The organism is Paenibacillus sp. J22R56 (assembly GCF_056269375.1).
In genome coordinates, this window is record NZ_JBWDNV010000009.1 from 228,965 (window position 1) to 394,361 (window position 165,397).

Annotated in this window: 130 protein-coding genes, 2 tRNA genes, 1 rRNA gene, 1 pseudogene and 1 riboswitch (1 of these 135 only partly in view); of the genes and pseudogenes, 33 read left to right on the forward strand and 101 right to left on the reverse strand. The window is 46.3% G+C overall.

Annotation, left to right across the window (positions count from 1 at the left end; genetic code table 11):
* The 11 genes from smc to AC0YNT_RS22285 form a co-directional block, all read right to left on the reverse strand.
* On the reverse strand, positions 1-2,666 hold the 5' portion of the coding sequence (gene smc / locus AC0YNT_RS22235; RefSeq protein ID WP_475806571.1) for a chromosome segregation protein SMC. The gene continues 922 nt to the left of window position 1, outside the view; the window shows 2,666 of its 3,588 coding nt (coding positions 1-2,666); its start codon is at positions 2,664-2,666; the stop codon falls past the left edge of the window.
* A 145-nt stretch (positions 2,667-2,811) separates the two neighbouring features.
* A complete protein-coding gene (rnc, locus tag AC0YNT_RS22240) occupies positions 2,812-3,507 on the reverse strand; it encodes a ribonuclease III (protein ID WP_167280784.1) in 696 nt (231 codons plus the stop codon).
* Positions 3,497-4,738 (reverse strand): beta-ketoacyl-ACP synthase II, encoded by a 1,242-nt coding sequence (gene fabF / locus AC0YNT_RS22245; protein ID WP_167280785.1) that lies wholly within the window; start codon positions 4,736-4,738, stop codon positions 3,497-3,499. The genes rnc and fabF overlap by 11 nt, the downstream gene beginning before the upstream one ends.
* Positions 4,739-4,896: 158 nt before the next feature.
* Positions 4,897-5,130 carry an acyl carrier protein gene (locus tag AC0YNT_RS22250; RefSeq protein ID WP_015845065.1) on the reverse strand — a complete coding sequence of 78 codons (234 nt, stop codon included), beginning with the start codon at positions 5,128-5,130 and terminating at the stop codon, positions 4,897-4,899.
* Between the two features lie 95 nt (positions 5,131-5,225).
* Positions 5,226-5,975, reverse strand: coding sequence for a 3-oxoacyl-[acyl-carrier-protein] reductase (gene fabG / locus AC0YNT_RS22255; protein WP_475806572.1), 750 nt, complete (start codon positions 5,973-5,975; stop codon positions 5,226-5,228).
* Between the two features lie 36 nt (positions 5,976-6,011).
* Entirely contained in the window at positions 6,012-6,935 is a 924-nt protein-coding gene (gene fabD / locus AC0YNT_RS22260; protein WP_475806573.1) for an ACP S-malonyltransferase, read from the reverse strand.
* A 15-nt stretch (positions 6,936-6,950) separates the two neighbouring features.
* Positions 6,951-7,937, reverse strand: coding sequence for a beta-ketoacyl-ACP synthase III (locus AC0YNT_RS22265; RefSeq protein WP_167280897.1), 987 nt, complete (start codon positions 7,935-7,937; stop codon positions 6,951-6,953).
* The gene (gene plsX / locus AC0YNT_RS22270) at positions 7,937-8,929 is read right to left on the reverse strand and encodes a phosphate acyltransferase PlsX (protein WP_167280788.1); all 993 of its coding nucleotides are present in this window, start codon (positions 8,927-8,929) and stop codon (positions 7,937-7,939) included. Before plsX ends, AC0YNT_RS22265 begins: the two co-directional genes overlap by 1 nt.
* 161 nt (positions 8,930-9,090) lie before the next feature.
* Positions 9,091-9,663 carry a transcription factor FapR gene (gene fapR / locus AC0YNT_RS22275; RefSeq protein WP_167280789.1) on the reverse strand — a complete coding sequence of 191 codons (573 nt, stop codon included), beginning with the start codon at positions 9,661-9,663 and terminating at the stop codon, positions 9,091-9,093.
* 178 nt (positions 9,664-9,841) lie between these two features.
* On the reverse strand, positions 9,842-10,015 hold the full coding sequence (gene rpmF / locus AC0YNT_RS22280; RefSeq protein WP_167280790.1) for a 50S ribosomal protein L32: 174 nt from the start codon (positions 10,013-10,015) through the stop codon (positions 9,842-9,844).
* A gap of 39 nt (positions 10,016-10,054) precedes the next feature.
* Positions 10,055-10,579, reverse strand: coding sequence for a YceD family protein (locus AC0YNT_RS22285; protein WP_475806574.1), 525 nt, complete (start codon positions 10,577-10,579; stop codon positions 10,055-10,057).
* A gap of 162 nt (positions 10,580-10,741) precedes the next feature.
* On the opposite strand from AC0YNT_RS22285, the gene AC0YNT_RS22290 reads away from it, so the two are divergent.
* Positions 10,742-11,989 carry a nucleotidyltransferase gene (locus AC0YNT_RS22290; protein WP_475806575.1) on the forward strand — a complete coding sequence of 416 codons (1,248 nt, stop codon included), beginning with the start codon at positions 10,742-10,744 and terminating at the stop codon, positions 11,987-11,989.
* A gap of 6 nt (positions 11,990-11,995) precedes the next feature.
* Here AC0YNT_RS22290 and AC0YNT_RS22295 read toward each other — a convergent pair whose 3' ends face one another.
* Positions 11,996-12,769 carry a S16 family serine protease gene (locus tag AC0YNT_RS22295; RefSeq protein WP_475806576.1) on the reverse strand — a complete coding sequence of 258 codons (774 nt, stop codon included), beginning with the start codon at positions 12,767-12,769 and terminating at the stop codon, positions 11,996-11,998.
* A 144-nt stretch (positions 12,770-12,913) separates the two neighbouring features.
* Here AC0YNT_RS22295 and AC0YNT_RS22300 point away from each other — a divergent pair, with 144 nt between their 5' ends.
* Positions 12,914-14,116, forward strand: coding sequence for a nucleoside recognition domain-containing protein (locus tag AC0YNT_RS22300; RefSeq protein WP_475806577.1), 1,203 nt, complete (start codon positions 12,914-12,916; stop codon positions 14,114-14,116).
* Here AC0YNT_RS22300 and coaD read toward each other — a convergent pair.
* The 3 genes from coaD to AC0YNT_RS22315 form a co-directional block, all read right to left on the reverse strand.
* Positions 14,113-14,628, reverse strand: a complete 516-nt coding sequence (coaD, locus tag AC0YNT_RS22305) for a pantetheine-phosphate adenylyltransferase (RefSeq protein ID WP_441896080.1) — start codon at positions 14,626-14,628, stop codon at positions 14,113-14,115. The two genes, AC0YNT_RS22300 and coaD, sit on opposite strands and share 4 nt — an antisense overlap.
* Entirely contained in the window at positions 14,615-15,205 is a 591-nt protein-coding gene (rsmD, locus tag AC0YNT_RS22310; protein ID WP_475806578.1) for a 16S rRNA (guanine(966)-N(2))-methyltransferase RsmD, read from the reverse strand. The genes coaD and rsmD overlap by 14 nt, the downstream gene beginning before the upstream one ends.
* A gap of 280 nt (positions 15,206-15,485) precedes the next feature.
* Positions 15,486-17,192, reverse strand: a complete 1,707-nt coding sequence (locus tag AC0YNT_RS22315) for a hypothetical protein (RefSeq protein ID WP_475806579.1) — start codon at positions 17,190-17,192, stop codon at positions 15,486-15,488.
* 159 nt (positions 17,193-17,351) lie between these two features.
* Between AC0YNT_RS22315 and AC0YNT_RS22320 the strand changes: the two genes are divergently transcribed.
* Positions 17,352-17,879, forward strand: a complete 528-nt coding sequence (locus AC0YNT_RS22320) for a CcdC protein domain-containing protein (RefSeq protein ID WP_475806580.1) — start codon at positions 17,352-17,354, stop codon at positions 17,877-17,879.
* A gap of 94 nt (positions 17,880-17,973) precedes the next feature.
* Positions 17,974-18,312 carry a L,D-transpeptidase gene (locus AC0YNT_RS22325; protein WP_167280800.1) on the forward strand — a complete coding sequence of 113 codons (339 nt, stop codon included), beginning with the start codon at positions 17,974-17,976 and terminating at the stop codon, positions 18,310-18,312.
* A gap of 21 nt (positions 18,313-18,333) precedes the next feature.
* On the opposite strand, the gene AC0YNT_RS22330 is transcribed toward AC0YNT_RS22325, so the two are convergent.
* The 6 genes from AC0YNT_RS22330 to AC0YNT_RS22355 form a co-directional block, all read right to left on the reverse strand.
* Complete coding sequence (locus tag AC0YNT_RS22330) at positions 18,334-19,119, reverse strand: glucosaminidase domain-containing protein (RefSeq protein ID WP_475806581.1); 786 nt, start codon at positions 19,117-19,119, stop codon at positions 18,334-18,336.
* Positions 19,120-19,257: 138 nt separating this feature from the next.
* Positions 19,258-20,061, reverse strand: a complete 804-nt coding sequence (locus AC0YNT_RS22335; protein ID WP_475806582.1) for a TatD family hydrolase — start codon at positions 20,059-20,061, stop codon at positions 19,258-19,260.
* Positions 20,058-20,828 (reverse strand): ABC transporter ATP-binding protein, encoded by a 771-nt coding sequence (locus tag AC0YNT_RS22340; protein ID WP_475806583.1) that lies wholly within the window; start codon positions 20,826-20,828, stop codon positions 20,058-20,060. Before AC0YNT_RS22340 ends, AC0YNT_RS22335 begins: the two co-directional genes overlap by 4 nt.
* Entirely contained in the window at positions 20,825-21,607 is a 783-nt protein-coding gene (locus tag AC0YNT_RS22345; RefSeq protein ID WP_475806584.1) for an ABC transporter permease, read from the reverse strand. The genes AC0YNT_RS22340 and AC0YNT_RS22345 overlap by 4 nt, the downstream gene beginning before the upstream one ends.
* Positions 21,597-21,899, reverse strand: coding sequence for a thiamine-binding protein (locus AC0YNT_RS22350; protein ID WP_475806585.1), 303 nt, complete (start codon positions 21,897-21,899; stop codon positions 21,597-21,599). Before AC0YNT_RS22350 ends, AC0YNT_RS22345 begins: the two co-directional genes overlap by 11 nt.
* 50 nt (positions 21,900-21,949) lie before the next feature.
* A complete protein-coding gene (locus tag AC0YNT_RS22355; RefSeq protein WP_475806586.1) occupies positions 21,950-22,993 on the reverse strand; it encodes an ABC transporter substrate-binding protein in 1,044 nt (347 codons plus the stop codon).
* Between the two features lie 143 nt (positions 22,994-23,136).
* Positions 23,137-23,250, reverse strand: a riboswitch (TPP riboswitch).
* Positions 23,251-23,418: 168 nt separating this feature from the next.
* Between AC0YNT_RS22355 and AC0YNT_RS22360 the strand changes: the two genes are divergently transcribed.
* Positions 23,419-24,732, forward strand: a complete 1,314-nt coding sequence (locus tag AC0YNT_RS22360) for a glycosyltransferase (RefSeq protein WP_475806587.1) — start codon at positions 23,419-23,421, stop codon at positions 24,730-24,732.
* Positions 24,733-24,792: 60 nt separating this feature from the next.
* Here AC0YNT_RS22360 and AC0YNT_RS22365 read toward each other — a convergent pair whose 3' ends face one another.
* Together AC0YNT_RS22365 and AC0YNT_RS22370 are read right to left on the reverse strand one after the other, a co-directional pair.
* Positions 24,793-25,746, reverse strand: a complete 954-nt coding sequence (locus tag AC0YNT_RS22365) for a GDP-mannose 4,6-dehydratase (protein ID WP_475806588.1) — start codon at positions 25,744-25,746, stop codon at positions 24,793-24,795.
* Positions 25,743-26,795, reverse strand: a complete 1,053-nt coding sequence (locus tag AC0YNT_RS22370; RefSeq protein WP_475806589.1) for a mannose-1-phosphate guanylyltransferase — start codon at positions 26,793-26,795, stop codon at positions 25,743-25,745. Before AC0YNT_RS22370 ends, AC0YNT_RS22365 begins: the two co-directional genes overlap by 4 nt.
* Before the next feature lie 297 nt (positions 26,796-27,092).
* Between AC0YNT_RS22370 and AC0YNT_RS22375 the strand changes: the two genes are divergently transcribed.
* Positions 27,093-27,683 carry a hypothetical protein gene (locus AC0YNT_RS22375; RefSeq protein WP_475806590.1) on the forward strand — a complete coding sequence of 197 codons (591 nt, stop codon included), beginning with the start codon at positions 27,093-27,095 and terminating at the stop codon, positions 27,681-27,683.
* Positions 27,684-27,745: 62 nt separating this feature from the next.
* Here AC0YNT_RS22375 and AC0YNT_RS22380 read toward each other — a convergent pair whose 3' ends face one another.
* The 3 genes from AC0YNT_RS22380 to AC0YNT_RS22390 are packed head-to-tail and all read right to left on the reverse strand — an operon-like array spanning position 27,746 to position 30,486.
* On the reverse strand, positions 27,746-28,777 hold the full coding sequence (locus AC0YNT_RS22380; protein WP_475806591.1) for a GT-D fold domain-containing protein: 1,032 nt from the start codon (positions 28,775-28,777) through the stop codon (positions 27,746-27,748).
* Entirely contained in the window at positions 28,755-29,522 is a 768-nt protein-coding gene (locus AC0YNT_RS22385; protein ID WP_475806592.1) for a glycosyltransferase family 2 protein, read from the reverse strand. The genes AC0YNT_RS22380 and AC0YNT_RS22385 overlap by 23 nt, the downstream gene beginning before the upstream one ends.
* On the reverse strand, positions 29,491-30,486 hold the full coding sequence (locus AC0YNT_RS22390) for a glycosyltransferase family 2 protein (RefSeq protein WP_475806593.1): 996 nt from the start codon (positions 30,484-30,486) through the stop codon (positions 29,491-29,493). The genes AC0YNT_RS22385 and AC0YNT_RS22390 overlap by 32 nt, the downstream gene beginning before the upstream one ends.
* A gap of 353 nt (positions 30,487-30,839) precedes the next feature.
* Between AC0YNT_RS22390 and AC0YNT_RS22395 the strand changes: the two genes are divergently transcribed.
* The 3 genes from AC0YNT_RS22395 to AC0YNT_RS22405 are packed head-to-tail and all read left to right on the forward strand — an operon-like array spanning position 30,840 to position 33,858.
* Positions 30,840-31,514, forward strand: a complete 675-nt coding sequence (locus tag AC0YNT_RS22395; RefSeq protein WP_475806594.1) for a class I SAM-dependent methyltransferase — start codon at positions 30,840-30,842, stop codon at positions 31,512-31,514.
* Between the two features lie 48 nt (positions 31,515-31,562).
* On the forward strand, positions 31,563-32,651 hold the full coding sequence (locus AC0YNT_RS22400; protein ID WP_475806595.1) for a glycosyltransferase family 61 protein: 1,089 nt from the start codon (positions 31,563-31,565) through the stop codon (positions 32,649-32,651).
* Between the two features lie 34 nt (positions 32,652-32,685).
* The gene (locus AC0YNT_RS22405; RefSeq protein WP_475806596.1) at positions 32,686-33,858 is read left to right on the forward strand and encodes a glycosyltransferase family 4 protein; all 1,173 of its coding nucleotides are present in this window, start codon (positions 32,686-32,688) and stop codon (positions 33,856-33,858) included.
* Between the two features lie 2 nt (positions 33,859-33,860).
* On the opposite strand, the gene AC0YNT_RS22410 is transcribed toward AC0YNT_RS22405, so the two are convergent.
* Entirely contained in the window at positions 33,861-35,777 is a 1,917-nt protein-coding gene (locus AC0YNT_RS22410; RefSeq protein ID WP_475806597.1) for a DUF4214 domain-containing protein, read from the reverse strand.
* Between the two features lie 188 nt (positions 35,778-35,965).
* Here AC0YNT_RS22410 and AC0YNT_RS22415 point away from each other — a divergent pair, with 188 nt between their 5' ends.
* The 3 genes from AC0YNT_RS22415 (at position 35,966) to AC0YNT_RS22425 (ending at position 39,173) form a co-directional block, all read left to right on the forward strand.
* Entirely contained in the window at positions 35,966-36,631 is a 666-nt protein-coding gene (locus AC0YNT_RS22415) for an acetyltransferase (RefSeq protein WP_475806598.1), read from the forward strand.
* A gap of 20 nt (positions 36,632-36,651) precedes the next feature.
* Positions 36,652-37,767 (forward strand): DegT/DnrJ/EryC1/StrS family aminotransferase, encoded by a 1,116-nt coding sequence (locus AC0YNT_RS22420; RefSeq protein WP_475806599.1) that lies wholly within the window; start codon positions 36,652-36,654, stop codon positions 37,765-37,767.
* Between the two features lie 440 nt (positions 37,768-38,207).
* Positions 38,208-39,173 carry an ABC transporter substrate-binding protein gene (locus AC0YNT_RS22425; protein WP_475806600.1) on the forward strand — a complete coding sequence of 322 codons (966 nt, stop codon included), beginning with the start codon at positions 38,208-38,210 and terminating at the stop codon, positions 39,171-39,173.
* 104 nt (positions 39,174-39,277) lie between these two features.
* Here AC0YNT_RS22425 and gmd read toward each other — a convergent pair whose 3' ends face one another.
* On the reverse strand, positions 39,278-40,393 hold the full coding sequence (gene gmd, locus AC0YNT_RS22430) for a GDP-mannose 4,6-dehydratase (RefSeq protein WP_475806601.1): 1,116 nt from the start codon (positions 40,391-40,393) through the stop codon (positions 39,278-39,280).
* 386 nt (positions 40,394-40,779) lie between these two features.
* Between gmd and AC0YNT_RS22435 the strand changes: the two genes are divergently transcribed.
* The 4 genes from AC0YNT_RS22435 (at position 40,780) to kduD (ending at position 45,136) form a co-directional block, all read left to right on the forward strand.
* Positions 40,780-42,348, forward strand: coding sequence for a glutamate synthase-related protein (locus AC0YNT_RS22435; RefSeq protein ID WP_475806602.1), 1,569 nt, complete (start codon positions 40,780-40,782; stop codon positions 42,346-42,348).
* A 429-nt stretch (positions 42,349-42,777) separates the two neighbouring features.
* Positions 42,778-43,611, forward strand: a complete 834-nt coding sequence (gene kduI, locus AC0YNT_RS22440) for a 5-dehydro-4-deoxy-D-glucuronate isomerase (protein ID WP_475806603.1) — start codon at positions 42,778-42,780, stop codon at positions 43,609-43,611.
* A 4-nt stretch (positions 43,612-43,615) separates the two neighbouring features.
* On the forward strand, positions 43,616-44,383 hold the full coding sequence (locus AC0YNT_RS22445) for a DeoR/GlpR family DNA-binding transcription regulator (protein ID WP_475806604.1): 768 nt from the start codon (positions 43,616-43,618) through the stop codon (positions 44,381-44,383).
* A gap of 3 nt (positions 44,384-44,386) precedes the next feature.
* Entirely contained in the window at positions 44,387-45,136 is a 750-nt protein-coding gene (kduD, locus tag AC0YNT_RS22450; RefSeq protein WP_475806605.1) for a 2-dehydro-3-deoxy-D-gluconate 5-dehydrogenase KduD, read from the forward strand.
* A gap of 193 nt (positions 45,137-45,329) precedes the next feature.
* Here kduD and AC0YNT_RS22455 read toward each other — a convergent pair whose 3' ends face one another.
* A complete protein-coding gene (locus tag AC0YNT_RS22455) occupies positions 45,330-46,349 on the reverse strand; it encodes a YheC/YheD family endospore coat-associated protein (protein WP_475806606.1) in 1,020 nt (339 codons plus the stop codon).
* Between the two features lie 216 nt (positions 46,350-46,565).
* Here AC0YNT_RS22455 and AC0YNT_RS22460 point away from each other — a divergent pair, with 216 nt between their 5' ends.
* The gene (locus tag AC0YNT_RS22460) at positions 46,566-47,159 is read left to right on the forward strand and encodes a hypothetical protein (protein ID WP_475806607.1); all 594 of its coding nucleotides are present in this window, start codon (positions 46,566-46,568) and stop codon (positions 47,157-47,159) included.
* Positions 47,160-47,572: 413 nt separating this feature from the next.
* Here AC0YNT_RS22460 and AC0YNT_RS22465 read toward each other — a convergent pair.
* From AC0YNT_RS22465 to AC0YNT_RS22475, 3 genes and pseudogenes are all read right to left on the reverse strand, one after another.
* A pseudogene (locus AC0YNT_RS22465) lies at positions 47,573-48,092 on the reverse strand (transposase); the annotation flags it as partial.
* Positions 48,093-48,205: 113 nt separating this feature from the next.
* Positions 48,206-49,657, reverse strand: a complete 1,452-nt coding sequence (locus tag AC0YNT_RS22470) for a M56 family metallopeptidase (protein ID WP_475806608.1) — start codon at positions 49,655-49,657, stop codon at positions 48,206-48,208.
* Positions 49,654-50,013: a BlaI/MecI/CopY family transcriptional regulator gene (locus AC0YNT_RS22475; RefSeq protein ID WP_475806609.1), complete on the reverse strand. Its 360-nt coding sequence runs from the start codon at positions 50,011-50,013 to the stop codon at positions 49,654-49,656. Before AC0YNT_RS22475 ends, AC0YNT_RS22470 begins: the two co-directional genes overlap by 4 nt.
* Positions 50,014-50,199: 186 nt before the next feature.
* Here AC0YNT_RS22475 and AC0YNT_RS22480 point away from each other — a divergent pair, with 186 nt between their 5' ends.
* On the forward strand, positions 50,200-50,613 hold the full coding sequence (locus tag AC0YNT_RS22480; protein WP_475806610.1) for a VOC family protein: 414 nt from the start codon (positions 50,200-50,202) through the stop codon (positions 50,611-50,613).
* A 170-nt stretch (positions 50,614-50,783) separates the two neighbouring features.
* Here the strand turns inward: AC0YNT_RS22480 and AC0YNT_RS22485 are convergent, their stop codons facing one another.
* The 10 genes from AC0YNT_RS22485 to AC0YNT_RS22530 form a co-directional block, all read right to left on the reverse strand.
* On the reverse strand, positions 50,784-51,620 hold the full coding sequence (locus AC0YNT_RS22485; RefSeq protein WP_475806611.1) for a carbohydrate ABC transporter permease: 837 nt from the start codon (positions 51,618-51,620) through the stop codon (positions 50,784-50,786).
* A gap of 4 nt (positions 51,621-51,624) precedes the next feature.
* Positions 51,625-52,518: a carbohydrate ABC transporter permease gene (locus tag AC0YNT_RS22490; protein ID WP_415639836.1), complete on the reverse strand. Its 894-nt coding sequence runs from the start codon at positions 52,516-52,518 to the stop codon at positions 51,625-51,627.
* 142 nt (positions 52,519-52,660) lie between these two features.
* Positions 52,661-54,001 (reverse strand): ABC transporter substrate-binding protein, encoded by a 1,341-nt coding sequence (locus AC0YNT_RS22495; RefSeq protein ID WP_475806612.1) that lies wholly within the window; start codon positions 53,999-54,001, stop codon positions 52,661-52,663.
* Between the two features lie 117 nt (positions 54,002-54,118).
* Positions 54,119-55,678 (reverse strand): response regulator, encoded by a 1,560-nt coding sequence (locus tag AC0YNT_RS22500; RefSeq protein WP_475806613.1) that lies wholly within the window; start codon positions 55,676-55,678, stop codon positions 54,119-54,121.
* Positions 55,675-57,441: a cache domain-containing sensor histidine kinase gene (locus AC0YNT_RS22505; protein ID WP_475806614.1), complete on the reverse strand. Its 1,767-nt coding sequence runs from the start codon at positions 57,439-57,441 to the stop codon at positions 55,675-55,677. The genes AC0YNT_RS22500 and AC0YNT_RS22505 overlap by 4 nt, the downstream gene beginning before the upstream one ends.
* A 109-nt stretch (positions 57,442-57,550) precedes the next feature.
* A complete protein-coding gene (locus AC0YNT_RS22510; RefSeq protein WP_475806615.1) occupies positions 57,551-59,023 on the reverse strand; it encodes a rhamnulokinase in 1,473 nt (490 codons plus the stop codon).
* Between the two features lie 13 nt (positions 59,024-59,036).
* The gene (gene rhaA / locus AC0YNT_RS22515; protein WP_167280834.1) at positions 59,037-60,296 is read right to left on the reverse strand and encodes an L-rhamnose isomerase; all 1,260 of its coding nucleotides are present in this window, start codon (positions 60,294-60,296) and stop codon (positions 59,037-59,039) included.
* Between the two features lie 124 nt (positions 60,297-60,420).
* The gene (locus AC0YNT_RS22520; protein WP_475806616.1) at positions 60,421-62,490 is read right to left on the reverse strand and encodes a bifunctional aldolase/short-chain dehydrogenase; all 2,070 of its coding nucleotides are present in this window, start codon (positions 62,488-62,490) and stop codon (positions 60,421-60,423) included.
* A 205-nt stretch (positions 62,491-62,695) separates the two neighbouring features.
* A complete protein-coding gene (locus tag AC0YNT_RS22525) occupies positions 62,696-63,748 on the reverse strand; it encodes a Gfo/Idh/MocA family protein (protein WP_475806617.1) in 1,053 nt (350 codons plus the stop codon).
* A gap of 13 nt (positions 63,749-63,761) precedes the next feature.
* On the reverse strand, positions 63,762-64,649 hold the full coding sequence (locus AC0YNT_RS22530) for a sugar phosphate isomerase/epimerase family protein (protein WP_167280837.1): 888 nt from the start codon (positions 64,647-64,649) through the stop codon (positions 63,762-63,764).
* 123 nt (positions 64,650-64,772) lie between these two features.
* Between AC0YNT_RS22530 and AC0YNT_RS22535 the strand changes: the two genes are divergently transcribed.
* Complete coding sequence (locus tag AC0YNT_RS22535; RefSeq protein WP_475806618.1) at positions 64,773-65,702, forward strand: helix-turn-helix domain-containing protein; 930 nt, start codon at positions 64,773-64,775, stop codon at positions 65,700-65,702.
* Positions 65,703-65,729: 27 nt separating this feature from the next.
* Here the strand turns inward: AC0YNT_RS22535 and AC0YNT_RS22540 are convergent, their stop codons facing one another.
* Positions 65,730-66,503 carry an IclR family transcriptional regulator gene (locus tag AC0YNT_RS22540; protein ID WP_475806619.1) on the reverse strand — a complete coding sequence of 258 codons (774 nt, stop codon included), beginning with the start codon at positions 66,501-66,503 and terminating at the stop codon, positions 65,730-65,732.
* Positions 66,504-66,756: 253 nt separating this feature from the next.
* On the opposite strand from AC0YNT_RS22540, the gene AC0YNT_RS22545 reads away from it, so the two are divergent.
* On the forward strand, positions 66,757-66,939 hold the full coding sequence (locus tag AC0YNT_RS22545) for a hypothetical protein (RefSeq protein ID WP_475806620.1): 183 nt from the start codon (positions 66,757-66,759) through the stop codon (positions 66,937-66,939).
* Positions 66,940-66,982: 43 nt separating this feature from the next.
* Here the strand turns inward: AC0YNT_RS22545 and AC0YNT_RS22550 are convergent, their stop codons facing one another.
* The 17 genes from AC0YNT_RS22550 to AC0YNT_RS22630 form a co-directional block, all read right to left on the reverse strand.
* On the reverse strand, positions 66,983-67,678 hold the full coding sequence (locus tag AC0YNT_RS22550; protein WP_475806621.1) for a type 1 glutamine amidotransferase: 696 nt from the start codon (positions 67,676-67,678) through the stop codon (positions 66,983-66,985).
* A gap of 105 nt (positions 67,679-67,783) precedes the next feature.
* A complete protein-coding gene (locus AC0YNT_RS22555; RefSeq protein WP_475806622.1) occupies positions 67,784-68,158 on the reverse strand; it encodes a VOC family protein in 375 nt (124 codons plus the stop codon).
* Positions 68,159-68,220: 62 nt separating this feature from the next.
* Positions 68,221-68,871, reverse strand: coding sequence for an SGNH/GDSL hydrolase family protein (locus AC0YNT_RS22560; protein ID WP_475806623.1), 651 nt, complete (start codon positions 68,869-68,871; stop codon positions 68,221-68,223).
* A gap of 64 nt (positions 68,872-68,935) precedes the next feature.
* Positions 68,936-69,673, reverse strand: coding sequence for a DUF4184 family protein (locus AC0YNT_RS22565; protein WP_475806624.1), 738 nt, complete (start codon positions 69,671-69,673; stop codon positions 68,936-68,938).
* Between the two features lie 87 nt (positions 69,674-69,760).
* Entirely contained in the window at positions 69,761-70,090 is a 330-nt protein-coding gene (locus tag AC0YNT_RS22570) for a hypothetical protein (RefSeq protein ID WP_475806625.1), read from the reverse strand.
* Positions 70,091-70,278: 188 nt separating this feature from the next.
* Positions 70,279-75,240: an S-layer homology domain-containing protein gene (locus tag AC0YNT_RS22575; RefSeq protein ID WP_475806626.1), complete on the reverse strand. Its 4,962-nt coding sequence runs from the start codon at positions 75,238-75,240 to the stop codon at positions 70,279-70,281.
* A 288-nt stretch (positions 75,241-75,528) separates the two neighbouring features.
* Positions 75,529-77,949 (reverse strand): WD40/YVTN/BNR-like repeat-containing protein, encoded by a 2,421-nt coding sequence (locus AC0YNT_RS22580; protein ID WP_475806627.1) that lies wholly within the window; start codon positions 77,947-77,949, stop codon positions 75,529-75,531.
* A 209-nt stretch (positions 77,950-78,158) separates the two neighbouring features.
* Positions 78,159-80,039, reverse strand: a complete 1,881-nt coding sequence (locus tag AC0YNT_RS22585) for an ADP-ribosylglycohydrolase family protein (protein ID WP_475806628.1) — start codon at positions 80,037-80,039, stop codon at positions 78,159-78,161.
* Between the two features lie 55 nt (positions 80,040-80,094).
* Positions 80,095-80,529, reverse strand: coding sequence for a hypothetical protein (locus AC0YNT_RS22590; protein ID WP_475806629.1), 435 nt, complete (start codon positions 80,527-80,529; stop codon positions 80,095-80,097).
* A gap of 124 nt (positions 80,530-80,653) precedes the next feature.
* Entirely contained in the window at positions 80,654-81,145 is a 492-nt protein-coding gene (locus AC0YNT_RS22595; protein WP_475806630.1) for an LURP-one-related family protein, read from the reverse strand.
* A gap of 124 nt (positions 81,146-81,269) precedes the next feature.
* Positions 81,270-81,728, reverse strand: coding sequence for a GyrI-like domain-containing protein (locus tag AC0YNT_RS22600; RefSeq protein ID WP_475806631.1), 459 nt, complete (start codon positions 81,726-81,728; stop codon positions 81,270-81,272).
* Entirely contained in the window at positions 81,728-82,540 is an 813-nt protein-coding gene (locus tag AC0YNT_RS22605) for a class I SAM-dependent methyltransferase (RefSeq protein WP_475806632.1), read from the reverse strand. Before AC0YNT_RS22605 ends, AC0YNT_RS22600 begins: the two co-directional genes overlap by 1 nt.
* A gap of 112 nt (positions 82,541-82,652) precedes the next feature.
* Positions 82,653-83,702 (reverse strand): ABC transporter substrate-binding protein, encoded by a 1,050-nt coding sequence (locus AC0YNT_RS22610; RefSeq protein ID WP_475806633.1) that lies wholly within the window; start codon positions 83,700-83,702, stop codon positions 82,653-82,655.
* A 29-nt stretch (positions 83,703-83,731) separates the two neighbouring features.
* The gene (gene yjfF, locus AC0YNT_RS22615; RefSeq protein WP_475806634.1) at positions 83,732-84,697 is read right to left on the reverse strand and encodes a galactofuranose ABC transporter, permease protein YjfF; all 966 of its coding nucleotides are present in this window, start codon (positions 84,695-84,697) and stop codon (positions 83,732-83,734) included.
* On the reverse strand, positions 84,690-85,730 hold the full coding sequence (locus tag AC0YNT_RS22620; RefSeq protein WP_475806635.1) for an ABC transporter permease: 1,041 nt from the start codon (positions 85,728-85,730) through the stop codon (positions 84,690-84,692). The genes yjfF and AC0YNT_RS22620 overlap by 8 nt, the downstream gene beginning before the upstream one ends.
* A 4-nt stretch (positions 85,731-85,734) precedes the next feature.
* Positions 85,735-87,240, reverse strand: a complete 1,506-nt coding sequence (locus tag AC0YNT_RS22625) for a sugar ABC transporter ATP-binding protein (protein ID WP_475806636.1) — start codon at positions 87,238-87,240, stop codon at positions 85,735-85,737.
* 78 nt (positions 87,241-87,318) lie between these two features.
* Entirely contained in the window at positions 87,319-88,374 is a 1,056-nt protein-coding gene (locus AC0YNT_RS22630; protein ID WP_475806637.1) for an ABC transporter substrate-binding protein, read from the reverse strand.
* Positions 88,375-88,644: 270 nt separating this feature from the next.
* Between AC0YNT_RS22630 and AC0YNT_RS22635 the strand changes: the two genes are divergently transcribed.
* From AC0YNT_RS22635 to AC0YNT_RS22645, 3 genes are read left to right on the forward strand one after another with little or no spacing between them, the layout of a single operon-like run.
* Positions 88,645-90,438, forward strand: a complete 1,794-nt coding sequence (locus tag AC0YNT_RS22635) for a sensor histidine kinase (RefSeq protein ID WP_167280853.1) — start codon at positions 88,645-88,647, stop codon at positions 90,436-90,438.
* A gap of 14 nt (positions 90,439-90,452) precedes the next feature.
* On the forward strand, positions 90,453-92,036 hold the full coding sequence (locus AC0YNT_RS22640) for a response regulator (protein WP_475806638.1): 1,584 nt from the start codon (positions 90,453-90,455) through the stop codon (positions 92,034-92,036).
* Positions 92,033-93,004 carry a sugar ABC transporter substrate-binding protein gene (locus AC0YNT_RS22645; protein ID WP_475806639.1) on the forward strand — a complete coding sequence of 324 codons (972 nt, stop codon included), beginning with the start codon at positions 92,033-92,035 and terminating at the stop codon, positions 93,002-93,004. The genes AC0YNT_RS22640 and AC0YNT_RS22645 overlap by 4 nt, the downstream gene beginning before the upstream one ends.
* Before the next feature lie 40 nt (positions 93,005-93,044).
* Here AC0YNT_RS22645 and AC0YNT_RS22650 read toward each other — a convergent pair whose 3' ends face one another.
* The 6 genes from AC0YNT_RS22650 to AC0YNT_RS22675 form a co-directional block, all read right to left on the reverse strand.
* Entirely contained in the window at positions 93,045-94,325 is a 1,281-nt protein-coding gene (locus tag AC0YNT_RS22650) for a glycoside hydrolase family 27 protein (RefSeq protein ID WP_475806640.1), read from the reverse strand.
* A 137-nt stretch (positions 94,326-94,462) separates the two neighbouring features.
* On the reverse strand, positions 94,463-95,332 hold the full coding sequence (locus AC0YNT_RS22655) for an AraC family transcriptional regulator (protein WP_475806641.1): 870 nt from the start codon (positions 95,330-95,332) through the stop codon (positions 94,463-94,465).
* Between the two features lie 18 nt (positions 95,333-95,350).
* The gene (locus AC0YNT_RS22660; protein ID WP_475806642.1) at positions 95,351-97,942 is read right to left on the reverse strand and encodes a winged helix-turn-helix domain-containing protein; all 2,592 of its coding nucleotides are present in this window, start codon (positions 97,940-97,942) and stop codon (positions 95,351-95,353) included.
* Between the two features lie 283 nt (positions 97,943-98,225).
* Complete coding sequence (locus tag AC0YNT_RS22665) at positions 98,226-104,783, reverse strand: OmpL47-type beta-barrel domain-containing protein (RefSeq protein WP_475806643.1); 6,558 nt, start codon at positions 104,781-104,783, stop codon at positions 98,226-98,228.
* A 197-nt stretch (positions 104,784-104,980) separates the two neighbouring features.
* Complete coding sequence (locus AC0YNT_RS22670) at positions 104,981-106,156, reverse strand: serine hydrolase domain-containing protein (RefSeq protein WP_475806644.1); 1,176 nt, start codon at positions 106,154-106,156, stop codon at positions 104,981-104,983.
* A gap of 342 nt (positions 106,157-106,498) precedes the next feature.
* Positions 106,499-107,314: a helix-turn-helix transcriptional regulator gene (locus AC0YNT_RS22675; RefSeq protein WP_475806645.1), complete on the reverse strand. Its 816-nt coding sequence runs from the start codon at positions 107,312-107,314 to the stop codon at positions 106,499-106,501.
* Between the two features lie 116 nt (positions 107,315-107,430).
* Between AC0YNT_RS22675 and lacZ the strand changes: the two genes are divergently transcribed.
* Positions 107,431-110,550 (forward strand): beta-galactosidase, LacZ type, encoded by a 3,120-nt coding sequence (gene lacZ, locus AC0YNT_RS22680; protein ID WP_475806646.1) that lies wholly within the window; start codon positions 107,431-107,433, stop codon positions 110,548-110,550.
* Positions 110,551-110,601: 51 nt separating this feature from the next.
* On the opposite strand, the gene AC0YNT_RS22685 is transcribed toward lacZ, so the two are convergent.
* The 3 genes from AC0YNT_RS22685 to AC0YNT_RS22695 form a co-directional block, all read right to left on the reverse strand.
* Positions 110,602-111,387: a hypothetical protein gene (locus AC0YNT_RS22685; protein WP_475806647.1), complete on the reverse strand. Its 786-nt coding sequence runs from the start codon at positions 111,385-111,387 to the stop codon at positions 110,602-110,604.
* Positions 111,380-111,772: a VOC family protein gene (locus AC0YNT_RS22690; protein WP_475806694.1), complete on the reverse strand. Its 393-nt coding sequence runs from the start codon at positions 111,770-111,772 to the stop codon at positions 111,380-111,382. The genes AC0YNT_RS22685 and AC0YNT_RS22690 overlap by 8 nt, the downstream gene beginning before the upstream one ends.
* 69 nt (positions 111,773-111,841) lie before the next feature.
* Positions 111,842-112,687: an AraC family transcriptional regulator gene (locus AC0YNT_RS22695; RefSeq protein WP_475806648.1), complete on the reverse strand. Its 846-nt coding sequence runs from the start codon at positions 112,685-112,687 to the stop codon at positions 111,842-111,844.
* 168 nt (positions 112,688-112,855) lie between these two features.
* On the opposite strand from AC0YNT_RS22695, the gene AC0YNT_RS22700 reads away from it, so the two are divergent.
* From AC0YNT_RS22700 to AC0YNT_RS22710, 3 genes are all read left to right on the forward strand, one after another.
* The gene (locus AC0YNT_RS22700) at positions 112,856-115,132 is read left to right on the forward strand and encodes a glycoside hydrolase family 127 protein (RefSeq protein WP_475806649.1); all 2,277 of its coding nucleotides are present in this window, start codon (positions 112,856-112,858) and stop codon (positions 115,130-115,132) included.
* Positions 115,133-115,270: 138 nt separating this feature from the next.
* The gene (locus AC0YNT_RS22705; RefSeq protein ID WP_475806650.1) at positions 115,271-115,522 is read left to right on the forward strand and encodes a hypothetical protein; all 252 of its coding nucleotides are present in this window, start codon (positions 115,271-115,273) and stop codon (positions 115,520-115,522) included.
* Positions 115,507-116,058: a phytanoyl-CoA dioxygenase family protein gene (locus AC0YNT_RS22710; RefSeq protein WP_475806651.1), complete on the forward strand. Its 552-nt coding sequence runs from the start codon at positions 115,507-115,509 to the stop codon at positions 116,056-116,058. The genes AC0YNT_RS22705 and AC0YNT_RS22710 overlap by 16 nt, the downstream gene beginning before the upstream one ends.
* Before the next feature lie 8 nt (positions 116,059-116,066).
* On the opposite strand, the gene AC0YNT_RS22715 is transcribed toward AC0YNT_RS22710, so the two are convergent.
* On the reverse strand, positions 116,067-116,957 hold the full coding sequence (locus AC0YNT_RS22715) for a helix-turn-helix domain-containing protein (protein ID WP_475806652.1): 891 nt from the start codon (positions 116,955-116,957) through the stop codon (positions 116,067-116,069).
* Between the two features lie 165 nt (positions 116,958-117,122).
* Between AC0YNT_RS22715 and AC0YNT_RS22720 the strand changes: the two genes are divergently transcribed.
* Positions 117,123-117,992, forward strand: a complete 870-nt coding sequence (locus AC0YNT_RS22720; RefSeq protein ID WP_475806653.1) for a dihydrodipicolinate synthase family protein — start codon at positions 117,123-117,125, stop codon at positions 117,990-117,992.
* A gap of 74 nt (positions 117,993-118,066) precedes the next feature.
* Here AC0YNT_RS22720 and AC0YNT_RS22725 read toward each other — a convergent pair whose 3' ends face one another.
* On the reverse strand, positions 118,067-119,233 hold the full coding sequence (locus AC0YNT_RS22725) for a MalY/PatB family protein (RefSeq protein ID WP_475806654.1): 1,167 nt from the start codon (positions 119,231-119,233) through the stop codon (positions 118,067-118,069).
* A 24-nt stretch (positions 119,234-119,257) separates the two neighbouring features.
* Positions 119,258-120,088, reverse strand: a complete 831-nt coding sequence (locus AC0YNT_RS22730) for a helix-turn-helix transcriptional regulator (protein WP_475806655.1) — start codon at positions 120,086-120,088, stop codon at positions 119,258-119,260.
* Positions 120,089-120,262: 174 nt separating this feature from the next.
* Here AC0YNT_RS22730 and AC0YNT_RS22735 point away from each other — a divergent pair, with 174 nt between their 5' ends.
* A complete protein-coding gene (locus AC0YNT_RS22735; protein WP_475806656.1) occupies positions 120,263-121,360 on the forward strand; it encodes an FG-GAP repeat domain-containing protein in 1,098 nt (365 codons plus the stop codon).
* Entirely contained in the window at positions 121,357-122,427 is a 1,071-nt protein-coding gene (locus AC0YNT_RS22740) for a Gfo/Idh/MocA family protein (protein ID WP_475806657.1), read from the forward strand. Before AC0YNT_RS22735 ends, AC0YNT_RS22740 begins: the two co-directional genes overlap by 4 nt.
* A gap of 70 nt (positions 122,428-122,497) precedes the next feature.
* On the opposite strand, the gene AC0YNT_RS22745 is transcribed toward AC0YNT_RS22740, so the two are convergent.
* The 9 genes from AC0YNT_RS22745 to AC0YNT_RS22785 all read right to left on the reverse strand — a co-directional run bounded on the left by AC0YNT_RS22745 (position 122,498) and on the right by AC0YNT_RS22785 (position 132,957).
* Positions 122,498-124,465 carry a glycoside hydrolase family 127 protein gene (locus tag AC0YNT_RS22745; RefSeq protein ID WP_475806658.1) on the reverse strand — a complete coding sequence of 656 codons (1,968 nt, stop codon included), beginning with the start codon at positions 124,463-124,465 and terminating at the stop codon, positions 122,498-122,500.
* Positions 124,466-124,502: 37 nt separating this feature from the next.
* A complete protein-coding gene (locus AC0YNT_RS22750) occupies positions 124,503-125,282 on the reverse strand; it encodes an HAD family hydrolase (RefSeq protein WP_475806659.1) in 780 nt (259 codons plus the stop codon).
* 21 nt (positions 125,283-125,303) lie between these two features.
* Positions 125,304-126,347, reverse strand: a complete 1,044-nt coding sequence (locus AC0YNT_RS22755; RefSeq protein WP_475806660.1) for a Gfo/Idh/MocA family protein — start codon at positions 126,345-126,347, stop codon at positions 125,304-125,306.
* On the reverse strand, positions 126,344-127,381 hold the full coding sequence (locus tag AC0YNT_RS22760; protein WP_475806661.1) for a zinc-dependent alcohol dehydrogenase family protein: 1,038 nt from the start codon (positions 127,379-127,381) through the stop codon (positions 126,344-126,346). Before AC0YNT_RS22760 ends, AC0YNT_RS22755 begins: the two co-directional genes overlap by 4 nt.
* Positions 127,382-127,454: 73 nt before the next feature.
* Positions 127,455-128,465: a LacI family DNA-binding transcriptional regulator gene (locus tag AC0YNT_RS22765; RefSeq protein ID WP_475806662.1), complete on the reverse strand. Its 1,011-nt coding sequence runs from the start codon at positions 128,463-128,465 to the stop codon at positions 127,455-127,457.
* 105 nt (positions 128,466-128,570) lie between these two features.
* Positions 128,571-129,404, reverse strand: coding sequence for a carbohydrate ABC transporter permease (locus tag AC0YNT_RS22770; RefSeq protein ID WP_475806663.1), 834 nt, complete (start codon positions 129,402-129,404; stop codon positions 128,571-128,573).
* Positions 129,401-130,306 carry a carbohydrate ABC transporter permease gene (locus tag AC0YNT_RS22775; protein WP_475806664.1) on the reverse strand — a complete coding sequence of 302 codons (906 nt, stop codon included), beginning with the start codon at positions 130,304-130,306 and terminating at the stop codon, positions 129,401-129,403. Before AC0YNT_RS22775 ends, AC0YNT_RS22770 begins: the two co-directional genes overlap by 4 nt.
* Positions 130,303-131,739 carry an ABC transporter substrate-binding protein gene (locus AC0YNT_RS22780; protein WP_475806665.1) on the reverse strand — a complete coding sequence of 479 codons (1,437 nt, stop codon included), beginning with the start codon at positions 131,737-131,739 and terminating at the stop codon, positions 130,303-130,305. The genes AC0YNT_RS22775 and AC0YNT_RS22780 overlap by 4 nt, the downstream gene beginning before the upstream one ends.
* Before the next feature lie 318 nt (positions 131,740-132,057).
* On the reverse strand, positions 132,058-132,957 hold the full coding sequence (locus AC0YNT_RS22785) for an ArsR/SmtB family transcription factor (protein WP_475806666.1): 900 nt from the start codon (positions 132,955-132,957) through the stop codon (positions 132,058-132,060).
* A 141-nt stretch (positions 132,958-133,098) separates the two neighbouring features.
* On the opposite strand from AC0YNT_RS22785, the gene arfA reads away from it, so the two are divergent.
* Complete coding sequence (gene arfA / locus AC0YNT_RS22790) at positions 133,099-134,610, forward strand: arabinosylfuranosidase ArfA (RefSeq protein WP_475806667.1); 1,512 nt, start codon at positions 133,099-133,101, stop codon at positions 134,608-134,610.
* An 89-nt stretch (positions 134,611-134,699) separates the two neighbouring features.
* Here the strand turns inward: arfA and AC0YNT_RS22795 are convergent, their stop codons facing one another.
* The 10 genes from AC0YNT_RS22795 to AC0YNT_RS22840 form a co-directional block, all read right to left on the reverse strand.
* Positions 134,700-135,437 (reverse strand): multicopper oxidase domain-containing protein, encoded by a 738-nt coding sequence (locus AC0YNT_RS22795; RefSeq protein WP_475806668.1) that lies wholly within the window; start codon positions 135,435-135,437, stop codon positions 134,700-134,702.
* 1 nt (position 135,438) lies between these two features.
* Positions 135,439-136,146, reverse strand: coding sequence for a multicopper oxidase domain-containing protein (locus AC0YNT_RS22800; RefSeq protein ID WP_475806669.1), 708 nt, complete (start codon positions 136,144-136,146; stop codon positions 135,439-135,441).
* A 33-nt stretch (positions 136,147-136,179) separates the two neighbouring features.
* Positions 136,180-137,622 (reverse strand): DHA2 family efflux MFS transporter permease subunit, encoded by a 1,443-nt coding sequence (locus tag AC0YNT_RS22805; protein ID WP_475806670.1) that lies wholly within the window; start codon positions 137,620-137,622, stop codon positions 136,180-136,182.
* A 479-nt stretch (positions 137,623-138,101) separates the two neighbouring features.
* The gene (locus AC0YNT_RS22810) at positions 138,102-141,938 is read right to left on the reverse strand and encodes a discoidin domain-containing protein (RefSeq protein ID WP_475806671.1); all 3,837 of its coding nucleotides are present in this window, start codon (positions 141,936-141,938) and stop codon (positions 138,102-138,104) included.
* Positions 141,939-142,188: 250 nt separating this feature from the next.
* Positions 142,189-143,394 (reverse strand): amidohydrolase family protein, encoded by a 1,206-nt coding sequence (locus AC0YNT_RS22815; protein WP_475806672.1) that lies wholly within the window; start codon positions 143,392-143,394, stop codon positions 142,189-142,191.
* A 29-nt stretch (positions 143,395-143,423) separates the two neighbouring features.
* The gene (locus tag AC0YNT_RS22820; RefSeq protein WP_475806673.1) at positions 143,424-144,140 is read right to left on the reverse strand and encodes an ABC transporter ATP-binding protein; all 717 of its coding nucleotides are present in this window, start codon (positions 144,138-144,140) and stop codon (positions 143,424-143,426) included.
* Positions 144,127-145,956 carry a branched-chain amino acid ABC transporter ATP-binding protein/permease gene (locus tag AC0YNT_RS22825; RefSeq protein WP_475806674.1) on the reverse strand — a complete coding sequence of 610 codons (1,830 nt, stop codon included), beginning with the start codon at positions 145,954-145,956 and terminating at the stop codon, positions 144,127-144,129. The genes AC0YNT_RS22820 and AC0YNT_RS22825 overlap by 14 nt, the downstream gene beginning before the upstream one ends.
* A gap of 29 nt (positions 145,957-145,985) precedes the next feature.
* Entirely contained in the window at positions 145,986-146,867 is an 882-nt protein-coding gene (locus tag AC0YNT_RS22830; RefSeq protein WP_475806675.1) for a branched-chain amino acid ABC transporter permease, read from the reverse strand.
* An 18-nt stretch (positions 146,868-146,885) separates the two neighbouring features.
* Positions 146,886-148,097: an ABC transporter substrate-binding protein gene (locus AC0YNT_RS22835; RefSeq protein ID WP_475806676.1), complete on the reverse strand. Its 1,212-nt coding sequence runs from the start codon at positions 148,095-148,097 to the stop codon at positions 146,886-146,888.
* A 100-nt stretch (positions 148,098-148,197) separates the two neighbouring features.
* Entirely contained in the window at positions 148,198-149,457 is a 1,260-nt protein-coding gene (locus tag AC0YNT_RS22840) for an amidohydrolase family protein (RefSeq protein ID WP_475806677.1), read from the reverse strand.
* A gap of 193 nt (positions 149,458-149,650) precedes the next feature.
* Here AC0YNT_RS22840 and AC0YNT_RS22845 point away from each other — a divergent pair, with 193 nt between their 5' ends.
* Positions 149,651-151,333 (forward strand): PucR family transcriptional regulator, encoded by a 1,683-nt coding sequence (locus AC0YNT_RS22845; protein WP_475806678.1) that lies wholly within the window; start codon positions 149,651-149,653, stop codon positions 151,331-151,333.
* Between the two features lie 84 nt (positions 151,334-151,417).
* On the opposite strand, the gene AC0YNT_RS22850 is transcribed toward AC0YNT_RS22845, so the two are convergent.
* A complete protein-coding gene (locus AC0YNT_RS22850) occupies positions 151,418-153,436 on the reverse strand; it encodes a GxGYxYP domain-containing protein (RefSeq protein WP_475806679.1) in 2,019 nt (672 codons plus the stop codon).
* A 346-nt stretch (positions 153,437-153,782) separates the two neighbouring features.
* On the opposite strand from AC0YNT_RS22850, the gene AC0YNT_RS22855 reads away from it, so the two are divergent.
* A complete protein-coding gene (locus AC0YNT_RS22855; RefSeq protein WP_475806680.1) occupies positions 153,783-155,318 on the forward strand; it encodes a cobyric acid synthase in 1,536 nt (511 codons plus the stop codon).
* Positions 155,319-155,399: 81 nt separating this feature from the next.
* On the opposite strand, the gene gntK is transcribed toward AC0YNT_RS22855, so the two are convergent.
* The 9 genes from gntK to AC0YNT_RS22900 all read right to left on the reverse strand — a co-directional run.
* Positions 155,400-156,938 carry a gluconokinase gene (gene gntK, locus AC0YNT_RS22860; RefSeq protein WP_475806681.1) on the reverse strand — a complete coding sequence of 513 codons (1,539 nt, stop codon included), beginning with the start codon at positions 156,936-156,938 and terminating at the stop codon, positions 155,400-155,402.
* A 21-nt stretch (positions 156,939-156,959) separates the two neighbouring features.
* Positions 156,960-158,321, reverse strand: coding sequence for a GntP family permease (locus AC0YNT_RS22865; RefSeq protein ID WP_475806682.1), 1,362 nt, complete (start codon positions 158,319-158,321; stop codon positions 156,960-156,962).
* A gap of 28 nt (positions 158,322-158,349) precedes the next feature.
* The gene (locus AC0YNT_RS22870) at positions 158,350-159,972 is read right to left on the reverse strand and encodes a response regulator (RefSeq protein ID WP_475806683.1); all 1,623 of its coding nucleotides are present in this window, start codon (positions 159,970-159,972) and stop codon (positions 158,350-158,352) included.
* A complete protein-coding gene (locus AC0YNT_RS22875; protein ID WP_475806684.1) occupies positions 159,973-161,721 on the reverse strand; it encodes a sensor histidine kinase in 1,749 nt (582 codons plus the stop codon).
* 1 nt (position 161,722) lies between these two features.
* Positions 161,723-163,045, reverse strand: a complete 1,323-nt coding sequence (locus AC0YNT_RS22880; RefSeq protein ID WP_475806685.1) for an ABC transporter substrate-binding protein — start codon at positions 163,043-163,045, stop codon at positions 161,723-161,725.
* A gap of 270 nt (positions 163,046-163,315) precedes the next feature.
* Positions 163,316-164,260: an LLM class flavin-dependent oxidoreductase gene (locus AC0YNT_RS22885; protein WP_475806686.1), complete on the reverse strand. Its 945-nt coding sequence runs from the start codon at positions 164,258-164,260 to the stop codon at positions 163,316-163,318.
* Positions 164,261-165,035: 775 nt separating this feature from the next.
* Positions 165,036-165,111, reverse strand: a tRNA-Thr gene (locus AC0YNT_RS22890).
* A gap of 17 nt (positions 165,112-165,128) precedes the next feature.
* Positions 165,129-165,205, reverse strand: a tRNA-Asp gene (locus AC0YNT_RS22895).
* 89 nt (positions 165,206-165,294) lie between these two features.
* Positions 165,295-165,397: ribosomal RNA gene (locus AC0YNT_RS22900) — 23S ribosomal RNA — on the reverse strand; the annotation flags it as partial.

Genomic DNA, 165,397 nt, shown 5'->3' on the forward strand with positions numbered 1-165,397 from the left:
TTCTTCAGTCGCAAATGATTCAGCTGCTCGATTTGAGCTACGGTCTCTTCACTGTGACGTTCCAGCTCCGCATCCTGCTGGTTAAGCAGCGACCGGTAGCTGGAAAGCTCCTGCTTGGCGCGTTGAATATCTGCTCGAACACGCGCAGCCTGATCCTCGAAGGACTGCTTCTCTTGATCGGTCTTCGCAACGGAAATCTTCAAATCCGTCAGTTGGACTTGAAGCTCTTCCTTCGCCGTCTCACTTGCTTTCCGGCGCTCCTCAGCAAGCCTGATCGCCTCTTGCAGGCGAGCTTCATCCGCTGTCAATTGCTCAAGACGGACTTCTGCCGCTTCAGCCAAAGACACCATCGATTGCTGCTCGGCTGTGTGATTGCTGCGGTCTGCAGTGAACAATTGTTCTTGCTCGCTCAGATGCTTCGCTTCATTCGACAGCTGCTGCAGCTCTGCACGAACCTGCTGCTCATCGATCCGATACTGTTCGGATTGTGAACGGAGCTCCTCCATATTTTGCGAACGGATTGACTGCTCCTTACGAAGATCGCTAAGTTTATCCCGCAGCTCAGCGATTGTTTTCTCGCCTTCTACAATTTCCTGATCCAATGCTTCGATCTGGCGCTGGCGTCCTAACAGACTTGCTCCCTTCTTCTGAAGGCTGCCACCTGTCATGGAACCACCTGCGTTTACCACATCACCCTCAAGCGTAACGACCCGGTAACGATATTGGCATTTGGATGCAATACGGTTCGCCTGCTCCAACGTCTCAGCAAGAAGGACATTACCTAACAGGTTATTAATAATGGCTTGGTATTGCGGCTCGCAAGTAACAAGCTCTGCAGCTACTCCGACAAAGCCATCTACCGATTCGGCCATCCGCTTATCATGTTCAGGCACTTGTCTGCCACGGATAACATCAAGAGGCAGGAACGTTGCTCGTCCAAGTTGACGCTGTTTCAGGAATGTGATCGCGGCACGAGCCGACTTCTCATCTTCCATAACGATATGCTGCAACGCACCGCCCAATGCGGTCTCTACAGCAGTCTCGATTCTTTCTGGCACACGCACTAGCTCGGCAACTGCACCATGCACACCACTAATGCCGCCGGAACCAGAGGAACGGCGAGAGGATTTAAGCACCTCACGAACACCATGCATAAAGCCATCTAGTGCGTCTTGCATTTCTTTCATTGTATCGCGGCGCGAGGTTTGTGCATCCAGCTTTTGCTCCCATTTACGAAGCGCAGCCGTAGCTTCCTCCGAAATTTGACCAAACTCTTTAGCCTTTTCCGCTTCATCAATATACTTTGTACGCGCCTTAGCGATCGCATCCAGCGTAGCTTCCAGCTGCTTCTCCAGCTCTGCTTTGCGAGCCGTCAGCTTCCTGCGTTGATCCGACCACTTGGCTTCTTCATCGCTCAGACGTTCCATTCGGCGCTGAACAGCTTCCTGCTGCTGAGCGGCATAACGAATTTCGTTACGCAACTGTGCCATAGTGCTAAGCACCTCAAGCAGCTCGCCCTTCAGCATTTCTTCCGCATCTACCGCGGTCCCGCCAGCGACGCCAATGAGATTAGCCTCTTCAACGGAAAGCTTCTGCTTGAAATCCGCCAGTTGAAGCTCTAATACAGCAGCCCGATTACGGAATTCCGCTTCCTCGCTTGTTAATGCAGCTATACGCTCATCATGAGCAGCAATTGTCTCTTCCAACTGCTTTTTATTCTGCTCTAAGTTCTTCTTCCGTTCTTTAAGAACTTCCCCGAACCCTTCGCATTTCTCATACTCTTCACTATATTGCAGCATAGCCTCATGCAGCTGGTCCAGTGCTTCCTCCAGCTCGCGAAGCGCCTGGCGATCCTTTTCCAAATGAGCATCATGCTTGCTGACGACCGTGGAGAGTTCGAGCTGTTCGCGTTTTAAACGTTCAAGCTTGTTATTGGCTTCCGACCATGAACCGTACACATTCTCAATATTATGTACGTACATCGAAATCTCTTGCGTTTTGAGCTGTTCTCTTAACTGTTTGAAATGGATCGCTTTCTCTGATTGCACACGAAGAGGCTCGACCTGGTCTTCCAATTCGGTTACAAGGTCGTGAATACGAAGCAAATTATTCTCGGTGTCCTCCAGCTTGCGCTGTGCTTCACGCTTACGTGATTTATATTTCACAATGCCCGAAGCTTCTTCGAATATCCCGCGGCGATCTTCAGACCGGGTACTCAAAATTTCCTCGATCCTGCCTTGTCCGATAATCGAATAAGCTTCCTTACCGATACCCGTATCCATGAACAGCTCAGTAATATCTTTCAATCGGCACGACTGCTTGTTAATCATATATTCACTATCACCGCTTCGATGGACTCGGCGGGTTACCGTCACTTCGTTATATTCAAGTGGCAGCGCCCCATCACCATTATCGAGCGTCAGCGATACTTCACCATAGTTAACTGCCTTACGTGCATCACTTCCGGCAAAAATAATATCTTCCATCTTGCCGCCGCGAAGACTTTTTGCACTTTGTTCGCCCAGCACCCAGCGGATGCCGTCCGATATATTACTTTTACCGCTGCCATTAGGTCCAACAACAGCCGTAATGCCGGTAACGAACTCCATCTCCGTCTTGTCGGCAAATGATTTAAATCCTGCTAATTCTATTCGTTTCAGAAACATATACTGGCTTTCACCTCACCGCCTATTGTAACACAACTAGAGAGGGCTCGTAATCCCTTTACTCATGCGGAAATTCACCCTTTTAACAATCAAAAATGGCAATACAAGAGTAATCTTGTACTGCCATTCCTAAGGCCTTGCTATACTATTCCGTCAGCGACTGCCAGGCTACAGATGCAGCCCGCTGCTCCGCTTCCTTCTTCGTTCTGCCGCTTCCGTTTCCGTATGGAATTTCACCAATACATACTTCAACGACAAACTCACGGTCATGAGCTGGTCCACGCTCTTCCATAATCCGATATTCAACCGCCCCAAGCCCTTTGTGCTGAGCACGCTCCTGCAGCTTAGACTTGAAGTCTTTCACCAGCAGGCCGTAGTCATTAGACTCAATATACGGGAACATATGCGTCTCCAGAAAAGCTCTTGTCCGTTCAATACCGGCATCTAGGAAAATCGCACCAACAAACGCTTCGAACAAATCGGCGAGCAAGGCAGGACGTTGTCTTCCTCCGAGCTGCTCTTCGCCTCTTCCGAGCTGTATATGAGCACCAAGCTCCAGCCGTTCTGCGAACTGTGCAAGCGAAGGCTCACATACGACAGATGCACGCATACGCGTCAGTTCACCTTCCGGACGGTTCGGATAAGCAGAGAACAGATATTCTGATACGAGTAGCTGCAAAACAGCATCGCCTAGAAACTCTAGACGTTCATTATGCTCGATCGTACCATGCTTATGTTCATTCACATAGGAAGTATGAGTAAATGCCTGCTTCAGCAGCTTCAGCTGTTTGAAGCGAAGCTGCAGACGTGTCTGCAGCTCGTTAATGGAATCACGCTTCATAGACTTTCATCACAATCGTCGCGTTATGACCGCCGAAGCCAAACGAGTTGGACAGTGCCGTTTTGACATCTGCTTTACGAGGCTTGTTTGGCACATAATCGAGGTCAAGCTCAGGATCTTGATTCTCCAAGTTAATGGTTGGAGCAATAATGCCGTTCTGAAGCGTAAGGCCAAGGATGACCGCTTCCACACCGCCTGCAGCACCAAGCAAATGGCCTGTCATCGATTTCGTGGAGCTAACGGCTAGTTTATAAGCATGGTCACCGAATGCTTTCTTAATTGCAGTTGTTTCGGAACGGTCGCCCACTGGAGTCGAAGTGCCATGTGCATTGATGTAATCAATCGCTTCAGGCTCAATTCCAGCATCTTTTAATGCTTTAACCATACAACGAGCAGCACCGTCTGGATCCGGCTCTGTCATATGATGAGCATCGCCGCTCATGCCGTAGCCGATTACTTCGGCATAGATACGAGCACCACGCTGCTGAGCATGTTCAAGTGATTCCAGAATCATTACGCCTGCACCTTCGCCCATAATGAAACCATCACGGTCGATGTCGAACGGACGGCTTGCTTTCTCAGGCTCGTCATTGCGGACGGACATCGCACGCATCGAGCAGAAGCCTGCAAGACCTGTAGGCCGGATTGTTGCTTCTGCGCCACCACAGATCATCACGTCTGCATCGCCGCGTTGAATCATTTTGTAGGAATCACCGATCGAGTGAGTACCTGTTGCACAAGCGGTAACCGCTGTGCTGTTGGGACCCTTCGCACCAGTCAGCATCGATACTTGTCCGGAAGCCATATTCGCGATCATCATTGGAATGAAGAACGGACTTACGCGCTTAGGACCTTTCTCCAGCAAAATGTTATGCTGATCTTCCCATGTACCAAGTCCGCCGATACCAGAGCCGACGATAACGCCTACACGCTCCGGATCAACGTTAGTACCGATCTCTAGTCCAGCATCTTTTACTGCACTCATGCTTGCTACAGACGCGAATTGAACGAAACGGTCCATACGGCGAGCTTCTTTTCTATCAAGATTATAATCTTCGGGATTAAAGTTCTTCACTTCGGCTGCAATTTGGGTTGGATATTCGGAGACATCAAACGCTTCGATATGCGATACGCCTGATTTCCCTTCCATTAAATTCCCCCAGAACTGCTCCAGGTCTGCACCTAGCGAGGTAATGACCCCCATGCCGGTAACAACAACTCTTTGCTTCATTTAAGATTCACCTCGAGTGGACTGCTATTTAGATGCGTACATCACATCTTCTATATATAAAAAAGCGTACAAGCTCGTTCATTCATAAATATCATGATAATTTAAGTGCCTCAGAAGGAGAGAAGTCCCGTTTATTACAACGGGACCACTTCTTTTCCTTACGTATGAGATTGTATGTAATTTACTACTTCTCCCACCGTGGTGATCGTCTCTGCATCTTCATCAGAGATCTCCAGGTCAAACTCATCTTCCAATTCCATGACCAACTCAACGACATCAAGAGAGTCAGCGCCGAGGTCATCTTTGAAGGAAGCTTCCAGCGTGACTTCCGCTTCGTCTACGCCAAGTCTGTCGACGACGATACGTTTTACACGTTCTACTACTTCGGACATCCGATTCACCTCCTCCTAGGGTATTATACGAGAATTCAAGACAAAATGCCATACATAACCGCGCTAAATCCAGCGAGCATGCTTATTGACAATCCTTACATGTACATACCACCGTCTATATGAACGGTTTGTCCCGTCATATAAGACGCAGCATCAGATGCTAGGAAGCGTACTGCCGCAGCAATGTCTTCTGCCGAACCAAGACGAGCAAGCGGAATTTGCGCGGACAAGGAATCCTTCATTTCAGAAGAAAGCTTGTCTGTCATATCCGTTTGAATAAAGCCTGGTGCGATACAGTTAACAGTAATTCCACGGGAAGCAAGCTCACGTGCGCTTGATTTGGTCAAGCCAATGACGCCTGCTTTCGCCGCAACATAGTTTGCTTGACCCGGATTTCCGAGCACGCCAACAACAGAAGAGATGTTAATAATGCGTCCGGAACGCTGCTTCATCATAGGCCGCGTTGCCGCTTTGATCCCGTTAAAGACACCCTTCAAGTTCGTCTCAATAACTTGGTCAAATTCCTCTTCTTTCATACGCATAATTAAATTATCTCTTGTAATGCCAGCGTTATTCACCAAAATATCAATCGAGCCAAATTGATCAACAACTTCCTTGACCATAGCATCGAATTCGTCGGTTTTGCCGACGTTGGCTTTCAGTACAATCGCACGGCGTCCAAGCGCTTCAACAGCTTGAGCTGTCTCCGCAGCAGCAGCTTCGCTGCCGGAGTAGTTAATAGCTACATCCGCACCGGCTTCCGCAAGTGCAAGGGCAATCGCACGGCCAATGCCGCGGGATGCACCTGTTACAAGCGCTTTTTTGCCTTCAAGACTAGCAAACATGGTATACCTCCTCCAAGTTTTGCGTGAAACGGTGCCCTACAGTGCTTCTAAAGCTGCAAGGCTGTTAACCGAGATAACGCGAAGATTCTTGTCGATTTTCTTGATCAAGCCAGCCAGAACCGTACCCGATCCGATCTCAACAAAAGTATCAACGCCTTGTTCGACTAAATAACGGACGCTGTCTTCCCAAAGAACAGGGGAATAAACCTGTTCGACAAGGAGGTTACGAATCGAAGTTGCCTCTGTTACCGGAGCAGCCGTTACATTCGCAACGACAGGTACAGCCGCATCATTCATCGACACTTCCGAAAGAACGCCGGACAGTTTATCTGCCGCAGGCTTCATCAGTGACGAATGGAACGGGCCGCTTACTTCCAGCGGAATAACACGTTTCGCACCGGCCTCTTCTTTACCGCGCTCAACAACAGCTTGAACACCTGCTGCAGAACCAGAAACAACAATTTGACCCGGACAGTTTACATTCGCCAGTTCAACCGTATTTCCTTCTTCTGTAATCTTGGCACAAAGCTCAGCCAGAACGCCGCGCTCAGCACCAAGTACTGCAGCCATAGCACCTTGACCACCTGGAACGGCTTGTTCCATAAACTCGCCGCGTGCACGAACCGTACGAACTGCATCTGCAAATGACAGAACGCCAGCAGCTACCAGTGCGCTGTACTCCCCTAGACTGTGACCAGCTACGAAATCAGCTTTGAGGCCGCGGCCTTCCAACGCTTGCAGCAAAGCCACACTAACAGTGAGCAGTGCAGGCTGAGTGTTAGCCGTTTGCTTCAACTGATCATCTGGTCCGTCAAAAATAATCTCGCTAAGCTTGAAGCCAAGAGCTTCGTCTGCTTGATTAAAAATGGCACGCGAGCTTTCGAATGCCTCGTATACATCTTTACCCATGCCAACCGCCTGAGCGCCTTGGCCTGGGAATACAAATGCTATTTTACTCAACTTAAGTTCCCTCCGTTACCAGATCAATACGGATGCGCCCCAGGTAAGACCGCCTCCGAAGCCAACAAACACAAGACAGTCGCCTTCGTTGATTCGCCCTTGCTCAAAAGCCTCAGCAAGTGCAACCGGGATAGAAGCAGCCGACATGTTGCCGTATTTGTCCAGGTTAATCATACACTTCTCTTCAGGAAGATCGAGTCGGTTAAGTGCAGATTGAATAATGCGGACATTGGCTTGGTGCGGCACCAACAGATCGATATCCTCTTTGCTCATACCTGCTTTGCGAAGGGCTTCATCAGCTGCTCCGCCCATAATCCGTACTGCGAATTTAAATACATCATTGCCTGCCATGTGAATGTAATGCTGCTTTGAACTCACACTGTCTGCAGAAGCAGGCAAACGCGATCCGCCGCCGCTTACTTTCAACAGTTCGCCGCCGCCGCCATCAGCTCCAAGCTCGAACGACTTGAAGCCACGGCCTTCCGGCACTTGGCCAAGCACGACTGCTCCAGCACCGTCACCAAACAGGATGCATGTATTGCGGTCTGTGTAATCGGTAATACGGGATAAGGTTTCAGCACCAACGACAAGCACATGCTTATACATGCCAGTTGCAATCATATTCGAAGCGGTCGCAAGACCATAGATAAATCCAGAACATGCTGCGGACAGATCAAAGGCAGCCGCTTTCTTCGCTCCAAGCTTCTCCTGCAGGAGACATGCTGTGGATGGGAAGAACATATCCGGTGTAATTGTCGATACGATGATAAGGTCAATATCTTCAATCGTTATCCCTGCTGCTTCAATTGCTTTGAGCGATGCTTGGTAAGCCAGATCTGATGTTGCCTGCTCCGGAGCTGCCATACGGCGTTCACGAATACCTGTACGCGTCACGATCCACTCGTCGTTTGTTTCCACCATTTGTTCAAGTTCTTGATTCGATAAAATTCGGTCGGGAACGTATTTGCCCGTACCAATAATGCCTACAGGATGTAAATTCATCATGACCTCCCGCCTATTTCCACTGCAATCGATTCAGTCAGCTGTGCTTTTATAGCCACTCGCGCTTGTCGAATAGCACTTTTTACAGCTAATGCATCGGATGAACCATGACATTTCATCACTAGTCCATTCAATCCAAGCAGCGGAGCACTCCCATGTTCCTTGTAATCCATTTTTTTACGCAGACTCCGAAGCTTTGGCATCATAATGGCTGCCGCAATCTTCGTCATAAACGACTCGCCAAAGGCTTCTTTCAGGTAAGTCATCAGTGTACCTGCTGTACCTTCAATCGCCTTAAGCATAATATTCCCCGCAAAGCCGTCACAAATAAGAATGTCGCAGCTGCGATTAAGCAAGTCTCGTGCTTCCACATTGCCGATAAAGTTAATCGGTGCCTGTTCAAGCAGATCATAAGCAGCTTTGGTCAATTCATTACCTTTCCGTTCTTCGGTACCTACGTTCAGCAACCCTACACGCGGATTATCCAAACCATGTACCTTCGTACGGTAAATGCTGCCCATAATTGCATATTGCAGCAAATGCTCAGGCTTCGCATCCATGTTAGCCCCAAGATCAAGCGCAAGGACGCCGATATCATCCATTGTAGGCAGCATAGGTGCCAGCGCAGGACGTTCGATGCCTTCAAGCCGGCCTACTACGAGCAGCCCCGTTGTCATAAGGGCTCCTGTATTACCAGCAGAGATCATCGCGTCTGCATGCTTCTCACGTACAAGCTGCCCGGCAACAACCATCGACGAACCTTTTTTTCGACGAACCGCTTTGACCGGCTCTTCATCCGGACCGATCACCTCATCCGTATGGCATAACGTCACGTTGGCCGGTTTCTTTCCGTTGAGCAGCGGCTCAATAGCCGCCTTATCTCCAACAAGAACCAATTCCGTATCCGGCCACTCCGCCGCAGCATCCATCGCTCCCTGCACAATGAGGCTCGGAGCGTGGTCGCCTCCCATCGCATCTATGGCGATCCGCATGTCTTTTTCCTCCCAAAAACTCTACCCTCATAACAGGTAAAGCTTAACTTCAGCGTAAACGGCTGCGTCGTCCTTAGGAGGAGCAGCAGTCGTTTCGCGGGTGAAATATAAGCATAGTATAGAGAAAAACTTATACTACCTTCTTATATTTTCATAAAAGCCTATGCTTCGTTCTCTCCATCACCTGTGGAACGGTAAATGACGAAGTTCCCTTGGAACACCATTTCATCCCCTACATAAGTGAAGAGCTCCACCTTTGACTTGTGGCGCTCGCCGGATATTGAACGTACATAAGCTTTAGCAATACACTTCTCACCAAGCTTGACCGGTCTTATGAAGCGAATATCCGCTGTAACCGTCAAGGCGATTTTATCTTCAATAACAGCAACCGCCAGCGAGTTTGCTTGGGCAAACACATGATGGCCCCGGGCAATACCCGTACGTGAGAAGACATGCTCTTCACGAATTTCGAATATCGATATTCCGCTTTTGTCCAGCTGTAAATCTACAATGTCACCAATTACTTCATGCAACGGCAAAGACTGAACAGAATCATACGAACGCTCAGCCATCAGCTTCATTCGCTCACGCAGCTCTGGAATACCCAGTTCCATCCGGTCAAGCCGTATCGTTTGTATGCTGACTTTCAAATGTCTTGTTAGCTCACGATCCGTCATAAACGGGTTTTCATCTATCAATTGAGCGAGCAGCTGATGCCGCTGTCGCTTAGGCATTCGTTCGATCTCCGGCACCACCTTAACAGTATTGTAACCCATGTCTGATTTTACTCGAATGATGGCTGATATTATAACCTGGTACTAATTAAGTATATAAAAAAAAGCTTATACAGGCAACGGACATAAAAAAATAGCACCTCATCGTAATGAAGTGCTATTGTGGGAAAACCTGAGATTATTGGGAGATAACCTCTTTTGTTTTGTAATATCCGCACACTTTGCATACGTGGTGGCCCAGTTTAAGCTCTCCACATTGCTCGCATTTTACCATACCTGGTACTGCCAGTTTGAAATGCGTACGACGTTTGTCGCGGCGAGTTTTGGACGTTCTTCTTTGTGGTACTGCCATTGTTTCCCACCTCCTTCATAAAATCAATCGGACATTTCATTATTGTTCGTCTTTGAATAAATCCTTGAGCACCGCCATACGTGGATCAATTCGATCTGTATTGCAGCTGCATTTTTGTTCATTTAAGTTCTGTCCACAATTCTGGCACAGCCCTTTACAATCATTACTGCATAACGGAGCGAACGGCATGAACAACTGAAGCACTTCTTCCACATAAGGCTTCAAATCCAGCCTGTCCCCTGATACCGCAATAATGTCGTCATCCTCGTCCTGCTCAATTTCTTCCCCGTCCTCAACGGCCGCTGGCTTAAACTGATCATAGACAGGAATTTTCGAATGAAGCTTCACTGGGTCAAGACAACGTGAGCAAGCGAGCTCCCAATCAATGGTCAATTCGCCTTCGACAGTAATCGAGCCTTCATTGCCTGTCACCTGAAGCGACACATGAAGCGGACCGGTACTGACGACATCTAATCTGTCCTTAAATAAATCGGACACATCCAGATTCTCATCAATGTTTGCCTTGATACCTTTGGACATCGTTTCTTGTACATGAAACTGCATGAGATCACCCCAAACAAACAAAAATTATTATATCTATTAACGAGAGGTTTTGTCAACATTTTCACGCTGTTTTTCATCTTTTCTCCCGTATCGTCATGAATAAAACAGCGGCCCTGTGCTATGATGGGACATATATCCAACGAAAAGCAAGGAGATGTCTCAGTGCGCACAGTAGGACTAATTGTTGAGTATAACCCATTTCACAACGGTCATCAATATCATTTACGAGAATCGGTCAAAATAGCACAAGCCGACACCGTTGTCGCCGTCATGAGCGGACATTTTCTGCAGCGAGGCGAACCGGCCGTTATGGATAAATGGGCACGGACGGAAGCCGCACTACGCGGCGGCTGCGATCTTGTCATTGAACTGCCCACTGCCTATGCTACTCAAGCAGCAGAATGGTTCGCCTATGGCGCTGTCTCACTACTTGAAGCTACAGGCGTCGTGGACGCGTTCTGCTTCGGTACAGAGAGCGGCGAGATCGAAGCTCTGCAACAGGCTGCGCGGTTAATCGCCCAAGAGCCTCCTGAATTCCAACAACTGCTGCATGAGGCCTTGGAGGGAGGCATCAGCTATCCGAGCGCATACAGCTCTGCTGTTGCATCCTATCTAACTTCTATCGGCAATCATGAAGCAGCAGCCTTCCCGTATGCGCAGCCTAACCATACATTAGGACTCCATTACCTTATTGCACTGGAACGGATCAAAGGCAAGATGGAGCCGCATACCATTCGCCGAGAGAAGTCGGAATACGGCCAAACAACAGTCACAGATCATGCCATTGCCAGTGCAACGGCAATTCGTAAACTGCTGCTTGAAGGCGGCGAGCTTGGCGGCTGCCGCCCTCTTGTTCCAGCTACGACTTATGAAGTGATGAAACGGGAATGGGCAGCAGGAAGAAGTCCTGTAAGCTGGGCGAACTTTGTTCAGCCGCTCATTCATACTGCCGTTACGCAGACGCCTGAACAGCTCTCAGGTTATCGCGAGATCATGGAAGGGCTGGAGCATCGTGTTCTTAATACACTGCCAAAGCTCGATCAGATCGGCTTCGAACCTCTTCTAGAAGCTTTAAAGACCAAACGTTACACCAGAACCAAGCTGCAGAGAGCTCTTCTTTCTATTCTGCTCCATCATAAGAAAGAAGATTTTACAGCTGAGAAGCTGGCAGCCGGGGTTGAATATATTCGGGTGCTGGGCTTTACAGCGAAAGGACAACAGCTGCTGCGCCGGATGCGGTCTGAGGCCACACTGCCTGTCCTCTTAAGCGCTGCAAGATCTCCTGTGCAGTCTCGGTACCTCGAGCTTGATACACAGGCTACAGCAGCTTTTATGCTGGCACAGCCTGGTCACACATCCGCAGCTGCGATGTTTCGAGATTTTACGGACAAGCCGATAATAATTGAATAATTATAGCTAGTTTGCAGCAAATTCAATCGCTGCTATTGCGGTTTCCAGCGAGGTGACAGGTACAACCTTCATCTCGCTGTGAAGTTCTTTCGCTTTAGCCGCCGCTTCTGCGTAATTTGCTTCTGGTGCCAGGAACAGCTGCGCACCAGCTTCGTGAGCTGCTACAATTTTATATGTAATGCCCCCGATTCCCCCTACTCTACCCTCAGCAGAAATAGTACCAGTGCCTGCAATTCGAAGCCCTTCCGTCAAATCTTTATCTAATAATAGATTCAGAGATTGCAGCGTGAACATCAGACCGGCTGAAGGACCACCGATATCTTCGGCTTTTATTGTAATTTGATTGGATGGATTTGTTGGGTGAACTACCTCCGTACTAGTTGTATAAGGTATCCCTGCATAAATATAAGCCGCTTCGATCGCAGAGTTCTGTGAAGCAAGCATATCGAGGGCCATTAGATCAAGATAGTCTTTTTCCGACTTCCCCTTCATTACCGAATCTTTGCTGTAAACAACAAAATCCTTCTTCCATGCTGCTTCAATGACCTGCCAATACTTTGCATCCGTCAGCTTGATCGTGGTTAATAGAAAGGCTCCACGCTCCCCCGCTTCCGTCGAATGGGACGCTGATGCTTCACCCGTTCCAAGCTGCACAAGCGGCTCTGTCTCGAAAGCAAGGCCAGGTTCATAGATAACTAGTGGTGTTGGTGCATAAATAACAACCCATAACATCACTGCAATGAGAACAACACCAAGCGCTTGTCTTGTCCTTCCGCTCAATCGAAAACCCTTAATGGCATATCCCCTCCTTGATGGACAATGGTCTATCCCTTTCACTAGGCGCGTACAATGGAAAAGACCCCAGTTTGTCCGAATAATCCCCTCATTTAATGAAAAATCCGTCTTAATGGAGTTGATAAATATATGGCACGCACAATTCTATATGCGGCGATCTCCATTCTGCTAGTCGCTGCGATCATTCGTCAGCCAGATGAGGCATTTCAAGCTTCTCTGCAAGGGCTGACCATTTGGTGGAACATTGTTTTCCCTGGTCTCTTGCCGTTCCTAGTGCTATTCGAGCTTATCGTGGCCTTTGGCCTCATTCATGGCTTTGGTGTACTCCTTAAACCAATCATGCGAGGGCTGTTCAAACTGCCGGGAGAAGCCGCGCTGCCTCTTCTGCTAGGGTGGTTGTCCGGGCATCAAGCCGGTGCGGAAGCAACGGCAGCTTTGCGCCGCGATAATCTTATAACAAGAAGCGAAGGGCAAAGACTGCTTGCCCTTTCTCATATGCCGAACCCACTCTTTATGCTGGTTGTCATTGGAGCAGGCTTCCTGCATCGCCCCGAGCTTGGCCTGTTTATCGCCATTATCGTATGGTTGTCCGCCCTATGCACAGCATTATGGATTTCTCTATTTGGTGAACGCCGAGCTAAAAGCATGAGTAAGGATCAAAAGACAAGCATGCTCGACATTGCAGCTGACGCAATTGTGACAAGCCGTGACCGCGATGGACGCAGCTTCGGCAAGGCTCTTGGGGACGCAGTGTCATTTGGTGTACAGAAGCTTCTTATCGTTGGCGGCTTCATGATCTTCGCCGCCGTGGTAGCCAGATTGGCCCTGCCGCTTATCATTCATGCTTTGCCAAGCGGGATCGCTGAGCTGGTATTGCCTGCTTTGCTAGAGAGCCATATCGGTGCATACGCGGCTGCTGTATGGCAAGGTCCAGGCGTAAGCACCGCAGTAAGTGCCGCCGCCATTGCTGCCGTTCTTGCTTGGAGTGGTATAAGTGCTCTGCTTCAAGCTGGTTATGCCATTACAGGCACCGACTTAAAGCTGATGCCGCTTATTTGGGTCAAGCTCCTTCATGCCATACACGCTGCCGTATTAGCCCTCCTTTTGTGGAAACCAGTCCAGACTGTAATAACATTGCTGCCTAGTCGGTTAACGGATGCAACCGCAGCTATGCTTCAGGACGGTGTATCCTGGAATCGTCCGTCCAACGCATACGAGGCCGTCACCGCACTTGGCATCCCATCGATCTGGCCGTATACGCTGACGGCCGCGGCCGTTCTTGCTATTATGTTCGCAGCAATAAGAGTTATCTCTCCTCGAGCTAAACGCTAGCCCTTTGCTTGCTTCTCTTTATATTTTTCAACCAAACGATGCTCGATTGGAGGAGGAACAAGCACGGATATCGACCCTCCAAACATCGCGATTTCCTTCACGATACTAGAGCTAAGATATGAGAATTTCGGATTCGTCATCATGAAGATTGTTTCAATCTCGTCATCCAGCAATTGATTGGTTGATGCAAGCGTCAACTCATACTCGAAGTCCGTAACGGAGCGGATACCACGCACAATCGTATTCGCCTTGCGAGATTTCATAAATCGAACCAGCAGATCTCGGAAGCTGTCAATCGTCACATTAGGAATATCGCTTGTTATCTCCTGCAGCATCTCTTTGCGCTCATCTACAGTGAACATTGGACTTTTGCTCGTGTTGTTAAGCACCGCGACAATCAAGTGATCGAACTGCTTCGCTGAACGGCGGATGATATCAAGATGACCTAATGTTGGTGGATCAAAGCTCCCTGGATATACAGCTACACGGCTGCTATGCTCATTCATTTGCATCGGTATTTCCTCCATCTGTGCTGCCAGGCGAATAACGGTATAGAGTCACAGCCGTATCGCCATATTTTTGTTTTCTCAGTAATGTAAAATGTTCAATATGATCCGGATATTCATGACCAGCATCATGTTCTACAACAATCGTTGCCCCATCTTCCAGCAAAGATCGCTGCGCCATATCTACGATAAGCTCGTCCATATGTATTAAGCGGTAAGGCGGGTCGAGAAATACGATCGAAAAGGCAATGCCGCGCTTTTCCAGCAGCTTAACTGCCCGCTCCGCATCATTACGGTAAATCTCCGCATGTCTTCCCATTCCTGCCGCTTCGGTATTTAATTTGATAATATCGATACTTATTTTTTCTCGGTCGATAAAGATCGTCCGCTCGATGCCTCTGCTCCAAGCTTCTATACCGAGTCCGCCGGTGCCTGCGAATAAATCAAGCGCTAGTCCACCGTCGAAAAACGGTCCAATCATGCTGAATATCGCTTCCTTCACCTTATCGGTCGTAGGTCGCGTATTCATACCTGGTACCGCCTTTAGCGTGCGGCCTTTTGCCGCTCCCGCAATGACTCTCACTGCATATTGCTCCCTTCCTCTACTGTCGATGCCTATCGTACCACACTTTCCCTTGGATTATAAAGGCACCTGAAAGCTGCTTATGAAAGGGCAATAATTATTTTTTACCGCAAAATGTATAATCCCCCACAAAGCGGACAAAATAAAATCATCGGCGTCGGAAGATGCCGTAGACAACCGCGGAGAAGACTTACGTTTCCCCATAAGCTCTTCGTCCGGTTTCTCCTCTCCCATGAAAGGACGCTCAGAAATGAGCGTCCGATTTTTTTTGCTCTTCTACTCATTTATTAGCCGTAACTGGAATCGTATAAAAAGCCCTCAACCCATTTGCGTTCACATACCACACTACTTGATTGTTTATGACAATAGGCTGACTATCAGACAACAGAAAATGATCAAGACTCTGAATTCCCCCTAGCACATTGCCGTTCCCGTCTATATATACATATTTCAATCCGGATGGATTGCCTTCTTTAGTAAACTCCTGCCACATGACAATCAATTTGTCATCATTAATCTTAACCAGCTTTGGAATAGACGCGAACAACTCACTAGCTGTATAAGAGGCGAGCTTTACTATTTTTACTGCGCTGGCTTGCATATTGTTCCGGGGCAGAAGTGTCAGAATGATATCTCTGCGATCCACAGGTAAACCTTTCATTTCGTATGACGTGTATTCAGTCACCCTAGAATGATCGATCGTGTTCATAGCCGTAATATAATTGGAGGCAGACATCTCAAACCCGCCAATCGAAACTCCTGTCGTATTTGCACCTATGGCACCGGGGATTTTGAACAGATCCGTTTCTTCGTATGTTGTTCCGTCGCCTTTATGTAAAGCGATCGAGCGCGGATAGGCATCCCCATGATCCAGAAGAACTTGTTCATTACCATCAAAAAGTACATATTGATCAAATGAATGACTAACGTGATTACTTTGGAAACGTCCAAGATTATTGATTACTTTCATCTCTGATGTATCAACAATAATGGTCAGCTGGGATTGATGATTTAACCCATCCTCTGTCGTATACCTTTCACGGGAAGTGTGAAACACTAGCGTATCACCGTTTTCGGCCATTCTTCCAGCGGCAGCATTGAACGGAACCGTGGTAAAGCTCTCTTCACCTTTTACAGATACACTGTCTATCCGATTAAAGCTCTTATCATAACGAACGATACGGATAACTTCCTTATTATCGTTTTCTTCATGGTTTTCTTGACCATAGGCGACATAATAATTTTTTGCACCGCTATAAAATCCGCCGAATAACGGAAGCTCGTTATCAATACTTTTTTGAGCAACAAGACGATATTGACTGTCATACGTTTCAATGGTGACTTTATTTTCTTTCTCTTCAATAACGCTGACCATGCCGTCATCATTATGAGTAAGGTAAGATTTTATTGTTTCTTTCCATCGCGGATACCTAGACGAGACGGTATTGTCAGACGGAGCAAATGCCGTTGTTACTCGATAGGAGTTGTCTGCTAGATTCGAAAACAGCAGTATCTCGTTCTCCACTCCGTTGAAGCTGACTTCAAATGGGATTAACTTACCCAAATCTCTTAATTTGAAATAATTGCTTCCTTCCTTATTGTAAGCCTGAATAGGTACGGCTTTCCCGTCTACAAACAGCGTGGAATCTGTCGGCTTGACCATGTAGTTCATATTAGATTGGAAAACTGGATCGTCATCTTCTTTTGTAACGGAATATGGTTTGCCCGTATGTATTTCCACCGCATTGTGCTCACTGCTCCAGCTAACATTGAACTGACTAGGTGTACCTGAGAAAGCAGAAGCTAGATCACGAAGCTTGAAATAATTGCTCCCTTGAATCGTAAGGCCATCCAACTGGACAGGCTCTCCATTTAACTTGATCGAACTAATCAAACCCGTGGCTTTCATATAGCTATCAGCGGCATAAGTCGTTGTACCAGTAAAACCTAAACATAAAACAAGAAATAAACTAACTATCTTTCTCACCTTAATACCTCCGATTAGATAAGTCTTGTTTCCAAATTTAACTATTCTATTCTTGCTACTAAAATCCTGTAATGTGATTCTATTTCCCCACTGCAAATTACACTAGTTTTGGTATATAGTTACATTACCAATTATTAGTTAGGAGGTTCATATACGGTTATGAATAACATCGGAAGCTATTTAATCCCCCTGCTTATCATCCTGTTCGTGATGTACAGACGCTTCAGACGGACAATTGGCTTTCAGCCCTTCCAGCCTCGCAGGCTGAGATTTCGAATCGGTCTTTTTAGTGTAATTGGCATTCTTCTGCTTGCTACCGGGTATTCTCATCCAGCCATTTACCTATCCGATGCATTAGGTATCGCCTGTGGTGCTGTCATTGCCTACTTTGCCATTAAACACAGTCGATTCGAGCTTCGTGACAACTCGCTATTTTATCGGACACATATCGGCATTGAGACGTTTGTGGTCCTATTATTCATCGGACGGGTTGCATTCCGGATTGTCGACATGGTCGGAAATGGCGGTCCAGCTGCTGTCAATCCTGCCATGACCAGTGATACTGCCGAGCTTCAGCATTACACGAATGATCCACTGACAGCAATCACTTTCTTCCTCCTGGTTGCCTACTACATCGGGTATTATACGTTTATTATTCGTCGGAGCGATCAGCAAGTGATTGCTTGATTCCGTCAGTCAGCTATCAACCCACACATCACCTGTGCCGAGTGACATATGATACTCAGGGACGTACAAACCTCAGCAAGGGGTGAGCGTGGTCATGCCTGTCTATCGTATTATTGTCGATTTGTCGGACCGAATGCTTCATTTACTGGATGGAAATATCGTTGTACACTCCTATCCCGTTGGGATTGGACGAATGGTTACTCAAACACCAACCGGCGAATATAAGATCATTAATAAACAAGAGAATCCGGGCGGACCATTTGGCGTGTTATGGATGGGGCTATCCAAGCCTCATTACGGCATTCATGGAACCAATGATCCTTCCTCAATCGGAGGATACGTCTCCCATGGCTGTATAAGGATGTATAACGAAGATGTTCTCGCCTTATCCCCTCTAACGCCCGTCGGAACAAGAGTCACGATCCGGCCATGAAAAAACAGCGGCAATCTCCTCTTACGGGAGATCTGTCGCTTTTAACGTGACGGTCTGGGTCGCCTGCTCCCAAACGGCCTTTTTATTCAAAACGGCAGCAAGGTCCCTCACCGCTACATACCCTGTCGAGATATCCAATCGCGAATCCAGCTCCTGTCCGTTGACCGTTACCTTTCCTTTCTGCCAGTCAATTACTGCACCTAATGATTCACCTAACGCACGAGCAGCAACCCAGGTTGTCCCTGCATCATAATAACCAACAGCAACGACAAGTCCGTCCGCAAGAATAGGAATTGTTGTCGAGGCTTTAAACATCGTGGTAGAGGCAGCTGAGGCAAAAGCATTGTCGTATTGCTTCAGTGAATATTGGTTGATCAGAGCAATTAATTTATTCGGGTAAGATGGATCTGTCGCATACTGGCTTACATAAAGCATATTGGCTTGCTGCTCTGGGGTAACAGCTGCCCGGACACGGAGATAACGGGAGGTTGCGAAGAGCAGATCTTGATCTTTCATAAAATGATACACGCTGCTATAAGCTCGGAAAGCTGCATTCATGCTTACATTCCTGCCATCAACAACCTCCCAGGTTCCTCTCACCACCGCATCTCCATGCCAGTAAGCATTGGGTTTGCCACTGCCTACTTTAATTCCCCCTAGGTTATACCAAGGATGAATTACACCGCCTGTCTCCAGAATACATTGCGCAATCCGAAGAGATGGGAAGATCGTAGAGCCCTCGCGCCTTACCTGGCATACAGTCGGTACAAGTGCCGCTATAAATTGCGATCTTGTTAATGGTGTCATTCCTTTCTCCTCCTCTCCTAGCAAACAAAATACGAGATATACTAGTTTATGGAAGCACATTCCAGCGTGTAACGGCCTACCACCAATTTGATGCAAAAAAACTCCGTTAAGCCTAGGGTTGGCCTAACGGAGCGAATATTACAGCTTATAAAATTCTCGCGTATTATGTAACAGCTGCTCACGGACAATTTGTTCCTGAAGCTGTTTGATTGCTGCAATCTGAGCACATACATCATGAACAAATTCTGGCGCAGTAGCTCTTCCTTCATAAGGACCTTCGAACGGCCAAGGGCCATCCGTCTCCACCATCATTTGTTCTAACGGATAACGCTCTACCAGCTCTCTAATCTCATCCTCATACGCAACATCCGGTGTAATGGAGATATAATAGCCGGAACGAATCATCCGCTCAACCGTTGCCTTATCTCCCTTAAACCAATGAAAATGGACCCGCTTCACCTGATGGTGTTCCATGATGTCGCAAGCTTTTACTCCATCCCCATATACCGCATGCAAAACAATTGGCCGGTCCAGCTCTGCCGCAAGTGCCGCAAAGCGATCCAGCAATACCAGATAAGGCCCTTCGTCGAAAGCAACTCCATCCGCTTCAGCAGTAGTACGGGAATAATACGGCAGGCCTACTTCACCAATTGCAAAAGATTCTCCTTCAGCATGCTTCTCCCGAATCCAGGCATACAGCTCAAGCTCTTCCACTTCTGATAGAACAGGCTGCTCCGGGTGAAAACCATAAGCAGGGTGTACCTGACCCGGGAATTGTTTCGCAAGCCTTTCGTTCTCCTTACAGGAGGCCAAATGCATAGACACCGCAATGACAGCTTCAATTCCCGCTTCAAATGCCCGTTGCAGCATCGGAACCCTGTCCACTTCTTCGTAGTGATCAAGATGAATATGGGCATCTATTGCCCGATAATGATTCCTCATTTTACCGCCGCCTCCCCCTGATACAGCAGCTCCTGAATCCGCTCCTTCAGCTCATTAAACTGCGGCTCTTTCCATAGCTGCGCTGGTCGTGGTCTGGCAAAAGGAACTGATATTTCTTCTACAATCGATGCTGGCGCAGCAGACAGTACTAGAATGCGATCCGATAGTAACAGCGCTTCTTCAATGCTATGCGTCACGAATAGAACCGCTCTTCTATTCTCCTCCCACATCGCCATCAGCCACTGCTGCATCTGCTGTCTGGTCAGGGCATCCAGCGCGCCAAACGGTTCATCGAGCAGCATCAACGGCTGTGGAGAGAGCAGCGCCCGCAGAAAAGATACTCGCTGCTGCATGCCGCCTGACAATACATGCGGATAAGCATCTGCATACTCAAGCAGGCCAATCCGATCCAGCCATTCCCGTGCCATTTTGACTGATAGCTTCTTCTCTACACCAGCAATTTGAATAGCAAGCTCAATGTTGGCACTCACCGATCGCCAAGGCATTAAGGAAGCTTGCTGAGGCATATACGAGATATGCCCTCGGCTGCCTGTCGTCTCTTTTCCGCCGATCCATACTTCACCAGCTGTCGGCTTCTCAAGACCCCCAATCAATTGGAACAGTGTTGTCTTCCCACTGCCGGAAGGGCCAATAAGGGAGACGAACTCATTCTCTCCAACCGTTAAAGATATTCCATCCAATACGGTTTTCTTACCGGAATCAAATGCCTTTCGAATCCCCTTCAGCTCCAAAGCTGGAATTGTCATCCCTTCCTCTCTCCTTTCACCGGGCGCCACCTGATAACAAGCCTTTCCACTGCAGCCACAGCACCAAATAGAACAAGGCTGAGCAGCACGATCAGCAGCACAGCAGCAAATACTCTAGCCGGCTCATAGCCTTTTGAAGACAAGATCATATAATGACCGAGTCCTTTTTCTGCCCCAAGCCATTCCGCTACAATAGCACTAAGCACGGCATACGACGCAGCGATTTTGAGTCCGGAAAATAAATGAGTAACCGCATTTGGCAGCTCTAGCCTCAGGAATACTGTCCAATTGCCCGCTCCTATCATACGCATATAATTGCGCAGTCCAAGATCCGTATCCTTAAAACCGTTCAGCATAGCAAGTGAGACGGGGAAGAAACAGACAATCCAGACCAGAATAAGCTTTGGCAGCACACCGTAACCAAGCCAGATTGTAAGAATCGGACCAATCGCAATGACCGGTACATTCTGTGATACAACTAGCAGAGGATAAACGGCTCTTCGAACGAATGGAATGAGATGTAGTACAGCGGCAAGTATAAAACCGGCCAGCGCACCGCCGGCAAATCCAATCAAAGCAAGCTGTACGGTTGCCGAAGCGTTATCCATTAGACGCGGCCAGCTATCTATTATTTCTTTCCATATCGATAGTGGTGAAGGCAACTCCCATGCAGGCACGAGACCGTCATCCACCGATAATTGCCAAGCTGCAAGCAGGATGATGACTAATGCAGCAGAAGGCCAAATCGCTTTCAAGCTGCTCCAGCCTTTATTGCCCATCTGGATATTTCTCCAACAATCTTCCCATGGAAGCCCCATTGGCCGGGTTGAAATAAATTTTCACCTGCGAGATAACCGAAGGGCAACCCATCTCTGTCATTGCTTCGTTCATCTTCTCTACAACCTGAAGCAAATAAGACAGTTCCCCTTCCATCGTCGTCTCTAGTGGTGCAACGCGATAGGGAACGCCGGAAGCTTTAATAATTTCAATTGCACGATCAACAAATGGAATGACACTTTCCCCGTTAGGTGTAGTTGGTAAGATTTGAATGCTTACAAGCGCGTTAGCCATGAATAGCTCCCCTTTTCCTTATTATCGTCCTGATTTCTCCTGTACTAACCTTAAGCCTTCGGCAAAAAATCGTTCGTGAATGCTTTATCCGCATCAAGCTCTTTCTCGAGCAGCTTATGGTCGAACATCCACTGTGAGTAATTAACCCATACTTCCTTCTTCTGAATGCCCCATTGTGAAGCATCATCTGTATATTTCGGACTCAGCCACTTCTGGCTGGCTCGAACCAAGTCTGCGTTCAAGTCCGGCTCTGCTTTAATGAGAACTGCAGCAGCATCCTCAGGATGGTCAATGGCATACTGATAACCTTGAGCTGCACCTGCAACAAAAGCTTTTACAATCTCCGGTTTCTCCTCAATCATCTTCTCGTTTGTCTCAAGCAGTGGTGTATAGTAATCCAGCTTGTCACTGTAATCGGTCAAATAAACCATGTTCAGCTTCTCGCCGCGAAGTTCTGCCTCCACGCCTGTCCAAGCATAATAAATCCATGCGAAATCAATATCCCGCTTCACCGCTGTGAAGAAATCGGTATCGCCGATGCTTAACATCTTGACCTTGGACACATCCGCATTCTCTTCCTGCATAAGTGAACCAATAACGGCTTCTTCTACAGGTGCTCCCCAGCCGCCGTACGTTTTACCTTCGAACTTCTTCGGCGAGTCGATGCCCTTCGCTGCAGGCGAAGCAAAGCCGGATGTATTATGCTGGATAACAGCTGCAACCGATACAAGCGGCAGGCCAGCAATCCGTGCCATCGTTAACGATTCCTGATAACCGACGCCAAATTCCGCTCCACCTGCTGCGACCATTTTATCCGCACCATCTTGGCCGGGCTGAATAATCTCAACATCAAGACCCTGCTGCTTGAAATACCCCTTATCCCGTGCTACATAAAGGCCAGTATGATTCGTGTTAGGTGTCCAATCCAGAACGACCTTTACTTTCGTCAATGGCTGCTCACTTGCCGCCCCATTCTCCACCGTTTCATTATTATTCTTGTTGGATCCGCAGCCTGCCAGCATAATAACAACGGCCAGCATGGAAGATAGGGCAACGATCCCCTTTGACTTTTTACTCCGATTACTTGTTTCCATCTTGCTCTCCCTCTCTCTTGTTAGCTTTGACGTTTGCAATGGCCTTACCACCCTCTGAACAATAAAAAAAGTCCCCCGAATCCGGAGGACATACATTTCGTCAGCTTTATTACAGGTTTGCTCCATTCCACTTGCAATGGAAAACAGTCCTATATGACAAATTCCTACGCTGGCATTATCCAGATCAGGTATAAGGGTCGGAATTTTCGTCGGAATTCCCTCTCAGCTAGCCTCAACCAGCTCCCCGGAGCTATTCAATTACGTCAGTAAATCTCATTATACCCCTTCTTTCCGAAAAAGCCAGCTTCGATTTAGACAAAAGCCGCTTTTACAGCTAGTAGGTTGTTGTCCTTATAACCATTAGATTGGCATGAATAGAATATAGTCGAGTGCATATCCGCTATTAACGAGAGGATTGAACCGGGGTGAAAAGACGACATAAGTCTAATAAAAAGCTAAAACGCGCGAATAAAGCGAAGCCCAGGAAACGGAAAACAAATGGTCGGTCAAAAGCAGCCAGCCGACGTTCCACTAAGCGGCAAGCAAGCTGGAAATCTCGGCGTTCACGCCGCTCTTACCGCAAAGTCCCAGCTAACAACCTACCAATAACACCTGTTGTTGAACCTCCGTCCCGAGAACCTGGTGTAAATATCGTAGGGTTCATTCATGCTGAGATGGGAATAGGTGAATCCTCCCGGCTTGCAGCAAAAGCGGTGGACACAGCCTCCATTCCGTTTGGCGTCATTAATTTCCCACTAGCGGTTGCTTCAAGAATGTCCGACTACAGCTGGTCGCATAAGCTCCTGGAGAAAGCCCGCTATAATACGAATATATTCCATATGAATGCCGACTTCATGCGTCCAGCCTATGAGCATTTTGGCGACGAATTATTCGGAAATCGATATAACATCGGCTATTGGCACTGGGAGCTTCCAGAGTTTCCGGATGAACATATGGAAGGTTTCAATCATGTCAATGAGATATGGGTTTGCAGCAAGTTCGTTGCAACCTCAATCTCCAAACGGTCGAATGTACCCGTCATTACGATTCCTCACTGTATCCAGGTGCAAGTAGCGCCTCATGTTAACCGTTCCACCTTTGGTCTGCCGGAAAATCGTTTCCTGTTTCTCATGATGTACGATGTACAAAGCTCAACGCTCCGTAAAAATCCCGAGGCTGTAATTGAGGCTTTTAAGCTGGCCTTTGAGAAGAACGATCAACGGGTCGGACTCGTGCTAAAAGTAAATAATGCGGATTTCCGGCCGAATGAGCTTGTCGAGCTTAAGAAGTCACTTGCGGAAAGAAGCAATATGTATTTAATCGACAAAGGGTTGTCGAGGTATGAGGTCAATGCGTTGCTGCAATGCACCGACAGTTACGTCTCCTTACATCGAGCTGAAGGCTTTGGCCTTGGCCTCGCTGAAGCTATGTATTTAGGGAAACCGGTTATTGCAACAAACTGGTCAGGAAATACGGAATTTATGAACTCCAACAATTCCTGTCCTGTCTCCTTCCAGCTCACCAATATCGGTCAGGACTGGGGACCATACAAAAGCCATCAAATCTGGGCAGAGCCTAATATACGGCATGCAGCGGATTATATGCAGCGGCTTGTTACCGATACACGCTGGCGCGAAAGCATTGCGGCAAGCGGAATGCGGACGATCCATAATGAATTTTCGCCGGCGGTTATCGGACAAAGAATTAAAAACAGGCTCAAAGAGCTGCATTTAATCTGAAGCAAAACGAGGCTTAGGCCCGGTCGCGGCATTACGCCTTCTACTGGGTCTAAGCCTCTATTAAGCCAGTTCTGTCCGCCAATAACGCAATAAATCCTCCAGTGACTGCTCAAAAGAAATTTCAGGCTTCCATCCGGTTTGCTTATGAAACTTGGAGTAGTCGCCAACCAGCACCTTTACATCAGATGGCCTAAGTCTGGATTTGTCTTCTTCAATCGTAATTGTCGCCGTACTGTACCCAAGCAGCGTCTGCAGCACTTCACGAATCTCGTGACATTGACCAGATGCAATATTATAAATCTCTCCGGCCTCACAGTATTGAAGCGCCATGCGATAGGCTCTGACTACATCTCTGACATCTGTGAAATCCCGCTGAGCATCTAAATTACCCACATAGAGAACAGGTGGTTTCAAACCCATCTCGATTTCTACAATTTGCTTCGCAAAATTAGAAGTTACGAACTGCTCTCCTCTACGCGGCCCAGTATGGTTGAAGGTTCGGGTCCGGATAATATGCTGGCCGAAGGTTTTGTAATATTGATAGCCTAAATAGTTTTGCGCAATTTTGCTCACCGCATAAGGGCTTATCGGACGCAGTGGATTCGTCTCCTTAACCGGCACTTCATCCTCTTCTACTTGCCCGTACTCCTCACTCGAGCAGGCAATCAGTACTTTAGAGGTTAATCCTAGCTTTCTAACCGCTTCCAGCAGGTGGATCTGTCCTAATATATTATTGATCATCGTCTCTGCCGGAGAATCCCAGGATACAGGTACATAGCTTTGGGCGGCTAAATGATAGATAAAATCCGGCCGAACCTCTATCATCATCTGTTCTACCGCCTGCGGATCTCTTAACTCGCACTCATACAGGCGTATATCCGGCAGCAGATGGCGAATATGTTGCAGCGAACTATGATTCCGAATCGTACCCGCCACTTCAATCTGCTGCTCAAGCAGATGTTCTGCAAGATGACTGCCTACAAAGCCGTTTATTCCTGTGATAAGTGCTTTCATGTTTGCAGGCCTTCTTGATCCGTATCGAGGGCAGCAATGGCATTCTTAACACTTTGTTCATCTGATTTGCGGCAAATAAGCAAGCCTTCAGCAGTTGATACAATAATTAAATCTTCTATGCCAATTGTGACAATTCGCTGCTGCTCTGTATAGATAATACTGTTGCGGGTGGCGAATGGATAAATCTGACCAAGCATCAAATTTCCGTCTCCATCTGTGCTAAAGATTCGTTCCAATGAAGTCCATGTGCCAACATCATCCCAAATGAATTCAATCGGAATCGTATACAAACGATCCAACTTTTCTACCAAGGCATAATCAATTGAAAGCTTCGGCAGCTTAGCATAAGATAGTCGGAATTCCTCTTCCTTAAGCTCGAAGATAGACCATATCTGAGGTTGAAACTTCATCATATAGGAAGCAATTGTTGAAGGCTTCCATATAAATATACCGCTGTTCCAATATATATTTGGCAGCTCGATTAGTTTCTCCGCTTTTTCTTTCGTTGGTTTCTCGATAAAAGCTTTTACCGCTTTCACGCGTTCCCCGTATTGACTTGCATATTCATCGCTTTCTATCGTTTCAATATAGCCATACCCTGTTTCTGCGCGTGTCGGGACGATGCCAAGCGTAACCACGACTCCGTCCGTCTTGGCTGCATGTTCCGCTGCCCTCAGCGCTTCCATTAATTCCTCTGTCTCTGGAATATACTGATCCGATGGAGCTGTGACTAGTACTTCATCCCGCTCCAGCCGAAGGAAAAAGCTAGCTGTGAGTGCAATACACGGGGCCGTATCTCTTTGATCCGGTTCTATAATAATACGATTGTCTGCGAGCTCAGGCAGCTGTTCCTTTACGATCGGCAAATAATTCTCACTTACGGCAACATAAACATTCTCTTCAGGCAAGCAGGTACGGAATCGCGCGTAGGTCTGCTGAAGCATGGTCGCCTCTTCAGAGGCTAATGTTAAAAATTGCTTCGGCTTCGTTACTGTGCTTCTGGGCCAGAAGCGCGTCCCTTTTCCTCCCGCCATTATGACTGCAATCATCGTAGTTCACCTCGAAACGGTAAATCTCCTTCTATTGAATATTCTCGCGTATTCAAGCCGGAGCTCCTTTCATAACCGGTGCCGGATTGGTAAGTTACATATCTATAACTTATGCTTTAATAGAGTAATCCTAATGGACGAATAGCCAAACCCTACATAAATAAGGCATTTGACGTCGCCCAACTATAAATCATAAGCAAATCTCAGAAATAGGCGTTGGCTCACGGCATATACCGTCTTCTCTATGAATCTCTCATCATATGATGATGTATATCAAATGAAAGGAGATGATTAGATATGGGAGAAACAGGTTTGACTGGTCTTACTGGTCTTACTGGTCTTACTGGTCTTACTGGTCTTACTGGTGCTACTGGTGCTACTGGTCCTACGGGTCCTACGGGTCCTACAGGTCTTACAGGTGCTACTGGCCCTGCTGGTCCAGGAGCTGCAGTATATGGTGACAACGGAGGGATTGTCCCGCTTGGTGCTATCGGCTTACTTCCAGCAACCCCATTTGTGCCAGTGGAAGTTATTGATGTTCCGGTTTTGATCACTTCGGCAGCAGCCAACAAAGTAAAGGTTGACGGAGTCGTCGATGTATTGCTGACTGGCACGATTATTGGCGCATTGCTCAACCCTACTATTACAGTTGATCTGCTGCGTGATGGCGTCGTTGTAGCTACCGTTACGAGTGCGTCCTTCTTAAGCTTAGCTTTAGCTGCAGTTCTTACACTCGAAGTAACGATTCCAATCACCTATTTCGACGTGCTTACAGTAGGAGCTCATGATTACTCACTTGAAGTATCTGTTGACGCGACTGCTGTCGCAATCACAGGCGTTACCGCTTCTGCTCAATACTCTTCGCTTGCAATTTCTGTCGGCGTCTAACCAACCCAAACAGCCTTCCCGTTCATTCGGAGAGGCTGTTCCTCTTACATAACCACTATTCATTAAATCGGGGCTTCACCCTTTACGAACACATTCGCCATATGGCCGAAATCTATCGCAACCTTCCCTGTCACCCTTGCAAGTTCCTCTGTTATAAGCACTGCGGCAATTCCTGCAGAGACGAGGGCAATGTCAAATTCATAATTCCTCGCTAACTGGACGACCCTGGCTGCATCCCGTGCGCCATTCACTGGAGTAATCATTCCTGCTATAGCAATACTTTTCCCGGTAAGCACAGTAGACAGCCCTTCTGCCATATTACCAATGACCAGAACACGCCTGTTGCGTAAAATTCGCATTAAGTATCCGGCTTGGCATAAGCCATAGTTAACAAGCGAGTCAGTCCATTGCCGCTTCGTAAATGGAATGCCATAAGCCTGAAAGACAGGTGCAACAAGCGGCTGATAATTTGGCATTCGTGTTCTCGGGATACCTACAAGATCTGCCTTAATGACAGCCTCCGCCAGTCGGTCTCTAATATCAAGATCCGGCACTTTCACTCCGGCATATTCCAGAAATTTGCCTTCACGCCTTACTGTCTCTACCGGCATGACGATCTCTTGAGCCAATGTAAGCAGCTCTCCATCACCTAATCGGACAAGGGATAGAGGCTGCTGTTCATCAAGTGCTTGGATGATCCGATCTCCAACCTGCTCCACCGTCAACAATGGAATAGAATGTTCCCGGTACATGCTTACACCAGCGGCGATGATTTGTTCCACCGTAACTTCTGGAAGTATCTGATCCGGGGGAAGCATCTGATCAATAATTGCTTCCCCACCAGCATATTTCCCTTCTTGATAACCTTTTGCGAAGCCTGCCTGGAAACCCTTATCATGGCTGGTATCAAGCTGCGACTGATCTGTTTCGATTACCTTTACTATATCTGGAATAACTGGGGCTGTTTCAATTGGGATCACGGGTCCTGGTAACAGAGGTACGCTTTTTTTCATTCGGCGCTTTCTTGCACTCCGTTTTTTTGGCTTCCGAAGTCTGCCGGCTATTTGCCGCTTACGAGACGTCCGTATTCGCATGACGTTCCCCCTTGAAATCCTCTCCTGCTAATTCGACGGGGTCTACTCCCCATTTGTCTATGAACAACCGCCGGTTCCTGGCCAGCAGCGTCTCGAGCACTTCCTGATCATACTCCTTAAAGGATGCGCTCCCATGATGGTAGACGAATACATCCTTTGCCATTACAACCTGATATCCAGCACGCCGGATCCGCAGGCAATAATCATCATCTTCAAAATGTCCCGGGGAGAATCGTTCGTCGAGCATGCCGATCCGCCTTAACATCTCTCGAGAAAACAACATGCAAAAACCGATAATCCGGTTCAAAGGTTCCCATTTCTTATCCTGCTCTTTACGCAGCCCTGCAGCAAATTCGTCATATCGACCTTCCATCTTGATCTGTTGTTTGCCGCTTGCATAATTCGTCATAGGTCCGATAATCCCGATATAAGGATCAGCTTTATAAGTCCTATGCATTCTTGTCAGCCACTCTGGAGTAACAAGAACATCATTATTAAGCAGCAGCAACCATTCCCCTCGTGCCAGCCTTAACCCCCAATTACAAGCGGTTGGAAAACCCGTATTGAGTGGCAGGGAGATGGTTATAATGTGCTGCTGCTTTAAGAAATCGAGCGTCCCATCGGTTGAACCATTATCAATCACAATAAGCTCGTAATCTTCCTGCGTATGCTTCCGAATAGATTCCACTGTCCGACGGAGAAGAGAAAGTGAATTATAGGTGGGGATGATTATACTTGTCAGCACCTGTCACACGATCCCTTCTACGCAAATAATCGACATACTTCAGTCGAGGGTTCCCCTCCTGCATTGCCCAGCCAAGCGCTTCCAGATGATCGCCCATAATCAGCTTGGAGATGGGATTACTAATCCCAACATTCTCTCTCCTATGCCGATTTGCCCTGAATACATTAACACTGCCGCCGGTACCTACACGGAGTCCCTTCTTCAAGGCAATCGCTTGTGCTTTGGGCGGAACGGCCAGATTGACGGAGCCAATCGTCTCAATTGCTCTTCGGGTCAAGGCATGAGGAACAGCTGTCATTGAATTCATGAATAGATCCTGACGATGATTCGAACGATTCAGGAAATCCTTCAGAATCGTCACTTCATCCCAATCTGAGAACTTGCCTACATAACGAGAGAGATCATTCAAGGCAACATCGACACCACGGCTTGCTGCCATTACAAAGGAAACAAGCTGTTCCGCTGATACCGGTATATCCGCATCTACGAAGAGCACAATATCCGCGGTTGTTACCTTTGCTCCAATTGCTCTCCCAACATCATGACCAAGCGCTTCGTTGAAATGGAGAATAATCGCCCTTTCACTTGTTCTTGCCATCTTAAAGCTCGAATCCGTTGAGCCGTTTACAACAACAATAATTTCACTAAGCGGCATACGTTCCAGCTCCTTAATGGTCGAAGCAATGGACAGCTCCTCGTTCATTGCCATCACTACTGCGGCAACCTTCTTATTAGTAGGAAGCAGCACCCAATCAGGTTTCTGTTCATCTGGCTTTGTTGAGAAATAGCCGTCTAAGAAAGCTTTCATCACTGAAAGATACTTGCTCCCTGCAGATATCTCTCTTCTCAGATGACTCTCCTTCATCCACAGCTCTTGAACATGCTGTTGCTGATCTCCACCTTCGGCCAGCGGGAAGTCAAGCGCAGCTCTTCTCCCAAGCCGCCAAGCCATCATGGAAGACATCTTCGTGCCCTGCAGCAGCTGAGACTTTTTGGCAATGGACGAGCGATATCGCTCGTGCTTCGGCCTGGATACCCTTTTAGTTTTTGTCTTTTTCTTGTTCCTCGCGAGGCCTCTCACAGCTTACACCTCGTTATCCTTAATGTAGTCTTTCTATGTTCACATACCAATAGGAATACATCTGTCTACTTCTGACATTGTATGTACGGACAATAGGTTCGTAACGGCTTATGTACGCCAACCTGTTTCATAAATGTGTTTATCATCTTACACGTTTGTCCCTGACCTCTCTTAGCGAGTGGACATAAGATATTTCAATTCTTTGTGCATCAATAATAAAAAATGGGAGCTGACATATGGATTGGAAGTTTTATAGGCCAACATTCGCAGCGGACAGCGCACCAGAAATACCCCTTAGTATTATGGTTGGAGGGGCTTGGTCAGGACACAGGCGATTTGCTTACGATATTGTTCGCCGTGCTAGGCCAAGAACGATCGTTGAACTAGGTACGTATTACGGAACATCTTTTTTTAGCTTTTGCCAAGCGGTTCAAGATGCACGTTTACCAACAAAATGTTATGCAGTCGACACCTGGCAAGGCGATCAACACACAGGTCTATACGGGCAATTGAATATCTATCAAGACGTCCAATCCTTTAACAGTAGACAATTCTCTGCATTCAGCACTTTGGTCCGCAGTACTTTTGACGAGGCACTTACGTTATTTGGTGATCATTCAATAGATTTGCTTCATATTGATGGATACCATACCTATGAAGCGGTTCTTCACGACTTTAGCAGATGGCTGCCGAAGCTCGCTCCGAATGGCATTATATTATTTCATGATATTGTCGTTAAACTGCCGACTTTTGGCGTACATGTGCTTTGGGAGCAATTAAGCGCTATTTATCCTCATATACAGTTCACTCATTCAAACGGTCTAGGTGTTTTGTTTCCGAAAGGCTGCCCCGAGCCATTCAAGACTGTAATTGCAAACCAAAACCTGCTTGTCCAGCAATATTCAAGATAGGCGCTTTCGAAGTATGTTTGCTTCTGCAAACATTTTAGGAGGTAAAAAATGTATACCGTTCCGTTGGACTACTATCCGAAAACTATAGATTGGATAAAACAACTTGGCATCGATCCTCGTAATAACAATAGATATTATAAAGTTATCTACCCAAGACAAACGATCACTCTTCCTGCTCCAAAAGGTCTCGACCCTCCCCGTTGGAACCAAAAATGCAGCTTTGACGAGGCCTTTGTCGTTACGATTCCCAATGGACGTCTCGCGACCAGCAACTGCTATCCCGTCACACCGGATAATAAGCGACTGCTCGATGTTGAATTCAACTGTCCCTATGCTGAAAAGGAGCTTCCGTCATCGGTGTATTACGACAAGACGGTTGCTTCTCTGATTTGGGGCTGGAATATACCCCATCTGAATATTTATACGCAAAATATATACGGCCACTGGTTCTTTGATATCCTTCCACGCTTTCATCTGCTAGAGCAAAGTGGCATCCCGATTGATCACTATATCATCGGAAAGTTGAGTCGTCCTTTCCAATATGAATCCTTAAAAATGCTCGGCATCCCAATGGATAAATTGATTGAGGTTTCGAAACCGGATTTTCATATCGAAGCTAAAAAGTTAGTCATACCTGCCGTTCCTGTTCATCTGGGGAAATGTCCACCATGGACCTCTCAATATATTACAAAAGGCTTGAAACATAACCGGAAGGTCCATAAGAAAGCTGGTTATGAGCGAATCTACATCAGTCGAGAGGACGCGTCTGCGAGATTCGTTATTAATGAGGATGAAGTTATGCAGCTATTGACAAAAAAAGGATTCAAAAAATTAGTAACCACACCTATGACCATGGAAGAAAAAATCGACATTTTTTCTTCAGCTGATATCGTTATCGCTCCTTTCGGAAGCGCAAATATTAACGTTGCTTTCTGCGAGCCTGGAGCAACTTTTATCGAACTCGCTCCTAACACAATCATTGACAACTATTTTTGGAAAATCAGCTGCCATGCTAACGTGCATTATTACGAGCTCTTGTGCAACGTGGAGCAGCCCCCAAAAGCGCACCCCGGAACTGATAATATCATTGTCGATATCGCCAAGCTGGAACGTTGTTTACAAATGGCGGATATTTAAGATTTATTAGGCATGACTAACAGGAGGACAGATAATGAATATCCTTATTTGGTCACTTCATTTCTCTATTGGCGGCGGCATGAGACTATTGCATAATTTGACCGCAGCTTTTGCCCGGCAACCTGAAGTCAAGCGTATAAGGCTGGTTGTGTCCCCGGATTTTCAAATGAGAAATGCTGAAGAACTGCTGAAAACCGGAAAGATTGAGATTGTAAATACGGAGCGTACCATAAACGATCCGGCCTGCTTACATTTGCTTGCGAATATGGATATCGTATATTATTTTTGGCCACACACGCAGCAATTCCAACAGATTGACCGCCCGACGGTCTGCACGTTTCACGATACGACGATATTTGATTTTGTGCCTCCCTTTATTACCGGAAATGAATTATCGGCATATTGGAGAACATCCAAAATGTGGATCGACCATATTTCCTCAGTCGTTGTATCATCACAGCATGTGAAAAATCGCCTCATATTCCATTTCGGCAACCGTTCTGAGCGTGCATTCGTTATTCCGCATGCAATTACACCGATTAGTAGAGTGTATTCAAGAAAGGTATCACCGGAACTCGCAGTGAAACTTCCGCCGGAATATATCATCTATCCTTCGAATACATCCCCTCATAAAAATCACTACAATCTATTAATTGCCCTATCCCAATTTAAAGACAGAAAAAAATATCCGTTAGTATTAACCGGATATTCAACAGAATTACTACGGCGGCCTTTTCCTGATACCACACCGGAGCTTAGATGGAATCCGACACTTATTTCGATAATGAAACAAAAGCAGCTTGTAGTTGATAAGGATGTGTTCCCGCTTGGCTTTGTCAGCGATGGCGATATTCCTGCTCTTATTAGAAATGCTAAAGCACTCATCATGCCAAGTTTATCGGAAGGGGGCGGCAGCTATCCTGTTGAAGAAGCTTTACGCCTTGGAACACCGGTCTTATGTTCGGATATTCCCGTAATGCGGGAGCATTTGTCGAAGCATAGTGCCAAGATTGCATGGTTCGACCCACATAGCCCGGACTCTATTGCCAAAGCGCTTGATCAATTTTTTAGTGATTATGACACGTATAAGCACTCTGCCGCATTAGGAATTCATGACCCGTCTCAAACATGGGATGACATTGCGAAGCAATATCTCAATGTTTTCCGTCGAACATACTGGCGTTATTACGGCAGAGTCATTCCATAACATTAAGTCAATCGCTCGATAATCGAGGAATACTCCTCAGCTACATGCCGCCAACTTCTGTGCAGAAGACTGCCGAATGCATCCTTTTGCACAGAAGCAACGGATTTCCCGTTAGTGACCAGTCGATCTATTGCACTGGACATTTCCAGCGGATCAAGAGGATCGAAGGTAGCAAAATTACTCATATCTGCAACGACTTCCTGCACGACAGCAAGACGCCCAAAGGATACTGGCGTATCCATAATCAAAGACTCCAAAATAGGAAACGGACAACTGCCTTCGAATAAGGTAGGAACGACAACACCTTCAGCATATTTATACAACGACGGCAAATGAATGGATGGAATCCTGCCAAGAAATAGGACAGACGCCCGAATATGAGGATCAGCAATGGCGTTTAACGCAGCTTCAATTTCTGGTTGATTAGGGCGATATCCCAGTTCATCCGTAAATACAAGCTTAAGTCCGGATACCCTGCCTTGCTCAGTAAGACAGTAACGGTGGAAAGCATCGATTAGCCTATGATGGTTTTTATGCAGACGAGCAACTGAAGGAAATGCTATATACCGTCCATACAAATTATATTTGGAACGGAACTCATTTTCGGTAATTACACCGATAGACGTATATTCCTCATAAGGAGCAGCGAACCTGACCACCTCTGTTTTGTGTACCGGCAATTTCAAGAAGGTTAGGCCTTCATGATTCCGAATGAATTCGGAATTAAAAACAACAATGGCTGCATTCGCTGCTATTCTCTCAGCTACGGAGTGCACGTATTGGAAAAATTCCATATCTTTCGCATATAGTTCAGGAAAATGAAGATAGACAAGATCATGTAAACAGACGATATAAGGTTTTTGTAAATATTGAGCCAAGCCCATGCCTGCATATGGAACAATCCAGGTGTCCGCAGGAACTGTACGGTTGATGACCTCCATACTGTCTGAGTGGTGCAAGTGAATCTGTCCGGGATATTCCACTATAAATTTATCGAAGACCTGTTTCATTTCCCGATAGTTTACTTCCGTTGTCGCAATGTGAAGAATGTAACCCTTGTTTAGAGATAAGAGCCCTTCTGTCAACCGTACGATAAATCGCCCGATTCCTTCTCCGTCTAAAGCCACTTGTACAACAAAGTTTAAAAAGATACCGATATTCTGTTTACTGCGGCTCTCAGCTATGACTGATCTTACGACAGGCAATCCATTTATCAGCAATCCTTGCATTTCATCCGACAACACCAATTGAGCGATTACTACTTGCCGAGAGACACCCTGTCTTAAGGACCCGATATTACGGTTCATGCTTGCCGCATCCGGTAAGCGATACAATAATTGCATATAGATGCCATGTATAAATTCAAGCTCCTGAGTGGGGAGCAACGATTGCAGCACATACGCAGCTGTATTGCTGTCTCCAGAGGGTTTTCTTCTGAAAACATTTTCAGCTTCATTGCTTTGAATAAGAGTCGCCACTACAGCTGCTCTAGACATGCCCGCATCTACATTCTTTTTGTTCGTATAGAAACCAGCTGGATCAGGTTCCCTCTGCAATATCTGACGGTACATCTCCCATACAAAATCTTCGCTATTCAATTTGAAAATCGGATAAAACCACTCTATAATTCGGTTACCTTCCTTAAGACTTTCCCGGACTCTTGCATTATTCGAACGAAGTCGCAATAAATCTTCTTCGGCAATTTGAAGTGCGGCAGGTTCCTCAGCCTTGGTATCTGGTACATGTTCCTTTACTTTCTTCGCACTGCCCTTTTTCTTATTACGTTGCTTTTTCCTTCCTCTACCCAACTTCCTGGACAGTTTCTTCAGCTTTCCATGCTTACGTCGCTTGCCGCGAGACAGCCGGTTTCGCAAGCCGCGCTTGATCGAACCCTTTTTGCGTTTCATTTTACGCTTCATACTTGGCCTCCAATCCTTCATCTTCTTTAGATAGAGTATTGTCACGGTTTGAAAAAGCAACGGCATCAGCCCTAGCCCTCTAGGGATTTCAACCATATTTGCTGAATTAGACGCCTGTCTAGCCGGAATTGAGGCATTTTCATACAGAATGAATATGATGTGAGTAGTGCGTAAAGGAGTCGATTATTTTGTTTCACCATGCCTTGCCGAACAAAACTGTCATTATTGGTGCAGGCGGACACGCCAAAGTCATTGTTGATATCCTTCGCAGCGATCCTCATGTTGAATTGATAGGATGCATCGGCCGTGATCCTCATGCCAATGTCCTTGGCTTGCCTGTCATTGGTGGTGACGATATTCTCCCTGAACTGCTTGAACAAGGTATACACCATGCTTTTGTTGCGATTGGGGACAATGCCAAACGACATGCTCTTGCGCTGCATGTAGAGAACCTCGGATTTGAGCTTATTAACGCCATAAGCCCGCGTGCTTATTTGGCTTCCCATGTCACGCTTGGCAAAGGCGTCGCTGTCATGCCAGGCAGTATTATTGAACCGGATACTCGGATTGGCTCTTATACCATCATTAATACGGGAGCAACTGTCGATCATGACGGGAATATCGGCATAGCCTGCCATATCGCACCCGGCTGCCATTTGTCAGGAAACGTCACCGTCGGCGACAAGTCTTTCCTTGGCACAGGAGTATCAGTTATTGACGGCATACACATCGGAGAAGGCTGTATGATCGGGGCTGGAGCAACGGTCATTCGTCCGGTTCCATCCTATTCACTGGCCGTAGGAGTGCCGGCAACTGTCAAACGGACTTTACTTATTAATTTGGAACGAACGTAACTCGGAGGGAGGCATAATTGATGGACAACAAGTTTTATCCGGTTGCCGTTCCCGTGTTTAACGGAAATGAGAAAAAATATGTGATGGATTGTATCGATTCGACTTGGATCTCTTCAGCCGGAAAATATATTAATGCATTTGAAGAAAATTTCGCCGCCTATTGCGGCACCAAATATGCCATTTCCTGCAGTAACGGAACAACCGCTCTTCATCTTGCGCTGCTGGCGTTTGGTGTAGGACCAGGTGATGAAGTGATTGTTCCGACCGTCACCTTCATCGCTACCGCTAATGCGGTTGTATACTGCGGGGCAACACCTGTCTTCATCGATTGCGAGCCGGAGACCTGGAACCTGGATCCGGAGAAGCTGGAAGGTCTCATTACCCCACGCACGAAAGGTATAATCCCCGTTCATCTCTATGGTCACCCAGCCGATATGGATGTGGTCACAAGCATCGCTCGCAAGCATGGCTTGTTTATTCTGGAGGATGCCGCTGAGGCACTTGGTGCAGAGTATAAAGGGAAACGCACCGGCTCACTTGGAGATATCGCGACCTTCAGCCTCTTCGGCAACAAAATCATTACAACCGGAGAAGGCGGCATGATTACAACAGACGATGAACAACTGGCAAACAAGATGCGTACTCTACGCGGCCAAGGTATTGATCCAGTTCGTAAATATTGGTTCCCGGTGGTAGGTTACAACTACCGTCTGACGAATCTTCAGGCAGCTGTTGGCTGCGCTCAACTCGAGATGGTAGATTGGCATGTCGGCGAACGTAAGAGAGTCGCGGCACTCTACCACAAGTATCTGAAGGATGAAGCGTCCATCACATTGCCCGTTGAGAAGCTATGGGCGAAGAACGTTTATTGGATGTTCAGTGTTCTCCTCAATGATGCCGACGAAGAACGGCGTAATCAAGTAATGGCGCAGCTCAAGGACGACGGCATTGAGACCCGGCCATTCTTTTACCCGATGCATGTTCTTCCCCCTTATCTTGGCATGCAGCCGCATGAACAGTTCCCTGTCGCGAATCGTATCGCTGCACAAGGCTTTAACGTTCCAACCTACGGAGGACTGACAGAGCAGGATATCGAGCATATTTGTGATCGGATTAAAGCGCGGGTACGCGGATAGTTATAGATGAAAATGAAGAAAGCCCATTTCCTGTCCATGAGGTCAGGAAATGGGTTTTTTGGGGTTTAGAAAAATTAGTAGCTACACTTATCTTGTAATCGAGTTGGATAATTGATAGACTAGCATATTTGATAAAGTATCGGCGGGAAAGCTCACTATTAGTGAGGCTTTTCGCCGTGTAATTCGTTATTGGTGCTGCAAATTAATGATTAGTGAGCCTCACTATCCAGCTTACTCGCAAACCCTCCTCATCTAACTATCCACAATCCCCCTTCCTTGCCAGAATCCCACTCACCCTTCCCTTACAGTGAGCGCGTCGTTCGATACTACTATTTTTCAATTCCCTCTTGCCGAATAGATGAACTTTCTCTATAATCTGGTTTGTGATAATGATTATCATTATTAATATAAAATGCCATTCGGCGAACAGGAGTTTACTTATGAAAAAGCTTTTATTCAGTATTCTGTTTTTGACCTTATTTGTGACCGCTTGCGGGAACGCTAATTCTCCGGCTAACGAGAACTCATCAAGTCCATCCCCTTCACCAAGCAGCACAGCTGCTAATGAAGAGACAAGTACAACCAAAATTTACAAAGATTATAAGGGCAATAAAGTAGAGGTTCCAACCATTCCGCAAAAAATTGTCTATATCGGAAGCAACCCCGGCGATCTGCTGGCACTTGGAGTTAAGCCGGCTGGTGCTTCCCTTGCCGTAATCGCAAGCCAAGTCGCATACCCCGATTTAATCGATGGAATCACCGACGTTGGTTACCCGTATTCTTCCGAGAAGGTGCTGGAGCTGCAGCCGGACTTGATTATTTTTGATGACTGGGATGAAGAAGGACTGGCCGCTCTGAGCAAAATTGCTCCAACCGTTGTTGTTGGCCTAGATGGCACATTCCAGACTAAAGAACGCTTGAGTCACATTGCTGACCTGCTGGGTAAAACCAAAGAGTTCGATGAATGGTTCGCCAAGTATGATGAGAAGGTTGAATCTACAAAGTCCAAGCTGAACATTAAAGAAGGCGACACGGCAACCTCCTTGCTTCTGTTAGGATCAGACATGTACATTATGGGCAATAAAGGTCTCAACACGACCTTATTCGAAGAATTAGGCTTTACTCCTGCCAAAGGCGTAGACAAATTGGTTAGCGCCAATGAAAGGTTTATCGACGTTTCGGATGAAGTGCTGCCCGACTATATGGGATCCTATGTCTTCCTCCTTACTGACAGCGGTGATGAAACCACTGCTAGACAAGCGTCACTAACGAATAGTGGTCTTTGGAAATCGATTCCGGCTGTAAAAGAAAATCATGTATACACGCTGGACAGCAAATTCAACTATGATGATCCCATTACACTGGACCGTTTGCTTGATGAAATTGTCACCATAATGAAACGTTAATTAGTAAAGCCCAATTTTTCTCTCTTTAGGGGGAGAGGAAATGGGCTTTTCGGCGTAATTTCACATGAAAAAAGCTGCCTCTACGAGACAGCTTTATCCACCGATTACTCCATATCCAAGCTTACATCGTAACCCAGCTTGCGCAAGTCGACTACGCGGTGGGCTTCCGCAAGATCACCGGCAACCATCTCACCAACGAGATCCTGCAGACTGCTGACCGGCTGCCAACCCAGCTTGGTATTCGCTTTGGTTGGATCACCAATCAACAACTCAACCTCAGACGGCCTGTAAAAACGCGGGTCCACTTGTACAACCTTCGTTCCTTCAGCCAACTGAAATGCTGGATTGCTGCAGGATACAACGTAGCCGTATTCTTCCGCCCCTTGCCCGGCAAAAGCGACCTCTATTCCCGCTTCTGCAAAAGCAAGCCGTACGAACTCACGGACCTCCGTCGTTTGTCCGGTTGCAATCACATAATCCTCTGGCTCATCCTGCTGAAGAATCCGCCACATCGCGTCAACATAATCGCGTGCATGACCCCAGTCGCGTTTTGCCGACAGGTTGCCAAGTGCTAACGTTTCCTGTAAACCGTAAGCAATCCGGGCGACGGCACGGGTTATTTTCCGCGTCACGAAAGTCTCACCACGAACCGGGCTCTCATGATTAAACAGGATGCCGTTACAAGCATACATGCCGTATGCTTCCCGGTAGTTCACGGTGATCCAATAGCCGTACAGCTTAGCTACCGCATAAGGGCTGCGTGGGTAAAACGGTGTTGTCTCGCTTTGCGGCACGGCTTGCACCAAGCCGTAAAGTTCCGAAGTCGAAGCCTGATAAATCTTTGTTTTCTCAATTAGTCCAAGAATACGAATGGCTTCCAGCAGCCTCAGCGTCCCGATACCGTCAGCATTGGCCGTATATTCCGGCGAATCAAAGCTGACATGCACATGGCTCATAGCTGCCAGATTATAAATCTCGTCCGGCTTAATAAGCTGGACTAAACGCACCAAGTTTGTGGAATCCGTTAAGTCGCCGTAATGAAGTACAAGCTTTCGCCCCTTTTGATTCGCTTCATCGGCGATACGGTCGATCCGTCCCGTATTGGCAAGCGAGCTCCGACGTCTAAGTCCATGTACGGTGTATCCTTTTGCAAGCAGAAGCTCTGCGAGATACATGCCGTCCTGCCCGGTAATCCCTGTAATGAAGGCGACCTTATTCATGGTTCCCTCCGTCATCGTCATATTGAGCAGGTCAGTCCCCTGCTATCTCCAATATGTTATGACAGGACAAACATCCTCGGCATCGGACAAAGAACCATTTTCATCCAAAATGAAAGACCGCACTTAATATAAGTACTATTGCCAGCACCACATACAAGATCAGGGATATAAGCATAGTCGTCCGTCTATTCATAGCATCGTCCCCTTTAGCATCATCTACGCTTTCATTATATGCGGGCGGGACATTAGCTGAGATTGTACGGCTGTTATTTTTTGTACGTGTTTAAAAGGAGGAATAGCTGCCCGGAAGCATCCGCCTCCTCCGCTGTGATATAATGGTAAGCATTCACGTTTATTTTTCTCCAGATCGGGAGGGTTTACTGTTTATGGTTCTAACTATTCTGTTTGTACTGCTCGCCATTATCGTGCTGCCTCCGGTTATCTTCTTCAGCTACATGTATGCTTTATCGAAGAAACCGAAGCATTCCATCATCCGTTCGCACCCGTTCCTTGGCTGGCTTCGGTATTTACTTGAGAAGCTTGGACCCGAGTTCCGCCAATATTGGTTCGATAACGATACAGAAGGGAAACCGTTCTCGAGAGCGGATTTTGTTGGTGTTGTGTATGCGGCGAAATACCGGACAGATCTGATATCCTTTGGTGGCCGGCGAGATTATGAGAAGCCTGGTTTTTATCTATCCAATGCGATGTTTCCTAAATTAACGAGTGAGCTGAAGATCGATAATGAAACCCTTCGGCCGGGCAAAAAATATGTGATTACCGACGAAGGTTTATTTACGCGGCAAGAAAAATTTGTTAGTGAAGATGTGAAGCCTTGGCTTCTTCATGATGAGGATGCCCTCATTGTCGGAAATAATCGTGAGCAGCCTTGGAAGCTGAAAGGATTGTTTGGTGCTTCAGCAACCTCCTTCGGAGCCGTTGGCGAGAATTATATCCAATCGACCGGTAGTGGTGCTTTTATGGCAAGCGGCTCCTGGATTAATACGGGAGAAGGCGGCGTTGCGGATGTACATCTGTCTACAGGTGTTGATGTAGTATCACAGATTGGACCTGGCCTCTATGGCTTCCGTGACGAAGTTGGTAAGTTTTCGATTGAAGCATTTAAGCGGAAGGCTAGTCATTCGAACATTAAAGCGTTTGAGTTAAAATTCCATCAAGGTGCAAAAATACGCGGCGGTCATCTCGAAGGCTCCAAGGTGAATGAAAAAGTCGCTGCAGCCCGTCTCGTTCCCATCGGCAAAACGGTAAATTCTCCGAACCGCTTCGAATTCCTTACGCGGCCGGAGGAAGCTCTGGATTTCATCCATATGCTGCAGCAGGAAGGCGGCAAACCTATTGGTGTAAAGATCGTTGTTGGCGATCCGAAGCGGCTTGAGCCATTCTTCCAAGCGATGATTGACATGAACATCTATCCGGACTTCATTACCGTGGATGGCTCGGAAGGTGGATCGGGTGCAACTTTTAAAGCAATGGCAGATGGAATGGGTCTTCCGCTGTTCGCTGCCTTACTAATACTGGATGATACGGCACGTAAATTCGGTATCCGTGATCGGTTTAAAATCTTTGCTTCCGGTAAGCTCATTACGCCAGATAAAGTCGCAATTGCGTTAGCGCTTGGTGCTGATGCTGTTAACTCGGCCCGCGGCTTCATGATGGCGAACGGCTGTATTATGGCACTCCAATGCCACACTGGCAAATGTCCGGCAGGTGTTACGACGACCGACGACAAGTATCAGGAAGCACTTGCTCCAGAAGAAAAACAATGGCGCGTTATGAACTACATTCTTCAAATGAGGGAAGGCCTCTTCTCCCTCGCAGCAGCGTGTGGCCTGAACAGTCCGCGTGAATTCCAGCGGGAGCATGTTGTCTTTATGACCGACAACGGGCATACGGATCGCGTTATAGATATGTATCCTTATCCGGAAACGGTGTAAGAAGAAACCCGCTAGACACCATCAGGTGTTTAGCGGGTTTTGCTTTTCTAGTGCTTTTTCTGATAGCAACCTTAGGTATGCTCAAACCTTTCTAGAATACCTGAAATGGATATTTTAGGTATTCGAACAGGAGTCATTTCAAGGTGTCCAAGACAATCTCACTTTAAAGACCATGACTCCGAGTATAATTTGGAATGTACCAAGAAATACCCTTGTATTTGGTATCGTCATTCTTATCATTGGAATTCTCTTACTCGTTAATAAAAGCGGTGGCTTTATTCAAAAACAAATCGAAACGATAAAAACTAAAAATAAACTCTCCTTCTCTATTTAAGTCTTGCAAATAGGAGATCCCAGACTTAAAATGAACATATACGAACTCAAATAAACTCATTTAAACAAAACAAATGTACAATGGAGGTTTTCTTCATGGAAATCCGTTATGCTTCACATCCACAAGAGGTTAAAGCATTTGATACTTCCCGTCTTCGTCAAGAGTTCCTGCTTGAGTCGCTCTTTAATCCAGACGTTCTGACCCTTACTTATTCTCACGTGGACCGCTTTATCATTGGCGGCGCTGTACCCGTTAACCAGCCGGTTAAACTGGAAGCTGATACAAAAACAATGGGTGCTGCAACCTTCCTCGAACGCCGTGAGATCGGCATTATTAACGTAGGTGGCCGCGGTACAATCACTGTTGACGGCACGGCTTACGATATGGAAAACAAAGACTGCCTCTATATTGGTCTTGGCGCAGCTGAAGTTGTATTCACAAGTACTGATTCGGCTAATCCAGCTAAATTCTATTTGAACTCGTCTCCTGCGCATAAAAACTATCCAACCGTTAAAGCATCGATCAGCGAAGCTTCCCCTAACCATCTTGGTGCGCTGACGACAAACAACGAACGTACGATTTTCCGTTACATCCATACAGGCGGTATTCAAAGCTGTCAGCTGGTAATGGGTCTTACTATGCTCAAACCAGGCAGTAACTGGAACACTATGCCTTGTCATACACATAACCGCCGCTCGGAAGTATACCTGTACTTCGATATGCCAGAAGACGGTAATGTCTTCCACTTCATGGGCGAGCCGCAAGAAACACGCCATCTTGTCGTACGCAACGAGCAAGCTATCCTGTCCCCTAGCTGGTCAATTCACAGCGGTGTAGGCACTAGCGCATATACATTCATCTGGGGTATGGCTGGCGAGAACCAAATCTTCGAAGATATGGATCCTGTTGCGCCTCAAGATCTGAAATAATCCAATGAACGTTATTCGAAGGCATGAGCTTATTATGGAAGCTCTGCTGGCAAGCCGCGAAGTCACGGTTCAAGAGCTTAGTGAGCGTCTTAACGTGACAGGTAAGACCATTCGCGAGGATCTAGCAAGGCTTGAGGAAAAAGGACTGCTCCTCCGTATTCACGGGGGAGCAGTCCTTGCACAAAGCGATCAACTTGGCATCCTATCTCAGCAAGAGCCGCTTGTGCGGCATGCCCCAGAGAAGACAGAGATTGCTGAGCTGGCGCTTCAATACATCGAACCAGGCGATATTATTGCCTTAGATGGCGGCAGTACAACACTTGAAATCGCAAAAAAGCTTCCTAATCAGCCTCTTACCGTCATTACGAACGATGTGCATATTATTGCTGAGCTTTCCCGGAAGGATGCAATCCAGTTGGTTGTGCCCGGGGGCTACCGTGTTCGTAATATGCTGGCAGGTGCTGAAGCAGAAGCGTATATCCGCAAGCTGAATATCAAGAAAGCCTTCTTGTCTGCGACAGGCGTTCATCCCGAATTTGGTTTTACGATTTATACGGGGGATTTAACAGCGTTTAAACGAGCATTACTCGAAACGTCTCAATCCTCTTATGTTGTCGTTGATCATCATAAATTTGGGCAAGGTGCATTGTTCACTTTCGCTGGCTTTCAAGACATTACAACGATCATTACGGACGCCGGCATTGCCGCTGATACCGCAGAGCAGTATCGGCAAGCTGGTGCTAATCTAGCGATCTATGAAAGGATGAAATAATCGATGTTATTTGATCTTACAGGCAAAACAGCCGTTGTCACCGGAACTTCGGGCGGACTTGGACAAGCGATGGCCATTGGACTCGCAGAAGCAGGCGCGTCAATCGTAGCTATTTCGTCCTCTAACAGTAATGCCACTGTTGAAGCTATTCGTGCACTTGGCGGTCAGGCGGAAGAAATTTCTGCAGATCTGAGCAATGCGGATATTCTTGAGGATGTTTTTAATGAGGCACGTGGATTTTTTGGCAAAGTTGATATTCTCGTGAACAATGCGGGAATCATCCGCCGTACTCCTGCTGCTGATCATTCCGCTAAAGATTGGTATGATGTGATTGATCTTAACCTTAACTCGGTCTTCTTCTTATGCCAGTTAGCTGGTCGTCATATGCTGGAACGCGGCAGCGGTAAAATCATCAATGTCGCATCGATGCTCAGCTACCAAGGCGGCATTAATGTACCAGGCTATACAGCAAGTAAACATGCGGTTGCTGGCGTAACGAAAGCTTTGGCCAATGAATGGGCTGGCCGTGGTATTCAAGTCAATGCGATTGCACCAGGCTATATGACAACAAACAACACAGCTCCAATCCTGAAGGACGAAGCTCGTACGAATGCGATCACCGAGCGTATTCCAGCAGGACGCTGGGGTACACCGGAAGACCTGAAAGGTCCTGTTGTATTCCTCTCTTCCTCCGCATCCGACTACTTGAGTGGTCATGTTCTTAATGTAGACGGCGGCTGGATGGGTCGATAATAACATATATGAACTCCTAAATGCGAAACGAGCCTAAGATGCGATTCTAGAGGCTCGTTTTTCTTTAGTTTATTTCTCGTTCATTAGAAGTAGACTTTGCAGTGGTCTCATCTTGGAATCCTTTAATGTTCCGTCACTTAAAGGCGAGTAACCCTGCCAAGCCCCACCCCATATATTAAACCATCAGTCTAGATCAGTGCTTGCACAAATATTGGGCATATTGCATCGGTCGCATATAGACCGCACTTTGCTTGCCAATGCCATTATATAGTGTTTTTTGAGGCTTTCCGTTTAGCTCAATGATCCAAGCATGTTCATCGTTGTCCAACGCAAAATCTACGCTAAATTCTCCTAAATGATAGGCGGTATTTTCGTCCATTATTTCAGCGCTTCTTAAACTGATGTCATAAATTGAACGAATAATACGAGCAACTCTTTCAGCCGGATACAGACGATTGAGTATATCTTGCGATAAACAGGTTTTATCGTAGATGCTTGTATTAAAGCTGCCTTTAGATGCAATCCGGCTAACAAGATTCGTGACCGACCATAATCCATTCTCATTTTTTTGCACGAGTGCCCGGATATCGAAAACTCGGTCATCTACTTGTTGTATAGAGATACCTTTTTGCATGATATAGGGGGTGGAGCCGAGTATCTCTTGAATGCTCTCCTGAAATTGCTGCGTGTCTTGGAAAATGATTTCCGGCAAAAAATAGTGATGGCCCATGTGGATTTCACCTGAAGCTTGCATTTCTGCTCGAATTACACCTTTTCCTTGATGGCCAAAACAAGGTTTAAAGTATAGCTCTTTATGAACCTTTAGCAATAGAACGGCGTTCTCCTTGTCGAAGGGAACGGTTGCCGGCAAATAATCAGAAAGCCATCTGTTTAAATTCGTATAAATCTCTTGTTTATTGAAATGATTAATATGATTGAAGCATTTATTGATGCCGATTGCTGCCCCCAAACGTTCGAGGAGTTGTTGATCGGTATTATAACAACGGTTGTAGACTACTTTGGGTAATGGAAAATAACCTTGCACCCATCTGCCGTTGGACCGATGAAGCCCAAGGATACGTCTCCGCCTCCAGTTGATAGAGGATGGAGTAAAACAAAATAATTTCAGATTCATTGTATTGGTCATAAGATATTGCTTAAGAACGTTCTTCCGTTGATTAAGGTTTGCAACCAAAATGCCTACAAAACTCATTATTTTCCTCCACAATCTAATATAGAAAATCATATAAACAATGTATGTGACGAAGCAGATAATGAATGGACAACAATACAACCGAAGAGAAAAAATTTTTGGTGTACTTGCAATTAAAATTATCTTCGGGAATATCTTGTTTTGTAGCCGCAATGGAAAATTGGGCCTCATATCTTCATGCTTGCTAAATTATTAATAAGGAGTGTGCATACAAAGATGGGTAGATTACCAGGTCCTCCGGGACCCCCTGGGCCGCAAGGGCCAGCAGGACCACAAGGGCCAGCAGGACCACAAGGCCCTCAAGGTATTCCTGGTGCTCAAGGTGCTCAAGGCGCTCAAGGTGCTCAAGGCGCTCAAGGTGCTCAAGGTGCTCAAGGTGCTCAAGGGCCAGCAGGACCACCTGGAACACCAGGGCTTTTAACTGGATTTGATTGTGCACAGTATGCCGGCACACCGCCAATTATTTTGGACGCCACAACGCCAACTGCTACAGTTTTAACTGTTGCAGCAACTGTGGCTGCACCTAGTAACACAGTTTGGTTGACCGGTTACGTAACATGGACACCGAGTGCTAACAATGTAACTTTAATTGTAGATATCGTTCGTGATGATGGAGCTGTCATTGCTACTGCAATCGATACGGGATCAATGGCTAACAGTCCATTTACGCTTGCTCTCACGACATGTGATGAAGCGCCGTTGACCGGCACTCATACCTATTCTCTGCGAGCTACAGGGACAGGATTGATTGGTGGGCAAGACATCACGATAAACTTTGCTGGCCTTACCGCTGCAGTTTTAAGCACTTAAATAATCGAGAAGCGATTATTTTCCAGCGGCAGTACTTAATAACTACCGCTGGAAAAATCATACTAAATTTTGGGAAACGAATACCTAATTCACTTACATATAATGTAATATCAAATTGTTCAATGGCGCGAAGCTGAGGGATGATTTCATGGGGAGTAGCGTTCACGTTCTCCCCTCAGATGATCATTAACATTAATGAGACCAGGTGAGCGCGTCAATCGATATAGAAAAATTGGCTTAAGTGATAATATTCTTCTTATGGTTAGCTTGAACTGAAACCCAAAAGGTAGTAATTTTTGCAAAAAGCGTCTGTCTTATGAGAGCCTAGCAAAATGAATTCAGATCTGTAAAAAACAGGGGCTGTCTCAAAAGGAGCTCGCTCGCTGGAAAAACAGCTCGCATCAGTGTAATTTCTATAAAAATAGCAGTGCAAGGGCTATCCCTGCACTGCTATTTTTTATTTTTAGATCTCTTGCTGCTTTCTTCAGCAAATTGCGGGCAAGTGAAAGCCACCCGACCTCCAGGCTGACTTTCGGTAAGCCTCGTAGCAGGAACCGACGGAATTCCTCGGTTATTCTTTATTTGCCCAAACACACTCTCCGGTTCGTGCATGCGTCGAACCGATAAGGCATGTCCATCTTCACTCTTTAATTACTCCCGAGCTTGTCATTTAAGGCGAAGATATTCCATGCTGACCTTTATTTCACGATCTCCTTGTGCCTTCGTACATCGTTCTTTCAATGATGAAAAGCTACGATAGTGACGAGTTGTGATTTCATATCCGCTTTCCGTGGTACTTCTGCTTTCATAACGGAATAGGAGTTTCTGTCCTGCTGCACATGTCCACGTGTCTTCCTGCTCGTCGTACAACCAATTCTCGAATTTGCTAATGTCTTGTTGCCATGCTTTGGTGTTTTCTTTGTGGTAGGTATTGCGATCGGAAGAATATTTAAATGCGCAGTTTGCTGTTTAACTCAAATAAAAGAGGGTGCCCCATCGTAATAGTAATGACTTATGGGACACCCTCTTAATTTTGTAACATGTTCTTACGTTTGTGATTTATCTAGATCATTAATTGACATGCTTTCTACACGGTCGATCAACTCTCTGACGCTTTGCTCATCTGTGGCAAAATGACGGACATCTTCTCCGAGCAGTTGATTCGCTTCGGCCCGCGACATCTTAACTGACATAGAGCTCCTTGTCGTCCTGTTAATTGTATGATCTACCTTATAAGTAATAAGATCCACGTTATCAATTAGACTGAGAAGCATAATGGAATTCTTATAAAATATATCAAGGTCCGCAAAAGGTTTTTTTGCTTCATCATCTATTTTATATACAATTGTCACACCGTAAGGCTGCGTTTTGGTCTGAAGCTCCAGCCCTTTTCCTTCTAGACCTGTTGGTTTAGGCAATGCGCTGATCAGCCCTCCAACTTTGGAAGCATTGCCTACATACAGCGTTTTGTTATCCATTAACTTACCTAGATCATAGATTAGATCACTAACGTCTCCTGTAGATTGCGAAGGAAACAGCGATTGTTGCAGCGGCTTAGGATTAGCTGTAAACCCGGTAATCAAAGCAGCAAATACGAGCACAGATATAGCTATTACTCGGGACGAGGGCTTTCGGTAAGCAACGATGTTTTTAATTCTCGCCTTCACATCACTCTCTCCAAAAGCAAGTGGTCCTGCGACTTTTAGTCTCCCCCGATTTACCGCAAGGGACAGCAAGGTCGTTGCATAGCTTCCTTTTGTCCCCTCCCCCATCGAAAGCACAACACGCTCATCACAGGACATTTCCATGTCTTTGTTCATAAGCCAATACGACAGCCACATCACCGGATTAAACCAATGAATGATCAGCAGCAGATACGCAAAAGGCTTGATTAAGTGATCCCGTCGTCTAATATGGGTAAGCTCATGCTCTATAATAAAAGGCAGTTCCTGCTCGCTGATCCCGACGGGGATATAAATTCTTGGCTTTAGAAAACCAAACACAACAGGTGTGGAAATCTGGTCCGTTTCAAATATCTGATCCTTAACCAGAGTCGCCGTTCGCAGCTTAGCCCAACATTTCATATACATGATGATGCAATAAAGAAGCAGAACAGATGCACCTGTTATCCAGATCAAACACAGAATCGCCATGATGACCTGCATGGGATTAACACTTGACTCCGGAGTAGCAGACGGTAAGAATACAAACTGCTTTATCCCGATATCCAAAACGGGATTCTTCAACATCTCAATATCCGAAGGAACGTATTCCATAACATTTGCACCTGATTTACCCTGGGGTTGTACGAATGCCAATAAACTAAAACCAGATGTGAAGCTAATAGGGATAACCAATCTAAACGCGACAGCAAGCCATAGAATATACGAGAAGATTTTAGGAGCCCGCTTCAGCAATAATCTCATCAGCATAACCGCCAATGCCACATAGCTTGCTGTTATACTCATATTAACAATCGTAATGAACAAGCTCGTCATTGCGATGCCTCCTCTATAATCCGCTTCAGCTCCTCAGCCTCCTTCTCAGTCAATCTCTTGCCTCCCAGGAAAGCTGTTAGAAACTGCGGCAAGGACCCATCGAATGCTTTCTCAACAACGGTCTCACTTTCGTATTTCTGAGCATCCGACTTCTTCACAAGAGCAGTGACCATCGCTTCCTCATTCTGAAGAATCCCCCGCTCGCACAGCTTTCTAAGAACCGTATAGGTCGTTGACTTGCTCCAGCCAAGTTTTATTTTGCTCAGTTTTACAAGCTCTGTTGAATTGATCGGTTCGTTGTCCCAAATCAGACTAGCAAATTTATATTCAGCATCAAATAATTTGTAGGATTCCATTCCGTTCGCCCCCTTCGAAAGGTTTAACACAGTAAACCTAATACATACGAAGAGTTTATTGGAGTAAACCTCACTTGTCAAGTAAAACATCAAACTGGGAGTTATATACATTTTTTAGTACAGTTAGAAAATATATTGTGATACGATCTAAACATATAAAATAATTTGAATTGGATGTGTGATTAGATGAGACTTAGAGTTGGAGCTGTGTTCATACCGGTCTTGAATCTTGAAGAAAGTATTGATTGGTATACAGATAACTTAGACCTTCAATTAATTGATCATTGGGGAAATGGTGCGAGTCTCAGCTTTAAAACAGGTGAGGCATTATTAGCTCTTATTCATGTTCAACAATCTGCTCCATTACAATTTCAAGTTGATACGGACCAAACAAATGTCTACTTTCATTTTGAAACAGATAACCTCGATGCCCTAAGGAGCCATTTTCAAAACAAAGGTGTAGAAATTACTATTTCCTATCAACATCAACTCATGAATGAAATATTTATTAAAGACCCAAACGGAAATCAACTATCATTTTTTTGTGAAAAGAAAGAGTCTCCATTTTATAAACACGCGACTGGAAAAGTGAGTTGGTAAGTTCCACTATATAAAGACGTAAAAAAGCTGCCAATAAGATTTCACGGCAGCTTTTTTTATATTCCATTAACATGTGTCCATTGCTTCGTACGTAGAGAATCGCAAAGTTACATCACTAATTTCATCGTCTCATCGAAGTTTTAATATCAGATCGTTCTCTTTTATTTCAGTTATTTCAAACCACTTGTGCTAATCCCTTCAACGATATGCTTCTGGAAGAAGAAGAAGATTGCGAATACTGGAAGCAAACTTACAATCGACATCGCGAACATAGCGCCCCAGTTCGATAATGTCTCGGCATCGAGATACATCTTAAGTGCCATGGAAACCGTGTACATCGATGGCTTGTTCAGGTAAAGCAGTGGACCCATCAGGTCCTCCCAGCGCCAATAGAAGGAGAAGATCGCTGCGGTTGCCATTGCAGGAATGATCAGCGGCAGAATAATACGATAGAACAAACGGAATTTACCGCAGCCGTCAATCGTCGCCGCCTCGTCAAGCTCACCTGGAATCGTCCGAATGAATTGCACCATCAGGAAGATAAAGAACGGAGCACCGAAGTACGCTGGAATAACAATTGGTTTTATCGAGTTCAGCCAATGAATTTTAGAAAACAAAATGTACTGCGGAACAAGAGTTACGTCATGCGGCAGCATGAGAGTAACCATCATAATGGCGAACCAGAATGACTTCCCTCTGAAGTTCAGCCTGCCAAAACCAAAGGCGACAAGCGCTGAAGACAATACCGCCCCAATTGTAGCCAAGACGACAAGTACCAGTGTGTTATAAATGTAAGTGCCAAACGTATGTCCACCGATGCCCTGCCAGCCCTCCGAATAATTCGTCCAAATCCAATGAGCAGGAATTAGCTGGCTGGAAGTAGTAAAGATTGTCTCGCTTTTCTTGAATGAGCTCATCAGGAGCCAAATAACAGGATAAATCATCACGATAGCGCCGCCTGCTGCAACGATATGATAAATCGACCATCTCCATTTTTTTGCTATCATGTGCTTACCCCTCCTTTGACTCGTAGTGAACCCAGTATTTCGACGACAAGAATAAGACGGTTGTCAGAATAGCTACGATAATGAGCATGATCCATGCCATTGCCGACGCGGTTCCCATATCGAAGAACTGGAAGCCTTGACGGAATAAATAAAGCGAATAGAGCAAGGTGCCGTCCAGTGGACCACCTGTTCCCTTGGAAATAATATAAGCCGGAACAAACGTCATGAAAGCTCCGATTGTTTGCATAATCGCATTAAACAATATGATCGGTGTCAGCATTGGCACCGTTATTTTAAAGAATCGGTGAATCCCATTTGCGCCGTCTACACCTGCAGCCTCATATAGGCTGACCGGGATATTCTTAAGTCCGGCTAGGAAAATAAGCATGGATGAGCCAAATTGCCAAGCCGACAACGTAATGAGCATCCATAGCGCTGCAATTGGATCAGCGAACCATCTTACAGCGTCAAGGCCAACAGCTTCTAATAGGCCATTGATAATCCCTTTATCGCCATACAGGTTACGCCACATGATGGAGACAGCCACACTGCCGCCTATAATGGAAGGAAGGTAGAACAACGTACGATAAAGACCAACCGCCTTCGAAGCAGTATTCAGAAGCATCGCGACCATAAGCGCGAAAAACAGACGTAGTGGAACTCCGATAAATACATACAGGAACGTTACTTTTAAAGACTGCCAGAACTTCTTGTCATGCGTGAACAAGTCATTATAATTGTCGAAGCCAACCCAAGATGGTGTGGTGAACAGATCATAATCCGTAAATGATAAATAGAGAGAAGCTAGAATCGGAATAAAGGTAAATACAAGAAAACCAACAACAAATGGACTGATAAAAGCATAGCCTGCTAAATCTTTCTTAAAAACCGCTCTCATTCCTACCATCTCCTGCACAAGATTCTCTGCCGCAAGGCTGCGCCGTCCTAGAGTAGGAGCAGCATTCGTATCGCGGTGTAATATAAGCCTTGTATAAAGGATGGCTGGCCGTTATGGCCAGCCATCTCCTGCCTGTCATTCGTTATTTGTTCTTCGCTAATATCGCATTGGCTTCCTCACGGAATTGCTTAGCAGCATCCTCAGCCGATATTTGCTGGAAGTCCATTTGTTCGGCAATTGAAGCAAACAAGGTAATAATTTCTGCTGCACCGATTGGATCTGGCGGATCCATTTGGGAACTGTTCTCTTGTGCCCAAGCAACATAATCAAATACTTGCTGCTGAGCCGGTTCAAGAGTACCTTTAATCGCTTCAATTACTTTACTGCTGACAGGTACACCGCGGTCGCCTTTGATCAGCTTGTTCGCTTCAACATCATTTACGAAGAAGTTGATGAAGTCGGCAGCCGCTTCTTTATGCTTGGAGTTCTGTGCGACAGAGAAATACATACTAGGTTTGAGATATAGGCCTTTTTCACGATCTGGACCTGGCATATGAGCCATCTCCAGTGGACGATTCGCTACTTGCTGAATGCCTACGAATTGGTTAGTCCATTGGAAAATACCAACTTGTTGACCTTTAACGAGCAAGTCATCTTCCAGGCCTTTAATTTGCGCCTTCACATCTGGTGGAGGAGTATCTCCATCTTTCACAAGCTGCGACAGCGGCTTGAAGAAGTCAACGAACAGCTGGTCATCATCATAGCCAAGTGCCGTGCCTTCTGCATTGTAGAGATGCTGGCCTTTCGTACGCAGGTAGTAACCGAAGAATACTTCCGGACGGAAGCCGTTATCGAAGTACAATCCTGCTTCCTTCGCCTTCGATGCAAGTGCGAAGTAGTCATCCCAAGTCCAGTTGTCATCCGGTTTATCCACACCAAGCTTCTTCAGAAGCTCTGGATCATACTGGAAGTTAACTGCGTTTACACCAAGGTTAAAGCCGTACAGCTTATCGCCGATTTTACCGCCGGAGATCGCATTTTCTGAAATATCTGCAACATTAATCTGCTTGTTTAAGTAAGGTGTAAGATCTGCAAGCTGTCCTTTCGAACCGTATTGCGACAAGTAGGAAATATCCATTTGCACAATATCAGGAAGTTCACTTGCCGCTGCTTGAGGAGCGAGCTTCTTCCAGTAGTCATCAAAGTTTGCGTATTCTGCTTCAATCTTAACGTTTGGATGAGCAGCCTCATACATTTTGATTACTTCGAGGGTGTAATCGTGACGAGGCTGGGAGCCCCACCAAGCAATTCGGAGTGTAACATCTTCCCCTGTATCCGATTTCCCTGCATTTGCTGAAGTGCTTGCATTGGCATTAGTGTTGCCTGCTTGATTTGTGTTGTTATTGTTGTTGCCTCCACTGCCGCATGCTGTTAGAGTCGTAGCTAAGATGAGTGCAATTGCTGCTGATAGCTTCTTTCCCATGTTTCTAGCGCCCCTTCCTCAAACCATGTAAGTGTTTACATTTCCTATATTACATTCAATTAGGAGAGCCCGGAATCGAATAACCAGTGATTTTTCGTCAAAAAACAGACATCTTGTTTAGGATGTTTTCTTAAAATCTGACGGTGATTTGCCGGTATATTTCTTGAATACCTGGCTGAAATAGTGAGGATTATCGCCGAATCCAAGCTGCTCCGCAAGCTCAAACACCTTGACATCATTACTTTCTTCGATCAATTCCAGTGCTTTATCCATTCGCGTTTTCATGACATAATTCGAGAATTTATCGCCTGTCTCTTTCTTGAAGAGCTTGCCTAAATAATCCGCATTCATATATAAAATCTCACTTGCCGCCCATTGCAGAGAGAGCGCGGGATTACTCAAATGCTCCGTAACGATGTTCATCATTTTATGAATAATACTGGAATGCCTGCCGGCCTGTAATTCATAGTTCTCCTGACAGATCCGCTTGGCTGCCTCTTCAACAAAAGCTCTTAGAGCCTGAAGAGTACTTAACCCCTCAAACCTCGTGAGCAGCTGCAAATATTCGTTCATACGTCTTGGCTCAGCTTGCCGGAACAGTGCGACATACAAAGTAATGACATTGGATTTGGCAGTCAGATCGTCTAGTCGAAGCTCAGCTAGAATGCGGAAAGCTTCATCGAGCTCTCGGCTAGTCTCTTCCCAGTTGCCTGATTTGGCCGCCAGACAAAGCTGTGAATCATCAAATAGAAAGGCTTGCTCCTCTTGCTCGCTTTGCATCTGAATATCACGGACTGTAATCAAGCTGCCCCCTCCGAGATAAAAGCGATGGTTCAAGCAGCCTAACGTATCCATGTACATTTTACGAGCGTCGGCAAGCTCTCCAGCATCACTAATCGCAATTGTCGTGTCAATCCGGAAGTAACCAAAGAAGGTACGTCTCACTTCGGACAGGATGGTTAACAGCTCTGCCTCAGCATGCTGATCACGTACTAGGATAAGAAGCTGACTGCCGATTGTGGTGCTCAATAGAATAATTGGTTTGCCTAAAATATCCTCTGCAATGTTCTTGATGGCAAAAAGATGATCGAACTCGTATGGTCCTTCCAATTGGAACAACAGCAATCTAGCCTGCAGGTTCTCTAGCTGAATGCCAAATAGTCTGCCGTACTCGTCCCATTCCCGACGTCCATATCGCTTATTCGTCACGTACTCCTTCAGAAATTGCTCCTTCGCACTTGGAAGAACCTTCTTCAATTCTTCCTGCATGCGCTGCATAAAGGCATCCGTATGCCGCTCCTCATTCAACTGCTCTACAACTGAGACGAGCGCTTCAGCGATCGTATTCTCATTACATGGCTTCAGCAAATAATGCTTCACCCCGTGCTGCATCGCCTGGCGAGCATAATCGAAATCACCAAAGCCGCTCAGCATAATGCAGGCAATGTGTGGATACTTCTCCTTCACTTGCTTAACTAGACTTAGCCCATCCATCCCCGGCATACGAATATCGCTGATAATAATATCCGGTGGCTGTGATTCTATGAACTGAAGCGCTTCCAGTCCATTACGCGCCGTTCCCGCAAGCTGCGTACCATACTTGTCCCAATCCATCAGTGAAGCAATGCCCTCAAGAATAATCCGTTCATCATCAATTAGCAGCACTTTATACTTCATGCTCTCTCCCCCATTTCAATCGGTAAATACAAGGTTAAGCGTGTGTAAGCTAACGGTACACTTTCTACCCGGATCCCATACGCTTCTCCAAATAACATCTTGATGCGGTCTTCAATGTTTCGAAGTCCTATCCCGGTACCCCTTGGGGTAATCAAGCCATTCCGCAGTTGTTCAATCACATCGGGTGCCATACCGGGACCATTGTCTTCCACCGAAATCGTGATGCCACCTTCACATTCTTCAGCAGTAATTGAGATGATACATGGTTCAATCATTTGCTCTAATGCATGATTAATCGCGTTCTCAACAAGAGGCTGCAGACTAAGCTTAGGCACTTGAAAACCAAGCAGACGGTCTGGAACCCGATTTTCAAACACTAGACGTTCTTCGAACCGGATATGCTGGATAGCCACATAATGACCCACCAGCCTCATCTCATCTTCCAATGTGACCATCGGCTGCTTATGGCTGATGGTGCTGCGCAGCAAGTAACCAAGCGATTCCACCATGATCGAAATTTGCTTATGACCAGCGATTTTGGCAGACCAGTTGATCGATTCCAGCGTGTTGTACAGAAAATGCGGGTTGATCTGTGCTTGAAGCGCCTTAAATTCGGTATCCTTGATCGTAAGCTGCTTTACATAATTTTCGTTAATTAACTCGTCAATACGTCCTACCATCATCCTGAAGTTGCGCTGCAGTTGGCCTGCTTCATCCTTCGAAAGCATCCGCTCTTCCTGCTCTTCCACAAATTCGAAGTGGCCAAGCTGAATACGTTTCATCTTCTGGTTCAGGCGCTCAATTGGGCCGGTAATCGATCTTGAGAATCCGAGTGCAGCTGCAAGTATAAGAAGAAAGAGCAGAATATAGACGATAATGACGGTATTCTTTGCTTTCTCTGTTCTGTGAAAAATATCTTCATACGAAATCATGTTCACATACACCCAGTCCAGCGTGCTGGATGAGAAATACGTTATGAAATACTTTTTACCGGAGATGGTGACAATCTTAAAGCCTTGCTGGCCCGGCAGCTTTAAGGAAGCAAGATTGATCGCATTGGGATGGTCTAACGGATAGACAAGATTACCGTCCTTTTCCATAATCGCGAAATTCGCTTTCTTACTGTCTGTTGAGGTGACTAGATCACTGTAGAGACGATCGATATCGATTCGAACCGCCATATTGCCAAGATGATCAAGCTCCAGTCCATCCACCCGCCGGATCTCTCTGCCTGCAATCAACGCATTGTCACCATGATCCGGAGATACAAACTTGACGCCGCCAAACGTGGTATTCGATTCATAAATGACTTGGTCGGTTCTTTCTTTGGATAACGTAATCATTTTGTATCCGTTTCCATATTGCTTCGCAAAAACATCCATCACATGAAAGGAAAGGATATACTTCTCATTACTTGTAAACGTAAGTAGACGTGACCTTAGATTAACCGCCGTCAAATAATTGCTGTAATCCGAGCCCCCAGCCTTAATTTCACTTAAATATCCCTGGATGTAGCTGTCCGTTGCAATTTGGAATGAAATCTTCTCCATATTCCGCAGTTCTTTCTCAATTCCTAGGGAGGCACTGTTAAGCGCGCTGGCGGATTGCTTATAAATCTCTTTGTCATAAGCGCGGAACGCATAATGCATAACGACAAAGGTTGCGACGCCAATGACGGACATCATCAGAGCAAGAAGGACGATAATTTTATACTTGATCCGCAAATTATAGTAGAACGCCAACATTCCCTGCCTCAAGGTCATCCCCTTCTCTCTTTATAGTAGAAATAAAAAAACAGCGGTACGACGGGATTATCCCGCAGTACCGCTGCCCGTAAAAATGTTCATTTCATAAGGCATCTGATGGATAATCTCAATGGAGTCCTGTTACATGTAAGAATTGTCCATATCCATCATACCACGCTTCGCCTTGCTCAGGATCATAATTTGTCATTGGGAACGATTCCCGAATAACGCGGCGGGCTTCCCATATATCCGAGAACTCTCCTCTTGCGATCCATTGCACAGCTAAATTCCCAATTGCACTGCCTTCTGCCGGTCCAGCCCATACTGGCTTGCCAATAGCATTCGCGGTCCATTGGCAGAGCAGCGTATTATGGATACCACCGCCTACCATATGAAGTCCGTTAAACTGCTGGCCAGACAAACGTTCCGTCATTTCAAGCACATAGCGATACTTGAAGGCAAGGCTTTCAAAAATGCAGCGTACAAGCGCACCAACATCGTTCGGAATTGACTGATTCGTCTTCCGGCAATATTCCCTTACTCGGGCTGGCATATCGCCTGGCGCCATGAACATTGGATCATCAGGTTCAATAAAAGCAGAGAAGGCCGGCGCTTCACCAGCAAGCTTCACAAGCTCAGGGAAGCTATAGTTCTGACCAGCACGCTCCCATTCTCTCCGACATTCCTGTAGTATCCATAAACCCATAATGTTTTTAAGCAGACGATAAGTCCCGCCAAAGCCGCCTTCATTCGTAAAATTCAGCTGCTGTGCTTCTTCAGAAATAATCGGCTCCGAGATTTCAGTACCCAGCAGCGACCATGTACCGCAGCTTAAGTAAGCAAAGGAACGATCCAGTGCCGGAACAGCGACAACGGCAGATGCCGTATCATGTTCGGCTACTGCATGAACGGCAATTGATCCAAGCCCCAGCTCCTCTTGTACCGATTGCTGCAAATATCCAGCCGGTGAACCCGGCTTCAAGACTTGACTAAACAAGGATTGCGGCAGACCAAGATGCTTCAGCAAATCCTGATCCCACTCTTGAGTAATCGGGTTAAACAACTGTGTTGTTGTGGCATTTGAGAATTCATTATACTTCTCACCTGTCAGGAAATAACGCAGCAGATCAGGAATCATCAAGAAGTGCTCAGCGATATCCAGTAGTGGCGACTGACTGCTCTTAGCAGCATAAAGCTGGTAGATCGTATTAAACGGAAGAAATTGAATACCCGTCCGTTTGAAGATCTCGCCTGGCGTCAGTTCATCCTGCAGCTTTTCCATCATCCCTGCGCTGGACTGGTCCCGATAATGCAGTGGATTGCCAAGCAGGCTGCCATCTCTGCCAATAAAGCCATAATCAACAGCCCATGAATCGATACCAATACTGACTGGTTCTGCTCCAGTATGCTTAGCCTTGAGCAAACCTTGTTTGATCTCATGATACAGCCGGAGAATATCCCATTGCAGACGATCGCCCGTCTGTACCGGATCATTAGGGAACCGGTGCAGCTCTTCGGTTATGATACGGCCGTCAATCAGCTTGCCGAGAATAGCTCTTCCGCTGCTCGCACCGAGGTCAAATGCAAGTATGTTCGACAACTGGTTGTCCCCCTTAACCGCGCTGCAGTAATACGTTTTGTTCGTACTCTTTCACTTCAGCAATCCACTGCTCACGAACAGGTACACCCTTCGAAGCACAATAGTAATCCCAAATCGCGCCAAATGGATACGACTTGAACTCTTCTGTTAACGCAAGACGAGTTGTGTAATCGCCTTCCAGCTCAAATTTCTTAAGCGCATCAACGGGCTCAAGCATCGCACGAAGAAGTGCTTTAATTGTATTGCGGGTTCCAACTACCCATGCTGCAACACGGTTAATGCTAGCATCAAAGAAATCAAGACCGATATGAGTTATACCAAGTAAGTCATGGCGTACCAATTCTCTGCCGATCTCGAGCAGTTCATCGTCCATAATAACAACATGATCGCTGTCCCATCTCATTGGACGGCTGACATGAAGAAGAATGCCGCTTGTAAAGAGCGCGATGGAAGACAATTTATTCGAAATAACCTCCGTCGGGTGGAAATGACCGGCATCGAGGCAGATCAGTTTATCGTTTTGAATGCCATAACCCATATAGAATTCATGCGAACCTACTACATACGCTTCAGAACCAAGACCAAACAGCTTGCTCTCAACCGCATCCAGGTTGTACTTCGGATCAAGCGGCTCTGCAAAAACTTCATCGAGGGAAGCCTTCAGACGTTTGCGTGGTGTCATCCGGTCAACCGGATTATCCTTGAAGCCGTCCGGTACCCAGACGTTTGTTACGCAGGTTTGACCAAGCTGCTCGCCAAAGTACGCACCGATCCGGCGGGAAGCTTTACAGTGATCAATCCAGAATTGACGAATCTCAGCATCCGGATGGCTTAGTGTAAATCCGTCACTCGATTTCTCATGCGAGAAACAGGTCGGGTTGAAATCCAGTCCCAGACCCTGCTCCTTCGCCCAATCCACCCAACGCTCATAGTGACGTGGCTCCAGCTGATCCAGCTCTACCTTTTCGTCTGTATCGGTATAGATCGCATGAAGATTAACTTTATGTTTGCCCGGAATGAGGGCGAAAGCCTTCTCCAGATCAGAGCGGAGCTCCTCCGGATTTCTTGCCGCACCAGGATATTGACCGGTAACGGAAATACCACCGGTTAATTCCTGATCAGCGTTCAAGAAGCCTTTCACATCATCGCCTTGCCAGCAGTGCATGGAGATTTTAACTTCCTCCAGCTTTCTCAACACTTCATCTGTATCAATACCATGCTGGGCATATAAGGCTTTTGCCGCTTCATATGCTTGCTTCACATTAGATTCCATCTATGTCGACGCCTCCTAAAAAGAATAGTTGCTGCTCTTGGCGGCAATTCTTGCTTCGTAAGCATGTACCTAAAAAGAATAGTTGCTGCTCTTGGCGGCAATTCTTGCTTCGTAAGTAAATAACTTAGCGTGTGAATGCAGCCGGTACACCGCCGTCAATCGTCAGCATACAGCCTGTTGTTTTATCTGATTTCGAGGATGCGAAGAAGGCGATACCTTCTGCAATATCTCGTGGGTAAATATTTACGAGCAATGTTGTCCGTTTACGGTAATGCTCTTCCAGTTGATCCGGCTCGATGCCGTAAGCAGCCGCACGTTCATTACGCCATGCACCATTCCAAATCGCGGAGCCTTGAAGAATTGCATCCGGCAAAATCGTATTTACGCGAATACCGAACTCTCCACCCTCTGCAGCAATACAGCGTGCAAGGTGTGCTTCCAGCGCTTTAGCAGAGCTATAAGCTGTAACACTTTTACCTGCGAAGATCGAGTTCTTAGAGCCGATGAATACCATGTTGCCGCCGATGCCTTGTTGCTTCATCAGCTTGAACGCTTCACGAGCTACAAGGAAATAACCAGTGCCAAGCACGTTAATATTCAGGTTCCACTCTTTCAAAGAAGTTTCATCAAATGGGCTGGAAGTTGCAAGACCTGCATTGTTGACGATAATATCCACGCCGCCATACATGATGGCCACTTCAGCGTATGCAGCTTGAACTGCTTGCTCATCCGTAACGTCCATTTTCACGGCAAATGCACGGTTCTCGCCGAATTTATCATTAATTTCTTGAGCAACCTTTTGTGCACCTTCCAGGTTAAGGTCGGCAAGCACGACATGTGCACCTTCCGATACAAGACGGCGTGCTGTCTCGCTGCCGATACCACCTGCACCACCAGTAATAAATGCTACCTTACGGGAGAACTCAGCTTCAGCAGGAGCAAGTGACAGCTTGTAAAGCTCAAGCGGCCAATATTCCACGTTATACGATTCGTTCTCGCTAAGCGATACGAAGTTGCCAAGTGCTGTAGCGCCACGCATAACGGAGATTGCACGATGGTACAAAGCACCACTTACTTGCGACAACGCCCAGCTTTTTCCTGTGTTAATCATGCCAAGACCAGGAATTAAGATAACACGCGGAGCGGCTTCGAACATGACGTCGCCTTCGTTTTTGTTTTCTTCGAAATAAGCTTTGTATTGTTCTTTGTAGGCAGCTACGCCTTCAATTAATTTCGATTTCAGACCTTCAATATCCTCTACATTAGGTGTCCAGTCGATAAAGAGCGGAACAACCTTCGTGTGTACAAGATGGTCAGGGCATGCAGCGCCAACTTGTGACAATTGCGCAGCATCAACGCCGCCAACAAAAGCAAGTACATCGTCTTGATCATCGTAGGAAAGAATCGCTTTCTTCACATCAGATACTGCACCACGGATGGTTGGCATTACTTGCGATACGATTTGACGGCGAACGTCAGATGGAAGGGCTTCGTGCTTCACTCCGCCAAACAATTTTGCTTCATTCACACGAGCTTCAATAAATGCTTCTGCTTCATTAATAATCTTGATTGTTTGTGCATAACATTCTTCCGAAGTTTCACCCCAAGTTACAAGGCCGTGCTTCTCCATGAGGACAAGCTCTGCGTTCGGGTTAGCGAGTACACCTTCTGCGATCATTTTCGAAAGGGTAAAGCCAGGGCGTACATAAGGTACCCATACGAAGCGGTTGCCGAAAATCTCTTCTGCCAGATGACGGCCGTTATCTGCACAGCAAAGGCTGATAATCGCATCCGGATGTGTGTGGTCTACATGCTTGAATGGAAGGAATGCATGCAGCAGTGTTTCAATGGAAGCACGTGGATGCTTCGCATCAATCATACAATTGCCAAGGTAAGCAACCATCTCTTCATCCGACATTTCACCACGTTCGAACAGCGGGCGAATGTCTTCCATACGAAGACCAGTAAAGTTAGAAGCTTTCATTGAGCCAAGATCCGAACCGCTTCCTTTTACATACATCACTTCAATCTCACGGCCGCGGAAGTCTTTGACCGTTGTTTTCGTAGACGTATTGCCGCCGAAAATATTGCAGACTTGGCGGTCTGCACCAATCAGGTTAGAACGGTAGACCAGTTGATCCAGACCGTTTGTAAATTCAGATGCTAGAGATGATTGCCATAAGCTTTGTACCATTTTGTTTACCTCCGATTACTTTGTTTTATCTTTATGTCTAGATAATATCATGTTTGTTTTTGTTTGAAAACAAAAATATTTCGGGCATAAACAAATATATTCGGAATTGAAAACAGCAAAAAGGAGCAGGATAGCTCCCAATGTCATTAAGGTAAATTAACTTAATGACATTGGGATTACTCCCGCTCCTTCTTTAATCTCTCAACTATTGCCCGATAAAGCCGGCAATATCCACTTTCCGTCCTGTCTTCGCACTCTCGAGTGCTGCATTTACCATTGCCATACTATATTGATTGTCGCGGCTGTCTGTCTCCGCTCTGCGGTTCTCTTGTAAGGATAGGAACATTTCATCCAAGCAGCCCGGATGTCCGGTTCTTTCCGAGTGGGCATCAAGTACTTCTTGGTCCGCCTCAACTCGGATAAAGGATTTAATGAATTTCCCATCCTGCTCCCCTGGTGCTACGACTTCTGCATATGGCGCTTCATGACCATTCCAGATCGCAGTCCCCTTCTCACCGGTAATTCTCCAATCAGACTCCCATGAAGTGTGAGCACCCTCTGCACACCACGATCCACGGTAGTTAAACACTGAGCCATCTGACATTTCGAAGATACATATAGCTGCCGCACTTCCCGCATACCACGAACCAGCAGGATTAAATTCATGGCAATAGACCGATACCGGATCTGCTCCCAGAATAAGCCGTGCTTGGTCAAAGGTATGAATCGCCATATCCAGCAGAAGCGGACTCGCCATTGTATCGCGGAAACCGCCGAAATGAGGCCCTATAAAAAAGTCAGCATTTACGAATCCTGGCTTGCCTATCGTACCGGTATCAATGATCTTTCGCAGTGCACGGATACGAGGATCAAATCTGCGGTTTTGCATGACCGCATGAGACTGACCAGTCTCCTCTGTAATCTGAATAAGCGATTTACATTCCTCAGGCGTTTCCGCAAGCGGCTTCTCACCGAAAACATGACAGCCGTTCTTCATTGCTGTACTTGCGATGTTGAAGTGACTCGCCGGAATCGTTACATCAAAGACTAGATTAGCTCCCGTCTGTTCAATCGCTTCCGTAATATCTGTAAAGGTCCGGCAGTTTAGTCCCTTCCTCTCCCTCATGCTCTCGGCAAATTCCTGCTTGATATCGACTAGTGCTACGATCTCCGTATCTGCACGTTCAATTGCATAATCGATCCAAACATTAGACATGCCCCCGCAGCCTGCGACTACAACTTTATAGCTCTCACTCATCTGCATACTCTCCTTACTTCGGATTTGGTACGAATTGTCCGCCGCGGCATTGTTTCAAATAATTTAAGCCATGGACTTGGCCAGTCATCTCAAGCTCATCACGATAAACGGGATCATGCCAGCCTTCAATATCAATCGTTCCTTTATAACCGCCTTGTCTTAGTATCGTAATAATATCCGTCCAGTTCGTATCACCAAAACCTGGAGTGCGGTGCCAGACGAATTCTTTTGGTCCATGAATGCCGTATTCCTTCACAATATCCCAAGCGATTGTTGCATCTTTGCCATGAACATGGAACACTTTATCTATCCATTTGCGAAGCTGCGGAATCGGATCAATCAACGATACCATCTGGTGACATGGCTCCCATTGCAGCCCGATATTTTCAGATGGGATCGCATTAAACATCAATTCCCATGCTGTCGGATTATGAGCAATGTTCCAGTCGCCGGATTGCCAGGTGCCTCCCATATCACAGTTCTCGAAAGCGATACGAACCCCTTTATCTGCTGCTCTGCGGCCAAGCTCGCCAAATACTTCTGCGTATCGTGGAATCGAACTATCGATGGACTCTCCGGTTAACCGGCCAGTGAAGCCCGATACGATATCTGTGCCGAACAAATGGGCATGATCGATCAGTCTTTCCCAGCTTGCAAGGGTATCCGCATTATCGCCTGTGCCTGTCAGTGGATTGCCAAAGATGCCAACCGTCGATATAATGAAACCGAATTCATCAGAAAGCTCACGAACTCGTTTTGCCGTCTCAACCAAATCCGTAGTACCTGTCGTTTGCCAGAAAGTCAGACTATAAGATTCGAAACCATGTGGCGCAATTTGAGGAATGACACGAACAGCGTCTCCTCCGCCTACTAAGGTTCCAATACGAAGCAAATTTTCCATTATGAATACCACTCCTATTTTGGTTGACAAATTTGAATGCACCCTCAGTATAGCGCTTTCAAATGGTTGATTCTCTACCATTCTTGTGCATTACTAGTCCAATATTGTGGAGTTGAGAAAAGCATGAGCTATCCGAAGGAACTTCGCGAGAATACAAGAATAGATGAAAAGACGCATCCTGTGCAGATATTCTCTAACCACGCCCATCAAGTGAAACCCGGCGATATGATTATGTACCTTCATTGGCATGAGCATTTCGAGATTATCGTTATGCAGCAAGGCAGCGGTATCTTTCATATTGACAGTCAACCTTACGAGGCACTGCCCGGCGACGTCTTATTTGTTCCAGCAGGAGCGCTTCATGTTGGGTACAGCACTAGCGAAGGAGATATTTCCTATCTTGCGATCGTCTTTAACAGCTCCCTGTTTCAAAACTGGGTTCATGATACCCTTCATACTAAATACGTCCTGCCTTATTTGGAAGGGCGTGTACAGCTTCCGGTTAAACCCGCTCTTCTTGATCCAACCTGTGTGGACCATTATCACTTGCTGGAGCAGGCGTCAGCAGAATTTTCAGCCAAGCAGCCCGCCTATCAATTAATGGTGAAATCGCAACTCCATATGCTGCTCACCTTGTTGTCTCGGAAATTCCTGCCTCAGCAGCTTCCGGAGCAAGCCACGAATCAATATGTGCAGAATCGAGAACGGTTCAAGACGCTGATTGAATATATCGAAGTTAATTTCGCAGAAAAGCAAACGGTAGCTGATGCAGCGAAACAAATGAACCTTAACATTCATCATTTCTGTAAAATGTTTAAAAAGCTGACTGGACGCACTTTTATCGATTATGTGAATGTATGCCGGGTGAATGAAGCAGAGCGCTTGCTCCTGGAAGGCGATCTCTCCATTACGGAAATTGCTGGTCAAGTTGGCTGTGATAACTCCAATTATTTCACGAAGATGTACAAGAAATATAAAGGGACTGCCCCCTCACAGCTAAGGAAGAGCAGGATTACAACAACAAAAATCCCCTTAAGCGAATCCTTCGCTTAAGGAGATTTCTTTTTACGTTGCAAACAGCTACTCACTTACCCGGTACAAATGCCGATAACCAAGCTCTTGAGAGATCAGATCCGCATATTTTTTCACGTAATAGCTGTATTTCTCGATATTTTCCGCTGTAAAACGCAGGGTTGGCCCCGCACAATTAAGGGATCCAATCACGGTATTCTCATACGAGAAGATTGGTGCAGCAATACCGGTTGTCCCTTCTGTTGCTTCACCAGATGTGATTGCGTATCCTCGTTTACGGATTTGTTCTAGATCATTCCCGATATACTCCCTCGTTAAGGGTCGCAATGAGGGAAGATCATCCCATTCGATTTGATTCAGGATCGACTCCCTGGTACCAGGCACCATATAAGCCAAGATAACCCGATTAGAAGCGCCAATGACTAGAGGCAGCCTAAGACCAATCGGCTCAGAAATTTTGAGCAGCTGGGGCGAATCGATATTATCGATATAGACACCTTCGGTATTTTCACGGGTAGCCAGATAGACGGTTTCCTTTGTTTGCCGTGATAATTCCTCCATGAACGGACGGGCAATAGAGCGGAAACGCAGGCTGTCCCACATCAAGAAGCCGTATTTCATTATCGATAAACCTAACTTATACTTTTTTGTTTTATTATTTTGAGAGACAAACCCATGCTCGGATAACGAAGCTAGAATCCGATGAACACTTTGCACCGGCATATCCAGCTCACGGCTAATTTCCGTCACGCTTACTTCCTTCTCAATCCCTTGCGGCACAAGATAATCCAAAATATGTATCGCTTTCGAAATGACGGACATGAGCTTCGCCTCCATGTCATATTTTCGAACATTAATTTATTGTTTCTATTGTAAAATGAACATCTTTCGTTTGGCAATCTATGAATTGACTAAGAATCTCAATGATATATATATTAATCTACCTCATGAGAATGTGTCCTCTAATGATAAATAGAAATAGTCTATTGACTCCCGGCTATGAATCCATACCATCTACAACGTAGAATCATAGATTGTTAGTATATTCCAAACTACTAGGAGGTTTTCATTAATAATGATATCTTTCGGATTAGTACTCGTACTGTTCATCTTGCTGGTCATTATCGTTTTCGGTTGCGGATTATTTGGTGAAAGTAGCTCTAGCCCAACAGCTGGCGGTTATCGGGAAGAAACTAAATCAGGAGTAACTAAACCAGGAACAACTGAATCAGGAACAACCGAACCTACAATAACTTAATGAAAAAGGCCCCACAAGGGGCCTTTTCGAATGTCTACTTCCTTTAATCCACAAGAATCGCAAATGCTTGATCCAGCACTTGATGCAGGATTTGGAACGAAGCAGCAACACGATTCATGTTTTGACGTATATGGGCGGCAGATTGAATAGAGGGAGATTCGATCAGTTCACTCTCCCAACGCGTTAACATCTGCTCCATACAAGCTGGTGTCGTCTCCAAATGGAATTGAAGAGCGAGGACATGGCTGTCGTAGGCGAAAGCTTGATGCCCGCATGCTTCTGATCTCGCAAGCAGTCTTGCACCTGCTGGCAATTCAAACGTATCGCCATGCCATTGAAACGAATAGAACGAACTAGGCATCTGCTCGAGCCATGGATGTTGTTCCTCTGTCCGTTCGATGGAATGCCAGCCAATTTCTTTTACAGAATGACGATATACCTTAGCACCAAGCACTTCAGCAAGCATCTGAGCTCCAAGACAGATCCCTATCGTTTTGATCCTCTTATTCAAAGCTGCCTTCACAAAACGTTTCTCCTCGATCAGCCAAGGATAAGCTTCTTCTTCATATACACTCATTGGACCACCAAGGATGAGTAGCAGCTCCATCGTATCCAACCATTCTTCTTGTAATCCATCTGCTGGATTAACAATCATCAACCGATGTCCGCCTAATTCTGCCCACTCAGAAAATGCACTTATATCATCAAAATCGAAATGTCTAAAAGCAAGTATGTTCATCTCCCGTTTCCTCCAATACCAGCGTCATGTCTCTATGACAGTATTGTAAGGCAGGAATATGGTAGACTGCGATGATCATTTCTCACATAGTGGGAAATCGATGAATTATAACCACTCTAGAAACTCGATACGATTGCCAAAAGGATCATTTAAGTAGAAGCGTTTCACACCTTCTTCTGCTCTTGCTTCATCATCAATTACCTGGATTTTCTGCTCGAGGAGATAGCTCCGCAGTTCCTCCAGATTCCTTACTTGAAAGGCAGGATGAGCCTTTGTTGCAGGAACAAAATCTTTTTGAACCCCAATATGCACCTGATGTTTTCCGCATTCAAACCATACGCCGCCTCGCTGCCTTAAGTTCTCAGGCTTTGGAATTTCAGGCCAGCCTAGCAGGTGATTGTAGAAGCCGCGAGCTTTCTCCTCGCAGCCTTCTGGGGCAGCTAATTGAACATGATCAATTCCATCGTATTGGTAAGTCATAAACAAAACATCCTCCTTTATAAAAAAGACTCCTGACCACATCTGCCAGAAGTCTACTTATTTCAAACTATTGCAAGGCGACTGTTCTGTACAGCCTTCAGCCACTCTACTGCCATAAGGTGATGGCCTGCAGCTGTTGGATGAACACCGTCGAATAACCAATATTCAGGGGCAGCCTGTTCTGCAGCTTGATCAAAAGCCTGCTGGAAAGGTACAAATACAGCGCTAAATTCTTCCGCCAGCTGCTTTACAATTATGCTTTGTGCATCCACTTTACCGCGCCAGCCTTCCCATTCCGCTACCGTAACCCCAGTACGCAAAACAAAAGGTTCGCATAATACGAGCTTCGTACTCGGTAAAACTTCCTTCGTCTCTTCTAACAAAAGGCGGTAGGCACGTTCGAACCGATCCGTTACTCCGCTAGGAAGCTTGTTCATAATCCGCCACGTATCGTTTACGCCAATAAGAATACTTAGAATATTCGGCTTAAGCGCGATGGCATCTTCATTCCAACGTGCGAACAGATCAGAAACTCGATCCCCGCTAATTCCCCTATTAATAAATTGATGTCCCGCTTCAGGCAGTTGATAGCTCAGTTCTCCTGCTATTTTATTAACATAGCCCACTCCTAGAGCATGATTCGGATCTGCCCCTTCACGTCCACGCAAGCAATCGGTGATGGAATCACCTTGGAATAAAATGATTTTGCCCATTATAGATCTTCCTTTCACGCATGAAGGTATGATAACGCTTTCTGTCCCATTTTATAGAAAACTACTACCTCTTGTAAATGATAGATGATACAACAAGTCCAACACACACACCCGATATTGGCGCGACGGCTGCAACACTAATCAATGGATAGTTGCTGACATATAATTTCAGAACGGGCAAAAGAACAGCCCATAAGCCTACAACACTCCAGAACACCCATTTCTGATGGACGGGGATGACAGGCATAACGGATGATCTCGGCTGGCTTTTATATAATCGAATTATGATAGTTATAAATATGATGAACATACCTAGCAGCGAAAAGCTGTATTGCAATAGTTTATATACCGGCAAATGGAGAAGGTCCGTTTGGTGGCTCAAGACGTCTAAATGCTGAACAAAATAACCTCTCTCATGCGTAAAACCGTCAACCAGAATATGCGTATAAAATCCGATCATAACCGACAGTAAGTAGATGAGCCATGCTCGTAAGGTTGTCATATCCCATCTGTTTAATAGATTATAAGCTCGTTTATCCAATTGGAATAACGATGGCAGATGCATCGTTAAAGGCTTCTTCACAACATAATGAAATAATAGGCCCAGCAGGACACAAAGCGGAATCACTTGCATAAACAATCCCTGAATCGTATGACCAATCGTCTGATGAGGAGCCAAAAAAATAAAATATTCGATATCTGGCCCCATACTTCCCAGCACCAGGCCCGTCATGCTGAAGACCTTGCGATTAAGATATTTTATTGGAAAAGCGTACAGCGGATGAGCTAACGTATAGGGCATCGGGAAACTCCGTTCTAGGTATAATCTAATTCATCTAATTGTTATAGACGTCACAGAAGTAAGTAAAGTTACAAATCCTTACAAGTGTTACTTGTGAGGCTCATAGCCAACTGCTTTTCCCAGAATGTCATCACGACTATATGGACCGGCGGTTTGACTGTCATTAAAGTCATGTTGCTCGTAGTAATGGAAATCTACTAACACCTCCTGATTGAGTCCAAATGGATGAGGATAACCGTAGCCTACTTCGGAAAGCATGCCATCCGTATTCACTTTCACATGAGTTAATTCAGGACCAGGCTGATCAATAACTGGTATTTGCTTTTCCGTTACATCATCAGTCATCGAGCACCCAGACATCAACAACAAGACGGTCACAGCCGCAAACAGAAACTTAGTCACTCTCCTAATTCCCATCGAATTCCCCCTTGCACCTCTCACCAACTTATTCGCTTGCAATGCCTTAATTCCCTTTTGTTTACATTTGCAACTTAATCCTTTACCCCCATCACCTCCTGCAGTACGGTTTTTTCCTCTTATTCAATTCTTGCCAGCAGCAAAAAAACCGGCTATCACAAGGATAGCCGGTTTCGAAATAATGCTTATTAGACATGGATGCTGGTAATCAATCTGTACAAAATAGTCGCTGCTTCAGCGCGTGTTGCTGTCTTGTTCGGATAGAATTTGCCTTCCGGCGTTCCTTTAATCAATCCGGATTTCAATGACTGCGCGACGGCATCTGCTGCCCAAGCTGCAATCTCACTGCTGTCCTTCAAAGCTGCGAGCTGCTCAACGTCAGCTGATTGATTTCCACCCACAAAGGCAAGTACATTTGCAGCTGTTACTGCAAGCTGCTGCTTCGTGATTTTGTCACTTGGACGGAATGTTCCATCTGTAAAGCCTTGAATAATTCCTGCTTCAGTTGCTGCTGCTACTGCATCTGCATACCAAGCGTTGCTGGATACATCCTTAAAGTTACTTGCTGTGGAACCTGCTGTCAGACCAAGCGCTCTTGTCAGCATCGCTACCCACTCAGCGCGAGTCAACTGCTGCTCTGGAGCGAAAGTATCTGCGGTTTCACCATTCAGGATAAAACTTGATGCGAGTTCATTAATCTCTTTCTCCGCCCAATGGCCTTTTGTATCCGTGAACGTTTTGCTCGATGCCACTACAGCGTAGACACTGTTATGATTCGTACGAATAACTGCTGTTACATTACCGTTTGCATCCGTATTGAATGTAGTTGGTACTGGAACAATTGTCCCGTCCGATTCGATCACTATACCCGTAGTTGGCGGCATGGAAGTCTTGCCGAGTTGGATCGTACGAGTGACATAATGTTTGCCAAAGCCTTTAACCTCTGTCCAATTGTTCGCGCTGCCAGTCCATACGGTAAATTCAACTGGAGCACCAATCAATGTACCATTCTTTTTGTTTACTGCTTGGATAGCTGCGTTGTTCGCTGCTTCAGATACAATACTAACTCCAATACGAAGCTGCTGACCACTTGCTGTTGTACTGCTTAGAATTGCTTGCAGCGGAAGCTCGTAGCTGCCTTGATCCGTTATGACAAGAATGCTCATTTTGCTGTTTTTATTCAAAAGTTTTTGTAATGCTTCAACTGGGAACTGTGCTTGTACTTGACTTACATCGCTCAGATCACGCAAATCAACAGTGATTGAATCAACTTTAGCATCTTGAGCTGCTTGTGCAAGAAGCGCTGCGTTAACTTCAACTACCGAAGCTGCCTTGCCATTTGGATCCGTCTCTGTCTTGGCCGTTAAGCCGCTAATGATAGAAACATTACCGTTTGTTGTCACATGACCCGTTCCATCTGTTGGAGTTGTTGAGGGTGGTGCAACCACATTACCGCTTTTTACAACAACAGCAGCCTCAGCCGTGTAACCGCCGTCTTCTGTTGTTACCGTAATTTGCGCAGTACCAACTCCTTTGGCCGTTACAACACCGTCTACAACGGCAGCAACCGAAGTGTCACTGCTGCTCCAGTACAGATTATGGTTCTCCGCATTACTAGGATTAATCGTTGCTTTCAAATTGCCCGTATTCATACCGTTCAAAGTAAGCGACAACGCTGATTTATCCAAGGTTACGCCTTCTACCGCTACTGTCGCTTCTGGGTATTTATAGATCTCGAAGTCATCGATCGCCGCCCAGTTGCCGGCTTTCGCATCGGAGTATACTCCGACTTGCATGGTGCCTAGACCGGTACCAGCTTCCTTTTCGACCACTTCAATATTATCAATTGCAAATGGTGTATACGTACCACCGCTTGCGCTCTTCAAATCTTTAGTCAGCTTATCTCCGCCGTAATTGGACACCTCAAGCTGGAATGTATTTTGTCCGCCGCCTGTCCGAACCCATACCTGAACTTTGTACTTGCCGACTGGTACATTAATCGTCTGGAAGTTAGATTGCTTGTAAGCAGAGCCATTCCAATGAGTCAGCTTATACTTGCCGCTTCTTGGTGTATCATTGTCAATGGAGGAAGCTGCGGATTGCTCACCCGGATGCCATTCTTGCCAAGGCGAAAGCGTAGGCTTGTTAGCTTGGTCAAGTGTCTCAAAATCCAAATTGTTCGCAGCTGGAATTTCAACTCGCTCACTTGCTACTGTTGGAGCAGCTACTACTGCTTCACTTGCTGCCGATTCATTTCCCGCTTGGTCAACAGCCTTGACGGTAAATGTATATTGTGTGCCTGCTACCAGATTTGCTAGCGTATAGCGAGATTCTGTTGCTGGATCAACGGATGCCCGTTTGAAGCCATTCACATAAATGTTGTATTTAAAGAAATCGTTCTCCAAATTAGGCTCCCAAGTAAGCTTCACTTGTTGGATACCAGGTTCAGCTTTCAGACCAACTGGTGCTGCCGGAACCACAGGGTCCTTACCTGCAGCAGTTGTCGCAGTAACAGATCCACTAGCTGCCGATTCACCAGAAGCGTTGAAGGCAGATACACGGTACGAGTACGCAGTGCTGCCTAACAGCCCTTGATCCACATAGCTTGTTATGTCACCAGCTGATCCGATCAGACGATAATCCGGGTAAACTCCGTCTTTCTTTGTGTCGGAATTCACTGCCGAACGATAGATTTTGTAACCAATCGCATCAGCAGCTTTTGTCCATTGAAGCTGGATATTTTGACCGTTTTGAACGTCTGCGGTTACATCCTGAGGAGTTGCAGGTGCATAGTCACCTTGTTCTTCTACAGAAGCTTTCGTAATAACCGGGATCAATTCCACATCGTCAAAAGATGCCCATTCGCCGCCTTTATTAGCGGAGTGAATCCCGATTTCGACTTGTCCGTCTGTCACCTCAATGACTGGGATAACGATCTGTGTCCAGGATCCTACATATGCTGTTGTCCCTGCCGATACACTAAGATCAGGACCACCATATCTTTTCGCTTCCAGGCTAACGTTGGTATCCCCGCCCTTTTGATACCATACAGAAGCTTTATAGGTTCCGTTTGGCACCTTCACCGTACGATATGTCGTTTGCTGGTACGACTCAGTACCGCCAAGATAATGGGATAGCTTCATCGTACCTGTTCTTGGACTGTTGTTGTCTACGTTCTGAGCATATCCCTGTCCTTCCGGGTTCCAGCCATTCCAGCCTGTATTCCCTTCCTCGAAGCCGCCGCCTAGAGCTAAGTAGTTAAAGCTGCTCTGCACGGAATCAAAGGAGAATTGGAACCAGTTCAAGTTTACTTTACCGGAGAACACCACATACAGCTTATGCTTGCCGCTAACGGCTTCTGACTGTACAGCCTTAGTAATCCAAGACTGTGCACCACCCGTTGAGGTAAGATCCGCTGTTCCAAGCAAAGCGCCAGTTGGACTATCAAGACGGAATTGAATACTAGCATCACCCTCAGCTGCCGCTCTTACTTTGATGCTGGATGTTCCGCTTTGGAACTCCACATTATCGAAAGCAATATAGTTGCCGTTGGCAGCCGAGCCAACATATTTTCCGCCGCCAGTATCTCCAGCAATACCAGTTGTCACACCTATGTTGTCCACGAAATCTTCTGCTTGCATAACCGCATATGGACTAATTGATACCGTTCCAACCTGCGACCCGCTCCACACATAGGACGCTATAGCACCTGCTGGAAGTGTATAAGAAAAGCTCTTCGCACCCCATCTTACTTTGAAGGTTTTTGATTGTTTGGAGGAGTTTAGTGCCAGAAGCACCTTAGAACCATCCGGGTTCAAGAACGCTGCATCTTCAATGCTTCCTGCTCCAAACGTATTCGATTGAATCCGCTTCGCGCCAGGCAGAACGAATTTACTTGCTTGACCAAATGCGTAAAACTCTTCGTTGTAAGTTACATCTGAGCTGGTTACTAAGTTATTTTCTTCATGGTTAACAACTGTCACGATCCCTCGGCAATCCGAGCAGCCACCTACGAATGGACCGTTGTTTTCATCCAGTGCAATATTCCATTTGAGCGATGTCCGCGCCCAGTTGCGAGTTGCACCAATGATGAGATTCTGATAATCCCAAGCAATGTTGCCGCCGAAATCAGAAGCGAATTCGCCGCCCGAGCTTTCGGTGAAGTAAATGTCTTTGTCTGGGTGCTGATCATGCACAAGCGATTGTGCATCTACAGAACCGGCATATCCATGAAAGGCCGAACCTGCGATATATTTATTTGCATCTTCATCATTCAGCACGTCAATCGGGTATTGAGGAGTAGACCAGTTATGGTCAAACACAATGATTTTCGTATCGATGTCAGCTTCTTCAAAAGCAGGACCTAAATAATCTTTTACAAATAGAGCCTCATCTTCCGGTTCCATGCGCATACCGGAATAGTCGCTTGGCTCAAACTGCGGCTCATTTTGGATCGTCACAGCGTCGATTGGAATACCTGCTTTTTCATAATCCTCAATAAATTTAACGAAATATTGCGCGTATACGCCGTAATACTCTCGCAGCAGCTTGCCTTTTTCCATCGCATCTGTTGTTTTCATCCAACCCGGTGCGGTCCAAGGCGTACCCATGATTTTCAGACCCGGGTTAATCTCAAGCGCTTGCTGGAGAAGTGGAATGATATATTCCTCATCATGCTCGATGGAGAAATTATGAAGTTCAGGGTCAGTCTCGCCCTTAGGCATATCATCGTATGTATACTTGCTCGTTGCGAAATCGCTTGCACCCATTGGCAGACGCAAATAACTAAAACCTGCACCGTCACCTTCACGGCTGAAAAGCTTCTTCATCAATTGATCTTTAGCCGTTGGCTCCATCTTCGAAATCACATAGGCCGATGAATCTGTGAGAGCGCCTCCAAAACCATCAATCGTCTGGTAGGTCGTATTCTCATCTACATCAATCGTCAGCTCAGACGGTGCTCCATCCGTATCAAACGATACATCCGGCTTCTGACTAAGCAAATTGCTCTTATCCCCTGTCGTCATCCATACATTTACCGGATCTGTGGCTGCCGATACCTGTGGTACCGTTATGCCAGTGAAGCTAGATACGATAAGACCTGCAACCAATGTCTGCGCGGCCATCCGTTTCCACATGTTTTCCCCCATGCTTGTGCCCCCTCATTCATATAAGTTCCTTACCTGAAATGGATAATAACATCAAATGAAATCGATTTCAATAACTTTTAAAATAAAATTTAACCGTTTTCATAAGTTAAAGTGCTGTTTTACAGCATTAAATACTTCATCCCTGTCTATCACATCGCCTTCTATTAATGAAATCGATTTCACAAAATAGCCCAAAAATAAGCTTTTTCAAGCTATTTTAAGCTTTATTACACCAATTTAAGCAAAACACCTGATGCGCATCTGCACATCAGGTGTTACTAGAACCTATTAATTCCCTTTTGGATCTCCATGCTCAGGCTTATGTTTGCCATCTGCAATATCCCCACGTACAATGCCAAAGCCGTTTGTACCAATATACACACGACCGAATTCACGTGGATCACCTGTTATGGCTTGTGTAGCATTTGCATACTGATGCAGGTCGTCGTTAATCCGGATCCAGCTGCGGCCAGCATCATCGGAACGATAGAAGCCAAATTTTCCATTGATTCGGCCATTCATATAGATCGCCATGTATGATTTACCTGGAGCCGCTTTACCAAAGCCGATCATCGCGGCTTCCTGTACATTTTTCAGCTTCGTGAAGGTTGCACCCGAATCGGTAGAATGGAATACTCCATATGCGCTTTCTGTATTCGTGTTGTCTTTTGCGGCTACTAGCCAAATATCACCTTCAACACCTGGCACCGCTTTGAACTTACTATTCACTTTCGAAGGAAGTCCAGCTGCTTTAGCCGACTTCATGAATGTCGCGCCGCCATCCGTACTGACATAGAACGCGCTATTCGCATATGCATAGAACTTGGATGGATTCACCCGATCAGATGATACCATCGCACCTTCCGGAATACCTGCCGAAAAGGACCATGTTTGACCGTTATTCGTTGAATAACTTACTGGTCTGCTGATATCCGCAGAAGCACTCTTTGGTGCCCATACGATTGTACTTCCGTTTGCACCAACAGCAACTGTACCGCCTTGTGTCTTATCGCCGTCCGCATCCGTCCATGCATTTGCAGCAGGCGTCCACGTTACACCGTTATCCATAGAAACACCCATGCGGGCATCTTTATTTTCCGCGTTGCCTACCCGTACGATCAGCTTTGGATTAAGCTCTGCATAATCCAGATCCGTGCTGGTGCCAATATAAGGATTCGTAATCATCGTTGGTGCGGTATCCAGATCCTCATGCCGGAATCCGCCAATATCACCCATTGAGCTAATGAGATGAGCACCTTCTGGTGGACTAATAAGTCCAAGAACTGCGGTTTCCTCAATTCCTTGGGCGTTAACGGAGAGTTTAACCTTGTCACCGTTATCGCGATCCAATGCCGTCAGATTGTCAGAAGCAAACAGAGTAGCTCCTGTTCCATAGAGCAGGCGATCGGGGTTAAAAGGATCTATCTCCAGATCACCAATCATCCAGCCCATTTTGGGATTTTGCTCAACATCCGTAGGATTAAACGTTTTACCCCAATCCAGCCAGGGTGCTTTGGAATAATCCAGATCATATTTGTTAACTCTTGACCATCCTTCGCCCATCGTCCACAACGATGTCCATGTAGCACCGCCATCTGTGCTGCGGAAAATATGCTCATCCGGCCACCACATATTCATAGTCGCAACCATAATGGTGTTGGGGTTAGAAGGATCTACTGCTAGTCCACCAAATGGATAGGACGGAACCGCATTAGCATCTGCAGGAGCAATAACAGCTGGACTGATATTCGTCCATTCCCCGCTTATCGTATCGTACTTCCAGACCGAGCCTGCTTTTGTCCCATTCCCTGCTGCACCATCATAAGGACCAATCGCACTGTTGTATGTGATATACAGCTTCCCATCTGAAGCTAATACACCATGATGTGGGACGAAGCCTTCATTAGGCTGTCCTTCCACTGGCGCCCAGGTGACCCCGCCGTCCGTACTTTTATAGATGCTCTTCTCCGTATCCGCTACACCAACATAAATCGTTTGAGTCGTTTGCGCATTTTTCTTATTCTTTTTATCCGCCTTCTTCCCTGTACTTGGATCAAATGCAACCCATACAGGCCCTACTTGGCCGCCGTAATAATCTTTTACATTTTGCCCGGCTGTGAAGCTTGTCACCTTACGCCAGGTGGCGCCATAATCGGTGCTTCTCCATAACCCGTTACCGTTACGTGCTCCAAAGTACAGAACGCTATTATTGTTCGGATCAATCACAAGACGTTCGCCCATCGAGCGACCCGGCATGTTGCCGCCGAATTTAAATGGCAGTACGGTCTTTTTCCAAGTCTCTCCTTTATCTGTGGAGCGCAGCATGACGCCGTTCTGATCTGTAAAATCATTCGAGTATGTGCCTGCAGCGATGTAGACTCGGTTTGGATCTACCGGGTCAGTCGCGAGACTCTCTACACCAGCCATATTCCATTCATCAAATCCTACCCAATCGAGCAGCTGCTTCCAGGAGTTCGTCTGTTTGTTCCAGCGGTATGCGCCGCCCATGTCCGTTCTGACGTAGACGAGGTCTTTCTCGGATGGGTTGTAAATAATCCCGGGGATAAAGCCTCCTCCAACCGTTTCTACTCTGCCCCAATCATAGCTTTGCGTTTTTGTGCCTGACGAGGCCATAACCATAACCGCATTGCCACCAAGACTGATTACTAGCGCGATAATAGCGATAAACCCTACAACCTTTTTCCTCATTACACCTTCTCCTCTGTAATTGGATTCATTTAGCACATTAAATGAAAACGCTTTCTTAAAGTGCCGTTGTTATCGTACAATGGATTCCACCCCAATAATACCCTTGGATTTATATGTAAAATCAGATATTTATTTGACATTCATACCTAATCGGCAAAAAAAAGCTATTCCCGAGTGGTCAACCATTCGGGAAAGCTTTTCTCACCATGTTATTGATTAATTGATTTGAACAAAATATCCGTATGGTAATAATGCGAACCAGGTGTACTTGTTTCTTCGGAAGCAACTGGCAGCACATACAATTGCAGCTGATCATCCGTCTTCTCGATCTCGATAATGAGTGGATTATCGCCTTTTTTCAATTGAACGACTGCACCTTTCGACTTAGGAGCCCGGTGGTAGGCCGGCATAAATACCGTTGCTTCCTGTGCGTTGATAATTTGCTCGCCATTAAGCACAGCCCGAACAGGTGATGTGGTACTAGCCAGGAGTAGAATCTCGCGGTCATCCGGAGAATATAGCAGCGTTTCTGCACGATAGACTCCTTTAGCCTCCGTGTTTAACACCTTCTCAAAATCTACGAGATTGCCTGCTATATTCACATCAACACCATCATTGGACAAAGGTGAATAGAGCTTCCAAGAAGCCTTCGCCACCAGTGAGAAGATAACCTTGTCCGTATTCCAAATATGTCCGTCATGATCACGCTCAATCACAAGTGCAAGCTCATAGGATGGTCGCAACTCAGCATCTGAAGTAGCCTGCGTCTCCCATAGGAATGATTCTCCCGCAGGCAGCGTAAAAGCACTTTGTTCAGTCTTCGTCCAGCCTTCAGGTGTGCTCAGCGATAATCGGCCTGTCCATTTTTCACCCGTACGATTCGTTAATTGAAAACGAAGCTGGTGTTTATCATGAGGGCCCATTACAGGTAACTGGTCTTGGTATTGGATCTCTACTTCAATGCCATGCTCGGCCATCGTTCCCTGCGGCACGATACAACGATTCTTTTTAAAATCCTGACTCTGTACCTTCAAAGTCGAGGCTGTTGGCTTCAGCAAACTTGGTTCAATTGAAGTCGTCTGATCTCTACGGATATCAACTGGAGAATCCCATACAGCCAATACCTCTTTTGCTGCTCGAATTGTACGTCGAGTAAGCTCGTCAAGATCTGCTGGAACTGGAAAGCCTTTAATGGGTGGACTCACGACTACTTTATCTCCAATGGGCTCAATCCAATTGGCCGGAAGTGAATCAGCACCGCCGATGATGCCTAAGATCGCTCCCAGCGTAGCAGCTGTGCAATCCGTATCATAACCGCAGTTAACTGCTTTCAATATGGCGTCTCCAAAGTCCTCTCCATACAGCCAGCCTAGAATGGTGAATGCGATATTTTGCGGAGCATCTGTAAAGTTATCGCTGCCATGATGCTCTAGAACCAAGGCACGAGCTTCCAGCCAATCCTTGCCTTCCCGATGCCAATTGATTAAATCCTTCACAGCAAGTGCCGTACGGCAGTCAATAGGAATATAACTTAGTCCAATCTGAATCAGAGTATCACGGTCACTTTCAGCAAAGGCAGCGCTTTCAATTGCAGCGAAGAACATTTCACCATAAACGCCTTCTCCACCCGCGTGATCCAGAATCGCATCCTGGTAAGCATAATGGGCCGCAATATTAGGCGCACAAGGAGCAACCATCGCCCACAGCTCCGAACGGATTGGCGAGCCCATACAGTCTACAAACGGATTGTTGAACGAGCCTGCTACCGGAGGAATAAGTCCCCTGCGAAGATTGGTCAGCGCATACCCATATTCATCATACGGGAAAAACACATGCTCCAGCCATTCCTGACCTAGCTCTTTGGCCGTCATTCGAGCGCCATGTCGCTCAATGGCATGCAGCGCGACTAATTGCAGGTCGAGGTCATCATTTGCCAATGGCAGATTTTTAAGCTCCGGATAAAAATCAAGCTCCAAAATCTCCATTTTACCTTCAACAGGGCCGCCTAACGTCCCCCCGATATTTTTCCCCATCCAGCCGCCGTACACTTTCTGGTAAAACTCTTCCTCGTTTAATACATTTCTGCTCATTCTGGTCTAGCCCCTCTCGATTGGTAGGACTAAGGATATTACAAACGGTGGATAGCTAAGTACTTACAAGCCCGCGTGGATCAAGAAGCTTCGTCTGTTCATCCAACTGCGGGGAAGAATACCAATCATTCTGTTCAATATGGGAGCCATATTTGATTGTATGAATGACCGATTTAGAAGACAGATAAATGTTGTGATGAATGTACGGGGTGATCATTACGCTCTCGCCTTCTTTTAAAACGGTTATTTTCAATTGGCCATTATGTATTTCTGCATAAACCATCCAACCTGCTTGAACGACATAGAGCTCAGAGGAGGATTGATGATAATGACTATTTTGCCAGCCGCCTGCATCAGAAGCTTCGGTTCGACAATAGGAGCTGCCGTCTGTCGAACAATTCAGTCTGTACCTTCGCTCGCCATTATCCATCCTGTCATGTCTCGGTTCTATGCCTCTCGAAATGGCTTCCTCTTCTGAAATCCTCTGCAATCCACATCACTCCGTAAATGTAATCGCTAACACTTCTACTTCAATGTACCATAAATAAAGAGAAGGTAGTCATATCAAAATAGAATGACGCCTAGACAAATTGTCCAAGCGTCATTTTTTTGTTCTAATTCCCCGCATTATTAGCAGCCTTCTGTATGGCGTGCATCCCAATAATGACTGCTACAAGCTCATAAGAGTCGAGAAATTCACATTGATTATCCAATAGAAAAGCACCTGACGATAACCACCCGTTAATCTGTTTAAACTGGGCGACAACGTTTTCAGAATCATCTATAATCTCATATTCCTTCGAAAATGCAGGAGAGATAATCTCGTAGCTGCCCCGTCCAATCGTCTCATAGGTGTACTTCTTAGAGAAGAACGTAAGCCTGCTTCTCAGTATGCCTATTTGCTCCCCATCGGCTCCGTTCACTTCCCATTTGCCTGAAAAGAAAGGAAATCTCCCGTTATACAGCAGCTCGTCATTTGGCCCATAAATATCAATTGCAGATCCAAATGAACTTCTAAGATCAAGATGTCCAACTTTCCCTTCTTGTTCATCCAGAATCTCCGTTAAGCCGGCATTCCAAAAATTATCGCGAAAGTATAATTGCATGTTACTCGCCCCTTTGATGTATAGTCCCGAGCTGCTTATATTATTGATTACGGCTCTTGTAGGAGAAATGTTGCATACACTTTCGAAAATCCGCTAACTAATAACCTTCTTGAAATCTACCAACTTACAAAATAGGAATATAAATATCCGCGTTGTTCATATTCTGCTCTTCACCAAAGCGGTACACTTCGAGAGCTAGTGATCTAGTATTGTTAGTAAGATTCATAGATTCCAGAGATGACTGAATTAACTCATACGGATTTTGATCAGCAGATCGCACTTTCGCATAACGCTGGCTTGGCATTGAAAAACCGATCATTCCTTCCGGAACTTCGCCGATGCTGGTCACTTCCATGCAATAAATATAGGTAAACAGATAGTCATTGGCGAAATGAGGGCAAACATAGGCTTTTGAATCTACCATTCCCTCAATCTCATCTAGCCTGGACAGAAATACTTGAAAAGTTTTCTGAATAGCCTCAGGGTCTACTCGCTTGAAAGCATTTGTTACAGCTACTCCAATAAAATGCTTCTCACTTAGCGTAACAATCTCGACCTGTACAGCCTGCTGATCACTAGACATTAGACTCTCTCCTCCTCCCTTTTATTTGGATAAAGCGGCTCCAATGTCACATTCAGCTTATCCGCCACTAAGGTATAGAACTCAGGAAAACGTGGATCCGATGGGCTTGGAATCTCTTCAAAGGTTCGTATCATTAGCCCCGCGGAACCAATTGCGCTTAGAATGTCCCCCACCGTCCAACCACGGCCCAGCACCTTCCCGAGTCCAGACTGTTCTTCCTCAGGCAACAGCTTTGCGAACGCTACGTCACCTTCTCTAACGGAATGATCAAAATAATTCCCGGTTGGCTCATTCAAGTTATATGTACTAGCCCAAGCTCTGGCGAAGGGATGGAAGTCCGTCAGCAGCAATCGGCCATGAGGACGTAACCGACGGCGGACTACTTCAAAGATGTCCCCAAGATCCGTGAAATAATGCAATATCCCGAATTCCATCAGTACGTAATCATATTCGCCTAAAGTATCTTCATCGGGAATGCTCAGTACATCAGAACAAATATATTTCAGTTCCACCCCAACTGCTGCTGCAACATCAAGGGCATATCGCTGATTTTCTTCCGATAAATCAACAACGGTAACCTCTGCACCACGCATGGCTAGTGAGATTGCTTTCCTCCCATGCGAGCCTAACAGATTAAGAATCCGTTTCCCTTCTGGATCTCCGATATATTTCAGCCAATAACGCAAATGATGACTGCCGGTCTGTTTTAAGGTCTCTGCTAATTGTTCAGGAGTGCCATAATGCCGAACCCAAGCTTGATAGGCTTTCGTATCCCAAGCGATTTTATTTGCCTTAACCAGTTCTTCCTGCATTCTTTACACATCTCCTCAAATTCCATATGTTTACAATCTATTATAAACGACAATATTGCTATAAAAAAAGAAGAAATCCGCTTAGTATCACGGATTTCTTCACCATTTTATTTTAAAATTTACGCTGACTTACGACTTCCGCAGCTCTCTCCTGAGTAAAGATATCTTCCGGTGGAACCATACGTTTCGGAAGAGTCCGGCCAGCCATAATTTCCTTAGCAGCCTGCATAAGCTGAGGACCTAAGAGCGGATTACACTCTACAACAGCGTTTAATTTACCAGCTGCAAGCTCTTCAAGTGCTTTCCTGGAACCATCAACGGAGATGACAACAATATCGATGCCCGGCTTAAGACCTGCTTCCTCAATCGATTCAATTGCACCAAGAGCCATATCATCATTATGGGCGAATAACACCTGCGGCCTCTCATCTTGAGGAACGTTCAGGAAGCTGCGCATAACTTCCCTGCCCTTCTCTTCCGTAAAGTCTGCAGGGGCACTTTGCGTAATGACCATATCTTCTCTAGCCGCAATAATACTGCGAAACCCCTCTCCCCTCTGTATTGAAGGAGTTGAGCCTTTGGTTCCCTGCAGCTCGGCAATCCGGATTGGGCCAGTCTGGTTACGCATCCGGTCGATCAAATATTTCCCGGCTTTTACTCCCTCTTCATACAAGTTCGAACCGATCGTTGTCACAAAGAGAGAGGTATCCTTCACATTAACAGATCGGTCAAGGATAACTACAGGAATACCTGCTTGTTTGATTTCCTTCAGGATGTCTTCCCAGCCGGATTCAACAACCGGAGCGATTGCAATGACATCAACCTTCATCTGGATAAAAGAACGGATCGCTTCGAATTGCTTCGTTTGAGACTGATCTGCATTTTTTATAACCAATTGAATGCCAGATTCAGCTGCTGCATCCTGGACGGATGCAGTATTGGCCAGCCGCCATGCACTCTCGCTTCCTAGTTGAGAGAACCCCAGCGTAATAGGCTTTTCCTGCTTCACCTTAGAGGCGGATGTTTTGAGCCAATCACTGATGGCCGGAGGCTCCTCGCTGTCTATGGATTGTACGGGGGCTGGAGCTTCACCGCCGGAAGTGCAGCCTTGCAGCATGAATAGTAAGAATATGCCTAGCACTAGATAAACAAGCTGCTTCATGCTCCGCCCCCTTTATTTCTAATAGATTGTCACGATTTTAGCGTTACCCGTCGATCACTTAATAGTCTCTGGAAGAGTATAAATACAAACAATAATAAACCAATTACGATTTTGGTCCACCAAGAGCTTAGTGTTCCTTCAAAACTAATTATAGTTTGGATAACCCCTTGTATCAATACACCGATGAACGTACCTGCGACATATCCAACACCACCGGTCAGGAGTGTTCCACCAATAACAACGGCAGCGATTGTATCCAACTCAAGTCCCATAGCATGCAGGCCATAACCGGACAGCATATAGAAGGTGAAGACTACTCCAGCAAGTGCCGAACAGAAGCCGCTGAACGTGTACACTAGAATTTTAGTTCTAGCAACCGGCAAGCCCATAAGCAAAGCCGATTGTTCGCTTCCACCGATCGCATAGACGTTACGTCCAAATCTCGTATAATGCGCTAAGAAGATTGCTGTTAGAACAACTACAAGCGCGATAATAACATTAATGGAGATAAAACTGCCGCCAGGTAGCGAGATTTTCGTCTGAGCGACTTTCGTGAAGAAGGAATTCGTTACCGTAATCGTATTAATGCTGATGATATAACAGATCCCGCGTGCTAAGAACATCCCAGCTAGAGTAACAATAAACGGCTGAATCTTGAAATAATGAATGATAGCCCCCAGTACAGTGCCAAACAATGCTCCTATAATGAGTACCAGCGGAATAACAACACCCGGCGACCAGCCCTGCTGCTCGACCAAGCTTGCACTTAGCATCGTTGTCAGCGCAATAACGGAGCCTACCGACAAGTCTATGCCGCCGGAAATAATAACAAAGGTCATCCCTACAGCTGTAATAATAAGAAAGGAATTATCGATCAGCAGATTATACAGCACCTGCGCGGAGAAAAATCCAGTGTAACGGAAGGAACCTGCAGCGAACATGGCTGCGAGCAAACCAAATGTCACTAGTATGGGAACGAATTTTCGATTAAGCATGGCGGGTAACCTCCTGTTCAGCAGGGTAATTCCGTTTCTTCCAGCGAGTCATAAGCGTCTTACGGAACGATTCGGATTGAATAAGACAAACGGCAAGGACAACAAAGGCTTTTACAACAAGCGTAATTTCGGGTGGAACTCCAATCATATAGATGGTTGTCGTTAGTGTCTGAATGATTAGCGCTCCAACTACCGTTCCCATCAAATAGAATCGACCGCCATTAAGCGAAGTGCCGCCGATAACAACAGCCAGAATCGCATCAAGCTCATACCATAGACCGGCGTTATTACCATCTGCACTGGACACATTCGAGCTTAGAATTAATCCCGCAATCCCAGCACATAATCCGCAGAATATATAAACGGTCAGGATAACTGTCTTGGAACGCAGCCCTGCCAGACGGCTTGCATTGGAATTGCTGCCTACCGATTCGATAAATAATCCAAGAGCAGTTCGCCGCGTCAAGAGGGAAGCGATAAGTAATACAGCCGCAACGATAAAAATAGAAAACGGCAAGGCAGCAAGCGATCCTGCGCCGATATATTCATAATTAGAGTTGGACACCGTAATAATTTGTCCGCTAGTAATCAATTGTGCGATACCGCGTCCGGCAACCATGAGAATAAGAGTCGCAATAATCGGCTGAATTCGGGTAACCGTAACGAGTACACCATTCCATACTCCAAGGATGATCGAAAGAACAATTGACGCACCAACTGCACCAAGAACAAGAAGGAGCGAGTTTTGATCGGTCCCTTTACTAATGGATAGACACGCCATCGCACCTGAGATAGCGACAATGGATCCAACGGATAAATCGATACCGCCAGTTGCAATCACAAGGGTCATCCCAATAGAAACAAGGATAAGAGGAGCTCCAAAATTAAGAATATCGATGAGACTGCCATACAAGTTACCCTGACGGACAACAATCGAGAAGAAATCCGGAGAATAGATTAAATTAAATATTAGTAAGGTGCCCAGCACAACTAACGGCCAGAACAAATAATGTTGATACAGCTTGCCTCGCATAGTATTATCCTCCTGCCATCGCTTGCATGATTTGCTGTTGATTGATCTCGCCGCTGCCTAATTCTTTCACTTTCGTGCGGTCACGCAGGATGGCAACACGGTCGCTCACCCGGATTACCTCTTCCATCTCAGATGAAATAAACAAGACAGACATTCCCTGCTTCGCTAAGGAAAGGACCAGCTTCTGAATTTCGGCCTTTGCCCCGATATCAATACCTCTTGTAGGTTCATCAAGAATAAGCAAATCCGGTTCTGTTAAAAGCCAGCGGGCAAGTAATACCTTTTGCTGATTGCCTCCGCTTAAATTTTTGATTAAATGCTCAGGGTTAGGCGGATTAATATTCAGCATTTTAATATATTGATCAGCAATCTCATCCTGCTTCTTGCGGGATAAGGGTCTAGACCATCCTCGTGTCGCTTGAAGGGCTAGAATAATATTTTCGCGTACGGTCAGGTCATCAATGATACCTTCTGTCTTACGGTTCTCTGAGCAAAAGGCAATTCCTTGATCAATCGCTTGTCTTGGTGACTTCACCGTGCTTCCAGATTCGGCAACAACCAGCTTACCTTCATCAGGCCGATCAACACCAAAGAGCAATCTTGCGATCTCTGTTCGTCCGGATCCCAGAAGACCGGCTAACCCCACCACTTCACCTTTGCGAATCTCCAGATTAAATGGCTTAATTGCACCTTTTCGTCCAAGCTCAGAGGCGGTAATCATCGTGTTTCCAACGCTCGATTTAGATTCTTCAGACAGCTTCGGCAGTTCTTCCAGCAGCTTAAGCTCCTTGCCTATCATCTTCAGTACCAGCTCGATCTTCGGAAGCTCGGCAGCAAGATATTCCCCTTCCAATTCCCCATTACGAAGCACTGTAATTCGATCGGACATCTCATAGACTTGATCGAGGAAATGGGTAACGAACAAGATGGCGAGTCCTTCACTCTTTAACTTCCGCATAATACTAAAAAGCTGCTGGACTTCGTTCTGATCAAGACTGGAGGTTGGTTCGTCCAGAATAAGCACTTTCGCAGAGATACTTAATGCACGAGCAATTGCGATCAGCTGTTGGATCGCGACCGAATAAGCATGAAGCGGCAATGTCACGTCAATCGACAGATTCAATCGCTCTTTAAGCAGCTGATCTGCGTCTTTATTCATCTTCTTCCACTGAATTTTGCCAAATTTCAAAGGCTCTCTTCCGATGAAAATATTTTCTGCTACGGTCAAATTGGGGCACAGATTCACTTCCTGATAAACCGTACTAATCCCGGCCTTCTGCGCCTCAAGTGGACCCGAGATAGAAACTGACTGATCCTCGATCGTAACCGAGCCTTCATCAATGGAGTAAACACCAGTCAACACTTTTATCAGGGTTGATTTACCCGCTCCATTTTCGCCCATCAAGGCATGAACTTCGCCGGGAAACAACCGGAAATCAACGTTAGATAATGCCTTTACCCCTGGGAATCGCTTCGTGATTCCTGCCATTTCTAATATTGGTACAAGCATGGATTCCTCTCCTTCTCCAGAAGAAAAAGCCACCCAGCGACGAAACTGGCCGATAGGTGGCTTCTTTCTTTTACTCGATTAGTACTGACGTGATGGCAAAGCTTCTTTCGCCTGCTCTGATGTGAAAGTTGATTCTTTCGTAACAATACGAGCATCAATCTCTTTACCGTCTACTACCGCTTGAACCGCTTCCATCAGCTGTGGTCCGAGCAGCGGGTTACATTCTACGATAAAGTTGATTTTGCCGTCAGCAGCAGCTTGCATACCGTCTTTCACCGCATCAACCGAGATAATAATGATGTCTTTGCCTGGAACAAGACCAGCAGCTTCAATCGCTTGAATAGCACCAAGAGCCATATCATCGTTGTGAGCATAGAGCACATCGATATCTTTATGTGCTTTCAGAAACGCCTGCATAACTTCTTTCCCTTTTGCACGCGTGAAGTCGCCTGTTTGGGAAGCAATGACTTTCAGCTTCGGATTCGAAGCGATGATTTCCTGGAAGCCTGCTTTACGGTCATTCGCCGGAGCAGAACCCGTAGTACCTTGAAGCTCAACGATATTCACGTCTTCTTGTGTATCTTTATATTGATCAACCAGCCATTGGCCGGCTTTCTTGCCTTCTTCAATAAAGTCAGAACCGATAAACGTTTTGTACAGGGAAGTATCCGCCGAATCTACTGCACGGTCCGTCAGGATAACCGGGATTCCCGCATCCTTTGCTTCTTTCAATACCGTATCCCAGCCCGATTCAACAACCGGCGAGAATGCGATGGCATCCACTTTTTGCTGGATAAAGGAACGAATCGCTTTAATTTGATTCTCTTGCTTCTGCTGAGCATCAGAGAACTTCAGATCGAAGCCAACTTCTTTGGCGGAATCTTGGATCGAGATCGTGTTAGCAGTACGCCAGCCGCTCTCTGCACCAACTTGAGAGAAGCCAAGTGTAATCTTCTTAGTACTTGTTGTATCGCCGCTTGTCTCTTCTTTCACCGCTGTTGTCTCAGCCGGCTTATTCGTTGCATTGGCCGTGTTGTTCGCATTGTTACCGCCATTGTTCCCACCGCAAGCGGTTACAATAGATACCATTACAGCGAGTGTGATTGCAAGTCCCCATCTTTTCTTTACTTTCATCTGGTTAATCCTCCCTTTAGTTCACCATGTTTGGCGTGCCTTAAGTATAGACCGCCTCCTCACTCACCTAATATGGAGTCCGTTTCGAGTTTGGTTTAGAATTTTTGGCATCTGCTTGTACATCATGAGAGTAAAGTGTAATTTTTTTCGCGAAAGGTGTACTATTCCGTGAATCTCTTAAATTCGTACAGAAACATGCTATAATGAAAAAAATTTATAAATTGTTAAGTGGAGGAACAATCTCATCATCTATATGGAGAGGAACAACTCATGAAGCTCATCAAGTGGATCACTTCAAGCCTTAGGGCCAAATTGTTGAGCATGTTTATTATTCTTACCGCAGTCCCCTTACTTGTGGTTGGACTTATCTCCTATCAGAAATCCTACAACACCGTATCCGATCATAGTAAAGCATCAACCCAGTTGGTTGCTGACCAACTAGCCCGCAATATGGACAATTTATTTGGGGATACCGAGAGAATATTGGAAATGGGGAAAAACCCGCAGGTGCTCCAGTTTCTGTACTCCCAATCTGAAACGTATGAGGATGCCAAATCAATTCTTCAGACCTTCAAGTTCTACCGTGAAACCTACAAGTATGACAAGGTCCTCAATATATCGATGGTGAACTTCTATGGCAAAGGCATCAGTGAACGGAAAGGTGTATTTCAGCTTGACCGTAACCCGCTTCGGAATCCGTACTTTCAATATTTAACCCAATATCCCGATGCCATATTAAGAATTCCGGAATCTGCTTACTCCGACCTTAATCGATTGGACGGCTTTACTTATCCAGGTCAGAATGCTCTATCCATTATTGCTGCAGTCAAGCAGCGTATCACTCATGAAGTCATTGGCTTTATCATCATTGATCTGAATGAAGCCATGATTGATGATTTTCTAGCGAATACCGTTATTGGCAAAACAGGCTTCTTCTATATTAATGATCATTATGGCGAGACAGTCTTCCAACCCCAATCTTCCAGTGCTTCTCGCACTATCCTGGAACAAATTGCAGAGGAGCCCATGACCGCGCAGAATGACAGCTTTGTTCTGTCAACCAAATCAAAGCCTCAATTTATTGTCTACAGCACTTCTGAGATCACTGGATGGAAAATTGTTGGTGTCGTTCCGTTTCAGGAGATTATTGCGGAAGCCAATGGGATCCGCCAGCTTATTATCGTAAGTGTAGTGCTTAGTGCAATCTTTGCTCTGACACTTTACTTCTTCCTGACTAACCGACTTACCTTACCGATTCAGATTCTGATGAACAAGATGCGGAAGGCTGCTAATGGCTACCTCGATGCGAAGGTTACACCAACAGGGACCGATGAGATTGCCGATCTTGGTAACAGCTTTAATATTATGATTGAAGAGATTAAGAGCTTAATCGACAAAAACAGGCGTGAACAGGAACAAAAGCAGATGGCTGAGCTTCGAACCCTCCAAGCTCAAATTAACCCTCATTTTTTGTATAACACCTTAGATTCGATTATTTGGATGGCTGAAGCGGAGAAAAAAGAAAGCGTTATCAAGTTGGTTAAAGCTTTATCTCGGTTCTTCCGTCTTAGTTTGAACAAAGGCCGTGATTGGGTATCGATTAAGACGGAACTCGAGCATGCACATAATTATTTGGTCATTCAGCAAATGAGATATCATGATATTTTGCAATATGAGATGGACGTTGATCCTGAGCTGCAAGTTTATCCGATTATGAAAATGACCCTGCAGCCGTTGATTGAGAATGCGATCTACCACGGCATCAAAAACAAACGCGGCCAAGGCTTGATTCGGATTGTTGGTTACGCCCAGGATCGGGATATTATTCTGACCATTGAAGACAATGGGATCGGGATGACTCCAGAGAGGCTCGCACAGCTGCAGGAGGAACTGGAGATGCCGATTGATTCTCTTACTCCCAAGCAGGACGACGATGAAGGCGGATTTGGTCTGCTAAATGTCCATCATCGTATACGATTATATTTCGGCCTGCCTTACGGCATTGAAATGGAAAGTATTCATAAAGAAGGCAGTAAAATATCGATTCGCATTCCAAAAAAATAAGGATGGTCATAACGATGAAAAAAGTGATGATCGTTGATGATGAGATTTTGATCCGGGAAAATATCCGGAATTGTGTGGACTGGACGAAGGAAGGATTCATCTATTGCGGTGATGCCTCTGATGGAGAAGTTGCCCTGCCTCTGATTGAGGAATATCAACCGGATATTCTCATTACCGATATCAAGATGCCTTTTATGGACGGACTGGAATTAACCGCAATTGTTCGTAAACAGATGCCTAATATGAAAGTAATCATAATGAGCGGTCATGATGAATTTCGTTATGCGCAAGATGCGATTCGGCTTGGCGTTGAGGACTACTGCCTGAAACCAATCAGCGCATCAGAGCTCATTCAGATCCTTCAGAAGGTAAGCGCCAAAATTGACGAGGAGCAGAAACGGCAAAAGAGTCAGTCTATAACAAAGGAACGATTATTAGCCGACTTATGCGGAGGATTAATTGGCACTTTGGAGGCCATTGAATCTGCCAAGGAGCTGAACGTTTCATTGTCTTCCCGCTTCTATTCAGTGGCGATTCTGGATATTAGGTGTAAAGATTCGGCGGATTCCATGACGATTACAAGCATACGAAATGAACTTGAACGACAGTTGGCACCGCTGGTTGAATGTTTATCCTTCTTCCGCAGCCGAACGGAGCTCGTCTGTATCTTGAAGGGCAATACGGCAGATGACATTGCGAGCGAACTAAAAGCTGTCAGCGGCAAGATCCGTACAGAGCTCGAAAACCAATTTGGTGTTGAGATTTACACTGGTATCGGCAGCTTGCAGGAACGTATTCAAGGTATTCATTTCTCCTATCTAGAAGCTGAGGAGGATAAATATATTAACCGATTAACGGAGCTCAACAAAGCAACATTAAGCGAGTTCCATGTATCCGTCGATATTGTACTCGACCGCCATATGTTTCTTGAGTTTCTGAAGATTGGTGTTCCTGCCCAAAGAGATTCATTCGTCCGTGAATTCGCGGTGGAATTAAAGCAATTGAATTGGAAGGCCTCCCCTTACGGCTTCTACCTGTTAAATGATCTTACCTTAGAAGCGTATCGTGTTGCCAAGCAGTCATTCCGAACGGGAGTAGATCCTAGCGGCAGTATAGGCTGTCTGCAGCAGGAGATTAAGAAAATTGTTGCCTGGGAAGATTGCTGCGAATACCTTTGTAATCTGTATCAGGAGCTGTGGCAATGGCGGGCAGAATCATCCGATAAATATGGGGATGTCATCAATCAGGTTAAAGAGTACGTCATGAGTCATTATAACAATGAACAGTTATCCTTGAAGGTCATAGCCAATCATGTCCGGATCAGCCCTAGCCATCTAAGTAAAGTATTCAGTCAGGAAACTGGACAGACGCTTACCGAATATTTAACACAGATCAGAATTAGCAAAGCAATGGAGCTGCTCAAGACAACTCGCAGCAAATCTTTTGAGATTGCATTCGAAGTCGGCTACAATGATCCACATTATTTCTCCAATCTATTTAAAAAAATGACGGGCATGACCCCAAAAGAATACCGGAATCAAGGAGCCGATGATCGCAAAGGCAGGCTGCAGGAATTAGAAAAGGATGAAACGGCATGATTCGTAACCGCAAGCTGACTATGATTAGCCTCGCTGCTATCATGATCGCTGTATTAAGTGGTTGTTTCAGCGGCGGGAGTGATGATCGCCTGCAATCTCAAGCTGAGAACTCACCTTCTCCTTCTAATGCCAGCCATTCCAAAACAAAAACCTTTGGCATTATTTATCCCATGACCTATCCGACTTATGAAATGATTACCCTTACAGCAAGCGAGACAGCAGATAACAATAATGTGGCACTTATCGTAAATGCCCCGGATGAAGCAAATACGGAACAACAGATCCGCATTATGGAATCCATGATCAAACAGGAGATCGATGGGATCGCGATCTCGCCTGTAGATTCTGAAGCCTTAACTCCGGTTATTAATAAAGCATTGGCTGCAGGAATACCCGTTGTTACCTTTGAATCGGATGCTCCAGACAGTCATCGAACTGCTTATATTGGGGCGGATAACTTTCTGACAGGCAGGCAAAGTGCGATGACCATCAGTCACCTGCTTGGCAACAAAGGGATGATTATCGTAGAGAATGGCATGGAGGAAATGCTGGGGATGAAACAACGTCTACAAGGCTTCTTAGATTATCTGAACCATGAATCTTCCATTGATGTTCTTGAGGTCCATCATAACAAAGGCAGTGAAGATCAAGCGATGAATGATATCGAGAGTATGATTGACGCTCATCCTCAGTTCGATGCAATGGTGGGACTTGATTATATTTCTGCATCCGCTTCTACGCTTATTTGGAAAGCCAAAGGGTTAAATCGACTGGCTATATCGATGGGAGTCACCACAACCGCTAATGATGCTTTAATCAACGGCCAGCTTGCTGCTGTTATTTCGCAGAACGAAGCGGATTGGGGCAAAATGATTCTTGAAACCTTGCTCCAAGCGAGCAATGGGGAGCAGGTTGATTCGTTTATCGATACTGGTATAAAGGAAGTTAACAAAGCACATCTGGAATAATAAGAAAACGGCGGGTTCCCGAGGGATCCCGCCGTTTTACTTAATCTTTTGTAAGTCTATACAATGCCGCTCCATGGGCTGGAATGTTAGCCGATAAAGTACCGGATACGATTCCGATATTTTCACCACTCCACAAGTTTTTCACACTCGCTGCTTCATTAAGACCCAAGTCACTGAAGGCCACAGAAACTTCCGCCGCTTCTTCACCTGTATTGAACAAAGCCGCATATCGTTCGCCATCAATACCTTCAGCCGCCCAAACAACACGGTCTCCAGCCCGCATTACTTGATGTGCCCCAAAGCTGTTGCGATGCAGATGCAGAACATCTTTATTCGTTAACAGCGATAACGTCCACTCATCATTATCACGCATCTCGCCGCCCATCATAAGAGGAGAACGGAATATCGACCAAAGAGTCATCATGGTCAGCTGCTCATCACGCGTAAAGTTCGTCATCCGGTCAGGATGCGAGCATCGAACACCAATTCGTCCAAGCGGGAGCATATCGCAGTCCGGCCAATTGCCTGGCTTGGGACGGCCCTCCCACGTTTTGCAGCGATCGAACATGTCCAGAAGAAGCGGCCAACGATCCCAGAAATCATCAGTCATCCGCCATAAATTCGCATTGTCTTCCAGGAAATCAGCATGCTTCACTGGTGCTGGACCTGGCGAGAGGCTAAGGACAATAGGACGTCCAACATGATCAATTGCTTTACGAATCAGTTCGATTTCTCCAAGATGTGCCCCGCCATGCAGCCAGGAATCGGCAATGTCATCCACTTTGATATAGTCAACGCCCCACTCCGCGTACATCTCGAAGAGCGAATTATAATACTCTTGCGCGCCTTCTTTGGATGCATCTACACCATACATATCCGTATTCCATCCGCAGAAGGAGCAGGTATGGGCGATATCGCGAGCTGTCATATTTGTACCTTTAATTGGTGTATTATCATGAACAGCCTGTCGTGGGATACCACGCATAATATGAATGCCAAACTTTAATCCAAGGCTATGTACATAATCCGATAGGGGCTTGAAGCCTTGTCCACCTTCCGAAGACGGGAATCGATTTACAGCTGGAATAAGCCGTGAGTAATTATCCATTTCCAGTCTAACGAAAGGACGGTACAAATCCGATACTGCTCCTGGCTCATACCATTGGATATCAACAACAACATATTCCCATCCAAAGGCTTTAAGATTGTCCGCCATATAGTCAGCATTGCCGCGAACTTCCTCTTCCCTTACGGTTGCTCCGTAACAATCCCAACTATTCCAACCCATCGGTGGTGTCTGTGCAAAAGTATGATGATTCATATAGATGAAATCCTCCTGTATACGTAATAGAAATGAATTGCTCTTATACTTCTATATTACGTCCAAGAAGAATCAGGTTTCAACAGTAATCTAGCATCAATCATAGTAATATATTGCGGTTTATTAAGCTTAATTTTCTAATCTAAGTAGACATGATTATAATTGACGCCAATACGGAAATTCCCTGGAGTCTCCCCTGCGATCTTCCGAAACCATTTAATAAAATAACTCCCGCCGGAATAACCAACCTGTTCTGCAATCCGCTCTATACTCCATTCCGTCTCACGCAGTAAACGCATGGCTGCCTTAATCCGAACCTGATTCAAATAATGGTTAGGCGACATGCCAACGGTCTTCGAAAATACTCGCAGCAGATGATATTTGGACAGGTCCAGCTTATCGGCTAATTGATCGAGACTAATCATATTCTCGTAGTGAGTATCCATATATTCTACCGCTTCATTCACCTTCTGCGGCCATTCGTTACGGTCATCCTCTGATGTGAGCGCAAACCGGCAAAGCTCAGAGATGAATTGATAAACATAAGAAGATGCCGAATAAAGCTCTTTAATCCGCCCTGCCTGCGCTTCTTCCCACATTCTTTGCAGTAAGCGGATCGGTCTGCTCGAAGGCGGTAAAGTGGGTGTCTCCCCGAGATGCTTCTTCGCTTCCTCCCAGTTTGGCAGAATTAAGGACGGTCGAATAAGCACATACACAAAGGCCCAATGAGACCCGCCTTTCGGAAAATAATAACGGTGATTCCCTGGAATTTCGGTCATAAAGGCTTGTCCCGCCTTAATGCGATAAGTCTCTTTGTCCGTCTCAAAGATTCCTTCTCCATCCAATGTATATTGGAACAATAGCAGCGGACCATCTGTCCGGGTTAATCCGTCCCAACGGTATAGCGGATCGTTTATAATATCCCTGCCGAGCGCAAACAAATTGCAAAGTGCTAATTGGTCAGGTGTTGTGAAGCGAAATCCAAACGTTCCAGTCTCGTTGTTCATCGCCTAACCTCCACTCACTTAATCCATCCAATTTAGTTGACGCGCCGCAGCTAATGCCTGAGTCCTTGATGAAACCCCAAGCTTCGCGTAGACCCGGGATAAATACACTTTAACGGTACCCTCGGTCAAAGCCAGCTTAGCGGCAATTTGCCGATTAGGAGCACCTTGTGCAAGCAATTGTAAAATATAACTCTCCTGCTCGGTCAAGGTCTCAACCAAAGGGGTCATTGCTTGAGGAGCAGATATCTCTTGTTCAGGGAAGCAGTCTAGCAGCTTGGCTAAATAATCAAGCGTAACGCCTTGCAAGATGTCGTGTCCGGAATCGCGATGACGCTGCTCCACATAGGATAGCAGCAGTTTTTTCATCAGCGGCCCTTCATCAACAAAGCTTCGAATATAGCCGTTTGACTCGCCAATAACCAGCGCTTCATGTAATTGCTGAATCGCTGCCCCACGATTGCCTCGTTGAAATTCTGCAAGGGCTTGCACGATGCTGATCTCCGCCAGAACGAGAAAACAATGCTCCTGCTCAGTACCTGCCTTGATCCAGTCAAGCTGCCGCATGGCTTCCCCCATTTTACCTTGAGCGGTCAGAATCCGTGCATATACCGTATATTCGGACCAACGGTTTGAGGCCGGTTGGATCCTGTTGGATAGACGAAGCTGTGAAATCTCGGCTTTTGCTTCGGCCAAATTATCTTCTTTCAGATAGAGATGAGCACGATTCGCCCGAAGTGGATAGAGCCAATGGTATTCTCCTAGTTGCTCAGCCAACTGAACGGCCTCGTCGATTGCTTCATGAGCCTGCAGAAATTGTCCTGAAGCAGCATGTATGCGCGCAAGCGTAATCCGGTTTGGCACAAACAAGCCTGCTGTTTGTCTAGCACGATCGGACTGCTCTATTTTCCTAACTAATTGTAGACTATCACTTAGTCTGTTCCATTCGTAATAACCTTCGCATAACGCTTGTACAACGTACAGATTGATTAGGGAATGACCCCAGCCATGCCGTTCCAGCACGGATACAAAACGCTGCCCAATTCTCTCTGTGTCTGCAGATAGGACTCCTTTTAAACCAAAGGCGGTTCGTCTTACAAGTGGCTCAATCATATTGTAGTTAAAATTATAGAAGATGGGATCCTCCGGCAGCACTCCATGAAGACGATATCCAACAAACGAATCCCACTGCTCGTAACGGCCGGTATAAAAGAGCAGGTTCGATTGAAGGAACAGCATTCCACCTTTGAGCGGCTCAAGCTCTTCAGCGAGCTCTGATTGCTCATATTTCAGTTCCAGCTTCTCAACGGTTTCTGCGGAAAAATGCATTTGCCCCATCAACATAAACGCAAAAGCCTGATACATCAATAATCTCGCTGTTAACGGAACATGAGCGGCAACTAATTGAATACGTTCAAGCAAAGAAGCAAGCTCTCCTTGCTTAAGTGCATCCGAAATATACGCCTCCAGCCTCTCTGCTGCTAAGTTGTATCTTTCACTTGTGATGGCATGATCAATCGCTTTATCCAGCATTCCTCGTTCAACAAAAGCCAAGCTTGCCGCATGATGATAGTCCAGCCATAGCTTGCGGCTTCGTGAACGCAGACGGTTCCTAAGAAATTCGGCAAACAAAGAATGATATCGCACCCAACCATTACGGTCATCAAGCCGAATCACGAATAAATTCAAAGCACGCAGCCTCTCCAGCATGTCCCTGCTGTCAGAACGGCCAAAGGCTTGGTCGCAAACTTCTGCATCCATTCGATCAAATACACAGGTTTGCAGCAAAAAGTCCGTTAGCTCTGACGGCAGCTTATCGAGCACTTCCTGGAACAGATACGAGGAGACCTTATCATTGCTGCCATCAAAGCCTACGATTATGCGGTCTATATCCTGCTGTGCTTGAAGCGAGATCGAGGCCAGTTGAAGGCCAACTATCCATCCTTCTGTCTTTTCAAACAGCTTATTTGCATGCCTTTGCTCAAGTACAATTCCCGCTACTTTACAGAATTGATGTGTCTCTTCTTGCGTAAATTGCAGCTGCTGCATGCCGATATCAGTCCGCTCTCCTCTTGCCAGCCATTTGGCTGCGTCGAAGGAGATTTCTCCACGACTTGCAATAATAATCCGATGATGAACCGGCAAGTACTCGATAAAGTAAGTTAAGCTGCTATGTATATCTTCAAGCTGAAGATGATGATAGTCATCCAGCACAAGAGTAATCGGCTCTTGCACAGCTGTAAGCTCATTTAATAAAGTGTCAATAACCGCGTTAAGCGTTGTTCCTGCCACTAGAGCAGCAACAACGGAAAGCGATTCAACCAAGGATGGCGGCCCCGATTCGATGTAGGCATTTACAACATAACGCCAGAATCGGACGGGATCGTTATCTCTTTCGTCAAGCGATACCCACGCGGTTCGTATATTTGCAAGATGTGCCCACTGTGCAATTAACGTTGATTTGCCGGAACCTGCGGGAGCGCAAATCGTAATCAAACGTCCCTTCATGCCGTGCTCCAGCGACCCAAGCAGTCTCTCACGATGGACCAAATTTTCTTTTACAACAGGAAGCCTGATCTTTGTCTTTAATAGGATAGGTTCAGAGAATAACATACGATCTCCTTCAAGTCGGTTCTAGTACCTCTATTATACTGAAATTCAGACAGAAACTTCGACATTTTTTGCAGAGATTTAGGGAGGATATAAAACAAAAAAATGAAGATGTCTCCTTAGCCATTTTTGACTTTGGAAACATCCCCTGTTTTGTGCTGAGAACTATATACGTCAAGGTTAACGAATCTACATCACTCTATTTACTCAAAATCGATCGGTTTGAAATTCTAACTAATCAGCAAAAAAATAGTGGTGAAGGTTTAGCCCCTGCACCACTATTTCGTCAGTTCTGCCTGAATTCGATGATCCGCAGCAGCAACACGGCTGCTTCTGCTCTTGTTGCATGTCCTGTCGGCTCAAATTTGCCGTCGCCTCTTCCTTGCAGGAGACCTTTCTCTTGCAACGCCGCCACGTAGCCGGCAGCCCAAGCTGGAATAGCATCCGCATCAGCGAACATACCCGTGACTTGATCTGCCTCCAGCGGCTTAATCCCAGCTGCTTTGGCCAGCATCGTAACCAGTTCAGCACGAGTTACCTGCTCATTAGGCCGGAATGAGCCATCTGAGAAGCCGTTAACGAAGCCATATCCTTGGGCTTCTGCAACAGCATTTGCTGCCCAAGCTGGAATATTACCATTATCGGAGAAGCCTTCCCCGCTTCCAGCTGGCTCCGAGCTATCAAGCACTGTGTTCATGAGCATCGTAACAAATTCTGCGCGTGTTACTTGCGCGTCCGGATGGAACGTGCCGTCAATAAAGCCTTTCACTACACCACATCCGTATGCATTTTGCACAGCTTGATTGGCCCAATGCCCTGCCATATCCTTAAATTTAATATTGTTATCTCCATCTGGTTTACAGGAAATCAGTTTGACCGGCTCAGGAGTTTCCGGTATTTCCGGCTCTTCTGGCTTCGGCGCGACATACTGATTTCTTGAAATCGCCACTGTATAAGTCCGGATGGTAGTCCCATCCTGAGCAGTTACACAAATGGTTACCGTTTGTTCTCCAACCTTTAGCTTGACTGGCTTGACTGGCTTGTCAGTTGGTTGGCCCTCCTCAAGTAAAATTTCTACAGTTGCATTTGAATCACTTGGGACTGCCGTAATCTCGGTGCTCGATACCGAGTAATTCACTCTTGCCGTATAATCAAGCAGTGTACTTTGAAATAACTCGTTTAGTTTGACGCCACTTAGCGTAAGTTTACTGAGCTCAGCATTATTGGAGACAATCTCGAAATCATGTTCAGACGACAGACCGCTTTCATTGCCAGCGTTATCCTCAGATTGAACCTGTATGACATGTCTTCCAATTGCAAGATCTGCAATCGCTGTATATTGCCAGTCACCATCCTCATCAGCTTCTACTACAACAGCCTCACCATCCAGTACGATACTTACCTTAGACTGTTTTTCCGCTGTTCCAATAATTATTGGCTTTGTAACATTGGTTTGCGATCCGTCTGTTGGCAGAGTAATAACCGGGATTGCTGGTGCTGTCGTATCAATCACAAAACAGAGTTCCACAGCATCCTCTTTCACATTGCCAGCCTCATCTACAACTTTAATTTTGACTCGATGAATGCCTTCACTTAATCCTACAGATGGGGAGTAGGACCAAATGCCGCCATCTCCGACTTTGAAGGGATCAACTGTAGTACCATCGAGCGTCAGATGAATCCACGCACCAGCTTCAGCAGATCCGCTCAGCTGTGGTTTCGTTTTATTCAATTGCTCTCCCTCAGTTGGAGCTGAAATCATGGCCAGCTCTGGTGCTTCAGTATCGATCGTGATTTCAACCGTTTCAGAAGATGGACCGATATTACCGGCTGAGTCCGCGGCTTCCGCAGTAATAATATGCTTACCATCACCAAGTGCTTCAGTAAGTGTGAACGACCACGCACCCAGGTTGCTTGCTTTTTTCTCAGCCATTTTCTTGTTATCGATCTTAATAGTGACTACGGAACCGGCTTCGGCGGTCCCGGAAATGGTTAACTTATCCTCATTCGTAACATCCCCGTTAACCGGTACTATTACGATCGGCGCCGCAGGCGCTTTCGTATCTACCGTCCACGAGACAAGCCCGGATTCAGGACCCACATTACCGACCGCATCTGCAGCTCTAGCTTTTAACACATATACACCGTCTTCCAGTGGCGTTACTATCGTGTATGACCAGTTTCCATCCTCATCAGCTGTTAGTGACTTAAACTGTGAATCTCCCATAAATAGCGTGACCTTTGATCCCGCTTCAGCATGCCCTTTAAGCACAGGCTTTGAGATTCCCGAAATGGCATCATTTACCGGTTCTTTGATAACAGGTGCTTCTGGTGCCGTGGTATCAACCGTAAAAGTAAATATGCCCTCCTCTGCTGCACTATTGCCGACAGCATCCTTCACGGACACGCGAACCTGATGGTTGCCATCCTTCAATGGAGAAACCGGAGTATAAGACCAGCGGCCATTACTACCTGTTGTAACTGCCGGAAGTACCACTCCATCAATCGTAATTGTAATAATCGAATTTTCTTCTGCTGTACCTGCTATTGTTGGAAGGTTATCCCCCAGTACTTCACCATTCACTGGTGATTTCGTGACAGGCGATGAAGGTGGAGTACGATCGATTCTCACAATCACCTCAGCAGTGGGACCAACGTTGCCGGCTTGGTCAATGGATCTCGCGTAAATAGTCGACACGCCTTCTGCTGTAATGCTAATCTCACTGTTATTAGCGGTCCAATCTCTTGCGTCCGCTCCCGTGATTCGATATTCCGTACTCACGATGCCAGAATCACCAATGTCCTCGCCTGCTGTAATCGTCACTCTCACAGACTCAGCCGATGTCCAATCTGTTGTCTCAGGTTTAATAAATGGAATAGTAGGCGATGATCTATCGATACGGACGACAGCCTCTGTTACCGATCCAACATTGCCAGCCTTATCGATTGTTCTCGCGCTGATTGTCGTTACGCCTTCCGCTTCGATGTCAACTGCTCCAGCATAATTCGTCCAATCTTTCGATGTTGCACCAGACAACTTGTACTCTGTCCGTTCTACTGCTGAGCCGCCTTGATCTATACCTTCCGTAATGGAGAAGACAGTCTTAACAGCCGATATCCAGCTTTCCTTTTCTACCAATACTTGCGGCTCAGTTGGTGCTGTTTTATCAATGTACACTTTTAAGACAGATGTATCGCTAACATTGCCTGCCTGATCCATCGTTCGTACTAGAATCGATGTCTCTCCCGCTGCTGTTACAGTAATCGTTCCCGTATAAGTCGTCCAATCAAGCGTTGCTGCACCTGATAAACGATATTCTGTTCGGCTTGCTCCGGATAACTCGTCCATTCCAGGCGTCACTATAACCTTGATATCAGCTGACGTCCATCCCGTTGCATCAGCTTGGATATCCGGCTTGGATGGTGCCGTTTGATCGATTTTAACTGTCTTTTTAGATTCAGTACCCAAGTTACCAGCATTGTCTATCGTTCTAACAGATACTTCCGTTTGCCCCTCGGCTGTCACGAGAATCGGCCCTGTATAAGGCTTCCATGCTGAAATCACAGCACCAGACAAGCTGTATTCAATCCGATTGACACCTGATCCTCCACTATCCGTTCCTGCCTCAGCCGTTACGGTCACACTTTCTTCCGAAGTCCAATCCGGCGCGTCCGAGCTTAATATCGCTGCTCCCGGTGCTGATAGATCGAGAGACTGAGTTGTCTCGGACTCCGCACTAACATTTCCAGCCTTATCAATAGTCCGTGCAGATACTGTAGTTATTCCTTCTTTGGTGACGTTAATTGGTCCTGTGTAAGCCGTCCAATCAAGTGTCGTTGCACCGGACAGCTTATATTCAACGCGATCTACCGTCGAAGCGCTGTCTTCTCCCGCAGTCAGCGTCACGGAAATGGAAGCAGCCGACCATCCTCCATCATCCGGGCTTATTGCAGGAATAGTTGGAGCAGTCCGGTCAATTTTTATCACGCTCGTCGACACTGAACCTACATTACCGGCATTATCCACACTTCTTACGCTAACCGTTGTCTGCCCCTCGGCGCTGACAGATACTTGGCCCGAGTATGTCGTCCAACCAAGCGTTGTTGCTCCACTTAAGCTATATTCCGTTCTGCTGACACCTGAACTGTTATCCGTTCCTGCCGTAATCGTCGCTGTAACAGAAGAGGCTTTCGTCCAACCAGTTGCATCTTGTGTTATGGTTGGAGCAGTTGGTTTTGTTTTATCGAGCTTCACTGTAACTGTCGCAATAGTACTTATGTTGCCTGCTCTGTCGATAGTTCTTGCTTCCACCATTGTCTGACCCTCAGCGCTGATAGAAAGTGCTGCGGTATATGTTGTCCAATCCTTCGTTGTCGCACCAGACAATTTGTATTCGGTTTTACTCACACCAGAGCCGGTCTTGTCCGTTCCGGACACGATCGATACACTCACATCCGATACACTCCAACCCGTAGCAGAAGGTGTAATTACTGGTGTAGTTGGTTTCGTCTTGTCGATTAATATCGCGCCTAAGCGTGGACCACTTATGTTGCCCGCCTGATCAACGGTTCTGGCGTTAATGGTTGTCTGGCCTTCGGCCGTAATTGTCACAGCTCCCGTATAAGTAGTCCAGCTAAGCGTTGTTCCTCCGCTCAGCATGTACTCCGTACGGGCTGCTCCAGAACCAGTATCGGTCCCTGGTGCCAATGTGAATGTAGCATCAGCTGCCGTCCATGCTATGGTAGACTCCTTGATGTCTGGCACCCCAGGAGTAGTACGGTCGATTTTAACAATGCCAGTCGAGACTGCACTAATGTTACCTGCCGTGTCTACGGTTCTGGCGCTGAGCGTAGTCTGTCCTTCTGCGCTAACCGTCACTTGTCCTGTGTATGTCGTCCAGCTAAGTGTTGTTGCACCACTTAAACTATACTCGGTCCTACTGACTCCTGAACCGCCATCTGTCCCCGGAGTAACGGCTACTTTGACTGAAGCAGCATTCGTCCAGGCTGCCGTGGCAGGAGTAACAGTTGGTGCTGTTGGCACTGTTTTATCCAGCTTCACAGTAACTGTTTTGGTTGTACTAATATTACCTGCATTATCAATTGTTCTAGCCTCCACGGTCGTCTGACCGTCAACCCCAATAACGAACGAACTGGAATAGGTTGTCCAGTTCAAGGTCTTAGCGCCAGACAGCTTATATTCCGTCCTGCTTACGCCGGAGCCTCCTGTGTCCGTACCGGGAGCAATGGTGACCGTGACATCTGTTTGATTCCAAGCCGTTGATGATGGTGTAATACTAGGAGCGAGTGGCGGTGATTTGTCTATTTTAATGACCGCAGTTCCCTCAGCGCTGACGTTGCCCACTTCATCAATATCTCGTGCATGGAAAGTCGTTTCTCCTGTTGCTGCTAAAGTTACAGTACCAGAATAGGTAGTCCACCCTAGCGTAGTGGCGCCTGTTAGACTATACTCTCTGCGACTCACACCAGAGCCGCCAGGATCATTAGACGCTGACAGAGTAGCAGTCACATTATTCGCGGCCCATCCGCTCGTAGATAGATTGACTGATGGCGTAGACGGCGCTGTCTTATCAATCTTAATAGCAGCCGAAGCTGTAGTGCTGACGTTCCCTGCCTTATCTATTGTTCGGGCGGTTATGGTTGTCTGCCCCGATTGGGAGATAGGAATTGATTCCCCAACAGAATAGGTTGTCCACGGCAAGGTCGTCGCGCCAGTGAGACTGTACTCTGTTCGGTCCACTCCCGTTCCGGCATCTGTTCCCGGCGTAATCGTCACATCCACATCGGTTCCGCTCCATCCGCTGCCTACACCTGTAATCGTTGGCGCCGTTGGTGCATTAAAGTCAAAGGTCAGTTTATAAAGCTGAGTATTCGTTGAATAGTCCAAATAATTGTATCCGCCCGCGACATACACATCGGAACCAACTGAAATTAGGCTGGCATCAATTAAATGATCACTGTTTTCACTATCCTTCGTCCAGGTGTTCGTCACAGGATCATAAATATAAAAATTGTAATTGCCCATGACCAGCACTTTCCCGTTCTCAAGCGTTACTTGCGAATGTCTGAAAAATATATCCTCATAGGCATATGGCATTGAGGCTGTTTTCGTCCACGTGTTAGCTACGGGATCATATATATACGACGAAAAGGAATATACATAACTGCTTAAGCCACCGGTTAACAACACCCGGCCGTCCTTCAAGGTGCTTTGAGCCGCTTCATATACAACAATGGGCAAAGGAGCAACTTCGTCCCAATGATTTGTCGACGGATCGTATATATACGAATTGTTGTAAGAGGTGCTGCTCGAAGGAGAATAAATTTCATTTGATCCCCCCACAATCATAACCCGGCCATCCGCCAGTGTACTCTGCGCTTGCCCGAGCACAGTGTGAGGGACGTTCGCGGCGTTCGTCCATGCATTCGTCTGGGGATTGTAAATACGGGCCAGGTTGTTATAAACATACCCCGTTCTGCTCTCAAATGCATTTCCTCCGGTAACGAATACTCTACCGTCCTGCAGCATCGATTGTTTATGATATGCCGCTGGCAAAGAAGGAGCATTAGAACTCCAGGTTTGGGTAGTTGTGTCGAACACATACGATTTCTTGGACATAGCATTCGAACCGTTTTGACCCCCGGTCACTAGAATACTTTTCCCCGAGAGTACTGCGCTCGCCGAAGCCCCTGGAATCGGCTCGGGAAGGTTGGACCATGTTTCCATCGAAACAGCGGCAAAAGCCGTCTTTTCCCCTCCCGCAGGCCAGAATACAAAAGCGATTGCGGCCAATAATAGGCCGTAACTTATTTTATGAAGCAATATCTTCATCCTCCTCTAACTGAATGAGCAGGACAAGCTTAGCAAAGATGCAGTTAACCGCCAATTAACTTTAGTTAATTACTCATGAAAAAAATGCAGAAATTTGACGAAATAAAAAGAGCAGTGAAGGGAATGTCCCTCACTGCTCCATTCTCACCCCTATTTCATGCACAGCAGGGATAATCAATTAATAACTTTTACAATGAACTCAGTACAATATTACGAAGCTTCCGAGTAAGCGAGGTTGTACCCGCATCTTTTTTCTGAATCATAAACAGAATAGTCATTCCTTCTTGAGGGAAATTACCGAAGTAAGCGCCAAGCCAGCCATCCCAGCCATACTCTCCTTGACTTGATAGAATTCCTGTCGTCTTCGTATCCGTTACAATACGCATCAGATTGCCGTAGCTATGTCCTGCCATTGTATGCCACGATTCAAAAGCCGGCTGCTGACGGGCATTCAACGTCCCTGAAGTCAAATACTCGACCGTTCTTGGCCGCAGAATTTGAACACCATTCAGATTTCCTTTGTTTATAAGCATCGTTGTGAATTTGGCAGCATCATCAATCGTAGAGACGAGTCCCGCTCCTCCTGATTCGAACGCCGGATTACGGTCCATTTTATTAATAATGCCAAGGTGATTACCTGTATACAAACTTAAGCCGCCTTCGCCATTGTCTGCATAAGTATTAACGAGACGTTCACTTTTCTCCTCAGGCAGCCAGAAGCCAGTATCCTTCATACCAAGAGGTCCAAACAATTCTTGCTGCAAAAACTCGCCAAACCGTTTACCACTTACAACTTCTACTACCGCTCCTAGCACATCAGCTGAAGTTCCATATGCCCAGGAAGATCCCGGCTGGAACGCAAGCGGGCATTCACCCAGGCGGTTCATTGCTTCCACCGTACTTACAGGTGACTCGCCAAGCAAACGTTCATCAATTTCTCTGAACAATGCTTCTGTTGCTTGTCCAGCTGCATTTGCTCCACCGTAAACCAATCCACATGTCATATCAAGCAGGTCATGGATATTCACTTCCCGTTCTACAGGCACCAATTCGCCGTCTTTCTCCGCCAGCTGGTTCTTGAAACCGGGTAAATAACGGCTTACCGGATCAAATAGATCAATTTCCCCACGTTCTACAAGAATTATAACGGCAGTGGCCGTAACCGGCTTCGTCATGGAATATAGACGGAAAACGGAATCTCTTGTAATGGGACGTCCCGTTTCCAGATCGGATAATCCGTCTTCGTGATAGAAGATTTCTCTTCCGTCCTTGATCACCATGAAATTAGCGCCTGCTACTTCGTTGTTTTCGATACCTTTTCTAAGTGTTGCCTTTAGTTGACTGACTGCTGTTTGATCTAACATGTTCGATAGTCTCCTTCTCTGCAAATCACATCTTCGGACCAGGGTCGGTTGATATATTCGCTACATTAAAGGAAAACTCCTCTTACATCTGTTCCCAAATCAAAACGCCTGCAAATTTTTTTGCATCGCGTCTTCGATTCCAGTTCGTCGTCCATCTCTTCTTTCTCAAGGGTTGGTAATTAAACTACCCAAGAACCACAATATAGCTACGATAACTACTACTCCGGCGATTATTTTCTTGTCACTCATCAAATCCCTCCTGAACTCCAACTTCTAATTCAGGATTATACGCTTGTTCTCAGCTCCGCATTAGTTCTAACATTTGTAGTACCCCTATCTTCACTACAACAAACCATGCAGCTTCTTAAACGCTTCTGGGTTCATGCCATTTAGCTTGCGGAAGACATAGCCGTAGTAACTGGAGCTTTCAAATCCAACCTTCCCCGCTATCTCATACATTTTCATCTTCGGATATTGAAACATAAGCTGCTTGCTGCGCTGAATACGTTGTTGATTCATATATTCGATTGGTCTGATATTCATCGTTAGTTGGAAAATCCGGCATAAATATTGAGGAGTTACAGCTACGATATCCGCTAGCTCCGTTAATGTAATTGGTCTTTGTAAATTATTCTCGATATATTGCAAAACAGGCTTAATCCGATCAAATTCTTGATCCGTTGGTGTTATTAATTGATACTTCAAATCAATCAATAATGCATAGAGCAGCTTGGACCGCTCCAGACTGGCCTCCTGCTCATTGTCTATCGTTGTCGTTAGCATTTCCTCCAAAGGCTTGATCAGCTTATTCTCTCTTAATCTGCCGATTCCTGATTCACCAATTCCGGCAAACAGCATCATTTGCCCCGCTTCACGGCCATTAAAGGATACCCATGACAACTTCCATTGTTGACTAACCGGTCTGTAGGAATGCACCTTATTGGGAAACAGGAAGAAACAATCGCCCGGTCCTACTCGATGTACTTCCCCGTTTAATCTAAGCTCTCCCCATCCCTCTAACACTTGATGAAATTGATAATCTGGAAATCCGTTTGAGCGTTCCGTTTCCGGCTGATGCTCCCAGTAGCCGACTGTTGTTGCATATATCGGAAGACCCGAGGTCTCATCCAGCGAGCAAAAGATATAGGTACTCTTCATTTTATCGCCTTCGTTTCATATTTTGAGATAATAATGTAATATCCTTATATTTTATAAGTATACCTTCAATCCTATAATATGAATATACTCATACAGATTGATAGGAGATGACACTTTTGCGTTCGAAACTTGATTATCAGCCTCCGAAAAATGGTTACCCCGAATGGAATAATAACCCGGAAACTTTCCAGGTCAACCGTATTCCTGCACACGCTTCCATGATGTCTTACCACTCACTGGAGGAAGCACTGGTTGGAGATAAAAGTGCTTCGACACGTTATTATTCATTAAACGGAATGTGGAAATTTGCTTTTGCAGAAACGCCGGATAAGCGTATTCAGACTTTCTATCAATCGGATTATGATGCTAGCAGCTGGAGTGACATGCCTGTCCCTTCCCATTGGCAGTTCCAGGGCTTCGACTATCCGCAATATACGAATATCCGTTATCCTTGGGTTGAATCAGAACCTGAGTTAAAACCACCTTTTGCCCCAACAAAATACAATCCAGTTGGTTCTTATATCCGTTCCTTCGAAGTTCCTGAAGCCTGGGATGGTCAACCTGTTTATCTGAGCTTTCAAGGTGTAGAATCCGCCTTTTATGTTTGGGTAAATGGAGAGCTTGTTGGTTATAGCGAGGATACGTTCACTCCGGCTGAATTTGATATTACAGCCTACTTAACGAATGGCGAGAACAAGCTGGCCGTTGAAGTCTATCGTTGGTGTGATGCCAGTTGGTTAGAAGATCAGGACTTCTGGCGCCTTAGCGGTATTTTCCGGGATGTCTATTTGTACACGAAACCTAAACAGAGCATTGCGGATTACTTCGTACGTACGCAATTAGATGAAATTTACCAAGATGCAGAAGTAACGATTGATGTGAAGCTCGAAAATTATTACAACGATGCCGCTGATGGTATCCGTATTGAAGCTCAGCTATATGACTCCAAACAGCTTCCGATCTGGCAGGATCCACTTGCTGCGAAGACTTCCTTCGAGCGCGATGGAGAGCATCAGCTTACGTTGTCGGGGCAAGCTCTGAATCCGCTGAAATGGAGTGCCGAGGCTCCTCATTTGTACACTCTTGTTCTATCGCTGTTCGATAAGGCGGGAAATCTTCTTGAGGCAATCAGCTCTAAAGTTGGCTTCCGTACTTTTGAATTAAAAGATGGCCTGATGATGATCAATGGCAAACGAATCCTTTTCAAAGGCGCAAACCGTCATGAGTTTTCCTGCGATACCGGACGCGCATTGTCCAAAGAAGATATGATCCGGGATATTATTCTGATGAAGAGCCATAACATTAACGCCGTTCGTACCTCCCATTACCCGAATCAATCGGTCTGGTATGAGCTCTGTAACGAATATGGCCTGTATGTTATCGATGAGACGAATCTTGAAACTCACGGTTCCTGGCAATATGCGCAACAGGATTTGCCGGCCCATACCGTACCTGCCAGCCATCCAGAGTGGCGCGCGAATGTACTTGATCGCTGCAACTCGATGTTCCAACGGGACAAGAATCACCCGTCCATCGTCATTTGGTCGCTTGGCAATGAATCATTTGGCGGCGACAACTTTATTGCCATGCATGATTTCTTGAAAGAAGCTGATCCTACGAGGCTCGTACATTACGAAGGAGTATTCCATTACCGTCCTTCTGAAGCAGCTTCCGATATCGAATCGACTATGTACGTCAAGCCGCGTGAAATTGAAGTATACGCGCTGAGCAATCCGAAGAAGCCTTATATCCTGTGCGAATATTCCCATGCCATGGGCAATTCTTGCGGCGGACTTCATAAATACACGGAGCTGTTCGACAAATATGATATCCTGCAAGGCGGATTTATTTGGGATTGGGTGGATCAGGCGATCCGCACAACGACTGCAGATGGAGTCGACTATCTCGCTTACGGAGGAGATTTCGGCGAATCGCCTCATGATGGCAACTTTAGCGGGAATGGACTGCTCTTTGCCGACAGGACTGTAACGCCGAAGTTATATGAGGTTAAGAAATGCTACCAGAATATCGCTATCTCTCCGATTGATCTCGCTAATCAAACGATTAGTGTGACCAACAAGCATTTGTTTACCGATCTAAATGCATTTGATTTGAAATGGGAAGTTCAGCTTGAAGGGAACGTTGTACAAAAGGACTTCCTGAAGGTATCACTAGCTCCAGGCGAGACAACTGAAGTCACCCTACCTTATACACCTTCATTCACTGAACAAGAAGCTGTGCTTACCGTTTCCTTTGTCATTCCTGAAGCAACGATTTGGTCTGATGCTGGTCATGAGATTGCATGGGAGCAATTCGTGTTATCCCCACGTTTGACACGAACTAAGCGCAGTGTCGAACCAACTGCTCTTTCCCTGCAGACCGTGGAGTCGAATGAGGCTATAACTATTACTAATCCTCTGATGACGGTTACTTTTAGCAGGCTATCTGGTGAGTTGGTCTCGTATCGCTCAGGAATTAGAGAGCATTTACTTGAAGCCGTTCGTCCTAACTTCTGGCGGGCTGTCACTGATAATGACCGTGGAAACAAAATGCCGGAGCGCTGCTCGGTCTGGAAGGATGCAGCAAGCACGAAAAAGCTTGTTCAATTCGATTGGACTGCCGCTCCAGATCGTTGTCACATCACTGCCGTTTATCAGCTTGCGACTAATCCGGTATCTACGCTTACGATTAACTATGGCGTACATCATGATGGCTCCATTGACATTCAAGAGCAGCTGCTCCCTGGCAATGATAAGCTGCCTGAAATTCCTGAGTTTGGTCTATTATTCGTACTTGATGGAAGCCTCGATACGATCTCTTGGTACGGTCTTGGTCCTCACGAGAATTATTGGGATCGTAAATCCGGTGCCAAATTAGGCCAATACAGCGGTAACGTACAAGATCAATTTGTCCCTTACCTTCGTCCACAAGAATGCGGCAATAAGACTGATGTCCGTTATGCTAGGATTACGAATGCTTCCGGTGAAGTTGGCTTGAACTTCGACAGCGCAGCAGTAATGGAGATCAATGCACTTCCATGGACACCAGAAGAGCTTGAAGCAAACGACCATCCATATAAGCTGCCTGTTTCAAACAAAACCGTCCTTCGTGTGAATGACAAGCAAATGGGCGTTGGTGGTGATGACAGCTGGGGTGCTCCAACTCATCTAGAATATAAGCTGTTGACCAATCGGTCATATAGCTTAGCGTTTACTATTTCTTTGATCTCTCGATAACATCCAAACAAAAAACCATCCAGCAGGATGGTTTTTTTGTTTGGATAAGTTTTATTTTACAATATAAATAGGTGATAATGCCCTCAAGCCAATCTTACGTAGGTAGAACAACCGATCTTCAATGTCCTCAATGGCTTCTCTTGTATTCTCCAATTCATTCTTTCCAAGTGATTGAGATAGTTGCCGGATGAATATCTGCAGCTCTTCAACCGGTAATCTCTCAGCTTCTGCAATAGACAAGCCTAGAACCTTAATAGACATGCTTTCGGGCTTGTAATGGCTGCTTTGACTACAATCCTGACAACGTATCGATCCAGAAAAATAATCTATAGCCCTCAGGTTTCCCTTACTTGTCGTACCTGCGTCTCTCATATATCTCAAGTCAAACAGACATCCACGATAAAAGCATTGCTTCTGCAATTTCTTGTACAAATAATTAACCGGCTCTTGGTCATAGCCGTAAAGCAGAATGTCAATAAACCGCTTATCTTGTTCAACAAGTGGCTTGTCATAGACTATACCAAGCATCTTAGCCAATTGTTTAATCTTCTCAACCGGTCCACATTTCGTACCAGCCCATAACAACACGGCACCATGCTTTAGAGATAATTCTGGAGCGATCATTCTCCGAGGATCAATATCTATTCCTTTAACACTTCCTCCGCAGGTGGAACACTGGCTGTTTACCTTGCTCTCCGTAAAATCATACGTGCTCCATAATCTACTTTTGTCACTGTTATTGGCGATTAAGGCATACAAGTTCCTTAGACTATCCTGCACTCCTGTGATCGCACCTACTAAAGAACCTTTGGTCTTAACCTTTTTACCTCTATTCATTTTTATTGCCAGAACCAAATCCGATTACATAACCATCAAGATCCCGGACCGAAAAGACCATCCAGGAACCCCAATCATGCTCAGTAACGGTAGGTTCTGAAGCGATGATCGCACCATTATTTTTTAATTCGTGGTAGAGTGCTTCCAGCTCTTGATGACTTTGTACATAGGCGTACGTATTCCAAGTTCCTTTATTCGGCTGTATATCATGAGCATCCTGTGCTTGGATTAATTTAAAACCTAAGCCGAAGTTATCCCGGATAGCCCAGTAATCATTCACTTCACATCCCAAGGCCTCTTCATAATACTTCTTAGATTGTTTGAAATCGGATACCAACAGAACCGTAAGAGAATTTTCAATACGAGCTTTGACCATTTCCGTCATCACAAACACACACTCCCCCACTAATGGAAATTATATCCACTAATACTATACCGAATGTATGTTCGTTTGTCACCTATAAAATAACAACCGGTTGGCATATGCATTTCGATAATCGGTTGGTGTTAAGCCCGTCATTTTCTTGAAGCTATGCATAAATTGATGGCTGTCTGAATAGCCCAGCTGCTCTGCTATTTCCTTGATGCTCTGATTCGAATCAGTAAGTAAAGATTTTGCGGCATCCATCTTTTCCTGCAGCATGAATTGTTTAAGGGTGATCCCTGCAATCTCCGAGAACAAGAAAGATAGATGCTTGGCATTATAACCAAAATGCTCCGCCAGCTGGCTCACCTTCATATTCTCCTGCCTGTTCCATTTAATATAATCCACGATATCATTGTAGAGCTGCTGCTGCTTAAGCTTCTTCCCCGATTGATTCTGGACAAAAAAGAGCTGGTTATATAATTCGCATAAAATGCCGGTCGTCAAATAATTGTTAAGCGTCTGCTCCCTGTAGCTGCGGACAGAGTCCTGCAGCTGCTTCATCATCACGATGAGCTTGTCCGGACTGCGTAAAGTCCCCTTTTCGGGAATCGTTAAGACACCAGGCTCATACCCCGAATCACCATCCACGGGCCTATATCCGTCTTGAACAGCAAAATGAAGCCAATAAAAACTGCAGTCTGATTCCCGATAACCGGATTGCACAGCTCCAGGCGGCATAAGCAGAAAATCTCCTTCATTCAGTACATACCGTTCCTTGTCCCTTGCGATATACAACGTGCCGCGAGTTTGGACAAACAGTTCAAACTCAAGTAACACCCGCTGCATATGCTGCCACTCCGGTGAGGGAGCTATAAATTTACCGGTCATCACAAGGGAGACCGGTGTATCGACACGGAAGCTGTAATGAGCCACTAACCGTCACCCTTTCTGCCTTTTTTACACTTTATTCTAGAACATAATCAGCAAATCCGGAAGGATACTTCTAAAAAACTTCCTTTTTGACACATAATCAAACCTTCCGCCATTTACCTGACCTGCGCCTAAGTAATAAGCTTTACTCATATTCTCGAGAGGATGATTATGATGAAAGCCCTGACTAGTACTACTTCCCTGCAGCATTTTGGACTCGATCAAGTGCAGCTATTAAATGACTATCAGACCAATGCATTTCAGAAAGAATTAAACTACTTGATCAGCTATGAGGTCGATCGTCTCCTTGCTGGTTTCCGTGAAAACAATAGTCTTCAGCCGAAAGCAGCTAAATATCCCGGTTGGGAAGATACTGAAATCCGCGGCCATACGATGGGCCATTATTTGACCGCTGTCTCTCAAGCTTACGCACAAACAAAAGATAAGGATCTCCTTACAAGGATCGAATATCTCGTTGCAGAATTATCCGAATGCCAGCATGACAGCGGCTACTTATCCGCCTTTCCCCAGATGTTGTTCGACAATGTAGAAAACCGCAAGCCTGCCTGGGTGCCGTGGTATACGATGCATAAAATCATTGCCGGCCTTATCTCCGTCTATCAGGCGACCAAGCTGCAGCAAGCTTATGATGTTGTTCATCGTCTCGGCGATTGGACGGCTGATCGTGCTTTATCATGGTCCGACGAGCTTCAAGCTACTGTTCTTGCCGTTGAATATGGCGGCATGAATGATTGTCTGTATGACCTGTACAAGCTGACCGGCAACAACCGCCATCTGGAAGCTGCTCACAAGTTCGACGAGATCAGCCTGTTTGATGCACTTCGCGAAGGACGGGATGTACTGAAAGGCAAACATGCCAATACGATGATTCCGAAGTTTATTGGTGCCTTGAACCGCTATCTGACGCTTGGGGAAAGTGAGCGCAGCTATTTAGAAGCGGCCGTTAACTTCTGGGATACCGTCGTTTATCACCACAGCTATATAACCGGCGGCAATAGTGAATGCGAGCATTTTGGTGAGCCGGATTTGTTAGACAGCAAACGTTCCGATGTAACCTGTGAGACCTGCAACAGCTACAATATGCTGAAGCTGTCCAAAGAGCTGTTCAAGCTGACGCAGGATAGCAAATACGCTGATTTTTACGAGAGAACCTATATTAACGCTATCCTGTCTTCCCAAAATCCGGATACTGGTATGACGATGTACTTCCAGCCGATGGCTACCGGATATTTCAAAATTTACAGCTCGCCGTTTGAGCATTTCTGGTGCTGTACAGGAACGGGAATGGAAAGCTTCACGAAGCTGAATGACAGCATTTATTTCCATACTCACAACAAGCTCTATATCAATCAGTTCTTCAGCTCGAAGCTCGACTGGCAGGAGCAGCAAGTGACGATTACACAGACAACTTCACTTCCTCAAACCGACCTTGTACAGTTCAATATCGAAACAAACACACCAAAGCCGCTCGCTCTACATATCCGTATCCCTAATTGGAGTGCTGGCGCAATTGAAGTATCGGTTAACGGCGAGGCGGTTACGTCAGTCATTGAGAAACAATATGCCGTTCTTGAACGCACTTGGATGGACGGCGATACGATAGCACTGCGAATTCCGATGAAAGTAACCTATTCCCGCCTGCCGGATGCTCCTTATTCCATTGGCCTCCAGTATGGTCCGGTTGTGCTTAGCGCTGCACTTGGTACTGAAGATATGGTCGAGTCTAGAACAGGTGTTATTGTTAACGTCGCAACAAGACGGATGGCCGTAAAAGACTATATCGTACTGCAAGGAATGAGTTCCGAGGAATGGCTGGAACGTTTCGATGAGCATGTTATTCGGACTGGCGAAGAATTGGCTTTTGTTCTGAAAAATACGGATGAGGATCATCACTTGGTCTTTACTCCCCATTATCAACAGCATCAAGAAAGATACGGCATTTACTGGAGCCTTCTTGATGAAGGATCAGCGGAGCTGCTGCAGCATGTAGAGCAAGCCGAGCAGGAACGCCGCCTGAGAGAAGCGACCATTGATTCTGTTCAAGTTGGTAATGACCAATATGAACTGGAGCATCAGGTTCAAGGCGAGCTTACTCATGGCGGTACTTGGGAAGGATTAAACGGAAGAATGGTTGAAGCCGGAGGATGGTTCAGCTATCAAATGAAGGTACAACCAGGCGCCGCATTAGCCGTCACCTTCAACCGTATGCATACGAATCGCAGCTTTGACATCTTTGTTGACGGAGAGATGCTGGCTGCAGAGCAATTCCCACAGGAATGGAAGCGGATGTTCTATGAGCGGATTTTCGAGCTGCCTGAAGCTTTAACTACAGGTAAAGACTCCGTTACTGTTAAGTTCGTTCCGAATGAAAAAATAAACGGAATTTATGGTATTCTACGTGTCATCAGACATTCGGACACTGTATAACCTTGCAAAAAAGCCTTGGCTGGGATTGAACTCCCAACTAAGGCTTTTTTTCTGCCTGTTGGCGATTCCCCCCTATTTTTCGGTCAATCCTCCAAGATTGTTTGTCTTCCAGCCTTTATGATAACGATGATATCTCACATGAAGAAAGGGTGGCTTAATATGGCGGATAACACGATTCAACTTACGGAAGAGAAAGTACGTTATTATCGAGAAAACGGGTTTGTACAGGTAGACAATATTTTGAGTGAGGATGAATTAGCAGAGCTTCGCAATTATCTGGAAGAGACCATGGGCGTAGAAGGCGGCAGATCCACACAAACAGCGAGAACCGGGGATTTAATCAACGGGTCAACACATGGAGAGATCATGGCGGAATGGCCAGATATGTGACGTCCCGCCGGTTCGCTGATGCTGCCAAACAGTTATCTGGAGCAAGCGGCATTCGGCTGTTCCATGATCATGCCCTGCTTAAGATGCCGCAGGATTCGAAGCCAACACCTTGGCATCAAGACTTGCCTTACTGGCCAATGAACGAGTCTGGTGCGTTAACGATCTGGATCGCCCTCGATGATGTGGATGAGAACAATGGCTGCATGATGTTAGTTCCCAAATCACAAAAGCTTAAAAACTTAAAATCAATCGATCTTGTACATCCCGAGGATTTGTTCGCGGACGAAGGAGCCAAGGATGTTGACCGCAATACGGCGGCCATTGTCCGGATGAAGGCAGGCAGCTGTACGTTCCATGACGGACTTACCTTCCATTACGCTCATGCCAATCAGACTGATAAGCCGCGCCGCGCACTAGCCATCATCTATATGCCGGACGGTACTACATACAGCGGCGCAAACCATGTATGCACGGACGGCCTTGGTTTGGCAAAAGGCGATGTATTAAGCGGAGGGGTATTCCCTAAATTGGCGTAAGTTCACCATTACCCTCTCATCCGCTTTCTGTATTGGCTTGGCGTCTCACCTGTTGTTTTCTTAAAGAGATGATTGAAATGACTAAGGTCTTCATAACCGATATCCAGAGCAATCTGGGCAACCTTATCATTTGTCGTCATCAGTAACTGCTTGGCCAGCTGAATACGTTCCGAATTACGGTATTCTACAAAAGACATCCCCGTCGTCTGACGAAACAGGACTGTAAATTTGCTCTGGCTCATACCGGCCATCTGGCTGATCTGCTCGAGTGATAAAGGCCGAGTCTGATGACGCTTGATGAACCCGCATACTCGGGCAATCATTTCCTGATCATCATTCATGAATGTTAAAGAGTGATTCCGATTTGCCACGTACATGCGGCTGAGAATAATGAATAGTTCAATCATTTTCGACTTGATGAGATATTGGTAGCCGTTTTCCTTCCGTCTATACTCTTGCAGAAGCTGATCAATCACTCCGCGGACTTCTAACATCTGTCTTGGCGATAACGTGAGCTTCGCTTGGAAGGAGACATCAGAACGAAGAAACGGCTCCATATAATAAAAGTCGATAAATGAAGTAAAGCTTGACAGCGCTGTCAACTCCTGCTGGAGAAGGGATGGAACGAACAATACGTTCACCACTTCCATCCCTTCAGCATGATTAACTGTATATGCATGCTCCATTCCTGGCTCAATGATAAATACATCACCTGCTGCAATAGGAAAGACATGTCCATCATACTCATGAATCCCTTCCCCTTGACCAATAATGACCAGTTCCACAAATTCATGCCGGTGCAGAGGGATATCGGTACCGCTCCCCAGTTGATAAGACTCTATATGAAAAAGAAAGCTCTTGCTTTCCAAATATTCCTCAGTGCTTAACACATTAATCATAGGAATTCCCCCTGATCGTTCGATTGGGATTGGTTACTATCTCGATCGTATAGCATCTGCAAGGGTTCAACAACTATAAAAATACGTCCTTTTCATTCCACTGTCAGATATGCTAGTATAGCGGCACAACCTAACTGACAGGAAGATTGAAGGAGGATCTATAGCATGGCACAATTCACCCCATATAGCGTCGCGATCATTACCCCTTATTCCAAAGAAGATACCGTAGATGAAGCAAGTATTCATCGCATGGTGCATTATTATGAGCAGCATCAGGTTCCCGCCTTGCTTGTCAGTGGTTCAACCGGCGAACAACATTCGCTTACGATTGAAGAAAGAATTCGCCTTTATCAAGCCGTCAAAGACGCCGCACCAGAGAGCATGCCCTTATATTCCGGTGTTGCTGCCATCCGGAACCGTGATGCTGTCCGCCTCGCGGAAGAAGCAGAAAGGGCTGGACTATCCGCTATTATGCTCGGATTCCCTCCCTACATCCGCCCGAATCAGCGAGAAGCTGCTGTTTATGTTGAAGCCGTAACTTCCGCAACCTCACTTCCGATTATGCTGTATAACAATCCTGTAAGAACGGGATTTAGCTTGGAGCCAGATACTCTGATCCGTTTGGTGCAGAACAATCCGCAGATTACTGCGCTGAAAGAGGCTGGAAACCCAGAAAATGTGAGGCATATAAAAGCGGAGCTTGGTGCGGAATTTCAAGTGTTGTCGGGAATGGATCTTACCATAACTGATTATTTCAAGAAAGGCTATGACGGCCTGACAAGCGTTGCCGGTAATCTGTTCCCAATCGAGATGAGCGAGATTATGGAACATCTGCGCTCCAATCAATTGGATCAGGCAGAGCTCAAGTTGAATCATCTTAAGCCACGTTTGGAGCTGCTGGGCAGCATCGGCTGGATCCGGGTCATCCGGCATTTCTTTGCCGAGCAAGGTATTACCACTGCCTATAATCGTGAGCCGCTAAGCGCACTAACAGAAGAGGAAGCTATTGCATGTCAAAGCGTGTTCCAGTGGTGAGGATTCGTTAGGTAACAAAAATGGGCTGGACTGTCCCGCCATTGGCGATCGGGAATAGTCCAGCCCCTTCTATTTTAGCTTATCGCATTTACAACTCTCTCGAGCCTCTCTAATCCTTCTGTCATTAACGTACGGGTACATGCGATGTTCATGCGAATGAACCCTTTCCCCGCTTCTCCGTAAACTCCACCGTCAATGATTCGAAGTGCCGCTTCTTCATCAAGTTTTTTGCTCAGTTCTTCCGAAGTCATACCTAGCGCACGGCAATCCACCCACATTAAGTAGGTTGCTTCAGGAACGTGAACTTTCAGTTTGGGCAGCCTTTGCTCGACAAAGGAAATGAAGTGATCTCGGTTCCCTTGCAGGTAGATGAGCAGCTGATTCAGCCAGTCTTCTCCCTCGTTATAAGCCGCAATCAGTCCATCAATCCCGAATGCATTTGGTTCCTGTGCCCCGTTAATATGCAGCTGCCGTTTCACTTTCCCCTTGAATTCCTCATTGGCAACGATAATATTCGCTGTCTTGAGTCCAGCCAGATTAAAGGTTTTACTTGGTGATGTACAGGTTATGGAATTCATAAGCAGCCTATCGCTGATCGAAGCAAATGGAACATGCCGATGACCTTCAAACACCAGATCTCTATGAATTTCGTCAGCTAATACGATGACATTATGAGCATGGCAAATCTCACCTAATCGGTCCAATTCATCACGGCTCCACACTCTGCCGACTGGGTTATGAGGATTACATAAAATAAACAGCTTCACCTGTTCATCCGCAGCTTTCTGCTCGAAATCATCAAAGTCAATTTCGTATCTGACACCATTAAACTTGAGTTCATTAATAACGACTTCGCAGCCGCCATTTGTAATGGCCGTATTGAAGTTGTTATAAACGGGGGATTGAATCAGCACTTTATCTCCTGGGTCCGTGAAGGCCTGCACAATCGCTGTTAGTGCCGGAATAACACCTGAGGTGAACGCTACCCACTCCTTCTGTATCCGGCATTGATGCCTTTTCTCCCACCAGCTTACCTCAGCCTCATAATACGCATCAGGAAAACGAGCATACCCGAATACGCCATGCTGAACTCTTTTCTCCAACGCCTGAATGACTACAGCCGGTGCTTTGAAATCCATATCAGCCACCCACATTGGCAGCATATCTGCTCTTTGGTCGATATCCCATTTCGAGCTGTTCGAATTTTTTCGGTTTGTACCTTCATCAAAGTTAATCTTCATCTGTCTGCCCCTCATCTGTAATCATTATTGCCATTCCGCTTCACGATATTGCCCTGGGGTAAGCCCCGTCATTTTCTTGAAAATGTTATGAAAAGTCGTTTCACTTTGGTAGCCAACCAACTCTCCAATCTCCTTGATTGGACGTTCTGTTGTCTTTAAGTACCGTTTCGCTGCATCCATTCTACATCGGATTAGGAATTGTACAGGAGACATCCCGATCTCCTCTCGGAATAAATGTGCGAGGTAGAATTTGCTGACGAATGTGACCTTCGCTAGCTGTTCAAGTGTGATTGGCAGCTGGTAGTTTTCCTCGATATAGCTTCTCGCTTTCCAGACTGCTGCTTCGGAAGGCTTAATCGATCTGCTCTCGTTAAAATGACCTTGCACTTGTCGTGCCAACCGTACGAGCAGCAATCCAAAGCAATGATTCGCTGCAGTAATTGCCTCTAGCCCTCCAGATTGTAATTCTGTATGGCACTCCCGCAGCAGTATACTTATATCTTTAGCCATTTCCCCAAGCTCGATAACCGGTGATTGTTCCGGTGGAAGAAAATAATCCTGGGGAAGACCCTTCACCTGCAGTCCTTTAAAAGCAACATAAACCGCTCTAAAGGGATAATGCGTGGACAATTCTTCGTGCCATATTCCCCGATGATACAGCAGTACGGTTCCTGGCCCAACCTCGTAAGGTTGATTATGAATAAAAAAGGTCCCTCGCCCCTCCTCGATTAAGAGAAGCTCGCTATACATCTCATGTCTGTGGAGCGGCAGTTGAAAAGCCTTCGACTCCTGACAATGAAATTCACCGCTTGCTATCAAATAACCCGGATTCAGAAATATTGAGGAGCTTCCCATGTCTATCCACCTCCAATCGCAAGAATGAATAGCTCGGATCGCAAGAACAAGTATTGAGACTATGTCATTATTTAGCTATTTTCTAGTTATGTGGTGCTGCTATCGCTACTTGAACTATAAGCGTTTTTCCCGTCATTTTGCAATAAGCAATAACTATGTTTGGAGGAGTCTATCATGCTTTTGTTTAAGAAGCTTCAAATCTCAGACAGCAAGTACGAGGCATGTAGTGTGTTCGACGTGAATGGGGATGGTATTCCGGACATCGTAAGCGGGTCATTCTGGTATGAAGGCCCCGATTATACGCGCAGGCACCAGATTTGCGACGTCGCAGAGATCGGAGAGTATCATGATGATTTTTGCGATTATCCGATGGATGTTGATGGGGATGGTCTGCCCGACCTCATTACAGGCTCCTGGTTTACAGAAACGCTGCGGTGGCGCCGTAATCCAGGTAATACAACGGAGGAGTGGACGACTACGGATATCGACCACTGTGGCCCAATTGAAACGATCCGATTTTACGATATTGACGGTTGCGGGGTCCCAGAGATTTTCCCAAATACGCCTACTCAGCCGCAGGCTTTCTATAAGCTTATCTGTGATGCTGATGGCCGCGGTACCGGGCAGTTCCGAAAAATCACAATCAGCACAGAAGTAAGCGGACATGGAATGGGCTTTGTTGATATTAACGGAGACGGCCGTATGGATATCGTGTTGTCTGAAGGATGGCTGGAGCAGCCTGAAGATCCCTATCAGACCCCTTGGACCTTTCATCCCGAGTGGTCACTAGGTTCCGCCAGTGTACCCATTATTGGCCATGATGTGAACGGTGATGGAGTTGTGGATCTCATTGTTGGTCAAGCACATGACTACGGCTTGCATTGGTATGAACAACGGATCGCCGAAGACGGTTCACGATCCTTTGTTCGGCATCTCATCGACGACAGCGGTTCGCAGTTCCATGATTTACAACTCGTTGATCTTGACCTGGATGGTGAACTAGAGCTTGTTACAGGCAAACGCTACCGTGCTCATAATGATGGTGATCCTGGTGCTCATGATCCGGTTGGACTCTACTATTATCGAATCAATGGCGGACAATTTGACAAGGTTATCATTGACTTTGGCCCAGCAGAAGAAGCCTCTGGTACGGGAATCTACTTCTGGATTCATGACTTGAACGGTAACGGCTATCCCGACATTATTGCACCGGGCAAAGAAGGTTTATATCTATTTGAAAATATGGGACCAACAAAGGAGCAGACGATATGAGCAAAAAGCTAAGGATCGGGTTCGCTGGAGTGGGAGGTATGGGACAGATGGCACATCTGTCTAACTACGCTATGCTGCGTGACGAATGTGAAGTCGCAGCTTTAGCCGAGCCCCGCTCTAACATGGCACAGCAGGTTGCCAGCCGGTATGGAGTACCGCAAGTATTCACAAGTCATCTAGACATGCTGGAGAATACATCCCTTGATGCCATAATAGCTCCTCAACCCTTCCGCAATCATCCTAATCTGATTCCAGATATTTTGCGGGCGGGCATACCTGTCTTAACCGAGAAGCCGCTTTGCCTGACCGTCAAGGAAGGCAGCAAAATGGTTGCCCTCGGGGAAGAACATGGCGCCATGCATATGATTGGCTATCACAAACGCTCTGATCCGGCAGTCGAATATGCCAAGCAGGTGATTAAGGATTGGATGACTAGTGGTGACTATGGCGATCTGCAGTACATTCGCATCACAATGCCGCCTGGTGATTGGGTCAGCGGCGCCGATCTGCCTCTCAGCAGTGATGAACCCTATCCCGCTCTCCGAATGGAAGCTGGCCCGGACGGCTATTCAGATGTGATGACACAAAAGCTTGATGAATTTGTTAACTATTACATTCATCAGGTGAATATGTTCCGTTTTTTATTAGAGGAGAACTACCAGCTTACTTTCGGTGATCGAAGCGGCATTATTCTAAATGGTGAGAGTGAGAGTGGTATCACAATCACCTTAGAAATGGCACCTTATCACACCTCTCATGAATGGGAAGAAACGGTATTAATCGCTTTCCGTCATGGATATATCCGTATTGAATTGCCTGCCCCGCTTGCTCGCCAGCGCGCAGGCAGAGTCACGATCAAGAAAGACAATTCCGCTGCCGGTGAAGCGATGACCTACGAGCCAATCCTTCCGAACATTTCCGCCATGCGCTGTCAGGCTCGGAATTTCCTCGCGGCCGTGCGGGGAGATCGCCCTGCACCATGTGAAGCAAAGGAAGCGCTGGAGGATTTGATTTTCGCGGAGTCTTATATCGAATATATGTTCAAGCATTACCCTGATCATAGGTAGACGACATAACAAAGAGCCTTGGAGGGATAACCATCCAAGGCTCTTCTCTTCTTGCGACCAGCTGAATTTACTAGATTCTCCTGTACAGTTGATTCTCCCAGCCTTCTTGTCGAACGGGATGATCATGCTGCAGCCATAGAACCATTGTTCCACGGGAACGGTTATTCCAATACGGATATGGAACAGCTGTTATCGGTTTTCCTGCTTCATCTGTAGTACGAATAATGACTGCCCCGTCAAAAAAGTCAGCGTCAAACTCCGTTTCAAATTCAGGCTCTTGCGGCAGCTTACGATCCATGTGATTCTCATTTAAGGCTTCGCGGGTATATTGAAGGGTACCATTCACGAATCTCTCATTGTCCACTGACTCCAGACAATAAAGCACAGGCCCACGCCGGATCGCTGCTTTATCAGCATGTGTGGTTACATTCGGATGTACCTCTACCAAGTGAACGGACAGATCAAGATCAAGCTCGATTTGGTCTCCTGCGGACCAGACTTGGTTCAGAACGGCATAGCCATTCTCCAGCTCGAAGCTGATTGCTTGATCATTCACTAGAATCGTATATGCCTCACACCATTCCGGGATACGCAGCCGAATTGAGAATGCCGACTCCCGCTCAGGCGTAACCGTAATGCCAACCGCTTCCGCCCAAGGATAGTTCGTTTGCTGCTTTAAAGTTACCGGTAAATCCCCAATCATGAACTCGCTTTCGCTTCCGATATACAGATTGACATAAGCTCCTTGCTTATCGTAAGCATAAATATAGGAAGCAAGCTCAGGCAAAATCTTAATAATCATCGGCGGACAGCATGGGCATCCATGCCATTCCCACCGGTTATGACCTCCACGGCTGACAAGCGGATTCTCATAAAAGTATTTATGGCCATCCATCGAGCGTCCAGCAAGTACGATATTGTAGAGAATCGTCTCCAGCTTATCGATATAACGGCTCTCTCCTGTTGCTAGGAATAAATTCCAGCTGAAGAAGCCCATTCCGGCGCCAGCACAAGTCTCCAAATATCCGTTATCCGGCAATTCATAGTTGGCGCCAAATTTCTCATCATGGTGTACCGCACCGACACCGCCAGTAATATGGGATTTCTGATAAGAAATATTATCCCACAGCTTCCTCGCTGTCTCTAAATACCGCTCTTCACCAGTAGTTAAATATAAAGCAGTCAGCCCCGTGTATAAAAGCGTCGCACGCACAGCGTGACCTACCGCTTCCTCTTGCTCAAGCACCGGCATATGATCCTGTGCATATTCTCCGGCATGCGAGTATCTGCCTTCATGATTACCTCGGTTATGAATCCAGAAGGTAGCAAGCTCCAAATAATCCGATGCCTCGAATGGGATATTCATTACCGCTGCGAGCTCAGGCTCATCAAGAGCCAGCTGATACAGCTTAAGCATAGCTTCCTCCGGCAGTGAGTGTGCCGGGACAATATTCCGTTTTGGCGGCGGCCCCATAATCCCGCTCATATGATTGGAGAATTGTGCAGCCACTTGCAAGAGGGATGTTTTGCCTGTTGCTTTATAATGATGAACAGCTGCCTCTACCAGACACCCTGCATTGTATACATCATGCTGCCATCTTAAGAACCCGCCATTTTCACCCCAACGCTGACCTGGCCGGTCAAGCTGTGTATAAGTATTAATGTAACCGTCGCCGCCTGCTGCCTGAGCGCGAGCGATTAATGCAATAATATCATCTACTCTTTGATCCAGTTGCTCATCATAATTGGCTGCAAGAATATCTGAAATGCCTCGGATCGTTTCATAGATCAGGCCGTCGAACCAGGGCTCGCCGGAATGGAAGCCTCCCTCTTCCTCAGCTACGAATTCGAAATTCCGCATAGCACCGTCATTTTCAAATTTATTGAGTACATCATAGGCAGTAACTTCGCGAAGCACCTTCAGCTTAGGCTCCCAGAATGTATCTTGAATAAGTACGGATTGAACCGGAATATTGTAAACCGACTGATACTTGTATGTCGTTGGTTTCTTATTCATTTGGGTTGCTTTGGTAGTCAAACGAGGACACCCCTTTGAATTGTTGGATTATGTTCATTCATACAGCCAGCAAATGATTGAGAGCCTGATCAACGGTATCCGCTTGATGCGTTGCCGTCCTAAGAACCGCGCCATGTGCATGGGACATAGCAAAACTACGTGAGCAGCTGCGGAACATGGCCAGATCGTTAAAAGAATCTCCGATACATGCTGTCTCTTCCCTGCGGATCCCTAATAATTGCATTAAAGAATCTACTGCCGCTCCTTTATCCACACCACCAGGCATCACATCAATGCCGTCCGGATCAGAGAACGATGCTGTAACCCGGCCGCCGAATTGCTGATCCAGCGTGACTAGCATCTGCTCTAGCAAAGGAACTTCACCATAAATCGAAAACTTCGTGACCGGCATCCCATTTGAGAGATCAAGCACCACTTGGTTATTCACTATTAATGGTGTCAAGAACCGCTGTCCGACACGCTCCGTTTCGGTTGTCCGCTCGGCAACATAATTACCTTCTGCGCTGCAAATGACGGTAACCAGATCAGCGGGTGCAGTAATCTTCTGCACGGACAGGGCTAGATCAGTCTGAAACTTGCTCGCACCAATAACAGTCCCATCTAATCCAACAATGGTAGCGCCATTCTGGCAAATCGCATAACAAGGAACCGCGAGCATATCGATGACAACCTTAATTTCCTCGTACATTCTGCCTGAAGCCAGGCAGATCTGTACTCCTTGCTGATGAGCCAAGCGGATGGCATCGATATCCTCCTTGCGAATCTGCTTGCTTTTGTCCATTAAAGTACCATCAATGTCTGAAACAAAAAGCTTCATCAACGTTCATCCACCTCATTACTAGTTGTGGTTATTAACCTTTACTCTCCGGCCTTCCTCGTAAGAGCGGATCGCAGCTTCGGCAATCAGCAGAGCCCGATAACCGGCTGATGCATCCACTGGAGGCGCTTCACCATGACGGAGCGCATGAATGACCGCATCCATATGTTTATCAAATGTTCGGTGGAACTCGCGGTCTACATCGTTGAAATACCCGGCTTCCCAGCTCTCGCCGATTTCATTGCCGGCAGCATGGAACGTATATTTCTTCACCGTATCTTGAATGACACAGCGGCCAGCTGAACCATTAATCTCAACCCGATGCGTGTCCGGATAGGCATAGGACGATTCATAGCTGCCGACCAGACTGCCAACTGCTCCATTCTCAAAGCGCAGAGCAAGAGACAACGTGCGGTAACCACCGCCTGTCTTATCAGACATCTCAGCCATAACCGATTCTACCGGACCACAGAGATACTCCAGCATATCGAAGCCATGACATTGCGTCTCGATCAAATTAGCATGTGGATGATCACTGCTGCCTTCTCCTCCGAATCGCCAAGTTGCGAAGGAAAGCTCGCCAAGCTTTCCTCCCTGGATGGCTGCATGAGCAAGCTCTACAGGCTTTGCAAAACGGTGATTAAAGTTTATCGCGAAGAACACATTCCGCTTGGCTGCTTCATTAAGGAGAATGTCGGCTTCCTTTAGACTAAACACCAGCGGCTTTTCTACCAGCAAAGGAAATCCAGCCTGAATGACTTCGAGCGTCGCTTCGAAATGCCCCTGATTCGGAAGACACATGCTGACAAGATCAGGTGTCTCCCGCTCCAGCATATCGGCAATCCGTGTATAAGCTTTAGTTCCATACAGCTCTGCTTTCTCATTCGTCCGCGTTGCATCACGGCCAACTATGGCGCAGAAATCCACGTCGGGTCTAGCTTCCCAGATCCGCGCATGCTGCAATCCCCAGCTGCCGGCCGATTGGAAGCCCTCGGATCTTCCTCGAGCACTTATTGTCCCGCCGGCTCCAATCAAGGCGACTTTTAGCTTGTTATCTGCACTCATTGTTCGATTAACACCTTTCCGGTATTGCCCTCGAAGAAGAGCTCATAGGCTTCCTGAATACGGTCCAGACCAAACCTGTGTGTAATAATCTGCTGCAAATAAGGAAGATGATTAAGGATAAGAGCATGATTCTCAGCTAGCTCGTTATATTGGAAGTACTCACTTCCAAGTACAGCGCGCTCAGGTGCAATAACATCATTCGATACCCCAAGATTCAGCTCTTGGCCATGGCCAACGCAGACCAGAACACCACGCTGGTTAAGCGCATCCAAGGAAGTGCGGCGTCCGGAGGTTTTACCGCTGGTATCAATCGCAATGTCGACTCCTTCGAAACCAGCCTCACGGATCACATCGACAACTGAACGGTTAGCCAATTGAACGGGAATCGCTCCCATTTGCTCAGCCAGCTCCAGACGATAATCAACAAAATCCATAATAAAGACAGGAGTCTCTTTTCCAAGCAGCAGCTTCGCCATTGCGAGCACGCCTAGACCAATTGGTCCTGCTCCAGCTATCAGAACGGATTGAATATCCGGATGCACCAGCTTTGCACGTTTGATCGCATGGCCGCCAGTTCCCATAATATCGAGCAGCATTGTCGCATCGCTGAGCGGAATGGAAGGATCCACCGGGAAAAAGACATTTTCGTTAAAGACGATATACGGACTGTAGCCGCCGTCATGAGTGAAGCCGTAGTCCGCTCTTTTGGCCAGACATTGGTTGGTGAAACCAAGCTTACAGCTGCGGCATTCTCCGCAGAAATCCATCAAGAAGACAACACCTGGCGTTCCGATCGTTGTTGTTGTGCCTTCTCCAGCACCCACAATAATACCTGCAGCTTCATGACCAGGGGTAACCGTACTTCCATCATAATATTGGCTGCGGTCCGAACCACATAGAGCATTCGCCTTCACCTGCATAAGCAGCTGGCCTTTCCCCGGCACTGGTACCTGCTTCTCACCGTATTCTACCTTCCCTTGACCTACAAAAAGCGGAATGTTCATCGTTTGTGGTACATGAATTACTTGACTCATCTTCTCCATCTCCTTTTTCGTTAACATTATCGTTCATGTAGTATTTTAAAAAAAGCCGTTCATTCCTTAGCCCTTACTTGGTGCTTTCCCTCAAGACAAGCTTCGTATCAATAATCTCATTGAATTTCTGGTCAGACTCGGGATGATTGATTTTGTGAAGTACGATATCAACCGCCCGCTTGGACATTTTACCTTTGGAATTGCTGACAGAAGACAGCTGGAACGGGATAAAAATCCGTGATTGAATGTTGTCAAAGCCTATCACCGCATAGTCTTCCGGAATTCGATAGCCATATTTGTTCAGTACATACGCCGTTTCCCATGCAATAACATCGTTAAAGGCAAATATGCCGGTGAATTGTGCTTCTTGCTCGATAAGTTGCTTAACGATTAGCCTTGTATCGCCAGCAGATGCTCCAACTTCAACAATCAGATCCTCGTGCACGGGCAGTCCTGCTTCTTCATGTGCCCTTCTATATCCTTCAAGCCGCTCTTGTGCACTGGAAATCCGGATTGGACCATTCAGGAACAGAACTCTCTTGTGGCCACTGTCAATCAGATGCTTCGTTGCCAGATAGCCGCCTTTTTCATCATCACAAATGACATAATCGAAGTCCGGCTCATCCTTGAATCTACGCCCAATCAGGACGAATGGAACACCGTTTTTCTGCAAAAACCGGATATTGTCCGTTCCCCGCTGAGAAGGACAGATAATGATGGCATCGACATTTTTTCCAATTGCCGTGTAGATCGCCAGTTCTTCCATCTCATAATCATCTTCGGTATTAATGATAAATATCGTGTAATTATGCTTGCGAGCTGACTTCTCAATCTCCTTCACCATAATGCCGAAATGGGGATTGGCCACATCGCTGACAATAACCGCAATCGTCTTCGTTAGTCCTGACCGGAGCGAGCCGGCAAGCGCATTGCCTACATAGCCCATTTCTTTGGCCAGTTCCTTAATCATCTGACGAGTTGCTACGGCGATATCCTCTTTATCCTTTAATGCCCGCGAGATGGTATTCGCTGAGAGTCCAGCCTTTGTCGCCAAATCCTTTAAAGTGACTTTCCTGCCTTCCATGCTTTCTCCCCCAGCACCGGAGTGTCTTAATTAGACTCTCTCATTTTGATTAATAGATTAGCACTAGAAAATTTAGGAGTCAAATGTCCAGAGGAGATCAGCTGGTCACCCTTTCAAACCAGTCATCACAATACCTTCTACAAAATATTTCTGCCCAAGGAAAAAGACAAGCATAGCCGGTAATAAGACCACTGTTGTTGCCGCCATCATCAAATGCCACTGTGCATTATACATTCCCTTGAAGGTCTGGAGCCCAAGTGCAAGGGTGTATAATTTCTCATCACTCAAATAAATGAGTGGTCCCATGAAATCATTCCACCCGTTCAAGAAGGAGAACAGTCCGACCACCACCAAAGCAGGCACAATCAGCGGCAGCATAATACGGCTGTAAATTCGGAAATAGCCCGCTCCATCAACAAGTGCTGCTTCGTCTAGTTCTTTTGGAATCGTCATAAAGAATTGCCTGAGCAGGAAGACGTTAAACGCCCCTCCTCCAAACCATGCCGGAAGCGTTAGCGGAATAAAGGTGTTTGTTGTACCCAGCTTCGCCCATCCGACATATTGCGGAATAAGGGTCACCGCTCCCGGAAGCATCATGCTGGTCAAGATAATCATGAACACGAGATTCCGTCCCGGCCATCTCAGTCTAGCGAAGGAATACGCACAGATGGAGCTCGATAACACGACCCCGGAAACCTCCAGTACGACGATAATAAACGTATTCAGGAAATACCGGTTAAACGGCAGAATGGTCAGCGCCTCACGGTAGTTACTGAACAGCCAATCATGTGGCATCCAGATCGGTGGGATAACGAATATATCCGACTGATCCATCACCGAGCTGCGCAGCAGCCAGTAGAAAGGAAACAGACACAAGCAAGCTCCGGCAGCCAGCAACAGATAGATGAGCGACTTGGAAAGCACCTTGCTGCTAATCATCGTTTCCCCTCACTTTCGCTGTACACCCATAAAGCAGACGTTTTGAATACCATCATGGTAAGACCTAGAATGACGATGAACAACACCCAGGCGATCGCAGATGCACTGCCCATACTGGAGAACTCGAACGCTTCCCGGTACAGATAGTAGGAATAGAACAGCGTTGCGTTATTTGGTCCGCCCTGCGTCATAATGTAGGCTTGCCCGAACACCTGAAAGCTTCCAATGAAGCCCATCACCAAATTGAAGAAGATTGTTGGTGTCATGAGTGGTATGGTAATAAAAAACAGCTTATGGTGCCAATTCCCGCCATCCACCTCCACTGATTCATACAGATGTCTTGGTATACCTTGAAGCCCGGCCAGGAAGATAACCATCGTGCCGCCGATGGTCCATAAGCTCATTAAGACTAAAGAGGGCACAGCCAGATTCTCCGAATAGATCCACTGCAGTCCAGAAATCCCAAATACCTTGAGCAGCTGGTTTAATAGACCAAGATCCGGATCAAACAGCCATAACCAGATCATCGACGATGCAACAGCAGGTACGATGGTCGGCATATAAAAGATGGTGCGGAAGAACGTTTTTCCCTTGATTGGATGATTAAGCAGCAGCGCCACCATAAATGCCAGCAAAATCTGTAAGGGTACACTTAGAATAACGTAATAGGCCGTAACCCTTAGCGACTTATAAAATAACGGGTCCGTTCCGTCAAACAAGTTCGTATAGTTACTAAAGCCAATAAATTTCAAAGGACTTATTACGTTGTATTCCGACAAGCTGAAGATGAAGCTGGCAATCATCGGTCCAAGGACGAAGATGAGATATCCGGCAATAACCGGTGAAGCAAACAGAACGCCTGCCCTGGCCTCCTTATTCCATAACTTCCTCCCGCTGATCATCTCTCCGTATAAACCCCTTTCAGCTCTTTTTCCACTTGAGGCTTAATTTTGGCTAAAGCTTCCTCTGCTGTCGCCTTGCCGAGCCAGACCTGCTCAAGTGCCGGGTCAATGATGCTGTTGATTTTGGACAAGTTTTTCACGTAATACGATGTGTTCGGGAAGCCATTATCGAAGGCATTACGCATTACAGCATCCTGGTAGCCGTCCGGATGTGCCGGGTTACCTGCAGCCCATTTCGAGACCAGATCCTCATTCTCGTACCATTTCTTGAGGACCGGCATCCAAAGTCCACTCGTTTGAAGCTCAATCGTATTCTCCGGATTCATCATCCACTTATAGAGCATCCAAGCTTCCTCTGGATGTTTCGTATCCTTGAAGATTACGATTGGTTCGCCAAGTGTCATAGTCGCTTTGTTCTTCATGACTGGAGCAGCACCTACGCCGAAGTTGAGCTTCTTCGACGCTGCACCTAGATCAACCAGACTCCACTGGCCGTCCATCGTCATCGCCACTTTGCGGGATTGAAGCGCAGTTGCACCTGAAGGTAAGTTTTTCGATTGGGTTGGTGATGGCGCCACATGATATTTGTTGATTAGATCGGCCCATTGCTGAATTGCTTCTGCAGCTTCCGGATCAGACAGCTTGAACTCGGTTCCGTCCTCGTTAATGAATTGACCGCCGTTGGACACAACGCCATTCATATAAGCCCATAACGGCATCGTAACTCCGAATTGCTTGATCGCCTTTGGATCAAAATCAGGATCCAATGCATTATGGCCTTTTTGGTCCAGCGTCAGCTTCTGAGCAGTCTCTACAAATTGGTCCCATGTGTAAGCCTCATCTGCTTTCGTTGGAGGCAGCGGCAGACCGGCATCCGTGAAAGCATCCTTATTATAAAATAAGGCGAAAGCTTCAAGTGCGCCGTTTACCCCGGCCAGCTTCCCTTCATCCCAGTAATACATGGTGTTCGGAAGGATATCATTCACACTCACATCTGGATCATTATTCAGGAAATCCAAGATGTTATAGATTCTTCCCTGCGAAGCCCATTCCAGCGCAACATCACCATTTAAGAGGCCAATATCAGGCATCTGATTTGAGGAAGCCATTGTTGTCAGCTTGGTTGTATATGCGTCTGGGATATGCAAGGTATTCACTTTTATCCAAGGATACTTTTCTGTAAAAGATTTAATAGCGGCTTCCTGTACCTTCTTCTCATTAGGACTGCCCCAGAATGTATACTTCAAAGTTACTGGATCATGCTTTTCAGGTTCATTCTGTACCGTGTTATTTGCTGTGTTGCTACTTGTGTTATTAACTGTGTTTCCGGAAACTTCCTTGGTATTGGAATTGCCGCTGTTGCTGCTGCATCCCGCTACTATTACCGAAAGCGCTATCATTCCTGTCCATGCTAAGCCTGCTGTTTTCCTCATAGACTTACCTCCTTCAAAATTGGTTAAAGATCCCTATTTATGATTCAACCAATGATGCAAGTCAAGATGAACGATGCCATTCATGATTTGAGGAAGATTTCACCTCCATTTTCGTTAACATTATCGTTAATGTAGCTCACAGGGTCATTATAAAAGCTTTACAATTAAAAGGTCAATTGTAAATTTCGGACATTAAACAGAGGGGATCAGGATGTTTTATGTCATCAAATCGTAGTTCCCGGAAGGTGCAGAATAAGAAAAAAAATCGGCTCCAATTTTAGATTGGAACCGACAATTTTTTCATCATTTTTATATTGCTCACACATAAATACTTCTAAACAAAATGTCTTGATTGTAGTTGCCAAACCCCTTTCCATAAAGGGTAAGACCACCTCGTCCACGTCCAGTATCCTCTGCTGCAATACGGAATGTCCAGTTGATTGCATCCGTCCCGATACCCCGGAGACCAACGTCTGAAATCTTCTGTCCGTCAATGTAACTTCCTTGTTCTTTAACCCGAAGCACCTTCAGTAATCCGTATTGATTCACATCATGAGACCACCAATCCGGCGTAAACCGCCCTCTTGTCTTCCCAAAGTCCCCCGGGCTGGTCCATACCCCCAGTGACATATCATTGAGAAAAAATTGAATATCCGAAGGCCAATTCTCATTGACTCGGGGAGCTTCGGATCCAATCTCAAACGAGATTTCAATCTCGTGGAGCTGCTGATCCTTGTACAAATAATTAGGAATCTTATACTCCACCCATCCTTTTGCGAACCACAGAATGCCCGCATTCACTCTCTTTGGGTCCATGAAACAGACAGGATTGTCATATTGACCAATGACTTTCTCAGTTGTCGCAATCCCGCAAGTTGGCCAAGCCTCGTAACCGGTATAATGTCCGATTGGGAGAGACAATTCATGAAAGCTAAGAGAAGTAGCATCATTAGGAGACAACTTAATTTGCATAAATTCGGCTTTTATAAAACAAAACTTATAAGTAGCTCCATCTATTCTTTTCATTTTGCTGCCGACAATTCCCGCCTCTTCCAGCTTCCGAATATGTCCGCTAATGACCGGATTACTGAGGAACAGCTCGGATGCCAGCTCTTTCACATGCATTTCTCTCTCAAATAATTTATCTATTATCTTCAATCGCACTTCACTAGCCAGCGCTTCATAGACAATTAACGAGTCTTTATTGGTAGAAAGCATCTTCTCACCTCGTAGGATTTTGTTTTTATGTAATCCTAAAACTAATCATTGCCTGCTACAAACCATTATGTTACTAATAATATATCATTTCAATCATATTTTGAATTTTGTTTTGAGCTAATTCAATTAGGAGGTCACTTCATGACTATTCGCTCCAGTATGCTTGTTGACAAAAACTTTACGATTTCCCCAGTTGATCCACGTCTGTATGGATCCTTTATCGAACATTTGGGACGCGCTGTTTATGGCGGTATTTATGATCCAGGACATCCCACCGCTGACGAAAACGGCTTTCGGCAAGATGCTATAGAGGCTATAAAAGCTCTTCAAGTTCCTATCATCCGCTACCCTGGAGGTAACTTCGTATCCGGCTATAATTGGGAGGATGGCGTTGGTCCTAAGAGCGAACGCAAACGTCTATTAGAGCTTGCTTGGTGGACAACAGAAACAAACGAAGTAGGTACCAATGAATTTGCAGATTGGGCCAAGCTGGTTGGCACTGAAGTCATGATGGCTGTTAATCTAGGTACACGGGGGATGGATGCAGCTAGAAATCTTGTCGAATATTGCAATCACCCTTCAGGCACTTACTGGAGTGACCTACGAATCTCCCATGGTTACAAAGAGCCTCACCGCTTCAAAACCTGGTGTCTTGGCAATGAAATGGACGGTCCTTGGCAGATTGGCGCGAAGACGGCCGTTGAATATGGACGACTTGCTAATGAAACAGCTAAAGTGATGAAATGGGTCGATCCTTCAATCGAGCTTGTTGCTTGCGGCAGCTCCAGCAGCGGCATGAGCACCTTTGCAGATTGGGAAGCAACTGTTCTCGATTTAACCTATGATCAAGTCGATTACTTGTCCCTTCACACTTACTACAATAACAACAATAACGATACAGCAAATTTCCTCGCCAAATCACTTGATATGGATCAATTCATCGATAGTGTGGCTGCGATCTGTGATTATGTGAAAGCGAAAAAACGCAGTAAGAAAAAGCTGATGCTCTCGCTCGACGAGTGGAATGTATGGAATACGATTGGCACAAGCCGCGCGGATGAGCGTTGGCAGATTGCCCCGCCAGAGTTTGAAGATGTGTATACACATGAGGATGCTTTAGCAGTAGGCTGCTTCCTGATCACACTTCTCAAGCATGCGGACCGTGTGAAAATGGCATGTATCGCGCAATTAATTAATGTTATTGCACCAATCATGACTGAAACAAACGGCGATATTTGGCTGCAAACTACCTACTATCCATTCCTGCATGCTTCGAATTTCGGCAGAGGAACGGTACTTCAAGCAGTCATCTCTTCTCCAAAATACGACTCCAGGGACTTCACCGATGTTCCTTATCTCGAAGCGATCACCGTATACGACGAGGAACATGGCTTGGTTACCATCTTCGCAGTTAACCGGCATCTTGAGGAACAAATGGAGCTCAATCTTGATCTCCGCAGCTTCGGTGACGTGAGCGTCATTGAACATCTTGTGCTGGAGAGCGAAGATTTAAAAGCAACGAACACCAAATCCAATCCGCGCAATGTTGTTCCACATGCCGGAGGTAAGACTTTTGTAGATAACGGCAGCGTTCAGGCTATACTTCCTAAGGCATCGTGGAATGTTATTCGTCTTCAGACAAAAAAGGGATAACAGACTCCCCCTCTATTAATAAGGGCAATCGCCAAAGTCATGATGACTTTGACGATTGCCCTATCTTTTTATATAGCGACACTGACCGGTTAGAGATCCGGTAAATTGCCGGATTTGGATCCTACCCGGTACGGGGTCTCCACATTTTCATAATTAAACATCATACTCATGCCTATGGAAGCATGCTGAAGATTGTGGCAGTGTGCCATCCAGAGACCCGGATTATCGGCCTTCACATACAATTCATAGGACTCTCCTTTATGTGTCAACAACGTATCTAAATAGACGGGGCTGCCTTGCAGCGGAATACCATTCCTGCTCAACACACGAAAGATATGCCCATGGAGGTGGAAGGGGTGATCACCTCCTCCTTCATTCGTCAATTTGATGAGTACATCATCTCCTTCTTTCACAATCATAGGCGGAATATCGTGAAAAGCATTGCCATTAATAGACTTCACAAATAAAGTTTGACCTAACTTCAGGTCGAAGCGGCGATTCGGCGTAATTTTTAAAACAGGATCATTCATAAGCGGTGAACCGTAATTCACAAATGAGAAAGGCTCTCCATCCTCTGTGTGCGCTGGTTCCTGTCCACTTCCGATTCGAATAGGAAGATTCTTAGCTGATGGACTGCTCACGACAACCATGCCCGATTCCGGAATGGGTATAAGCAAATCGTATCGCTGACCCCCTCCAATAGAAAGCGTTGTTCCATCTAACCAACCAGGCTCATGGAGATCTTGGCCATCCATCGCTATTATTTGATAAGCAGCTCCATCTATCACAAACTTCATCGTTTCATTACCGGCGTTGGTCAGCCTCAATCTAATCTTCTCCCCCGGCTTCCCTGGTACCGTCAGTCCATGTGTGCTTCTCCTGATAAATAACGGGTACATCCGTCTGGTTAGTGCTTTTCACTTTGGGATCAACGATTATCATACCAAGCAATCCTTTGTCCACTTGAATCGAGCTCATCTGATGGGAATGATACCAATAGGTGCCAGGATGATCAGCTATAAAAGTATAGGTGAACTGCTCTCCTGGTTGTACGGCATCTTGCGAGACCCCTGCAATCCCATCCTGTGAGCATGGAACTGGAATGCCGTGCCAATGAATCGTGACGCCGTCTACGATATCCTTGTTATGAAGAGTCACAACAACACGGTCTCCTTCCATCACTCGAAACTCTGGACCTGGTGATGAGCCATTAAACGTCCAAGCCTTCATTTTCTTCCCATTATCCATCTCCAATGTCGTTTGGGCCGCTGTCAGATCAAACCTGCGAACTGGAGCATTGTTGTCCGGTGCAATGAGCGAAGAACAGGATACCATACCTTCCATGTCCTCCATATCCTCCATACTTTCCATACTCTTCATATCTGCTGCCATGTGATGGTGAGCCATATTGATCTCTAAAGGTTTCTGAAATCTCATTTGCCAAAAATATGTCACTAACAGCGCCCCAATGAGAAGCACTAGGATCGCCGGAATACCGATGTAAACTAAGCGCTTCGCCTTTGTTCTTTGTTTCATAAATCTCACTCCTTAAGCTCAAATTGTGATTGATCAATCACTATCTTTTGATGATGGTAAACGTTTTACAATGATAAAGACCACAATAGCTCCCACAATGGCTAACACTGCTGATCCAAGAAAGACCCATGAGAATCCTTCTGTCAATGCCTGCGATTCAGCCTTCCCTCGACCTTGCAAAATATTGATACGTGACGAGGCTACAGTTGTCAGCACCGCAAGCCCAATTGCTCCGCCAATCTGTTGGCTAGTATTAATCAAACCGCTTGCTAGGCCCGCTTCCCGATCCGTCACACCATGAACAGCCAGCTCTGTTCCAGAGACGAAGGCGCCTCCCAGTCCAATCCCGATTACAATCGATGGGCCAAGCAGATCAGCTATGAATGAAGCATCACTTGGCGAGAATGATAGCCAGAATAAGCCCGCAGCCAGCAAAATTAGAGAAGCTGTTAACGTGTTGCGCGTCCTCATTGCTTTCATTACTACTGGAACTACTCCGGCTACTGCGACCAATGCGCCAGCCAGCGGGAGCTGGGTAAGACCTGCTTTTAACGCATCGTAATGAAGCACTTGCTGCATGTAAACCGAAAGCGCAAAGAATAGTCCGGTTGTAGCTCCACCCATAAGAAACATGGCCAAGTTCCCGCCTGTAACTGATTTGTTACGGAAAATACTGAACGATATAAGCGGGTTCGATGCACGCTTTTCGAGGAAAACAAACAACCCTAGCAGTACAATCGATAGGCTGGAAAGAATCAAAGTTTGCGGCGCTGTCCAGCCAAGCCGTTCTGTCCCAGAAAGCGCAGCTACCAAGCTAACAAGACCAATTGTTACAGCAGCCGAGCCTGACAGGTCTAAACTCACACGTTCACCAGGTAAATCTTTTGGTAGGAGAAAAGGCAGCGTGAGCAGTACCAATGCACCTATCGGCACATTCACATAAAATACAGAAGACCAGCCAAGAGAAGCAGTTAGTACCCCTCCAAGCAACACACCTGCAGCACTTCCGATGCCTGCAACAGCGCCCCATATGCCAAGCGCCTTCGCCCGGTCCTGCGGAGTGGTGAACAGCTTGGTAACCAATGCAAGTGCAGCTGGAGCAAGTAATGCGGCCGATGCACCTTGAATCGCTCTAGCAGTAAGCAGCCAGCCGCCAGAGGCAGCCAATCCTGCTGCAGCCGATGCAACTGAGAATCCTACCACACCTATCATAAATAATCTTCGATGCCCGAATCGGTCGGAAAGCCGGCCTCCCAGAAGCAGAAGTCCCCCAAATGGCAGCACAAAAGCAGTAATCACCCAGCTGAGCATATTCGTGCTCAAGTGCAGCTCTGAGCCTAGAGACGGAAGCGCGATATTGACAATGGATGCATCCAGGACGACCAAGAATTGGGCTAGTGCAAGTACGATAAGCGCCCACCATCGATTAGAGATCATGCGCGAACTCGATATTACTGGCTGAACTATCGTTCTCATAAGAGCACCTCATTTGTAATTAATTATTTTACTTTCTGTCGCGCTTACTGCTCTCTTTTGTTTGCTTAACAACAATTCATCTGATCTACTCATACCGCAGTAATCCTTTCATATTAGAGCTGTTAACTTGAATTTTCTAGATTGGTGATTGATCAATCAATAACTTCATAGCCATACATTACCACCTATTTAGTGATTGGTCAATCACTAAATAGGTGACGCTAACGAATCTACATCACGAAATTTGTTCAAATGAGATAAGTTCCAATTTATAAAGAATCCTAATCACTTTATTTTCTGCATACATCTATCATTTTGACGCCAACTAGCCATATAGCGGTATCACGATTCGTTAGATTGGTAAACACACTGATTTTCACCAAATAAGCATCTCAGGATTCGTTAGCCTGGATCTCATTTGTTTGCCATAAGAAAAAATAGCGATGCAGGGAAAGTCCCATGCACCGCTATTTTTCCAATTAATTAAACGTTAAAGTAAATCCACTTTGTACAAAATTCATATTAGGATACGCAATATTTCTTGTTACTAGATTGTTAAAGGTTGCTGATCCATTACCAGTATAGGTGTAGATTGCAGCACCCAGATGAGCGGTGGAGAACCTTGATGTGGTTACCCCGTCTTTACCCGTTCCATCAATGGTCACATTGTTAAAGACGATATTCTCAAATCCTCCTCCATAACCAAATTGAATGGCATCACGCTGTGCATTAATAATATCGATGTTCGTGAAGGTGACGTTCTTAATCGAATCGTTGGAAGCTTCAAGATCAATCGCTCCACGTTCCCCATTGTATAAATCCTGACTCGTACCGCTATTAATAATCGTAGTATCCGAGACAGTAATCCCCGTATTGTTCTGGAAATGGTAGCCTGGGAAAACGGTGTTGAGTCGAATGCCTGACCCGCCTACTGTATCAATAATTACATTATGATCGGCTTTGTGACCGCTGCCGCCGAAGAAGGCAATACCTGCTGCACGCCAGTTATTTTCGATCGTGTTGTAAGAGAAGGTATTATTCACTCCTGCCGGTGCACCATTTGTGTTACTCGTCCAGACCGCCAGAGCATCATCTCCGTTATTTCGCAGACTGCTATTGCGGACAATGGAATTGCTTGTTCCTTGTGCAAAGTTGACTCCATCAGCCAGGTTATTGCGGATCCGGCTGTTCTCGATTGTCAGCCCATTCGCATAGATCGCCGGTGTATGAGCATAATCCCCCACCCAGAATCCACATTCAAAATGCTCCACCCATACATCATGGATTTTCGAATTGGTACCGAAGTTATCCATGAATCCTTTATAAATCGCATTTTGTCCATAACGGGATCTGAGCTTCGAATTGAGATACACGTTGCTGAAGTCGAGCTTGCCGCTTATCCGGAGCGAGATCCCTCCGCCTGCTGCATTTGGATTCGTGAACTGGATATTCGTATACCAGAGACCAGCGCCAGTAATCGTTAGGTTATTGATCATATTGCTAGCCGAACCAATCTCCCACATGCTGCTCAGATGGAACGTACCTGCTGGAATATATAAGGTCTTGCCAGCTGCTACTGCTGCTGTCACAGCTGATTTGAAGGCTGCCAGATCATCTTGGCCGTCATTTGCGATAGCGCCATAATCGGTAACAGACACCGAATTAGCTGGCTGTGCAATGGCTGTTGGGACAGGTTCAACCTCGATAAAGTCTACGCCATACTCTAAGCTATCTCCATTTGCTTTTTGAATACGAATGGTATCTCCTGGCTGGAGCGGTGTATCCAGCTTCCAATGCACTTCATCAAAGCGGAATAACGGACGTCCTCCACCAGGAGCATCAGCCGGCATATCGCCTGAGAAATATTGCCAGTTGTAGTACGAAGATAACGAAATGGTCTTTGCTTTGACATTATTCACATAGACGTCAAGCGAGCCGTTCAGACCCATACCATCTGTCGAATCAGGCATCGTAAATCTCATCGTAACCCCTGCGCCGCCCTCACCTTGTCGTACGGTCCATTGCAGATAGGAACCATTGGAAGGAAGAGCGATATATTTTTGCCCAGATGCTTCTGAAGCGATAAGAGATTGATCAAAGGTTGGTGCAGACTGCAGCGTTGCCCCGCCGCCGCGAGTTGCATCATCGGTATCATATCGGCTGTATGGTACACTTGCGCCTCGAACCGAATAAACAACCAAATTAGCTGAATTTACATTATTAGCTTGTTTGGCCACGACTTCATTCACGTCTGTTGCAATGGTTGTCGTAACCGTATAGTTCCCGTTAATCGCTGACCATGACCCAGGAATGTTTACATTAGCAGAGGCTCCAGGTGCTAAAGCTCCGCTATACGTGCCGCTGAACGTTTGAATTGTTGAACCGGCAGAGTTTTTAAGAACGACTGTAATCCCATGAGCTCCGCTTGCTGAGGCAACGGTTCCTTGGTTTTTCAGATTTACCGTAAATGCAATCGTATTGCCGGCTACAGGATTGTTTGGCGTCCACGAAGTTGTGCCAATGAGGTCTGTGCTTGCAACCTGTGCGACAACCAATGAAGCTGCGTTCGTATAGCTGTTATTGGAATCGTTAAGCTCGATAATCGAGTTATTCTCATCCACCTTGGCACTGAGCGAATATGTTGATGCTGTCTTAGTTCCGACATTTAAAGTGACTGCCGCAGTTGCACCAGCATTGAGTGCTCCCACTGGAGCAGATCCAACTAGTTCATTGTTCATGTAGAAATTCACCGTAGATGCTGCCGAGCTTGCATTGCCATCATTTTTTACGGTGGCGTTAAGGGTTATATTGCTAGACTCATCTGGGGATACAGGGGACCATGACATACCCGTGATCGTCAAATCCGGATTAGCAGCAGCTGTACCAAATACTTGGAACTCCGCAATTTGTCCCGCTGAAGCACCAGAATTTGAAGTCACGTTCAATTGCAGGCGTTTAACCGTTGCTGTCACTGGAATAGTCACGGTATTGCCAGACGTCGGGTTAAAAGTATACGTTTGGGATGAGATTAGATTGCTGAAGGTAGTAGTCGCTTGATTATGGCCAAGTACTTGAATCGTTTGTGTACGAGTACCCCACTCCGTTGCAGGATTCAGCTTCAATACGATGGAAGAAACATTATAATTTTTGCCCAGATCAAGTGTTAATGTACTTGGACTGCTGCCGCCTTCCCAATATGTGCTTGTATTATTATCGTTCGCATTCGAAGCCACATAGGTTTGCGTGCTGGAGGATGCGGTCATTGTCTTGCCAATCGCGATATTATCGGTTGGTGTTGGTGTTGGTGTTGGTGTTGGTGTTGGTGTCGGTGTCGGTGTCGGTGTCGGTGTCGGTGTCGGTGTCGGTGTCGGTGTCGGTGTCGGTGTCGGTGTTGGTGTCTGTGTGCTGGACGCTGTTACTTTGATCTCGTCAATGTTGATATTCGCGGAGTCGCCAGCATCGTATTTGTAAGTAATCGTATTGTTACCGGCACTCAAGGTGAGTGCCTCTGTTTTTGTGCCCCATGTATCCCAGTTCGCCAGATTAGGCAAAGTAGTTTGACGGATCTTCGATCCATTCACATAGATACTAATCGTCTGTGTTAAGCCGTTTGCGTTACCATACTTTAATGTAACATCATAGCTTCCTGCGCTGGATACGTTTGCTGTGAATGCTGTCGCTGCCCCTTGTGCCCAGTAACCATCTACAAATCCAGTACCGGAAAAGCCGATGTGATCGTTATTCACTTTCGCTCCACCTGACAACGCTGCCGATTCGGCTTGGTATGTACCAGGAGTTGCCGGGATGCTGGCGCCATAAATCTCGAACTCGGATAACTGAGCTGCCGGCCATTCTGTATTTGCCGTTACATTCAAGCGCACATAACGCGTGCTTGTTGCTGTAAAGTTAATAGTAACCGCATTGTTTGCAACTGATGGATTAAATACATAACCAGTTGAACCTACAATGTTCGTAAAAGTCGAACCGTCCGCACTTCCTTGAACAGCCAAGGTTTGTGTCCGTGTACCCCAGCCTGCTGGGAGCTTCAGAACGATCTGATCAATGCTTGTATTGGCACCAAGATCAACTTGTATCCATTGCGGAAAAGCATTATTGGTACTTTCCCAATAAGTAGCCTGGTTACTGTCTTTTACATTGCTTGGGGCATAGGTTTGGGATTGGCCGCTTGCCGTAATCGTCTTACCAAGTGTTAAGTTCTGTCCTCCTGCGGCAGAGACTGGTGCTCCACTGGTCAAAAACAAGCTAGTGATCAGCATCGTTGCAATAAGCAACCATGCGACATACTTGTTACGCATTATATTCCTCCTCAATAATTTGTCTAATAATCATGAACTATGGGAGCGGTTACAAGATGTCTGATTAATGAGCCTCCTTCCAATGGTATATCTCTAATTATAGAAACAATATGATTCCGGAAATAAGATGTAATCCTACGGAAAATGTATGTAATTCCAAGATCATGAAGATAAGCCGCTCGATCCTCGAGTTGATTAAACACAAAGAAGACTGCGAGACTTTGCTCGACAGTCAGATTGTTTACATGGTCTAAGCCATTACGGTTTGATCCAGCAGAGAGCTTACATACCAGTGTCCACCAACAAGTTTACCTCCAGAAAATACAGCTTCACGAGGCGGCACAGACGCGATAGCATGCTGAGCGTTCAAGGCATTCACCAAGGAGAAGCTTGCTCGATCACCCACCCTCGGAATAAGCGAAGCAGAAGAGATTAGCGGATAGGTTTGCAACAGTGCATCGTCTACGATCCAGCCAAATTTTTCTGCGAGACGTGAACCACGCGCAAGCAAATCTCCGTTGCCAAATGGACTCCACGCATCGAGAATATTGTCAGATCCAACGTAAACTCGTACCCCTTCCTGGAGCAGCTGATCCACACGAGGCATTGGCCGATCGATAGGAACACTGGTCATAATAGCGACTTGGTTTGCGCTGAGCTTTTGTGCCAAATCCCGGGATTCCGCTTCGCTTACTTGTCCCAGGCAATACGCATGACTAACGGCTGTTCGCCCGCTCTTACCTGCCTGAAGGGTCAAATCCGCAAATCGGCTGATCGTATACATACCAAGATGTCCTGGATCATGCAGATGCAAATCTACACCTGCATTAAATTCCGTACTGAGCTCAAACATCGCTTCCAGACTTGCATCTACCTGCCCGTCAAGACCAGCTGGATCAACCCCGCCTACATAGTCAGCACCTGCTCGAAGGGCTTCCTTCATAATGGGAATGGATTGCGAACGTAACAGGCCTTGCTGGGGAAAAGCTACAATTTCAATGTCCATGCGCCCTTTAAAATGCTCTTTAACCTCGAGCACATCCTCCAAATGCGATAAGCCAAGCTTTGGATCAACATCCACATGTGTACGAATGGATGTCGTACCATTCATCAGCAGCAGCTTTATCAGACGATAGGCCCGTTCTGCTGCACGTGTCGGCAGTGATTCAAGCATTTGCTGCTCGAAAGCCAGCTGGCGAGGAAGCGTAACAAATGGCTGCAGCGGCTTCCATGGCTCACCGAGAAAATGTTTATCCAGATGGATATGCCTATCTGCCAATGCCGGCAGATAAAGCAAGCCCGCTGCATCCCAGCCTTTTGTTATGTCGAGAGGTACTGAAATTCCCTTGTCGCTTGCTTCAATGTCTGAAAAACATCCTGTCGTAAGATCTATTGTTAAATCATACAAGTTATCTTCTATTTTCAAATGTCTGATCAGTTGTTTATTTGCTTCCATCTCTCTCACCTTCACTCTTCTCTAGTGGGCTAATGCGCTCCCAAGTAGGCTTTAATCATTCGTTCATCCCGCAGAAGCTCTTCGGAATCGCCGAACATCGCGACTGCTCCTTTGTCCATCACATAACCTCTGCTTGCAATGCCAAGTGCTTTATGTGCCATTTGCTCAACGAGCAAAATGGAGGTCCCTCCTTGGGCCAGACCATAAATCGCTTCGAAAATGTCATTCACGATAATTGGTGCAAGCCCCAGCGATGGTTCATCCAAAAGCAGCAACTTAGGCTTGCTGATCATCGCTCTCGCAAGGACAAGCATCTGCTGTTCACCGCCGCTTAACGTGTAAGCAAGCTGAGTTTTTCGCTCGTACAGCTTCGGGAATCGTTCGAACAATGGCTCAAGCTCTACAGCGAATTGTTCCTTTTTCACAGAACCAATCTTCCGCTTCAGACCCATTCGCAAATTTTCAAGAACCGTTAACGTTCCGAATACTTCCCGACCCTCCGGCACAAGTGATACCCCGAGGTTAGCAGTCCGATTAGCTGGCATTGCGGTAATATCCACGCCCTCCAGCAGCACGTTACCAGCATGCGGCTTCACCAGTCCTAATACAGCTTGAAGAAGAGTCGTTTTACCAGCGCCATTCGAGCCGATAATGGCTACAATCTCGCCTTGCTTCACCTCAATATCAACGCCTTTTAGCGCATGGACCGGACCGTATCTGACCGACAAAGAATTAATGCTCAGCATCAGCAGCAACCTCCTCTTTGCCTAAATACGCCTGGATGACTCGAGGATCATTGAGCAGCACCTCTGGGTTGCCTGTGCCAATCACTTTTCCAAAATCCAGTACGGTGACGGTATCAGACACACGCTGCACAAAATCCATATGATGCTCGATCAATACAATCGTCAAGCCATAACCAACAAGCTTTTGCAGCAATTCCTCCAGCTGCTTAATTTCAGCTGTCGTCATGCCCGCAGCCGGCTCATCCAGCAGCAATACACTTGGACCTGTCGCAAGTGCTCTTGCGATTTCCACCATCCGCTGATGTCCATACGGCAGCTGGCTGGCTGACATCTGCCGATTCCCTTCGAATCCAATGAGATCAAGCAGACTATGTGCTTTCTCCTGTAATGCTTTTTCCTTACGGCGCTGCCCTGGTGTACGGAGGAACGCTGCTCCAAGACCTGTCTTCGCCTGTATTGTCATCCCTGTCATAACGTTCTCCAATACAGTCAGCTCCTTGAACAGCCGGGAATGCTGGAAGGTACGGGCAATGCCCAATCCGGACACCAAAGACAGCGAGCCGGAGAGATGTGCGCCATGCAGCTCTATTACGCCTTGCTCAGCTGTATACAAACCGGAAATAACATTTAGAAGCGTTGTTTTACCAGCTCCGTTTGGCCCAACAAGCGAGTGAATGGTACCTGCTTTTATATCAAACGAAACTTCCTTTAAAGCCTGAAGACCACCAAACGATTTGTTGACGCCCTCTAACCGGAGAGCAACAACCGGGAGATTAAGCTCTGCAATTGAACTTGCAAAGTACGAAGTCTCTCTGATTATGCTGCTGTTGCTGTCATTCTCTTGTGACTTAGACATGATACCCAGCCGAGCTTCCAGCCAATCATTGATCGTCCCCACAATGCCTTTCGGGAGAAAATAAAGCACAGCAAACATAATCCCGCCGTAAAGCGCCATACGCAGCTTTTCCATCTCCAGATATTCCGGTAAGAATACCAGAATAGCTGCTCCAATGATAGGTCCAAGCAATCGTCCAGAGCCGCCTAAGATAACGATTAGTACAAGCTGAACCGAAGCTTGAAAATGATACGTATCCGGACTGATAAAGCTGTTTGTATGCGCATAGAGCGAACCTGCAAGTCCCGCGAGAACAGCACTGATCGCAAAACCTACGTACTGTGGCTTGAACTTCCTTATTCCTAAGGAAGCAGCAGCTATCTCATTTTCCTTCGTAGCAATCATCGATCTTCCCCATGCCGAACGCCGGATATTATAAGCAAGGGCAAGCGAAGCAACAGCCAGAGCGACTACGAGCAAATACATGCTTTGCAGGTCAAAGGTGTAACCGCCAAGCTTTGGTTTAGGTATACCTGAGATGCCAAGAGGCCCGCCAGTTACCCCATCCCATCTGATAAGAGCTTCATGTACAACAACGCCAAAAGCAATGGTGATCATCGACAGGTATACGCCACCAGCTTTAATGGTAGGAATGGCTATCAGGCTGCCTATGATGAGGGATACTGCAATTCCAAGAAGCGCAGATAACCAGAAGTTTAATTCATAATGGGTGCTGGCATAGGCAGAGGTGTACGCCCCTGCCGCCATTAATCCTGCATGACCAATCGAGACAATACCGCAATAGCCGACCAGTATGTTCATCCCTACACAGGCAATCACATAAATGCCAATTGTAAAAAGCAAATTCAGCATATAGCTGTCAGCCACCAGCGAAACAGCGGCCAGCGCGGCAATTGCCAGGATCCCGCTCCATAGAGCTGTCCTGCGGAGACTTATGTTTTTTAGACCAATTCCATTCATTCCCGCATCCCCCCAAACATGTCTCTAGCTTATACCTTCACTAAGGATTTTCGGACGTTAAACAGCCCCATCGGCTTCCAATACAACACCAGAATAACGATGCCGTAGACGAACATTTCCCGGAATGCTGTGGAGATATATTGACCGATGAATACCTCAGCAACACCTAGCAGTAATCCTGTGCCTACAATTCCTTTTGGATTATTCACACCTGCAAGAATAGCAACGGAAATCGCCTTTAAGCCAAGCGGTAAGCCAACATCGACAGACACCGCATAGTTCGTAGACATCAAAGCCCCTCCGATTCCGGCAAGCAGTCCGCTTAAGGCATAAGCAACAGCAACGACACGACCACTGTTAATGCCCATCATCTCAACTGCTGTCCGATTATCCGCTGTTGCACGAAGCCATAATCCCCAGTGTGATTTTTGATAGAACAAGATCAGCAAGGCGAGCAGCACCCCAACAATCGGGAAGAAAATAAACTCCTTCCAATAGATGCCCGCTTCAGCTATACGAAGCATTCCGCTGCCTGCCGGTGAAGGGACAACCCCTTCATCCGGTCCATTGAAATAAAGAGCAACGTCCTGAATAATAATGCCAACTGCAATTGTACTAAGAACCCATTCCACCGAATTGGCACCTTTATCGAATTTGCGAATCGCGAGCCGTTCAATGACGAGATTAAGTAGAGCGACAAGAGCAATAGCCGCCACAAACGCAATAGGAAAAGGCAGTCCTGAGTGCTGCGTAAATCCAAATAGCAGCACACCTCCCAGCATCACGAGCTGACCTTGGGACATATTAAGGGTTCCATTAACAACATAAGTTAAGCTGTAGCCAAGAGCGATGACGGCATAGAGGCAGCCTACCGCCAGACCACTGATGATTAATTGTAAAATAAGCGACATGCTGATCCCTCTTTCCGCTTACTGTTTGTCAGATACAACAAGCTTGCCATCTTTCCACTCGTTCATCAGATACGAATTGACATCAACAGCATCATGATTGTCTTTCGTGAAGGCCTGATCCCAGTCCTTAATTACCCCGCTGTATGTACCAAGATTAGTTTCCAGCGTGTTCTTGATCGCCTCACGGTCTTTCTTCAGATTACCTGTCAAATCTGTCCGCTCAATCGCCTGGAACAACATCATTGCGCCATCATAGCCTTGGGCAGCAGAAGCGAATGTCGTCGGAATATGACCAAATTTTGCTGTAAAATCCTTCAGAAACGTAGCAGCCGGCTCCCGGGTTTGTTCGACATTAAAGTTAGCTGTTTGGATCGCAAATGTTCCTTCTGCCAGCTCTTTCCCTACCTCTTCTACACCTTTGTTTGCCATTCCATTCTCACCAACAATCGGTACTTTCCAGCCCAGCTTATCCATCGCTTGCAGCACGTACCCATTACCTGCTCCTTGACCAAACAGATAGATCACATCAGCGCCTGCTTCCTTCGCATGATTGACCTGCGCTGTCATATCCTTATCCTTGGCATTGTCGAACGACTCTACTGCCACAGGTTTCAAGCCCTTCTCCTCAAGTGCTTTGGTCATGGCTGCTGCAGCCCCTTTGCCGTAACCGCCGTTCTCATGCAGGATCGCGATTTTGTCAGTAGAAAAATGCTCATTAATAAATTTCAAGGCATACTGTGCTGTAATATTAGCGTTCATCCGAACTCCAAAGGTCCAAGGCATACCGCTTTCTACTGAAGCAGGAACATTAGAGGTCGCTACAACAAACGGGAATTTCTCTTCCAAAATAACAGGGGACTGCGCCAGCATAACCGTGCTGTAGAAGCCGCCAACTGCGCCTAATACCCCTTCCTTCTGACCAAAATCTCGAATAATACTAATGCCGCGAGTTGGATTCTGCTCGGTATCTCGGACGACCAGCTCAACGGTGCGGCCATGAATGCCTCCCTTTGCATTAATCTGATCAACCGCTACTTGAACGCCTTGGTACAAATTAATAGAGTTCATAGCGTTATCGCCCGTTGCTTCCGTTGACATCCCAATTAGAATTGGCTTTTCATCGGCTTTGCCCGCCGCCGGTTCATTGTTGTTGCCGCAGCCCGCCGCCACCAGCATCAAGCCTGCTATCCATGCTGCGCATACTACCTTCAACTTGTATCGTTTCGTCATCTTTTATCCGCTCCTTAAAAGAATTGTGAAGCAATTCTTACTTCGTAAGCATTCACCTTAAAAGAATTGTGAAGCAATTCTTACTTCGTAAGCATTCAGCTTAAAAGAATTGTGAAGCAATTCTTGCTACCGGTTCGTTTGCCTTTTCGATCCGTGTTTCTGCTACCTTAATCCCTCTTTTCCATACGGTTCGGGATTCTGGCTTATTCAGCAGTACATCTCGTTCTGTCTTCTCATGGAACAGCACCATATCAGCCGATGCTCCTTCTCGAATGCCGTATCTATCAAGTGCCAGCACCTTACTTGCACCCTCTGTCAGCATGCCTAGAAGACGACTGGTATGTCTTTCGCCCCCCATATATGCGGTTACCGCAAGCAGCCAAGCTGTTTCAAGTGGATCTGCCTTGCCAAATGGCGTAAACGGATTTTGTACATTGTTTACACCAATGGCGACATTGACGCCTTTCTCAAGCAGTAATTGAACTGGTGTTATCCCTCTGCGAGGCTTTTCAGCATCTCCTCTGCCATTAATGAACAGATCGGTTGCCGGCAAAGTGATGACATGAATGCCAGCCTCGCTCACCATCTCCGCTGCAACTGCTGCTACCTTCCTCGGCAGTGAACCAAGCGAGGTGACATGACCAGCACTTACAAGTCCTTGCATACCTAATGCCATTGTCCGCTTAGCAATATTGGCAATTGCCAAGTCATTCGGATTGTCAGAGAAGTCTGCATGGAAATCCAGCGGTTTATTAGACTTGCCTGCCAGATCAAATACAAACTGCAAATGCTCATCCAGATCCGGGTCTTGGTATGTGATTCCGCCAACGGCATCACAGCCTAGACGAAACGCTTCCTCCATCAGTTCAGCGGTGCCAGGACTCTTAAATATCCCTTCCTGAGGAAAAGCAACAATCTGTAAATCCAGCAAATGGCGTACACTTTGCTTCAAATCAAGGGCTGATTCAATAGCTGTCATTCCGAGGATCGGATCAACCTCTGCGTGACAGCGCATATGCGTCACACCATTCCGTACAGCTTTCTGTATCACTTGAAGGGAGCGCTCTCTCATATCCTCTCTGGTAAAAGCTTTCTTCATCTCGGCCGTCATCTGAATAGCTTCTTGAAGCGATTCCGCTTCCTTCTCCATCCGAGACAGAAGATACGCCTTCTCCAGATGGATGTGCGGCTCCACCAGACCAGGCAGCAGTACACCGCCTTCGCCCCTTACAACAACTGCTGCTGCCAGCTCTGCTGTTCCGGTCTCCTCCATATACACGATAGTTCCAGCTGATACTCCAACGTCCATCAGCTGTTTACAGCCTGGTATTTTTACATCTGTAATGCTTAAATCAAGCATGGCAGCCCCCTTTATGTCACATTAGTTAACTTCATTTCCGCTAAATTCAGAATATCCGTTACGTATAGGAATGTCATTGGCTGTAACAGCTAAAATATCAGGATCATTTTGGATGAATCATCCAAAATTGATTTACACCCACTAAAAACCATGTTATATTTCATGACATATTCTTGAAAAAGGCGGGATAACATTGCTGCTAAGCGAGCTGCTTGCGAACGGTATTTATGAGCATGCACGGGTCATTGCTGGATTTAACGGACTGATCCGCAAGGTTCAAACCGTCAACATTATGGATGCCCCTGATATTATCCGGTTTCTAAGACCTGGTGAGCTGCTGCTGACAAACGGCTATTTCATGAAGCAGCAACCAGACATGTTTATTGAGCTGATGCGTGATATGAAGCGAATGGAATGCTCAGGCATGGCCGTCAAGACAGAGCGCTTTAAGCTCGACATTTCAGAAGAAGCGCTTCGTGAAGCCGATCGCCTTCAGTTTCCGATTATCGAAATTTCGAAGGTGGAGCTCTCTTTAGGTGAGATTTTACAGAGATCAACCAGTCTGATCATGAATAACAAGAATGACGAATTACAATATGCCCTGCATATCCATAAGCAGTTCTCCGAGATGATCATGAAAGGAAAAGGAATCAGCGGCATTGTAGATTCGTTAACCAAGCTGTTATCCTCTCCCATCCTGCTCGTAAATAGCAAGCTGCAGCTCATTGCTCAGTCCAAGCCTACGCATTCACCTCAGATGCCAGCCTTAACCGCTGCTGCCGTTGCTGTACTTGATGAAGCCTCAAAGCCACTAGCACCTACTTCACTTTGCCTTATTGATCCTTCACTTCGAAGCCGTTGTCACGTCCTGCTGTATCCTGTTCATACATACCGCCATGAGGGGTATTTACTTTCCTTCCATCCTGTTGAGAAGATGTCCAGCTTATACGGCCTGACGCTGGAGCAGGCAGCCAATGTAATTGGCATGGAGCTTACAAAGGCACAAGCGGTGAAAGAGCGTTCACGACGCTATAAAAATGAATTTTTCTCTGACCTTATCGACGGTTATATTAGTTCTGAACAAGAAGCTATTCATCGAGGCAAAAAATATGGTCTGCAAGCTGGAGGACCTTGGGTGATGATAGTTGCTCGCCCGGATGGACCCGGCTGGGGAACTCTACTACGGGAAGGAGGAAATGATCGTCAGGAGGAACGTAACGTATCTGAGCGTGATGAGCATTACGAGCGTATAAAACGCCAGTTCGCAACAATTGGACAACCGTTCGTCATGTTTACCAAAAACGATTCGTTTGGCCTTCTTCTGCTCATTCCAGGATCGGGATGGGATGAAGCCTCCTTCATCCATCAACTTGCTCATATGACTGAGCAATTATTTGCAGAGATTGGTTTAAGTTTGTCGATTGGGATCGGCAAGCCTGCAACAAATGCACTGGGCATCAGGCTTTCCTACGAAGAAGCTATTAAAGCCCTCCAATATGGCTACCGCTTGAAGCGGACCAAATTCGTACAATCGTACCTATCGAAGGATATTGGCTATCTTTTTCATATGCTGCCTTACGATGAGCTGAAGCAATTTTACGAGGAAACCTTTCAAGGAATGAAGTGTACAGAGGAGCATGAGCGGAAGGAACTGCTGCGTACATTAAACGCCTTTTACGATACACAATGCCAGCTGATGGAAACCTCCAAGCTGCTGTTCGTACACCGTAACACCGTCGTCTATCGTCTGGACAAATGCGAGAAGCTTCTTGGAGTTAAGCTGAAGGATCCTATCGAAAGTTTAAGACTGCGTATCGCTCTCGCGATTGAACCACTGCTGACTGGCAGCAACCCTGCTTCTATAGCGAGGTATTAACTCCCAAAACGTTATAGAGCCCGTGCAATTTACATAGAAAAAGGGATGCATGTTCAACATGCACCCCTTTGCCTCACCAATCCATTAAGGATTAATTGGCAGATTGTTTTGTTCCCGCATTAATTGGAAATACGTGTCTGGTCTGACAAACACGATATTGCTGTTGCTGCTGAAGTTATTTACCGCGTTGACGATCATCTGGTAGGAAACATCCCAAGGATTAGACTGAATACTTACAAAACGTGGTGCTGTTCCGTTCCAGCCAGCAATCGCATTATTAATCTCGGAGATGATCGTTGCTTGAGAGTAACAGTAAGTCGCACTTAGTCCTTGAGTCGGCAGTGAGTTGCCGTAGATGGTAATCGGGCCGCCGGCGTTTTGACCAGTTAAGCCTAATAACGACGGAGCGTTTTGGGCAAAACTGTTCCCTACATTTGGATTAATGCCGCCGGTAATCGTATTCCAGATGGTTGCGACCTTTAGCCCCGCACGGTTCATGTATTCATTAGATAAGGACACGAAACTATCCAAATACGTTTGATTCCCCCAAGAATTCGGATACGTATAGCCGATACCGGATGGCCCTGCTATAAGTGCATCGTTAGGTGTAGCGCTATTGTACAAATAATTCAGCACGCCTGGCATTGCATCAAGCATCGCAGGAGATACTGTCCAGCCCAGCGGCACAGCTCCGCGGTTAGGAGAATCCCAAATTTTCTTAAAGCGATGCTCCATATACTGCAAATTGTCACCATCACTCAATATGAGCGAGACGTAGATCTTGTTCTGCAGCGTCGGTTTAGTCGGCACCGGCTTTACATTAACCGTTCTAGAAGTTCCGCCGAATACAGTCAGATTGGAGGACCAGTCGCTGGCAATCGTAGAAATGCCATATTCAGAAGCAGCTTGAACTCCTATTGCCTCATCCGGCCACCACCCCATGTAAACTCCGCTGCCATACGGCATATCGGAGAAGAAACTTTGCAGAAGCGTTTTTTCTGCCGGAACAGACGGATCCAGCCATACGACAGCCGCCCCGCTTGCCAACGCATAATCACGCAAAGCCCCTTTAATTCCCGGAGTTAAGCCGATAAGGAGTCTATGTGTCAGTGAGGACCAATAATGGTCATGCAAATATTGATACACCTGTAGCTTCGTGCTGAAGTCTCCACGCAAGTCATCTAATATTGGCAGATTGTATGGTGCTGAAGTCAACTTGCTCACCAGGCTCGGCGGTGCTACAATGCCGCCGGACTGTGATGCAATCGTTGTAGCCAAGTTCACCGTATCAGGAACGGCATTATCATAGACGACAATCCCGTTAATTTCACTGGCGTATTTGGTAATCAGCGACCAATTGTCCGCCACATCTGTATGACCGATACCCAAATCATTCAGCCATTTGTCTTTCCCATCCTCATTCTTAACGTTATCATCGTAGGTGTAGATTCTTGGCTGCGTTTTGTTGACAAGCCCCTTGAGTGTCGTAAATACGACCGCATCGTCTGATTTTCCCTGCAGACTTGTTCCAACGGCATCTACTTTCGTATATGCCCGCCCATACCAATAGACCCTAAATTCGATTGCGTGTCCGGCTGTCGGGTTATTGAAGTTTAATGTGAATCTCTCGTAAGAGCCCACCTTCGTCCATTGCTGACGAGTAATATCTCGTGTGGCCAATATTTGTCCGTTTGTATTGTCTCTGACATCTACCGTGACAATGAGATCATTATTGGCCGTATTATTATCAATGATCATATCAAAGAATGCCTGATTCGCTCCTACCGGAATATCTGTAGCATAAGGCCCGTATACCATGTGCTGATTAGGAGCATCAATTGACGTTTGAGCTAGCCAGCCGTTGCCGTCCAAATGTCCGGTACCGTGTCCAACCTGTATGCCCTCCGCCTCATATTTATACTCGGTTACCAGATTCATAACATCGAGTGTGGAAGCAGGAGTTGAAAAAGATGGAAGGATTTGCCCTGTTGGCCATGCCAATCCGGAAGCTTCCGCCTTCGGCAGCCCCCCTGTAAATGGAGAAGATGCAGCCAATATAACCGTTGCTAGTAAGGCTGCTCCTAGCTTTTTATTCCATTTCATTGTCATTTCCTCCTAATAAAGAATTGCCACATGAGTGGTCGATCTCTGGCCAGTACGGATGAGTCTCACCTGTTGCCGAGAACATTCTTCACATTTCTCTCCTATCACCTGCCTTCACCCTTAACTGAAGTGTGCCGACGTCTTGATGCCCAATAAGCGCAATGAACGACTCCATATTAATGTAAGCGCATTATTTGTAAAATAATATATCACTCATATTGTATATGTTCAATATATCTAATGTATGAGTTTTCCAGCATCTCCTCAACCAGCTTTCAATTAAACTTTGACATCCATTCATAGACATGGTTTATATGGAGATACAAGAATTTAAGGAGGTAGAAGCTTGAAACCGGCAGCAACTATCATGGTGCAAGGAACGGCTTCCGATGTAGGAAAAAGCGTTTTGACTACGGCTCTATGCCGTATATTCGTTCAGGACGAATGGAAGACTGCGCCTTTCAAATCGCAAAATATGGCACTTAACTCCTACGTCACACTTGACGGCAAGGAGATTGGCAGAGCACAAGGTGTGCAGGCAGAAGCCTGTGGGATTGCGGCAACGACGGATATGAATCCGATTCTGATTAAACCCACTGGAGAAATGAAGGCGCAAATTGTCGTACACGGCAAGCCGCTTGAGGAAATGAGCGCATGGCGTTACCGAGAGGAGTATATTCCGCTTGCCGAAGGAATTGTGACAGATGCGCTAGACCACCTTCGTGCAGAATATGATATCGTCGTTCTGGAAGGAGCCGGAAGTCCGGCTGAGATTAATCTCAAAGACCGCGATATTGTAAACATGCGCATGGCCGAGTGGGCAGATGCCCCTGTCCTGCTGGTCGCAGATATTGATAGAGGCGGCGTTTTTGCTTCTATTGTTGGAACGTTAGAGCTTCTGGAAGAAGACGAACGCAACCGGGTAAAAGGATTCATTATTAATAAATTCCGCGGCGACATCAGCCTTCTGCAGTCTGGTCTGGATTGGTTGGAGGAGCGTACAGGTATTCCGGTGCTTGGTGTTATCCCTCATCTGCCAAAGCTCGATATTGAGGCTGAAGATTCTGTCGTGCTAGAGAAGCTGCAGGAACAGGAAAGGAACGAAGATAAAGAGATAGATATTGTGGTTATCCGACTGCCGCGTATCTCCAATTTCACCGATTTTGATCCTCTGTCAGCAGAACCGGACATCTCGCTTCGTTATGTAGAGAGTGCAGAGCAACTCGGAAAACCGGATATTATCATTATTCCAGGCTCAAAAAATACGCTTGATGATTTGCTCTTCCTCGAGCAGACCGGCATAGCAAAAGCTATCGCCAAACGGGTCTCGGAAGGCAGCTTTCTCGTCGGAATTTGCGGAGGCTATCAAATGCTCGGTCGCAAGCTGTATGATCCGCTGCAGGTCGAATCGGCACACGATGAAGTTGATGGACTAGACTATCTGCCGCTTGCCACGACCTTTTATATGGACAAACGAACGGAACGAGTAAGCGGTACTATAGCCGCTCCCCATCCCAATTGGCCATCAATGCAAGGACAAGCCATTGAAGGCTACGAGATTCATATGGGGCAGACAACTCCACTCTCTCAGGTGCATCCTCTTCTCTCCCTAAACGGTCAATCTGAAGGGGCCATCTCAGAGAATGGCCGGATCTTCGGGACGTATTTACACGGTATCTTTCATAACGACACCTTCCGAAGACAGTACCTGAATATGGTCCGTGCATTTAATAACTTGGCTCCAATCGAAGACATTTTGCCATTCCGAAGCAGACAGATTGAGGCTTTCGATCGTCTGGCCGATCATGTTCGCAATCATCTGAACATGGAGCAGGTTTATCGCATTCTCTTTGCCAATCAGTCTGAACCAACTATCAAATAAATCAAAAGGGGACATCGGCGGATGTCCCTTTTCTCTAGGTAAACCAAAAGAAGCCTGCCAACAGGCAAGCTCCTTCTTCCATTACATCCACTTTTTCTGATAAGCCGCAATTTCCTTGTATTCCGAAGTCAGCAGCCGTGAGATCCGGACATAAATCCGGCTCAGTTCCTTATACTTCTCCACATTGCTTTGTTCTGGCAGATGCTTATGAGATGTCCCCATCATGCTTGAGACCACATGCAGAGAATCAACTTCACCGATACTGTAGAGGCCCAAGATCGCAGCGCCGAGACAAGAGCTTTCGAAGCTTTCCGGCACATGGACTTCCTGCTCGAAAATATCTGCCATCATTTGACGCCACAGCTCTGAACGCGCGAAGCCGCCAGTTGCCTGAATTTTTGTCGGGTGGCCAATCAGTTCTTCAAGCGCCATATAAACCGTAAACAGGTTGAAAATAACCCCTTCGAGTACAGCCCGAATCATATGTTCCTTCTTATGCTGCAGACCAAGACCGAAGAACGAGCCTCTCGCATTCGCATCCCAGAGTGGCGCTCTCTCGCCTGCTAAATAAGGATGGAACAACAGGCCGTCCGCACCAGCTGGCACCCGCGCGGCAATTTCCGTTAAAATATCGTAAGGATCTTTGCCAAGCCGCTTCGCTGTCTCTGTCTCTGCGGAACACAATTGGTCGCGCAACCAGCGGAAGATCATTCCGCCATTATTAACCGGCCCGCCAATTACCCACATATCGTCGGCAAGTGCATAGCAGAAGATACGTCCCTTGGGATCCGTCACTGGCCGATCGGTTACAGCGCGGATCGCTCCACTTGTCCCAATTGTCACAGCAACCGTTCCTGGCTCAATCGCATTAACACCAAGATTGGATAATACGCCATCGCTTGCTCCTACGATGAATGGCGTAGAAGCTGGCAGCCCCATTTCGACTGCCCATTTCGCCTCTATTCCTTCCATTGCGTAGGTCGTTGGCACAGGCTCGGACAATCTATCCGGCGTAACACCTGCTACCTGCAGCGCTTCCGCATCCCAGTTAAGCTGGGAAAGATTAAACATCCCTGTCGCTGATGCAATCGAATAATCGATAACATACCGTTTGAACAGCCGATGGAACACGTATTCCTTGATGGAAATAAACTTATGCGTGCGTCCAAAAAGCTCTGGGTCCGTATTCCGCAGCCACACGAGCTTAGACAGTGGAGACATCGGATGCAGCGGTGTGCCCGTGCGCAAATAAATTTGATGACCGTTCATCTCGTTCTTGATCCGTTCGGTCCACATCGCACTGCGATTGTCCGCCCAAGTAATGCACCGTGTAAGCGGCCGGCCTTCGCTATCAACCGCGATAACACTATGCATCGCTGAGCTGAATGACACACACAGCACGCCTTCCTGATCTGCACTACCTTTAGCTACGACTTCCTTAATCGTACCTACGACTGCGCGGAAGATCTCATCCGGATCCTGCTCCGCAACGTCCGACTTCGGCGAGTACAGCGGATATTCTATCGTATGGGTCGCAATGACACGCCCGCCTTTATCAAATAACACGGATTTCGTACTCGTTGTTCCGATATCCGTTCCAATTACATAAGAGGAAGCCATGATTGGTTTCTCTCCTTTCTATCAAACCACCGTATTCAAAGCCATAATAAGCACAAGTGCAACAACCGAAATAATCGTTTCAAGCGCTGTCCATGTCAGAAGTGTTTCTTTAACAGTCATACCGAAGTATTCTTTAATCAGCCAGAAGCCGGAGTCATTCACATGGGACAAAATGAGCGAGCCAGCACCTGTTGCCAATACGAGCAGCTCCACATTTGTTCCCGGCATAGCCGCTGCGATTGGTGCAACAATCCCTGCCGCAGTCATCATCGACACAGTAGCAGATCCAGTAGCCACACGGATCATTGCCGCGATACCCCAACCAAGCAGGATCGGAGACACATTAGACGAAGTAGCCAGGTCAGCGATATAGTCACCAATACCGGAATCAAGCAGTACGCGGTTAAACGCTCCACCTGCACCAATAACAAGCAGAATAGTCGCTGTTGGCGCAAGGCAGTCATTCGTAAATTTCAATACTTTCTCGCGGCTGATTCCCCGAGCATACCCTAAGCTAAAGAACGAATATACCGTTGCGATCAAGAGGGCTACAACCGGATCGCCGACGAACTTAGCAGCCAGGAACAGATTGCTATCCTTCGCGAGCGAACCGCTCTCAACAAAGACATCTGCGAACGTTGCGATAAGCATCAAGAACACCGGAATCAAAATCGTAATAAGCGTGTTAGCAAAGCCAGGAAGTTCTTTGTTCTCATCTGTCTCGGAAAGCTGATCGCCCATTTCCTTCGGCACTTCTTTATGAATCCGTTTACCAATCCAGCTGCCATACAGCGGTCCTGCAATGATAGCCGTTGGAAGACCAACGATAACCGAATACAAAATAGTCGTACCAATATCAGCGTTAAAAATACCTACTGCAGCCATAGCAGCCGGATGTGGCGGCACAAGACCATGGACGACGGACAAGCCCGCGATCAGCGGTACACCGATTTTGACCAGCGAAAGTCCCGTTTGTTTGGAGATCGTGAAGAGTAATGGTACAAGCAATACGAAACCAACTTGGAAAAAGACCGGAATGCCGACGATGAACGCCACGAACATCATCGCCCAATGGACTCTCTTCTCCCCGAACAGGCCGATAAGTGTCCTGGCGATACGCTCGGCTCCGCCTGATTCGGCCATCATTTTACCGAGCATTGTGCCAAGTGCAAGGACAATCGCTAGGAAGCCAAGTGTATTACCCATCCCCGTCTTAATGGAATCGATAATACCAGTCTGATCCTCCGTCGCCATAATCGGCATTCCCGCCGCCAGCCCCGTCCCTATGGCCGTAATAATAAGAGCGACAAATGGATTCAGCTTAACAACTGTAATGAGCAGAAGCAGCACGACAATCGCTGCAAGTACGATAAATAGCAACATGATGAATTCCTCCTTATTTGGTTCAAACCTATGATGTATGTCCGTCGCGGTACTCCTGAGGTGTCATACCGAACGTTTTTTTAAACGCGCTAATGAACGAATGTGGTCTCTGATAACCGAGCCTAGCGGCAATGACATAAACTTTCTCGTCACTATTTTTAAGCAGCGACTCCGCCTTTTCCATCTTCACACGCTGAATGTAATCACTTATGTTTTCGCCTGTTTCCAGCTTGTACACCTTAGACACATAGACCGGATGGAGCTTCACCTGATCAGCCACCGATTGCAGTGACAAGTCACCAGTAACATTGTCATCGATAAAGTTCCTTATCCTCTCAATCAGCAAATGACGTGAATCCTTCGTTTCCTTCGCCATATCCTCTTGCAACCGCTTAAGCGTACGAAAGGCCCATTCCCGAAGATGATGTACCGTTCGGAATGGCATACCCGCCGTCATTCTGCCGTAATCGGTACCAAGTGTGTCAGCTAGAAGACGGCCGTTCTTATGGGCGATAAAAACATAAGCTGAGGCAATCGTAAAATAAATTTCGAGCAAATGCTCTTCAGAAATCGCTTCTCCGGTCTCAAGCCCAGTGAAAATCCGTTTATATTTCTCCTCCACGGCTTCCCAGCGGGCAGCCTCTAGTAAATGAACTAATGCCGGAGGCTCGTACAAATATTCCAGTGATCGTACCGCTGCCACAACATCTTCCTCGTCGTCCAGCCGCATGAACTGTTCCGGCTCATCCCCGATTCGGTTGCGGAAAGCAGTGAGCGCTCGATTATAGTAAGCGTGTACATCATCGGGAAAAACACCTGTTCCGCTCACCATAATGGAAACTTGTCCCTTTAGGTAAACACCTACAGCAGACTGCAATACTGATGCTGTACGCTCAATCCAGCCCGGATCATCCCCATCTGCTTCTTGCTTCGCAGTTAGCAGGAAGATGAGATAATCATGAGCGTCCTTCGCATGCCATAAGGCATATCTGTTACCGAACAACTCCTCTGTCATGTTGGAAATCGCATATTCTTTCCAGGAGTGGTTCTCTCCAGAAGGATCATCAACGAACCGGTCATCCAGTCGAACAGCCATTAATGAAAACCGCTGCCAAGCAAATTCGCCAAGCTCCAGCCGCATCATTTTTTCACGCCATTTCGTCCCATCCCACTGTTTCCCCTGAAGCAGTTCATGCAGCAAATTAGCTCGCAGCAGAGGCAGATGCTCCTTCAGGGTATAAGTGATCCGCTGTGAGGAGATGACTTCCTCCCACTCCTGCTCCAGCTTGCGTAGTACACGAGCCACAGTGGCCAGCAAATCATCGGTCTTTACCGGTTTAAGCAAATAATCCTCGGTCTGGAACTGCATAGCCTGCTTGGCATATTCAAACTCCGAGTAACCCGACAATAGAATACTTTTTGTCTTCGGCCACTGCCGGTCGATTTCGGCGATGAGCTGAAGCCCAGACATGCCCGGCATACGGATATCAGTAATGACGATATCAATTGAGTACTGATGCAGCTGCTCAACCGCTTCCTGACCAGAATAAGCTTTATACACTTGATCGATGCCAACGGATTTCCAATCGACTGTCGCCGCCAGACGGTCAACAACATGCGCTTCATCATCCACAATTAAGAGCTGAGCCATCTACGCTTCACCACCCTCCAGCCGATATTCTTGCTTCAACCAGGTTACGGTAACGGCAAGTCCTTCCCCATCCCCATGCCGAAAATGAAGGCCTGAGCCTTCCCCGAACCGGCCACGAAGACGCTGATGAACGTTCCAGGTACCGCAGCCGATCTCATCGGTCATCTTCTCATCCAGCTGTGACTTCAGTCGAAGCAATGCTTCACTTGTCATGCCTGCTCCATTATCAGCAACCTCGAGATGGTTGTAAGCCTCCTCCTGTCGACCGGTAATAATGATGCGGCCGCCGCCTACTCGCCCCTCAATACCGTGTACAATTGCATTTTCGACAATTGGCTGCAAAGTGAGACGAGGCAGTGGCTCATTCAGCATGGCATCTGGTACTTCCATATCGAAGGTTAGCCTCCCCATACGCAGGGTATGGATGTTCAAATAATGGCGAACGAATTCGAGTTCCTCACCTACTGTTGACAGCTGGTTATCCACTTTGGTCGTGTAGCGGTAAAACTCCGCCAAATTCTCGGACATCGAAATGACTCCCTCGCGGTCGTCCATAGCGGCGGAATTAATAATAAAGAACAGCGAATTATACAAGAAGTGAGGATTAATCTGTGACTGCAATTGCTTCAGAGTTGCTTCCCTGGATCTGAGTTTTTCCGTGTATACATCTTCTATCAAGTTCTGAATCTGTCCAGCCATTTCGTTATGGTGCCGGATTAGCTCGTCAAATTCGTTATTTGCTTTGTAACCGATTCGCCAAGACAAATCGCCGCTCTTCATCCGTTTTACGCCTGCTATCATATTAGACAAAGGGATTTGCACGTTACGATAGAGCAATACGGATGCTAGCAGTCCAAGCAGAATAAGAAAACCAATCGAGCCATAAAACCAGTTACGTGCGTTAACAATGGGAGATACAATCCGCTCAACAGGCACGTAATCCACTAGATACCAGCCTAATTGACGTGACTTTACATAACTGACCAGATACGTTTGTCCGTTCATCTTCAAGGTCCGCTGTCCATTTTGACTTAAGGCTTCATTCTCTAGCTCCTGGATCACATCAGCCGAAGCCGCTTCTACATACGTGCTGTTATGGACAAGCTCTGTATCCGGGTGAAAAAGAAACGGATCCCCTCGATTTTCCTTTTTGTAGACATCGAGCATATCGCTAATATTTTGGACTGGAAAACGGACCTGAAACACCGCATCAGCTTCTCCAACCTTTGCCGCAGCAGCTGGAACTCCAGTCTCACGGACAAACGTACGAATCGGATAGCCGCGAGAACTGTCCTGTTCATAGGCCCAATTGGTTTGAATCTTTCTATCCGGTGACCAGGCTCTACTACCATTCAAATAAATGTTCGACGATAATACGAGATGTTTCCCGGGAAAAGAAAACGTCAGATCATTCGACCAGGGGCTGGATACACTTTGCAGGCTTAGCTTTTCCGTCACTCTCGCCTGTGCTTTTAAACCGCTTTCCGTTTCGCTTGTGCCAGAGGACATAAAATCACGAATATGCGGATCGTCGCTTAAAATCACCGGAAACATCGATAAATTTTCCATCGTTCCATCCAATTGATCCATGAAAAAAATAAGTTTGCTCAAATTGGATGAACGCATTTGACTCTCTACTACTCCAGTTGCAATCCGATTGGAGTAACCGTAAAGCAACAAGACAGGCACGAGCAGCAGAACAATGGTTAAGGCTATCTTGTTGAAAATCGACAATCGGCGTGGCATCATTTTAATCCGCTTCCTTATCAAGAATGTCCTGTAAAGCGGCATTTGCCTGATTAGCGGTTTCATGAATATAAGACTCACCTGTGATAACCATTTGGACGATTTTGCCAACTTGCTCACGTGCTGCTGCTACATCAACCGTCTGTGGACGATCATGATCGACACCACCGTTGATCGTTTGTTTGAATACAGCAGCAAGCTCCTTCGGAAATCCAATTGTTCCTTGCGGATCATTCCACACTGACGTTCTTGGTCCGGGATTACCCGCTTGCTGCGTGAGCAGCATCATTTGCTTACCTGTTGCCCACTCGATAAACGCCCATGCCGCTTCTTTATCCGCCGACTTTGGGTTAATGGCAAGCCCCCAAGAGGTGATGTTATAGGGCATCGATCCTTCCGCCCCTGCCGGGAACGGTGCAAATCCGACATTACCAGCTACCTTAGATTGTTGCTGATCAAGCGCCGCTCGGTAGATCGAATTCGCATCCGTGTAGAGTGCAGCCTTCCCTTCCGCAAAAAACGCACTCGCCTGTGGCCATGACATGTTAATCACATTTGGAGGCCCGTAATCTCTTAGCAGACCACCATAAGTCTCAAATGCCTTAATCGCCTCGGGCGTATTAATCGCCGCTTTGCCGTTCTGGATAAAGTCCCCTCCTTCCGAGTATAGGAACGACGAGACTTGCGTTACAAGTGGACTTCTCTGTCCTCTTGCTACAAAGCCGTACACCCCTTGATCAGGATGATGCAGCTTTGCCGCCGCTTCCTTGAGCTCTTCAATTGTTCTGGGAACATCTAATCCTGCTTCATTTAATAAATCTTTTCGGTAATACAATATTTGTTGTTCCGTAACGATTGGAATGCCGGCCAGCTTGCCGTCTACTGTTGAAGAACGGATCGCCTGCGGCGAGAAGTCGCCAAGATCGTAATCCACATTATGTGTGGCGTAAGCATCAAGCGGTTCAAGCCATCCATTACGAAAGAACAGCTTTCCTTCCTGCAATGGCCGGTACATAAATACATCCGGTGTCTCTGAGCGGGCTGTGAATTGTACGGTCAGCTTCTGAGTCAACTGGTCTTCGAAATAACCTTGAATCCGCACATTAATGCCAGTTTCCTTCTCAAACTCAGGCAGTAACGGCTTTATTACATCGACCCATGGATGGGAGCCGGTTACGAACGTAATCGTGCGTCCTTCTAACCCCCCTCCGGAACTTCCGAAGCTGTCCTGTTCCGCCTTTTGGCTGTAGCCACAGCCGGTTAAAGCTGCAACGACCAATAAACCTGTCGTTCCGGACTGAATAAGCTTGAGCTGCAGCCTCTTCATGCTTACTTAACTCTCCTTCAAACGGAACCAGCTATACCTGGAACGGCAACGTCGATTCTCGTCGAAAAATTTTCTGAGCACCATTAACATTACTGGATAGAGGGTTTGTACGATATAACGAATACTAAACATCGATAACGAATCCTAAATATGAGCATTACCTATTATTGCCTGTTCACGAATTATCATTATTTTTTTCTTCTTTTGGTAATTTCCACAAAAAAATAGACCCGATCAAGAATGATCGAGCCTATTGCACTATTGTCTTATTTAAGCATTCCATATTTCCTTAGCAAGCAATTCATAAGAACGAAGACGCTTGTTGTATTCCGGCACCATGGTCACAAGCATAAATTCATCCACTCCATACAATTCCGTCATCTGATCCAGACGGGTTTTGATTGACCTTGGTGTTCCTACGAGCAGCTTCCGTTCCGAGTAGGCTTCCGCTTTCCCATCTGGCAAATCCTTTTGGAACAATGCAGTGCTGCTGTTTGCCAGCTGCATAGCCTCTTCCTCTGTTTCGGCACATATGACACCAATCGTCACGATTGCTTTCGGCTCATTGCAAATCAGAGAAGGGACAAACGATTCCCGATAGGTTCGCAGCACATCTTCGCCATCCACATCACTCATGAATTGGCCAAAAACATACCCCATGCCCAATTCCGCCGCGTATTCAGCGCTTTTCTTGTTCGTTCCTAAAAGCCACACTTCTGGCTGAACAAGAGGGTTCGGTCGTGCGTCAACAGGCTCGCCTTCATAGGTATAACTGCCTTGAAGCAACTCTGCAACATCTTTCAACTTATCCGGCATTTTCCGTACGTTATCCAAGAAGTTACCGCTAAGAGCCATACTGGCATGTGCGTTTCCCCCAGGTGCACGCCCTAGACCCAGGTCAATCCGTCCGGGGTATAAGCTTGCAAGCAGACGAAACGACTCTGCGACTTTAAACGGGCTATAATGAGGCAATAGCAGCGCACCAGAGCCAATACGAATCCGTTCCGTCCGAGCTCCGATATGCGCTAAAAAGACTTCAGGAGAAGGGCAAGCCAAATGTGGCATGCTATGATGTTCAGCGACCCAGTAACGGGTGTAGCCAAGCTGTTCCGCTGTACGGGCAAGCACGACTGCTTGTTCAAGTGCGTATGTATCATCCTTGTTCTCAAACACAGGAACCAAGTCCAATATGCTAAGTTTTAAACCTTTCATCATGCCTCCTATATTCCCCTAGCCCTTTAAGAGTAAAACGGCAGCGCCAGCTTGCCTTGTATTCTGCAATTATATTAGATCTCCTACGATTATTCCAATTTGGCTTATCGTACAAAAGATCGCATAAGAAATAACACTAAATTTACAACAAACTCCATTTAACCTTTTTATGAAAGCGGTTTAAAATCTAGATACACTAGAGACATGGAGTGATATCCCAAATGATCAGGCTACATTTTCCGTCCATTCGCTTCAAACTGGGGACTGCTTTTATGCGGTCATTATTCTCACGATTGCGCTGGCCGGCATTCTATCGGTCACACTTTACAGCTATATACAGGAATATACTACACTTATCAAGAGTGCTTCTAAAGCCAACAATCTCAGTGGTTTCCTCAAGCTTCCCTGGACAATGAGATACGGGACATCGTTTATGGCATCAAATCCTACAAGGAGGGACTAAAGCTGCAATAGCCATCCAAGTACTCATGCTGCCTTGATAAAGCAGGAGATTGAAGAAATTGCAGCCATGAGTGAACGGCTGGTTGTTTCACTGCAAGAGGTAGCTGCTTCCTCCGATCTGTTAATGAATCACACTCATTAATGAATCACATTCAGGAAGTAGACAAGTCTGTAGCTCAGTTTGTAGAATAGCGGCGATATAAAAAAGAAGCTGTCCTCCCATTTCGGAAGGATAGCTTCTATTTTTTCGTGGAACCCACAATTTAATTACAAAAAACCCCGATCATAAGTGATCGGGGTTGATAGTTAAAAGAAATGGTGCCGGCGATAGGAGTCGAACCCACGACCTACTGATTACAAGTCAGTTGCTCTACCAACTGAGCTACACCGGCATAAAACTTTGTAAAAATGGCGGAGCTGACGGGATTCGAACCCGCGGTCTCCTGCGTGACAGGCAGGCATGTTAGGCCTCTACACCACAGCTCCGTATGTATTATTCAAGGTTTTGCGCCTTGAAAACTGGATGCGAAAGTAAAACTTCTTAAGCGATGTTTATGAATCAATCATAAACGTTTTAGGATAAGCCCTCGACCGATTAGTATTCGTCAGCTCCACACATTGCTGTGCTTCCACCCCGAACCTATCAACCTCGTCGTCTTCAAGGGGTCTTACTAATTG

Coding starts and splice junctions, on each gene's coding strand:
- rnc (WP_167280784.1), bottom strand. CDS start 3,507: ATGAAGCGTGATTCCATTAACGAGCTGCAGACACGTCTGCAGCTTCGC.
- fabF (WP_167280785.1), bottom strand. CDS start 4,738: ATGAAGCAAAGAGTTGTTGTTACCGGCATGGGGGTCATTACCTCGCTA.
- AC0YNT_RS22250 (WP_015845065.1), bottom strand. CDS start 5,130: ATGTCCGAAGTAGTAGAACGTGTAAAACGTATCGTCGTCGACAGACTT.
- fabG (WP_475806572.1), bottom strand. CDS start 5,975: ATGTTTGCTAGTCTTGAAGGCAAAAAAGCGCTTGTAACAGGTGCATCC.
- AC0YNT_RS22265 (WP_167280897.1), bottom strand. CDS start 7,937: ATGAATTTACATCCTGTAGGCATTATTGGTACGGGCAAATACGTTCCC.
- plsX (WP_167280788.1), bottom strand. CDS start 8,929: ATGCGGATCGCCATAGATGCGATGGGAGGCGACCACGCTCCGAGCCTC.
- fapR (WP_167280789.1), bottom strand. CDS start 9,663: ATGCCTAAGCGACAGCGGCATCAGCTGCTCGCTCAATTGATAGATGAA.
- rpmF (WP_167280790.1), bottom strand. CDS start 10,015: ATGGCAGTACCACAAAGAAGAACGTCCAAAACTCGCCGCGACAAACGT.
- AC0YNT_RS22285 (WP_475806574.1), bottom strand. CDS start 10,579: ATGCAGTTTCATGTACAAGAAACGATGTCCAAAGGTATCAAGGCAAAC.
- AC0YNT_RS22300 (WP_475806577.1), top strand. CDS start 12,914: ATGGCACGCACAATTCTATATGCGGCGATCTCCATTCTGCTAGTCGCT.
- coaD (WP_441896080.1), bottom strand. CDS start 14,628: ATGCAAATGAATGAGCATAGCAGCCGTGTAGCTGTATATCCAGGGAGC.
- AC0YNT_RS22320 (WP_475806580.1), top strand. CDS start 17,352: ATGAATAACATCGGAAGCTATTTAATCCCCCTGCTTATCATCCTGTTC.
- AC0YNT_RS22325 (WP_167280800.1), top strand. CDS start 17,974: ATGCCTGTCTATCGTATTATTGTCGATTTGTCGGACCGAATGCTTCAT.
- AC0YNT_RS22330 (WP_475806581.1), bottom strand. CDS start 19,119: ATGACACCATTAACAAGATCGCAATTTATAGCGGCACTTGTACCGACT.
- AC0YNT_RS22335 (WP_475806582.1), bottom strand. CDS start 20,061: ATGAGGAATCATTATCGGGCAATAGATGCCCATATTCATCTTGATCAC.
- AC0YNT_RS22340 (WP_475806583.1), bottom strand. CDS start 20,828: ATGACAATTCCAGCTTTGGAGCTGAAGGGGATTCGAAAGGCATTTGAT.
- AC0YNT_RS22345 (WP_475806584.1), bottom strand. CDS start 21,607: ATGGGCAATAAAGGCTGGAGCAGCTTGAAAGCGATTTGGCCTTCTGCT.
- AC0YNT_RS22350 (WP_475806585.1), bottom strand. CDS start 21,899: ATGGCTAACGCGCTTGTAAGCATTCAAATCTTACCAACTACACCTAAC.
- AC0YNT_RS22355 (WP_475806586.1), bottom strand. CDS start 22,993: ATGGAAACAAGTAATCGGAGTAAAAAGTCAAAGGGGATCGTTGCCCTA.
- AC0YNT_RS22365 (WP_475806588.1), bottom strand. CDS start 25,746: ATGAAAGCACTTATCACAGGAATAAACGGCTTTGTAGGCAGTCATCTT.
- AC0YNT_RS22370 (WP_475806589.1), bottom strand. CDS start 26,795: ATGATTGCAGTCATAATGGCGGGAGGAAAAGGGACGCGCTTCTGGCCC.
- AC0YNT_RS22375 (WP_475806590.1), top strand. CDS start 27,093: ATGGGAGAAACAGGTTTGACTGGTCTTACTGGTCTTACTGGTCTTACT.
- AC0YNT_RS22380 (WP_475806591.1), bottom strand. CDS start 28,777: ATGCGAATACGGACGTCTCGTAAGCGGCAAATAGCCGGCAGACTTCGG.
- AC0YNT_RS22390 (WP_475806593.1), bottom strand. CDS start 30,486: ATGTCTTCCATGATGGCTTGGCGGCTTGGGAGAAGAGCTGCGCTTGAC.
- AC0YNT_RS22395 (WP_475806594.1), top strand. CDS start 30,840: ATGGATTGGAAGTTTTATAGGCCAACATTCGCAGCGGACAGCGCACCA.
- AC0YNT_RS22400 (WP_475806595.1), top strand. CDS start 31,563: ATGTATACCGTTCCGTTGGACTACTATCCGAAAACTATAGATTGGATA.
- AC0YNT_RS22405 (WP_475806596.1), top strand. CDS start 32,686: ATGAATATCCTTATTTGGTCACTTCATTTCTCTATTGGCGGCGGCATG.
- AC0YNT_RS22410 (WP_475806597.1), bottom strand. CDS start 35,777: ATGAAGCGTAAAATGAAACGCAAAAAGGGTTCGATCAAGCGCGGCTTG.
- AC0YNT_RS22420 (WP_475806599.1), top strand. CDS start 36,652: ATGGACAACAAGTTTTATCCGGTTGCCGTTCCCGTGTTTAACGGAAAT.
- AC0YNT_RS22425 (WP_475806600.1), top strand. CDS start 38,208: ATGAAAAAGCTTTTATTCAGTATTCTGTTTTTGACCTTATTTGTGACC.
- gmd (WP_475806601.1), bottom strand. CDS start 40,393: ATGAATAAGGTCGCCTTCATTACAGGGATTACCGGGCAGGACGGCATG.
- AC0YNT_RS22435 (WP_475806602.1), top strand. CDS start 40,780: ATGGTTCTAACTATTCTGTTTGTACTGCTCGCCATTATCGTGCTGCCT.
- kduI (WP_475806603.1), top strand. CDS start 42,778: ATGGAAATCCGTTATGCTTCACATCCACAAGAGGTTAAAGCATTTGAT.
- AC0YNT_RS22445 (WP_475806604.1), top strand. CDS start 43,616: ATGAACGTTATTCGAAGGCATGAGCTTATTATGGAAGCTCTGCTGGCA.
- kduD (WP_475806605.1), top strand. CDS start 44,387: ATGTTATTTGATCTTACAGGCAAAACAGCCGTTGTCACCGGAACTTCG.
- AC0YNT_RS22455 (WP_475806606.1), bottom strand. CDS start 46,349: ATGAGTTTTGTAGGCATTTTGGTTGCAAACCTTAATCAACGGAAGAAC.
- AC0YNT_RS22460 (WP_475806607.1), top strand. CDS start 46,566: ATGGGTAGATTACCAGGTCCTCCGGGACCCCCTGGGCCGCAAGGGCCA.
- AC0YNT_RS22470 (WP_475806608.1), bottom strand. CDS start 49,657: ATGACGAGCTTGTTCATTACGATTGTTAATATGAGTATAACAGCAAGC.
- AC0YNT_RS22475 (WP_475806609.1), bottom strand. CDS start 50,013: ATGGAATCCTACAAATTATTTGATGCTGAATATAAATTTGCTAGTCTG.
- AC0YNT_RS22480 (WP_475806610.1), top strand. CDS start 50,200: ATGAGACTTAGAGTTGGAGCTGTGTTCATACCGGTCTTGAATCTTGAA.
- AC0YNT_RS22485 (WP_475806611.1), bottom strand. CDS start 51,620: ATGATAGCAAAAAAATGGAGATGGTCGATTTATCATATCGTTGCAGCA.
- AC0YNT_RS22490 (WP_415639836.1), bottom strand. CDS start 52,518: ATGAGAGCGGTTTTTAAGAAAGATTTAGCAGGCTATGCTTTTATCAGT.
- AC0YNT_RS22495 (WP_475806612.1), bottom strand. CDS start 54,001: ATGGGAAAGAAGCTATCAGCAGCAATTGCACTCATCTTAGCTACGACT.
- AC0YNT_RS22500 (WP_475806613.1), bottom strand. CDS start 55,678: ATGAAGTATAAAGTGCTGCTAATTGATGATGAACGGATTATTCTTGAG.
- AC0YNT_RS22505 (WP_475806614.1), bottom strand. CDS start 57,441: ATGACCTTGAGGCAGGGAATGTTGGCGTTCTACTATAATTTGCGGATC.
- rhaA (WP_167280834.1), bottom strand. CDS start 60,296: ATGGAATCTAATGTGAAGCAAGCATATGAAGCGGCAAAAGCCTTATAT.
- AC0YNT_RS22520 (WP_475806616.1), bottom strand. CDS start 62,490: ATGGTACAAAGCTTATGGCAATCATCTCTAGCATCTGAATTTACAAAC.
- AC0YNT_RS22525 (WP_475806617.1), bottom strand. CDS start 63,748: ATGAGTGAGAGCTATAAAGTTGTAGTCGCAGGCTGCGGGGGCATGTCT.
- AC0YNT_RS22530 (WP_167280837.1), bottom strand. CDS start 64,649: ATGGAAAATTTGCTTCGTATTGGAACCTTAGTAGGCGGAGGAGACGCT.
- AC0YNT_RS22535 (WP_475806618.1), top strand. CDS start 64,773: ATGAGCTATCCGAAGGAACTTCGCGAGAATACAAGAATAGATGAAAAG.
- AC0YNT_RS22540 (WP_475806619.1), bottom strand. CDS start 66,503: ATGTCCGTCATTTCGAAAGCGATACATATTTTGGATTATCTTGTGCCG.
- AC0YNT_RS22545 (WP_475806620.1), top strand. CDS start 66,757: ATGATATCTTTCGGATTAGTACTCGTACTGTTCATCTTGCTGGTCATT.
- AC0YNT_RS22550 (WP_475806621.1), bottom strand. CDS start 67,678: ATGAACATACTTGCTTTTAGACATTTCGATTTTGATGATATAAGTGCA.
- AC0YNT_RS22555 (WP_475806622.1), bottom strand. CDS start 68,158: ATGACTTACCAATACGATGGAATTGATCATGTTCAATTAGCTGCCCCA.
- AC0YNT_RS22560 (WP_475806623.1), bottom strand. CDS start 68,871: ATGGGCAAAATCATTTTATTCCAAGGTGATTCCATCACCGATTGCTTG.
- AC0YNT_RS22565 (WP_475806624.1), bottom strand. CDS start 69,673: ATGCCCTATACGTTAGCTCATCCGCTGTACGCTTTTCCAATAAAATAT.
- AC0YNT_RS22570 (WP_475806625.1), bottom strand. CDS start 70,090: ATGGGAATTAGGAGAGTGACTAAGTTTCTGTTTGCGGCTGTGACCGTC.
- AC0YNT_RS22575 (WP_475806626.1), bottom strand. CDS start 75,240: ATGGGGGAAAACATGTGGAAACGGATGGCCGCGCAGACATTGGTTGCA.
- AC0YNT_RS22580 (WP_475806627.1), bottom strand. CDS start 77,949: ATGAGGAAAAAGGTTGTAGGGTTTATCGCTATTATCGCGCTAGTAATC.
- AC0YNT_RS22585 (WP_475806628.1), bottom strand. CDS start 80,039: ATGAGCAGAAATGTATTAAACGAGGAAGAGTTTTACCAGAAAGTGTAC.
- AC0YNT_RS22595 (WP_475806630.1), bottom strand. CDS start 81,145: ATGCAATTATACTTTCGCGATAATTTTTGGAATGCCGGCTTAACGGAG.
- AC0YNT_RS22600 (WP_475806631.1), bottom strand. CDS start 81,728: ATGTCTAGTGATCAGCAGGCTGTACAGGTCGAGATTGTTACGCTAAGT.
- AC0YNT_RS22605 (WP_475806632.1), bottom strand. CDS start 82,540: ATGCAGGAAGAACTGGTTAAGGCAAATAAAATCGCTTGGGATACGAAA.
- AC0YNT_RS22610 (WP_475806633.1), bottom strand. CDS start 83,702: ATGAAGCAGCTTGTTTATCTAGTGCTAGGCATATTCTTACTATTCATG.
- yjfF (WP_475806634.1), bottom strand. CDS start 84,697: ATGCTTAATCGAAAATTCGTTCCCATACTAGTGACATTTGGTTTGCTC.
- AC0YNT_RS22620 (WP_475806635.1), bottom strand. CDS start 85,730: ATGCGAGGCAAGCTGTATCAACATTATTTGTTCTGGCCGTTAGTTGTG.
- AC0YNT_RS22625 (WP_475806636.1), bottom strand. CDS start 87,240: ATGCTTGTACCAATATTAGAAATGGCAGGAATCACGAAGCGATTCCCA.
- AC0YNT_RS22630 (WP_475806637.1), bottom strand. CDS start 88,374: ATGAAAGTAAAGAAAAGATGGGGACTTGCAATCACACTCGCTGTAATG.
- AC0YNT_RS22635 (WP_167280853.1), top strand. CDS start 88,645: ATGAAGCTCATCAAGTGGATCACTTCAAGCCTTAGGGCCAAATTGTTG.
- AC0YNT_RS22640 (WP_475806638.1), top strand. CDS start 90,453: ATGAAAAAAGTGATGATCGTTGATGATGAGATTTTGATCCGGGAAAAT.
- AC0YNT_RS22645 (WP_475806639.1), top strand. CDS start 92,033: ATGATTCGTAACCGCAAGCTGACTATGATTAGCCTCGCTGCTATCATG.
- AC0YNT_RS22650 (WP_475806640.1), bottom strand. CDS start 94,325: ATGAATCATCATACTTTTGCACAGACACCACCGATGGGTTGGAATAGT.
- AC0YNT_RS22655 (WP_475806641.1), bottom strand. CDS start 95,332: ATGAACAACGAGACTGGAACGTTTGGATTTCGCTTCACAACACCTGAC.
- AC0YNT_RS22660 (WP_475806642.1), bottom strand. CDS start 97,942: ATGTTATTCTCTGAACCTATCCTATTAAAGACAAAGATCAGGCTTCCT.
- AC0YNT_RS22670 (WP_475806644.1), bottom strand. CDS start 106,156: ATGTTAGATCAAACAGCAGTCAGTCAACTAAAGGCAACACTTAGAAAA.
- AC0YNT_RS22675 (WP_475806645.1), bottom strand. CDS start 107,314: ATGAAGAGTACCTATATCTTTTGCTCGCTGGATGAGACCTCGGGTCTT.
- AC0YNT_RS22685 (WP_475806647.1), bottom strand. CDS start 111,387: ATGAATAGAGGTAAAAAGGTTAAGACCAAAGGTTCTTTAGTAGGTGCG.
- AC0YNT_RS22690 (WP_475806694.1), bottom strand. CDS start 111,772: ATGACGGAAATGGTCAAAGCTCGTATTGAAAATTCTCTTACGGTTCTG.
- AC0YNT_RS22700 (WP_475806649.1), top strand. CDS start 112,856: ATGATGAAAGCCCTGACTAGTACTACTTCCCTGCAGCATTTTGGACTC.
- AC0YNT_RS22705 (WP_475806650.1), top strand. CDS start 115,271: ATGAAGAAAGGGTGGCTTAATATGGCGGATAACACGATTCAACTTACG.
- AC0YNT_RS22710 (WP_475806651.1), top strand. CDS start 115,507: ATGGCCAGATATGTGACGTCCCGCCGGTTCGCTGATGCTGCCAAACAG.
- AC0YNT_RS22715 (WP_475806652.1), bottom strand. CDS start 116,957: ATGATTAATGTGTTAAGCACTGAGGAATATTTGGAAAGCAAGAGCTTT.
- AC0YNT_RS22720 (WP_475806653.1), top strand. CDS start 117,123: ATGGCACAATTCACCCCATATAGCGTCGCGATCATTACCCCTTATTCC.
- AC0YNT_RS22725 (WP_475806654.1), bottom strand. CDS start 119,233: ATGAAGATTAACTTTGATGAAGGTACAAACCGAAAAAATTCGAACAGC.
- AC0YNT_RS22730 (WP_475806655.1), bottom strand. CDS start 120,088: ATGGGAAGCTCCTCAATATTTCTGAATCCGGGTTATTTGATAGCAAGC.
- AC0YNT_RS22735 (WP_475806656.1), top strand. CDS start 120,263: ATGCTTTTGTTTAAGAAGCTTCAAATCTCAGACAGCAAGTACGAGGCA.
- AC0YNT_RS22740 (WP_475806657.1), top strand. CDS start 121,357: ATGAGCAAAAAGCTAAGGATCGGGTTCGCTGGAGTGGGAGGTATGGGA.
- AC0YNT_RS22750 (WP_475806659.1), bottom strand. CDS start 125,282: ATGAAGCTTTTTGTTTCAGACATTGATGGTACTTTAATGGACAAAAGC.
- AC0YNT_RS22755 (WP_475806660.1), bottom strand. CDS start 126,347: ATGAGTGCAGATAACAAGCTAAAAGTCGCCTTGATTGGAGCCGGCGGG.
- AC0YNT_RS22760 (WP_475806661.1), bottom strand. CDS start 127,381: ATGAGTCAAGTAATTCATGTACCACAAACGATGAACATTCCGCTTTTT.
- AC0YNT_RS22765 (WP_475806662.1), bottom strand. CDS start 128,465: ATGGAAGGCAGGAAAGTCACTTTAAAGGATTTGGCGACAAAGGCTGGA.
- AC0YNT_RS22770 (WP_475806663.1), bottom strand. CDS start 129,404: ATGATTAGCAGCAAGGTGCTTTCCAAGTCGCTCATCTATCTGTTGCTG.
- AC0YNT_RS22775 (WP_475806664.1), bottom strand. CDS start 130,306: ATGATCAGCGGGAGGAAGTTATGGAATAAGGAGGCCAGGGCAGGCGTT.
- AC0YNT_RS22780 (WP_475806665.1), bottom strand. CDS start 131,739: ATGAGGAAAACAGCAGGCTTAGCATGGACAGGAATGATAGCGCTTTCG.
- AC0YNT_RS22785 (WP_475806666.1), bottom strand. CDS start 132,957: ATGCTTTCTACCAATAAAGACTCGTTAATTGTCTATGAAGCGCTGGCT.
- arfA (WP_475806667.1), top strand. CDS start 133,099: ATGACTATTCGCTCCAGTATGCTTGTTGACAAAAACTTTACGATTTCC.
- AC0YNT_RS22800 (WP_475806669.1), bottom strand. CDS start 136,146: ATGAAACAAAGAACAAAGGCGAAGCGCTTAGTTTACATCGGTATTCCG.
- AC0YNT_RS22805 (WP_475806670.1), bottom strand. CDS start 137,622: ATGAGAACGATAGTTCAGCCAGTAATATCGAGTTCGCGCATGATCTCT.
- AC0YNT_RS22810 (WP_475806671.1), bottom strand. CDS start 141,938: ATGCGTAACAAGTATGTCGCATGGTTGCTTATTGCAACGATGCTGATC.
- AC0YNT_RS22815 (WP_475806672.1), bottom strand. CDS start 143,394: ATGGAAGCAAATAAACAACTGATCAGACATTTGAAAATAGAAGATAAC.
- AC0YNT_RS22820 (WP_475806673.1), bottom strand. CDS start 144,140: ATGCTGAGCATTAATTCTTTGTCGGTCAGATACGGTCCGGTCCATGCG.
- AC0YNT_RS22825 (WP_475806674.1), bottom strand. CDS start 145,956: ATGAATGGAATTGGTCTAAAAAACATAAGTCTCCGCAGGACAGCTCTA.
- AC0YNT_RS22830 (WP_475806675.1), bottom strand. CDS start 146,867: ATGTCGCTTATTTTACAATTAATCATCAGTGGTCTGGCGGTAGGCTGC.
- AC0YNT_RS22835 (WP_475806676.1), bottom strand. CDS start 148,097: ATGACGAAACGATACAAGTTGAAGGTAGTATGCGCAGCATGGATAGCA.
- AC0YNT_RS22840 (WP_475806677.1), bottom strand. CDS start 149,457: ATGCTTGATTTAAGCATTACAGATGTAAAAATACCAGGCTGTAAACAG.
- AC0YNT_RS22850 (WP_475806679.1), bottom strand. CDS start 153,436: ATGAAATGGAATAAAAAGCTAGGAGCAGCCTTACTAGCAACGGTTATA.
- gntK (WP_475806681.1), bottom strand. CDS start 156,938: ATGGCTTCCTCTTATGTAATTGGAACGGATATCGGAACAACGAGTACG.
- AC0YNT_RS22865 (WP_475806682.1), bottom strand. CDS start 158,321: ATGTTGCTATTTATCGTACTTGCAGCGATTGTCGTGCTGCTTCTGCTC.
- AC0YNT_RS22870 (WP_475806683.1), bottom strand. CDS start 159,972: ATGGCTCAGCTCTTAATTGTGGATGATGAAGCGCATGTTGTTGACCGT.
- AC0YNT_RS22875 (WP_475806684.1), bottom strand. CDS start 161,721: ATGATGCCACGCCGATTGTCGATTTTCAACAAGATAGCCTTAACCATT.
- AC0YNT_RS22880 (WP_475806685.1), bottom strand. CDS start 163,045: ATGAAGAGGCTGCAGCTCAAGCTTATTCAGTCCGGAACGACAGGTTTA.
- AC0YNT_RS22885 (WP_475806686.1), bottom strand. CDS start 164,260: ATGATGAAAGGTTTAAAACTTAGCATATTGGACTTGGTTCCTGTGTTT.